This is a genomic window from Cronobacter sp. HA18006 (assembly GCF_011605445.1).
In the GTDB taxonomy this organism is placed as follows: Bacteria; Pseudomonadota; Gammaproteobacteria; order Enterobacterales; family Enterobacteriaceae; genus Cronobacter; species Cronobacter sakazakii.
In genome coordinates this window covers 458548-622813 of sequence record NZ_JAANQB010000020.1, presented here as the reverse complement: position 1 = coordinate 622813, position 164266 = coordinate 458548, and the positions used below count along the sequence as shown (strand labels likewise).

At 55.6% G+C, this 164266-nt stretch carries 181 protein-coding genes, 3 tRNA genes, 2 rRNA genes and 1 pseudogene (1 of these 187 cut by a window edge); 109 read left to right on the top strand and 78 right to left on the bottom strand.

Annotated elements, in window-relative coordinates; genetic code table 11:
* The 4 genes from G9X48_RS12150 to dkgB form a co-directional block, all read left to right on the top strand.
* Positions 1-75 (top strand): 23S ribosomal RNA (locus G9X48_RS12150); the annotation flags it as partial.
* A gap of 90 nt (positions 76-165) precedes the next feature.
* A 5S ribosomal RNA gene (gene rrf, locus G9X48_RS12145) occupies positions 166-281 on the top strand.
* Between the two features lie 54 nt (positions 282-335).
* A tRNA-Asp gene (locus tag G9X48_RS12140) sits at positions 336-412 on the top strand.
* A 151-nt stretch (positions 413-563) separates the two neighbouring features.
* Positions 564-1367 (top strand): 2,5-didehydrogluconate reductase DkgB, encoded by an 804-nt coding sequence (gene dkgB, locus G9X48_RS12135; RefSeq protein ID WP_080321378.1) that lies wholly within the window; start codon positions 564-566, stop codon positions 1365-1367.
* An 18-nt stretch (positions 1368-1385) separates the two neighbouring features.
* Here the strand turns inward: dkgB and yafC are convergent, their stop codons facing one another.
* Positions 1386-2273, bottom strand: a complete 888-nt coding sequence (yafC, locus tag G9X48_RS12130) for a DNA-binding transcriptional regulator YafC (RefSeq protein WP_032988153.1) — start codon at positions 2271-2273, stop codon at positions 1386-1388.
* 217 nt (positions 2274-2490) lie between these two features.
* Between yafC and G9X48_RS12125 the strand changes: the two genes are divergently transcribed.
* The gene (locus G9X48_RS12125; protein ID WP_004387420.1) at positions 2491-3294 is read left to right on the top strand and encodes an endonuclease/exonuclease/phosphatase family protein; all 804 of its coding nucleotides are present in this window, start codon (positions 2491-2493) and stop codon (positions 3292-3294) included.
* Between the two features lie 70 nt (positions 3295-3364).
* Complete coding sequence (locus G9X48_RS12120; RefSeq protein ID WP_097640962.1) at positions 3365-4135, top strand: class I SAM-dependent methyltransferase; 771 nt, start codon at positions 3365-3367, stop codon at positions 4133-4135.
* Between the two features lie 60 nt (positions 4136-4195).
* Here G9X48_RS12120 and mltD read toward each other — a convergent pair whose 3' ends face one another.
* Together mltD and gloB are read right to left on the bottom strand one after the other, a co-directional pair.
* Positions 4196-5569 carry a murein transglycosylase D gene (mltD, locus tag G9X48_RS12115; RefSeq protein ID WP_004387418.1) on the bottom strand — a complete coding sequence of 458 codons (1374 nt, stop codon included), beginning with the start codon at positions 5567-5569 and terminating at the stop codon, positions 4196-4198.
* A gap of 71 nt (positions 5570-5640) precedes the next feature.
* Positions 5641-6396 carry a hydroxyacylglutathione hydrolase gene (gene gloB, locus G9X48_RS12110; RefSeq protein WP_097564220.1) on the bottom strand — a complete coding sequence of 252 codons (756 nt, stop codon included), beginning with the start codon at positions 6394-6396 and terminating at the stop codon, positions 5641-5643.
* Positions 6397-6428: 32 nt separating this feature from the next.
* On the opposite strand from gloB, the gene G9X48_RS12105 reads away from it, so the two are divergent.
* The gene (locus tag G9X48_RS12105) at positions 6429-7145 is read left to right on the top strand and encodes a class I SAM-dependent methyltransferase (protein ID WP_004387416.1); all 717 of its coding nucleotides are present in this window, start codon (positions 6429-6431) and stop codon (positions 7143-7145) included.
* Here the strand turns inward: G9X48_RS12105 and rnhA are convergent.
* Positions 7142-7717, bottom strand: coding sequence for a ribonuclease HI (gene rnhA / locus G9X48_RS12100; protein WP_161571848.1), 576 nt, complete (start codon positions 7715-7717; stop codon positions 7142-7144). The genes G9X48_RS12105 and rnhA overlap by 4 nt on opposite strands.
* Between rnhA and dnaQ the strand changes: the two genes are divergently transcribed.
* Both dnaQ and G9X48_RS12090 read left to right on the top strand, forming a co-directional pair.
* Positions 7671-8402 (top strand): DNA polymerase III subunit epsilon, encoded by a 732-nt coding sequence (gene dnaQ, locus G9X48_RS12095; RefSeq protein ID WP_007864609.1) that lies wholly within the window; start codon positions 7671-7673, stop codon positions 8400-8402. The two genes, rnhA and dnaQ, sit on opposite strands and share 47 nt — an antisense overlap.
* Before the next feature lie 132 nt (positions 8403-8534).
* Positions 8535-8611 (top strand) — tRNA-Asp (locus G9X48_RS12090).
* Positions 8612-8700: 89 nt separating this feature from the next.
* On the opposite strand, the gene G9X48_RS12085 is transcribed toward G9X48_RS12090, so the two are convergent.
* Entirely contained in the window at positions 8701-9471 is a 771-nt protein-coding gene (locus G9X48_RS12085) for an amidohydrolase (protein WP_097640964.1), read from the bottom strand.
* Between the two features lie 105 nt (positions 9472-9576).
* On the bottom strand, positions 9577-12021 hold the full coding sequence (gene fadE / locus G9X48_RS12080; RefSeq protein WP_097640963.1) for an acyl-CoA dehydrogenase FadE: 2445 nt from the start codon (positions 12019-12021) through the stop codon (positions 9577-9579).
* Positions 12022-12249: 228 nt separating this feature from the next.
* Between fadE and lpcA the strand changes: the two genes are divergently transcribed.
* On the top strand, positions 12250-12831 hold the full coding sequence (gene lpcA / locus G9X48_RS12075) for a D-sedoheptulose 7-phosphate isomerase (protein ID WP_007698112.1): 582 nt from the start codon (positions 12250-12252) through the stop codon (positions 12829-12831).
* Positions 12832-12919: 88 nt separating this feature from the next.
* Positions 12920-13687, top strand: a complete 768-nt coding sequence (locus G9X48_RS12070; RefSeq protein WP_004385353.1) for a class II glutamine amidotransferase — start codon at positions 12920-12922, stop codon at positions 13685-13687.
* Here G9X48_RS12070 and dpaA read toward each other — a convergent pair.
* Positions 13658-14395 (bottom strand): peptidoglycan meso-diaminopimelic acid protein amidase, encoded by a 738-nt coding sequence (dpaA, locus tag G9X48_RS12065; protein WP_004385352.1) that lies wholly within the window; start codon positions 14393-14395, stop codon positions 13658-13660. The two genes, G9X48_RS12070 and dpaA, sit on opposite strands and share 30 nt — an antisense overlap.
* A 255-nt stretch (positions 14396-14650) precedes the next feature.
* Here dpaA and dinB point away from each other — a divergent pair, with 255 nt between their 5' ends.
* The gene (gene dinB / locus G9X48_RS12060; RefSeq protein WP_029039612.1) at positions 14651-15706 is read left to right on the top strand and encodes a DNA polymerase IV; all 1056 of its coding nucleotides are present in this window, start codon (positions 14651-14653) and stop codon (positions 15704-15706) included.
* A gap of 236 nt (positions 15707-15942) precedes the next feature.
* Here the strand turns inward: dinB and pepD are convergent, their stop codons facing one another.
* Entirely contained in the window at positions 15943-17400 is a 1458-nt protein-coding gene (pepD, locus tag G9X48_RS12055) for a cytosol nonspecific dipeptidase (RefSeq protein ID WP_014729533.1), read from the bottom strand.
* A 260-nt stretch (positions 17401-17660) separates the two neighbouring features.
* Here pepD and gpt point away from each other — a divergent pair, with 260 nt between their 5' ends.
* The 3 genes from gpt (at position 17661) to crl (ending at position 19921) form a co-directional block, all read left to right on the top strand.
* Positions 17661-18119 (top strand): xanthine phosphoribosyltransferase, encoded by a 459-nt coding sequence (gpt, locus tag G9X48_RS12050; RefSeq protein ID WP_004385350.1) that lies wholly within the window; start codon positions 17661-17663, stop codon positions 18117-18119.
* 107 nt (positions 18120-18226) lie between these two features.
* Positions 18227-19474, top strand: coding sequence for an esterase FrsA (gene frsA, locus G9X48_RS12045; protein ID WP_097564224.1), 1248 nt, complete (start codon positions 18227-18229; stop codon positions 19472-19474).
* A gap of 57 nt (positions 19475-19531) precedes the next feature.
* Entirely contained in the window at positions 19532-19921 is a 390-nt protein-coding gene (gene crl / locus G9X48_RS12040; protein WP_004385348.1) for a sigma factor-binding protein Crl, read from the top strand.
* Between the two features lie 121 nt (positions 19922-20042).
* Here the strand turns inward: crl and ompC are convergent, their stop codons facing one another.
* A complete protein-coding gene (ompC, locus tag G9X48_RS12035; RefSeq protein ID WP_004385347.1) occupies positions 20043-21113 on the bottom strand; it encodes a porin OmpC in 1071 nt (356 codons plus the stop codon).
* A gap of 291 nt (positions 21114-21404) precedes the next feature.
* Here ompC and proB point away from each other — a divergent pair, with 291 nt between their 5' ends.
* From proB to G9X48_RS12020, 3 genes are all read left to right on the top strand, one after another.
* Positions 21405-22508 (top strand): glutamate 5-kinase, encoded by a 1104-nt coding sequence (proB, locus tag G9X48_RS12030; protein ID WP_097564225.1) that lies wholly within the window; start codon positions 21405-21407, stop codon positions 22506-22508.
* A gap of 10 nt (positions 22509-22518) precedes the next feature.
* Positions 22519-23772, top strand: coding sequence for a glutamate-5-semialdehyde dehydrogenase (gene proA / locus G9X48_RS12025; RefSeq protein WP_097648176.1), 1254 nt, complete (start codon positions 22519-22521; stop codon positions 23770-23772).
* Between the two features lie 108 nt (positions 23773-23880).
* A tRNA-Thr gene (locus tag G9X48_RS12020) sits at positions 23881-23956 on the top strand.
* A gap of 14 nt (positions 23957-23970) precedes the next feature.
* Here G9X48_RS12020 and G9X48_RS12015 read toward each other — a convergent pair.
* From G9X48_RS12015 to G9X48_RS11915, 21 genes are all read right to left on the bottom strand, one after another.
* A complete protein-coding gene (locus tag G9X48_RS12015) occupies positions 23971-25125 on the bottom strand; it encodes a site-specific integrase (RefSeq protein WP_239986841.1) in 1155 nt (384 codons plus the stop codon).
* A complete protein-coding gene (locus G9X48_RS21650) occupies positions 25008-25355 on the bottom strand; it encodes a helix-turn-helix domain-containing protein (protein ID WP_071602689.1) in 348 nt (115 codons plus the stop codon). The genes G9X48_RS12015 and G9X48_RS21650 overlap by 118 nt, the downstream gene beginning before the upstream one ends.
* Positions 25356-25385: 30 nt before the next feature.
* Complete coding sequence (locus tag G9X48_RS12005; RefSeq protein WP_166499952.1) at positions 25386-25733, bottom strand: hypothetical protein; 348 nt, start codon at positions 25731-25733, stop codon at positions 25386-25388.
* A gap of 358 nt (positions 25734-26091) precedes the next feature.
* Positions 26092-26322 (bottom strand): hypothetical protein, encoded by a 231-nt coding sequence (locus G9X48_RS12000; protein ID WP_161576606.1) that lies wholly within the window; start codon positions 26320-26322, stop codon positions 26092-26094.
* Between the two features lie 125 nt (positions 26323-26447).
* Positions 26448-26906, bottom strand: a complete 459-nt coding sequence (locus G9X48_RS21645; RefSeq protein WP_166499951.1) for a hypothetical protein — start codon at positions 26904-26906, stop codon at positions 26448-26450.
* Entirely contained in the window at positions 26903-27082 is a 180-nt protein-coding gene (locus G9X48_RS11990; protein WP_110811091.1) for a hypothetical protein, read from the bottom strand. The genes G9X48_RS21645 and G9X48_RS11990 overlap by 4 nt, the downstream gene beginning before the upstream one ends.
* Entirely contained in the window at positions 27082-27582 is a 501-nt protein-coding gene (locus G9X48_RS21285) for an ead/Ea22-like family protein (protein WP_208091281.1), read from the bottom strand. The genes G9X48_RS11990 and G9X48_RS21285 overlap by 1 nt, the downstream gene beginning before the upstream one ends.
* A complete protein-coding gene (locus tag G9X48_RS11980) occupies positions 27579-27740 on the bottom strand; it encodes a DUF2737 family protein (RefSeq protein ID WP_072011523.1) in 162 nt (53 codons plus the stop codon). The genes G9X48_RS21285 and G9X48_RS11980 overlap by 4 nt, the downstream gene beginning before the upstream one ends.
* A gap of 32 nt (positions 27741-27772) precedes the next feature.
* Positions 27773-27970, bottom strand: a complete 198-nt coding sequence (locus G9X48_RS11975; RefSeq protein WP_105514301.1) for a hypothetical protein — start codon at positions 27968-27970, stop codon at positions 27773-27775.
* 1 nt (position 27971) lies between these two features.
* Positions 27972-28652 carry a lambda exonuclease family protein gene (locus G9X48_RS11970; RefSeq protein WP_166499950.1) on the bottom strand — a complete coding sequence of 227 codons (681 nt, stop codon included), beginning with the start codon at positions 28650-28652 and terminating at the stop codon, positions 27972-27974.
* A complete protein-coding gene (locus G9X48_RS11965) occupies positions 28649-29578 on the bottom strand; it encodes a recombinase RecT (protein ID WP_105514305.1) in 930 nt (309 codons plus the stop codon). The genes G9X48_RS11970 and G9X48_RS11965 overlap by 4 nt, the downstream gene beginning before the upstream one ends.
* Positions 29578-29886: a hypothetical protein gene (locus G9X48_RS11960; protein ID WP_118929492.1), complete on the bottom strand. Its 309-nt coding sequence runs from the start codon at positions 29884-29886 to the stop codon at positions 29578-29580. Before G9X48_RS11960 ends, G9X48_RS11965 begins: the two co-directional genes overlap by 1 nt.
* Before the next feature lie 91 nt (positions 29887-29977).
* A complete protein-coding gene (locus G9X48_RS11955) occupies positions 29978-30133 on the bottom strand; it encodes a host cell division inhibitory peptide Kil (protein WP_007706457.1) in 156 nt (51 codons plus the stop codon).
* Positions 30112-30243 carry a protease FtsH-inhibitory lysogeny factor CIII gene (locus tag G9X48_RS11950; protein ID WP_029464155.1) on the bottom strand — a complete coding sequence of 44 codons (132 nt, stop codon included), beginning with the start codon at positions 30241-30243 and terminating at the stop codon, positions 30112-30114. Before G9X48_RS11950 ends, G9X48_RS11955 begins: the two co-directional genes overlap by 22 nt.
* A 211-nt stretch (positions 30244-30454) precedes the next feature.
* Positions 30455-30646 (bottom strand): hypothetical protein, encoded by a 192-nt coding sequence (locus G9X48_RS11945; protein ID WP_166499949.1) that lies wholly within the window; start codon positions 30644-30646, stop codon positions 30455-30457.
* A 34-nt stretch (positions 30647-30680) separates the two neighbouring features.
* Positions 30681-30905 carry a DUF551 domain-containing protein gene (locus G9X48_RS11940; RefSeq protein ID WP_080781005.1) on the bottom strand — a complete coding sequence of 75 codons (225 nt, stop codon included), beginning with the start codon at positions 30903-30905 and terminating at the stop codon, positions 30681-30683.
* Entirely contained in the window at positions 30906-31067 is a 162-nt protein-coding gene (locus G9X48_RS11935; protein ID WP_166499948.1) for a hypothetical protein, read from the bottom strand.
* A gap of 290 nt (positions 31068-31357) precedes the next feature.
* Entirely contained in the window at positions 31358-31630 is a 273-nt protein-coding gene (locus tag G9X48_RS11930) for a hypothetical protein (protein WP_124813664.1), read from the bottom strand.
* A gap of 698 nt (positions 31631-32328) precedes the next feature.
* A complete protein-coding gene (locus tag G9X48_RS11925; RefSeq protein WP_053294712.1) occupies positions 32329-33081 on the bottom strand; it encodes a DUF1828 domain-containing protein in 753 nt (250 codons plus the stop codon).
* Positions 33078-33635 (bottom strand): hypothetical protein, encoded by a 558-nt coding sequence (locus G9X48_RS11920; RefSeq protein WP_166499947.1) that lies wholly within the window; start codon positions 33633-33635, stop codon positions 33078-33080. Before G9X48_RS11920 ends, G9X48_RS11925 begins: the two co-directional genes overlap by 4 nt.
* Positions 33636-33674: 39 nt before the next feature.
* Positions 33675-34322, bottom strand: coding sequence for a LexA family transcriptional regulator (locus G9X48_RS11915; protein WP_001299796.1), 648 nt, complete (start codon positions 34320-34322; stop codon positions 33675-33677).
* A gap of 108 nt (positions 34323-34430) precedes the next feature.
* Here G9X48_RS11915 and G9X48_RS11910 point away from each other — a divergent pair, with 108 nt between their 5' ends.
* The 15 genes and pseudogenes from G9X48_RS11910 (at position 34431) to G9X48_RS11840 (ending at position 43097) form a co-directional block, all read left to right on the top strand.
* Positions 34431-34649 carry a helix-turn-helix transcriptional regulator gene (locus G9X48_RS11910; RefSeq protein WP_001033078.1) on the top strand — a complete coding sequence of 73 codons (219 nt, stop codon included), beginning with the start codon at positions 34431-34433 and terminating at the stop codon, positions 34647-34649.
* Between the two features lie 118 nt (positions 34650-34767).
* Positions 34768-35046: a lambda phage CII family protein gene (locus G9X48_RS11905; protein ID WP_044599878.1), complete on the top strand. Its 279-nt coding sequence runs from the start codon at positions 34768-34770 to the stop codon at positions 35044-35046.
* Positions 35047-35233: 187 nt separating this feature from the next.
* Positions 35234-36145 (top strand): DNA replication protein, encoded by a 912-nt coding sequence (locus G9X48_RS11900; RefSeq protein WP_166499946.1) that lies wholly within the window; start codon positions 35234-35236, stop codon positions 36143-36145.
* Complete coding sequence (locus tag G9X48_RS11895) at positions 36135-37535, top strand: DnaB-like helicase C-terminal domain-containing protein (RefSeq protein WP_166499945.1); 1401 nt, start codon at positions 36135-36137, stop codon at positions 37533-37535. The genes G9X48_RS11900 and G9X48_RS11895 overlap by 11 nt, the downstream gene beginning before the upstream one ends.
* Entirely contained in the window at positions 37535-38290 is a 756-nt protein-coding gene (locus G9X48_RS11890; protein ID WP_161582093.1) for a hypothetical protein, read from the top strand. The genes G9X48_RS11895 and G9X48_RS11890 overlap by 1 nt, the downstream gene beginning before the upstream one ends.
* 132 nt (positions 38291-38422) lie before the next feature.
* Positions 38423-38635: a hypothetical protein gene (locus G9X48_RS11885; protein ID WP_118929486.1), complete on the top strand. Its 213-nt coding sequence runs from the start codon at positions 38423-38425 to the stop codon at positions 38633-38635.
* Positions 38616-39056 (top strand): annotated as a pseudogene (locus G9X48_RS11880) (recombination protein NinB). Before G9X48_RS11885 ends, G9X48_RS11880 begins: the two are co-directional and overlap by 20 nt.
* Positions 39053-39628, top strand: a complete 576-nt coding sequence (locus tag G9X48_RS11875; protein WP_166499944.1) for a phage N-6-adenine-methyltransferase — start codon at positions 39053-39055, stop codon at positions 39626-39628. The pseudogene G9X48_RS11880 and the gene G9X48_RS11875 overlap by 4 nt, the downstream one beginning before the upstream one ends.
* Positions 39604-39780 carry a NinE family protein gene (locus tag G9X48_RS11870; protein ID WP_097648249.1) on the top strand — a complete coding sequence of 59 codons (177 nt, stop codon included), beginning with the start codon at positions 39604-39606 and terminating at the stop codon, positions 39778-39780. The genes G9X48_RS11875 and G9X48_RS11870 overlap by 25 nt, the downstream gene beginning before the upstream one ends.
* A complete protein-coding gene (locus G9X48_RS11865; RefSeq protein WP_029039639.1) occupies positions 39773-39958 on the top strand; it encodes a protein NinF in 186 nt (61 codons plus the stop codon). The genes G9X48_RS11870 and G9X48_RS11865 overlap by 8 nt, the downstream gene beginning before the upstream one ends.
* Entirely contained in the window at positions 39939-40187 is a 249-nt protein-coding gene (locus G9X48_RS11860) for a hypothetical protein (RefSeq protein WP_131824860.1), read from the top strand. The genes G9X48_RS11865 and G9X48_RS11860 overlap by 20 nt, the downstream gene beginning before the upstream one ends.
* Positions 40180-40791, top strand: coding sequence for a recombination protein NinG (locus G9X48_RS11855; RefSeq protein WP_166499943.1), 612 nt, complete (start codon positions 40180-40182; stop codon positions 40789-40791). The genes G9X48_RS11860 and G9X48_RS11855 overlap by 8 nt, the downstream gene beginning before the upstream one ends.
* Before the next feature lie 250 nt (positions 40792-41041).
* On the top strand, positions 41042-41221 hold the full coding sequence (locus tag G9X48_RS11850) for a hypothetical protein (protein ID WP_012125414.1): 180 nt from the start codon (positions 41042-41044) through the stop codon (positions 41219-41221).
* Between the two features lie 331 nt (positions 41222-41552).
* The gene (locus tag G9X48_RS11845; protein ID WP_166499942.1) at positions 41553-42167 is read left to right on the top strand and encodes a hypothetical protein; all 615 of its coding nucleotides are present in this window, start codon (positions 41553-41555) and stop codon (positions 42165-42167) included.
* Between the two features lie 492 nt (positions 42168-42659).
* Complete coding sequence (locus G9X48_RS11840; protein ID WP_124760317.1) at positions 42660-43097, top strand: HNH endonuclease; 438 nt, start codon at positions 42660-42662, stop codon at positions 43095-43097.
* Between the two features lie 573 nt (positions 43098-43670).
* On the opposite strand, the gene G9X48_RS11835 is transcribed toward G9X48_RS11840, so the two are convergent.
* On the bottom strand, positions 43671-43862 hold the full coding sequence (locus tag G9X48_RS11835) for a hypothetical protein (RefSeq protein ID WP_007778777.1): 192 nt from the start codon (positions 43860-43862) through the stop codon (positions 43671-43673).
* A gap of 211 nt (positions 43863-44073) precedes the next feature.
* Between G9X48_RS11835 and G9X48_RS11830 the strand changes: the two genes are divergently transcribed.
* From G9X48_RS11830 to G9X48_RS11790, 9 genes are all read left to right on the top strand, one after another.
* Positions 44074-44319 carry a phage holin gene (locus G9X48_RS11830; RefSeq protein WP_032986368.1) on the top strand — a complete coding sequence of 82 codons (246 nt, stop codon included), beginning with the start codon at positions 44074-44076 and terminating at the stop codon, positions 44317-44319.
* 2 nt (positions 44320-44321) lie between these two features.
* A complete protein-coding gene (locus tag G9X48_RS11825) occupies positions 44322-44825 on the top strand; it encodes a lysozyme (RefSeq protein ID WP_032988374.1) in 504 nt (167 codons plus the stop codon).
* On the top strand, positions 44815-45279 hold the full coding sequence (locus G9X48_RS11820; protein WP_166499941.1) for a lysis protein: 465 nt from the start codon (positions 44815-44817) through the stop codon (positions 45277-45279). The genes G9X48_RS11825 and G9X48_RS11820 overlap by 11 nt, the downstream gene beginning before the upstream one ends.
* A 161-nt stretch (positions 45280-45440) precedes the next feature.
* Complete coding sequence (locus G9X48_RS11815) at positions 45441-46142, top strand: DNA-binding protein (RefSeq protein WP_105590323.1); 702 nt, start codon at positions 45441-45443, stop codon at positions 46140-46142.
* 335 nt (positions 46143-46477) lie between these two features.
* Positions 46478-46678, top strand: coding sequence for a hypothetical protein (locus G9X48_RS11810; protein WP_029464188.1), 201 nt, complete (start codon positions 46478-46480; stop codon positions 46676-46678).
* Between the two features lie 9 nt (positions 46679-46687).
* Complete coding sequence (locus G9X48_RS11805; protein ID WP_076734997.1) at positions 46688-47119, top strand: terminase small subunit; 432 nt, start codon at positions 46688-46690, stop codon at positions 47117-47119.
* On the top strand, positions 47106-48563 hold the full coding sequence (locus G9X48_RS11800) for a DNA-packaging protein (protein WP_105590322.1): 1458 nt from the start codon (positions 47106-47108) through the stop codon (positions 48561-48563). Before G9X48_RS11805 ends, G9X48_RS11800 begins: the two co-directional genes overlap by 14 nt.
* Positions 48564-48574: 11 nt before the next feature.
* Entirely contained in the window at positions 48575-50032 is a 1458-nt protein-coding gene (locus G9X48_RS11795; RefSeq protein ID WP_166499940.1) for a phage portal protein, read from the top strand.
* A complete protein-coding gene (locus tag G9X48_RS11790) occupies positions 49986-50957 on the top strand; it encodes a phage minor head protein (protein WP_166499939.1) in 972 nt (323 codons plus the stop codon). The genes G9X48_RS11795 and G9X48_RS11790 overlap by 47 nt, the downstream gene beginning before the upstream one ends.
* Here the strand turns inward: G9X48_RS11790 and G9X48_RS11785 are convergent, their stop codons facing one another.
* Positions 50958-51164 carry a hypothetical protein gene (locus tag G9X48_RS11785; RefSeq protein WP_075183761.1) on the bottom strand — a complete coding sequence of 69 codons (207 nt, stop codon included), beginning with the start codon at positions 51162-51164 and terminating at the stop codon, positions 50958-50960. It abuts the gene before it with no gap.
* Positions 51165-51239: 75 nt separating this feature from the next.
* Between G9X48_RS11785 and G9X48_RS11780 the strand changes: the two genes are divergently transcribed.
* The 20 genes from G9X48_RS11780 to G9X48_RS11685 all read left to right on the top strand — a co-directional run bounded on the left by G9X48_RS11780 (position 51240) and on the right by G9X48_RS11685 (position 68624).
* Positions 51240-52640 (top strand): DUF2213 domain-containing protein, encoded by a 1401-nt coding sequence (locus G9X48_RS11780; protein ID WP_007847575.1) that lies wholly within the window; start codon positions 51240-51242, stop codon positions 52638-52640.
* A 5-nt stretch (positions 52641-52645) separates the two neighbouring features.
* Positions 52646-53074 (top strand): hypothetical protein, encoded by a 429-nt coding sequence (locus G9X48_RS11775; RefSeq protein ID WP_007706555.1) that lies wholly within the window; start codon positions 52646-52648, stop codon positions 53072-53074.
* 12 nt (positions 53075-53086) lie between these two features.
* Complete coding sequence (locus G9X48_RS11770) at positions 53087-54178, top strand: major capsid protein (protein ID WP_007847577.1); 1092 nt, start codon at positions 53087-53089, stop codon at positions 54176-54178.
* Between the two features lie 9 nt (positions 54179-54187).
* A complete protein-coding gene (locus tag G9X48_RS11765; RefSeq protein WP_105547658.1) occupies positions 54188-54385 on the top strand; it encodes a hypothetical protein in 198 nt (65 codons plus the stop codon).
* Positions 54386-54387: 2 nt separating this feature from the next.
* On the top strand, positions 54388-54768 hold the full coding sequence (locus G9X48_RS11760) for a hypothetical protein (RefSeq protein ID WP_007847582.1): 381 nt from the start codon (positions 54388-54390) through the stop codon (positions 54766-54768).
* Between the two features lie 67 nt (positions 54769-54835).
* Positions 54836-55186, top strand: coding sequence for a hypothetical protein (locus G9X48_RS11755; protein WP_166499938.1), 351 nt, complete (start codon positions 54836-54838; stop codon positions 55184-55186).
* A gap of 1 nt (position 55187) precedes the next feature.
* Complete coding sequence (locus G9X48_RS11750; RefSeq protein WP_075183757.1) at positions 55188-55556, top strand: hypothetical protein; 369 nt, start codon at positions 55188-55190, stop codon at positions 55554-55556.
* On the top strand, positions 55553-55936 hold the full coding sequence (locus G9X48_RS11745) for a hypothetical protein (RefSeq protein WP_161578486.1): 384 nt from the start codon (positions 55553-55555) through the stop codon (positions 55934-55936). Before G9X48_RS11750 ends, G9X48_RS11745 begins: the two co-directional genes overlap by 4 nt.
* Before the next feature lie 23 nt (positions 55937-55959).
* Positions 55960-56454, top strand: coding sequence for a hypothetical protein (locus G9X48_RS11740; protein ID WP_012125619.1), 495 nt, complete (start codon positions 55960-55962; stop codon positions 56452-56454).
* A 39-nt stretch (positions 56455-56493) separates the two neighbouring features.
* Positions 56494-57951, top strand: coding sequence for a glycosyltransferase family 2 protein (locus G9X48_RS11735; protein WP_166499937.1), 1458 nt, complete (start codon positions 56494-56496; stop codon positions 57949-57951).
* Positions 57933-58526, top strand: coding sequence for a hypothetical protein (locus tag G9X48_RS11730; RefSeq protein WP_166499936.1), 594 nt, complete (start codon positions 57933-57935; stop codon positions 58524-58526). Before G9X48_RS11735 ends, G9X48_RS11730 begins: the two co-directional genes overlap by 19 nt.
* Positions 58523-59200, top strand: coding sequence for a DUF6246 family protein (locus tag G9X48_RS11725; protein WP_166499935.1), 678 nt, complete (start codon positions 58523-58525; stop codon positions 59198-59200). The genes G9X48_RS11730 and G9X48_RS11725 overlap by 4 nt, the downstream gene beginning before the upstream one ends.
* Positions 59201-59299: 99 nt before the next feature.
* A complete protein-coding gene (locus G9X48_RS11720) occupies positions 59300-59656 on the top strand; it encodes a hypothetical protein (RefSeq protein WP_029464203.1) in 357 nt (118 codons plus the stop codon).
* Between the two features lie 134 nt (positions 59657-59790).
* The gene (locus G9X48_RS11715) at positions 59791-60309 is read left to right on the top strand and encodes a hypothetical protein (protein WP_029464204.1); all 519 of its coding nucleotides are present in this window, start codon (positions 59791-59793) and stop codon (positions 60307-60309) included.
* A 57-nt stretch (positions 60310-60366) separates the two neighbouring features.
* The gene (locus G9X48_RS11710) at positions 60367-62982 is read left to right on the top strand and encodes a tape measure protein (RefSeq protein ID WP_166499934.1); all 2616 of its coding nucleotides are present in this window, start codon (positions 60367-60369) and stop codon (positions 62980-62982) included.
* Positions 62982-63479 carry a hypothetical protein gene (locus G9X48_RS11705; protein WP_104669170.1) on the top strand — a complete coding sequence of 166 codons (498 nt, stop codon included), beginning with the start codon at positions 62982-62984 and terminating at the stop codon, positions 63477-63479. The genes G9X48_RS11710 and G9X48_RS11705 overlap by 1 nt, the downstream gene beginning before the upstream one ends.
* Positions 63479-63949 (top strand): hypothetical protein, encoded by a 471-nt coding sequence (locus tag G9X48_RS11700; RefSeq protein ID WP_069682527.1) that lies wholly within the window; start codon positions 63479-63481, stop codon positions 63947-63949. The genes G9X48_RS11705 and G9X48_RS11700 overlap by 1 nt, the downstream gene beginning before the upstream one ends.
* The gene (locus tag G9X48_RS11695; protein WP_166499933.1) at positions 63912-64328 is read left to right on the top strand and encodes an NlpC/P60 family protein; all 417 of its coding nucleotides are present in this window, start codon (positions 63912-63914) and stop codon (positions 64326-64328) included. Before G9X48_RS11700 ends, G9X48_RS11695 begins: the two co-directional genes overlap by 38 nt.
* Positions 64315-66792, top strand: a complete 2478-nt coding sequence (locus G9X48_RS11690) for a host specificity factor TipJ family phage tail protein (protein ID WP_166499932.1) — start codon at positions 64315-64317, stop codon at positions 66790-66792. The genes G9X48_RS11695 and G9X48_RS11690 overlap by 14 nt, the downstream gene beginning before the upstream one ends.
* A 59-nt stretch (positions 66793-66851) precedes the next feature.
* On the top strand, positions 66852-68624 hold the full coding sequence (locus G9X48_RS11685; protein WP_166499931.1) for a phage tail protein: 1773 nt from the start codon (positions 66852-66854) through the stop codon (positions 68622-68624).
* Between the two features lie 56 nt (positions 68625-68680).
* Here the strand turns inward: G9X48_RS11685 and G9X48_RS11680 are convergent, their stop codons facing one another.
* From G9X48_RS11680 to G9X48_RS11655, 6 genes are all read right to left on the bottom strand, one after another.
* A complete protein-coding gene (locus G9X48_RS11680) occupies positions 68681-70159 on the bottom strand; it encodes a glucosyltransferase domain-containing protein (RefSeq protein ID WP_072001858.1) in 1479 nt (492 codons plus the stop codon).
* Positions 70152-71075 (bottom strand): glycosyltransferase family 2 protein, encoded by a 924-nt coding sequence (locus tag G9X48_RS11675; RefSeq protein ID WP_166499930.1) that lies wholly within the window; start codon positions 71073-71075, stop codon positions 70152-70154. The genes G9X48_RS11680 and G9X48_RS11675 overlap by 8 nt, the downstream gene beginning before the upstream one ends.
* The gene (locus G9X48_RS11670; protein WP_032967911.1) at positions 71072-71434 is read right to left on the bottom strand and encodes a GtrA family protein; all 363 of its coding nucleotides are present in this window, start codon (positions 71432-71434) and stop codon (positions 71072-71074) included. Before G9X48_RS11670 ends, G9X48_RS11675 begins: the two co-directional genes overlap by 4 nt.
* An 839-nt stretch (positions 71435-72273) precedes the next feature.
* Positions 72274-72615: a hypothetical protein gene (locus G9X48_RS11665; RefSeq protein ID WP_044858681.1), complete on the bottom strand. Its 342-nt coding sequence runs from the start codon at positions 72613-72615 to the stop codon at positions 72274-72276.
* 13 nt (positions 72616-72628) lie between these two features.
* A complete protein-coding gene (locus G9X48_RS11660; protein ID WP_097640835.1) occupies positions 72629-72985 on the bottom strand; it encodes a hypothetical protein in 357 nt (118 codons plus the stop codon).
* 168 nt (positions 72986-73153) lie between these two features.
* The gene (locus G9X48_RS11655; RefSeq protein ID WP_061354404.1) at positions 73154-73420 is read right to left on the bottom strand and encodes a hypothetical protein; all 267 of its coding nucleotides are present in this window, start codon (positions 73418-73420) and stop codon (positions 73154-73156) included.
* A gap of 1419 nt (positions 73421-74839) precedes the next feature.
* On the opposite strand from G9X48_RS11655, the gene G9X48_RS11650 reads away from it, so the two are divergent.
* A complete protein-coding gene (locus G9X48_RS11650) occupies positions 74840-75409 on the top strand; it encodes a hypothetical protein (RefSeq protein WP_097640833.1) in 570 nt (189 codons plus the stop codon).
* 80 nt (positions 75410-75489) lie between these two features.
* Here the strand turns inward: G9X48_RS11650 and G9X48_RS11645 are convergent, their stop codons facing one another.
* Positions 75490-75933 carry a lysozyme inhibitor LprI family protein gene (locus G9X48_RS11645; protein ID WP_054624302.1) on the bottom strand — a complete coding sequence of 148 codons (444 nt, stop codon included), beginning with the start codon at positions 75931-75933 and terminating at the stop codon, positions 75490-75492.
* Positions 75934-76076: 143 nt separating this feature from the next.
* A complete protein-coding gene (locus G9X48_RS11640; RefSeq protein WP_097640832.1) occupies positions 76077-76520 on the bottom strand; it encodes a lysozyme inhibitor LprI family protein in 444 nt (147 codons plus the stop codon).
* Positions 76521-76947: 427 nt separating this feature from the next.
* Here G9X48_RS11640 and G9X48_RS21485 point away from each other — a divergent pair, with 427 nt between their 5' ends.
* Both G9X48_RS21485 and G9X48_RS11625 read left to right on the top strand, forming a co-directional pair.
* A complete protein-coding gene (locus G9X48_RS21485; protein WP_234005270.1) occupies positions 76948-77418 on the top strand; it encodes a putative T6SS immunity periplasmic lipoprotein in 471 nt (156 codons plus the stop codon).
* 102 nt (positions 77419-77520) lie between these two features.
* Positions 77521-77802, top strand: coding sequence for a hypothetical protein (locus G9X48_RS11625; protein ID WP_097640830.1), 282 nt, complete (start codon positions 77521-77523; stop codon positions 77800-77802).
* Between the two features lie 10 nt (positions 77803-77812).
* Here G9X48_RS11625 and pepT read toward each other — a convergent pair whose 3' ends face one another.
* Positions 77813-79042, bottom strand: coding sequence for a peptidase T (gene pepT, locus G9X48_RS11620; RefSeq protein WP_097640829.1), 1230 nt, complete (start codon positions 79040-79042; stop codon positions 77813-77815).
* Positions 79043-79159: 117 nt separating this feature from the next.
* On the opposite strand from pepT, the gene G9X48_RS11615 reads away from it, so the two are divergent.
* Positions 79160-80755, top strand: coding sequence for an ABC transporter substrate-binding protein (locus G9X48_RS11615; RefSeq protein WP_097640828.1), 1596 nt, complete (start codon positions 79160-79162; stop codon positions 80753-80755).
* A gap of 33 nt (positions 80756-80788) precedes the next feature.
* Here the strand turns inward: G9X48_RS11615 and G9X48_RS11610 are convergent, their stop codons facing one another.
* The 9 genes from G9X48_RS11610 to G9X48_RS11570 all read right to left on the bottom strand — a co-directional run bounded on the left by G9X48_RS11610 (position 80789) and on the right by G9X48_RS11570 (position 88295).
* A complete protein-coding gene (locus G9X48_RS11610; protein WP_097564235.1) occupies positions 80789-81250 on the bottom strand; it encodes a DUF3828 domain-containing protein in 462 nt (153 codons plus the stop codon).
* Between the two features lies 1 nt (position 81251).
* Positions 81252-81614 carry a CHAP domain-containing protein gene (locus G9X48_RS11605; RefSeq protein WP_041460893.1) on the bottom strand — a complete coding sequence of 121 codons (363 nt, stop codon included), beginning with the start codon at positions 81612-81614 and terminating at the stop codon, positions 81252-81254.
* 155 nt (positions 81615-81769) lie between these two features.
* Entirely contained in the window at positions 81770-83914 is a 2145-nt protein-coding gene (gene pqqF, locus G9X48_RS11600) for a pyrroloquinoline quinone biosynthesis protein PqqF (protein WP_105629515.1), read from the bottom strand.
* Positions 83911-85047 carry a pyrroloquinoline quinone biosynthesis protein PqqE gene (gene pqqE, locus G9X48_RS11595; RefSeq protein ID WP_004387129.1) on the bottom strand — a complete coding sequence of 379 codons (1137 nt, stop codon included), beginning with the start codon at positions 85045-85047 and terminating at the stop codon, positions 83911-83913. Before pqqE ends, pqqF begins: the two co-directional genes overlap by 4 nt.
* Complete coding sequence (gene pqqD / locus G9X48_RS11590; protein WP_004387128.1) at positions 85040-85318, bottom strand: pyrroloquinoline quinone biosynthesis peptide chaperone PqqD; 279 nt, start codon at positions 85316-85318, stop codon at positions 85040-85042. The genes pqqE and pqqD overlap by 8 nt, the downstream gene beginning before the upstream one ends.
* Positions 85318-86073, bottom strand: a complete 756-nt coding sequence (gene pqqC, locus G9X48_RS11585) for a pyrroloquinoline-quinone synthase PqqC (RefSeq protein ID WP_007781046.1) — start codon at positions 86071-86073, stop codon at positions 85318-85320. The genes pqqD and pqqC overlap by 1 nt, the downstream gene beginning before the upstream one ends.
* Before the next feature lie 8 nt (positions 86074-86081).
* On the bottom strand, positions 86082-86990 hold the full coding sequence (pqqB, locus tag G9X48_RS11580; protein WP_097640826.1) for a pyrroloquinoline quinone biosynthesis protein PqqB: 909 nt from the start codon (positions 86988-86990) through the stop codon (positions 86082-86084).
* A 57-nt stretch (positions 86991-87047) separates the two neighbouring features.
* Positions 87048-87125, bottom strand: a complete 78-nt coding sequence (gene pqqA / locus G9X48_RS11575; RefSeq protein WP_004387125.1) for a pyrroloquinoline quinone precursor peptide PqqA — start codon at positions 87123-87125, stop codon at positions 87048-87050.
* A 111-nt stretch (positions 87126-87236) separates the two neighbouring features.
* Positions 87237-88295 (bottom strand): dipeptidase, encoded by a 1059-nt coding sequence (locus G9X48_RS11570; protein WP_097640825.1) that lies wholly within the window; start codon positions 88293-88295, stop codon positions 87237-87239.
* Positions 88296-88846: 551 nt separating this feature from the next.
* Between G9X48_RS11570 and G9X48_RS11565 the strand changes: the two genes are divergently transcribed.
* Together G9X48_RS11565 and G9X48_RS11560 are read left to right on the top strand one after the other, a co-directional pair.
* The gene (locus G9X48_RS11565) at positions 88847-89650 is read left to right on the top strand and encodes a DUF3289 family protein (protein ID WP_097564239.1); all 804 of its coding nucleotides are present in this window, start codon (positions 88847-88849) and stop codon (positions 89648-89650) included.
* Complete coding sequence (locus G9X48_RS11560) at positions 89643-90089, top strand: DUF943 family protein (protein WP_054624312.1); 447 nt, start codon at positions 89643-89645, stop codon at positions 90087-90089. Before G9X48_RS11565 ends, G9X48_RS11560 begins: the two co-directional genes overlap by 8 nt.
* Before the next feature lie 53 nt (positions 90090-90142).
* On the opposite strand, the gene G9X48_RS11555 is transcribed toward G9X48_RS11560, so the two are convergent.
* Positions 90143-90334 carry a hypothetical protein gene (locus G9X48_RS11555; protein WP_054624313.1) on the bottom strand — a complete coding sequence of 64 codons (192 nt, stop codon included), beginning with the start codon at positions 90332-90334 and terminating at the stop codon, positions 90143-90145.
* Positions 90335-90445: 111 nt separating this feature from the next.
* On the opposite strand from G9X48_RS11555, the gene G9X48_RS11550 reads away from it, so the two are divergent.
* The 3 genes from G9X48_RS11550 to gap all read left to right on the top strand — a co-directional run bounded on the left by G9X48_RS11550 (position 90446) and on the right by gap (position 93058).
* Positions 90446-90742 carry a hypothetical protein gene (locus G9X48_RS11550; RefSeq protein ID WP_004386323.1) on the top strand — a complete coding sequence of 99 codons (297 nt, stop codon included), beginning with the start codon at positions 90446-90448 and terminating at the stop codon, positions 90740-90742.
* Positions 90743-90988: 246 nt separating this feature from the next.
* Positions 90989-91969, top strand: a complete 981-nt coding sequence (locus G9X48_RS11545; protein WP_097640824.1) for a helix-turn-helix domain-containing protein — start codon at positions 90989-90991, stop codon at positions 91967-91969.
* Between the two features lie 78 nt (positions 91970-92047).
* The gene (gap, locus tag G9X48_RS11540) at positions 92048-93058 is read left to right on the top strand and encodes a type I glyceraldehyde-3-phosphate dehydrogenase (RefSeq protein ID WP_097640823.1); all 1011 of its coding nucleotides are present in this window, start codon (positions 92048-92050) and stop codon (positions 93056-93058) included.
* Positions 93059-93103: 45 nt separating this feature from the next.
* Here gap and G9X48_RS11535 read toward each other — a convergent pair whose 3' ends face one another.
* On the bottom strand, positions 93104-93508 hold the full coding sequence (locus G9X48_RS11535; RefSeq protein ID WP_097640822.1) for a RidA family protein: 405 nt from the start codon (positions 93506-93508) through the stop codon (positions 93104-93106).
* A 142-nt stretch (positions 93509-93650) separates the two neighbouring features.
* Between G9X48_RS11535 and G9X48_RS11530 the strand changes: the two genes are divergently transcribed.
* The gene (locus G9X48_RS11530) at positions 93651-94238 is read left to right on the top strand and encodes a TetR/AcrR family transcriptional regulator (protein WP_032989081.1); all 588 of its coding nucleotides are present in this window, start codon (positions 93651-93653) and stop codon (positions 94236-94238) included.
* Between the two features lie 244 nt (positions 94239-94482).
* Here G9X48_RS11530 and G9X48_RS11525 read toward each other — a convergent pair whose 3' ends face one another.
* Entirely contained in the window at positions 94483-94830 is a 348-nt protein-coding gene (locus G9X48_RS11525) for a DUF6404 family protein (RefSeq protein WP_012125564.1), read from the bottom strand.
* Positions 94831-95149: 319 nt separating this feature from the next.
* Between G9X48_RS11525 and G9X48_RS11520 the strand changes: the two genes are divergently transcribed.
* The gene (locus G9X48_RS11520; RefSeq protein WP_004386316.1) at positions 95150-96067 is read left to right on the top strand and encodes an SDR family NAD(P)-dependent oxidoreductase; all 918 of its coding nucleotides are present in this window, start codon (positions 95150-95152) and stop codon (positions 96065-96067) included.
* A 3-nt stretch (positions 96068-96070) separates the two neighbouring features.
* Here G9X48_RS11520 and G9X48_RS11515 read toward each other — a convergent pair whose 3' ends face one another.
* Positions 96071-97147, bottom strand: a complete 1077-nt coding sequence (locus G9X48_RS11515; RefSeq protein WP_171964806.1) for a LacI family DNA-binding transcriptional regulator — start codon at positions 97145-97147, stop codon at positions 96071-96073.
* A gap of 246 nt (positions 97148-97393) precedes the next feature.
* Here G9X48_RS11515 and G9X48_RS11510 point away from each other — a divergent pair, with 246 nt between their 5' ends.
* The 3 genes from G9X48_RS11510 (at position 97394) to G9X48_RS11500 (ending at position 103771) form a co-directional block, all read left to right on the top strand.
* Positions 97394-100525: a beta-galactosidase gene (locus tag G9X48_RS11510; protein WP_097640820.1), complete on the top strand. Its 3132-nt coding sequence runs from the start codon at positions 97394-97396 to the stop codon at positions 100523-100525.
* A 68-nt stretch (positions 100526-100593) separates the two neighbouring features.
* Positions 100594-101859, top strand: a complete 1266-nt coding sequence (locus G9X48_RS11505; protein WP_007781109.1) for an oligosaccharide MFS transporter — start codon at positions 100594-100596, stop codon at positions 101857-101859.
* Positions 101860-102070: 211 nt separating this feature from the next.
* Positions 102071-103771: an NAD-dependent malic enzyme gene (locus G9X48_RS11500; RefSeq protein WP_015386970.1), complete on the top strand. Its 1701-nt coding sequence runs from the start codon at positions 102071-102073 to the stop codon at positions 103769-103771.
* Between the two features lie 51 nt (positions 103772-103822).
* Here the strand turns inward: G9X48_RS11500 and G9X48_RS11495 are convergent, their stop codons facing one another.
* Positions 103823-104080 (bottom strand): hypothetical protein, encoded by a 258-nt coding sequence (locus G9X48_RS11495; RefSeq protein WP_097640819.1) that lies wholly within the window; start codon positions 104078-104080, stop codon positions 103823-103825.
* Positions 104081-104292: 212 nt separating this feature from the next.
* Between G9X48_RS11495 and G9X48_RS11490 the strand changes: the two genes are divergently transcribed.
* From G9X48_RS11490 to G9X48_RS11475, 4 genes are all read left to right on the top strand, one after another.
* Positions 104293-106272: a PhoX family phosphatase gene (locus G9X48_RS11490; RefSeq protein WP_097640818.1), complete on the top strand. Its 1980-nt coding sequence runs from the start codon at positions 104293-104295 to the stop codon at positions 106270-106272.
* A 241-nt stretch (positions 106273-106513) separates the two neighbouring features.
* Positions 106514-107536, top strand: a complete 1023-nt coding sequence (locus G9X48_RS11485; protein WP_097640817.1) for an ATP-binding cassette domain-containing protein — start codon at positions 106514-106516, stop codon at positions 107534-107536.
* Positions 107529-108197 (top strand): methionine ABC transporter permease, encoded by a 669-nt coding sequence (locus G9X48_RS11480; RefSeq protein WP_004387057.1) that lies wholly within the window; start codon positions 107529-107531, stop codon positions 108195-108197. The genes G9X48_RS11485 and G9X48_RS11480 overlap by 8 nt, the downstream gene beginning before the upstream one ends.
* Positions 108198-108218: 21 nt before the next feature.
* Positions 108219-109022, top strand: coding sequence for a MetQ/NlpA family ABC transporter substrate-binding protein (locus tag G9X48_RS11475; protein WP_004387056.1), 804 nt, complete (start codon positions 108219-108221; stop codon positions 109020-109022).
* A 53-nt stretch (positions 109023-109075) separates the two neighbouring features.
* On the opposite strand, the gene G9X48_RS11470 is transcribed toward G9X48_RS11475, so the two are convergent.
* Together G9X48_RS11470 and G9X48_RS11465 are read right to left on the bottom strand one after the other, a co-directional pair.
* On the bottom strand, positions 109076-110902 hold the full coding sequence (locus tag G9X48_RS11470; RefSeq protein ID WP_097640816.1) for a glycoside hydrolase family 15 protein: 1827 nt from the start codon (positions 110900-110902) through the stop codon (positions 109076-109078).
* Positions 110903-111052: 150 nt separating this feature from the next.
* On the bottom strand, positions 111053-111559 hold the full coding sequence (locus tag G9X48_RS11465; protein ID WP_004387054.1) for a phenolic acid decarboxylase: 507 nt from the start codon (positions 111557-111559) through the stop codon (positions 111053-111055).
* A gap of 99 nt (positions 111560-111658) precedes the next feature.
* Between G9X48_RS11465 and G9X48_RS11460 the strand changes: the two genes are divergently transcribed.
* Positions 111659-112531, top strand: coding sequence for a LysR family transcriptional regulator (locus tag G9X48_RS11460; protein WP_097640815.1), 873 nt, complete (start codon positions 111659-111661; stop codon positions 112529-112531).
* On the opposite strand, the gene G9X48_RS11455 is transcribed toward G9X48_RS11460, so the two are convergent.
* Both G9X48_RS11455 and G9X48_RS11450 read right to left on the bottom strand, forming a co-directional pair.
* Positions 112509-112976: a DMT family transporter gene (locus tag G9X48_RS11455; protein WP_032989112.1), complete on the bottom strand. Its 468-nt coding sequence runs from the start codon at positions 112974-112976 to the stop codon at positions 112509-112511. The two genes, G9X48_RS11460 and G9X48_RS11455, sit on opposite strands and share 23 nt — an antisense overlap.
* Before the next feature lie 9 nt (positions 112977-112985).
* The gene (locus tag G9X48_RS11450; protein WP_004387051.1) at positions 112986-113420 is read right to left on the bottom strand and encodes a DMT family transporter; all 435 of its coding nucleotides are present in this window, start codon (positions 113418-113420) and stop codon (positions 112986-112988) included.
* A 98-nt stretch (positions 113421-113518) separates the two neighbouring features.
* Here G9X48_RS11450 and G9X48_RS11445 point away from each other — a divergent pair, with 98 nt between their 5' ends.
* Complete coding sequence (locus G9X48_RS11445) at positions 113519-114454, top strand: LysR family transcriptional regulator (RefSeq protein WP_097640814.1); 936 nt, start codon at positions 113519-113521, stop codon at positions 114452-114454.
* A 53-nt stretch (positions 114455-114507) separates the two neighbouring features.
* Here G9X48_RS11445 and G9X48_RS11440 read toward each other — a convergent pair whose 3' ends face one another.
* The 4 genes from G9X48_RS11440 to G9X48_RS11425 all read right to left on the bottom strand — a co-directional run bounded on the left by G9X48_RS11440 (position 114508) and on the right by G9X48_RS11425 (position 120443).
* Positions 114508-116940 carry a glucose/quinate/shikimate family membrane-bound PQQ-dependent dehydrogenase gene (locus tag G9X48_RS11440; protein ID WP_097640813.1) on the bottom strand — a complete coding sequence of 811 codons (2433 nt, stop codon included), beginning with the start codon at positions 116938-116940 and terminating at the stop codon, positions 114508-114510.
* Positions 116941-117117: 177 nt separating this feature from the next.
* The gene (locus tag G9X48_RS11435; protein ID WP_097640812.1) at positions 117118-118206 is read right to left on the bottom strand and encodes an AI-2E family transporter; all 1089 of its coding nucleotides are present in this window, start codon (positions 118204-118206) and stop codon (positions 117118-117120) included.
* A gap of 147 nt (positions 118207-118353) precedes the next feature.
* Positions 118354-119817, bottom strand: a complete 1464-nt coding sequence (locus G9X48_RS11430) for a SulP family inorganic anion transporter (protein ID WP_097640837.1) — start codon at positions 119815-119817, stop codon at positions 118354-118356.
* Positions 119818-119819: 2 nt separating this feature from the next.
* The gene (locus G9X48_RS11425) at positions 119820-120443 is read right to left on the bottom strand and encodes a carbonic anhydrase (RefSeq protein WP_097640811.1); all 624 of its coding nucleotides are present in this window, start codon (positions 120441-120443) and stop codon (positions 119820-119822) included.
* Positions 120444-120972: 529 nt separating this feature from the next.
* Here G9X48_RS11425 and G9X48_RS11420 point away from each other — a divergent pair.
* Both G9X48_RS11420 and G9X48_RS11415 read left to right on the top strand, forming a co-directional pair.
* Positions 120973-121422: a hypothetical protein gene (locus G9X48_RS11420; RefSeq protein WP_085046959.1), complete on the top strand. Its 450-nt coding sequence runs from the start codon at positions 120973-120975 to the stop codon at positions 121420-121422.
* A gap of 303 nt (positions 121423-121725) precedes the next feature.
* Positions 121726-122943, top strand: coding sequence for an HDOD domain-containing protein (locus G9X48_RS11415; protein WP_063265037.1), 1218 nt, complete (start codon positions 121726-121728; stop codon positions 122941-122943).
* Between the two features lie 58 nt (positions 122944-123001).
* Here G9X48_RS11415 and G9X48_RS11410 read toward each other — a convergent pair whose 3' ends face one another.
* Positions 123002-123361 carry an NUDIX hydrolase gene (locus tag G9X48_RS11410; protein ID WP_004385703.1) on the bottom strand — a complete coding sequence of 120 codons (360 nt, stop codon included), beginning with the start codon at positions 123359-123361 and terminating at the stop codon, positions 123002-123004.
* A 10-nt stretch (positions 123362-123371) separates the two neighbouring features.
* Positions 123372-123956, bottom strand: a complete 585-nt coding sequence (locus tag G9X48_RS11405) for an NUDIX domain-containing protein (protein ID WP_007865055.1) — start codon at positions 123954-123956, stop codon at positions 123372-123374.
* An 83-nt stretch (positions 123957-124039) separates the two neighbouring features.
* On the opposite strand from G9X48_RS11405, the gene G9X48_RS11400 reads away from it, so the two are divergent.
* From G9X48_RS11400 to zapE, 4 genes are all read left to right on the top strand, one after another.
* Positions 124040-124795: a DeoR/GlpR family DNA-binding transcription regulator gene (locus G9X48_RS11400; protein WP_004385701.1), complete on the top strand. Its 756-nt coding sequence runs from the start codon at positions 124040-124042 to the stop codon at positions 124793-124795.
* A gap of 117 nt (positions 124796-124912) precedes the next feature.
* Positions 124913-125080, top strand: coding sequence for a hypothetical protein (locus G9X48_RS11395; protein WP_004385700.1), 168 nt, complete (start codon positions 124913-124915; stop codon positions 125078-125080).
* A gap of 604 nt (positions 125081-125684) precedes the next feature.
* The gene (gene lpxP / locus G9X48_RS11390) at positions 125685-126608 is read left to right on the top strand and encodes a kdo(2)-lipid IV(A) palmitoleoyltransferase (RefSeq protein ID WP_012125542.1); all 924 of its coding nucleotides are present in this window, start codon (positions 125685-125687) and stop codon (positions 126606-126608) included.
* A 134-nt stretch (positions 126609-126742) separates the two neighbouring features.
* On the top strand, positions 126743-127771 hold the full coding sequence (zapE, locus tag G9X48_RS11385) for a cell division protein ZapE (protein ID WP_097640810.1): 1029 nt from the start codon (positions 126743-126745) through the stop codon (positions 127769-127771).
* Positions 127772-127865: 94 nt separating this feature from the next.
* Here zapE and G9X48_RS11380 read toward each other — a convergent pair whose 3' ends face one another.
* The 5 genes from G9X48_RS11380 to fdhF form a co-directional block, all read right to left on the bottom strand.
* On the bottom strand, positions 127866-128018 hold the full coding sequence (locus G9X48_RS11380) for a Hok/Gef family protein (RefSeq protein WP_004385697.1): 153 nt from the start codon (positions 128016-128018) through the stop codon (positions 127866-127868).
* A 322-nt stretch (positions 128019-128340) separates the two neighbouring features.
* Positions 128341-129348, bottom strand: coding sequence for a cytochrome d ubiquinol oxidase subunit II (locus G9X48_RS11375; protein ID WP_097640809.1), 1008 nt, complete (start codon positions 129346-129348; stop codon positions 128341-128343).
* Entirely contained in the window at positions 129341-130753 is a 1413-nt protein-coding gene (locus G9X48_RS11370; protein ID WP_097640808.1) for a cytochrome ubiquinol oxidase subunit I, read from the bottom strand. Before G9X48_RS11370 ends, G9X48_RS11375 begins: the two co-directional genes overlap by 8 nt.
* A gap of 2 nt (positions 130754-130755) precedes the next feature.
* Positions 130756-131244 (bottom strand): DUF1641 domain-containing protein, encoded by a 489-nt coding sequence (locus G9X48_RS11365; RefSeq protein WP_097640807.1) that lies wholly within the window; start codon positions 131242-131244, stop codon positions 130756-130758.
* Positions 131244-134216, bottom strand: a complete 2973-nt coding sequence (gene fdhF, locus G9X48_RS11360; RefSeq protein ID WP_105629516.1) for a formate dehydrogenase subunit alpha — start codon at positions 134214-134216, stop codon at positions 131244-131246. Before fdhF ends, G9X48_RS11365 begins: the two co-directional genes overlap by 1 nt.
* 282 nt (positions 134217-134498) lie before the next feature.
* Here fdhF and mmuP point away from each other — a divergent pair, with 282 nt between their 5' ends.
* The 7 genes from mmuP (at position 134499) to asr (ending at position 141276) form a co-directional block, all read left to right on the top strand.
* Positions 134499-135899 (top strand): S-methylmethionine permease, encoded by a 1401-nt coding sequence (gene mmuP / locus G9X48_RS11355; RefSeq protein ID WP_007865064.1) that lies wholly within the window; start codon positions 134499-134501, stop codon positions 135897-135899.
* On the top strand, positions 135886-136818 hold the full coding sequence (gene mmuM / locus G9X48_RS11350) for a homocysteine S-methyltransferase (RefSeq protein WP_097640805.1): 933 nt from the start codon (positions 135886-135888) through the stop codon (positions 136816-136818). The genes mmuP and mmuM overlap by 14 nt, the downstream gene beginning before the upstream one ends.
* A gap of 483 nt (positions 136819-137301) precedes the next feature.
* Complete coding sequence (gene tauA / locus G9X48_RS11345) at positions 137302-138279, top strand: taurine ABC transporter substrate-binding protein (protein ID WP_097640804.1); 978 nt, start codon at positions 137302-137304, stop codon at positions 138277-138279.
* A 9-nt stretch (positions 138280-138288) separates the two neighbouring features.
* On the top strand, positions 138289-139068 hold the full coding sequence (gene tauB / locus G9X48_RS11340) for a taurine ABC transporter ATP-binding subunit (RefSeq protein ID WP_085046547.1): 780 nt from the start codon (positions 138289-138291) through the stop codon (positions 139066-139068).
* The gene (gene tauC, locus G9X48_RS11335) at positions 139052-139879 is read left to right on the top strand and encodes a taurine ABC transporter permease TauC (RefSeq protein WP_004386805.1); all 828 of its coding nucleotides are present in this window, start codon (positions 139052-139054) and stop codon (positions 139877-139879) included. The genes tauB and tauC overlap by 17 nt, the downstream gene beginning before the upstream one ends.
* Positions 139876-140727, top strand: coding sequence for a taurine dioxygenase (gene tauD / locus G9X48_RS11330; protein ID WP_054624350.1), 852 nt, complete (start codon positions 139876-139878; stop codon positions 140725-140727). The genes tauC and tauD overlap by 4 nt, the downstream gene beginning before the upstream one ends.
* A gap of 156 nt (positions 140728-140883) precedes the next feature.
* Positions 140884-141276 carry an acid resistance repetitive basic protein Asr gene (gene asr, locus G9X48_RS11325; protein WP_007865075.1) on the top strand — a complete coding sequence of 131 codons (393 nt, stop codon included), beginning with the start codon at positions 140884-140886 and terminating at the stop codon, positions 141274-141276.
* 570 nt (positions 141277-141846) lie between these two features.
* Here asr and G9X48_RS11320 read toward each other — a convergent pair.
* From G9X48_RS11320 to G9X48_RS11310, 3 genes are all read right to left on the bottom strand, one after another.
* Positions 141847-143565 carry a GNAT family N-acyltransferase gene (locus G9X48_RS11320; RefSeq protein ID WP_097640803.1) on the bottom strand — a complete coding sequence of 573 codons (1719 nt, stop codon included), beginning with the start codon at positions 143563-143565 and terminating at the stop codon, positions 141847-141849.
* Between the two features lie 137 nt (positions 143566-143702).
* Positions 143703-144680, bottom strand: a complete 978-nt coding sequence (gene hemB, locus G9X48_RS11315; RefSeq protein ID WP_004386863.1) for a porphobilinogen synthase — start codon at positions 144678-144680, stop codon at positions 143703-143705.
* A gap of 146 nt (positions 144681-144826) precedes the next feature.
* Positions 144827-145324, bottom strand: a complete 498-nt coding sequence (locus tag G9X48_RS11310; protein ID WP_004386862.1) for a CinA family protein — start codon at positions 145322-145324, stop codon at positions 144827-144829.
* A 398-nt stretch (positions 145325-145722) separates the two neighbouring features.
* Here G9X48_RS11310 and G9X48_RS11305 point away from each other — a divergent pair, with 398 nt between their 5' ends.
* Together G9X48_RS11305 and G9X48_RS11300 are read left to right on the top strand one after the other, a co-directional pair.
* On the top strand, positions 145723-148500 hold the full coding sequence (locus G9X48_RS11305; protein WP_097640802.1) for an autotransporter outer membrane beta-barrel domain-containing protein: 2778 nt from the start codon (positions 145723-145725) through the stop codon (positions 148498-148500).
* Between the two features lie 81 nt (positions 148501-148581).
* On the top strand, positions 148582-149208 hold the full coding sequence (locus G9X48_RS11300; protein ID WP_004386860.1) for a helix-turn-helix domain-containing protein: 627 nt from the start codon (positions 148582-148584) through the stop codon (positions 149206-149208).
* A gap of 34 nt (positions 149209-149242) precedes the next feature.
* On the opposite strand, the gene ampH is transcribed toward G9X48_RS11300, so the two are convergent.
* Entirely contained in the window at positions 149243-150400 is a 1158-nt protein-coding gene (gene ampH, locus G9X48_RS11295) for a D-alanyl-D-alanine-carboxypeptidase/endopeptidase AmpH (RefSeq protein WP_004386859.1), read from the bottom strand.
* 198 nt (positions 150401-150598) lie between these two features.
* On the opposite strand from ampH, the gene G9X48_RS11290 reads away from it, so the two are divergent.
* From G9X48_RS11290 to G9X48_RS11280, 3 genes are all read left to right on the top strand, one after another.
* Complete coding sequence (locus tag G9X48_RS11290; RefSeq protein WP_097570108.1) at positions 150599-151132, top strand: isochorismatase family protein; 534 nt, start codon at positions 150599-150601, stop codon at positions 151130-151132.
* 176 nt (positions 151133-151308) lie between these two features.
* On the top strand, positions 151309-152529 hold the full coding sequence (gene sbmA / locus G9X48_RS11285) for a peptide antibiotic transporter SbmA (RefSeq protein ID WP_014729460.1): 1221 nt from the start codon (positions 151309-151311) through the stop codon (positions 152527-152529).
* A 96-nt stretch (positions 152530-152625) separates the two neighbouring features.
* Positions 152626-153732 carry a DUF1615 domain-containing protein gene (locus tag G9X48_RS11280; protein WP_097640801.1) on the top strand — a complete coding sequence of 369 codons (1107 nt, stop codon included), beginning with the start codon at positions 152626-152628 and terminating at the stop codon, positions 153730-153732.
* On the opposite strand, the gene G9X48_RS11275 is transcribed toward G9X48_RS11280, so the two are convergent.
* Complete coding sequence (locus G9X48_RS11275; protein WP_004386855.1) at positions 153729-154034, bottom strand: DUF2755 family protein; 306 nt, start codon at positions 154032-154034, stop codon at positions 153729-153731. The two genes, G9X48_RS11280 and G9X48_RS11275, sit on opposite strands and share 4 nt — an antisense overlap.
* Positions 154035-154389: 355 nt before the next feature.
* Here G9X48_RS11275 and G9X48_RS11270 point away from each other — a divergent pair, with 355 nt between their 5' ends.
* Positions 154390-154605: a DUF2754 family protein gene (locus G9X48_RS11270; protein WP_063265025.1), complete on the top strand. Its 216-nt coding sequence runs from the start codon at positions 154390-154392 to the stop codon at positions 154603-154605.
* A gap of 10 nt (positions 154606-154615) precedes the next feature.
* Here G9X48_RS11270 and ddlA read toward each other — a convergent pair whose 3' ends face one another.
* Positions 154616-155716 carry a D-alanine--D-alanine ligase gene (gene ddlA / locus G9X48_RS11265; RefSeq protein ID WP_097640800.1) on the bottom strand — a complete coding sequence of 367 codons (1101 nt, stop codon included), beginning with the start codon at positions 155714-155716 and terminating at the stop codon, positions 154616-154618.
* A 144-nt stretch (positions 155717-155860) separates the two neighbouring features.
* Between ddlA and G9X48_RS11260 the strand changes: the two genes are divergently transcribed.
* The 4 genes from G9X48_RS11260 to G9X48_RS11245 all read left to right on the top strand — a co-directional run bounded on the left by G9X48_RS11260 (position 155861) and on the right by G9X48_RS11245 (position 160473).
* On the top strand, positions 155861-156562 hold the full coding sequence (locus G9X48_RS11260; protein ID WP_076728991.1) for an extensin family protein: 702 nt from the start codon (positions 155861-155863) through the stop codon (positions 156560-156562).
* Between the two features lie 161 nt (positions 156563-156723).
* Positions 156724-157917: a multidrug efflux MFS transporter gene (locus G9X48_RS11255; RefSeq protein WP_004386851.1), complete on the top strand. Its 1194-nt coding sequence runs from the start codon at positions 156724-156726 to the stop codon at positions 157915-157917.
* A 223-nt stretch (positions 157918-158140) separates the two neighbouring features.
* On the top strand, positions 158141-158401 hold the full coding sequence (gene iraP / locus G9X48_RS11250) for an anti-adapter protein IraP (RefSeq protein WP_004386850.1): 261 nt from the start codon (positions 158141-158143) through the stop codon (positions 158399-158401).
* Positions 158402-159054: 653 nt separating this feature from the next.
* A complete protein-coding gene (locus G9X48_RS11245; protein WP_004386848.1) occupies positions 159055-160473 on the top strand; it encodes a sugar porter family MFS transporter in 1419 nt (472 codons plus the stop codon).
* Positions 160474-160510: 37 nt separating this feature from the next.
* Here G9X48_RS11245 and proC read toward each other — a convergent pair whose 3' ends face one another.
* Positions 160511-161320: a pyrroline-5-carboxylate reductase gene (proC, locus tag G9X48_RS11240; RefSeq protein ID WP_004386847.1), complete on the bottom strand. Its 810-nt coding sequence runs from the start codon at positions 161318-161320 to the stop codon at positions 160511-160513.
* A 111-nt stretch (positions 161321-161431) separates the two neighbouring features.
* Here proC and G9X48_RS11235 point away from each other — a divergent pair, with 111 nt between their 5' ends.
* From G9X48_RS11235 to G9X48_RS11225, 3 genes are read left to right on the top strand one after another with little or no spacing between them, the layout of a single operon-like run.
* Positions 161432-161947 carry a hypothetical protein gene (locus tag G9X48_RS11235; RefSeq protein WP_007865122.1) on the top strand — a complete coding sequence of 172 codons (516 nt, stop codon included), beginning with the start codon at positions 161432-161434 and terminating at the stop codon, positions 161945-161947.
* 9 nt (positions 161948-161956) lie between these two features.
* The gene (locus G9X48_RS11230; protein WP_004386845.1) at positions 161957-162412 is read left to right on the top strand and encodes a YetF domain-containing protein; all 456 of its coding nucleotides are present in this window, start codon (positions 161957-161959) and stop codon (positions 162410-162412) included.
* Positions 162412-162867, top strand: a complete 456-nt coding sequence (locus G9X48_RS11225) for a YaiI/YqxD family protein (RefSeq protein ID WP_007865124.1) — start codon at positions 162412-162414, stop codon at positions 162865-162867. The genes G9X48_RS11230 and G9X48_RS11225 overlap by 1 nt, the downstream gene beginning before the upstream one ends.
* Here the strand turns inward: G9X48_RS11225 and G9X48_RS11220 are convergent.
* Entirely contained in the window at positions 162864-163640 is a 777-nt protein-coding gene (locus tag G9X48_RS11220) for a DUF2076 domain-containing protein (protein WP_029039069.1), read from the bottom strand. The genes G9X48_RS11225 and G9X48_RS11220 overlap by 4 nt on opposite strands.
* Before the next feature lie 361 nt (positions 163641-164001).
* Between G9X48_RS11220 and aroL the strand changes: the two genes are divergently transcribed.
* Positions 164002-164266 carry the 5' portion of a shikimate kinase AroL gene (gene aroL, locus G9X48_RS11215; protein WP_085661818.1) on the top strand. It continues 260 nt past the right edge of the window, so only the first 265 of its 525 coding nucleotides appear in the window; the start codon lies at positions 164002-164004; the stop codon falls past the right edge of the window.

Here is a 164266-nt window from a genome sequence, read left to right as displayed (position 1 = left end):
CGTTGATAGGCCGGGTGTGTAAGCGCAGCGATGCGTTGAGCTAACCGGTACTAATGAACCGTGAGGCTTAACCTTACAACGCCAAAGAAGTCTGGCGTGTTGAGAGACATTCAGCTTGTGACGGATAGACGTTCATGGCGGAAGCGGTGAACGGAACAGAATTTGCCTGGCGGCTGTAGCGCGGTGGTCCCACCTGACCCCATGCCGAACTCAGAAGTGAAACGCCGTAGCGCCGATGGTAGTGTGGGGCCTCCCCATGCGAGAGTAGGGAACTGCCAGGCATCAAATTAAGCAGTAAGCCGGAACGATAATCCGGTGGTGTGAAGAAATTCGGTGGAGCGGTAGTTCAGTCGGTTAGAATACCTGCCTGTCACGCAGGGGGTCGCGGGTTCGAGTCCCGTCCGTTCCGCCACTTATTAAGAAGCCCTGAGTATTTACTCAGGGCTTTTTTTCGTCTTAATAATTATTATTGCGAATCAAACAAAAAACTCCTGCTTTTATCACTCTTTTTCACCTCAATCATTCCTCTCATAATCTCTTTATATTCAGAAGAGAGGTAAAACATGACAGTTCCTGCATTCGGTTTAGGTACATTCCGTCTGAAAGATGACGTCGTCATCGCATCGGTAAGAGATGCTCTTGATTTGGGCTATCGCGCCATCGATACCGCACAGATTTACGATAACGAAGCGGCAGTAGGCCAGGCGATTAGAGAAAGTGGCGTGGCACGCGATGAGCTATATATCACCACCAAAATTTGGACTGAAAATCTGAGCAAAGATCGCCTGATCGTAAGTTTGAAAGAGAGCCTTCAGAAATTGCGGACAGATTATGTGGATCTCACGTTGATTCACTGGCCTTCACCAGGCAATGCTGTAAGCGTTAAAGAATCCCTGGAGGCATTGCTTGAAGCCAAAGTACAGGGCCTGACGCGTGAGATCGGTATTTCTAATTTTACGATTGCGCTGATGCAGCAAGCAATAGATGCCGTGGGCATTAATAATATAGCAACCAATCAGATTGAGCTGTCGCCTTATCTGCAAAACCGTAAGGTGGTTGAATGGGCGCAGGCACAGGGGATTCATATCACTTCTTATATGACGCTGGCCTATAGCAACGCGCTCAAGGATGAAACGATTATCCGAATCGCGCAGAAGCATAATGCTACGCCTGCGCAGGTCATCCTCAGTTGGGCGATGGCACTGGGCTATTCAGTGATCCCGTCCTCAACGAAGCGTGAGAATTTACAAAGTAATCTGGGCGCTTTGTCGCTTACGCTGGATGCTGACGACATGTCGGCTATCGCCGCTCTCGATCGTAATGATCGTCTGGTGAGTCCTGATGGCCTGGCACCCGACTGGGATTGAAACTAGCCCCTTTTGGGGCTATTTTTTTATCCATTCACTAAGAAAATCAATGAAGGTCCGGATTCGCGTACTCACAGCCCGATCGCTGTAATAAACTGCACTAAAGGGCATTTCTACCGGCAATCTGTACTCCGCCAATAACTCGACAAGCTCTCCTTGTTCGATTTCTTTATCAATCATAAAGTCAGATAAGCACGCGATCCCATTACCGGTAAGGCACAGCTGCTTGAGCGTTTCGCCGCTGTTCGAAGTCATTCCTGGCGTAATTTCCAGTAGCTGGCCATCTTCACAGGCAACCGGCCATGTGTTCAAAGATACGGGTTCGGTAAAACCCAGACAGACATGATCGTTGAGCTCGCATATATTTTTCGGCACGCCATAACGCTCAAGGTAATCGGGAGCAGCAACTATTTTCCGGTAACTGGTAAAGAGCGGTCTGGCGCGCAGGCTGGAATCCGTCAGCGTACCCGCACGTATGGCCACGTCTACTTTGCGCTCAATCAGGTTGATAAACGTCTCGGAAGAAACCAGCGACAGCGCAACTTCAGGATATCGCTCGCGAAAGGGCTTAATCATGGGCATTAGCAAATGCAGGATCACAGGCGTAGCAGCATCGATCCGTAACAGCCCGCGCGGCGTCTGACGGCTTTCCATCAGCTCGGTTTCAGCTGCCGCCATCTCCTGTAACACCTGCTGAACGCGGCGAAAATATCGTTCGCCTTCCTCTGTCAGACTCAGCTGGCGCGTTGTGCGATTAAGCAAGCTGACACCAAGTTTCATCTCAAGCTTCTTCACTGCGCGGCTGACCGCTGAATTCGCGAGGTTGAGCTGTTCTGCCGCCCGGCTAAAACTTCCGCTCTCTACCACAGCGACAAAAATAATCAGTTCATCAGAAGAAGCTTTCATTGTTGCTCCACAGGCAAAATTTGCATGGCATTTCAGAGAATTCGGTTATTTAACCACAGCGTTTTATAGCACGCCATGTACGAACTGATGCGCTGATATACCCGACGGCACTCACGCGCGGCTTTCATCCCGCCCATTGCATCTGTGAGCTAAAATCCCTATAACAGGTAAAGGTCGCTTATCTTGCGAACACATCTACAGGGGTTAGCAGCGAAACGTGCGAAAAAATACTTATGCCATGCGCTATGTCGCCGGTCAGCCAGCAGAACGCATTCTGGCGCCAGGATCGTTTGCGAGTATAGGAAAGGCATTACCCGCCGGCGCTCCCTTGCCCGGAGATGGCTCTCTCCGGGTGCTGGTTTGGAATATCTTCAAGCAACAGCGTGCTGAATGGCTTTCTGTCCTGCAAAATTTCGGCAAAGAGGCGCATCTGGTCTTATTACAGGAGGCGCAGACCACGCCTGAGCTGGTGCGCTTCGCGACAACCAACTATCTGGCTGCGGATCAGGTTCCTGCCTTTGTGTTGCCGCAACACCCGTCAGGCGTGATGACGCTCTCTGCCGCACATCCGGTCTATTGCTGCCCGCTTCGCGAGCGTGAGCCTATCCTGCGTCTCTCTAAATCGGCGCTGGTCACGGTCTATCCGCTGCCCGATGGCCGCTTACTCATGGTAGTAAATATTCACGCCGTTAATTTCAGCCTGGGTGTGGATGTCTACAGTAAACAACTCGGTCCTATCGGCGATCAGATAGGCCATCACAGCGGCCCGGTCATTATGGCAGGTGATTTCAACGCCTGGAGCCGCCCGAGGATGAATGCGCTTTACCGCTTCGCGCGTGAAATGTCGCTGCGCGAAGTCCGTTTTACCGATGACCAACGCCGCCGCGCGTTTGGTCGCCCGCTCGATTTCGTGTTTTATCGCGGTCTTGCCGTACAGGAAGCTTCCGTCCTGGTGACGCGCGCCTCCGATCACAACCCGCTACTCGTCGAATTCAGTCCCGGCAAACCTGAGCAGAAGTAAGGTGTGTCAGGTCTGCCGTTGGGCAGACCCTGCGCCTGCCCTTTCTTTTACTCAACGCAAGGACATGACAATGACAACACACTCTCATCACGACAACGTCGAAAAGCAGTTTGGCTCCCAGGCGAAGGCCTATTTGACCAGCCATGTGCACGCCACAGGGCGCGATCTCGTTCATCTGCGCGCGCGGCTGGCGGCATTCCCGCAGGCGCGCCTGCTCGATCTGGGTTGTGGGGCAGGGCATGCCAGCTTTACGGCCGCGGAACAGGTACGCGAAGTGGTAGCGTACGACTTGTCCTCTTCCATGCTCACGGTCGTGGAAGAGGCGGCGCGTGAACGCGGGCTTACGCATCTGTCGACCTGTCAGGGTTATGCCGAGTCGTTGCCTTTTGAGGCGGAGAGTTTTGATATCGTCATCAGCCGCTATTCGGCGCACCACTGGCACGATGTCGGTCTGGCGTTGCGTGAGGTAAAGCGTGTTCTGAAGCCCGGCGGCATGATGATCATGATGGATATTCTCTCGCCCGGCCATCCGGTGCTGGATATCTGGCTGCAAACGATCGAAGCACTGCGTGATACCTCGCATGTTCGTAACTATGCCAGTGGCGAGTGGTTGCAGATGTTCAATCAGGCAGGGCTTATCACGCGTGATGTGCGTACCGACAAACTGGCGCTGGAGTTTGGCAGTTGGATCGCACGAATGCGTACGCCAGACGCGCTGTCACAGGCTATCCGTATTTACCAGCAAAGTGCGTCAGCAGAAGTGCAACGCTATTTCGCGCTGCAGGAGGACGGATCTTTTACCAGTGATACGATTATCATTGAGGCAGGCAAGGCGGCATAACGCCAGATAAAGAAAAAGGCACCGGGGGAATCGGTGCCTTTCTTGTTTATACGGCTGTCGTCAGGAATCTGGCGTCGAACTGTTCTTCACAAACAGGGTGATTTGATCGCCCGGTTGCAGATTGTCCGTATCGCTGTTCCAGCGCAACACATCCTTAATGTTAACGCCGTGACGCTTAGCAATGCTTGCGAGCGAATCGCCCTTGCGCACTTTATAGGTGATACTGTCGTTATTGCTTGCCAGTTCACCCGCGCCGCTAACCGTGCCGACAGAGAGCGTCTGGCCTGGTTTCAGTTTCGCGCCGCGCAGATTATTCCAACGCTGCAAATCTTTGGTGCTGACGTTCATCCGTGCGGCAATCGCGGAAAGCGTATCGCCAGAACGGACTTTATACGTCCGCGCAGACAGTGAATTGTCCGCAACCATAGTCGGCTGAACCGCAGCGATTTCACCGGCGGCCAGAGATGTACGCAGCTGCTGCGCATGTTTCTGTGGAACCATCACGTACTGCGGCCCGCTTACGCCAAGGGTCGAGCCCTTAACGCCTGCATTGAAGGTTTTCAGTTTATTCACTGAAATCCCGGCCATTTCCGCCAGTTGTTCCATTTCCACCGGATTATTCACCTTCACGCGTGCCAGCGCGCGGCTCTCATCCGTTGTCGGTAAACGCACCCCATACCGCTTGCTGTTTTTGAGTATGTCACTCAGCGCCAGCATTTTCGGCACGTAAATTTTGGTTTCCTGTGGCAGTGAGAGCGACCAAAAATCCGTGGGTTTGCCACGTGCTTTATTCGCTTTCATTGCCTTCAATACACGACCTTCACCGCTGTTGTAAGCCGCGACAGTGAGTAGCCAGTCGCCGTCAAACATCCGGTTCAGACGTTGCATCATGTTGAGTGCGGCAGTGGTTGAGGCCACCACGTCACGACGCGCGTCATAATTTCGGGTCTGTTTTAAACCATAATTCCGCCCCGTGCTCGGGACAATCTGCCAGATGCCTGCGGCATTCGCGCCAGATGTCGCGTGGGGGTTAAAAGCGCTCTCCACTATGGGTAGTAGTACCAGTTCCATTGGCATATTACGTTTTTTAATCTGCCCGGCTATCCAGTACATATACGGCTCTGCCCGTAAAGTTACATCGTGGAGATAGCTCTTATTACTCAAGTACTTCAGTTTTTGTTCGCGGATCCGGTCATTTTCCGGAATCCCCATCTTTAGCTCGTCGCCAATGAAAGTCCACAGGTCCTGATCTTGCGCGAGGAAAGTTCCATCATCCATCCAACGCGCAGAAGCCGCTCGACCAGCGAACTTTCCTGCTTCCCCTTGACCAGCCGCAGAAAGGCTCTGTGCATGCTGTTGAACGCCGCCGTCATGTTGAGACGCCTGGCACCCCACAAGCAGGACAGAGGCGAGTAAGATCGCTTTTGCCTTCATGTGTGTGTCAATAGTTGCTTAAAAGACGAGCAATGATAACGGCGAACTTTCCCGAATACAAGCAAGAATTTCTAGAAGTTATCTTTCTTTGACCTTAACCATGCAAATCTCTCTTCAGGAGTGGACAACCGAAGATCTGGATTAATTTTATCAATTAAATCATCGTCTTCTAATCGCAGGTAAAGATTTATTTGGCGCTCATTTTTAAGAATTGAGGGTAGTGTTTTTTGATTTTTTGCACGTAACTCATTAACTTCTCGATAATATTGGGTTAAAGCGGGATCGTCCGGCAAAATAGCCACTAAAAACTTAAGATTGCTTAATGTGTACTCATGCGCACAGCAAATAAGGGTATCTTCAGGCAGCGCGTTTATTTTCTGAAAGGAGTGATACATCTGCGCGGGCGTGCCTTCAAACAGGCGACCACAGCCAGCAGAGAACATTGTGTCGCCGCAGAAAAGATAAGGGAAACTGAAATATGAGAAATGTCCTAAAGTGTGACCTGGCGTAGAGAATGCAAGGAATTCGCAGCCAAGGATGTTGAACTTCTCCCCATCGTTGACTACAACCTGCGCGCCTTTGCTGCGGGTCTCTTCCGGCCCGTACACAGTAATATCCGGGAACCGCGCCAATAAGGCTTTTACGCCGCCCGTATGATCGTGATGATGATGTGTAAGCAGGATTGCCACCGGCTGCCACTGGTTTTCCTCAAGGGCGCGAAAAACGGGTTCCGCCTCGCCAGGGTCGACAAGCAGGCATTTTCCTTCATCATCATTCAACACCCAGATGTAGTTATCCTCGAAAGCAGGAATACTGTTAAGATTCATAAATCACCTCTTATGCGTTACGGAAGGTAGTGATGAAACCGGCACGGACACCCGCGACACTCAGCGCTCCGGCCCACTGGGATGCGTTTTCCTGGGGCGACCATTATCGCGCGACGCTTGAGCGGGAACTCCAGCCCTGGCTTGGGAAAATGTATGGCTTTCATTTACTTAAGATAGGCAATCTCAGCGCGGAGATAAACACCGAAGCCTGCGCGATTTCACATCAGGTCAATGTCGCCTTACAGGGCGACGCATTACAGGTTAAGTGCGATCCGCTGCATCTGCCGTTTGCCGCGAAATCCGTGGATGCCTGTCTGCTGGCGCATACGCTGCCCTGGTGCCCCGATCCGCACCGTCTGCTTAATGAGGCGGACCGCGTGCTGATTGACGACGGCTGGCTGATTATGACGGGGTTTAACCCCGTCAGCCTGCTCGGGGCGGCCAAACTTCTGCCGTTTGTGCGCAAACGTGCGCCCGTAAATAGCCGCATGTTTACCATGATGCGTCAGATGGACTGGCTATCGCTGCTCAATTTCGAACTGCTCCATTACAGCCGCTGCCAGGTATTGCCGTGGTGTCGGCAGGGCGGAAAGATGCTGACCAGGCATCTGCCGGCACTCGGATGTTTGCAGGTGATGGTAGCGCGTAAGCGCACCATCCCGCTGACCATTAACCCGTTAATGAAGCCGCGCGCCCGCACGCATCTGCGCCCGGCGGTCGGCGCCACGCGCCAGTACCGTAAACCTTAGCTGGCTGTCGCTTCAGGCTGATAGCCGGTATCTTCCAGCGTCGGGGCCATTGCGGCTGCGCGGGCCAGTTCGTCGCAGCGTTCGTTTTCCGGGTGACCGGCATGGCCCTTCACCCACTCCCATTTGATTTCGTGCTGGCTCAGCGCCGCATCCAGCCGCTGCCATAAATCGACATTTTTTACCGGTTTCTTCTCGGCGGTTTTCCAGCCGCGTTTTTTCCAGTTATGGATCCACTGCGTGATGCCCTGGCGGACATACTGGCTGTCGGTACTGAGCGTCACAATGCAGTGCTCGCGCAGCGCTTCAAGGGACACAATCGCCGCCATCAGTTCCATACGGTTATTGGTGGTCAGGCGATAGCCAGCGCTGAAGGTCCGCTCATGCTGTTTATAGCGCAGGATAGCGCCATAGCCGCCAGGTCCCGGGTTGCCGAGACAAGATCCATCGGTGAAAATTTCTACCTGTTTACGCATCTCTGGTAGACTTCCTGTGAGTAAAAAGCCAAGTCTGACATAAACGAGCGCTATGAGCACAGCTATTACACGACAGATCGTTCTGGATACCGAAACCACCGGTATGAACCAGATAGGCGCCCATTATGAAGGGCACCGCATTATTGAGATCGGTGCGGTTGAGGTGATCAACCGCCGCCTGACCGGCAATAACTTCCACGTCTACCTCAAGCCCGACCGGCTGGTGGACCCGGAAGCTTTTATGGTTCACGGGATTTCCGATGAGTTCCTGATGAATAAGCCCGTTTTCGGCGATGTAGTGGATGATTTTCTCGATTACATCCGCGGCGCTGAGCTGGTTATTCATAACGCTTCGTTCGATATCGGCTTTATGGATTACGAATTCGGCATGCTCAACCGCGGCATTCCGAAAACCGAAACGTTCTGCAAAATTACCGACAGCCTGGCGCTGGCCCGTAAGATGTTCCCGGGCAAGCGCAACAGCCTCGATGCGTTATGCTCGCGTTATGAAATAGACAACACCAAACGTACGCTGCACGGGGCGTTGCTCGATGCCCAGATTCTTGCAGATGTCTATCTGGCGATGACCGGCGGGCAGACGTCTATTGCGTTCGCGATGGAAGGTGACGGACAACAGCAACAGGGCGATACCGGCATTCAGCGCGTAGTGCGCCAGGCGTCGCGCCTGAAAGTGGTCCGGGCGTGCGATGAAGAGCTGGCGGCGCATGAATCACGTCTCGATCTGGTACAGAAGAAGGGCGGCAGCTGCCTCTGGCGCGCCTGATTGTACTGAAAACGCTGACAAAATCGCCATGCGGGCGATTTTTAAAGCAAACGATTCAAAATGTGAGAAAAAGCGTTGACGGCACAGGGGGCAGCCCGTAATATTCGCCCCGTTCCCAAGGGAACACAACGCGGAGCGGTAGTTCAGTCGGTTAGAATACCTGCCTGTCACGCAGGGGGTCGCGGGTTCGAGTCCCGTCCGTTCCGCCACTATTCAGAAAGCCCGAATCAGCAATGGTTCGGGCTTTCGTCATTTCAGCGTCAGGAAAAAAGGCGGGCCGCAAACGACCCATGGCGTTTTACTCAAGCGTAAAACGGTCGGCATCCTGCCAGGCGGGGAATTTCTCGCGGTACTCTCTGAGCGACTCCAGCGACAATTCGGCTTCCACACGCACTGCCTGGTGTGGCTCGCTGGCGGCGATGATGTCGCCCTGCGGGTTGATGATACGGCTGTCGCCGCGGTAGTGGTGACCGTTACCATCGCTGCCGACGCGGTTACAGCCCGCGACATACGCCTGATTTTCGATAGCGCGTGCGGTCAGCAGCGCCTGCCAGTGCAGGGCGCGTGGAGCAGGCCAGTTCGCCACATACAGCGCCAGGTCGTAATCGTCGCGGTTGCGCGACCACACCGGGAAGCGCAGGTCATAACAGACCAGCGGCAGGATGCGCCAGCCGCGCCACGCCACCACCAGGCGTGCGTCACCTGCCACATAATGCTGATGCTCATCGGCCATGCGAAACAGGTGCCGTTTATCGTAGCGATGCACCGCGCCCTGCGGCTCCACTAATAAAAAACGGTTCACCGGCCCGCGCTCGCTCTGCAACGCCGCGCTGCCGGCCACCATCGCGTCAGTCTGACGGGCTTTTTCCTGCATCCAGGCGACGACGGTCTCTTCGGACAGCGACGACTGCGCGGCTTCCATCGCAAAGCCCGTGGTAAACATCTCCGGCAGCACAATCAGATCCCGTCCCTGCACCGCTTCCAGCAGCACATCGAAGTGGCGCAGGTTAGCGGGCCCGTCCATCCAGCTCAGCGGCTGCTGCATCAGCGAAATTTTTAAACCAGACACGTTCAGACTCCCCGTCATTGGCAACTCAGGTCACTTTATCATGCACGCGACAGGATGCGAGGCAATAAAAAACCCCGCCGGAGCGGGGTTTTTAACAGGCCAGAATCAGGCTGCTTCGACTTTACGTACCGTCACCGGCAGCTTTACCGGCAGTGTCGCCAGCGCGTCCGGCTCAAAATCGTCTACGTTAATGCTGCGCAGACGGCTCTCTTCGGCGCGGATAAGAATGGCGGCCTCATCTTCATTGATACGGCCTTCTTTCAGCGCGCGTTTCGCCAGCTCATCAAGACGGGTGAACGGCAGGTTTTTGCCCATCTCTTTGCAAATGCGCTGGTGGATAGGATCGGCGGCCATCACTTCCAGCAACGCCTGCTCCAGCAGCCCGACCGGGTTATGCTCGCTCGGCGTCAGGTACTGACCGCGGCCGATGCGTGAACGGGTCGCCGACGGCGTTTGCAGGATCTTCGCAAGTTTGTGGTCGAGCTTATCGGAAGGCGCGTCGTAACGGCGGCCCGCCGGGAAAATCGCCAGGCTCAACAGGCCAGCCACCGCGCCATTCGGGAAGTTACGCAGCAGATCGCTGATTGCCTGCTCGGCCTGATGCAGCGCATCCTGCACGCCCCAGTGTACCAGCGGGAGATCCGCTTCCTGGCGGCCTTCGTCGTCATAGCGCTTGAGCACCGCCGAGGCCAGATAGAGTTGGCTCAGCACATCGCCCAGGCGCGCTGAGATACGCTCGCGACGCTTCAGGCTGCCGCCCAGTACCGCCATCGACATGTCGGAGAGCAGGGCCAGGCTGGCGCTCAGGCGGTTAATATGCTGATAGTAACGGCGCGTGGCGTCGCGGGTCGGGCTGCGGCTGGTCAGGCCGTTTGTCAGGCCAAGCCAGAAGCTGCGCACCAGGTTGCTGCCCACGTGACCGATATGGCGGAACAGCAGTTTATCGAAGGCGTTCACGTCGTTATTCTGCGCCGCCGCCATCTCTTCCAGTACATACGGATGGCAGCGGATTGCGCCCTGGCCGAAGATCATCATGGTGCGGGTCAGGATATTCGCGCCTTCGACGGTAATCGCGATAGGCGCGCCCTGATAAGCGCGGGCCAGGAAGTTGCCCTCGCCAAGCATAATGCCTTTACCGCCTGCGATATCCATCGCGTCAATAATGGACTGCTGACCGCGGTGGGTGCAGTGATATTTCACAATCGCCGACAGGACCGCCGGTTTTTCGCCAAGCATGATGCCGTAAGTAATCAGCGATGCCGCGGCGTCCATCACGTAGGCATTACCGGCGATACGCGCCAGCGGCTCTTCAATCCCTTCCATCTTACCGATAGAGACTTTGAACTGACGGCGAATATGGGCGTAGGCACCGGTGGCGAGCGCAATCGACTTCAGGCTACCGGTCGAGTTAGACGGCAGCGTAATGCCGCGGCCCACCGACAGGCATTCCACCAGCATACGCCAGCCCTGACCGGCCATTTTCGGCCCACCGATGATGTAATCGATAGGGACAAAGATATCTTTGCCGCGCGTCGGGCCGTTCTGGAACGGTACGTTGAGCGGGAAATGGCGACGGCCGATTTCCACACCCGGCGTGTTCGTCGGGATCAGCGCACAGGTAATGCCGAGTTCCTGCTCGCCGCCCAGCAGGCGATCCGGGTCAGAGAGTTTAAACGCGAGGCCCAGTACGGTGGCGATAGGCGCGAGCGTAATGTAGCGCTTGTTCCAGGTGAGGCGCATGCCGAGTACCTGCTCGCCCTGCCACTCGCCCATGCAGACCACGCCGGTATCCGGGATGGCACCGGCGTCAGAGCCCGCTTCCGGGCTGGTCAGCGCAAAGCAGGGGATTTCCTGACCACGCGCCAGGCGCGGCAGGTAGTGGTTCTTCTGCGCGTCGGTGCCGTAGTGTTGCAGCAGTTCGCCGGGGCCGAGGGAGTTCGGCACGCCAACGGTGATGGCGAGAATGCCGGAGACGCCAGCGAGTTTTTGCAGCACGCGGGACTGCGCGTAAGCCGAGAACTCCAGACCGCCGTACTCTTTTTTGATGATCATCGCGAAGAAGCGATGCTCTTTCAGAAACGCCCACAGCTCCGGCGGCAGATCCGCCATTTCGTGGGTTATCTGGAAGTCGTTCGCCATACGGCACGCTTCTTCCACCGGGCCGTCGAGAAACGCCTGCTCTTCGGCGGTCAGCTTCGGCTGCGGGTAGTTATGAAGCTTCTGCCAGTCCGGGTTGCCGCGGAACAGATCGCCTTCCCACCAGGTCGTCCCGGCGTCGATCGCTTCTTTCTCCGTGCGCGACATCGGCGGCATCACTTTACGAAAGCCGCGGAACACCGGGGCGGAGATCAGCGATTTACGCACCGGCGTAACGTTGAGAGGCACCAGAATGATCGCCAGCGGCACCAGCAGCCACAGCGACCAGAGGCCAGCGGCGCCGAGCGCGGCGGTCCAGGCGAGCAGGATCAGACTGCTGAGCGGCAGGCTGACGCGATGGTAAAACAGCGCACCGATAAGAACGAGGGTGGCAACGATACTCAAGATCATCATAAAGAAAAGCTCCCTTGCTTGTAGGAGGTCTGACCACTTGTGATGATATGGTTGTAGAGGATGTTGCTTTTTTTAGCAATGCGTTCACAAAATAATTACAACCTGGCTCACATTGTTGCCGCACGTAAACGCAAAACCTGTATGCCCGGCGCGGTGTAGCGCTTCTCGCTCCCGGCGCTATCCGGTACACTGCATCCGGTTACTTTTTAATGCTGAAGGATATCCCTCATGTACCAGGATCTGATTCGTAACGAGCTGAACGAAGCGGCCGAAACGCTGGCTAACTTTCTGAAAGATGAAGCCAATATTCATGCTATCCAGCGCGCGGCGGTGTTGCTGGCGGACAGCTTCAAAGCGGGCGGTAAAGTGCTCTCCTGCGGTAACGGCGGCTCGCACTGCGACGCGATGCACTTCGCCGAAGAGCTGACCGGGCGCTACCGTGAAAACCGTCCGGGCTACCCGGCGATCGCGATTTCCGACGTCAGCCACATCTCCTGCGTCGGCAACGACTTCGGTTACGACCACATCTTCTCCCGCTATGTCGAAGCGGTTGGGCGCGAGGGCGATGTTCTGCTCGGCATTTCTACCTCCGGCAACTCCGGCAACGTGATCAAAGCGATCGACGCTGCGCGTGCCAAAGGCATGAAAGTCATCACGCTGACCGGTAAAGATGGCGGCAAAATGGCGGGAACGGCGGATGTGGAAATTCGCGTACCGCATTTCGGCTATGCTGATCGTATTCAGGAAATCCACATCAAAGTGATTCACATCCTGATCCAGCTTATCGAAAAAGAGATGGTCAAAGCCTGATAAGGCGCTGTCGCCGGGCGTGCGGCGCACGTCCGGCATGCCCCAGTGACGCCTTCCGCAAGGAGGGCGGCGTGTGATGAGGTGATTTATGTGCGAACTGCTCGGGATGAGCGCCAACGTGCCGACGGATATCTGCTTTAGCTTTACCGGCCTCGTGCAGCGGGGCGGGGGAACCGGGCCGCATAAAGATGGCTGGGGCATCACCTTCTATGAAGGCAAAGGCTGTCGCACGTTTAAAGATCCACAACCGAGCTACAACTCGCCCATCGCGAAACTGGTGCAGGACTACCCCATTAAATCGTGTTCCGTGGTGGCGCATATCCGCCAGGCGAACCGCGGCGAAGTCGCGCTCGAAAACACCCATCCGTTTACCCGTGAGCTGTGGGGCCGCAACTGGACTTATGCCCATAATGGCCAGCTGACCGGCTACCGCTCGCTCGATACCGGCCCGTTTCGCCCGATTGGCGAAACCGACAGCGAAAAAGCGTTCTGCTGGCTGCTGCACAAACTCACCACGCGCTACCCGCGCACGCCAGGCAACATGACGGCGGTCTTTCGCTATATCGCGGAACTGGCGGGTGAACTGCGGGAGAAGGGCGTTTTCAATATGCTGTTGTCAGACGGGCGCTATGTGATGGCGTTCTGCTCTACCAACCTTTTCTGGATAACGCGTCGCGCGCCGTTTGGCGTCGCCAAACTGCTCGATCAGGATGTGGAAATTGATTTTCAGGAAGAGACCACACCCAATGATGTGGTCACGGTGATTGCCACTCAGCCGCTGACGGGCAATGAAACCTGGCACAAAATCATGCCAGGCGAGTGGGCGTTATTTTGTCTCGGGGAGCGTGTAGTTTGACGCAAGCTGCGGGTGCACCACGCTGCTGCTGAGCGGCTTGCTGACCACGTAACTGCCGTTCACCACAGAGACCACCGGCGGCTGCCGGGTCGCCATAAAGTAGTCGTAGCCTGGCTTAAGCTGTTTCCAGAAGCCGATGTAGTACGAATACTTGTGGCGCTCCATATTGGCGTCGGTCATGCGGAACGGATAGATGCTGACCTGCACGTTCGGCTGACCAAACACCAGCGCGCCGGTGACGAACTGGAAAATCTCATCGATATTTTTATCGGTCATCGCGTAGCAGCCCACGGATACGCACGCGCCGTGGATCATCAGATATTTCCCTTCATACCCGTTAGCGCGGTCAAACGCGTTCGGAAAACCGATATTGATCGCTTTATAAAAACGGCTATCGGGTTTGAGCTGGCTGCGCTGCACGCTATAGAAGCCTTCCGGGCTTTTGAAATCGCCCTGACGGCGTTTCGGCCCAAGACCGCCGGAATAGTTGCAGATGCGGTAGCTATCCAGTAACTGATACTGCTCGCCCATCTTGACGTACAGCTCAAGCGTGCGCTCTTCCTTAAAGATCTGGATATAAACCGGGGAACCCATTAATTGCTGTTTTAATTCTTTTTTTATCGGGGTAACGCTGTCGCTACTGACTGTACTGGCCCATGAAAAGCACGACACCAGGAGCATTGCGATTAACAATGCGATTTTACGCATACTGCTTGTTTCCTTGATAAAGCTAAGACCGATGCCGAAAGGCGAAGGGACCCAAAATAAGACTATTCTGGTTCAGGAGCGCTCACATTAGCATCGCTGTTATTTTTCGCAAGCGCTGCCTGCTGCGTTTACAATTAAGTTTTGCTTAACTTCATCGCGCCCCAAAGAATTTACGCAATTATGACGGAATAAGGAAGGTTGCCGCCGCCCCCATTTTTTGCCAGACTGTATGGACATACAGTGCGGGGCGTGGCGATGCGCAAAATCATTCATGTCGATATGGACTGCTTTTTCGCGGCGGTAGAGATGCGCGATAATCCAGCCCTGCGCGATATTCCGCTCGCCATTGGTGGCAGCCGCGAACGGCGCGGCGTTATCAGCACCGCCAACTATCCGGCACGTAAATATGGCGTGCGCAGCGCCATGCCCACCGCGATGGCGCTCAAGCTTTGCCCGCATCTCACGCTGTTGCCGGGGCGTTTTGACGCCTATAAAGAAGCGTCTGCCCATATCCGGGAAATATTCTCGCGCTATACCTCGCTGATTGAGCCGCTTTCGCTTGACGAAGCTTATCTGGATGTCACCCACAGCCCGCACTGTTACGGCTCGGCGACGCTGATGGCCAAAGAGATCCGCCAGACGATTTTCGACGAACTCCAGCTCACCGCGTCGGCGGGTATCGCGCCGATCAAATTCCTCGCCAAAATAGCCTCCGATCTCAACAAGCCCAACGGGCAGTATGTGATAACGCCTGAAGAGGTGCCGGCGTTTTTGCGCACGCTGCCGCTTGGCAAGATCCCGGGCGTTGGCAAGGTGACGGCGGCGAAGCTTGAGAGCCTCGGCCTGCGTACCTGCGAGGATGTGCAAAAAAGCGATCTCGCCGCGCTGCTCAAACGCTTTGGCAAGTTCGGACGCGTGTTGTGGGAGCGCAGCCAGGGGATAGACGACCGTGAAATCAGCAGCGACAGGCAGCGTAAATCGGTCGGCGTCGAGCGCACGCTGGCAGAGGATATCCACGAATGGGCGGAGTGTGAGGCGATAGTGGAGCGGCTCTACCCGGAGCTTGAGCGCCGCCTCGCCGCCGTTCAGCCGGATCTGCGCATCGCCCGCCAGGGCGTGAAGCTCAAATTTAACGATTTTCAGCTCACCACGCAGGAGCATGTCTGGCCGAAGCTCAATAAAGAGGATTTGCTCGCCACGGCGCGTAAAACCTGGGAAGAGCGCCGCAGCGGGCGCGGCGTGCGGCTGGTGGGGCTGCACGTGACGTTGCTCGACCCGCAAATCGAGCGGCAACTGGTGCTGGGGTTGTAGGGGCTTTTCCTAGGGCCCGGTGGGTGCGCTCCGCTTACCCACCCTACATGGCTGACGTTGTAGCTTTTTGTCGTCGGGACTGGTCGATGCGCTCCGCTTACCCACCCTACATGATGATAGCCGTCGGGAAGCGTAGGGCGGGTAAGCGTAGCGCACCCGCCTTTTAAACCCACCCCGCCACAAACGCCAAAACAAAAAAGGCGGCCCCAGGGCCGCCTTTCTTTTACATCAAACGCTTACTTCGCCGGGATCGCTTTCAGCAGCTCGGTCAGCAGCGTCCAGTAGTGGCCCACGCTTTCAATATGCACCTGCTCATCCGGCGAATGCGGCCCGGTAATGGTTGGCCCGATGGAGACCATATCCATCTGCGGGTACGGTTTCTTGAACAGCCCGCACTCCAGACCCGCGTGGATCACCTGGATATTCGGCGTCTTGTTAAACAGACGCTGATAGGTTTCACGCACCAGCGCCATCACCGGCGAGCTGGCGTCCGGCTGCCAGCCAGGGTAGCTGCCTTTGGCCACGGTTTTCGCGCCTGCCAGCGCGCCGAGCGACTCCAGCATGCTCACCACGTAATCTTTACCGCTGTCGATAAGCGAGCGGATCAGGCAGATGATTTCCGCCTGCTCGTCGGTCATGGTCACCACGCCCACGTTCAGGGAGGTTTCTACCACGCCTTTCGCCACGTCAGAATTGCGAATCACCCCGTTCGGCGTTGCGTTCAGCAGCGCGATAAACGCATCGCGGCTCTGGGCGGTCAGCGCGGCTTTATCGGTCGAGGCCGCTTCCAGCACGACGGTGATGTTCTTCTCTTTAACGGACAGCTCATTTTTCAGGATATCGAGATAGGTATTCGCCAGCGTTTTCAGCTCGCCTGCGTTAGCGGCAGGCACCGCGACGGTTGCAAACGCTTCACGCGGGATGGCGTTACGCAGCGTACCGCCGTTGAAATCCACCAGACGCAGATCCAGCGCCTGCGCATGACCGCACAGGAAACGCGCCAGCAGTTTGTTGGCGTTGCCGAGGCCCAGATGAATATCGCCGCCGGAGTGACCGCCTTTCAGCCCTTTGAGCGTCAGTTTGAACGTCTCAAAACCGGCCGGGATAGCTTCGCGGGAGAGCGGCAGCGTGGAGATAAAATCGATACCGCCGGCGCAACCCATATAGATTTCGCCTTCTTCTTCGGAATCGGTATTAATGAGGATATCGGCCTGCAGCCAGCCTGCCTGCAAACCAAACGCGCCGTCCATGCCGGCTTCTTCGGTCATGGTCAGCAGCACTTCCAGCGGGCCGTGTACGACGCTGTCATCCGCCAGTACCGCCAGCGCGGACGCCATACCGATGCCGTTATCCGCGCCAAGCGTAGTGCCGCGCGCTTTCACCCATTCGCCATCGATATACGGCTGGATGGGATCTTTTGTGAAATCATGAACGGTGTCGTTATTCTTCTGCGGCACCATATCGAGGTGCGCCTGCAGCACGACCGGTTTACGGTTTTCCATGCCGGCGGTCGCCGGTTTGCGAATTAAAATGTTGCCCACCTGGTCGCGCTCGGCAAACAGGCCTTTTTCCTTCGCCCAGCCCATGATGTGTTCGGCGAGTTGTTCTTCATGGTAGGACGGATGCGGAATGGAGCAGATTTTCGCGAAAATATCCCACAGCGGTTGAGGGGAGAGTTGAGACAGTTCAGACACGTTAAGTCTCCTTGACTGGGCCCGGTGCAGCGCGGCGTGCGGGCCTCTGGGTTATCGTTGTGATGTGCCGCAAGACGGGCCTGGGCAATAGCCCGAGAATACCACTTTCTTTTATGCTGTGCAGACCAAAGCGAGCAAAAACCACGGCCCATGCCGCGTGGCACTGGTTTTTAGCGGCTCAGATCTCTATAATCTCGCGCAACCTATTTTCCCCCTGAACACTTTTTAAGCCGTTTTTTAAACTGGCCGGGACACTTCACATGAGCGAAAAATACGTTGTCACCTGGGATATGTTACAGATCCACGCGCGCAAGCTGGCGAGCCGTCTGCTGCCTGCCGAGCAGTGGAAAGGCATTATCGCCGTCAGCCGCGGCGGTCTGGTGCCGGGCGCGCTACTGGCGCGCGAACTGGGTATCCGTCACGTCGATACCGTCTGTATCTCCAGCTACGACCATGACAACCAGCGCGAACTGAAAGTTATCAAGCGCGCAGAAGGCGATGGTGAAGGCTTTATCGTGGTGGACGACCTGGTGGATACCGGCGGCACCGCAGTGGCTATCCGTGAGATGTACCCGAAAGCCCGCTTCGTGACGATTTTCGCTAAACCGGCAGGCCAGCCGCTGGTGGATGACTACGTGATCGACATCCCGCAGGACACCTGGATCGAGCAGCCGTGGGATATGGGCGTCGTTTTTGTGCCGCCGCTGTCCGGCCGTTAATCCCGTCCTTACGCATCTTTACGCCCGGCACTGCCGGGCGTTTTTGTTTTTATCCGCCGCCTGCGAGTACAATCATGTTTTGTGCTGTTTTTACGGAGGCAGAAAGCATGTCGCAGGCCAATCTGAGCGAAACCCTGTTTAAGCCGCGGTTTAAATACCCGGAAACCTCGACGCTGGTACGTCGTATTCAGCACGCGCCGCCTCCGGTGATCCAGTCCACGCTGGACGGTAAAACGGTGCCGCAGTGGTATCGCATGATTAACCGCCTGATGTGGGTCTGGCGCGGCGTCGATCCGCGGGAAATCCTTGAAGTGCAGTCGCGCATCGTGCTGAGCGACGCCGAACGCACCGATCCCGCGCATTACGACACCGTCATCGGCTATCGCGGCGGCAACTGGATTTATGAGTGGTCGAAGCAGGCGATGGCGTGGCAGCAGCGCGCCGGGCAGGAGACCGACGAAGCGGCCATCGGCAAGGCCTGGCTGATGGCTTCCACGCTCTACAGTATTGCCGCCTATCCGCACCTGAAAGGCGATACGCTCGCCGAACAGGCGCAGGTGCTGGCGAACCGCGCATATGAAGAGGCCGCCACGCGGCTTTCCGGCGAACTGCGCGAGCTCTCGTTTCCTGTCCCCGGCGGCGCGACCATCACCGGCTTTCTGCACCTTCCCAAAGGCGGGCAGGGGCCATTCCCGACCGTTTTGATTTGCGGCGGCCTGGACGCGCTGCAAAGCGACTACTTTACGCTTTTCGAGCGCTACTTCGCGCCGCTTGGCATCGCGATGCTCACCATTGATATGCCCTCGGTCGGCGCGTCGTCCAAATGGACGCTGACGCAGGATTCCAGCCTGCTGCATCAGCATGTGCTTCAGGCGCTGCCAAACCTGCCGTGGGTCGATCACACCCGCGTGGCGGCGTTTGGGTTTCGCTTCGGGGCGAACGTGGCGGTGCGCCTCGCGTATCTTGAAGCGCCGCGCCTTAAAGCCGTGGCCTGTCTTGGCCCGATGGTGCATCAGCTCCTCAGCGATCCGGCGCGCCAGGATCAGGTGCCGGAGATGTATATGGATGTGCTGGCGAGCCGTCTTGGCATGTATGACGCCTCGGACAACGCGCTGCGTGTCGAGCTCAACCGCTATTCACTGAAAACCCAGGGGCTGCTCGGCCGCCGCTGTCCGACGCCCATGCTTGCAGGCTACTGGAAAAACGACATTTTCAGCCCGGAGGAGGAGTCGCGTTTAATCGCCTCGTCATCTGTGGACGGTAAGCTGCTGGAGATCCCCACTTCGCCGGTGTACAGCAACTTTGATAAGGCGCTGCATCAGATTTCCGGGTGGGTAAACCATAAATTGCGTTAATCATTGGCTAATTTCCATTGGTTTGGTAAAACAATGGCTTCACAAAAGGAGATCGCAATGACGTTACCGAGTGGACACCCGAAAAGCAGGATGATTAAGAAATTCACTGCCCTTGGCCCGTATATTCGGGAAGAGCAGTGCGAAGGCAACCGCTTCTTCTTTGATTGCCTGGCTGTTTGCGTCAACGTCAAACCCGCGCCGGAGAAGCGTGAATTCTGGGGCTGGTGGATGGAGCTGGAAGCGCATGAAGACCGCTTTACCTATACCTGGCAGTTCGGCCTGTTTGATAAAGAGGGCGACTGGACGGCGGTGCCTATCAAAGACGACGAGGTCAAAGAAAAGCTTTCGCAAACGCTGCGCGGTTTTCACGAAAGACTGCGCGCGCTGCTCGCCTCGATGGATTTAAAACTGGAGCCGGTAACAGAAGATCTTAAGCTTTCTGCCTGAGCCGCATTTCAGTTAATACTCAAATAACGCATAAAAAATAACCCCGCCGACGCGGGGTTATTTTTTTATCGTAGCCACACGATGTGATAAACGCCCACGGCGTGGGCGTGGGGAATATTAATCAGAACTGGTAAACGAGGCCCAGCGCAACAACGTCATCGTTGTTGATCTTAAGCTTGTTGTCGTCGTCCAGCTGGTTAATTTTATAATCCACGAAAGCGGACATGTTTTTGTTGAAGTAATACGTGGCCGCCACGTCGTAATATTTCACCAGATCAACGTCGCCAATGCCGTTTTCAACATCTTTGGCTTTTGACTGCACGTAACCGATGGACGGACGCAGGCCGAAGTCGAACTGATACTGCGCAACCACTTCGAAGCCCTGGTTTTTATTGGCAAAACCGCCGGTGATCGGGGTCATGTTGCGGGTTTCCGCATAGGTCGCCGCCAGGTAAATATTGTTGGCGTCATACTTCAGGCCGGTCGCCCAGGCTTCCGCGTTATCGCCTTTACCGAGCGTGGAATTACGCTGCGCCAGTGTACGGTTTGATTTAGTGTAAGCGCCGCCGATGCTCACGCCGCTGTCGCCCAGCGCGTAGTTAACAGAGGCACCGTAGCCGTCGCCGTTGGCTTTGCTGGCGGCACGGCTGTCGTTCTCGTTCTTGCCCTGGTATTGCAGACCGAATTTCAGACCATCCACCAGACCGAAGAAATCGGTGTTGCGGTAGGTGGCCACGCCAGTGGTACGGCCGGTCATGAAGTTATCGGTTTTGGTGTAAGCGTCGTCACCGAATTCCGGGATCATATCGGTGTAAGAACCCACGTCATACAGGATGCCGTAGTTACGACCGTAATCGATGGAGCCCAGATCGGCGAATTTCAGGCCCGCAAAAGCCAGACGGGTTTTGGTGGCGCTGTTCGTGCTGTCGCCTTCCACACGGTTAGCGGCAACCTGATATTCCCACTGGCCGAAACCGGTCAGTTGATCGTTAATTTGGGTCGCGCCTTTGAAGCCCAGACGGATATAAGACTGATCCCCGTCTACAGCGTCGTTATCGCTCATATAATGTTCGGCTTTAACACGGCCATAAAGATCCAGCTTGTTGCCGTTCTTGTTATAAATTTCTGCGGCCTGAGCAGCAGAAGACGCAACAATACCCATCACCACTAATGCCAGAGTGCTCTTTTTCATCATTAATCCCAATCATTATTTACGCGCTAAAATTCGCGGGTCAAAGACCTGTGAAAAAACAAGATGGGTTTTAACGGTCGGATATGAAAAAAATATGACAAAGTAAGATAAATTTTAAAAAGGTATATTTTTCGTAAACGGTAATAAAACTATCAAAATCCGCCGCTATGCTTGCCGGTTCGCCTGCGCGCCGTGCGGTTTTTCCGGCCGGGAGTTGGCAAGGGCGCGCTCTCCTGTTACAACGTCATTTTGGGTTTAATTTTTTCAATTTCGTTGATACGGCAAAACATCATGAGTAACAGCCAGACCCTGGTGGTGAAACTGGGGACCAGCGTCCTGACCGGCGGCTCCCGCCGCCTGAATCGCGCCCATATTGTCGAACTGGTGCGCCAGTGCGCGCAGCAACACGCCGCCGGGCATCGTATTGTCATCGTCACGTCCGGGGCGATTGCCGCCGGGCGCGAGCACCTGGGCTACCCGGAACTGCCGGCGACCATCGCCTCCAAGCAGTTGCTGGCGGCCGTCGGGCAGAGCCGTCTGATCCAGCTCTGGGAGCAGCTTTTTTCGATTTACGGCATCCATGTGGGGCAGATGCTGCTGACCCGCGCGGATATGGAAGATCGCGAGCGCTTCCTGAACGCGCGCGACACGCTCACCGCGCTGCTCGATAACCGCATCGTGCCGGTGATTAACGAAAACGACGCGGTCGCCACGGCGGAAATCAAAGTCGGCGATAACGATAATCTCTCGGCGCTGGCGGCGATTCTGGCGGGTGCCGATAAACTGCTGCTGCTGACCGACCAGCAGGGCCTTTTCACCGCCGACCCGCGCAACAACCCGCAGGCCGAGCTGATTCAGGATGTCTACGGCATTGACGACACGCTGCGCGCGATTGCGGGCGACAGCGTCTCCGGGCTTGGCACCGGCGGTATGGGCACCAAGCTTCAGGCCGCGGATGTCGCGGGCCGCGCGGGCATCGAAACCGTGATCGCGGCGGGCAGCAAGCCGGGCGTGATTAACGATGTTATCGAAGGGCTGCCGGTCGGCACGCGCTTCCACCCGCAGCAGACGCCGCTCGAGAACCGCAAGCGCTGGATCTTCGGCGCGCCGCCCGCTGGCGAAATTACCGTCGACGAGGGCGCGCAGTCGGCCATTCTGGGGCGCGGCAGCTCGCTGCTGCCGAAAGGCATTAAAAGCGTGACTGGCAACTTTTCGCGCGGCGAAGTGATTCGCATCCGTAATCTGGAAGGGCGCGACATCGCCCACGGCGTTTCCCGCTATAACAGCGACGCGCTTCGCCGCATCGCCGGACACCACTCGCAGCAGATTGACGCCATTCTCGGCTATGAATATGGCCCAGTAGCGGTTCACCGCGACGACATGATCACCCAATAAGGAGCCTGCCATGCTGGAGCAGATGGGCCAGGCGGCCAAAGCCGCCTCATATCAAATGGCGCTGCTCTCCTCGCGCGAGAAAAACCGCGTGCTGGAGAAAATCGCCGACTATTTAGAAGCGAACGCCGAAGAGATTTTACTCGCCAACGAGCAGGATCTGCTGGAGGCGCGCCGCAGCGGGCTGAGCGAGGCGCTGTTAGATCGCCTGGCGCTCAACCCGCAGCGTTTACACGCCATTGCGAACGACGTGCGCCAGGTGTGTCAGCTGGCCGATCCGGTAGGGCAGGTGATTGACGGCGGTCTGCTGGAGAGCGGCCTGCGCATCGAGCGTCGCCGCGTGCCGCTCGGCGTGGTCGGCGTGATTTATGAAGCGCGCCCGAACGTGACGGTGGATGTCGCCTCGCTGTGCCTGAAAACCGGCAACGCGGCGATTCTCAGAGGCGGCAAAGAGACCTGGCGCACCAATGCGGCGACCGTCAAAGTTATCCAGAAAGCGCTGGAAGAGTGCGGCCTGCCCGCCGCGGCCGTTCAGGCCATCGAAAGCCCGGACCGCGCGCTGGTCAGTGAAATGCTGCGTATGGACAAATACATCGACATGCTGATCCCGCGCGGCGGGGCAGGGCTGCACAAGCTCTGCCGCGAGCAGTCGACCATTCCGGTTATCACCGGCGGCATCGGCGTGTGCCATATTTTCGTTGATGAAACGGCGGAATTCGCGCCTGCGCTAAACATCATCACCAATGCCAAAACCCAGCGCCCGAGCACCTGTAACACGGTGGAGACGCTGCTGGTGCATGAGGCCATTGCAGAACGTTTCCTGCCGGAACTGAGCCGTGTGATGCACGAACGCGGCGTGACGCTGCATGCTGATGCGCGCGCGCTGGCGCTGCTTTCCGGCGGCCCGGCGACCGCTGTGGCGGTGACTCCGGAAGCGTTCGACGACGAATGGCTGTCGCTCGATCTTAACGTGAAGCTGGTGGTGAGCATCGACGAGGCCATCGCGCATATTCGCGAGCACGGCACCCAGCATTCGGACGCTATTCTCACCCGCACGCTGCGCCACGCCGACCGTTTCGTGAATGAAGTGGATTCGTCCGCGGTGTACGTGAACGCCTCGACGCGCTTTACCGACGGCGGGCAGTTTGGTCTTGGCGCCGAAGTGGCCGTCAGCACGCAGAAGCTTCACGCCCGCGGCCCGATGGGCCTCGAAGCGCTGACCACCTACAAGTGGATTGGCTACGGCGACGATACGATTCGTGCTTAACGGAGGGCCGGGTGATGCAAAAATCGCCGCTTGATTCGCAAGGGCATTGACGCATCACCCACTTTTTCATAACCTCTTACCCCGTGCTCACGCACACCCTTCCTCAGGGCCGATATAGCTCAGTTGGTAGAGCAGCGCATTCGTAATGCGAAGGTCGTAGGTTCGACTCCTATTATCGGCACCAATGAATACAACAACTTATCTTCTGTTCATATAAATCACGTTCTCCTCTTGTGCCATATTTGTGACATTGCGATTCAAAATCGTGTCAATTTTGCTCGCGTGTTCGCTAAGGTGTCCGGCCGAAAGGTGGGCGTATCGCTGTACCATTTCCAGAGTTTCCCATCCGCCCATTTCTTTTAGCGCCAGCAGTGAAACGCCAGACTGAACTAACCAGCTAGCCCAGGTGTGTCTAAGGTCATGGAAGCGGAAGTTACTTATGCCTGCCCGCTTAAGTGCTCCTCTCCATGCCTTGTTGCTGTCCGTTCGCATTTTCCTTACTGCGGCTGTTTTCGTACCGTCATTCCGGTAAGCCGGTGTCGTGTGCACGAAAACCCACCTCTTATGCTTTCCTTTCTGCTTCTCCAGTATCTGGCATGCGGTCTCGTTCAACGGTACACCGATTGCGTTACCCGCCTTGGTCTCATCTGGATGCATCCATGCCATCTTTTTCTCCAGATCGACCTGAGACCATTCGAGGTTTGTAACATTCGACCGGCGAAGGCCGGTGGTGACAGCAAAAACGACAACAGGGAAGAAGTGGGGAGCTATCTCTGCAAAAAGACGCTTTGACTCTTCCTCTGTTAGCCAGCGAATCCGTCCGTTCTTCACTCGTGGCGTTGATATTTTTGGGGCTCTATCCAGCCAGCTCCATTCGACAGCCATATTGAGAATGGCTCTGAGTATTGCCAGGTGCCTGGTGCGCGTTCCTTTAGATGCCAGCTTTTTGGTATATTCAGGAACAGGCTTGCCAAGCCTTATGCATCTGTCACGGGTCATTTCCCAGTTAAGCCGGTGGCGGCGGTTTTCCATCCCGTCTACCGCCTCCATTATTTTTGCTGCTGTGATGTCAGATAAGAGTCTCCCGCCGAAGTGCATCATCCAGAAGCCGATAATGCTCTTGTCATCGTCCAGACTTTTCTTTTCCTCCTTTTCTCTTAGCCACCTTATGCAGGCCTCATCGAAAGTCTTCCTTGGCGACTCACCCATCTTTTCGACGCGCCATGCCTCAGCCTTCAGACTATCGTGAAGCTCCTGCGCCTGCCTTTTGTCCGTTGTTTCAAGAGATCGCCTAATTCGGCTGCCGTTTGGCGCGACGAAGTCACAGTGCCATGTGTCGCCGCGTAGTTTGATTGACATGCTTTATTCCTCTGCATCTCAACCGCATTCACGTTGCTATTGTGTCGTGTAGACTTTAGCGCCGCAATGCAGTCTGACTTACAAATCCGGTATGGGCTCTTTGGTTTCTCCGGGTTTATCTTTGCCGCCTGCAGCCGGCCGCTTCGGATCCACTGAGTAACCGTTCCCTTATCCAGCTTGAGGAATGCCGCAGCTTCCTCTCGGGTGAAGATTTCTTCTTCCACTGCTTTCCTCCAGTCGTAAAAAAGCCGCCATCAGGCGGCCTTGAGTAGTTCTTGCATGAGCGCATAAGTTTCTGGCGCGCGTCCGTCTGGTCGCTTTAACTCCTCCTTTAGCAGCCCTGTCAGCCGATCCCATTCGCGCAGAATTGGAGAAAAACCCTTAACCTTCTTCGCTATTGCGGAAAAGCTATCTTTAATCTCAGGGATATCCTCAACCAGAAGCATGCATCTGTGCAGGTCTGCCGGGTCGGATGGAGCATCGAAACGACCATGATAAAAGTTCTTTTCCAGGCCAAGTGCAATTGATGCCATCGTCGCACTGCTTATTCCAACGCGACCCTTTGCCTGCCACTCCAGAACCTTCATTGCCAAATCAGACATAAATTTCTCCAATAAAAAACCCGCCGTAGCGGGTCATGGTGTTAACTCAAAATTGTCATCCCACGGCGGGAATGTCTGCATCCTTCCATGCGACATGATGTACTCCGTCGCCACAGCCATTGACGTAGGCCGCTCAAACTCAAGCATGAACACATCATCGTAGGCTTTCCCTAGCCACCACCCGCCACCGTACTCCTTCGCTCGCTGTATGAGCACCCATCTACCGGGCGTAATGCGGTGATGTATCTCGCCGCGATAGATAATCAGATAGTCCGAGTCTTTGCTCATGACGCACCCCAAAATAACTGTATTTATATACAGTAAATTGAGGTTGGCGGGCTGTCAATTCCCTTGCACATCACACCCAATTGTTAGCTATCGCCTCTTTAGTAAAATCCCTGTCATGCGAGACCATTTGCCATGCTTTGTTGAAAATGGCGCGGCCTTCTATTTCACATCCTTGCGTTTTACAAACCACGTCAAAGTAATCTCTGCTCGCAGAATAAATGGGCGTTTCCGCGCCAGTATCCTTGATTGATGCAGGGGTTGAGTTGCAGAAAGGGCACGGATTGAATGTCATATCGCTCATATTAACCTCATTGCTGTTTAAAATATGAGCGTAACACATTGGCCTAGAATATGAACCGGTGAAAGTTGTTAAAGATATGAAATCAAAAGGAAATTGACGCCTTCGTCAGTATTCTATATCCGACTTCACTCCTTCTTGCCCGACGGTGTGGCGAGCATGGCGGCGCGGCAGGCTTTATGAATGGCCACCATTGCGTTGTCGCTGCCTGTTGTTGGAGTACAGAAAAGTGAGTAGATTTCTTTCATCCTTTCTACATCAGGCACAACCGGCGCGGTCGGTGCGGTGTAAAACTTCGTTCCAAGAGGCATTCGCTTCATTTTGTTCAGCCCCTTAATCGCGCGGTGGGTTCCACTCCCGCCAAGGTGAACCGTGCCATCCATGACAAGCCCGTCAGGCTGGTCAACTACTTCGCCAACAGGCTCCGCCCGCTCCCGCAGCGCCAGCAGTGCTACACGCGCGATTGCTAATTCGGTCTCAAGCTCCCGCCGGACTGAATCAAACGCGCTCTGTTTAACCGAAAACTCAAGCTGCTTGACCTTCTCTGCGCAGGCTGCCGCCAGCGCTTCTTTGCTGATTTCGCTCACGCTTCACCCCCTTTACGCGATAGTTCTGCTGCCATAACCCCGGAAATCATTGAGCCGACGTGTCCTGCAATCAGCGCCCAGACAGGGACATCAATCTTGGCCGCAGCCATAGACACAGGCGTTGCCGCCAGGGCGATGAAACCAATAATCAGGTAAACTATCCAGCGCTCCGCCATCACTCACCCCCTGTCTCAAGATTGATGCCAGCCGCGCAGCGAATTGAGTCAATAATATCCTGCGCGCGCTCATCGCTTACGCCACGTCCCAGATTGTGAATCTCCGCAGCGGTGAGGCAGATTGAATCAATGACTGACTCGGGGAGCTTAAACGTCCGCGCCTCAAGCTCGGCTACGCGCTTCTCTGCGGCCTCAGCGCGTCTCTCTGCCGCAATTCGATGCTCAAGCCCTTGCCCCTGGCAGATATCTATCAGGCGCTGTTTCTCTAAAAGCTCCGCAATCTGCGCGTCCTTGGCTTCCAGCGCTGCTATCAGGCAGAGAACAGCCTTTGGGCTTGCTTCAGCAATAAACGCTGCGTCGTCTTTCAGGCAATGCTGCGCAACTGCCTCACTACCAACGCGCACCTCGTATCCGCGCGCTCCACTATGCGGCTTATACGCAGACCAATCGCCCCAGCGTGCTTTCTCAGCAGCCGCTTTCAGTTTTGCTGTGTCGGTCATGCCGCACCGCCCTGACGCAGCCAGCGGTTGAGGTATTTGTTGTTATTCACAGATCCGAAGCTGTTGCGTTTCATCAATTCTTCGCGGCTCGGCATCGGCTGAGATTTGACGCGAGCGGCCAGCTCGCTTGGTGTGATAAGCGGGTCATGTGTAATCATGGATTTTTCCTCGCGCCGTCCGTGGCGCACGATTAAACGCGACGCAGGCTAATGTGCTCGCGCTTTGCCATCTGGCGGATAGATTCGTATGAGCGGTTTAACTGGCGGGCGATAGTTTTGGGGTGGACGGTGCCAGCCAGTGATTTGATGAGGTTTAACTCTTTGGTAGTCCAGTTGCGGCCCAGCGTTTGCTGATTGCCACGACGTTTTTTGAATGGTTCTGCTGGCATCTCACCTCCATTGTTCGCCGAAGGTAAAGCCAATTTCTGCCAGCGCCATGTCCATTTTTTCGATGAACTCTGGCACCGCTTCCGTGAAGTCTTCCATGTACTTTTCATCACGCTCGACAACGACATGATGAAGTCCTTCGCGCTTCATGCGCGGGTCATAATTCGAAAAGTACCAGGCATCCTTGCCGGTTACCCACATGCTGAACTGCACCTGAGCCATGTAGGCCGACTTAATGGCTTCAAATCCGCCGATGCGGAATTTCATGAAGTCGCGAGAAGTGAAAGGGCACTTAAGCTCAAGCCCCCGGCCATCACTGCAAAGCCCGTCCGGTGAGCATGCAGTGCGCATGGTTTCGTCTTTGTAGATAATCGGCGACTCGGTTACCTGAACGCCGACAGTGAATTCAAACAGGGCTCTTGCGTCATCCTCGTATTGCTTGCCCCATGCCAGAGCCCTGGCGTTAACTTCAGGAGCTACGCCGGTACACACCTCAGCGAGAAGGGTGTGGAAGTAAGACATCTTCATGTCCGGCCATTTTTTACCTGATCGTGGCTTTGATATGACGTTATGAACATCTGATGCGGTGATAACTCCAAGGCGCAGCCTCTGCCACGCCTCATCTCCCTGTTCAACCGTGAGCACATCTATCCCTGTGCGCTCAAGGATGAGTTCTGGAGTCATGCTGCCGCCTTTTGCCTGAGGAATCCGAGCGCCTTAACGGCTTCGATTTGGGTAAGTTCAGAGGAATCGCGAATTTCGCGGCGGAATATTTTCGAACAAAGAGGCAGCAGGTCGTCATCCCACGTTTTATTCATGGCGATGAGTACATCGTTAATTTCTTTGATGGTGGCAATATCTGCCGGGGTGATATCGCGCTCAGGCTGCCTTTCAGCGGCGAAGTTAATACCTTCCTCTCCCTCGGTATTAACATAGTCAATTGCTGCATCGAGTCGCTCACGGCGCGGCCAGTATTTGGCAGCCTGCTTCACTACAGTCTTGAGCATCATCTGCTCTTCATCGGTTACCCACGGGCATTTTTTGCTGTTGTCAGTTTTGTACTTCTTCCATGCTTCAGACCGGTCACGTATTGAATAAATGTCTTCAATGCGCATGGTGTGCGTCAGATAGTCGCCATCGTCCGTTTTCACAACAACATAAGCGCCGACAACCTCTCCGCGCTGCTCTTTGGTGTCAAACTCGCTATAGATGTGAACCGGCGGCTTATCGAGACCCTCCCGGCGGAACTGGTCATTTTTACGGACGATTGCTGACTGGCACCACTTAATTGCCCCTGACTGCTGGGCAATATGCATTAGCCCCATGTAGCTTATGTCGAGGCAAATGGCTCCTTTCCGTGGAACCAGATAGGCCAGCTTCTGCGCCGGGTTAAGCGTGATGCCAATCGCCGCAACGTTCATGATCGCGCTGCGGGTACTGGTCGTGTTATTCATTGCAGTCTTGGCGAGATAGTCGTTATTGGCGAATATCTGCATCGCGAACTCTGACTCACGCTTGAAGTTTATTGAAGGTTCAGCACATACCTGTTCGAACTCAACCTTCAGTGGATTTATAAGCTCGTATACCTGATTAACAACCGGGCTTGCCATTACGCTGCCTCCCTGTGTGAATGCCGCTGCTTAAAGATGCCGATCGCGTACTCGGCGGTAACGCGCTCGGTCAGCGCATCAATCCACCAACCCTCAGAGGCGTCCTGAAACGCGATGCTATGGCCTTCGAGGTAGTTGATGGCGTCAGTTGTATGCTCATCTGCATCCGTCGCCGCCAGAGCCGAAATAAACGGGTTGGCTTTCTTAGCCAGACGCTCAACTTCATCGCTGATGCGTTCGTTATCCGTCGCGTCCAGCGCGGCGATAATTTGCTCAACTTCTTTAACATCTGTCAGGCTCAGTCTCATTGCTTCTGCTCCTGTGGTTTCGGTTGCGGTTTCATCAAATCTTTCATGAGGCGGATAAAGGCATCATCCGACCATTCGCGAACTGGAGTTGTCATTGCGGCCTCCGGTACCAGGGCATGCTCACTGCCTGCTTCATCTGCTTATTGGCCTGCAGCCACATCCCGGCATCACCCAGGAATCGGGCGATAACCGCCTTGCTCTGCGCGGCCATAAGGGCCTGATGGTTTACTGTTTGATTGCCGTACATGTCAGCTCCTTAAGCGTTTTGCAGATACCGCGCATGCGGCGGGTGATGAGGTCGAGTAGCGATTCAGAGCAGCCCACAACAGGCCACCCTGCAAAAGCGAACTGTTGCATGGTGTTATCCTTGGTTAATTGGCATAGCGAAAAGGCCGCGCTAATAAGCAGCCTTGTTGATATGCAGGCGAAAAAAAGCCCTCCGGAGAGGGCGAACAACTTCAGGGGATAATGAGGGTTTCTCCAATAACCAGAACAGGTCTTCGTCTCCTGTCTTGGTTATGATGCGGATTGCATCAGATAACCGACTCCATGAATCGGCTATCGGCTGCTAGATTTCTTCAAAGCCCCAATCCATGCGCTCCCATGCAATTTCCTTCATAACCTCATTCTTTCCTTCATCATCCGTTTTCTCCCACTCTTCATCGCTAATCCCTAAGTCATCCTCAAGGTCGACAACTTGCTCATATTTCGAATGGATGTTTGCACCGGAATCCAGCCAAACTTTAAATTTACGTCCCATTTAATTCTCCTATTCAGATGTCGGCTATCGGCTGCTATTCAGCTGGCGGGGCAGGGAGTGGCATCCAGTGGGTGACGGTCTTGAGATTCAAACCTAAACCGTCGCCGTCATCCCATGATGGCTCGTTGTTTTTGAACCAATCTCCGAAACACGCTATCTGATAGTTAGGCTCGCAAGATGTGTAATGCCCTTTAAAATCTGCAGCCAAAACGTAATCATCATTTTCCGGCATCCGCTCGCTACATTTAATCCACTCCATTCACTCCTCCTCGCCGATGGCTTTAGCTTGCGAGCATTCATCATCAATGTCGTAAATATCGTGATAGCATTCGTGGCAAAGCTCTTCATTGCCATCGCCGCTGTAAACGGCCACCGCAGCAATCCCTTTGCCGCATACGTCGCATTTGACTTCATCATCCATATCTCACCTCAGATAAGTGGCTTGCTGCCAAAACAATGAACCATCCGGAAATTCCAGATAGTTCATAATTCACTCTTCAATACTTCCAACTTGCTAATCGCCGATAGATATCCGCGCTGATAGGGCATCATCATTCCTTCGAGCTTGCCACTTCTTAACTCCTTCCTGAGCAATTGTATTGCTTGATCAATAATCTCTGCCTTAGCGTCCTTTATGGCTTGCTTGCGGGGCTTTGCTTTCTGCTTTGGCAGATTTCTCAAGCATGATGGAATGTATGTCTGATTCATCACTTACCTCGCTGTCAGTTGTTTTGATTTCCGGTAGCCTGCCGCGTAAAGAGCTACGTTTGGCAGGCAAATACTTCCACTGCGTTCATCTTCTTCCTTGCAGCGAAGGCTTCCGAGTGATGCTGCTTTATCTGCTCTGACGCAACCAGAGAGCTTCTGTTCGATTCGGCGAGCAAGAGAAGCGTCTTGCTGCGCCTGTTCAATCTTGGCGGCCCGGCGCGCTTTATAGCGGCTCTTGGCAGTGCCTTTTGCTTCTTTCCAGATGATGGTTGCCATGCTGACCTCCGGTTAAGTGGTTTAGGTACATGGCGCGCCAGATGCTTATCTTCTGGTTGCTTCTGCGAGCTGCAATTCGCGCCATCTCCAAAACCACCTGGGTTCTGGTCTCAACGGTTAGGTTGAGAGTTCATCGATGTTAAAGAGCCAGCCACTCAGTTCCTTGTTGCGTCTCAGCGTCCTGCTGATGGAAATGATAGTCACATATTGTGATTTAATGGTCAATCACAAAATGTGTAAAAATTTAAAGAGACACGATATGTGTATGATTTTTTTGTGTAAATAGTTTAGAGGGTTGGATTTCATTCCATAATCCCGCGCATGGTGTAGTGTGATATGCTGGATCGATTGAAAAGTAAGCGGTGGAGGTTATATGGATGACGAAAAGGCGGGTTTAATTCTGAATGCGATAGGACTTGCCGTGGTTGATTTGGTCGCTGCTCAGGTGCCTATAACCAAAGATAACCTTGTGGAAAGGTTGGAGCACAACAGGAGGGTTACGGGGAATGTTATAGGAAAGGGAGCTAACAGGGATGCGGCGGAACTAGTGCGGAAGGGGCAATAAAAAAGCCCGCACGGGCGGGCAGGTAGTGTTGCGATAGTTATTATTATCAGTTTCAGGCTGGATAGTTATCGGCAGAATGGCGGATAGCTTTATGGGTGGGCAATAAAAAACCCGGCGCGGTGGCCGGGTTGTATTATGCTGCAAGTCTCTTAACCCAAGTCTCTCTTTTGGAGAATGGTAGAACTTGGCTTGATTCATGGAAGAGTAAGGAGAGTTGTTGCATTTGGTCACCAATTGCTTCGCTGTCTATAACAACAAATCTGTTGTTATACTCCTCACTTGATGCTTTAAGATCAATTAGTTTCCCAAGCAATGAGTAAGCACTATTCCAGCTTCCTCCGTGTTTCACGCTTGATGTAAAAACGTATTTAGGTATGTCGGTTTTTATTGTTACAGGGACGGTAATTTGATGTCCACTCAAGCCATATACGTTTTCACGAAGAGAAAGTGCGTCTCTAAGCTCTGTGTGATATAGATAATCAATAACCATACTTTCAAACTTTTCAGCTTGAACTGGCTGATACCAGTCTAACGACAAAGTTGATGCGAGTATACCAGCTCTAATTATGTTCGATGTAATCGCACCGACATCCTTTTCTGTTGCCCAAGCAATGATTTCTCCTCGATCATTGAGCTCTGCGCCTTCTTTAAGCAGTAATTGTCGTATCTCATCAAGTCGTTTTTTGGTAAGCGAGATCCCTCTTGCCTCCATATTCATTAAGGCATCGCATCTATCACTAACTAAATACCTACCATTGACTTCACGGATAAAGGCACCGACATGCTCTCCATCATCACAGTAAGTGAATGGACTGATAATTCTCAAGGTCTTGCCTATTGGATGGCATTCGAAACCTAGTTGTGAGATCACTGTTGAGCACATCATATTCCAAACCCCATTTGCCCCGACTCATCTTCAAGTGGTAAAGGTATTCTCCCAGAGTAAGTTATGTTCAGATGTTTACAGAAGTAATTCCAATACCCTACCAGGTCATCTGGGTTTATGTCATCTTCGATTGGAAACGCTATTCTATCACTATAGCATCCAGCTTCTTCATAGTATACATGGTAGTGAGCACCGTAAATGATATCTTGGTACTTCGGATGATCGACCTTGTAACTATTCGTGTGTTTGTCAAAGTGATAGGTATCTACCGCGAAAACCCTCTTGTTATGATAGAAAGCAATAATATTTATTTTAGGGTAAGAAATCGGGTCATCAGGTTCTGAATCCTGATCTGGTTTCCATTTCAGTTCAAACTTTAGCCCTTGTATAGGTATACAATCCTCATCCAAGGGGATGATATGAGCTTGTAGCCACATATCAGAGCGACTTGGTTTCTGTTTCCATTTAACGCCAGAAAAGTTAACTATTTTTTTACAATAAAGTACTTTATCAACTTCTACTTGGCTTGGCTGATAATCATCTATTTTTGCCAATGTTTACCGCCCTGTAAATTGTAGATAAAAGTAGTTTCATCACCCAAACGTCTCTTCAGGCCACTGCGCCTTAACTACCTTGCCTATGATGCGGCAGCTATGGTCGCAATCCAGGGTTCTGTATGCCGGGTTTAAAGGCACCAGGTAACTAACCCCTGCATCCTTCTCATACTTCTTGAACGTTGCCTCTGAATCACCATTTGCAGAGGCAACGCAGAAATCCCCAGACTCTACCGGCTCGGCCGGATCAACGAGTATCAGCATACCCTCAGGAAAGCTCGGCCTTACGCCCTGCGGGGCAGTCATAGAATGGCCTTTCACCTCAAGCCAGAAAGCTTTTTCGCTGGCTTTTGTGGTTGTTGGCACCCATGCCTTTGCATCGCTGGCTGTGTAGCTTCCAACCTCCGAAAACGGCCCGGCTTGCACTGAAGAAAATAACGGGTACTCATATTGGCGAAATACAGCGTCGGAATCCTCGCCAAACATTATTTTTGCCGGAGATACGCCGAGTGCAGCCCCAAGAACCAGCGCATCATCTGCACTAACCTTTCTTGTTCCTAACTCATAGTTTCCCAGGCGTGAAGGCGCAGCCCAGCCGCAAAGCTTGGCCAATTGAGCCTGGCTAAGTCCTTTAGCTTCTCTAAGGGACTTAATCCTTTCCCCGATAATTTCATGCATCGTTTTCATCCCTTAAATGTAACACGCAACGTGATTGAACTCTGTACACGAATTGAGGTTGACTGTTAATCACAAATTGTGTGTAATGGGTGTGTGATTAATGCTAGGGAGACCGCAATGAACAAAATTGCCCAGCAGCGAAAAAAAATCGGAGTTTCGCAAGCTGTACTAGCTTCGGCAATTGGTTGGGGGCAATCCCGCATCGCCAACTATGAGCTGAATATCCGTACTCCTGGGCTTAACGATTGCCGAATGATCGTAGAAGGCCTCAGGAAGTTAGGGTGCCAATGTTCTTTGGATGATGTTTTCCCTCCATCCAGTAACAAAGCCGCCTAAGCAGTACCCGCTCTTTAACAGTTCTGGCCGCTCACCTCTAACCGGGTAAGCAAAAACCAAGTGGCAGACCCCACGGTCTGCGCACGTATCTATCTAAACAACAAAGGAAGATTAATTGATGGAACACGCAAATAAACGCAACGAGGCGTTACGCATTGAGAGCGCCTTGCTTAACAAGATCGCAATGATTGGCACAGAGAAAACAGCCGCAGCTGTCGGTGTCGATAAAGCGCAAATCAGTCGATGGAAACGCGACTGGATACCGAAGTTTTCGATGTTACTTGCCGTGCTGGAATGGGGTGTCGTGGATGACGAGATGGCCCGGCTTGCTGAGCAGGTAGCGAAGATACTGACAAATGAAAAGCCCCAAACGAGCGGCAACTCGTTCAGGGCCTAAGCAAACTGTGTTACGCCAACACAATCAACAGGAGACATTTTAATGCGAAAACGCAGGAAGTACCAGGAAAAAGAAGAGATTCGGCACCCTGAATCACCTGACGGGTTGGTTGTAGCGGCAGCCAATAACAGATCGTTCGCTGAACGGTTCATTGGTGTTTATCGACTGGCTAAGGCAGGAGTGAAGAATGGGCGTCGTTAAATTAGCAGACTACCGGCAGCAAGAACGCCGCGTAAACCAGCAGGAGGCAGCCGGTATGGGGTTTGTCTCTATACACCGCCAGTTTATGGATAGCCGACTCTACAAGGACTCTCAGGCCGTGCATCTTTGGGTGCATCTCATCCTCAAGGCAAACCATGAGGATACCGTCGTAAACACCGATGTTGGACCGGTCACCGTTGAGCGTGGGCAGATGATTACAGGTCGCCCGACACTGGTCAGCGAAACGTTCATTCCCGACAACAAAGTTAAGAGCCTCCTGCGAAGCTTTGAGGCTAAAGGGATGATTACCGTCACGTCGATGCAGAAGAAATTCAGCCTCATCACCATCGTAAAATATGACGATTTTCAGGCTCAAAATTGTCCAACGAATGTCCAAGACTTGTCCAACGCAAACACCAGTAAAAATGCGGCTCTCAGGGCTGTTTGTCCAAGCGATGTCCAACGTTTGTCCATAAACAATAATATAAATAATAACTCATTACCTAAAGGTAATGAGTATGTCGCAAACGAGCCTGAAGAACAGAATCAAAAGCCCGTCGTGCAGAAGCCAAAAATTTCCTGCGAAGAAGTCTGGCAATGCCTGAAAGATGAATTGCCAGAAGCCAGGGGGTGGAGATGCCTCACTGATGAGCGTCGTAACCTCATCCGCACCTTCTGGGGCAAGGCGAACAAGATCGCCCGCAATCTGGATGGCAAGCCTCTCGACATGGAAGGCTTCAGGGGATACCTGAAATACATCAGCGAAAACTGCCGCTGGATGCTGGAAGACCGGCCTGACCAGAAGACCGGCAGGACATGGCGTCGCATGAAATTTGACAGCTTCCTGAACTCGAAGCTCTACATCGAAGTGCGTGAGGGTGATCGCGATGACCGATGACATCAAAACCCCGCCATGTAACTACGAAGCTGAACAGGCCGTTCTCGGCTCAGTGATGGTCGCCCCGGACAGCGACAACGTCCAGAAGGTGCTCGGCTTCCTGAATGCGGACATGTTCTACAGCAGGCAGCACGGCAGAATCTTCGCAGCGTTGCAGGGACTGAACGCCAAAGGCAAGGCGCTGGATATGCTGACGCTGTCTGACGCACTGGAAATGCAGGGTGAGCTTGAACAGGTAGGCGGCTTTGCTTATCTGGCAGACATTTCCCGCAACACGCCAAGCGCCGCTAACGTCATGCACTACGCCAATGTCGTGAAGGATAAATCGACAGAGCGCATGGCAATCGAGCAGGCAACGCAGATGCTTGAGGTGCTCTACTCGCGTTCAGGGATGACGACCGCGCAGAAGCTGGAAGCCGTTCAGGCGCTGGCGATGAAGGTCGATGACAAAGCCAAAACCGGCAATCATCGCGGCCTGATGACGTTCAGGGACGCGTTCAACAAATGGACTTATCAGGTTGGTGAGCGACTTGAAGGTAACCCGTCATCGGTAGGCCTGACGTCCGGAATTGAAGCGCTGGACGAAATGCTGGAGCCCAAGCGAATCGTGCGCGGCTCTCTTTTCGTTGTCGGTGCGCGCCCAAAGATGGGAAAGACCACCGTCTACCAGAAAATGGCTATTCACTGCGCACTGGTAGAAAACCTGCCAACCCTCGCATTCAGCCTCGAAATGCCGACCGAGCAGCTGGTAGAGCGAATCATCTCGCAGCACTCCCGCGTGAAGTCGGATGTGTTTTACCAGAACGGCTACAACGAAAACCAGTTCGCCCAGGCACTCGCCATGGGTACGCAGATTGCCGACAGCAACAATCTGTACATCGATGACACGCCGGGCCTGTCTCTGGCTCACATCGTCTCCGAGTCGCGCCGCATTAAGCGCGAGCGTGGCGAGGTGGGGATGGTTCTTGTCGACTACCTGACGCTCATGGCTGCCGAGAAGGCGGATACCGAGTCTCAGGCGTACGGAATCATCACCAAAGGTCTCAAGGTACTGGCTAAAGAGCTTAACTGCGTTGTCGTGCTTCTGACGCAGCTTAACCGCGGTTCCGAGGCTCGCGCCAATAAGCGACCGCAGCCGAGCGACTCACGCTCTACCGGCCAGATTGAGCAGGACTGTGACTACTGGCTCGGTATCTATCGTGAGAATGAGGATGACGACACGGTTAATCCGGCAGAAACAGAGCTGCTTTTGCGTCTCAACCGCCACGGCAACACAGGCACCGTTTACGTTGAGCAGCGTAACGGGATTATTTACGACATCGACCAGCAAGAGGCGCGTTTCCGCAGGGAAGAGCGCGAACGCAAACCGAATAAGAAAGGGGGATTCTGATGATTCACTATCACGGAGGTCCTATAACTCCGGATACGTGCGCGCTGAAGGCGTGGAAAGGGCGGCATGCCTTCATCTCTTTCGCGCACTCCGGACAAATTAATCTTGCAGCCGAATACTGCCAGTCATTCGCTTTGGATAACGGAGCGTTCACCGCATGGAAGGCTGCTGGCAAAAACAAAATCGACTGGAGCGACTATTACGAGTTCGTGTCGCGCTGGAAGAATCACCCTGGCTTTGACTTCGCCATTATCCCTGACGTTATCGACGGCGGTGAGTCAGAGAACGAAGCGCTATTAGATGAGTGGCCGCATGGCGATTTCTTCGGCGTACCTGTCTGGCACATGAACGAAAGTGACGATCGGTTCATTCGTCTCTGCAATGAGTATCCACGGGTTGCGATCGGCAGTTGTGGTGAGTATGACGTTAAGCGACCAAATGTCGCCGTGGCGCGGATGAAAGACCTGATTCGTCATGTCACAGATGATTACGGGCAGCCTATTGCTAAGCTCCATGGCCTGCGCATGCTTAACCCGAGCATCTTCACCAAGTTGCCGCTGGCCAGCGCAGACAGCACTAACGTTGCCAGAAACATTGGCATCGATAAGGCCTGGTCTGGTGCATACGCCCCGGCATCGAAAGAGACTCGCGCCGCACTGATGGTCGAGCGCATTGAGTCACACAACAGCCCCGGATCGCTCGATTACTGTGAGCAGAGAGACCGGTTCAACATGCAGTTGCAGCTTGCTGTATAGCCGACCCAACCGAACATCACAAGGATTAACCATGAGCACTATTAGCAATGAGCGTTTAGAAGAGCTGCGGGCGATGTTGGTTCTTGTTAAGCAAGCTATCAGTGACGCCGGTCTCAAAGTTAAGGGGGAGTGATGAGGATATGGATTCCCGTCAATGGCGCACAAAATATGCCCGTAGGGAAATGGCTGGTTCAGCTTTCCGATGGGGATTTTGCAGTGGCAAAAATTCACGAAGAAGTCCAGGTAGTGGGAGGGCGTTTCCATTTTGATGCGCCGCCTGTAGTGGCTTACATGCCGCTTCCAGTACCGTATGCAGGAGTGAAAAATGAGGAAACAAACGTTTGAAATCCGCACCCCGCTAGTCCAGCAGAACGCCATCCGAGCTATCCAGCAGCTTTACCCCGACCCAGAAAGACCTCTCATCGTGACCATTCAGGAAAGGACCAGAAGCCTCGACCAAAATCGTCGGCTTTGGGCGACCCTGCGCGATGTGTCTTAACAGGTCGTCTGGCATGGCGCGAAGCTGGATAGCGAAGACTGGAAACACATCTTCACCGCAGCGCTTAAAGGTCAGCGCTCAGCGCCAGGCATCAACGGAGGCTTTGTCGTGCTCGGCCAGTCGACCTCAAAGATGCGCGTTAGCGAATTCAGCGAGCTTCTGGAGTTGATTTACGCGTTTGGTGCAGAGAGAGGCGTCAGGTGGAGCGAGGACGCTCAGGAAGCGATTGAGTGGGCTAAGCGAACAGGAAGGAAGGTGGCAGCATGACAGACAAATCAAACACGCCAGTTGAGATAAAAGACCTCTGGCAAACCCCGCCGGAAATCTACCGGGCGTTACGGAGCGAGTTCCCGTTTTTCCTTGATGCAGCTGCAAGCCAAAGTAATGCGCTTTGCACCAGGTTCATTGATGAAATGGAAAACACGCTCGAAGCGAATTGGCTTGCCAAGATGCCGATCGGAGTTGGGCGGGCTTACGCGTGGCTGAACCCGCCATACAGCGCGCCAATGCCTTTTGTTAAGAAAGCTGCGCAGGAGAATGCAGATCACAGCGTTGGCTGCGTGATGCTTTTGCCTGCTGATACCTCTGTCCAGTGGTTCAAAGAGGCTATCAGGACAGCGCATGAAGTCAGGTTTATAACTGGCGGGCGGCTCTCATTTCTGAACGCAAGCACAGGCAAGCCGGTCAATGGCAACAACAAAGGCTCAATGCTCATCATCTGGCACCCATGGCCGCGCGCTGGCGAATGCCGAATGACGACCGTTGAGCGTGATGAGCTTATGGCGTATGGCCGGAAACGCCTGGAGGCGCTGAAATGCGAAAACGAAAAAGCAGCATAGTCGCTGTAATGGAAAACTGCATATTCATCGTCCGACCCCGCCGCAAGAAGAAACCTGAATTACCTCCCTCTCAAATCCCAACGTACGCGTATACAGCCCACCTTGCTGATGTCCGGTGGTTGCGTAGCCGCGCCAGGAGGAAACATGCTTAACCCCATCCAAACCCAAACCTACGAGCAGCAGAGCATAGCCAGAGCTCTCTGCGCAGGATGCAGCAAGCAGCTGGATGCCGATGAGGTATATGCCTGCGGCGAGTGCATCAACGAATGGCTTGTGTATAGAGACCCGAATCATTTTGTGTCGGAGGGTAATGATGACGTGGCTTTATGACATTTTACTAAAACTTTCCATGTTTGCGGCAGAAAGGCTCTACAAGGAAAAGGTTGAACAAGTTGATGTTTGGCTGAAGAGCGGGCGACAGGTGTGCTTGATGACAAGGGATAGCGCCGACCAGCTAAAGCGGGTTGCCGAAAACCTCCGCGACGCCTGGACGCCACAGCAAGTTGACGAGCTGAAGGCTGCGATTAAAAAAATCAGAGAGGAGGAAGCTAATGGCTAAATCACCTCGCAGGCGCTGTAAAAACGAAGAGTGCAGAGAGTGGTTCCACCCGGCATTCGCTAACCAGTGGTGGTGTGGGCCCGAGTGTGGCGCAAAGATAGCGCTTGAGCGACGAAACAGGGAGCGAGACAAAGCACTCAAAGCAGCAGAGAAGAAACGACGAAGAGAAGAACAGCAGCAGAAAGACAGACTCAAGATTCGAAAGCTCGCCTTAAAGCCCCGCAGTTACTGGATTAAACAAGCCCAACAAGCCGTAAACGCCTTCATCAGAGAAAGAGACCGCGACCTTCCCTGCGTTTCGTGTGGAACGATGAGCGCTGCTCAATGGGACGCTGGCCATTATCGAACAACGGCCTCCGCACCACAGCTAAGGTTCGACCCTCGACAAATCTGGAAGCAATGCCAGGTATGCAATCAGCACAAGAGCGGGAATATCGTCCCATATCGTGCTGAGCTGATCCGACGCATTGGCATTGAGCAAGTCGAAGACATTGAGTCCAACCACAACCGCCACCGCTGGACTATCGAAGAGTGCAAAGCGATTAAGGCGGAGTATCAGCAGAAGCTAAAAGACCTGCGCAATTCGCGCGAGGAGGCCGCATGAGCGAAATAAGCAGAGAGGTCTGCGAGGAATATCTCGATGCGTTAGTGACGGTTGAGTTAGCCGCAAAGCTCGCGCAGAAAGACGGACGCAAAATCAACGCGGCCATACGCGCAACGGTTAGCGCTTTAATGCCACGGATTAGAGACCGGAAGGTGAAGGGAATATTCACTGGACTGGCGCGTCAGCCATTCCCAGACGGTGCACTGAAGATGTTAAGGCGACAACTCGATTCAATGGTAGGGGAGCCAGCATGACGACGGTAACAAACATCGCATTAGCTCAGCAGCGCCAGAAGGATAAGGAGATGCTTGAGGCTATCGAGTGGCAGCTCAACAACGTTCACGAGACGGAGAAGCGTCTGATGGAAATGCGTCGGGAGCTGGTAAACCGACTCGGCATCAACAAGCCAGAGGGAGGCGATGCAGCATGAGTCTATTCCAGTGTGAGAATTGCGGATGCGTTGAAAACACAGCGCTATCTTCGCAGGGGTTTGTAGGGATTTTCGAAAAATATTACGACTGGTCATATGCTCCAGAGCGAAAGGGATTGAAGCTTTGCAGCGCGTGCGGACCGGTGAAATACAGCGACGGTGAAAATACTGAGTATGGGAAATGGCATAAGGTATTCCCTCGTCAATATCTCCCGCTAGGAATGTTCGAGACCAACGAGGTAGGTAATCTCGCACATAAGGAAACAAAGAGCGATGACTATAAGCCATACATCATCAAGCAAGAAGGTAGCTGGCCTAAAGGAGAACTATTGTGAAACACACTCCGATATTCGGCATGGTCAACTTCATCGACGATGCTCACTTCCGCCGCGTATGGAAGCATCCGAAGAAAACTATAAACTCCCGTCAGAAAGCTTGGGTGCATTACATGCTTCAGGTATGGGGAAAAGTAAACGCAGGTGACGATTCGCCGGCCGGGGCTATCAACGTTATCGGACGCCTGATGATTCGCAGTCAGTGGAGCGATGATAAGGCCAAGCAAATAGAAAACGTTGTCATGCGGCTATACGAGGAAGAAGGCTTGCGGGGCGATGCTCTGTATCAGAAAGCTCGCGAGATGGTCATCCCGCAATCTTCATTCAGCAACATCATCGCTCTCGCCAAAGAATCAGATGATGCTGCGTTTGTTGAGCGCGTAATGGTTAAAACCTTTCACCGTGAAAGCCCCGTCCGCGATGTAGCTATTAAGCGATATTGCCACCGCAATTGCACGCAAGATATCGCTAAGCTGATGAGCCATGTCACCGGAATGGATGTGCAGTCATGTCGGCGTCGTGTTGTCTGGTGCGAGAACGTGCTCGATTCGGAAATATTTTTCGCAATGAGGCGTGAAATTGAGAATGAATTTCCTCAATTGGCGGCTTAAGTAATAAATATTTTCCGAAAGCATTGCAATCGCGAAATCGAAGTAGTACATTTTGTGTATGCTCGGAGCAAAAGCGAACTGAGCAGCCCAAATTGAAGTCCAGGCCACCCGGCCGCAGATAATATTTAGAGTCTGCATGCTGGCTTGGTATGGCAAAAGCCCTGAGTTAATAGCTCGGGGCTTTTTTATTGGCGAAATCCGGTAAGGGCATTAGGCAGACGGCAATCCGCGCCCCCCGAATAGCACAGATGCGAAAGGTTGATGTGGAATTGTGACGACGCTCGTCAGTGCTCTTTCCAGTTTTCGTCACGTTAGCGACTTTGCGGCATTTTAGAAACTGACCACAAAGATAAATGCAAACGATGAGCAATTCCTGGCAGTAGCCTAACGGCCAAACACCAGTGAGGTCTTCCGATTCCTCATCAAAGAATTCGGCGCATTGTTATCCCGTGATGTGATTAATAAAACGGGGTCACGAATTTCGGAGGGTGTGTGGATAAAAAGACTGCATACGACATAGCCAAAGATTTGGTAATCAATTGGTCTATTGATAAAGACGGTTACCGCTGCGCAACAGTAACCAAGAATGGTGATAGCCGCACAGTTCGCAGGCACATTCTGAATTTCTATTTAGAATATGGCTGGATTCCTGATTATGTTGATCATAAAGACAACATACCTGGTAATGATGATCCAAGTAATTTGCGGGCCGCAACAGCTTCACAAAATAGCTGTAACTCAAAAAGGCGGTCAGATAATACCAGTGGAGTTAAAGGTGTTTCTTGGGATTCATCACGGAGAAAATGGCGAGTCAGAATAGAGCTTAATGGCAAAACAAAGCTAATTGGTAGATTCAATGATATTCATGAAGCTGAGTTAGCTATTCGTGAAGCCCGCAATGAGGTTCACGGTGAGTTTGCGAGAATGTAACGCACTGGCCCGGTGTGATTAATAATGGGCGCCCACCAATGAGAGCATTACAGAACAGGTAGCGTAACCGCGTGGCGGAACAGGCAGCGTAACTGATAGTGCTTTCATTAGTGGGTAACAACGGGTATATCGCCTTAGTAAATCCCATATCGGTGCTGGGTTGATCTCCAGCCGTCAGCTCCACGAAACGGAGTCCGTAACAGGTAAGGGAGCTGAACTTTTTAAGCCAGGTAAGCGCTGGCGTCGGTGCGATTCCGGGCAGTTTCCTTTCCGTTGTGGTGAATGCGCAGGCAGAACAATTGCTAGATTGGTTTAACCACTCGTCGGGATAAGCACCGGCCACCACACATATTCAGATGGCAGAAAAGAAAATCCCCGCCGAAGCGGGGAGCATCTTAACCTGGTGAGTCAGGGGACATCTCTTCGCGGACTGTACATCTTCCCGTTGAGCACTATGCACCCCATGCTAATCCACTTAGTAACCTGTTGAGGTAGCACTCCACACGCTAAGGCGAAATCAGCCTGGCTCGGGAAGTTCTTCTCAATGTACTCTTTGATCGGCATAGTCGCAGATCAAAACTCAGCGAAACATTTTTCGACGAAGCGTTCGCTTTCTTCGTCAACTGAAATTGCTTCATCAAACGCCACGTCATAACCGAGAGACTCGGCCTTGCGTTGAACGAAAGCGAAAAACTCTTTTGCTTCTTCTTTGCTCATGTCGAAACGTGAATCCGGTGCGTAGGTGTTAATGGTGATAGTAGTCATGATGTTCCCTCTTGTTAAGATGAACTCATGATAAACCATTTTGGTTTATAAGGCGTGATTTGAATCATGACTTCACACAAATTTTAAGGCTCGCTTCGGCGGGCTTTTTTCGTATTAGGCCACAGGCAATCAATCACAGATGAACCCTCGCATCCGATGCCTCGCTGGCCTTTCCTAACTACACCACAGCACTTCCTATCGGAGGTGTGAGATGTCACATATGAGCAAATTAGCTTCTGGCGCAGCTTATGGCGCATCTGCCGGGACGGTGGCTAATGGGTTGTTGACCCGGCTAAGTCCTGACGAGTGGAGCGCAGTAGGCGTTATCGCCGGTATTGTCGTGGCGCTACTGACGTTCGGTATCAACTGGTATTACAAACGCAAAACCACGCTGGCGCAGATTCAGGCGTACGAGCGATGGCCTTCCGCAGCCGGGCAGTTATCAAAGGAGGACTAACGATGGCTATCCCGTCCTCACTGAGAAACAAACTGATTGCCGCAGCGGGTGCAGGCTCGATGGTCATCGCCACGATATTCATTGGTGGCAAGGATGGCGTAGAGGGTCGGAAGTATCAGGCCTACAAAGATGTCGCTGGCGTCTGGACTGTCTGCGATGGTCACACTGGCAACGACATCATTCGCGGCAAGACCTACACCGACAAAGAATGTGACCGGCTTTTGTGGAAAGACCTGCAGCCGGCTAAAGCGACAGTAGACAAGCTGGTCAAGGTTCCGCTGAACGAATACCAGCGCGCCTCCCTCTACAGCTTCGTGTTCAACGTAGGCAGCGATGCCTTCGCAAAGTCGACTCTTCTTCGCAAGCTGAACAAAGGCGACCAGGAAGGGGCGTGTGAAGAAATGCGCCGCTGGGTCTACGCCGGTGGAATGAAGTGGAAAGGATTGCAGAACCGACGAGAGATGGAGCGCTCCATGTGCCTGGCGGAAAGTGAAAATGACCTTTAACTGGAAACTCATTCTCTTCGCCGTAATGGCTCTGCTACTGGCTATCTCCATAGTCATCGCCAGTCATTACCGGTCAGCGCTCACAGAATCCCAGGCATCTTTAACCAAAGTTAATCGTGAATTAAATCTGGCTAAAGACACCATCAGCGACATGCAGACTCGCCAGCGCGATGTGGCCGCGCTCGACGCAAAATACACACAGGAGCTTGCAGATGCTCAGGCGACTATCGATCAGCTGCATGATGACGTTGCTTCTGGCAAGCGTCGGTTGCAGCTCCACGCCACCTGCACAGCGAACGGAACGACCGGCGCCGGCAGCCTGGGCGATGCTTCCACCGCCAGACTTACAGACTCCGCTCAACGGGATTATTTCACCCTCAGAGAGCGAATCGAAACAGTGACCAAGCAGGTTAGCTATCTGCAGGACTACATCCGGCAGCAGTGCCTGAAGTAACCGAGCCTCGCAATAGCGGGGCTTTTTTATGCGCTTCGCACGCGCAAACATCAATCCCTAAGCCTACAGAAAAGCAAGCCTGAGATTATCCGTAAATGGTGCGTCTTAGGGTACGGCTTAATCTGTGCGACAGGCTTGTTTCTCTATAGGAGCACCAACCTATGCAATATCCAGTAAATGACCATCCGTTAGTAATGACCAGCATTGAAATCGCTGAGCTGGTAGAAAAGCGGCACGATAACGTTAAGCGTACGATAGAAAGCCTTATTGAGCGGGGCACGATTGCTTCTCCTCAAATTGAGGAAAAGCCCACGGCAGGCCGCCCCGTGAGTGTTTATGTGTTTGAAGGTGAGCAGGGGAAGCGCGACAGTATTATTGTCGTTGCTCAGCTTTCGCCTGAATTTACCGCCCGCCTGGTTGATCGCTGGCAGGAGCTTGAAGCCCAACTTAGCCAGCCCGTGAGAATACCGCAGAGCCTGCCGGAAGCGTTGCGCCTGGCTGCAGACCTAGCAGAGCAGAAAGCGGAGCTGGAAAACAAGCTCGCTATTGCCGCGCCTAAAGTCGAGTTCGTTGATAACTACGTCGAGGCAACCGGCGCGATGGGCTTCCGTGAAGCAGCAAAACTGCTGAAGGTGAAAGAAACGGACTTCCGGTTGTTCCTTATTGAGCAGGGCATCATGTATCGCCTTGCTGGTAAGTTGACACCCTATGCTCAGCATCTCGATGCCGGCCGCTTCACCATGAAAACCGGAGAGAACCAGAACAACGGACATGCCTTCACTCAGGCCAAGTTCACTGCGCGTGGTATCCAGTGGATCGCCTCATTACTGGCAGGCCACAAGCTTGATGACCAGGCAGCCTAAGAAGAGGTGAGAGCCTCTTTCACAACGGCTCTCCATTACAAAAAATACCAGCTGCCAGTGGGCTAGATAATGGTATAATTATTCAAATGGCGCTGGATTAGGATACTGCGATGAGATTCGAAGATAATCAGATAATTTACGAAAGCGACCTGAATAATTTTGACCTGCACGACCGAGTCATTGACTTCTCTGTAGACCCGCACATTAAAGAACCAGATAAAACTATTGGCATCTATCGAGCCTTTTATAAAGATGGAATCGAAATAGCTCATTGGATACAGCCAATCGAATGACCCATAACCGCCCCCACCGGGCGGTTTTTTATTGGAGCAAACATGGCTGAAACCTACCGTATCACCGTCAAAACCAAAACCGGCGAGACGCATGAAGGCCTGATGAAGCGATCTCAGCCAGAGATTATCAACGGCTTCATCGGCATCGCTCGCGAGGACGGCTCATGGGTATACCTGGCACCTGATAACGTGCAGGAGATGGAATACGTGCCCGAGCCGGATAAAGACGAACAAACATCGTAAGGAATGACTATGGCAGGTCTGACAATTAAGCAAGAGGCTTTCTGTCAGGCATACATCGAAACGGGTAATGCTTCAGAGGCTTATCGGACGGCGTATGCTGCTGACAAGATGAAGCCGGAAGCAGTACATGTTCAAGCCAGCAATTTAAAGGATAACCCTAAGATCGCCCTAAGACTCAAGGAGCTCCAGGGAGAGATTAGGCAGCGCCATAACGTAACTATTGATTCTCTGTTGGCTGAGCTGGAAGAGGCCAGGCAGAAAGCATTAAGCGCCGAAACGCCTCAATCATCAGCCGCTGTAGCTGCAACAATGGGCAAGGCTAAGCTCACCGGGCTTGATAAGCAGGTTGTGGAACTAACAGGTCAGGGCGGTGGCCCGGTTCGGGTAGTCACTATGTCGCCTGACGATATTAAGCGGGTGATGGAGAATGACGACTGCTGACGATTCTATCCGTGCCAGCATGTGCGAAGCTGACGGGCTTTACTTTGCCCGCTACTTCTTCAAGCAACGCACGGGCGGCAAGATGATTGTCGCGCCACACCATAAGGTGATACAGCAAACGCTGGACAGAGTGATAGACGGCGAGATTAACCGGCTCATCATCAACGTTCCGCCCGGCTACACCAAAACAGAGCTGGCAACCATCAACATGATGGGGCGCGGTTTGGCACTGAATAAACGCGCCCGTTTTATGCACCTGTCCTACTCTCACAACCTCGCGCTTCTGAACTCATCCACTGCCCGCAGCATGATTAAGTCGCAAGCCTATCAGGCGATGTGGCCTATGGAGCTGCGCGACGATGCCGACAGTAAGGCGATGTGGTGGACTGAGTATGGCGGCGGGGTTTATGCCAGTTCGGCAGCAGGTCAGGTAACGGGCTTCCGTGCCGGGCATATGGAGCCAGGCTGGCAGGGCGCGCTGATTATCGATGACCCGGTTAAGCCAGATGACGCCTATTCCGAAACGGTTCGTGACGGTGTAAACAGCCGCTTCAACGAGACGATTAAATCGCGTCTGGCTATCGAAACGACGCCGATGATAGTGATCATGCAGCGCATCCACTATCACGACCTGAGCGGATACCTGCTGCGCGGCGGCTCGGGCGAGAAATGGCATCACCTGAATCTGCCGGTGATTATCGACAACAGCCAGGCGTATTCGGCGCAGTATCCGGAAAACACTCACGCTATTCCTATTGAGCATGGCTTGCCTGATGGCTGGCTCTGGCCGTTCAAGCACAACGAAAGCCATCGCACAGCGCTGTTTTCTCATCGCCGGACGGCAGAAGCGCAGTACATGCAGAACCCTCGCAGGTTCAACGCAGAAGGCGCGCTGTGGACAGAGCAGATGATTGCGGCAGCACGAGCCCTGAACATCACCGAGCAGCTATCCAGAACGGTTATTGCTATCGACCCGCAGGCAACAAACAGCGAAGAGAGCGATGAAACGGGGATTGTGGCCGCAAGCTCATACGGCGCAGGAGATAAGCGACAGTACTCCGCCGACGGCGACTACAGTGGCAAATACTCCCCTAATGGTTGGGCGACGCGAGCAATGGACGCTTACAAACAGCATGATGCCGATGCGATCGTGATTGAAACCAACCAGGGCGGTGACATGGCAGAGGACACGCTCCGCAATGCCGGGTTCAAAGACCGAATCATCCGCGTCCATGCGAGCAAGGGTAAGTTCGCGCGAGCAGAGCCAATATCAGCGCTGTATGCGCAGGGTCGCGTAGCCCACCGCGGTAATCTCTATCAACTGGAAAACCAGCAGATGGAGTACGTGCCAACCACATCCAAAAAATCCCCCGACCGCCTTGATGCGCTGGTATGGGCGATGACCGAATTAAGCGGCCAGTCTAAAGGCGCAATCTTCTTCTAAGGAGCTCATCAGTGAGTGAACAACAAGGCGAGGTTTCATTCCTCGTGAACGCCCTTGCTGATGCGATAGGGCGGCAACGAATGCTGTACGCCAATGGACAGAACGGAAACACCAAGCGCACAAAGCTGTGGGATGAGTTCGGATATCCGAGCGAGGTTGGATTCGACCAGTACTATCGTGCTTATGAGCGTAATGCCGTTGCTCATGCGGCGGTGCATAAGCTGCTGGAATCCTGCTGGGTCGATAATCCCACCATCATTGACGGAGAAGAGAAGGATGAGTCTGGCGAGACCACCGAATGGGAGCGCACCGTTCAAAAGCTTCTCAAACGCCATTGGTCGAAGCTGAAAGACGCAGACCGCCGCAACCTCGTGGGTCGCTATTCGGCCCTGTTAATTCAGGTTAAGGATGGCCGCGAATGGAAAGACCCGATCAACGCTGACTACATCAGGTCTCTCGGCACAGAGCGCCTGAAGGCAGTGGTTAAGCTAATCCCCGCATGGGAAGCGCAGATTAAACCAGGCAATTTCGACACAGATACAATGTCGGAAACGTACGGCCAGCCTGTGATGTACAACTTCAACGAGCAGCCAGTCGGCGATGACGGAACATATGGGCCTGTGCGCAGTGTTCAGGTTCACCCTAGCCGCGTCATCATCCTGTGCGAAGGCGCAGAAGACGAGAATATGCTCTCCGGCATCCCGCTGTTGCGCGCCGGTTACAACAAGCTTCTCGACATCGAGAAAACGTCCGGTGGTAGCGCTGAAGGCTTCCTGAAGAACGCCAGTCGTCAGCTTGGTATCGCGTTCGACAAAGAAACAGACATCGCGACAATCCAGGCTCAGGCCAAAGAGGCAGGCTTTAAAGATTTGGGGGAAGCCCTAAATGACAAAATGTCTCGCTTCAACAAAGGGACTGACGCAGCACTGGCGATGCAGGCTGGGCAGTTGTCGGTACTATCAGTCGCAGCAGCCGACCCGACTCCTACATGGACAGTAGCAGCTAACGAGTTTGCCGCGACGATTCAGTGTCCGTTCACCATTCTCTTTGGTCAGCAGACCGGGCGTCTTGCTTCAGATGAGGACAAAACTGATTGGGCCAAGCGCTGCAATGGTCGTCGCTGGGGCTTCATGTCCGACTTCATCACCAGCGTCATTGAGCGCTTCTGGGAGATTGGCGTCATCGACCCGCCGGCATCTGGCGAGGTCACGCTCGCATGGTCTGATTTACTCGCGCCGAGTGAAAAAGAGAAGATCGCAAATATGCAGGCGATGGCAGCCGTGGCTAAAGACACTCAGCAGGCATACGGCACTCCAGCGATTACTGAGAATGAAATCCGTGCTGTCGGTGAGCTTGAGCCAATCAGTGAACCAGAGGAGCCTGCCGGCACCGCGACTACAGACCCGCTGACAGGTGACCCAATTGAACAACCGACAACGACCGGGCAGCCCGATAATTCCGCGCAATAAAGCCGACCCCACGCAGTCATACCGACCGGTTAACCGGATGTTCCGGGATATCGAGAATCGCTATTACCAGATAAAACTGGCGCTGAAGCAGTTGCTCGATGCGTATCTGGTCGGCAGGGAGCGCAGTGGCAATTCTCTCTACGGTTACATCCTGGCGAGAGACGGCAGCAAGCCTGACACGCTCTACCAGGTGAACGCTGGCACATTCATCTATGATATGTCGCCACAGCAACTGTCTGACCTGCTGCTGCGCATAGAAAAGATTCTGGACGATTATCTCCTTGAAGGTGGGAGTAACAACCTTTGGGCGCTCCAGTACGTTTCTGATGAGTATCAGCGCGGCACATTGCAGGCATTCACCAATCTGTCAGCGCAGTCAGCAATCTATGAGCAGTCAACGACGCTTCAGCAGTTGCTAAGCAGTCCGGCGTATCAAAACCAGGTGGCAGCGGCTTACATCTCTACCTACAGCGAATGGCGGGGAATAACTGATGCTGCTCGCGCTGACCTGGCGAACATAGTTTCTGATGCAATAGGGCGCGGTGTTAACCCAAGAGAGACGGCCAGCCTGATTAGCAAGCGTCTCGATGTGTCGATGAGCCGAGCCAAAACGATAGCGCAGACGGAGCAGGTGGGCGCGTTACGGCAGGCTCAATGGTCGGAGGCTGAATGGTCGAAGGAAAGGCTGGGGCTCAACACTGCGCTGTTGTGGATATCGGCTCTGAAATCGACGACACGCCCTTGGCACGCTGCGCGACACGGTAAGACTTTCACCACGGAAGAAGTGGAGGCCTTCTACGCGCAAAATGGCAACCGGTACAACTGCTATTGCAGCCAGATCCCCGTATTACTTAATGAAGATGGTGGCCTGTTTAATCAGGGGTTGGAGGAAAAGCTGGCGCAGGAACGCCAGCGATGGGGGTGATTATTTTACTTCGGTAACCATCGTAATTCTTAAGCCCTGAACGCTAGTTACTCCTGGTTCTGGTCGATAGTGGTGGGCGGAGTCGCGCATCGCCGCTTCAATAACCTCCGGATCAGAATCAGATAAAGGGTGATCACTCTCAATATTCACATCGCGGAATCCAGCGTCACCGCTGACTTGGTAAGTAATTTTATAAATAGCCATCATTTAATCTCCATTTTTTACAAGCCTTGAGAATTTAATCGCCAATTAAAAAGCACTCAACTCGCATGAGGAATAATCGTGAAGCTATCCAGCATCCACGTTAAATCCCTCGCCATCAACTCTTCAAACATCTCAACTGAAACCATCGACGGTGACGAGCATATCGTCATTCGTGGCGTCGTGCCTGTCGTGGATGACGTTGTCATGAATGGCGGGTTGTATCCGGCTGAGGAGATTAACAAGAGCTTTAAAACGCTCGAAGGCAACCCGATGCCTTTCGGGCATCCGAAGATTGGCAACGAGCACGTCAGCGCCACTAACCCGCGAGCGGTTAATCAGTTCCACGTCGGCGCATGGGCTGAAAACGTCCGCAAAGACGGCGACCGTGTCGTCATGGACATGAAGGTCAACAAGCGCATCGCGCAGTCGAGCGAGAAGGGTAAGCGCCTTATCGAGCGGCTTGATGAGCTTCAGGCTAACTCAAACGCTGAGCCGATTCACGTATCTACCGGGCTCCTGCTGCGCCGCGAGCAGAACAGCGGCAAGTCGAAGGGTAAAAGCTACTCATGGGTCGCTCGCAATATGCAGTTTGACCACGTAGCCATTCTTCTCGATGAGCCGGGAGCCGCAACCCCTGAAGAAGGCGTCGGCATCTTCGTTAACGCAGACAACTCCCAACAGGAAGTAAGCGTAGAAAACGCAGACCTCGCGCAGGCATCGAACTGCACCAGGGAAGGTCTGCTTAACAAGACCAAATTCTTCTTTACCAATGCATCCAATTTCTCATTCGACGATATCCAGCGGGCTATTAGCGACAAGCTCCGTGAGGGTCGTGACAACGACGATTGGGTATGGCCGGAAAGCGTATGGCCGGACTCCTTCGTTTATCGGGATGCAGATAAATATTTCAAACAGAAGTACCTCATCGACGATGACGGCAAGGCTCAATTCGTCGGAGAACCTGTAGAAGTCGTGCGCAAACCACCTGAGTACGAAATTAAAACCAACGGAGAGAGAGATCCGATGAAAGACATGATTATCAATGCGCTGAAAGCCGCTGGTAAGCCGACAGAAGGCAAATCAGAAGCTGAGCTGCTGGATGCGTTCAACCAGATGGCTGTTGAGAAAGCAGCTTCTAAAGGTGAGACGCCGGAAGAAAAGGCCGCTCGCGAGAAGAAAGAGGCCGAAGAAAAGGCAGCTAAAGACAAAGCCACCAATAGCGAAGAAGCACCGGCATGGTTTAAGCCGTTTGCCGACAAGCTGAGCTCTATCGAATCCGGCCTGACCGCTAACGCCGACCAGGAAAAAGCGACCAAGCGCGAAGCGGTTAAAGCCAAGTTCAAGCTCGACGACATGGCAGTTAACGCCCTTGACGGCGCGGCTCTGGATGGCCTGTACGCGCAGTGCGCTACCACTCGCAGCCTGTCCGGCGCATTCAACCATTCCACCGATAAACCCTTCTCTGAGATGCCGGAGTAATAAAAATGGCTAAAGACGGTAAACACGTAATTCACGCGGGTGGCGTATTCCCGAACCCGCTTCTGAACCGCGAAGGCGGGGCGGCGGCAGCTACTCAGCCGGGCACCATCGGCGTATTCACTAACGGCAAATTCACTGCATCCACCAACGGCGGCGAAAGCGCTGTGCTGTATGTGGCGAACTATGACTATCTGCGCTGCATGGGCGTCGATGACGTCATTCCTGCTAACGAGCTGGTCGTCGGCATTCAGTTACTGCCAGGCATGTTCCTGAACGTCCGCGCTGCTGCTGGCACTTATAACAAAGGCCAGGCACTGGCTATCTCTAATGGTCGCGTCACTTCCGGCGGCACTGCATCCGCAGTCCTTTTCGTGGAAGAAGACAAAGCGACAACTGTTGCTGCAGGCGATCTGCTGCGCGTAGTGGTCAAGTAAGGAGACCGATTAATGTTTGTATATTCCAAATCACTTGGCGAGAAGACTGGCAACCTGGAAGTAAACCAGGCTCAGTTTCGCGCGCTGCAGGCCGAACGTAACGCTACCGCCCAGGCGGTTGCTGATTTTCTGTCTCGCACCCAATGGCGTGGCGCTGCTGAAGATACTCCGACGCTGAACGCCGTTAACGCGGTTGATGATATCCGTCGCCTGTACCGTGCGTACGATACCACCGTGACACAGCAGTTCGAACCCAACACGCAGTTCACTCTGCTGAACGACCTGATGCCGCTTTCCCGCTCTGTACGTATCGAGCAATCCCGTTACGACTACGCCCGCACCGGCGGTCGTGGTTGGGCACACACATCAATGTCCGGCCAGATTGGCGCAGCGCTTGACGCTCGCGTCTACACCTTCGACGGCACGATGGTTCCGATCCACGATTCAGGCTTCAAGTTCAACTGGCGTGACCCAATCTTCAACAGCCCCTCAGCGCTTCAGTCTCAGGCTGACGCACAGCGCGGCTCCGTGGAAGATGTTCAGCGTCAGTACGTCGATTACATGTGGGACGGCTACCGCGACGCGGCTGGCAACTACGCAGTATTCGACGGCCTGACCTGGAAGGGCTTCCGCGCCGATGAGCGTGTCGCTCAGGTGACGCTGAACGTAAACATGGCGACAAGCACCGATCCGAAAGCAATTCGCGCCGAAGCAATCCGTCTGCGCGATGTGTTGAAGCTTGGCAATTATCAGTACGGCCAGCAGACCTGGTACGTTTCCTCTGAAATCGTCTCCAACCTGGAGCAGTATTTCAGCGACAACTTCCAGTCTCGCACCGTGCTACAGGAACTCCTGACCCTGACCGGCATCGCAGCTATCAAAGAAGATGCGAAACTTCAGGGTAACGAAATCCTGATTGTTCCGCTGCAGGCTGGCGTAGTTGCTCCGATTGTAGGCCAGGCCATCGGCACCGTTGCCGACCCGCGTCCGTTCTACAACAGCGATTACATCTGGCGCACCTGGGGCGCAATGGGCCTGATGGTCAAAACCGACATCAACGGTCACTACTCCGTGGTTCACGCCACCGGCGAAGCGACCAGCTAAGGAAGCGACATGGCACTGGTAAAAGTAATTTCATCAAACCTTTTTGCCGGTGCCAATTTCCAGAAGCTGGAGATTGGCTCTGAGGTAGAGGTTGCCGATTCAATCGCCGAACGCTGGGTTAATGCCGGGCTGGCTGAGTACCTGGAAGAGCGCCAGCTGGAAATCGCTACACCCAAGCGCGGACGGAAACCCAAAGATAAGGAGTGACCATGGCTATCACGCCAATCACAGCAGCGCAGGTTAAACAGCAGCTGTCGTCCCTCGGTTACTCCATCCCTGATTTCATCATCGACGCATATCTCTGCAAGCTCAGCAGCATTGAGCAGTGCCTGGAGGCGTCTGGCTACGACGAATGTGACGTCGTGCTGATTCAGGTCTATGCCGTCTCTCTCATGGCCTTAACGGCATACAGTCAGCGCATTAAATCGCAGTCAGCGCCTTCAGGGGCGTCGCGGTCTTTCGACTATACCGGCGATGTGCTTTCGATGCGTGACGCGCTCCTGTCACTGGATAAGAGCGGATGCACTGCATCGCTTCCGATTGATGTGGGTAGCCGCGTCGGCTTCTTTGATGTCGTTGGAGGTTGCTGATGTGTGAGAAAGAGCAGAAACCTAAAAATCCCGACGAGGAGCCGTGGGAGTATGAGGATTACCACCTATGAGCTCAGTAGCTAACTGGTCATACACAGCAACAGCGACAATCTGGCGAAAGCTGGATGGTCAGGACGACTACGGAGACCCGCTGGGATATGCAGCTCCTGAGCGGATTCTCTGCGACTACGAAGGCGGACTGAGTAAACGAATTGGTAGCCTCGGCTCTGAAATCGTAGTCAAGAACACAATCTGGACTGAGTTTGCGCTTGCTGATGCCGGTGATTACATCCTGATTGGTGAGTCTACCGAGGTCGACCCGATTCTGGCGGGTGCTGATGAAGTGCGGCAGGTTATCCGTTATGCCGACACATTCGAGCGGATCGCCGACGACTGCGCCATCATAACGGGAGTCTGATATGGCCGGTAAAGTTCGCGGCATTGCCCAGGCTAAAGCAAATCTGGACGCGCTGATTAATGATGTGCAGGGGCGCAAGGTCGTCAGGGCCGTGCAGTCAGCGCTGCTAATCGGCGGGGCTCAGGCGGCGCTATACACACCAATCGACACATCAACGCTTCTCAACAGCCAGTTCCGTGAGATTGACGCCAACGGCACTAAGGTAACCGGCAGGGTGGGCTACTCGGCCAACTATGCGGTTTATGTTCACGATCCGAATGTTCCGCAAACCTTCCGCCGCGCCACTGCCCGCAAAGAGTTCCTTACCAGAGGCTTTGAGGACACCCGAGAGCAAATCGACCGGGTTATGAAGCAGGAGCTGTCACTATGAATCCGCCAATGCATACGCGCGTGCGTAACTACTTCATCAATGCTGGCCTGACAGATGGCTTTAAGGTTCAGCTGCTGATGTGGACTGACTCAGGCACTGAATCTGACCGGTTCATGGTGTTTCGTCCAAATGGCGGCAGCAATATCCGCAACGGCCTCGGCAATGAGCAGTACATCCTGGTCGACGTTATCGGCGCAAAAGGTGGCAACGCATTTGTCGATGAGCGCGTGCAGCAGATAGTCGATTACGTCCAGCAAAACCCCATGACAGATGATTGCGTCGGTTATCTCCAGAATGTGGGCGCTATGCCCGCACCAGTTCCTACAACCGAGGGACGCCTTGTCTATCGGCTTCAATTCGTCGCCACCTACGGCGAGTAATTAAACGTCAAAGAGGAAGTAAAATGGCTAATTGCCCAACCAGCAACGAACGTTTGTTCGGTGGCGCTATTGTGCTTGAAGTTGCCGACGGCTGCCCGGACACCGTGCCGCTTGAGTCGGAATGGAAAGCGCTGGCCGCCGGTACGTCAAAAGGGTTCGACTTCAGCCCGAACACCGTGACCAGTGATGCTGACGATGGCGGCGGCTTTGTCGAGAGCATCACCACAAACTCCGACTTCACCATCAGTTTTGAAGGTGAGGTGCGTAAAAACGACAAGCTTGACCAGTACGGCATCGGTCGTTTCATCAAGTACTTCGCTAGCGAGCTTAAGGCCAAGCGCCAGCCTGGCATCTGGGTTCGCATGGAATACGGCCCGGTGACCTTCCAAGGTTACATGGTTATCACTGCCCTCAGCTCTGACGGCGGCACTAACGACATCGTGACCTTCTCCACTGAGTTCAAAGTGGGTGACTCCAGCACCGTGCAGGTTACTGACACCTCCGAACCTTCCAGCTAAAACACTGCGGGGCGCAAGCCCCCTTTCTGAGACAGAGATATGCAGGTTCTGATAAACGGAATTCCCTACGAGCCAGCGTCGGCGCGCTCATCAGGCATCGGTATTGCCATCACCACTCATAACCGACCAGACGTACTGGCTCGTGCTCTTGAGCAGCACCAGAAGCATCTACCACCCGGCGCGGTGATTGTAATTGTCGATGATGGCTCGGTGCCTGCTGCCGTAACGCCAGAATCTGCACGGCTCATCCGTCATGAACAATCTCAGGGCATCGTGGCATCTAAAAACGCCAGCATTGAAGCCCTGATGGATGCCGGTTGTGAGCATCTGTTCCTGTGGGACGATGATGCATGGCCGATTGCTGATGGCTGGCATATTCCGTATATCGAGTCTCCTGAGCCTCATCTGGCATATCAGTTTCTCGACCTGGCAGGACCGCGCAAACTGAATGACCTTTCAGTCCTGTACCGGGATGAAAAACACATCGCCTATACCGGGCAGCGCGGCGTGATGCTCTATTACCACCGCAGCGCGATTGAAAAGGTTGGCGGGTTCGACCCGGTTTACGGGCGCGGGATGTACGAGCATTCAGACCTCGCTCTGCGCATTCATAATGCAGGGCTTACCTCATGGGCATATGCAGACGTTATCGGCTCTGAGAAGCTGATTTACTCGCTGGATGAGCATGAGTCGGTAGAGCGCTCAGTACCCAAGCCTGAGCGAGAGCGTCAGGTCAGCAACAACGTAAAAATTCACAACGAGCGCCGAGACACGGGCTACACAGGATGGGCACCGTACCGCAGACAGCGCAATGCCGTCATCACAACCTTCCTGACCAGTCATCCTGACCCGCAACGAGGAACCAGGATGAATCCAGAGCAGTCGCTTATCGCCAGATGGTCAGAATCGATTAAAGGTGCCGATGCGGTCATTCTCGCTGACGAGTTTGAATACTCACAGCCAGGCCAGACGACGGTTCGCGTGCCCGTTGTCGATATGAACGTTTATTTCCGGCGCTGGCTGCATGTATGGCAGCACCTGCGAGAGCATCCAGAATATCGTTTCGTCTGGTGTACCGATGGAACCGATGTCGAAATGCTTCGCGCGCCATGGGAAGAAATGCAGCCCGGCGTGATTTATGTCGGTTCTGAGCCAAAGACATATTCCGATGAATGGGCCATCAAAAACCATCCCGAGCGGGTGTATCAGTCATTCCTGAAGCAGTATGCCAGTGACACTATGCTGAACGCCGGATTGCTTGGAGGGTTACGCCAAGATGTCATGGAGTTTGCTCACCGCATCGTGCGGCTTTACTACCGCATTGAGTCAGACCGCTTCTGGAATAAAGAAGGGGCAGCAAGGGCGGTAGGTGACATGATCGCATTCGGTATCGTGGCGAAATCGTTCGGTGACCGAGTGATTACCGGCCCGAAAGTGCACACGGTGTTTAAGACCAACGGCATCGGCAAGGAAACAGCATGGTGGCAGCACAAGTAACATTCGCGGTGGTAGGTCATCACCGACGCGCCGAGCAGGCTCACAGGCTTGCTGAGAGCCTTAATGCGCGGCTTTTTATCGATGATGCCGACCACGGAGCCAACTGGAATCACCTGAGAGCAATCAAGTGGGCTGCCGGTCAGTCAGCGCGAGTGGTCGTGCTGGAAGATGATGCCCATCCCGTGGATGGCTTTGCAGGTCTTTCGGCTGAATGGTGCGCCAGATTCCCTGATGAGCTAATCAGTTTTTACCTCGGCACCGGTCGCCCGCCGCAGTATCAGCAACAGATTGCTGAAAGACTTATCGCCGCTGATAAGTTCCGTGCTGATTACATCACCCTGAACCGACTGATTCATGGCGTCTGCTATGCGCTGCCAGCCAGTGGAATTAACCGCATCCTGATGAACTGGAGCCAGCGAAAGCCGGCAGATTATGCCCTCGGCGACGCATGGGGAAGGGATGTTATTTACCCTTGCTATTCCCTTGTAGACCATGCCGACGAGATGCCCGTGGAAAAGGCTTTCGACGGCCTGCCGAGAACCGAGCGAAGAAAAGCGTGGAGGCTTTACCGGTGAATACCCCGCTTAAAGAGATTGGCGAGTGCCTCATCAGCGTTGACGGTGAGGATTATTTCTTCCGGCCGTCATTTGTGAACATGTCACGCATTGGTGATCCAGACGAAATCGTGCAGGTGTTTTACGACCTGCACAACGATGAAGTAACCAGCCTTGTGAGTCGAGCCGTTGAGGCTTACGGATACGTTCCGCAATGGCTGATAAGCCACATTAAAAGCACCAGTTACGGTCGCAAAGCGTTTCTCGCTTCAGTGGTTGTTCTGAATGCCTGTTGTGAAAAAGACGCTGGCCCATTGACCGGCGTATTCCATCCCTCGAAAGGCAACGGACGCACATTCAAAATTCGCAAAGGTGCGCTACCTGAATCTGACATGCTTCTGATTGCTCAGTCACTGATGACTCATGGTGTTATCGGGAAGGCTAAGGTTCGCAGGCTCCAAAGGCATGAAAACGGGGAGACCAGCACTGAGTTCCGCGCCGTCGATTACATCGTGGCCGCGCAGGCACATTTCGGCATGACCGAGCAGGAGGCTGGCAATCTGACAATGACCAAGTTTCAGATGCTACTGGCAACCAAATACCCTGAGCAGAAAGGTTTTACTCGCGAAGAGTATGATCAAGTAGCAGATGATTATCTTGCCAGGAAGGCCAGGCGTTTGTCGCAAGCGGCGTAGCCAACTCAGGCTGGTTTTTTGCTACCAATAATGGCGGGTAAGTCATGCGGTCTTATGGTGTTAAGATGTTTCTGATTGCAATCAATGGAAACATAAAAAATGAAAAAGGCATTGGCTTTAGCCGCAGTAGTAATGTTGTTAGCAGGGTGTAGCTCACGCGTGGCCGATTTGACCGTGGCGAGTACCAAAAACTACAACCTCAATTCAAACAATTTCGTTAAAGGTGCTCGCGTTCAGGGAGAAGACTCGGCTCCCGTGGTAATTTTCCCTCTCGGCATTCCCAATGTGAAGACTGCTATCGACAGAGCTATTGAGAAGAATCGTTGCTCAGTTGCGCTTTCTGATGTCGTTGTGACTCAGTTCAACCACTCTTTCCTGTTCGGCAAGTTTGGCTTCATTGTTGAAGGAACTGAGGTGATTGACCGTCGCCAGCCCGGTTGCGAGAACGCGAACTAAAACAGAGCCACCTACGGGTGGCTTTTTTGTATCAGTTGGTATGCAATCCCCCGCAAGTTTCCCTCCCGTTGGTTGATAAGTGATCTTTTGCTGTTATGATCTCGAGTAAAAATAGTGAGACCTTGAAAGTTATCATGAGCAAAAAAGGGATATTAATTGGCATTGCGATGATATCTGCATGTTTGGTTGGTTCAGTCTTTCTAGTTTCCTCTGAGGACGCGCAGGGTGCCGCAATGGTTAGCGCTTGCGATGCCCTGACCAAAAGTCAAATGAAGTCACCATCAACATATAAAATGTTGGACTCTTTATTTGAAATAAAGAAAGTTGATAAAGAGCATATCTCTGCCAAATTAAAGCAGATAGATAACGACGCCATAAGCCAAGGTGTTACCAAAGGCTATTTTAGCCTGAGTGAAGGAAAGGCTTTTGTTGATTTTGAAGCACAAAACTCCTTTGGAGTGCCATTAAAAGACACCACGCAGTGTAACTTCAACATCTATGCTGACTCTTGGGCATCTCTTGAATCGGCAACGGTGGGTGATAGGGATGTGAGCATGGCTGATATAATTATCACATCATCTGAACACAAGGTTGATTCAGGATTTTCATCAAAGCTTAAATATCTTAAATTAAAGATTCTTCAAAAAATCTGATTTATACACAGCCAAAACCCGCCAATGTGCGGGTTTTTTGTTTTCTGGAGACCACCGATGGCCGGAGATAAGCAGTTAGGTAACATCGTCTACCAAGTGGAAATGGATGTTGCTAAGCTCATTGCAGCGCAGCAAAAGGTTAATCAGCGTCTTGACCAGATGGATGGTAGTTTTAATAAGTCATCTCAATCCGCTGGTCGTTTCGAGGGCGCATTAAACAAGGTTGGGCTTGCTATTGCTGGCGCTTTCACAATAGAAACGGCCAGGCGGTTAATCGAAATTGGCGATCAGATGAATACCCTGCAAGCCAGGGTTGCGCGCCTGAGTCCAAGCGTTGATGCTGCCAAAGAGTCAATGAAGGCTTTGTCAGCTATTGCCTCTCAAACCGGGAATAGCCTTTCAGATACTGAGCGACTTTGGGAGACTCTCACCTCAGCCCTGAAAGAAACAGGCGCAACAAATTCACAGATTCTTTCCCTGACTGACACACTTCAAAAAATAGGCACTATCGGCGGGTCGTCTGCTGAGGAAATGTCTAATGCCCTGCGGCAGTTCGGGCAGTCAATTGCAGGCGGCGTTGTTCGTGCTGAGGAGTTCAACTCCATTCTTGAGCAAATGCCGGAACTGGCAAGGCAGATAGCGGCCGGGTTAGGCATTTCGATTGGTCAGTTAAGACAGCGAATGCTTGAAGGCAAGCTAACTGCTCAGGACGCGCTAAACGCTATCCAGAAACAGTCGGAGAGTGTTAACGCTGAATTCGACAAAATGCCAGTTAGCATCGACAGAGCTAAAAACAGTCTCGATGTTGCCTTTAAAAACGCAATAAGCGATCTGAACCAGGCAATAGGTCTGACATCCACACTTGCCGGATTAATGCAAAGCGTTGCTGATAACCTTAATTATTACAATAACAACGCAGGCGATGCCGGAAGGATGCCAAAACTTATTAAGTTGCAGCAAGAGCTTAATAAGGAAGTTCAGGAAGGGCAGCGCTGGTATGAAAGCGATGCTGTTTTTCAGCAAAGAAGAGGACAAGCTGCTTTTGAGCTTAAGCGCATAGAGCAGGAAATATCCAGCATTAGAGCCAAAGCTGCAAACGAAGCCAAAAATAACCAAGGTTTCAAAAGTGCATCAACCAATGGCGATGATGCTGCTACAGCCAAACTTGTCAAAAACTCTGAACGCAGATTAGCACTAGCCAAGCTTGAAGGAGAGGCTAGAGCAAGGCTGCAAGCTCAATATGATGCTGCCGATGCTGGGATTACTGACCAGAAACGCGTGAAGGCCCTGCAGGACGAGTATGCCGAGACATACCGGGTAACTGAAGCAAGAAAGCAAAGCAACAAAGAGGGCAAGCAGTCAGCCAGCCAGGCGGAGAGAAACGCAAAAGTTCTGGAGGAGTATCGGCAAAAGGCAAGCCTCTCAGCTGACTCGACTGCGGATCTTTCTCGAGAGCAGGCAATTCTTGCCGCCAGGCAGAAATTAACCAATCCAACACCTCAACAAATTGCTCAGGTTGAGCGTGATGCGGCGGCGGCCTGGGATAAGGCGGCGGCTCTAAAAGCACAGAATGCAGTGCCAATTCTAAAGGAAAACGCTAATTACGAAGAGCAGAAGAAAGCACTTGAGAGCTTGAAGGGACAGAAGGATGCTAACGGTCAGCTAATCCTATCTCAGGAGCAATACAATCAGGCATCTGAAAAGCTTGAGCAAGACCACCAAGTGGCGCTTGCCAAAATCAGAGCGCAACAGGTTGTAACTCCACAGCAGTCAGCTATAGGTGAGGTTGATCCTGTCCAGAGACTTGCAAACCAGCACGCTCAGGAGTTGGCGTTAATCCAGCAGTTTGAGCAGGAAGGTTTGTTAGCTCACCAAAATGCACTGGCCCTCAAAAATGCGGCCGATACGCAGTATGAGCAGCAAAGAACCGCTGCACAGTGGGAGCTTCTTAGCCAGCAGAGCCTTGGCTACAACATGTTAACGAGTGCCGTTGATGCATTCGCTGGCAACGCCTCAAACGCTCTTACTGGGCTCCTTACCGGTACGATGAGCGCTCAGGACGCGCTTCGATCACTGGGTAACACCATTCTGAACAGCGTTATTAACAGTATGGTTCAGGTTGGTGTTGAAGCACTGAAGAACATGATTATTGGTCAAACTATAGGTGCAGCTTCATCTGCTGCATCAATAGCTCAGGCCGCTCTGGTTGCCTCTGCATGGGCACCGGCAGCCGCAATGGCTTCATTGGCAACTCTTGGCGGTAATGCCGCTCCTGCTGCTGCAGGCATTACTTCAACGGTCGGGTTGGCATCAGGGCTGGCCTTAGCTGGTATGCGCTACAACGGCGGGCCGGTGAGTGCCGGTGGACTTTACCAGGTAGGCGAGAAAGGGAAGCCAGAGATTTACCAGGCCAGCACCGGGAAGCAGTACATGATACCGGGCGACAACGGCAGGGTTATCAGCAATAAGGATATGCAGGCAGGTGGAGGCATCAACGTCGTTGTAAATGTTCAGAACTATAACGGTTCATCAGTAGATGCGCAGGCCACTTCTGACGGTAATGGAGGACTTACTGTCGACGTTATCGTCGCCGACCTGAACAATGGCGGTCCAATCAGCAACGCCATAACCAGCAATATGAACGTTAAACGCACGCCAAGAGGACAGGGCTGATGGCGATTATCGACTATCCTGACTGGCTGCCGCTGGCGCAGAAAGCCAGTAAAAATATGACATTCGACACCGGGTTTCAGACTGACCAGCCAGCGGTCGGCCCGGCTATTTTCCAGAACCTTACTGACGACCTCAAAACCACATGGTCACTGACGTGGATTTTCACACTTGATGAAGAGCGCGCTTTCCAGCAGTGGTTGCGCAGCCCGAACTACCTGAATCGCGGTGTTAACTGGTTTCGTATGCCCATCAACATCGGCGGCAGTGGCTTGCAGGTTCAGGAGTTGCATTTCACACAGATGCCGGTGCAAACCAGCATCGACGGCGGAGTGGTTACGTGGACAGGCACTGTTATCGCCAACCATCTCTATAACCCTGACGACGAGTTCGACGACATCATTGTTGAGCTTCCTCCACCGTGGGATTCATGGTTGGATATCGTTGTCACTGGCTATCCGGACGGGCGCGATCCGGAGTCACTACCGAGGGTGCCGTAATGCCGAGCCTAAGGGAGTACAAGCAACAGCGCCCGACGCGCGGCCTATACGACACCATTACTTTCTATCACCCGTCATTCGGATACGTTCGCCTGGTAGATAAGCAGTTCTTCGACAAAACGCTTGGCGGCCAGGTGTACAAGCCTGCGCGTTTCGAAATTGAAGAGAGCCAGCAGAGCGGAACGCCGGTGATCGACGCCACTGTGAAACTTGGCCGCCTTTCATCGGACATCAAAGCGCTGATGAAGAAGTGGAAGGGTGCATCGCGTCTGACGGCAATCACAGCCACGCGGCAGATATTTGATAGTGGAGACGTGTCTGCGCCGATTAAATCTTGGCAACTGTACGTCAAAACGGTAGATATCGACGCAGATGCTGCATCAGTAACTCTCTCAGTAACCAACCCGCTAAACAACAACATAGGCCGCCTTTATGATCCACAGGAATACACAGGTCTTCAGTACCTCTGAGTTCGTCAGGCGGGTCATTGGCGTGCCGTGGGCGAACCGTGCCTGCTCGTTCGAGAAAGTAGACTGTTGGGGCTTGGTTATTCTTTATTACCGCCACGTGCTCGGTATTGAGCTACACCAGACACCGGACTACGAAGCCGGCTCTGACTTCTTCACCTGTTATCAGGGCGACGTCGTATTCTGGCGTCAGGTCGATAATCCGGAAGAGGGCGGGATATTCGTGGGGTACCGCGGCGCACAACCGGCGCATGTCGGCTTAGTGCTTAACAGGCAAGCGTTGCACTCTCGCGGCGAGAACGGAAGCGTGCGCATGGACTCGTTGCTTGTTATTCAGCGTGCATTCACTAAGGTGGAGTTTTTCGAATATGGCGTTGATTGAATTAAGTCGTTTCCCGGGAACGCCAAAAGAACGCTACAGGGTGCCAAATGGCACCCTTTTTTATGACTGGCTGGCGGCCAATGACGCCACCTTTCACCGTGATCTGCTTATCGTCCGCAACGGCGTGAAGCTTGGCGACGATGACGAACTGGCGTTTGAGTTGAGCGAGTTGGACAAAATCCAGATATTCGACCAGCCAAAGGGCATCGTAGAAGATATTCTTAGCCCTATCTTTAAAGTGGTTGGGCAGGTTTTTTCCTTTCTTGCGCCAAAGCCAGCTATCGCAAACACTGGCGGGAATACAGTAGATTCTCCAAATAATAGCCTTACAGGACAGACTAATACCGCGCGCGTCTATAAAGCCAAGCCGGATATTTATGGTCAGGTGAGGTCATTTCCTGACCTTATTCAGGAATCTGTTTTCGAATATGTGCGTCAGAATGATAAAGATGGCGGACTGAAGTACGTGACAGAATGGATGTGCATCGGAATCGGTAAGTACGATTATGAGTCTGTGCGCTACTCTGAATCGAGTCTGGGCTCACTGGCTGGGGCTGAATATCAGTTTTATCAGCCCGGTGAAGTCATCCCCCAAATCGTCGAGGGATATGGCTTCGATGACGTAGATGGACAGGAGGTGCCTGGGCAGAACGAAGCGGGAGATTTCCCGATAGAAACGGCGACGGCAAACACAGTCGTCAGCGGGACATATTCCGGCGGCCAGATAGCCATGAAAATCGTGAAGCAATCCGACTTCGATTATTTCATGGGGTTAGTGCTGCCGCATGCCGTAACATTCACCATTAACGTTACGTACAGCACGGCTTCTGGCAATGTCACTACTGATGCTACTTTCTCTGGCACACTTATCTCCGCTGTTGAGACAAACGATGGGGCGGTTACTAATCCTGTTCGCTGGTACACTTTCACGATGAGCGACCTGCAGGGCCCTCAGGACATCCCGGCAAATGCCACCATCAACACTACGAAATTCATTCTCAACGACAACGAAGCGCTTGTTGTGGGGCCATTCTTCTCGCCAGTTGAATCTTCTCAGCTCTGGCTACACACGCAGTCGAGCCTGGGTGGTAAAAAACAGACGAACTGGAAAGTTGTTATCTGGAAAATCGACGATGATTACAACCAGATCCCCGGCACTACGCAGACATTTACTTATTACCAGGGAACGCCGCACGACCATACGAGCGAAGTGTTTTATCGCACAGATAAGATAACCCCGTCAGGTGGCTTTGGTAAGTATGCGATCAGCTTCCAACGCACTGATAACTCCAGCGATGCCTCGGTGCTAAAAGTTGAAGAAATCCACGCCATTAATATCAGAACGAACGTTGTTCATCCTACTGATACGCTGGTACGTGTCAAAGTTCGGGCGACAGAAAACGCGCTGGGAAGTCGCGAACGCAAATATAACGCTCTCGTAACGCGCCATACCATCACTTACAACCTGAACACGCAGGCTGTGGATTACACGCTGCGACCGTCTCGCTCGTTCGCTGATGCGGTGGCGCATACCTGGCTCATCATGGGTGAGCAGTCGGTCAGCAGCATTGACCTGTACGGTCTGTACTCTATTGCTGAGAGTCTGCCAGATGAGCGCCTGGGCTACTTCGACTACACCTTTGACGACGAAAACGACTCGCTCGGTGACCGCGTGCAGGCAATCTGTAATGCGGCATCGGTGGTTGCTTATTGGGACGACGGTGTACTTACATTCACACGTGACCAGAAAGTCGATTATCCGGCGGCAGTATTCAACCGGGCCAACATGAAGACGGACGAGTACAAAATGACGTACGAAGCCACGCTACCGGGTGGCTATGACGGTGTGCAGGTGTCCTATGTCCACCCGACCACCAACAATAAGACGTACATCAACTACCGCGTGCTGAACGGCGCTATCGTCGAGCAGGAAGCAGAGAATCCGAACAAGCTGGAGATAGTCGGCTTTCGTAACGAGTACCAGGCACGGGAGCGCGCGCTGCGCGAAACTAAGCGTCTCATCTACTCGCGTGTGAAGATGAACGCCAAAGTGTTCGAAGACGGTATTATCCAGGTGGGTAGCGTCATTCAGATGCCAGACATCTACGACAGCAACCAGCAGCAGGGTTATGTCACCGGGCGCGCCGGAAATAACTTTGATACCAGCGAGCCGATCACGTTCTCTGGTTCGATGTATGTACTGGTGACCGACAGCCTGGGCAACCCGAGTCTGCGTTACCCGGCTACGGCCCGCACCGATACGAAATACGGTTTCACTGCGGCAATACCCGACATCCAGCTCAATATCTGGAACGGCGACACTGTGCAACTCCCGTCGCGCTATTTAATAGCGACTGTGGAAGAACTGGACAGTCAGCTATGGAAAGTCAGCAGCATTAAGCCTAATACCGACAATACCGTATCACTGACGGTCGCAGAGTATAGCGACGCCATCTACCAATAAAACAATCCCGACCACCTCAACAACCCGGCCACAGTGCCGGGTTTTTTTATGGAAAAAATATGACTACGCAACCGACGCAAGATGCAGTACCAAGTGAATCTCCGCGAGACCTCAAATTCAATGCGGGGAAAATTGACGAGTTTGTCACGTCGATGGGCTGGACTTATACCGATAGATTCGGTGTGAAGCATTACACAATTGAAGGTCTTCGCTGGCTTGCTCAGCAAGCTATTGCGCAGTACGGCTATATCACTCTGGACAGCTTCGAAGACGGGAATACGCTGACTCTGCCAAATCAGGTTCTACGCCTTGAGGCTACTGGTGAGTATTACCGCTGGGATGGTGCGTTTCCAAAGACTGTTCCCGCCAATTCAACTCCAGAAACCACGGGTGGCATTGGCGCCGGTAAGTGGCTAAGTGTGGGCGATGCCACGCTGAGAAGAGACCTGGCGACCGGACAGCAGGCGGCACTGATTGGATATGAAGACGGGACGGTAAAGTCAGCTCTGGACGAGTTTAGCGCAAAAACAGGCTTCAACGCGGTAGGCCGCTTCCTCAATTTATCAGAATTGCGCGCGCAGGCACCATCATCAGCCGGCCAGATTGTCTATGTTGCATCGGCTGCCAGCGCTACTGCTACAGAAAAACATTATGGTGGCGGCTACTTCCAATCATTCGATAATAGCACATCACAGATTGCCGATGATGGGGGCATCGTTATTGTTCCATCAACTGGAACGTTGGCATGGCGTCGCATTAATTTCACGGCCTACGATATGCAGTTTTGGGGGGTGAAACCTGACGGAGTCACAGATAACGCTGAGGCTATTACTAAAGCGTGTGGTTATGCAAAGAACAATCATGTAGAACTAGTATTTCCTTCTGGAAACGTCAAGTCATCAGAAGCATTTCCATTCCATTCTAAAATGTCAGTTCGTGGTGCAGGGCGTGAGAGTTCATTTTTTAGTAAAACTACCAACAACAAGTATTTTGTTGATGCTTCATTACAAGTTGATGCTCTTTTAGTGATGCTGCCGGATGTTTACAATCCAGCAGGCCATGAGATGGATACCTTTTGTTTTAAACCAAAGATTGAGGGTATTACATTTCAACGAGATTCTCTTACGGTAGATAATCTTTGTAACTATGGGATGTGGGGGCAAAAACTTGCAGCACCTATAATTAGAGATGCCAATTTCTATGGTGCTTATATAGGGCTCTATGGAGAGGTATGGTTTCTTTTCGAGGCTAAATCAGTGCAATGTTTTGGTGTTCCAGGTCGTTCCTATGCAGGTGTCAGTATTGCCAAATCTGTGAATGGGAAATATGTTTCATCTGGTACGTCACTTAATTTTGATTTAGTTAACGTTGCAGGTTTTGCAAATGCTTTCATTATAGCGAATATGAGCTATTCCTCATTAAGGAATTGTACTGGAGAGAATATATCAAGGCTAAATAGTGAGCCTGGTGCATGTGTTTTCAGTTTTATTAATCCATATGGTATCAATATGACTGCATGCTCTTCTGAAGGTGCGGATGCAATTATTATACGGGTCATTGTAGCGGATAATATCAGCGGATCTGCAACGCTAGTTGTTGATAGTTATCAAATGGTTAACGATACTAATCCAGCTGTACCAACTAGACCATTTTATGTTGATTCCGGAAATGCAGGTGTAGTGAATGTTACATTTGTTGGTGGGGATATAAGAACTGGAGGTAGCAATTATTTACCACCTTTGGCGTCAGGAACAAACTGCAATATAAAGGTTGTTGGTGCGTCAACTAATGCGTGGGATATTTTGTCTGATGCAACGTATAGAGAGCTTTGACCCATCTCCCGCCCTAAGGCGGGAGTATTATTTGCGGTTGAAGAATGTATTGTATCCTACCTATTTGAGCAATCCCTAAATGAGAATGAAACCACAAGATCTCCATTGCTGAAATATGTTTTGTATAACCCTGCATCAGTTATAAGTTGCATGTTACATAATTGTGATATTATTTCAACTTGTCTGGATGGTATTGGTTGTTCTCTGCCTGAATAGATTTCAGTCATCTTTACAATACCCCAAGCAAGATAGCCATCAAAATATGATGGTATCATTTGTCTGTATAATGGAGACTTTTGAATAGCTTTATCCGCTATAGGCGTATAGAGAGCTTTCCCATCTATAGTGATCGTTTTTACGTCCTTAAATCCAATCTTTACGATATCATTTGTTACACCAATAATTATTCTTTCTGCCAACCTATCTTGAGATTTCATTGCATTAGCAAATGTTCCTATATAAGAAAAAGATGAAATAAGAACAACGCAGTAAATAATATTTAATTTAGCTTGATGCTTTGTTGATATAAATGAAATCAATGCAAATGTAGATGACATAAAAAAACCGAATCCTATGAATACACGAGGTCCTATAGGCATCGATTTAAGCGCTAGACCAGGGCCAGGGATGCAAAATATAAGAATTAGCAGGCACGATGGGATAAGTATGTAACTAATAGACGTTTTAAAATTAATTTTTCTGTACTGATATACACGCAGTATTAGTGAAATCAAGCCTAATGATGCTAATAAAAATACTACATTGTAAATTTTAGCAATATTTCCTGTGTAAAAAGTACTTAATACATCAGAAGTAATCTTGACGTTTTTTTGCAATTCACCAAAACTATCTATAATTTGATTATAGCCATTAGCATAGTCACTGGTCACAAATAAAGGGACAATTATCTTTGCATATGCTAAGTAACCTACAACCATTCCAAAAGATGCAATCGCGACTTTCACCACTAAAGAGTATGGCTCTTCATTGTTTCTGATCGCAAAGAGTACATATAAGCATATCACTGATATAAAGACACTTAGTGACGCTTGGTACAAAGAAAGTGAAATGAAAACACATAAAAAGGATGCAAAGAAAATTTTTCCTCTTCCTGTCCTCATATAAAAAAGTGGAACTGCTGCTATTGCGGCAGATAGCGCCATGGTTAGAGAGTCGAAACGAAACGATAAGTTTTGTATAAAGAATGGACTAAGAAATATTGGTGTGAAAACTAACCATCCATATTTATGTGATGGGTTAAGATAGATGTGCATTAAATAACACAAGCTACTCATAATTAAAATTGAAATAATTTGCGGGAAAGGTGATATATCTGTAGCAGGAGAGCCAAGGTCTAGCGTCTTAAATATAAAATCAGAAAGTGGCCTGCCATCGATACCCCATGAAAAATACCCATATACAGATCTACCTATATCATCATAATACGGGCTGTTATTAATAAGCAATGGAAGAATGTAAAAAATGCCAATTACCCATAGTGGTATTAGTGATCTATAATTTATTTTATTAAACATCTTTTGTTTCCTTTAATATATATTTTGGTCTTTGCTTTGTTTCAATATAAATTCGTCCAATGTACTCACCAAGAACACCAATACCAATGAGTTGGATACCACCAAGGAAAAGTATAGATACTAGCAGGGATGGATAACCTCTAACCGGGTTTCCAAACGCCAGAGTGTCCAGAATCATCCATGCGCCATATGTAAATGCTAAGCCAGCGACGAGAAGGCCGATGTAAGTCCACATACGTAGCGGAAAAGTCGAGAAGCTCGTAATTCCCTCAAGAGCAAGATTCCACAACTTCCATCCGTTGAACTTGGTACTGCCAGCAACACGTTCTGCGCGGGCATAATCAACGATATCAGTGCGACCACCAACCCAACTCAAAACACCCTTCATGAAAAGGTTGCGTTCTGGCATGAGCTTAATGTTCTCTACGACTTCACGAGACATCAGACGGAAATCACCAACATTTTCCTCGATCTGCGGATTGCTGATTTTATTGTGAAGCTTATAGAACATTTCGGCGCTCTTGCGCTTCAGTCGCCCATCTGTCGATCTGTCAGTGCGTTTAGCTAAAACGACATCTGCGCCAGCCCGCCAGCGTTCTATCAGCTGCGGGATGACCTCAATCGGGTCCTGCAAATCTACATCAATTGGAATAACCGCGTCGCCGGTTGCGTGGTCTAGGCCTGCGAAAAGGGCTGGTTCTTTCCCGAAGTTGCGAGTAAAGGACAAAGGCACGACTAACGGATCTGACACAGCCAGCGCGTTGATAATTGACTCTGTAGCGTCCTTACTTCCGTCATTGATGAATACGATTTCCACCTCAAACGATTTAAGAAGCTCATATTCCCTGACGGTTTTATAGAAAATAGGGATAGTGTCTTCTTCATTGAAGACAGGAACCACAAGTGAAATCTTCATTTCGCTTCCCTGAAGACGATGTATTTCGAATAGATAAACCCGCACACCAGGCTGATTGCGGAGAATACGACCAGAGTCACTAATGGTGGAAGAGAGCATTCATCTGCCGCCCATCCCACAGCCGCGCTCAGAGACCCCATAAACCCAACATAAAGCACATAGCGCGTCGTTGTTGTAGAGCTGTTGAACGTAAAACGAGCGTTTGCAAAAAAGCTAAAGCTTACCGCAACAACGAATCCGCTGAAGTTCGCCAGTGCCTGGCTGGTTCCCAGCGCATAGAAGCACGCGGCAAATACCACCCAATGGATTAGCGTATTGAGCACGCCCACAGAAGCGTACTTTGTAAAGAGCTTGAGCATATCTAAGTCCGTTAGATTTGAAGGGGAAGAGTCTATCATCGGACGCGGCATCGATCGACGGTGATGTAGGTGGGACAGAAGTGAGACACGCAAGGCTTTGCACCGGTTTGCAGAGCTTTGCGTTCTCTGTGCCATATTTGTGACATGCACACAGAAACAAGATTCATCATCTCCCCTCTTGTGCCACTGACTTGATGGCTGTGAATGCGGTCAATGCCAGTAAAAACAGTTGGTTAAATGAGGTGCTTCACATTCGTAATGCGAAGGTCGTAGGTTCGACTCCTATTATCGGCACTCACACAACAAAATCCTTTAAAAATAATAGTTTAAGACAATTTTCGTTCTCAAGGTACAATCTTTTTTTAAGGGATTATATGACCAACAGTTGCCGCTATGGTTAACAGTGGCTACTCAGGGATGTTAGCACGTAGCGGCCTCTAGTTGTAAAGCTCGAACAGGTACAAAGCGTGAACAGTCCACACGAACCGCTATCAACTCGAAGCTGATGACGCTGCCAACGTCTCTAAATCCTCCCGAAACAGATTGATCACACGCATTTAAGCCCGATGTGTGGCCCTATGAGCCACGTAAACAGGTGAATAGTGGTAAACGTACCTGCACACGACATGCAGGCTCTGCCAGCGCTTCGCTCACGCTCCGAAAGGTACACGAGCACCCTGATAAGGTGTGATCTCTCTGACAATCTGATTTGGTCACTGGTGACTTTCGCAAAGCGAAACCGACTAGGTTGGCCTGATGCAGTCGCTACGCTCCGCTTGTTGCTTGTACCACTAACGGAGCTTTATGGCCGCTATTGTCTAAAATTGCTAATAAAGACCTTAATACGGCTTATAGCTATCAACTTGAAAGACATCTCTTTTTTCGGTCTTTGGATCAACCTCAATGATTGCCCTCATTCCTGTATCAATCCAGAGCTTAGTCACAACATATAAATCTTTCGTGCAACTAAAACCGTCTGCATTGTAGGCATTCCCTTCCTGATCAATGCCTTTGGATGAACTTTTAAAGGTACATTTTATTTGCTTGTCGAGCCGAGAGTAAGTCACTTGACCTGCATAGTATGTCAAAGACCTGCCACCATCTTTCGTTACGACTTTATATCCGTTAGCAAAAGCGAGACTAGGGAGAAGGCACAGTACAGCCAATACTATATTTTTCATTCTCTGACTTACCTCATTTCTTCTCACAGTTGCGCATCTTATAGAAGAACCCTGTATTTGCATCTTCCACGATGAACCTATCGCCAAAGGTTGGACGGCGAATGAAGGTCACGCCACCTTTTTCGGCTTTTTGTTTTAATCCATCATCAGTGTTTTCCAGTTCAGGGGAATACAACTGATCACCATTGGGCATTTGGACGATGAAGTTATTTTCATTATCAAGAACAGTCGAGGCTCTCGACAGAATTTTGGTAGCTGTGTCTTGGCTGGATATGCGAATGTCACAAATATATTTTCCAGGCCCCTGATCTTCTTCTGCGAGTACAGGTAAGGAGAAAAACGAAAGCGCAATTATGAGAGCTGTTTTCATGGGAGGCCTTAGGATGTTAACAAAAGTAACATTTTACAGAGGGAATGGATAAGAGCAAATAAGGCGTTATGAATGGGGGAGCTCTAAAACCGAAAAAGTCAATCTTACAAAAACTTGGGGCGGTCTATTCCGTAAAAAGGAAGGGGCATGAAGCCCCTTCCTTCAACATTAGCCAGCGTGACGGTAGGATTCACGCACACCATCACGGTAGCCATCAGCAAACGCTGCCTGAGGACTTTTGTGGCGAACGGTTCCCGCCTGACTATCAGGTAAGGCGGCTAAGTCCACCCAAACTTGTCCTGTGCGAGCCAAGCCGGCACGGTAGCCCTGATCGTAAGCGCATCCGCAACACTTATGGCGGCCTTCACCACCTTGATCGTGAGGTAAGCTGATAAAAAGAGTGTTGTAACGGTGCGACTGTTTACAAATGGTCATGCAATGCTCCTTGTGAGCGTCATTTTAAGGTTTACATGATCCTCTTCGCCTGGCACAATCAAGCCGTGAGAAATGAAGGCAAGGCTAAGATTCATACGAGTTTGACGACTCCTATTGGTCATGCTTTGTAAGCCGGGTTCGTGAAAATGAATCCGGTTTTTTTACGCCTATAAATCAGGCATGGCACTACATGTAGGGTACATCAATCAATGTTTACCCTACATAGTCGATATTGTAGAAATGATTCTTTTGTGCACAAGGGGTGATTTTGTCGTTAAGTTAAGGCTGCCAAAGGGTAAAAAGGCATAACCCCATATCCCGTAAGGCCTGAGCGGCATGTCAATAATTAAGAAAAAAAATTCAAAATTTAATCGAGCGCTGATTTCTTCGACATGATTTTGGGTAGGCGGATTGATGTTACTGGTAACTATGATAAAAATACATGATTGAGTATTCGTCTCTGGTGCTGAAAATAATCAGTCTAGGTTACAGTTGTTGCTCTGATAGACCGTAAGCCTAGGCCCTCCGCAAAAAAACAGAATGTTCACCAAATATCCCAAGGCCGACAGACCCCGCAATTTACTTCACCATTCCGCCCCCTAGAGCATCGAAACAGGGGAAACTTGCCACAACAGGTTATTTTAATGTTCGTTAATGTTCTTTTTTTTTGGCCTATTTAACATAGTGTACTTTGTCCGTATTTGCTCATATTGGTCTGGTATTATCTTTAAAAATTTAATATGAAGCAGAGCAACCAACCGGTACACCATTAACCATATAGAGCTAATACACAGCTTTGAAGGAGTTAATACTGTTAAAAAATTTAGTTGCGGTTTACAGCAAAATAAAAAAATTATAGTCTGGGCTGTTAATTTTTTACTGCGCCTGACCTACTAAAAATGCATTCACCTGTTTGCCTATAGATACAGTCCATTTTTAATGGTGCTATGAGCCAGTCTGTAGTTCCCAACTATCAATCCAGGATCGTTAATGTTTATTTTTAATCAAATTCATACTATTAAATAAATAGTAAGCACGATAATAAGTAATTAAGTTTAATGATTTTGTATTTTTGTGACATAACCTTTAAAATCAATTCGCTCTATTTTATTGCTTTTGATTTTAATTGCTTAATGAATTTAAAGAAAATAGTTCGAAATGTTTATTAATTATTTCTCTGTTAAAGGAGTGAGCGCGCTGTTTATATGCGGAACAAATAACTCTTCCTAACGATCTTTTCCTTTCTAAACTTTCTCTGATTTATCCATCCCGTCTTTAATAACACACTCTTTTTTATTGGGTGCCCTGACCCAATAGCGTATTCTGTTTGTCATTGAGCCCACCGGCTCAATAAGCGAGACCCGAAAGTGCGCCAACACTTCCGGGCCTCTGACCACAAACGTTATTGGAGCTAACGCTATGGCTAACGTCAATAGTAACACACCCGCACGCCCTGAAAATGAGGGCCATAATCTCAATCTGAACGCTCCCGCCACCCCGATTCCGCCGTCGGCGCATTCCAGAATGTTGAGCCTGCATACGCTGTGCGAAGGGCCGATCACGGCGGAAATGGATTTCTTCACGCTCGCCACGCTGTGTGAAGAGACGGTCAGCGAACTGATTGAGTGTAAGGACGCGACGCTGTTTCTGGCGCTGGCCGGGAGACTGGCGCTGATGCTGGAATCCCTCGCCGCCGCGCTCGACAGACCGGTGCCGGCGCATCTGTTTGCCTCGCTGACGGCCGACTCGCTCCCTTCAGAGGTGCCGTTCTGCATCGGCAGCGACGCGCAGATGCTGAGCCGCTACTGTAAAGCGCTGAACATGGCGTTGATAAGCCGCGCGCACCCGCCGGAAATGGCGGAAACGCTCATGGGGCTGCTGTTTGATCTCGTGAATCATCTGGTGGAATTTGTGAGAGCGCCCTGTTTTGTGCGCACTGAGGAGGGCTATGAAGACTGGGCCGGGCAGCACGTCATGTCGCTGAACTGACAAAGAGGCCGGGAACTCCCGGCCTTTCTTTATCTGGCGCGCCAGTACAAGGCAATAATCAGAATGGGATTAAACACCTTTTATTCCAGGCTCGTTATGTGAAGCATCTGTATTTCTTTTATACGCTGACTGTTCATATTGATATTACAGGCCGTGGCGGCATTCCCCAGGTAATGCGTGCTCGCTGCTTCTGCCACTGCAACGCCGCAATAATCATCGCGATATTTAAGCCATTCGGCCTGGCTTCTTTTGAATAATTCAATCATCCGTTTTTTGCGGTCTTCATCGCCCATCCACCATTTAGTGTAATCAAAGTTCTCCATCTCTTTAAGCTTGTCCGCATAAGCCTTATTGAGCGCCCCGGTGGATTTATCATCAATGTCGCCTAAGCATTCGCTGTTCTCGTCGCCATATTGATCTTCGCAGGCTTTTACTTCATCGTTTCGCGTTACGTTTGCTGTCTCAGCCGCCAGCGAAGCGTGGCTGACCAGCAACACAGAAATAATAAAAACGATTTTTTTCATTGCAGTAAATCCCTTACTTTTCGTCTTGAGCCTGAATCCTGAATACCGCCATTCTACTGCGCGTAGCTGTCTTTAACCGGCGTCTCTTTATAATAAAAATCTATAACCCTGCCAGACGCGTTAGCAAGGGTAGCCAGGGTTCTTCACCGTGTCGTCTCAACAACAGTTAACTGTATTTCTTTGATGCGCCGCTTGTTCATATTGATGGTACAGCCTGTCCACGCTGCGCCAATAAAATGCGTTTCCTGCTCGCCGATAGTCGCTACCTCGCAGTAACCGTCCCGGTAGGTCAACCAGTCACGCTGGCTTTTGCGAAAGGCCTCAATCATCCTTTTTTTACGATCTTCATCGCCCATCCACCATTTGGTGTAATCAACACGCTCCAGCGATTTAAGCTTCGTCTCATACGCCTTTTTGAGTTCTGCTTCGGTTTTATCGTTGAGATCTTCCAGACACTCGCTGCTGAACTCGTAATACTTATCTAAGCACTGGTCGACGGCGTTATCAGAAGTAATGTCTTTTTCATCTGCCGCCAGCGAAGCGGTAGCTATCATTAACAACGGGATTATTGCCATGATCCTCTTCATTTTTGCAGATTCCTTATTCTGATCGCTGTTCTTCTTGGGCTAATACGGGCGCTGTTGCTGTTACGCAGATAATTTTACCTCTGCCGCCACTCGTAGCCATACTACTCATTCTCTCCCTGCCTGCCTGACAATCCGTTATTCCCGGGATGGTAGGCAGCGGGAGTGAACAGAAATATGATTCCTGTCATTCTTTAAAAGGGTATTATACCGTTCAGCATTCAATGCTAATGCTATTAATCAATGCTGTTAGTGGAATCGTTCATATATTTTATGAATGCTTTTTATATTTTCAGTTGGCTGGGGCATATTGATTTAATAAATATTATGAAGCCTCTGCTTCCTGCCTCAATGCGCGTAAAGCGCGTTGCGCCAGCGCCATTAACGCTGCGTATGCTTGCTGAATCCGCAAAGGCGGGCCACTGGCTTTATGAGTAATCAACGGGCTGCAACTGATAAGGCCGGAGTCTTCCGGCCTTTGTATGTGGCGCAGGTCAGAAGCAATCATTTACGGAAGAAAGCGCTCATGACCCGAAGAGACCTGTGTATATCGGTATTGTTCTTTATGCTGGCAGGCTGTGTCACGTTGCCGCCGAGGCATAAGGCCAGCGTGACAGCGGTCAGTGGAAATATCTGCATCCGCTTGCCGGCACAACAGGGCGAAAGGCTCGACTGGATGGAAATCATGGAAAGCGCTAAGCCCTCCAGCACTATTATTCATTATGACGTTGCTCACCCGGTTTGGATTGCCGCCGGGGAGTGTTTACCCGTTAAAGGTTTTCACTTTGTTGCAGGAAAATCTTATACAGTGCTGATTGCAACCGTTATCAACGCGAAAGACGCGCGTCAGTACGAATCAAGATTTACAACGCGGCAAGGGCTAACTGTCATTCAGGAATAATCGAACATGCAGGCGCTATATGACACGTTGAAACAACGTGACGGCAAACCGCAGCGGCCTGGCATAGTATAAAACCCATTAAGTTTTGGATGGCCTGCAACAGTGATCAGTAAATACGAAGCCCTGCGCATCGCAAAAGCCTGCGCGAAACAGTATCGCTTAAACTGGAACGAGAAAAACCTGGCGGTAACGAAAGGCCGTCTTGATGAATCGCCCTGTTTTATCGTTTCGACGCTCGACGACGGTATGGCAGAAACCGGCTCGTGGATGGATTTTGTCTTTTCTACGCCGGTACGGTTTTATATCGATGCGTTAAATGGCACGTTTTTGGGGTATGAAGCAGGCAACCGCGGCGTGAACCGGGTCAGGCCTGCGTCATCTTAATTATTTGAAGTTACCCCGCCGCCAGTAAACAGATCTTCAGCGCCACGTTATACGACGCCTCAAACGATTTCACCGGCAGAAACTCAAAGCGTGAATGGAAGTTATGCGCGCCGGTAAAGAAGTTCGGCGTTAACAGGCCTTTGGCGGAGAGCGCCGCGCCGTCGGTGCCGCCGCGCATCGGAATGGTTTTTGGGGCAATGTCGAGCGCCTCCAGCGCCTGGTAAATCAGGTCAATCGGGCGGCGGTCGTCGCCAATCGCGTTGCTGATATTGCTGTAAACGTCGCTGATGGTGATTTCCACTTTCGCGGTCGGGTGCGCGGCGGCGATTTTTTCCGCCACGTCATGCAACTGCTGTTTACGACGCTCAAAAGCCTGAAGGTCGAAATCGCGGATGCTGGCGTTCAGCGTCGCGCTGTTCTGGCTCGCCTGCATGCCGTTAAACCACACATAGCCTTCTCGCCCGGCGGTGTGCTCCGGCGTTTCCTGGCGGTCGAAGTAGCTGATAAAATCGGTCGCCATCAGCAGCGGGTTCACCAGAACGCCTTTCGAGGCCATCGGATGCGCCGTCACGCCGGTAAAACGAATCTCCGCCTGCGCCGCGTTGAAGTTCTCATACACCACTTCGCCCAGCTCGCAGCAGTCAATGGTATAAGCGAAATCCACGTCAAAACGCGCGAGATCCAGCGCCTTCGCGCCGCGCAGGCCAATCTCTTCATCCGGCACAAACGCCACCACGATATCGCCGTGGCGCATCTCAGGCGTCAGGTTCTCCAGCAGCGTCATCACCACCGTCACCGCCGCTTTGTTATCCGCGCCGAGCACGCTGGTGCCGTCGCTGAAAATAATCTCTTCGTTCGGGTAAGCGGTTATCTCCGGGTGTTCCGCCACCCGCAGCCAGATATCTTCTCTGGCGTTCAGACAGAGATCTTCACCGGTAAACGTCAGGATCTGTGGATGAATCTCCGGTGACAATCCGACGTCCACGGTGTCGATATGCGTGATAAAACCGATGCGCGGCGCGCCCGGCACCGTGCCCTTTTTCACGGCGGTGACGGTCGCGTGTTCATCAATAACAACTTGCGTGAGGCCCAGTGTTTGCAGCTCATCGGCGAGGGCGCGAGCCATCTCGTGCTGGCCCGGCGTGCTGGGCAGCGTGGTGGCGGACGCATCACTCTGGCTGGTGATTGCCAGGTAGCGAAAAAAGCGGCGGGTTAATTGACTGCCGAGCGGTGATGGCATGGTGGATCCTTCTTTATTTGTGTTATCAGGTGTTTGCGTTGTGATTTTAATGTTATTGATGAAGTGACGAAGAATCAGGCTCCTTTGGCACGAAATAAAAAACATAAAGGAATTACGATGATTAGCAAGCACACGATTCACGCGCTGGCGCTCGCCGCCCTCACTACCAGCGCCGCGGCAGGCGCGAGCACGCTGGTGTATTGCTCTGAGGGCTCGCCGGAGAACTTCAACCCGCAGTTGTATACCTCCGGCACCAGCGTCGATGCCAGCGCCGTGCCGGTCTACAACCGTCTGGTGGATTTTAAAACCGGCACTACCGAACTCGTGCCGAGCCTGGCGGAGCGCTGGGAGGTCAGCGACGACGGTAAAACGTACACCTTTTATCTGCGCAAGGGCGTGAAATTCCAGAGCAACAAATATTTCAAACCGACGCGCGATTTCAACGCCGACGACGTCATCTTCTCGTTTATGCGCCAGAAGGATCCGAAACACCCGTATCACAACGTCTCGAACGGCAACTACTCCAACTTTGAAAGCCTGGAGTTCGGCAAGCTCATCACGGCTATCGATAAAGTGGATGACCACACCGTGCGCTTTACGCTGGCCCACCCGGAGGCACCGTTCGTGGCGGATCTCGGCTGGTATTTCGCCTCAATTCTGTCGGCGGAATATGCCGACGCGATGCTGAAAGCCGGCACGCCGGAGCGCGTGGACATGGATCCGATCGGCACCGGGCCGTTTAAGCTCGCGCAGTATCAGAAAGATTCACGCATCCTGTTTACGGCGTTTGACCAGTACTGGCAGGGTAAAGCGAAGCTCGACCGGCTGGTGTTCAGCATCACCCCGGACGCCTCGGTGCGCTACGCCAAACTTGAGAAAAACGAGTGCCAGGTGATGCCGTTCCCCAACCCGGCGGATCTGCCGCGCATGAAGCAAAACCCGGATCTCACGCTGATGAGCAAATCGGGGCTGAATACCGGCTTCCTCGCGTTCAACACCCAGAAACCGCCGCTCGATAACGTCAAAGTGCGCCAGGCGCTGGCGATGGCCATCAACAAGCCCGCGATTATCGACGCCGTTTTCCAGGGCACCGGGACGGCCGCGAAAAACCTTCTGCCGCCGGGAGTCTGGAGCGCGGATCAGGGGCTTAAAGATTATGACTACGCGCCGGAGCAGGCCAAAGCGCTGCTGAAAGCGGCGGGGATGCCGGATGGCTTCAGTATCGATCTCTGGGCGATGCCGGTGCAGCGGCCCTATAACCCGAACGCCAAACGCATGGCGGAGATGATCCAGGCCGACTGGGCGAAAATCGGCGTGAAGGCGCACATCGTCACCTATGAGTGGGGCGAATATTTAAAACGCGTGAAAGGCGGCGAGCACCAGGCGGCGCTGATGGGCTGGACGACCGCGACCGGCGATCCGGATAACTTCTTCGGCCCGCTCTTTACCTGCCAGTCCGCCAATGGCGGCTCGAACTCCGCGAAGTGGTGCTATGCGCCGTTCGATAAGCTTATCAGCGAGGCGAAAGCCACCAGCGATCGGCCGAAGCGTGAAGCGCTCTATCGGGAGGCGCAGCAGATGATGCACGATCAAATGCCCGCCGTGATGATCGCCCACTCGACGATCTTCGAGCCGGTACGCAAAAACGTCACCGGTTATGAAGTCGATCCGTTCGGCAAACATATTTTTTATCAGGTGGATCTTAAGAAATAAGCCTGCGAAACCGCCTCTGCGGAGGCGGTTTTATCACGGCGACGGGCGGGGGAGATTACGCGAAAACGCCACATTCGCCACCGACTGCACTTTCCAGGCATTCCCTTCTTTGACCATGCAATCAATCACCATGTGATCCTGTTTTTCGCCAAACGCGATATAGACCTGCTCGCAGGCCGCATCGACATCGCTGGCGACGGCGGTTATCTGCTGCCAGTCATCGCCCACGCCCTGCGCCTTAATAAACATATCCACGTCCGGGACGTCATATTCATTCGGATCCAGGGCCGCCTGCGCTTTAAGTTTTTGAAGGGTGCCGGACGTGACATAACGGCTCAGCCCGGCGTAGTCGCTCAGCGGCGCTTTGCCCTGGCTTAACGCCGCAACGTACCACTGGTTAAACTGCACCGCGGCCCGCACGGGCGCGGGCAACTCGTCTGGCGCGGCCTGCGAAACCAGCGGCCAGAGGAAGGCGATGAAGAGGCGTTTATTCATATTAGTCGTGCCTGTAAATAACATACGCTGGTTTTACTGAGCGGTATTCGGGGCCGGGGTACATAGTGCGCTGGACAAAATCCGAATACCAGACGCCACTCCCGTCATATATACAAGCGTGTCCCCATGGATGATGAGGCGTAGGTTGTATTACAGCTACATCACCGGCAACAGGCTCTCCATAAACCTGATGAAACCCAGCTTGAGTGAGGTTCCCGCCCATATCTTTTGCATAATGGGTGTTTATAATATCAACCCCGCCTGCACGAATGGCTTTCGAAACAAATTCCGCACATCTTTTCTGGCTTTGCTGGCCTGCATGCTGGCGTGCATAAGAGACCGCTTCATATTTATTCCATGACATAACGCTTCCTTTTTTACGGGAGTGATAACCGCCAACGTTACGCCGAAAAACTATTTAATGTTGTAAGACAGGGATAAGTGTTATTAACCATAATTTGGGAAGGAGATAATTGGGTTTTATTTATAAATTCAATAAATAGCAGTTTTTACCGTTTATCACTCCCCGCCTTCCCCCGTCACACAGCCCACCCACGCTTTTTGCGTAAGGGCGCGCCACGCCTCACCCTGGCGTTCAAAAAACGCGGTGGTTTCATTTAACAGCGCATCCGGGGAAAGATGCGGCGACTGCAACAGCGCCAGCAGCCCTTCGTAGCCTGCGCAGGTGTGCCACTGGCACTGCGCCACGTAACCGATATTATTCTCCACCCGCATATGCTGGAAAAACGGCGCCTGGAGCGCAGTGACGGCCTCGCGCTGCGAGGCCACAAGCGGCACGAAAAGGAGCAGGGCGCTGTCGGCACCGTTCGCGGGCAGGGTAAAACGGTGTGGCGCGGGCAGCGGGCGCGGCGGCTTCGGGGTGACGAGCGGAAAGGGGAAATCGGTTAAGCGGCGCGCGAGCGCGTCGCGCAGCAGCGGGCCGCCGCCCTCAAGCGTGGCCTGCCACGCCTGCGCGCTGGTGTCGCCTGCTGCCTTCAGCAGCTCGCGGGGAAGCTGCGCCAGCAACCGGCGTACCGCAATGGCCTGAGCTTCCTGCGTCTGCGCGCGCGCCGCCAGCCGTTCGGCTTCCGCGCCGTAGCGGTCATCCGGCTCCCACAGGTACGTCATCATCTCGGTCGCCAGCATCATCAGCAGCGCCTCATCGCCACAAAGCGTGATGCGCCAGCGCCCCTCAACAAGGCCTGTGCGCAGCGCGCCGCCGTTCAGGCGCGCCCGGTCGCACAGCGGACGCAGGCGCGCGATCAGCTCCATGCCGCGACGATCGCTGACCCGCGTGCCCGGCGCGGGTTCAAGCGTCAGCGTGATGCGCTCCGCTTCCGGCCGCCATGCCAGCGGCGCGCTGTCGCCCGGCAGCGCCACGGAAAGCGGTGGTGGAAAATGCGGCGCGGGCGTAAACGCCGTCACAGGCGGCGCGTCACCCGGCGCATCCGGGAAATCGCCTGTGATGAGCGTCAGCCCCTGGGTCGCTACCGGTGTACCGTTCACATTGGGGGAAAGCCACAGGCGCGTCGGGCGTTGGGCCTCAAGCGTTGCCAGCAGCGGGCGCAGCGCGTTGCCTTCCACCGGCGGCAGGCCGAACGCGCGGGCGCGCAGATGGTCCATCGGCGCGAGCGCATTAACGTCTTCTTCGGCGAGGCGCAGCAGCGGCGACAGCGCGTCCTCCGGCAGTGCGGTAAGCGCCGCTATCCACTGGCGTAACTGCGCCTCCACGTGCGCCGGGTTCACGGCGTCACTGGCGAGCGCGAAAGAAAACCGCAGCCAGAGCGTTTCGTCATCCAGCGCATCGGCCTCAAGTGCGGCGTCATCGGCGAGCGTCTGCGCGCGCAGCGCGGCCATCAGCCCGCCGGGCGCTTCGCTGTGCAGGCACTGCTCCAGCAGGCGCAGCGCCGGACGCAGGTCAGCAGGCAGCAAAAAGCTCAGTTCCAGTTGCGCAAAGCCCGGCTGCGCCAGCGCGCCCGATGCGCCCGTATGGGCGTTTATAGAGAGCGGCGCGGTAACCCCCGGCCGGATACGCGCGGCGGCCTCGCAGGCAAGCTTCTCCAGCGTCTCCAGCGGTTGCGGGCCGCAGAGCCACAGGTGCAGGTTCCCGGCGTGATAGTGCCGTTCGTGAAAGGCTGTCAGTGCCGCGCGCAGCCGCGCGGGATCTTCGCCGAAGGCCGCCTGATGGCCGATGCGCAACCGCGTGAGACGTGCATCGCCCGCCATTAACGCCAGTAGCGCCGCCTCGCGCCGGGTGGCGGCGTCCTGCGCCAGCAGCCGGTATTCGGCGTCGATCACCTGCGCCTCCTGCATCAGCGCCGCTGGCGTAAAGCGGGGCGGGGCGAGTATGTCGGTCAGGCGCGAAAGCCCGGGCGCAAGCGCCTGCGCAGGCACTTCAAAGAAAAACGCGGTCTGGCACAGCCGGGTGGAGGCGTTAAGCCGCCCGCCCTGGTCCGGCACCCAGCGCATCAGGCGCTCGTCATCGCGGTAGCCCTCGCTTTCGCGAAACAGCATATGCTCCAGCAGATGCGCCAGCCCCGGCCAGTCGTCCGGCTCGTGCAGGCTGCCCGCGTTGACGCGCCACAGCGCCGCGGCCTGCGTGGCCTGCGGCTGGTGGATAAGCGTGATCGGGATACCGCTCTCAAGCCTGCGCGTTCGGATCATTGCGGCGTTTTGAAAATCAGCTGTGAGTTGGCGCGGTTGCGAAACCGCAGATCGCCGATGCCCATCTGCGTGCGGTTGGCGGCTTCGCGCGCGGCGAGGATCGTGCCGTGGTGCGGCGATTTACTGCACACCGGGTCGGCGTTGGCCGCATCGCCGGTCAGCATAAACGCCTGGCAGCGGCAGCCGCCGAAATCCTGCTCTTTTTCCGGGCAGGAGCGACACGGCTCTGGCATCCAGTCGTTGCCGCGGTAACGGTTAAAACCGAACGATTCATACCAGATATGCGACAGCGACTGCTCCAGCACCGACGGGAATTTCACCGGCAACTGGCGCGCGCTGTGGCACGGCAGCGCGGTGCCCTCCGGCGTGACGGAGAGGAAAATCGCGCCCCAGCCGCCCATGCAGCCTTTCGGGCGCTCTTCGTAATAGTCCGGCGTCACAAACAGCAGGTTAGCGAGATTGCCGGTGTCGGCCATTTTCTCGCGGTAGTGTTTCACCACCTCCTCGGCGCGCGCGATCTGCTCGCGGGTCGGCAGCAGCCCTTCGCGGTTCAGGTGCGCCCAGCCGTAAAACTGGCAGGTGGCGAGTTCCACGTCGTCCGCGTCAAGCTGAATGGCGAGCTCGATAATGCGGTCGATCTGGTCGATGTTGTGGCGGTGCAGCACGAAGTTCAGCACCATCGGGTAGCCGAGCGCTTTTACGGCTTTCGCCATCGCGAGCTTCTGGTGGAACGCTTTCTCATTGCCCGCCAGCGCCGCGTTCAGCGTCTCGTCGCTCGCCTGGAAGCTTATCTGGATATGATCCAGCCCGGCGTCGGCGAAGGTCTGGAGCTTTTTCTCAGTAAGCCCGATGCCGGACGTGATCAGATTGGTGTAAAAGCCCATGCCGCGCGCGGCGGCGATAAGCTCCGGCAGATCTTTACGCACCAGCGGCTCGCCGCCGGAAAACCCGAGCTGCACCGCGCCCATGGCGCGCGCCTGGCGAAACACATCAATCCACTGCTCTGTCGTCAGCTCATTCTCCTGGGCGGCGAAATCGAGCGGGTTTGAGCAATACGGGCATTGCAGCGGGCAGCGGTAGGTCAGCTCCGCCAGTAGCCACAGCGGCGGGTTTACGGGTTTCGCGTCACTCACGGAAAATCACCCATTTTTGTTGATACGCGAGGCCCAGAAAGCCCAGCACGTCATCGGTCAGCGGGGCGGCTTCCGGGAAGCGCGCTTCCAGCGTGTCGATTATCGCGCCCGCGGTCTGCTGGCCGTCCACCAGTTGCAGAATGGCGGCGGCGCTCTCGTTCAGCTTCGCCATGCCTTCCGGGTAGAGGATCACATGCGTGTTCTGCGCCTCTTCCCACTGCAGGCGGTAGCCGCGGCGAAATTGCGGAATATGATGGCGTTCAGGCTGCATCAGACCAGTCTCCGTTTATGCCACACCGCCTCGCGGGTGACGGTGTGATAAGGCGCTCTGTCCAGCGTATAGGCCATGGTCATGGCGTCGAGCATGCTCCAGAGGATGTCGAGCTTAAACTGCAAAATCTCCAGCATTCGCTGCTGGCGCTCCATCGTGTTGCAGTATTCGAGTGCGAGCGAAAGCCCGTGTTCGACGTCGCGGCGTGCCTGGCTTAAGCGGCTGCGGAAGTAGTCATAGCCTTCCGCTTCAATCCAGGTGTAGTGCTGCGGCCAGCTGTCGAGGCGCGCCTGGTGGATTTGCGGGGCGAAGAGCTCAGTCAGCGAACTGCACGCGGCCTCTTCCCAGCAGGCGCGGCGGGCGAAGTTGACATAGGCGTCCACCGCGAAGCGCACGCCCGGCAGCACGCGCTCTTCAGAGAGCAGCGACTCGCGCGACAGCCCGACCGCCTCGCCAAGACGCAGCCAGGCTTCAATGCCGCCTTCGCTGCCGTCATAGCCGTCGTGATCGAGAATGCGCTGCACCCACTGGCGGCGCACTTCCGGGTGCGGACAGTTCGCCATAATGGCGGCGTCCTTGATGGGAATGCTGGTCTGGTAATAGAACCGGTTCGCCACCCAGCCCTGGATCTGCTCGCGGGTCGCCTCGCCGTTATGCATGGCGATGTGATAAGGGTGGTGAATGTGATAGAACGCGCCTTTCGCGCGCAGCGCCGCTTCGAATTCGTCGGGCGTCAGCAGTCGTTGCTCGGTCATAAAGCCTCTTATAGCGCGATTACCATCCCGTCGTGGCTCACCTCAATGCCCATCTGGTGCAGGGACTGGCGCTCCGGGGACGCCTCGTTGAGGATCGGGTTGGTATTGTTGATATGAATAAGAATTTTGCGCTCCGCGGGCAGGCGCGCCAGTAAGGCCGCCAGACCCTGTTCTTCCGACAGCGCCAGATGGCCCATCGCTTTGCCGGTGTTATGGCCAACGCCGGTGGCGGCAAGCTCGTTGTCGCGCCACAGCGTGCCGTCAATCAGCAACACGTCGGCGCGCTCAAGCCACGGCAGAATGGCGTCGTCCGGCTCACCGAGGCCCGGCGCGTAGAGCAGGCTTTTGCCGCCTTCTTCTTCGATAAACAGCGCGACATTATGGCCCGGCAGCGGGCGATCGCGGTACGGCGAGTAGGGCGGCGCGTTGCTCAGCAGCGGAATGGCGGTGAAATGCACGCCAGGGCAGACCCGCACCTGAAAGCGCGACAGCGGCGCAATCGGGTGATGAATCAGCCCGCCGTTCCAGTGGGAGAGCATCGGGAAGACCGGAAAACCGGTGCAGAGATCGTCATGCACTTCCGGCGTGCACCAGACGTGGTGCGGGCAGCCTTCACGTAAATTGAGTAATCCCGCGCTGTGATCTATCTGGCTGTCGGTGAGAATAATCGCGCCGATGCCGGTGCCGCGCAGCACTTCGGGATTATGCAATTCGGGTGAGGCGAGAAGCTGGTGGCAAATGTCGGGCGAGACGTTGCACAGCACCCAGTTTTTCCCGTCATCGCTGACGGCGATGGAAGACTGGGTACGCGCGGACGTTTTCATCGTGCCGTTACGCACGCCCTGGCAATTGGCGCAGTTGCAGTTCCACTGGGGGAAACCGCCGCCCGCCGCCGAGCCGAGAACTTTGATTTGCATGTGCAGAACCGGAAAGGAAAAGAGAAAAGGTGCCCGCGAAGCCGCGGGCACAGGCGATTAACGGTTGGAAATGTACAGGGTCACTTCCAGACCCAGGCGCAGGTCAACAAACGCAGGTTTAGTCCACTTGGTCATAGTCTTACTCCTCATCTAACGGGTGATTTTTTACCACCCTGGTGAAACCGATTACCGGCGCGCTTATGTTGCGTAAATGTGATCGAGATCGCAACTTAAATGCTTATCCATTTATTGCGATTCTCCCCAGGCGAGCCTGAGCACGCGCAACCAGTTGCGCCAGGCGAGCTTTTCCAGCAGCGGCGCGTCGAACCCTGCCGCTGCCAGCGCCTGCATCAGACGCGGTAAACCGGTGACGTCGCCCATCGCATCCGGCAGGCTGATGCCGTCGAAATCCGATCCGAACGCCACGCGGTCTTCACCCAGTTTAGTAATCAGATACTCAACGTGCGTAACAATTTCGGATAAGGGCGTATCACCGTTGCGCTGCCCGTCGGCGCGCAGAAAGGCGGTGCCGAAGTTCACGCCGACCAGCCCGTCGCTGGCCTTAATGGCCGCGAGTTGCTCATCGGTAAGGTTGCGCGGCTGCGCGGAGAGCGCGTGCGCGTTGGAGTGGGTCGCCACCAGCGGCCCGCCGCCGATGGCCGCGGTATCGAAAAACGCCTTCTGATTCATATGCGAAACATCCACCAGCACATGGCGTTCGCGACAGGCGCGGATGAGCGCTTTACCCGCAGGCGTTAACCCGGCGCCGGTATCGGGCGAGCCAGGAAACGGCCCGCAGACCCCTTCGCCAAAAATGTTCGGCGTGTTCCAGAACGGCCCAATGCTGCGCACGCCCTGCGCGAGCAGGGTGTCGAGCGGCTCCAGTTGCGCGTCGATCGCCTGCGCGCCTTCGAGATGCAGCACCAGCGCCACCACGTCATCCGCCATGCACTGCTCGATATCCGCCACCGTCCGGCAGACGCGCATTTTCCCGCCGGAGGCCTGCGCCATCGCGTGAAACAGCCCAATCTGCGCCTGCGTAATGGCGAGCGGATCGTGCATCGTTTCGGCATCCGCCAGCGGCAGATTGCGCATCTGCGCGACATACTCCGGCGGCGGCACAAACACCGCGAACAGCCCGCCGGCAAAGCCGCCCTGGCGCATCCGCGGATAATCCAGATGGCCGCCTTCCAGGCCGCTGAACACCGCCCCGACAGGCTCGGCCTCCGCGCGCAGCCACAGGCGCAGCAGCAGATCGTTATGGCCGTCAAACACGGGTGGGAAAGAAGAGTGAAGGGCGTGCATCGGCGCTCCGAAGTAAAAAAATGGTTAACTTATTGTGGCATGGGCGAGGGGCGACTGCTTAAACGTGGGTGCGGTTTGAGGAGAGGGGGGGTTGGGATTGTTTTTATTTCAACATCTGTAAGCGACGTAGGCCTTTCGCGGATATGCTGTATCTTTCCGTCTGAGGTTTGTAAGTAAATATCATCATCTATGCGGTATTCAGTGTTGCCGCTTGGGGTTGTCCTGAGAGGTTAATATATTAATTGCCAATGATAATTAACGCCTTATGACCTAAATGAACAGTCGTAATATTGGTAATGCAAATGATCCCACTATCTTTATTGGTTTTCTTTTGTTTTATGGCGGAAGGGAGGAACAATGCATGGCTTTATACTGAGGCGAGTTGAAGGCATTCATAACGGCAGTCTATTATAAAAAAGAAATATATTATTGGGGATTTTGCAGAAGATAATTTTTTTGCGGTTCGTCATGTTTCAACGAAAATGGTTTGAGCCGCTTAATAAAAGCGTATAATGATATTTCACCCAATGGATATATAAGGATGTGATTCAATGAGTGGACTCGCGCAGCCGTTAACTGTTTTTACAAGTCAAAAACCTTTTAACGATCGCAACGCTGATGATATGAAGTGCGGCGATCTGGATGAGAAAACGCTTAAGGAGCGTTTTAAACTGTATCAGGTGTCACCCTTTATTGATTATTGTACCTATCGTTCTCCCTATGATCACCCGGCGCTGCGCCGCCTTGCGCCTTATACGAAAGAGAGAGTGATTGAAATGCTTTTTAATGATATGAAAACGCAGTCCAAGGCTTTCTCTTTTGTCGGCACATATAAAGGCCTTATCGCCAGATTAATTGACCATATGCATTACAAAGATGGTGCGGATTATTATGATTTACAGATGAATGAAGCGTATAGAAAAGTTATAACCCAGGATAAAAGTAATACAAGTGCAGTAGGTACTATCAAATATATTCTTGACAGACATAATTTTGATAAGTATGTATTAACAAAAGATCATTTTACAAAGCCTTTTACGAGTGTGCACTTGCCTAAATTTGTTGGTTGGCATTCATGCATTAACGGTTTGGGAATTTCCATACATGATGTCAATAGTACAGAAATATCTATTGACTCGCTGGTTCTGAATAATAAAAAATACATTGCTGTTATTCGTTTTAAAGGTCAGGATCATTTTGGGCTTGATACTGATGATATCAGTAAAGTACAATTTAATGCCTTTACTTTCTTTAGAATCTGGTTTGTCTTGCAGAGGTTCAATAAATTCGGCTTTAAACCATTTTTTACAAATTTTGAAGCTAAAATAACCATTGCAGGTGAATATAATGCTTAAGAAAATTCTTTTGGCTTTGTTGTTAATATGTGTTGCATGGTTTTGCTGGGATTTTTTTGCGCCAACAGAAATAATTAGGGTGGTTGATGGTAAAGTATATATTAATCATCCGCCGTTCACAGATCGGGGTAAGATTGACTGGTGGAATAAAAACAAAGATAACCTGCAAGAAAAATATCATTTAATCGATAACCCTGAAGACTTTACAATCACCATCATGTATTTCGGAGGGTATGTCGCGGCACCGACAGGCAGTAACGATGGCACTATAGACGATTATAATTGTTTCGATGATATTAAAAGTGATGAAAATTGTATTTATAATGATGTCGTGATGAGGGTTGGAGGGGATTATAGTAGTAAAGTGTTTTTTGGTCTAAATGGTAAACTCTACAGACAAACCCCCGACGGTAAACTCACGCTGCTTAAAACTCATTAAATGTTGAGCCTCTGCGCATTAGTGGCGCAGAGGCATTATCTGTGTGCGTCTTATTATTTAAACCTGATATAAGAGGGCACATATTTCACAAACCAGTACAGCACATGCACCAGCCACATAAACGTTAATGCGCCCGCGTGCTCGGGAACAACATAATGAAAAATAACACCGCCGAGCACAATGAAGAAAAGGGCGACGTAAGGTAAATACGGCTCAATGAAAAAGAAAATAGCTTTTTTCAGCATGACGATTTTCCTTATTTATCTCCCGTCCCGCGCTTCGGTTATTCTACACGGCTCCGGCACATTCCGCTTCCCTGTACTACCCTTTATTTTTAATCTGTTGAAGGAGGCACGATGGCACAGCCGCATCTGATCGATACCCTGGAATTTGGGCCGGAAAACGCGCCTGAGTGTAAATATGAAATCTACGGCGAGGATGACAAACAGCCGCAATATGCCACGCGGTTAGTGCGTGACGATAACGGTGAATGGCAGCCGCAGCAGGATGAGATCCGTTTTGCCGCGCAGCAGGAGCAGCAGGCCGCCAGCAGCACGATGGATTACGGCTACAGCGACGGCGCGCCGGAGCTGCGCGATCTCCTGGCCGAAGCGAAAGAGCACTGCGAGCGCGACTGGCAATCGCGGCAGTAACGTCAACCCCGCTGCGCCAGCGGCGGGAATTTCCTTAAGTAAAACGCGGCCTCGCGATAACATCAGCGCGCTCTGTTTCCCCTCTCACTAAAACCCGCATTCCTTTTATTCCCTGCGATTCTACTTATCCCACAAAGCGTTATCTGCGCTCAATGCCAGGGAGACCACGCCATCACACACTCTGTAACCGCCATACGGTTAAGCGCCTGTGTTGACTTAATTTGTATAAAGCGTATTTTTCAGGACATGAAAACTATTCTGATTATCGCCCCGGAAGGGGGCATGTTGCTGGAAGCCACCGGCATCGCCGATATCTTTACCCGGGCCAACCAGTTGCGGCCTGCGGATGCCCCTGAGCCGCATTATCAGGTGACGCTTGCCACCACCCAGCCGCACCACGTTATACACGGTGCCTCCGGCTTTAAGCTGCTGGCGGAGCACCGCCTGTGCGATCTCGCGCCGCACACGCCTTTTGACACCATCATGGTGACGGGCCGCGGGCTGACGGAAGAAGAGGGCGACCAGGTGGCGCAGTGGCTGTCACAGGCGGCACCGTATGCCCGGCGCGTGGTCTCGGTGTGCGGCGGGGCGCTGCTGCTCGCGCAGGCCGGTCTGCTGGACGGGCGGCGCGCCACCACCCACTGGCGGCTGCTTGATACGCTCGCCGCGCGCTTCCCGGCGGTGACGGTGGAGCGCGGGCCGATTTACGTGCAGGACGGCGATATCTGGACGTCGGCAGGCGTAACCTCCGGGTTTGATCTGACGCTGGCGCTGCTGGAAGAAGACGGCGGTTTTGAGCTGGCGCGCAACGTCGCGCAGGAGTTGGTGATGTATCTGCGCCGCCCCGGCGGCCAGTCACAGTTCAGCCGCTATCTGCTGACTCAGGCGAAAACGCCAGGCCCGATCCGCGATCTCCAGGGCTGGATCCTTGAGAACCTGGCGCAGGATCTCAGCGTTGAGCGGCTGGCAGAGCATGTGGCGATGAGCCCGCGCAATTTCACCCGTGTCTTTACGCGCGAAACCGGCGTGTCGCCCGCCCGCTATGTGGAGGAGGCGCGCCTTGACGCCGCCCGCCAGCGCCTGGAGCAGGGGAGCGAAAGTATTGAGCAGGTCGCGACGCAGTGCGGTTTCGGCAACGCTATCAACCTGCGCCGCGTCTTTGAGCGCAATCTGCATCTCACGCCGTCCGACTACCGCGAACGCTTCTGCGCACGCATGATGGCGTAAAGTGATCTAATCTCGTCATTTACGCCATTCGCCCTCTGTTACACACTCTCTTCAGAACGTTAACAGAGGAGCTTCATCATGGTTAAAGTAGGCATTAACGGATTTGGCCGTATCGGCCGCAACGTACTACGCGCCGCGCTGGGCAATGAGGCGTTTCAGGTGGTGGCGATTAACGATCTCACCGACAGCAAAACCCTGGCGCATCTGCTGAAACATGACTCCCTGCTCGGCACGCTGCCGGCGACCGTAGAAGCGGGCGAGGGCGAGCTGAAGCTCGACGGGCGCGCCATCCGCGTCTTCTCCGAGCGCGACCCCGGCAATATTCCGTGGAGCAGCGTGGGCGTGGAAATTGTTATCGAAGCCACCGGCTTCTTTACCGATAAAGTCCAGGCCGAAGCGCATATCACCAAAGGCGGCGCGAAACGCGTCATTATTTCGGCCCCGGCGAAAAACGACGACCTGACCATCGTGATGGGCGTTAACCATGAGCAGTACGATCCGGCGCTGCACCGCGTGGTCAGCAACGGTAGCTGCACCACCAACGGTCTTGCGCCCGCAGCCCAGGTGCTGCATCAGCAATTCGGCATTCAGCACGGCCTGATGAACACTACCCATGCCTACACCAACAGCCAGGCGCTCCACGACCAGCCGGAGAAAGATCTGCGCGGCGCGCGTGCGGCGGCGCTCTCCATCGTGCCGTATTCCAGCGGGGCGGCGAAGGCGATTGGTAAAGTGATCCCTGAACTCGATGGCCGCATGACCGGCTACTCGCTGCGCGTACCGGTGCCGGTGGTGTCGATTGTCGATCTCACCGTCACGCTCGCCCGCGATGTCACCGTGGAAGAGGTCAACGCCGCGTTTCTGAAGGCGTCCCAGGAAGGACCGCTGAAAGGCATTCTCGGCTACAGCGATGAACCGCTGGTCTCCAGCGACTACCGCGGCGACCCGCGCTCATCCATTATCGACGGCCTCTCAACGCTGGTGATTGGCGGCAACATGGTCAAAATCCTCGCCTGGTATGATAACGAATGGGGCTTCTCAAACCGGCTGGTGGATCTGGCGCTGTTAATGGCGCGCCGCGGCCTGTAACGTACAGTGGCTGATAAAAAGGATGGCCCTGAGCCATCCTTTTTTTTACGCGCGCGGCCCGTCCGGGATACGGGCAATCACCTTGATTTCAAAATCAAAGCCCGCCAGCCAGTTCACGCCGACCGCGGTCCAGTTCGGGTACGGCGATGCCGGGAAAATAGCCTGTTTAACCGCCATAATGGCCGGGAACTGGCGCTCAGGATCGGTATGAAACGTGGTGACATCCACCAAATCGTCAAAGGTACAACCGGCGGCGGCGAGCGTTGCGCGCAGGTTCTCAAACGCGAGGCGTACCTGCGCGTCGAAATCGGGCTCCGGCGTGCCGTCGGCACGGCTGCCCACCTGGCCTGAAACAAACAGCAGATCGCCGCTACGGATGGCGGCGGAATAACCGTGTTCTTCATACAACGCATGACGGTTAGCGGGGAAGATAGGTTCGCGAGAAGTCATAGAGTGTCCTGTTAATGTTGGGCAAGAAGCCGGGTGCGCCTTGCCGGGAATTCATTTAATATACGCCGCGTATGTGAATAATCATTACACATACGCCGCGTATGTCAATTGAAATACGTCGCGTATGTGAAAAGGAGATCCTATGGCCGCAAAACGGCGCATCGACACCATGGAAGAAAACCGCGCGAAACTCATCGCGGCGGCGCGAAAGGCGTTTGCTGAGAAAGGGTTTGCGGCGGCTTCAATGGATGAGCTCACCGCCAGCGTCGGGCTGACGCGCGGCGCGCTGTATCATAATTTCGGCGATAAAAAAGGGCTGCTCGCCGCCGTGGTCGCCCAGGTGGATGGCGAGATGGCGCAGCGCGCGAAAGCGGCCGCGGCAGGCGTCGAAGACCCGTGGGAAACGCTCATCGCCGAAGGCGTGGCGTATATTCAGATGGCGCTGGATGAAGAGGTGCGGCGCATTGTGCTGCTGGATGGCCCGGCGTTTCTCGGCGATCCGGCGCAGTGGCCGAGCCAGAATAGCTGCCTCGACGCCACGCGCGAGACGGTTATCAGCATGATGGCGCGCGGGATAATCAAACCGGTGGACGCCGACGCCGCCGCGCGGCTGCTGAACGGCGCGGCGCTCAATGCCGCGCTCTGGGTGGCCGCAAGCCCGGAACCCGAAGAAGCGCTGCCGAAAATGATCGAGGTGTTTACGCTGCTGGCGGGCGGTCTGCGCGCCTGAGGCCTGAGTGGTCGGCGTTTTCCCTGAAAGAAAAAGGATGGCCTGGCGCCATCCTTTTTTGTCAGCGAAACCGAAAGAATGGATGTATCGCAAGAGGTTTCTTTCAGGCCACACGTCACGGCTAAGCCAGCCATCATTGATTAACCGCGTGAAACAGTCTCACTAAGACAGGTGCGAAAGTGATGACGCCCATTTGGTATGAGGCGCTTTTAGCATGACCGGGCTTTAAGCGATACTGAGCCATTTACAGGTCTTTCCAGTCAGGCAAATTATTGGCCTTTTTACGCCAGCTATGAAACGCTGCCATGATTATGCCAAACAGAAGCCCACCTGCGAGACTCCTTAATATCGCCGAGGAAGGTTGGACGCCCATTGCTTGCCATGTGAAAAACCACATAACGAGCCCCCATACAAGGCTAAACCCGAATCCCATAATTAATGTTACTTGCCAGAACGGCGCGAAAGGTAAGGGAGGGATTTTTAATCCTGACTTCCATAACAGACGCAACAGAGGAGGGGCATAGTTGCTGCGCCACATGTTTTTACTTTCCATCATGGTAAGTGCACGTTCCTTTTTTCGCTCAAAACTCATCTTTGTTCTCCCTGAATGACGCTTTATCTGTTTGTACAATTTGTATTGTGATTGCTTGCATTCACATCTGGGCTGAACCGCGCTGACTTCACCTGGTATCATAACTCAAAAGATACTGTTTAATTCCACCCCACGCCCATACCAAATCCCTAATACCCGTCTCCCCTCAAACGAACCGGTTTTAATTTCAGGTTCAGCTGGCGAATAACAAGCCCATCTTTTTGCGTTCTGCGCATCCCGGTCCAGACTGAAAGCTGGGCCGCGCCGCCCTTCGGGCCTGAAGCGGCGCGGCAATCTGCTGATAAAAAGAGGGGCCGCTATGTCTGAAAAACGAATGATCAACACCACTATCGTTATCACCGGGGCGTCGAGCGGTTTTGGCCGCGGGGCTGCGCTGGCGCTCGCAAAACGCGGCGCGAACGTCGTGCTGGCGGCGCGTCGGGGCGAGGCGCTGGAAGTGCTGGCGCAGGAGATTAACGCTGACAACGGCCACGCGCTGGCGGTGGAAACAGACGTCAGCCAGCCGGATCAGGTGGAGCGCCTGGCGCAGGCGGCGATCGCGCGCTTCGGGCCGATTAACGTCTGGATCAATAACGTCGGTATCGGGGCGCTCGGCTGGTTCTGGGAGATCCCGATAGCCGATCATGAGCGGCTGGTGGATGTGAACCTGAAAGGCGTGATTTACGGCGCGCACGTGGCGATGAAACATTTTATCGCCCAGGGCTTCGGCGTGCTGATTAACACCGGCTCGGTGGACAGCGAAGTGCCGCTGGCGTTTCAGTCGAGCTACGCCGCCACCAAAGCCGCCGTGCTGAGCCTCGGTCGCACCATTAACGAAGAGCTGCGGCTTAACGATTACCACGACATCAAAGTAGCGACCATCATGCCGTGGGCGGTGGATACGCCGTGGTGGACCCACGCCGCCAACTATACCGGCCACGCGCCGCGCATGGCCGCGATGGATTCGCCGGAGAAAGTCATCGACGCGATGGTCAAAGCCTGCTTCAAACCGCAAGAGGAGATCCCGGTGGGCTGGAAGGCGCGCTCGTCGAATTTATCGCACCATCTGTTCCCGGATATGACGGAAAAACTCTCCGCGAAAGTGATTAACCGCTCGGTGGAAAAAGCGCAGCCGCTGGCCCCGACGACCGGCGCTATCTATACGCCGATGGCGGACACTACGACCATTGACGGCGGCATCCGCGCGCGAATGAAGCAGGAAGATAAAGCGCGCTGAGGCTCAGCACTCGCGCAGGGCTTTCACCAGGCGCGCCATCTCATCGAGCAGCCGTTCGCGAGAGGCGTTGCGGTCGCCCAGCGGCGCGGTGGAGCGGCGCTCGATAAAGCGGGTCGGCAGCAGGGCAGATCCGCTCTCGCCGTGTCCCGTGAGGCGCGCCACCATGCGGCTCACCGCCTGCGCGCCCAGCCGGTTGAAATCCTGCTCGACGGTGGTAAGCGGCGGAATGAAATAGGCGCTGTCCGGCGTGTCGTCATAGCCAATCACCGAGACATCCTGCGGCACGCGCAGGCCCAGCTCATCCAGCGCGCTCATGGCGCCGAACGCCATCTGATCGTTCGCCACCACCAGCGCCGTGATATCGCGCCGGGTGCGGAACAGGCTCAGCGTCTGCTGCCAGGCGTCTTTCGAGCTCCAGTCGCCGTGTAAAACCGCGCAGGGGGCCAGACCATGCGCGCTAAGCACGTCCTGCCAGCAGGCGAGACGCATGCCGGACGCCACCGAATGTTCGGGCCCCGCGAGCAGCGCGATGCGCTGATGCCCGCCGTTCAGCAGAAACTCCACGCTCTGGCGCGAGCCGTCGCGCGGGTCAAAGCTTACGTGAAAGACGTCGCTGTCGGCGGGCACGTCGAGAAACAGGCACAGCAGATCGCTGTTGTCGTTAACGAGGCTTGCGGCCGCTTCCGCCCCGAGCGGCAGGTTGATAATGACGCCATCCACTTTCTGCGCGCGCATTTCATTGAGCGAGCGCTGCAACTCCGCCAGCGTGCCGGTTTCCAGCGTGGCGATCACCACGCTGTAGTCCGCCCGCGCGGCGTGGCTTTTAATGGCGGCGGCAATCTGCGAGGGCGCATGCAGCGCCAGAGAAACGGTGATAAACCCGAGCGTGCGGGTGGCTTTCCCGGCCAGCAGTTGCGCGCTGCGGTTTGGCACAAACTGTAAGGCGTCCATCGCCTCCAGCACCCGCTGGCGCGTCGCGGGCGAAACCATCTGCGGCTTATTAAGCACGCGCGACACCGTCTGGTGCGACACCCCGGCTTTCTGCGCCACGTCATCCAGCGTGCTGAGTCGTTTTTTCATCGCCATTCCTCTGCCTGTGTAGCCTGAATCATCGGCGATGGCGCGCGATAAAGTCAATTTCTGGCGCGTAATGTCGTGCGCTAACATCATCGCTGTGACGCAGATCGCAATTCACGATCCCGCATGCGCTGTGATGTGATCCAGGACAGCATTCTGCAACGCCGCTATTCGCGATCTGTCCGGTTTCCCGCCATGCTGATCCTTTATGTTAGCGCACGACATTTTTATTGTTTCCAGGGAACCATCATGACAGAAAACCCCACCACGACCGCTTTTAACGAACTTCAGACGCGCCCGCTGGCGACGATCCTTGCCCGCAACGACTGGCAGAACCCGGCGATCACCAGCGTCAACCGTCTGCCGTCCCATACGCCGCTGCACGGCTGGCGCGACGCCGATCGGGCGCGCCGGGGAGAGCCGTCCGACGCCGTGCTGTCGCTCGACGGCGAATGGCAGTTCAGCTTTTTCGCCAGCCCTCACCAGGTGCCTGAAGTCTGGCTGGCGGCGGATCTCAGCGACGCCCGCGCCACGCCGGTGCCGTCAAACTGGCAGATGGAAGGCTACGACACGCCGATCTACACCAATGTGCGCTACCCGATCCCGGTAAATCCGCCGTTTGTGCCGGACGACAACCCGACCGGCTGCTATTCGCGCGATATCGAGGTGCCGCAGGCGTGGCTGGAGACGGGCCGCACGCGCATTATCTTTGGCGGCGTGAATTCGGCGTTTTATCTCTGGTGTAACGGTCAGTGGGTGGGCTATTCGCAGGACAGCCGCCTGCCGGCGGAATTCGATCTTACCGGCGTGCTGCACGCGGGCCGCAACCGCCTGTGCGTGCTGGTGCTGCGCTGGTCGGACGGCACTTATCTGGAAGATCAGGATATGTGGCGCATGAGCGGCATTTTCCGCCCGGTCAGCCTGCTGCATCTCCCGGAGCAGGCGCTGGCCGATGTGCGCGTGCATACTGAGCTTGCGCCGTCGCTGCGTCACGCCACGCTGTTCAGCGAGGTGGAAGTGACGCCCGCCGCGCGTGGGCTTAGCGTCACTCTCGCGCTGTGGCGCGGTGAAAACGAAGTGGCGAGCCAGACGCTGCCGCTCGGCTCCGCCCCGATTGATGAGCGCGGCAACTACCCGGAGCGCGTCACGCTCTCGCTTGACGTTGACAACCCGCTGCTGTGGAGCGCCGAAGCGCCGCATCTGTATCGCGCGGTGGTGACGCTGCTGGACGCCGACGGCATGCCGCTGGTCTCTGAGGCGCACGACGTCGGCTTTCGTCGCGTGGAAATCAACAACGGCCTGCTGACGCTTAACGGCCAGCCGCTGCTGATCCGCGGCGTTAACCGTCACGAGCATCACCCGGAAAAAGGCCAGGCGGTGGACGAGGCGGCGATGGTGCAGGACATCCTGCTGATGAAGCAGAACAACTTCAACGCCGTGCGCTGTTCGCACTACCCCAACCAGCCGCGCTGGTATGAGCTGTGCAGCCGCTACGGGCTGTACGTGGTGGACGAAGCCAATATCGAAACCCACGGCATGGAGCCGATGAGCCGTCTTTCGGACGATCCGGTGTGGCTTGGCGCGTACAGCGAGCGCGTCACGCGCATGGTGAAATGCAACCGTAACCACCCGAGCATTATTATCTGGTCGCTCGGCAATGAGTCGGGCAACGGCGCGAACCACACCGCGCTCTATAACTGGATCAAGCATCAGGACCCGACGCGCCCGGTGCAGTATGAAGGCGGCGGGGCGGATACCCGCGCGACCGACATCATCTGCCCGATGTACGCGCGCGTGGAGACCGACCAGCTGATTCCTGCGGTGCCGAAATGGTCGATCAAAAAGTGGATTTCAATGCCTGGCGAAACCCGCCCGCTGATCCTCTGTGAATACGCGCACGCGATGGGCAACAGCCTCGGGAATTTTGCCGATTACTGGGCCGCGTTCCGCCAGTATCCGCGCCTGCAGGGCGGCTTTATCTGGGACTGGGCCGACCAGGCCATTACGCGCGTCGAGCCTGACGGCAGCCGCTGGTGGGCCTACGGCGGCGATTTCGGCGACACGCCGAACGACCGTCAGTTCTGCATGAACGGCCTGGTCTTCCCGGACCGCACGCCGCACCCGGCGCTCTTTGAGGCGAAGCATCAGCAGCAGTTCTTCCAGTTCCGTCTGGTGAGCGAAAACCCGCTGCAAATCGAGGTGACCAGCGAATACCTGTTCCGCGAGAGCGACAACGAGCGCCTGCTGTGGAGCATCGAGGCGCGCGGCGAGACGCGCCTGAGCGGGGAACTGACGCTGGAGCTCGGCCCGCAGGCGTCCCGCGTGCTGACGCTCAGCGACACAGGCTTTAGCGCCCGCGCGGGCGACGAGGAAATCTGGCTGCATGTGCGCGTTGAACAGCCGCAGGCGACGCCGTGGTCGCCGGAAGGGCATCTCAGCGCCTGGGCGCAATGGCCGCTCGCCGCACCGCTCGCGCTGCCGGAGCCGGTTGCGGCAGGCGACGCGCCGCAGCTTGAGATCACCGACGCGGAATTTGTCATTCGCCACGGGTGTCAGACCTGGCGCGTGAGCCGCGCCAGCGGTCAACTGATACAGTGGAGCGACGACGGCGTGGATCAGATGCTGACGCCGCTTGCCGATCAGTTCATCCGCGCGCCGATCGATAACGATATCGGCGTCAGCGAAGTGGAACGCATCGATCCGAACGCCTGGGTGGAGCGCTGGAAAGCCGCCGGGCTGTATAACACCGAACACCGCTGCCTGGCCTGCGACGCGCAGACCACCCGCGACGGCGTGGAGATCGTCGCGCAGCACGCGTACTTCGTAAAAGGCGTGGCGGACGGCCCGGCTATTCTCAGCCGCTGGCGCATGGTGGTGGATAACCAGGGCGCGCTGCACTGCGATATCGACATCGCGCGCAGCACCGCACTGCCGCCGCTGCCGCGCGTGGGTGTCGTCTGCCAGTTGCGCGGCGGCGAAGAGACGGCAAGCTGGCTCGGCCTCGGCCCGCATGAAAATTACCCGGACCGCCTGAGCAGCGCGTGCTTCTCGCGCTGGACGCTGCCGCTTTCAGAGCTCACCACGCCGTATATCTTCCCTGGCGAAAACGGCCTGCGTTGCAACACCCGCGAGCTTAACTGGAACGGCTGGCAGGCCGAAGGCGAGTTTCATTTCTCGCTAAGCCCTTACGGCACGCGTCAGCTGATGGAAACCAGCCACTGGCATAAATTGCAGCCGGAGGCGGGTATCTGGCTGACCATTGATGGCTTCCATATGGGCGTTGGCGGCGATGACTCCTGGACACCGAGCGTGCACCCGGAATATCTGCTGACCGCGCGGGAATACCGCTACCGCTTTACCCTGCGCAGACGGCAAGGCTGACAGGGCGCGACCGCCGGGGCGCGCCCCGGCGTTAACAACAAAAACAACCTCCACACAGAAGGTGAAAGATGAATAAGCCTGCCCTGACCCCGGTTGAAAAACAGAACTTCATATTCTTTTTGCTGTTCTTCTTTTTCTACTACTTCATTATGTCGGCCTACTTTCCGTTTTTCCCGGTGTGGCTGGCGGATGTCGCGCATCTCAGTAAAACGGATACCGGCATTGTCTTCTCGTGTATTTCGCTGTTCGCGATTATCTTCCAGCCGGTGTTTGGCCTGGTGTCTGACAAACTCGGGCTGCGCAAACACCTGCTGTGGACGATAACCGGCCTGCTGGTGCTGTTTGCGCCGTTTTTTATCTTTGTGCTCAAGCCGCTGCTGGCGTTTAACATCTGGGTTGGGGCGTTTGTCGGCGGCTGCTATCTGGGGATTGTCTTCTCAAGCGGCTCCGGCGCGGTGGAGGCGTACATTGAGCGCGTCAGCCGCGCCAATAATTTTGAATATGGCAAAGTGCGCGTCTCCGGCTGCGTGGGCTGGGCGCTGTGCGCCTCGATGACCGGTATGCTGTTTGGCGTGAACCCCAATATCATCTTCTGGGTGGCGTCGGCGTGCGCGCTGATCCTGGCGGGTGTACTGTGGTTTTCGCGCCCGGCGGGGGAGAGCGGCAACCTGATCTCCGGCACGAAGGAGACCAGCCAGGCGTTCTCGATGAAGCTCGTCAGCGAGCTGTTCAGAATGCGCAGCTTCTGGGCGTTTATCATCTATGTGGTGGGCGTGGCGAGCGTGTATGACGTCTTTGACCAGCAGTTCGCCAACTTCTTTAAAGGCTTTTTCTCAAGCCCCGAGCGCGGCACCCAGATTTTCGGCTTCGTTACCACCGGCGGCGAGCTGCTTAACGCCACCGTGATGTTCTTCACGCCGTTTATCATCAACCGCATTGGCAGCAAAAACGCGCTGCTTATCGCGGGCGCGATTATGTCGATGCGCATTATCGGCTCGTCATTCGCCACCGCCGACTGGCAGGTGATCATCCTCAAAACGCTGCATATGTTTGAGCTGCCGTTCCTGCTGGTGGGCACGTTTAAATACATTTCCGCCGTTTTTGATCCGCGCCTTTCCGCCACGCTGTTTCTGGTGGGCTTTAATCTCTCCAAACAGCTCTCCGGCGTCGTGCTCTCCACCTGGGCGGGCCGGATGTATGACACCGTGGGCTTCCAGCAGACCTATCTGGTGCTTGGGTTGATTACGCTTGGCTTTACCGTTATCTCGTTCTTCACGCTCCAGGGCCGCCCGCGCCCGGCGCTTGAAAAATCGCCCGATTCTTCGCTGGCCTGACGGCCACACCGCTCACGGGGGAGCGCGGCTCCCCCAAATTCTTCATGATGAATAAATTGCATGGTATTGATGCGACAAATCTGTCCATTAAGGGAAGAGTGCCGGGCCGCTTTCTTATACACTATGTGCCGCTATGGTAATCCGCCCGTTCCGACGCGGCTCCCAGAAAGCCAATGGTGAGGCTTCTGCCGCGCAAAAAAGAGTGAGACAGATGGAAATCAAACACAAAAAAAACCGTTCGCTTTACATTCCCTACGCAGGCCCCGTTCTGCTGGAGTTCCCGCTGCTGAATAAAGGCAGCGCCTTCAGCATGGAGGAGCGCAGCAACTTCAACCTGCTGGGGCTGTTGCCGGAAGTGGTGGAAACCATTGAAGAGCAGGCGGAGCGCGCGTGGCGACAGTTTGAAGATTTCAAAACGGATATTGATAAACACATTTACCTGCGCAACATCCAGGACACCAACGAAACCCTGTTTTATCGCCTGCTGGAAAACCATCTTGAGGTGATGATGCCCATCATTTACACCCCGACGGTGGGCTCGGCCTGCGAACGTTTTTCCGAAATTTACCGCCGCGCCCGTGGGGTGTTCATCTCCTGGCCGAACCGGCACAACATGGATGACATCCTGCAGAACGTGCCTATCCATAACATCAAAGTGATCGTGGTGACGGACGGCGAGCGTATTCTCGGCCTCGGCGACCAGGGCATCGGCGGCATGGGCATTCCTATCGGCAAGCTCTCGCTCTACACCGCCTGCGGCGGCATCAGCCCGGCGTATACGCTGCCTATCGTGCTGGATGTCGGCACCAACAATCAGCAGTTGCTGAACGATCCGCTCTATATGGGCTGGCGTCACCCGCGTATCACCGATGACGAGTATTACGCGTTCGTTGATGACTTTATCCAGGCGGTGAAACAGCGCTGGCCGAACGTGCTGTTGCAGTTTGAAGATTTCGCGCAGAAAAACGCGATGCCGCTGCTTGAGCGCTATCGCGACGAGATCTGCTGCTTTAACGATGATATTCAGGGCACCGCGGCGGTGACGCTCGGCACGCTGATTGCCGCGAGCCGCGCGGCGGGCAGCCAGCTCAGCGAGCAGAAAATCGTCTTCCTCGGCGCAGGCTCCGCCGGGTGCGGCATCGCCGAGCAGATCATCGCGTGGATGCGCACCGAAGGCGGCTTAAGCGACGAACAGGCGCGCGCCCGTGTCTTTATGGTCGACCGTTTCGGCCTGCTGACCGACAACATGCCAAACCTGCTGTCGTTCCAGTCGAAGCTGGTGCAAAAACGCGACAGCCTGCAGGGCTGGGATACGCAGAGCGATTCGATCTCGCTGCTGGATGTGGTGCGCAACGCCAAACCGGACATTCTCATCGGCGTCTCTGGCCAGACCGGGCTCTTCACCGAAGAGATCATCCGCGAGATGCACAAGCACTGCGCCCGCCCGATTGTTATGCCGCTCTCTAACCCGACCTCACGCGTCGAGGCGACGCCGCACGACATCCTGAACTGGACCGACGGCGCGGCGCTGGTGGCGACGGGCAGCCCGTTCCAGCCGGTGACGGTGAAAGAGAAAACCTACCCGATTGCGCAGTGCAACAACGCCTATATCTTCCCCGGCATCGGGCTTGGGATTATTTCGTCCGGCGCGCTGCGCGTGACCGATGAAATGATGATGGCGGCAAGTGAAGCGCTGGCCTCGCATTCGCCGCTGGTCAATACCGGCAGCGGTCTGGTGCTGCCGCCGCTGACGGATATTCAGCAGGTGTCGAAGGATATCGCGTTCGCGGTAGGCAAAATGGCGCAGCAGCAGGGTGTGGCGGTGAAAACCTCCGCCGAGGCGCTGTTACAGGCCATTGAGGAAAACTTCTGGCTGCCGGAATACCGCAGCTACCGCCGCACCTCTATCTGATGCGGCTTCACGCTGGCGCGCCTGCGCCAGCGTCTCTTCCCGTTGTTTGTTTCATCTGCCCCAGCGCGCCCACAGCGCTCTGCCCGCCACGGTCGTTATCAGCGAACAGATAACTGACACCACCGCCAGCTCAATAAAATAGGCATTAAAGTCATCCAGGAATGGCACCACGTTCACCACGGCGGCGACGTCGCGTAGCTCGGCGGTATGCAGCAGCGCGAAAAGCACCGGCGGGATATTCATAAAGAAAAAAATAAACAGCAGGCAAAAGATAATGGATTCAAGGGTGTTGGCCGGGGTGACTCTCATTGACGCGCTCGGTTCTGAATAAAGGACAACCCCGACGACGCCTGTCGCCGCGGGGTCTGGCCTCGCATCATACCTGAAACCGCGCCCCGACCACAGGTGATTTTATCGCCGGTTTTTTATGACAATTGTTATATTTCTGTAACAAACTTTCCGTAGCCTCACGTGCATAAAAATGATTCCCCTTGAAATCGATTTTTCGAAAGGAAACCGCAATGGGCAGACCGTTAAAAACCTTATTCAAACGTGAGCATAGTGAAGAGATCAGCAACCCGAGCGATAACCGCGCGTTCTCGCAGGTCGCGGAAGTCTATTTGTCGCGCCGCCGCCTGTTACAGGCCGGCGCGGTCGCCGGTGCTGCGGCAGCGTTCCCGTTTCTGCTGAAACCGGAAAACGCGCTGGCGAAAGCGGTCTCGAACGCGAGCGGCAATCTCGGCAAAGCCACGGCGCTCGGTTTCACCAGTCTGCCGGTTTCCACGGAAGATACCGTTATCGTGCCGGAAGGCTACATCGCGAAGCCCTTCTACAAATGGGGCGACGCCACCGGGCTTGCCGGGAATCTGCCGGTTTTTAAAACCGACGGCAGCAACACCACGGAAGAGCAGGCGGCGCAGGCCGGGATGCATCACGACGGCATGGCGTGGTTTAGCCTGCCGCAGGGCGGGCACAGCGCCGATCACGGCCTGCTCGCCATGAACCATGAATACATCGACAACGGTCTGCTGTTTAAAGATGGCGATGCCAACTGGAGCGCCGATAAAGCGCTGAAAGGCCAGAACGCGATGGGCGTGTCGGTCATTGAAGTGAAAAAAGCGGCCCAGGGCTGGGAAGTGGTGCGTCCGTCCTCTTTCGCGCGCCGCATCACCGTTAACACGCCGATGAAAATCACCGGTCCGGCGCTGCACAACCCGCTGATGCAAACGGCTGACGATCCGAAAGGCGAAACTATTCTCGGCACCATGCAGAACTGCGCCAACGGCTTTACGCCGTGGGGCACCTACCTGACCTGCGAAGAGAACTGGTCCGATATTTTCGTGAAGAAAGCGGAGATGAACCCGCTGGAAAAACGCTACGGCATCAGCGACAGCGACGACTCCTACCGCTGGAACGAAGTGGATAAGCGCTTTAGCGTTGACGCCACACCGAACGAGCCGAACCGCTTCGGCTGGGTGGTGGAAATCGATCCGTACGATCCGCATTCGGTGCCGCGCAAGCACACCGCGCTTGGCCGCATCAAGCACGAAGGGGCGGCGGTGACGCTCGCGCCGGATAACCGCGTTGTGGTCTATATGGGCGACGACCAGAAATTCGAATACATCTATAAATTTGTCTCGGAAGGCAAATTCAACCCGCAGGATCGCAAAGCCAATATGCACCTGCTGGAGAAAGGCACGCTGTATGTGGCGAAATTTAACGACGACGGCAAAGGCGAGTGGCTGCCGCTGGTGTTCGGCCAGAACGGGCTCGACACCAGCAAAGGCTTTGAAAACCAGGGCGACCTGCTGATCAAAACCCGTCTGGCGGCAGACGCCGTGGGCGCCACCAAAATGGACCGCCCGGAGTGGATTGCGGTCGATCCGTACCACACCGGCAGCGTTTACTGCACGCTCACCAACAACAGCGATCGCGGCAAGGAAGGCAAAGCGCCGGTGGATGCGGCCAACCCGCGCGCCAAAAACGTTTACGGCCACATCATGCACTGGCTGGAGGAGAACGGCGATCCGACCGCGCTGGCGTTTGCCTGGGATATTCTGGTGATGGGCGGTCGCACCGATACCGACAAACCGGAAGCCAAAGGCAGCATGAAAGGCGCGGAATTCGGCAGCGCCGACGGCCTGAGCTTCGATCATCGCGGCGTGCTGTGGATCCAGACCGATGTGTCGTCATCGACCATCAACCGCAAAGATTACGAAGGCATGGGCAACAACCAGATGGTGGCGACGATCCCCGGCACCAACGAGTTTCGCCGTTTCCTGACCGGCCCGCGCGGCTGCGAAATCACCGGCATCGCGTTCACGCCGGATAACCGGACGCTGTTTATTAACATCCAGCACCCTGGCGAGCCGGGCGAAGGGCTGAGCGATCCGCAGCATCCGACGGCAGTATCAAGCTGGCCCGACGGCGATAAAGCCGGCCGTCCGCGCTCCTCGACCGTCGTTATCGTGAAAGCCGATGGCGGCATGATCGGCACCTGATTTCTGCTTCATCCGTCATTAAAAACGCAGGCGCGGTTAGCCTGCGTTTTTTTATTAGAAAGCCCCGTCAGGCCGCGCGCTGGCTTCCTTCACCGCTTTCTGGTGCGGTTTAGAATCATCTGTTATATAACATTCTCTTTTATTCATGTTTACATTCAGGCCTTTCGGTATATTCCTCCAGGATAAGCCTGAAAGTCAGAAAGCCTGCGCCTCGCGCGCCGCTGAAGGAAAGTAAAACCTTATGATAGTTTTAAGGAACATCTCGAAGCTGTTTCATCAGGGTAAGGACACCATTACGGCGGTAGATGAGGTCAACCTGGAAGTCGAGCGGGGACAAATCTACGGCATTATCGGCTATAGCGGCGCGGGGAAAAGCACCCTGATTCGCCTGTTAAATGGCCTCGAAAAACCGACGTCCGGCAGCGTGACCGTGGCGGGTAAAGAGATTTCCGCCGCGCGCGGCGAATCGCTGCGTCAGGCGCGCCTGAAAATCAGCATGGTGTTCCAGCACTTTAATCTGCTCTGGTCGCGTACCGTCAGCGAAAACATCGCCTTTTCGATGCAAATCGCGGGCGTGCCGAAAGCGGAAATCAAAACCCGCGTGGCGGAGCTTATCGATCTGGTCGGGCTGAAAGGCCGTGAAAACGCCTATCCGTCGCGCCTGTCCGGCGGGCAGAAACAGCGCGTCGGCATCGCCCGCGCGCTCGCCAACCGCCCGGATGTGTTGCTGTGCGACGAGGCCACCTCGGCGCTCGACCCGCAAACCACCGATCAAATTCTCGATCTGCTCCAGGACATTAACCGCCGCTTCGGGCTCACCATTGTGCTGATCACCCATGAGATGCATGTGGTGCGCAAGATTTGCGATCGCGTGGCGGTGATGGAAAACGGCCGCGTGGTGGAAGAGGGCGACGTGTTGCAGGTCTTCACCCATCCGCAGCAGCCCATTACACGCCAGTTTGTGCGCCAGATTAGCCAGGAAGGGGCCGACGACGCGTTCGATCCGACGCTTGCGGGCGAGCTTAACGGCGCGGTGATCAAACTGACGTTTGTCGGGCACAGCACCCACCAGCCGGTCGTTGGCGAGCTGACGCTGCGCTACGGTCTGCCTTTTAATATTCTGCACGGCAAAATGACCCAGACCGCCCACGGCGTGTTTGGTCAGCTCTGGCTGCATGTGGTGGCGACGCCGGAACAGCTTGAGAATATCCTCGCCGATTTACGCCTGCATGAGATCCACTGCGAGGTTATCAAACATGCTTGAGTCCCTGTTTCCCCATCTGAAGATTGACCAGCTCCTGGCCGCCACCCAGGAGACGCTCTACATGACCGCGCTCTCGGGCGTCGCCACCTTTGTGCTCGGTATTGTGCTGGGGCTGGCGCTGTTCTTAACGGCGCGCGGCGGGCTGTTTGAAAATCGCCTGGTCTATGGCGTTATCTCCATCGTGGTGAACGTGTTCCGTTCCATCCCGTTCATCATTTTGATAGTGCTGCTGATCCCGTTTACCAAAACGATTATCGGCACCATTCTTGGCGCGAACGCCGCGCTGCCGGCGCTGATTGTCGGGGCCGCGCCGTTCTACGCGCGTCTGGTGGAGATTGGCCTGCGCGAAGTCGATAAAGGCGTAATTGAAGCCACCCGCTCGATGGGCGCGCGCATGAGCACGCTGATTTTCCGCGTGCTGCTGCCGGAATCGTCCCCGGCGCTGGTCTCGGGAATTACCGTCACCCTGATTGCGCTGGTGAGCTACAGCGCGATGGCCGGGGTGATTGGCGCAGGCGGGCTCGGGAATCTCGCTTATCTGGAAGGATTCCAGCGTAACCATAACGACGTCACGCTGGTGGCGACGGTCGCTATACTGGTGATCGTCTTCATCATTCAGTTCATCGGTGACGCCTTAACCTCTTATTTAGATAAACGCTAACAACAACAGAGAACACACATCATGAAAAGAGTACTGACGCTGATTGCCGCCGCCACCCTGAGCGTTTCCGCCTGGGCCGACACCCTGACCGTGGGCGCGTCCAACGTGCCGCACGCGGAAATTCTGGAGCAGGCGAAGCCGATTCTGGCTAAGCAGGGCATCGATCTGGAAATCCGCCCGTTCCAGGATTACATCCTGCCGAACACGGCGCTGGCGAGCCGCGACATCGACGCGAACTACTTCCAGCACATCCCGTATCTGAACAGCGTGCTGAAAGATCACGCTGACGATAAAACCTATGATTTCGTGAGCGCGGGCGCGATTCACATCGAGCCTATCGGCATCTACTCCAAAAAATACAAATCCCTGAAAGATCTGCCGGAAGGCGGCAAAGTCATCATGCGTGACGCCGTGGCGGAAGAGGGCCGCATCCTCTCTATTTTCGAGCGTGAAGGCGTCATCAAGCTGAAGCCGGGCGTGAACAAAGTGGACGCGCGCATCAGCGATATCGTTGAGAACCCGAAAAAGCTCAACTTCCTGCCGAACGTGGAAGGCTCCCTGCTGCCGCAGATGTATAACAACGACGAAGGCGACGCGGTGGTGATTAACGCCAACTACGCCATCGACGCGGGCCTCGACCCGGTGAAAGATCCGATCGCGGTGGAAAGCGGCGAGAACAACCCGTACGCCAACATCATCACCGTGCATAAAGGTGACGAGAAGAAAAAAGATATCGTGGCGCTGGTCAACGTGCTGCACTCCAAACAGATTCAGGACTGGATCCGCACCAAATATAAAGGCGCGGTTATTCCGGTGAATAACTGATTGGGTATAAATAAAAAAGGGAGCTTCGGCTCCCTTTTTTATTATTGATGGGCTTAAATCCTGTGCCCCGGATTGTCGCAGGCCAGCGCGTTGGCGGCGCAGATAAGCGACAGATGGCTTAAGCCGAGCGGCATGTTGCCGCGCCAGCCGCCGGTGCGGGTGTCGTACATCTCATTAAAGATCTGCACGTTGCCGCTCTGACACAGCGTGTCGAGAATCTCTTTCATCTCCTCCTGCGCCTGGTCGCGCTTTTTCAGCTCCGCCAGCGCCTCGACGCGCCAGAAGGCGCAGGCCACAAAGGTGCTCTCTTCCACCTCGACGCCCGAATAGCGGTAGAGCATCGGGCTGTTATGGCCGAGCTCCTGATAAATCGCCTCAAGTGTGGATAGCATCCGCTTGCGGTTAATTTTGCTGCCGTAATAGTGGGTGAGGCTGATGGCGGCGTCGAGCGTCTCGCTGCCCGCGTAGAAGGTGTACGCCTGGCGGCTCTCGCTCCAGCAGTGGGTTTCAATCCACTCGCTGATGCGGTCGCGCTCGCGCGCCCAGCGGCCTTTCCATGTCGGCTCGATATGACCAATCTCCGCCAGCGCCACGGCCTGATCGAGCGCCAGCCAGCAGGCCATTTTCGAGTGCGTATAGTGACGCTCCTCGGGCAACTCCCAGATGCCGGAATCGGGCAGCCGCCAGCGATCGGCGCAGTGGTTCGCCAGATGGCCGAGCAGGCGCGAGGTGGCGAGATCGAGCACATGCCCCATCTCAACGAACAGCCGCGCGGTGCCGAGCAGATCGCCATACATGCTCGGCTGAAACTGATCGCGCGCGTTATTGCCAACCCGCACCGGCTGCGTGCCCTGGTAACCTTCGAGCTGCGGGTAGCGCTCCTCCGGCACCAGGCCGCCTTCCAGCGTATAGCAGGCGCGCAGGTGGCCGTCGTGGCGGATAATCGTCGAGGTAAGCCAGGAAAACGCCGCCTTACAATCTTCAAGCGACCCCAGATAGACAAACGATTTGATAATCAGGCAGGCGTCGCGCACCCACGCGTAGCGGTAGTCATAATTTTTCTCCTTGCCGATGCCCTCCGGCAGTGACGTGGTGGCGGATGCCGCCAGCGCCCCGGTCGGCGCGTACCAGAGGAATTTGAGCGCCAGCGCCGAGCGCTTCACGTGATGCTCAAACGGGCCGTTCCAGCAGAGGTTTTCTGCCCAGTCGCGCCAGGCGTGGTCGCTGGTTTCGATGCGCTGGTCGATTTTTTCAAGCGGCGGCACCGCCAGCGGCTCCTTTTCGGTCGCCACCAGCGCTATCAGCGAGCGCGAGCCGGGCGAGGTGGTGAGCGTGCCGCGCATGCCTGTATCGTCGCAGTAGTCGGTTTGCACATCATCCGTACAGCGCACCGCGACCATTAAATCGTCCAGGTGGAAAATCGTTTTCTCCTGCACGTGATCCAGCCACGGCGAACAGGTGCGGGCGCGCGTGCCGGGCTTAAAAACCAGATTCAGACGCACATGGCCCTTAATGCCTTCAACGCGGCGCGCCATCTCGCTCCAGGGCAGGCGGCCTGCGAACGTACTGTTGATGGATTCGGTAATCAGCACTTCGCCGGAGGCGGTTTTATAGCGCGTCTCCAGCACGTTGCTGTTCTCGCGGTAGCTGCGCGACATCTCCCACGCTTCCTCCGGCGTCAGCGCGAAATAGCCGCCCAGGGGCGCGTCGAGAATGCGGTCAAACAGCGGCGGCGAATCGAGATTCGGCACGCACCACCAGTCGATTGCGCCGTCCGGCGCGATAAGCGCCACCGAGCGGCCTTCGCCGATAACGGCGTAATCGCCGAGGCCCGCGTAGCCGTTCGCGCGCGCGGGGGAGCGGTAGGTCTTATTTTTCACAGGCGGGATAATCCTTTCTCTGAACAGGCGCGGGCACCTGCGACGAAACGGTAGTGCCTTAAGCGTAGACCATGAGAGCGCGGTCACAGTTTGACCAGAGAAGGGCGGTGAAAAAACGGCCCGCCGGGTGGCAGGCCGTAAGGGGCAGGATTAACGCAGGTTGTTCGGGAAATCCGCGGGCAGTTCGCTTGCCGGGCAGGCGATGACGCTTTCGTCATTGGCACCGCAGTCGCGCACAAATGTGATGGTGGCGAATTCGTCGATCACTTCGGTCGGGTAAGCCGGGCCGGCTTCGCGGTAGGCTTCCATCTGTTCGATATGCTCGTTCTGGAAGCAGACGGTTTTCTTCGGATCGTTCATCACCCAGCGCGGGAAGAAAATCGTGCCGTGGAACAGACGGTCGCCGAGGTTAGCAATCAGGCTCACGTCGGTGCCGGTCGGTTCGGTCCAGGAGACTTTATAGATGTTTTCGCCCACGCGGACGATATAAACGCGCTGATCTTTCACCCAGCGGTTGCCGACGATGCCGCTGTGGATGCGGTAGTCGATGGTGTTGTCGTTTTTAATGTACAGCTCGTAGTTCCAGCCGTTGTCGTAGGTGTAGACCAGATGTTTACCCACAAAACCGCTTAAATCGTGTTTGTCGAAGTGACTCATTGTTGGCCTCCTTTGTTTCGTTGAGGTAAGCATAGGCCTTTATTTTTTTAATGAATAACGCTAATTTTGCATAAAACTGATTCAAAATTTCGATGAGTTATGCATAAAACAACGCTGGAACAATGGGCTTTACTGGACAAAGTGGTCGAGGAAGGCAGCTTCGCCCGGGCGGCGGAAAGCACGCACCGCAGCCAGTCGTCGGTGAGTTACAACCTGGCGCTGCTACAGGAGCGGATCGGCGTGGCGCTGCTCGAAACCCAGGGCCGCCGCGCGGTGCTGACGCCCGCAGGCGAACTGCTGCTGGCGCAGGTGCGCCCGCTGCTCAGCGCCTTTAGCTGGGTGGAGGCGCATGCCGCGACGCTTCGCGACGGCGTGCGCACCCGCATCGATCTGGTGGTGGACAACATTTTTCCGCGCGAGACGCTGTTTGCTATCCTGCGCGAGTTTCAGCGCCAGCATCCGTCCACGCAGGTGCAACTGACCGAGGTGCTGGAGAGCCAGAGCGACGTTATCGCCGCGCATTCCAGCGCCGATCTGCTGGTGCTCTCGCGCCGTGAAGACAGCCTCGGGCGCGGCGAATGGCTGATGAACGTGAATTTTGTGGCGGTGGCGCACCGCGATCATCCGCTGGCGCAGATGCCGGGGCCGATTGGCGATGAAGCGCTCGGGCGCTTCGCCCGCATCCGGCTTGCGGGCGGGCAAACCCAAAGCCCCGGCGGCGCGCCGGAGCAGTGGGTTTTCTCAACGGTGGATGCGGCTATCGAAGCGGTGATGCATCAGGTGGGGTACGGCTGGCTGCCGGAGGCGCGGATCGCCGGGCCGCTCTCGCAGGGGCTGCTGCGCGCGCTGCCGCTCGCTCACGGCGTGCGGCGCGCAACCCCTCTGCATCTGATGGTGAAGAAAGATTTACAGGTGCCGGATGCCGCCGTCAGCACGCTGATAGCCCTGTTCAGCCGTCTGTGCGAGGCGTAGCGGTGCGCCGGTTGCCAAGATAAATCAGCGCCAGCGCGACGGCGAGACAGAGCACCGCGCCAAGACGGCTTAGCGAGAACGGGATAGCCGCGTTGCCGAGCCAGCCGAAATTATCGATAAGCATACTCATGGCGAGCTGGCCGAAAATCACCGCCACCGTCGCGACCGCGGTGCCGATGCGCTGCACCGCCAGCACCATAATCACGATATACGGCACGCCGCACAGCGCGCCGGTGAGCTGCCACTTCGGCACGTCCAGCAGCGATGTCGCATGCGACGGCTCAAAGAAGAAAATCAGCAACGCGCAGACCAGCGCCCCCACCGAGAATGTCAGAAAGGCGCAGCGGAACACGCCGACTTTGCCGCCGAGCTGACCGTTAATCGCCGCCTGAATACTCAGCAGCGCGCCGCCAAGAATCGCGAGAATAATCATGATTGTCGTCATTGTGGTTCCTTAGCTTTGCGCGACCAGCGCCAGGGCGGCGAGAATAAACACCAGCGCCAGCAGGCGCAGTTTATCTATCGGGCGGCGCTCAACGCCGAACAGCCCGAAATGGTCGATAATCAGACTTTTGAAAACCTGCCCCGCCAGAATGCCAATCATGGTCATGGCGATGCCGATAACCGGCGTGGCGACGGTAAGAATGACCACATACCCCGCGCCGAGCAGGCCGCCGGTAAGCTGCCAGCCGGGCTGGGCGAAAAACGACGGGCTGTTGCGCGGGCTGTAAAACAGCATCAGCAGAAAGGTAAGCGCCGCGCCAACGCCGAAAATGCTGAACGCCGCCCAGAAATCGCCGACTTCACCGCCAAGCGGCCCAAGCAGGCCCGCCTCAACCGAAAGCCCCATCCCGCCCGCAATCACGAGCGCTATTAATAAAAGCTGCATGATAATCCTTAAAAAAATGCCAGGCGGCGCAGTGTAGTGGAGCGCGGTGCGTTAAAAAACGCTACGATCGACGAAACACCTTTGCAGGAATCGCACAGATGAACGAGAGCGGGGCGGTGAATATCCGCGCACTTCAGCTTTTTATCAGCGTCTTTGACGGGCAGAGTTTTTCGGCGGTGGCGCGCCGGGAGGGCGTATCGGCGTCGATGATTTCGCGCACCGTCCGCCAGCTTGAAGAGGCGCTCGGCCAGCAGCTTTTCTACCGCAACACCCGCGCGGTGATCCCGACCGAAGCAGGGCGGCTGTTCGCGCAGTACGCGCGCGGCATTACCGAACAGTTCAGCGAGGCGCGGCGCGAGCTTCAGGACCGTTCGCTTGAGCCGTCCGGGCTGCTGCGCATCAACGCGCCGGTGTTCTTCGGGCAGCGGCATATCGCGCCCTGGCTGACCGGGCTTGCGGAGCGTTACCCGCGCCTGCAACTGGCCTTAACCCAGACGGACGATTACGTCGACCCGCACCGCGACGCCACCGATCTTATCGTGCGTATCGGCACGCTCACCGATTCGAGCTTTCACGCCCGCGTGTTCTGCGAGCAGCGCTACTACTTCGCCGCCGCGCCGCGCTATCTGGCGCGTTACGGCGCGCCCGCCTCGCCCGAAGCGTTTCACACGCACCAGTGTCTGGTGTACAGCGGCTCCTCGGGGCCGAACCGCTGGCTGGCGCGCAAACCCGGCGAGCCGTGGGTGCATTACCCGGTGAACGCGCGGCTGATGTCAAACAACGCCCATTCGCTGCTGACCGCCGCGCTCGACGGCATGGGGCTGGTGCTGTTCCCGGACTGGATGACAGGCGAGTGGCTGGCGCAGGGGAAACTGGTGAAAGTGCTGCCGGAGTATGAGGCGGCGATCAACACCGAGGCGCAGCATATCGCGGCCATCTACCCGAACGCGCGTCACCCGCCGCTCAACGTGCGCGCGGCGATCGACTATTTTGTGGAGGTCTTCGGCTCGCCGGTCTACTGGCAACGCGACTGACTCGCGCCCATAAAAAAGGCCGCGCGGGGCGGCCTTTTGATGTTTACGCGCGGTTACGGCAGCGCGTAGGCAATCACGTAATCCCCGCGATCCGGCGACTGGCGAGCGCCGCCTGCGGAGATAAGCACATACTGTTTGCCGGTTTTCGGCGAAACGTAGCTCATCGGGCCGCCCTGGCTGCCGACCGGCAGACGCGCTTTCCACACCTCTTTACCGGTCGAGGAATCAAAGGCGCGCAGGTAGTAATCCTGAGTACCGGCGATAAACACCAGTCCGCCCTGCGTCGCCAGCGTACCGCCAAGCGTCGGCATGCCCACCGGCATCGGCGCGCGCATTTTGATCCCGAACGGGCCGGTATCCTGCACGGTGCCGACCGGCACCTGCCAGACGATTTTCTGCGTTTTCAGGTCGATGGCCGAGAGCGTGCCAAACGGCGGTGCCTGGCATGGGATGCCGAGCGGCGACATAAAGCGGTTTTTATTTACCGCGTACGGGGTGCCTTTGAGCGGTACCGCGCCCATGCCGGTATTGATCGCCTCGCCGCCGTTGCTGCCGCGATCGATGGCATCGGTATTCGCCGGGATCATCTGCACCCACAGGCCAAGACGCATGTCGTTGACGAAGAGGTAATGATTATTCGGGTCGGTGGAGAGGCTGCCCCAGTTCATCCCGCCGAGCGATCCGGGGAAGCTCAGGGATTTATCGGTGCCAGGCACGGTAAACAGGCCGTCGTAACGCATACCTTTGAAGGCGATGCGGCAGGCGAGCTGATCGAACGGCGTCGCACCCCACATATCTGATTCCGTCAGGGTCTGCGCGCCAATCTGCGGCATACCGACCGAATGCGGCTGCGTTTTGGTGTACTGCTCATTCGGGATATCGCCAGGCTTCATGGGCAGCTCTTTGACTTCTGTCAGCGGCTTGCCGGTCAGGCGATCGAGAACGAAAATCTGCCCCGCTTTGGTGCCGAACACCACGGCAGGCGTGGTTTTACCGTCTTTTTGCGGGAAATCCACCAGGCTCGGTTGCATCGGGATGTCGAAATCCCACAGATCGTTATGGACGGTCTGATACACCCATTTCTCTTTGCCGGAGGTCGCGTCCAGCGCCAGCACCGACGCGCCATATTTGTGATCGAGCGGCGTGCGGTTCGCGCCCCACAGATCCACCGAGGAGCTGCCCATCGGGATAAACACGGTGTTCATCGCCGGATCGTATGACATCGGCGCCCACGAGTTCGGCGTGCTGCGCGCATAGTGCTGGCCCGGTTGCAGGCGGGCGTTCGGATCCTCGTTACCCGGATCGAACGCCCAGCGCATCTCGCCTGTGATCACATCAAAACCGCGCAGTACGCCGCCTGGCATATCAGTCTGCACGTTATCCGCCACGCGGCCGCCGACAACCACCGTTGTCCCGGCCATCGTCGGAGCGGAGGTGAGCTGATATTTCGGGTCCTGCGCCTCGCCAAGCCCCGCTTTCAGATCCACCACGCCGTGGTTGCCGAAGCCTTCGCAGAATTCGCCGTTATCGGCATTAAGCGCAATCAGGCGCGCGTCGATGGTATTCATCAGAATGCGACGCTGGCAGGCGGCACCCGCGGCAAGCGAAGGCGCTGGCACCGGTGTGGCACCTGGCAGGGTGGGTTGCACGACAGGTTTAGTCGCGTCGAAATACGCAAGGCCGCGGCAGCGGTTCCAGACTTCCGCTTTGGCGTTGATTTCACGCTTCCAGATCTGCTTACCGCTGTCTGCCTCTACCGCAATGACGTTGTTGTGCGGCGTGCAGAGATAAAGCGTATTGCCGATTTGCAGCGGCGTCTGCTGATCTTCCGCGCCGTTGCCGGTCGGGCTGTCGGGAATGTCGCCGGTGTGGAACGTCCAGGCGACTTTCAAATCTTTAACGTTATCGCGGTTAATCTGATCCAGCGCGACGAAGCGGCTGCCGCCCGGCGTATTGCCATAATTCGCCCAGTCTTTTTGCGCGTTGTCTTTATCGACCGGTTTTAGCGGCAGCGGATCGCCTTTAAAAGCGACCGTGGGGTGCGGCTGGAACATCTGGATAAGCGTCACCACCATGCCAAGGGCAATAACGGCGCTGAACGCGTAAGAAAGTTTTGCCAGCGGCGCTTTGCCTTCGCGACGGCGCAGAGAAGGCCAGGTGAGAAACGCCAGCAGCATCATGCCCGCAGGCACCATCAGGCGCGACACCAGCCCCCAGAACGACAGGCCCGTGTCATACAGCGCCCAGATAAGCGTGCCGACAAACACCAGAATAAACAGCGGCACGGCGGAGGCGCGACGGCGCAAAAACTGAATGGCCGACAGCAGTGTGACTATCCCGGCAATCAGAAAGTAGACGCTGCCGCCAAGCGACACCAGCTTGCCGCCGCCGATAACAAAAAAGAGGCCGATAGCAAGCAGCACCAGCCCCAGTAATACAGACCAGATGGTCAGCCCCTTCGAGCTGCCGGTCTTGTTTTCCGTCATACCATTACTCTCCCGAAAAGATGCAAACCCGCGCGTGGCGGGTACTAAAACGCATCATACAGAATATATGATGCGTAAAATTCGCACAAAAAAGCCTTTCGAGTGTAACATTAGACAGTTTTGAATGGGGGCGTTAATGCCGCCCCGGTGTTCTAAACCGCACTTTTTTCAAACTGTTCAGGCGGTTTCATCCTCACTTTTTTCGGGCAACGCGCGTGTGCGTCCTGGCCCTGCGGAGAACGTATTCCAGCAGGTAACAAAGAGCGCGGCGATAAGCGGGCCGACCACAAAGCCGTTAATGCCGTAGACTTCCAGCCCGCCGAGTGTCGAGAGCAGAATCAGCCAGTCGGGCATACGGATATCTTTACCCACCAGCAGCGGGCGTAGCAGGTTATCAGCAAGCCCCACCACCACCACGAAAAAGGCGGTCAGCAGAACGGCTTTAATAATCGCCCCGGTGGTGAAAAGATAAATCACCGCGGGCACCCAGATAAGCGCGGCGCCGACCGCAGGTACCAGCGACAGAAACGCCATCAGCGAGCCCCAGAGAATGCTCGCGCCAATCCCCGCGAAGTAAAACGCCACGCCGCCCAGAATGCCCTGGACCACCGCCACCACGACGGTGCCTTTCACGGTGGCGCGCGCCACGGCGGCAAAGCGGCGGAACAGCCGCTGTTTGACTTTATCCGAGAGCGGCACCGCGCTCAGCACCACCGACACCAGCCGCGAGCCATCCTTCAGCAGGAAAAACAGCAGGTAAAGCATGATGCCGAAGCCTATCACCACGCTGAACGTGTTGCGGCTGATAAGGAAAATACTGCCCGCCACATACTGGCTGCCCTTGAGCGCCACGCCGGAGATTTTCTCCTGAATGGCGGTCGCGTTATCGAGCTGGTTTTCCGCCAGCATCCGTTGCGCCCAGTCCGGCAGGATATGCACCACATCGGCCAGCAGCGTGGGAAGCGTGGTGTTATTGGCCTGCAAATCGCTGTAAACGGCGTTGAACTCGCTCACCAGAGACGACGCCACCACCGCCAGCGGCACGAAGACCAACAGGCAGATAAGCACCACGGTTAAAAGCGAGGCGATGTTGTTGCGCCCGTTCATCATGTGGCAAAGCCTGCGCTTTATCGGGTAGAAGATGACGGCCAGGATCACCGCCCACAGCACGGCGGAGAGATACGGTTTTACGAGGTTAAAAAAGAGGATCGAAACGATAAACAGGATCAGGATAAAAAAGGCCCTGGACATCTCTTTCGAGTTCATGATGCGTCCTTATTGTCATTAAAAGCAGCCGGATACTACAGCGTCGCGGCATCGGCTTCATCCCGGAGAGTCTTATAAACGTAGCTGAAGGGCGCAAAAAGTGGCGAAGAGAAAGGGCGGGGGCCGGCAAAAAGGCCCCCGGCAGGGTCAGGTCACCGGCCACTGCGTGAGACGGATGCCGCGCTGCGGCGCATTCTGCGCAAAGTCGCTCAGGACGGCTTTCACATCCGGGTCGAAATAGTCGGCGTTATCATGCTCGGCAATCACCACGCTCTTCTCCGGGATTTTATCCAGCAGCGCCTGTAAGCGCGGGTTATGCATAAACGTCAGATTCTGGTGGATGCGCAGCACATAGTGATCGTCATAGCGCGCCAGTTGCAGCGCGTTGCGATGGCTGTGCCACAGGCTCAGCGCTATCTGGGCCACCAGCCCGATGCCGATCCCGGCGAGCATGCCGAACGCGATAATCCCGATAATGGTGGCGAGAAACGGCACGTATTGCTGCGCGCCTGCGCGGAACTGCTCGACGAACAGGCGCGGCGTGGCGAGTTTATAGCCGGTATAAAGCAGCACCGCCGCGAGGCTCGCCAGTGGGATCGTCATCAGCACCTCGCGAAACCACAGCACGCAGATAAGCAGCAGCGCGCCGTGAATGAAAATCGACAGTTTAGTCTGCGCGCCGGTACTGACGTTCACGGAACTCCTGACAATCACCGCCGTGATGGGCATCGCGCCCACGAGACCGGCCAGCAGATTGCCCGCGCCCTGCGCCAGCATTTCACGGTTCGGCGACGGCGGCGGGTTTTGCGGGCGCAGTTTTTTCAGCGCCTCCTGGCTTAGCAGCGTTTCCAGGCTCGCCACCAGCGCCAGCGTGACGGCGACGATATAGACCGAGGGATTGGTAAACGCCTGCCAGGCGGGCGATTCCAGCTCAGAGACCAGCGCGCTCAGGCTTGCGAACTCCGGCAGCGTGATAAGCGGCAGGCGTTCAAGCTGTGCGGGCGACATGCGGCTTAGCACAAGCGTCGTGACGCAACCCACCAGCACCGCCACCAGCGGGCCGGGGATCCACGCGAGGCTTTTCACGCGCCGGATGGCGGGCGAGCCCCAGAGCGCCATCAGCAGCAGCCCGGCGGCGGCCACCGCGATGGAGACCGGCGAGAACGTGAAGCCATCACGAAAGACCGCCAGCAGGCTGTTTTCATCGGCCGAGCCCAGCGCCACCGGGATCTGCTGCATAATCAGCAACAGGCCGATCGCCGCCAGCATCCCTTTAATGACGCTGCCCGGTACCAGCGAAATAAACCGTCCGGCGCGGATAAGCCCGAGCACGATTTGCAGAACGCCCGCCAGCACCAGCGCCAGCAGAAACGCGGAAAACGAGCCGAGCGTTTCAATCGAGGCCACCACAATGGTCACGAGACCCGCGGCGGGGCCGCTGACCGCGAAGCGCGACGGGCTTAACGCCGTGACCAGAAGCCCGCCGATAATACCCGTCAGCAGGCCGACAAAGGGCGGCAGGCCGCTCGCCTGGGCGATGCCGAGGCAGAGCGGCAGCGCCACGAGAAAGACAACCACCCCCGCCAGGCTATCCTGGCGCAGCGTATTCATATTCATACGGCTTCCTCCCCGGTTTGCTCCGTCAGCATTTCAAGATGGCCGGACGCCAGGTCATAGACGCAGCCGTAAACATTCAGCTCCTGGCCGCTGCGCCAGATATTGCGCACCGTGCGGGTCTGCACCAGGCGGTTAAACTGCGCGATGACGTTGGCCTCCACCAGTTGATTAAGGGTTTGCGCATCCGGCGGCGACGCGTCGCGCCCGGCGATGTGCTCTGAGAGCGCCTCGCGCAGGTGGCTGATGCGCCGCGCGAGCGACGAGGATTCCTGCGCGAGCGACATCTGCGGCAGCGTCAGCGCCGCCTGCACGCCGCCGCAGCCGTAATGGCCGCACACCACGATGCGTTTCACCTTCAGGTAATGAAGCGCGTATTGCAGCACGCTCATAAAATTGTCGTCGTCGGGGTCAATTATATTGGCGATATTGCGATGCACGAACAGCTCGCCGGGGTGGGAGCCGGTCAGCACTTCCGCCGGAACGCGGCTGTCGGAGCAGCCAATCCAGAGCGAGTGCGGCTGCTGCTGGTCAAGGTGTTTGCCAAAGTAATCCGGGTCCCGTTGAAGACGCTGTTGCGCCCAGCTACGGTTTTTGGCCAGAAGAGGTTTTAAGGTGGTCAAAATGCTGTCTCCATGAGGGATCCAACGAGCCAAATATTGACTGCCGGTAAAGGCGTTTTCCGTGGACTCGTTACGACGAAATTAATAAGTATCACTGTTCAGTGATATTTATGCCTCAGGAAAATCCTATAAGATAAATTAAAGTTTAAAGGTTTATCAGCTTTGTAAAGTTTTAAAAATTATGGGTAAGTAAATGCGAGTGGCTATAACAGAAACAGAAAGGTAATAAAGCGAGAAATGATGAGCGAGATGATAATTGTCACTGGTAACACATTGTTTTAAATCGGATAGCAATAAAGAGGCGTAATGATCTTCTCATAAACGTTATGGCGCACGCTGACGATGACCCGCTCTTTTTTATCCCGGCAGAGTGAGCACTCCGAATAATCACATTTGCTTATATTTAAACGGCCGAAAACATTTTTTCTCATGAGTCGCCGTGGAGTGACTGGTCTTAGGCTTCCATGACATCACGCGGTGAATATGCGAAGGTAGACAGATAAATTACGGTGAAACAGGGACAATACCGATGGCAGGGAATCTCCTCCTCTGGCTGATATCATCCGCAATGCTGCTGGCCTATTTCTGGTTTGTGACGCTCAGAAAACCGTTTAAAACGGTGAGTAGGCACTTTCTTATTCTGCTCGGCGTCCATGTGGCGCTCAGTATCGCCGCCATTCAGTTAAAAAAATCAGGTCATTTTTTGCCGGATGAATATCGCACCGCGGGGCTGTGGTTTATCAAAGGCTATATGGCGGTGATTGTGGTGTTAATGGTTAATTTTTTCGCGGCGCTGGTGGAGCGAGGTGTCGCGAAAATGGCCGGATTTCATGAAAAATATAATGCGGCGAATCTGCACCGCCAGCCGCTGCGCGCGTTTATGCGCCATCAGTCCGCTGTCGTCTGGGGCTACCGGGTGCTCCTTCTCACGGGCGGTATTTACATGCTCTGGGCGATGTGCTTTCGGATGGGACTGTAGGCCGGGAGCGAACCCGCTTAAATTTCGCGGGTTCTCAGCGCATTTTTTTAAGAAATAAAAATAAAAGTTTATTACCACTAAAAAAGATCGTAGCGAAAGTAACCGATTATTTTGGCAAATTGAATGAAAAAGCGGCGATATCTGCCGCTCACTGCGCTGACCAGAATCTCTGAATAAGATAAAACTTAACCATCATCATAATTTTTCATAAAATCCGCGCTAAAAATGTCTGCGTGCCGTGAGGTTCAGCGTAAACTGCGTTTTCGCCAGGGATGCTACGTAAATACCAGACTGGAGGTGAATATGTATTCCTTTATCGCCAGGCAGCCCATCTTTGACGCCGCGCTAAATACTGTCGCGTATGAGCTGCTTTATCGCAATGGACTGACTAATACGTTTCCGCTGGTGACGGAAGAATACGCCACCAACCATCTGCTGGCGGAGCAGTTCCTTGTCACCCCGCTGCAGCGCCTGGTGGGGCAACATACGTCGTATATTAATTTTCCTCATGAGATGATCGTCAATGGCCTGGCGCAAACGCTGCCGGCGGAAAAAGTCGTCATCGAAATTCACCAGAATGCGGCCCCGGAACCTGAGCTGTTAAAAATGGTGCGGGAGATGTACTACAAAGGGTTTCGTTTCGCGCTGGATAACTTTCGCCTTAGCGACGCGTGGGCCAATTTCCTGCCCTATGTGACGGTCATTAAGTTCGATATTCAGGCGTCAACACCACAGGAAATTGCCGCCTTTATCCGCGCGAATAATATCAGCCAGCGGAAATTACTGGCGGAAAAAGTCGAAACTCGCGAGCAGTTTACGCTCTACAAAGAGATGGGGTTCCAGCGTTTTCAGGGCTATTTTTATGGCGAGCCGGAAATGATTAAAACCCGAAAACTGCCGGAGCAGCAGATGTTTATTCTGCAACTGCTCAATGAAGTGGTCTCGGCTGACCCGGATATGCGCAAAATAGAAGAGTTGATCAGCCGTGATGTGGCGATTACGTATAAGTTGATGCGCTATGTTAATAACATCAAATATAAGATAAATCACCACGCCAACGCGGATGTACTGCCGTTTCGCAATATTCTCTATTTCTTAGGCTTAAGCGAGCTGCGCCGGTTTATCGCGATACTGGCGGTCACTCACAGCAGCGAACCGGCCGTGACGGAGCTGTTTAACTACAGCCTCGCCTGTGGGCGCTTCTGCGAAAAAGCCGTGGCGCACACGGGGGCCGATATTAATGAAAACGATGCCTTTATTGCCGGGCTGTTTTCGCGGCTGGATATTATCCTCGGCGTACCGATGGCGGTACTGATTGAGCAAATCACCGTGCCTGCGGTGGTGCGCGAGGCGCTCTTAAACCGCAGTGGCACGCTCGGCGCGCTGCTGAATCTTTATGAAGGCTATGAGCAGAACCACTGGCAGGGGGTTTCGCAGGGCATGAAGCAGCTTAATTTGAGCGAAGCGCAGGTGACGAAACTCTTCCTCGATGCGGTGGAGTGGGGCGATCGGATAATCTAACGCTGGCACCGCTGCCGGTTTTTGCCCGGTTGTGGTGCCAGATGTGCAATATCGTGCATTATCCCTGCGGCACGTCCGCCAGCGAAAAGTAAACCTCAAGCCCGTGCTCGCGGGCGATTTCCACATCACGGTCAGCCCCCGAGGACGCGCCCGGCAGACGCAGCACCGCGTCGCATTTCGCCACCAGACGGTGCGCCACCGGGTATAAAAACCGCTCGCTTATCGCATCGCCCGGCTTTTCGCTGCCCGCGGCCTGGGCGAGCGGCAGCGCAAGCCATTCGCCAATCACCGGCACGTGGCCGCGCTCAAACAGGGCGAGCGCCGCCTGCTCAAGCCGCGCCAGGTTCTGGCGCATCAGGGTTTCATCGCCGTTGGTGCCGCTGCGCCACGGGCCCGCCACCAGGATCATCTTGCTCATGGTTTTCTCCTTACACTATCGCGTTCAGCGCCGCGTACTGCAGCAGCATGATGGTTTTGGCATCGACAATCTCACCCTCACGCACCGCGCGCAGGGCGTCATCGATGGGCATTTTGACCACTTCGATATCTTCGCCTTCTTGCGCGACGCCGCCGCCCGCGCCGCGCCGCCGCGCCGGATCGTATTCGCCGATGAAGAAATAGAGTTTTTCGGTGACGGAGCCGGGGCTCATATAGGCTTCAAACACTTTCTCGACGTTATCCACCAGATAACCGGTCTCTTCTTCGGCTTCGGCCCGAATACGCACTTCCGGTTCCGCTTCATCCAGCAGGCCCGCCGCCGTTTCGGTCAGTACGTTGTCGTAGCCGTTAAGAAAGACCGGCAGGCGAAACTGGCGGGTAAGAATGACGCAGCGCTCGGCGCGGTTATAGAGCAGAATCGTCGCGCCGTTGCCGCGGTCGTAGGCTTCGCGGCTCTGGCGCTGCCACTGGCCGTCACGGCGCTGGTAATCAAAGGTATATTTTTTCAGCACATACCAGTCGTCAGACAGGGTTTGCGTTTCGACAATGCGTACTTTTTCACGAACAGATGGCATGATGACGTCTCCACAGGTAGAATTGGCAACATAGCGTGCATATTCGTGCATGGTCAAGAAAATTCGTGCAACAGGAAACCGGTATGCTGACGTCACAACGTAAGAAGCTCATTCTGGAAAAGCTGGCGGCGGAAGGGCAGGTGCAGTCCCGCGCGCTCAGCGAGTGGTTTAACGTCTCCGAAGATACGATCCGCCGCGATCTGCGCGAGCTTTCTGCCGAAGGCCGCCTGCAGCGCGTCCACGGCGGGGCGTTGCCCGCTTCGGCGGCGGTGGTGGATTACGCCGGGCGCAGCCAGCTTTCGATAGACTCCAAGCGGGCGGTCGCGCGCCGCGCCGCCGCGCTGATTGAACCGGGGCAGATCGTGATGCTCGATGGCGGCACCACGACGGGCGAGCTGGTGAAATGCCTGCCGCCGGACCTTGCCATTACGGTGATCACCCACAGCCCCGGCATCGCGCTGCAACTGGTGGAGCATCCGCGCATTGAGGTGATCCTCATCGGTGGGCGGCTGTTTAAACATTCCATAGTCTCGGTGGGCGCAGCGGCCATTGAAGCGATGAGCCATCTGCGCGCCGACCTGTTCTTTTTGGGTGTCACCGGCGTACACGCCGAAGCGGGTCTTAGCACCGGCGATTACGAAGAGGCGTGCGTGAAGCGCGCGCTGGCTTCCCGCGCCGCAGAAACGGTCGTGATGGCGTCGCGTGAAAAGCTCAATGCCGCCTCGGCGTTCTGCATTGGCGATATGTCGCTGGTAAACACGCTGGTTGTCGAGGGCGATACTGCTGACAGCCTGCTCGCGCCTTTTGAAAACCAGGGCGTGACGGTTGTCAGGGCGTAGCCCGCCGGCGTCACCAGAACGAACCCGACGGAAACTGCGCATGATCGGCCAAAGCTGTCTATCCTGAGAATATGCGCGTATGAAAACGGTTATGCGGATAATTTCAGGAGGGGCAGTATGAAGTTTTTCTATTTCATTTCACTTATCGCTGCGGCCAGTTATCTTTTTGCCTTTTTACCAAGGGCAAAAAGTGACCGCGAGCCGCTCGCGTACTGGGGGTGCTGGATTTATCTGGGCGCCTCTGCGATTTACTGGGCGATTTATGGTTTAAAGCACTACTTTTAATCACTCTCAACGCGCGCCGGGAAATAATACCCGGCGGTAAGGAATATTTCGTTTAAAAAGTAAATAGCGACAGTAATAATCCTAAAAAGTTTCTTTTTACCTTACCTCCATAATTCCATCGCATTCTTTACAAAATTACGCTATCTTTCCGCGCGCAAAAGCCTCACTCTGATGCTTAGCCTCATTACTGTGGTTAAAACTACCCGGATCAACGCCGTGTTGTGTGAATAATTGCTTTAAACACAAGGTAATGCAGGATTCTGGTTGCAGACTCATCTGATGGCCGGAACGAATTTTCGTTAATGAAGGTTGTTATTATTAGTGGGATAATCTTTTTAATGACAGCGTCATGGCGCTGTTGTTGTCAGGAAATGTCGAATAATACGACGGAATGTTTCAGCGTTTATGGAAAGACCACTTTTTATTCACATCCTGAAACGGCTGTAATTAAAACCGAAAGCCTCATCGGCACGGGTTTATTTTTTTCCTCCATATTATTAGGTAGCAGGAAGGCTGTATCCCTGCTGAATGATTGTCTGTCTGGTTTGTACCGCTTACGGAACGGCTTCTTTATGCGATACATCTCTGTGCATAAAGGGGCTTTATGAATCACGTCACGCCTTTTTCCCGTGCGCTGCTGCATCCGCGCTACTGGTTTACCTGGTTTGGTCTTGGCCTGCTGTGGCTGCTGGTGCAAATGCCGCACCCGCTGCTGATGCGCCTTGGCGCATTCCTTGGCCGCAACTCGCGCCGCTTTCTGAAGCGTCGTGAGAAAATCCTGCGCCGCAATCTCGAACTCTGTTTCCCGAATTTCAGCGAGGCGCAAAAAGAGCAGCTGATTCAGGAAAACTTCCTGTCGCTCGGCATGGCTTTGCTGGAAACCGGCATGGCCTGGTTCTGGTCGGACGCGCGCATCAAAAAATGGTTTAACGTCGAAGGGCTGCATCACCTGCATCAGGCGAGCGCGCAGGGGCGCGGCGTTATCGTGATTGGTGTGCACTTTATGTCGCTGGAGCTTGGCGGGCGCGTGATGGGCCTGTGCAAGCCGATGATGGCGATGTACCGACCGCACAACAATAAAGCGATGGAGTGGGCGCAGACCAAAGGGCGTATGCGCTCTAACAAAGCGATGATCGACCGTAAAGATCTCAAAGGCATGGTCAACGCGCTGAAGCAGGGCGAAGCGGTCTGGTTTGCGCCGGACCAGGATTACGGCCCGCGCGGCAGCACCTTCGCGCCGCTGTTTGCGGTAAACGACGCCGCCACCACGCGCGGGACGTATGTGCTCTCGCGCCTGAGCAACGCGGCGATGCTGACCATTGTGATGATCCGCAACCCCGACGCCAGCGGCTATAAACTGATTATTCAGCCGGAGCTTCAGGGCTACCCGCGTGAAGATGAAGCCGCCGCGGCGTGCTACATGAACAAAGTGATTGAGCGCGAAATCCTGCGCGCGCCGGAGCAGTATCTCTGGATCCACCGCCGATTCAAAACCCGCCCGGCGGGCGAAGCGTCGCTCTATACCTGATACGCGTTTCTACAGAAAGCCCCGCGCCGTGCGGGGCTTTTTTTTGCGTATCTTTATGAGATTGTGCGGCGTTTTTTGAAAAAACACGCGGAGTGTGGGTTAATAACATTTTGTTTACATATGGAGCTGCCGCGATGGCCCGGATTGCCGCCCCCTTTTCGTTTCGCGAAACCATGCATATGCTGGCGCAGCGAAAAGCGCTGCGCCTTGATGGCGACCAGACGCGGCTTATCAGCGAGCTCGATAGCCTCGCCGCGCCGCTGCTGGCGGGCCACGCGCGGTTTGCCGGGTTGTATGTCTGGGGCAGGCCGGGGCGCGGCAAAAGCTTTATTGTCGATAACTTCTTTGCCTCGCTGCCGCTCGCGGCGAAAAAACGCGCCCACTTCCATGATTTCTTTCGCGAACTCCATCAGCGCATGGTGGATAAATCGCTGGAGCAGGCGCTGCGCGCGCAGTTAGGCGACGCGCGGTTGCTCTGCTTTGACGAATTCCACCTGCACGATCCGGGCGATGCGATGCTCGCGAAAAAGCTGTTAGAAGTGGCGCAGGCGATGAAAATTACACTGATCCTGACCTCCAACTATTCGCCGCGAGAGTTGCTTTCACACCCGCTCTACCATGAGCTGTTTGTGCCTTCCATCGCGCTTATTGAGCGAGAGATGACGATTTTCGCCCTTAACGGCGAGCGCGATTACCGCCTTGAGGCGGGCAGCGACGCCGGGCTGTTCAGCGAAGGCGCGTGGCTGCAGCCAGGCACGCCTGACCAGCGTGCGGCGCACGGGCTTGCGGTGGCGCACGGTGAATTTGCGGTCACGGCCGGTTATCACACCTTTTATGCCGCATCACCGCCGGGCCATCTGCTGCATTTCACCTTTGCGGGAATATGTGAAGCGCCGACGGCGGTCATGGATTATTTAACGCTGTGTGAAACGTATTCCTGCTGGTTTATCGATAATGTGCCGCGGCTTTCCCGCGTCAGCCCGGCGGCGGCGCAGCGGTTTATTAATCTTATTGATGTGCTTTATGATAAGCAGCGGCAGTTATTTATTTCAAGCGCGTATTCGGTCGCTGAAATTACTGATGCCGTTGCGCTTGACGATATTGGACGCACCGCCAGTCGTCTGGCGCAATTACGGGTAATACAAGATCCTGTTACCGGCTAATAGAATTAATACGCGTCAGTAAATAATAAATAAGGGTGCCTGAAGGCATAAATCCGCCAGTCAAATCGCGGGGATGGCTCCCCGCGTCAGACGCTTACTCTCTGGGTTTACAAGCCAGTGAAGCGACAATCTCCATCCCCGCGCCCCGCAAGCGCAGCTCGCAAAGCGTTTCCCGTGAAAGGGTGGTGAACATTAATACCGTCACACAAACAATAATAATGCACCAGATAAAAGTATTGTCCTTCATAGCCATTCTCCTTGCCGAAAGGCGAGTAAGAGGCTAACATATGAACTGTTCGGGTTCATGTGTCGGCCTCGGGTTAAGGTAATTAACTCGGGGCCTTCATCTTTCCAGAACCTGCATAATGCCTGAAACCAGAAAGCCTCAGGCACCCGCCGCGAATAATACGCTTCTTTTAAATTCGTAAAATCTTTTCTTTTTCGCTGTTTATTAAAATCAGCCAGAGTGAATATTCACTTCTTTTGTGCGCCGCGACTATTCCCGTTACCGCTTCCTGTTATTCTTTTTCTTATTTATGGCCGTGCAGAAGTGGCCCCCGCATCATGCGTCAGGGGCGCTCGTCTTCCCGCACGGCGTGGATCTTGCCGCGAAACACCCAGAACCCCCAGCTGTTATAGATAAGCGTAACGGGCACAAAAATGCCGAACGCGATAAGCATCAGCTTCTGCGTGGCGGGCGGCGCGGCAGCCTGAATAAGCAACAGATTCGGCGGCAGAATAAACGGAAAAACGGCCAGCAGCATCCCACCGAACGCCGCGATAAACAGCAAAAGCGTCATCGCGAGCGGCAGGAAATCGCGCCGCTGGCGCAGCGTCAGCATCACACCCAAAAACGCCAGCAAACCCACCGCCGCCAGCGGTCCGCTCCAGCGCCACAGTTGCAGATGCAGCCGGTAGGTCTCATTGAGCTGCACCGTCCAGACCAGCAGGCCTGCCAGCAGCGCGGCGGTGAGAAGGGCAAGCCACATGGCCTGACGCCGCGCCCACGCGTTGAGTTCCCCTTCGCAGCGCCAGATAAGCCAGCATGCGCCGAGCAGCGCATAGCCGACGCTGAGCGCCATCGCGCAGAAGACCGAAAAGGGCGACAGCCAGTCCATCGGGCCGCCGGTAAATGTCGCGCCGTTATGGGTAATGCCTTCAACCCACGCGCCCATCGTCGCGCCCTGGCTTAACGACGTCAGCCAGGAGCCTGTGATAAACAGCGCGTCGAACAGCCGCGGGCGCAGGTGGCGGTACTCAATCGCCACGCCGCGCACAATCATCGCCAGCAGCATGATATAGACCGGCAGGTAGAGCGCGCTGTAGAGAATGCTGAAGGCGACGGGGAACATCGCCAGCAGCGCGCCGGCGGTCAGCACCAGCCAGGTTTCGTTGCCGTCCCAGACCGGCAGCAGCGAAATGTTCATCTGCTGGCGCGCCTGCGGCGACTGAAACGGCGCGAGCAGCCCCACGCCGAGATCCGCGCCGTCGAGCAACACGTAAATCAGCACGCCCGCGGCGAGCGCGCCGGCGCAAAGCAGCGTTAATAGCGGCAGTGAAAGCAGCAGTTCAGTCATCTGAATGCCCCCGCAGGCTGTGCGGCGTTACGCCGCTGCCGGTTTGCGCCGCCACGGACGGGTTGGCATCCGGCGTGTCGTCGCCCGGTGGTTTCGCGAGCAGGCGCAGCATAAAGCCCATGCCGAGTGCGAAAATCAGCAGATAGACCACCACAATCGCGACAAACGAGCCGAGCACCAGCGAGGGCGCGATGGGCGAGGCGCTCTCGCGGGTCAGCAACTGCCCGTAGACGGTCCACGGCTGGCGGCCCGTCTCGGTGACGACCCAGCCCGCGAGCATCGCGATAACGCCCGCCGGTGCCATCGCCACCATGCCGCGCTGCAGCCAGCGTGCCTCCCACAACCGGCCACGCAGCCGCACCACCAGCCCGGCGACGCCAACGAAAATCATCAGAAAGCCGAGCCCGACCATAGCGCGAAACGCGAAGAAGACGCCGGGCACCCAGGGCAGCTCGTCCGGCGGATACTGATTCAGGCTATGAATGGTGCCGGTGAGATTATGGCGCAGATAGAGCGAGCCGATGGACGGGATCGCCACTTCAACGTGGTTGCGCCGCGCCTCCATATCCGGGATCGCGAACAGCCGTAGCGGCTCGCCTTCGCCGGGCGGCGGCGGGTTCCAGCTGCCTTCCATCGCCGCCAGTTTGACCGGCTGGTGATCGAGGGTGTTTTCGCCATGCAGATCGCCCACTACGGCCTGAAGGGGCGCAAGCGCGAGCAATACCCACAGCCCCCAGGAGAACATTCGCCGCGCGCCCGGCTGTTGCGGATGCTTGAGCAGGTGCCACGCGCCGACCGCCGCCACCAGGCATGCGGTGGCGAGCAGCGCAGCGATGGACATATGTATCAGCCGGTACGGAAAGGACGGGTTGAAAATCACCGCCCACCAGTCAACGGGCTGAAAGCGGCCATCGGGCCCGATGATGAAACCCGCGGGCGTCTGCATCCAGGAGTTCGCCGACAATATCCAGAAGGCGCTGAACAGCGAGCCTGCCGCCACCACGCAGGTGGCGAGAAAATGCACCCACGGGCGCACTTTGCCCATGCCGAACAGCACCACGCCCATAAAGCCCGCTTCGAGGAAAAACGCCACCAGCACTTCCATGTACATCAGCGGCCCCATCACGGCCCCGGCGCGGCTGGAAAGCTCGCCCCAGTTGGCACCGAACTGAAATTCCATCAGCACGCCGGTGACGACGCCGACTGCGACGTTCAGGGCAAAGATCTTGCTCCAGTATTTATAGAGATCGAGATAAATGCGCTGCCTGCGCCACAGCCACAAGCCCTCCAGCAGCATCAACCACTGCGCGAGGCCTATCGTCAGCGCCGCCAGCACGATGTGAAACCCGATGGTGAAGGCGAACTGGCTGCGCGCCAAAAGCAGCGCGGTTTCCGGGCTAATCATTGTCAGGCGTCGCTCGGCTTGCCGGTAAACGAGGAGATGGGTTTGTCCACCTCCTCTTCCATGCGGCGGGAGAACGCTTTCAGACCATTGAGCAGCGGCGTCAAAGAACGCCACAGCTCATCGTCATGCAGCATTTTCCATGCTCCGCGCGCGCCTGGCGCGTCGGCCTGTTCGCTTTCCGGGCGCGCTTCTTCGCGGCTCAGTTCCGCGGCGAAATCGCGCACGCCGAAGGCGAGCTTATACATCCGCTCCGGCGGAATGGTGGAGAGCGCCATCAGCAGCACAGAGATGTTCTGGATAACGTTCAGCGAACCTTTGCGGCTCAGGCCGTCGATGATGACCTTGAGCCACTCGTTGTTGGACGCCACCAGATCGTTGGTCAGGCGCAGCACGCCATGTTCATGCAGCGTCTGGAGCAGGCGTTGCAGCTCTTCGTCCGCCGTCGGGCCGATGCGTGGCGGCTCGGGCTGATAGTCAATCGCTTTGGCCATTAAAATTTCTCCGGGTGAGGTTCCTGTTCGGGCGGCAGCCGGTAATCGTCACGCTGCCATTTCTCTTCGACCGGCACGCCCGCCATCGGCGTGCGGGCACCATAGCGGAAGTTGTGCCGCGGCAGCGGGGACGGGTGCGGCGCGCGGGAGAGTTTCTCCAGTTTTACTGCGAGCTCTTTATACGCTGGCGTGTTGACGTCGGGGTCGTGGTGCTCGCCGGTGAGCGCGTTAATGCCGGGTTTGCCCTGATGAATAGAGATAAAGAGCGACTGGCCCGCCACGCGATCGGTGATGACCACCGGCACCTCCAGCGAGCTGCGTCGCGAGGTGAGTTTCACCCAGTCGCCCTCTAAAAGCCCACGCTCAGCGGCAAGCTGCGGGCTGATTTCCACAAACCAGTCGGGCGACAGCGACATTGTGCGCCCGCCGCGTCCGCTCTGGTTGGTTGACTGGAAATGCTCCAGCATGCGCCCGTTATTGAGCGCCAGATCGTATTCGTCATCCGGCGCTTCGGCGGGCGGTTGCCACTTCAGCGGGTAGAGCACGGCGCGGCCATCCGGGAAGTTAAACCCGTCGGTGTAGAGCAGCGGCGTGCTTTCGCCGTCAGGCTTCACCGGCCAGAGCTGGGAGTTCCAGCCTTCAAGACGCTCATAGCTGACGCCTGCAAACAGCGTGGCGATACTCGCCGCCTCCGCCATGATTTGCGACGGGTGCGTGTAGCCCCAGTCGTGGCCCATGCGTGCGGCAAGCTCGGTCAGAATGCGCCAGTCCGGGCGGCTATCGCCGAGCGGCGGCATGGCTTCATAGAAGCGCTGAATGCGTCGCTCGGTATTCACATAGGTGCCGTCTTTTTCAATGCTCGGGCAGGCAGGCAGCACCACATCGGCGAACTGCGCGGTGCGGCTTAAGAAGAGATCCTGCACCACCAGGAAATCGAGATCGGTAAAACCCTCGTGCACGTTAGTGCTGTCTGCGTCGGAAAACGCTGTCTCTTCGCCAATGACATACATGGCGCGAATCTGTTTCGTGCGCGCGTGCTCCACCATCTCGAAGTTATCCGAGCCTGCCTCCAGCGACAGTTTTTCCGGCGCCACGCCCCAGGCTTTCGCCCATTTGGCGCGCACGGTTTCATCGCTCACCGATTCATAGCCCGGGTAGTAGTTTTTCAGGCAGCCGAAATCGCTCGCGCCCTGCACGTTATTATGCCCGCGCATCGGGTAGCCGCCTGTGCCGGGGCGACCGTAGTTGCCCGTGACCAGTAGCAGGTTGGAGAGCGCGGTGCTGGTGTCCGCGCCGTGGCTGTGCTGGGTCACGCCCATCGCCCAGACGATGCAGACGGACGGCGCGTTGCCGATAAGCTCGGCGGCGGCGGTCAGCTCCTCCACCGTAAGCCCGGTCATGTCGGCGGCGAAGTCCAGCGTGAACGGCGCGAGCGACTGGCGGTATTCGTCCACCTGGTTGACGTGCGCGGCGAGAAACGCCTCGTCGGCGTAGCCGTGGTCAAACATATAGCGCGCCATCGCCGAGGCCCAGACCATATCGGTGCCGGGGCGAATGCGCAGGTAACGGTCGGCGCGCTCGGCCATTTCGTGACGGCGCGGGTCGACTACCAGAAGCTGCTGCCCGTGATGTTTTTTCGCGGCTTTCATGCGCGCGGCGATCACCGGATGGTTCTCCGCGGTGTTGCTGCCGACAATCACAATCAGCGACGCCTTATGCAGATCCTCAATGGTGCCCGCGTCGCCGCCATAACCGACGGTGCGGAACAGTCCTTTGGTGGCCGGGTTCTGGCAGTAGCGCGACGAGTTATCGACGCTGTTGGTGCCAATAATGAGGCGCGCGATTTTCTGCGTCAGGTAGGCCTCTTCGTTGCTGCCCTTGCTGGAGCCGATAAAACCGATGGCCTGCGGCCCGTATTGATCGCGGATCGCCAGCAGACGGCGCGCCACCAGTTCCAGCGCCTCGTCCCAGCTCGCCTCGCGGAAGCGGTCATTTTCGCGGATAAGCGGTGTGGTGAGGCGTGCTTTATCGTTAAGAAAATCCCAGGCGAATTTGCCCTTCACGCAGGTGGAGATGCCGTTGGCAGGCGCGTCGGCGACGGGCTGCACTTTCAGCACGTGGCGGTCGCGCGTCCAGATCTCGAAGCTGCACCCGACGCCGCAGTAGGTGCAGACCGTTTTGGTACGTTTGATTTCCGGCTGCCGCCAGTGCATGTCCATCACCGAAATACCGGTAATGATCTCAGCGCCCGTGGTGTTTTCGATGGCTTTCACCAGATCTATCATCGGGCGCTTGAGCGTCTGCTTCATGCTGGTAAACGGCCCGGCGTCTGGCTGCATGGTTTTCTCAAGCAGCGCGTTGCAGGGACAGACGGTGACGCAATGCCCGCAGCTCACACAGCTGGAGCCGGCGATAGTCTCGCCGCCGTCCCACAGCACACGCGGGTGGGCCATGGTGTAATCGATGCTCAGCGTTTCGTTGACCTCGACGTTCTGGCACGCCTCCACGCAGCGCCCGCACAGAATGCACTGGTCCGGATCGTAGGTGTAAAACGGGTTGGAGTGATCTTTCACGTAGGGTTTGCGCTGGTATTCGTAGCGCTGAATCGGAATATGCATATCCGCCACGGCATTATGCAGCGTGCAGTCGCCGGTGTTGTGTTCGCAGACGGTACAGTAGAGTTCATGTTTGGCGAGCAGCCTGTCCATACCTTCGTGCTGCGCCGCCTGCGCCTCAGGCTTGCGGCTGGCAATTTCCATGCCCTGCGTGCTTTTCAGCGTACAGCCGCGCACCAGCTCGCCCTGATACTCCACCCAGCAGACATCGCAGGTTTGCATCGGCTCAAGCGCGGGGTGGTAACAGACGTGCGGGAGCTTGACATCGCAGGCCGTCAGAAAATCGATAAGCGGGATATTCGCCGGGCCAGTCAGCGGCCTCCCGTCATAAAACAGGGTACAGAGCGACTCTTGCATAGTGCTTCCTCAAACGTGCCTTGCCAGTGCCGCGAACGTGCGCCGCAGCGAAGAAGAGCGGCTTCTCCGCGGGGAGGCGCTCTCGTTATAGTGACTTAAAGGTAGTAACCGACCCCTGGCTTCGCCAGCGAAGGGTGTTGCGAAGTATGTATGCGGTGAATAATCAGGCGGCAGCAGTTGCGGATAAGTGGCTGAGCGCACGACGGCTTTTGCATTTCGCACCGCTTCCCGGTATAACGTTCAGTTATGGATGTTTAGACGTCTGAACGTATAGAAGGGTTTATGCAGGAATCGCAGCAGCTACAACGCACCATGAAGGCCCGTCATCTGGTGATGCTCTCGCTGGGGGGCGTTATCGGCACCGGGCTGTTCTTTAATACCGGCTATATTATTTCCACGACCGGGGCGGCGGGCACGCTGCTGGCGTATCTTATCGGCGCGCTGGTGGTCTGGCTGGTGATGCAATGCCTCGGCGAGCTGGCCGTCGCCATGCCGGAAACCGGCGCGTTTCACGTTTACGCGGCGCGCTATTTAGGCCCGGCGACCGGCTATACCGTCGCCTGGCTCTACTGGCTCACCTGGACCGTGGCGCTCGGCTCAAGCTTTACCGCCGCCGGGTTCTGTATGCAGTACTGGTTTCCGCAGGTGCCGGTGTGGGTCTGGTGTCTGGTCTTCTGCGTGGTGATTTTCGGGCTGAATGTTTTCTCCACGCGGCTGTTCGCCGAGGGCGAATTCTGGTTTTCGCTTATTAAAGTTATCACTATCGTGGCGTTTATCGTGCTCGGCGGGGCGGCGATGTTTGGCATTCTGCCGATGAAAGATGGCTCGCCCGCGCCGCTGTTCCATAACCTGACCGCCGCGGGCTGGTTCCCTGCCGGAACGCTGCCGATCCTGATGACGATGGTGGCGGTGAATTTCGCTTTTTCCGGCACTGAGCTTATCGGCATCGCGGCCGGTGAAACCGAAAACCCGCAGCAGGTGGTGCCGGTTGCGATTCGCACGACCATCGTGCGGCTGGTGATTTTCTTCCTCGGCACCGTGCTGGTGCTGGCGGCGCTGATCCCGATGGATCAGGCGGGTGTGGTGAAAAGCCCGTTCGTGCTGGTGTTTGAGAAAATCGGCATTCCGTACGCCGCCGATATCATTAACTTCGTGATCCTCACCGCGATTTTGTCCGCGGCGAATTCGGGGCTTTACGCCTCCGGACGGATGCTCTGGTCGCTCGCCAACGAGCGCACGCTGCCGCGCGGTTTTTCGCGCCTCACGCGTCGCGGCGTGCCGCTGACGGCGCTGTCGGTGAGTATGCTGGGCGGCGTGCTGGCGCTGTTTTCCAGCATCGTGGCGCCGGATACCGTCTTTGTGGCGCTCTCGGCGATTTCCGGTTTCGCGGTGGTGGCGGTGTGGCTCAGCATTTGCGCCGCGCATTTTATGTTTCGTCGCCGTCATCTGGCCGAGGGCCGGGCGCTCAACGAATTACATTACCGCGCGCCCTGGTACCCGCTGACGCCGGTGCTGGGCTTCGCGCTCTGTTTTATCGCCTGCGTCGGGCTGGCGTTCGATCCGGGCCAGCGCATCGCGCTCTGGTGCGGGCTGCCGTTTGTGGCGTTCTGCTACGGCGCGTATTATCTGACGCAATTTTTCCGCACGCGCCGCACCGAGGAGCCTCGCCATGTCGCTGAATAACCCGTTAACCCCGCTCTTAAGCCAGCAGCCGTTTGTGGTGCTGGACGGCGCGCTCGCAACCGAACTGGAAGCGCGCGGCTGTAATCTCGCCGACAGTTTATGGTCGGCGAAAGTCCTGATGGAGCAGCCGGAGCTGATTTACGCGGTGCATCTTGATTACTTCCGTGCCGGGGCGCAGTGCGCCATTACCGCCAGCTACCAGGCGACGCCAGCCGGTTTTGCCGCGCGCGGGCTGGATGAGGCGCAGTCACGGGCGCTGATTGCGCGAAGCGTCGAACTGGCGCGTCAGGCGCGTGACGATTATTACCACGAACAGCCGGATGCCGGGCCGCTGCTGGTGGCAGGCTCCGTCGGGCCGTATGGCGCATACCTGGCGGACGGTTCGGAATACCGCGGCGACTATGCGCTTTCGGCGGCGGAGTTTGCGGATTTCCATCGTCCGCGCGTGGAGGCGCTCCTGGTGGCGGGTGTGGATCTGCTCGCCTGCGAAACGCTCCCGTCGCTGCCGGAGGCGCTGGCGCTCGCCGCGCTGCTGGAAAGCTACCCGCAGGCGCGCGCGTGGTTTACCTTTACGCTTCGCGACAGCGATCACATCAGCGACGGCACGCCGCTTGGTGATGTGGCGGCCGCGCTCGCGCCGTATCCGCAGATTGTGGCGCTCGGCATTAACTGCGTGGCGCTGGAGAAAACCACTGCCGCGCTGGCGCGTCTGCATGACGCCACCCGGCTGCCGCTGGTGGTGTACCCGAACTCCGGCGAGCAGTATGACGCGGTGAGCAAAACCTGGCGTCACGACGGGCACGCCTGCCAGACGCTGGCGCATTATCTGGATGCGTGGCGCGCGGCGGGCGCGGCGCTGATTGGCGGCTGTTGCCGCACCACGCCTGCGGATATCGCGGCGCTGCGCGCGCAGCGTTAAGCGAAGCGCACCCGCCAGTTAGGAAGTGGATGCAGGCGAAGGGAGCGGGGCGCATAGGGAAGGCCGGTGAAATCGTTCCGTTCGCCATCACGTCATTTCCCTCTGTGCCGTTCTCTCACGCGAACGTGCAAAGGGGGCTCGCCGCCGACCCCTTTGCAATCCCGGCTCCCGGCGGAAATCGGCCCTGAGGGGCCGATTTTTTTAGCCGGAGCAAAACCATCCACCTTGCCGTCCGTGTTGTGTCCGGGCGGAAAAACGGTGGGTGCGCTTCGCTTACTCACCCTACGATGAAATGGGAGAGCACCGCATACCCGGCATCCCAATCCTCACTCCTGCACCTCTTCCCAGCGCAAAAAATTAACTAACCTTTGCCGGTTTTTTTCTAAAAACGATTCGGCATTAGCGATGCTTTTTTATTCCTTCAACTGATGTCCCGCAGCGGAAATACTGCCCGTATAACAAGAGACTACAGGGGCAGACAGTATGGCAATCACATCGCGTATTACGCTCATCGGCGCGCTGGCGCTGTGGGCATTTCAGGCGCAGGCGGTAGATGTCACCGTCGCGTATCAGACCTCCGCCGAACCCGCCAAAGTGGCGCAGGCGGATAACACCTTCGCCAAAGAGAGCGGCGCGACGGTCGAGTGGCGTAAATTCGACAGCGGGGCCAGCGTGGTGCGCGCGCTCGCCTCGGGCGACGTGCAGATAGGCAATATCGGCTCCAGCCCGCTCGCTGTCGCGGCAAGCCAGAATGTCCCCATCGAAGTGTTTCTGCTCGCCTCACAGCTTGGTAACTCCGAGGCGCTGGTGGTGAAAAAATCGATTCGCACGCCGCAGGATCTCATCGGCAAACGCATCGCGGTGCCGTTTATCTCCACCACCCACTACAGCCTGCTGGCGGCGCTGAAACACTGGGGCATTCGACCGGATCAACTGAGCATCGTTAACCTTCAGCCGCCGGCGATCATCGCCGCCTGGCAGCGGGGCGATATCGACGGCGCTTACGTCTGGGCACCGGCCGTTAACGCGCTGGAAAAAGAGGGTACGGTGCTGACCGACTCCTCGCAGGTGGGGAAGTGGGGCTCGCCGACGCTGGATGTCTGGGTGGTGCGTAAAGACTTCGCCGAAAAACACCCGGAAGTGGTCACCGCCTTTGCCCGCAGCGCGCTGGCGGCCCAGCGCGGGTATCTCGACAACCCCGACGGCTGGCTTACGCAGCCAGAGCATCTGGAGAAGCTCGCGCGCTTAAGCGGCGTGCCGCAGAGCGATGTGCCGGGGCTGGTGAAGGGCAATACCTATCTTCCCGCCAGCCAGCAGGTCAAACAGCTTAACGGGCCGGTGAATCAGGCGATTGTCGACACCGCCGCGTTTTTGAAAGCGCAGGGCAAAGTGCCGCAGGCTGGCCAGGATTACCGCGCGTTCGTCACCGACCGCTTTGTGAAGCCGCTGGCTCAGCCGTAAGGGGGCGCGATGCTACAGGTCTCTCATCTTCACGCCCGTTTCGACGGCAAGCCCGCGCTTGCCGATATCAGCCTGACGCTCAATGATGGCGAGCTGCTAGTGGTGCTCGGCCCGTCCGGCTGCGGCAAAACCACGCTGCTGAATCTCATCGCCGGTTTTTTACCGGTGGAAACGGGCAGCATTACGCTCGACGGCCAGGCCGTCACCGGGCCGGGCGCTGACCGCGGCGTGGTGTTTCAGCATGAGGGGCTGCTGCCGTGGCGCAGCGTGCTCGATAACGTCGCGTTCGGGTTGCAGCTCCAGGGCGTCGGGCGTGAAGAACGCCGCGCGCTGGCGCGTCAGATGCTTGCCAAAGTCGGGCTTGAGGGCGCGGAAAACCGCTTTATCTGGCAGCTTTCCGGCGGTCAGCGGCAGCGTGTTGGCATCGCCCGCGCGCTGGCGGCCGACCCGCAACTGCTGCTGCTGGATGAACCCTTCGGCGCGCTGGACGCCTTTACCCGCGAGCAGATGCAGACGCTGCTGCTGCGCCTGTGGGCGACAAGCGGCAAAAAAGTCTTGCTGATCACGCATGACATCGAAGAAGCCGTCTTTATGGCGACCGATCTCGTGCTGCTGTCGCCGGGGCCAGGGCGCGTGCAGGAGCGGCTGAGCCTTGATTTTGCGAGGCGGTTTGTGGCGGGCGAGCCGGCGCGCGCCATTAAATCCGATCCGGCGTTTATCGCCCGTCGCGAATATGTCCTGAGCCGGGTCTTTGAATTACGGGAGAGCGCCCATGAGCGTACTGATTAACGATAACGCGGCGCGTACGCCGGTGCGCCGCCGCCGTGTGGCCGTGCGCCCGGTGACGATAAGCCTCGCCACGCTCGGCGCGCTGCTGGCGCTCTGGTGGGCGGCGACGGCGCTGCAACTGGTGAGCCCGCTGTTTCTGCCCGCGCCGCAACAGGTGCTGCGCCAGCTCATCACCATCGCCGGGCCGCAGGGCTTTATGGACGCCACGCTCTGGGCGCATCTTGGCGCGAGCCTGGGCCGCATGCTGACCGCGCTGCTGGCCGCGGCGCTTATCGGCATTCCTGTGGGTATCGCCATGGGGCTGAATCCGACGCTGCGCGCCATTCTAGACCCGCTGATTGAGCTGTACCGGCCTATTCCGCCGCTCGCCTATCTGCCGCTGATGGTTATCTGGTTCGGTATCGGCGAGACCTCCAAAGTGCTGCTGATCTACCTGGCGATTTTCGCTCCGGTGGCGATGTCGGCGCTGGCGGGCGTAAAAAGCGCGCAGCAGGTGCGTATCCGCGCGGCGCAATCCTTAGGCGCGAGCCGCTGGCAACTGCTGTGGCATGTGATTCTGCCCGGCGCGCTACCGGAGATTTTAACCGGCCTGCGCATCGGGCTTGGGGTCGGCTGGTCAACGCTGGTCGCCGCCGAGCTTATCGCCGCCACGCGCGGGCTTGGGTTTATGGTGCAGTCCGCCGGTGAGTTCCTGGCGACAGACGTCGTGCTGGCGGGCATCGCGGTGATTGCCCTGGTGGCTTTTATTTTAGAACTGGGGCTGCGCGCGCTGACGCGCCGTCTGACGCCCTGGCATGGAGAAACACAATGAGCGAACGCATAACCATCACGCCGCTGGGGCCGTATATCGGTGCCCTGGTCTCCGATATCAACCTGGCGCGACCGCTGAGCGACAGCCAGTTCGAGCAGCTGTATCACGCGCTGATACGCCATCAGGTGCTGTTCGTGCGCGATCAGCCCATCACGCCGCCGCAGCAGCGGGCGCTGGCGATGCGTTTTGGCGATCTGCACATTCACCCGGTCTACCCGCATGCGGAAGGCGTGGAGGAGATTATCGTGCTGGATACCCATAACGATAACCCGCCGGATAACGATAACTGGCACACCGACGTGACCTTTATCGACACGCCGCCTGCGGGCGCGATCCTGGCGGCGAAAGCGCTGCCGCCCACCGGCGGCGATACGCTCTGGACGAGCGGTATCGCGGCGTTCGAAGCGCTCTCCGCCCCGTTTCAGCAGTTGTTAAGCGGCCTGCGCGCCGAGCACGATTTCCGTAAGTCGTTCCCGGAGTGGAAGCACACGAAAACGGAGGAAGAGCATCAACGCTGGCTCACGGCCGTGGAGAAAAACCCGCCGCTGCTGCACCCGGTGGTGCGCACGCATCCGGTGAGCGGCAAGCAGGCGCTGTTTGTGAACGAAGGCTTTACGACGCGCATTGTCGATGTGTCGCCCAAAGAGAGCGACGCGCTGCTGAATTTTCTTTTCGCACATATTACAAAACCGGAGTTCCAGGTGCGCTGGCGCTGGCAGGAAAATGACGTGGCGCTGTGGGATAACCGCGTGACGCAGCACTACGCCAACGCCGATTATCTCCCTGCCCGGCGCGTGATGCACCGCGCGACGATCCTTGGCGATAAGCCCTTTTACCGGGCCGGTTAAACAGAGGGCGCTGCGGCGCCCTTTCTTTTGCGCAGCGCTTGTACATTCGGTTACACGCCGATACCAATCACTCACTGAAGCGGCGGCACGGGTTCTCTATAGTGATTTCCAGAGCCCCGACGCGGGGTAACTAAAAGCCAATTCGAGGGTATAGAGATGAAAAAAGTATTAGCGCTGGTTGTTGCCGCCACTATGGGTCTGTCCGCTGCTGCGTTCGCGGCTGATAACACTGCTGCACCGGCTCCGGCGGCTGCTGCAACCACTACCACCACTGCTGCACCGGCTAAAGCGCCTGCTGCAAAAACGCATCACAAAAAATCGCATAAAAAAGCGGTAGAGCAGAAAGCTCAGGCTGCGAAAAAGCACCACAAGAAAGCCGCCGCGCAGAAACCGGCTGCTGAGCAGAAAGCCCAGGCTGCTAAAAAGCACCACAAAAAAGCCGCCGCTCAGAAACCGGCTGTCGAGCAGAAAGCTCAGGCTGCTAAAAAGCACCACAAAAAAGCAGTGAAACACGATGCTGCTAAACCGGCTGCCCAGCCTGCTGCATAAGTTTTACGATTCCCCCAGTAAATCAAACCCCCGGCTTGCCGGGGGTTTTTTTATGGGCGGCGTGCGGGCTGAATGGTGGATGCGGCTTCGCTTACCCACCCTACGGGCGCAACGATGATGACTGGTGGGTGCGCTTCGCTTACCCACCCTACGATTAGCGTAACGTAACGTGATTTGTAGGGCGGGTAAGCGAAGCGCACCCGCCGTTCGGGGTTTCTCGATCTCGTTCAGAAAGAGCGTCGGTATGAGGGAATATATACCAGGGCGGTGAATAGGTTCCGTTCGCCATAAAGTCGCCTTCATATGGGCGCTTTGCTCACGCGAACGTGCAAAGGGGGCTCGCCGCCGCCCCCTTTGCAATCCCGGCTCCCGGCGGAAATCAGCCCTGAGGGGCCGATTTTTTTAGCCGGAGCAAAACCACCCACCTTACCAACCGATTAACGCCCGGGCGGAAAAAACGGTGGGTGCGCTTCGCTTACCCACCCTACGGGGCGTAACGATTATGACTAGTGGATAACGTAACGTGATTTGTAGGGCGGGTAAGCGAAGCGCACCCGCCAACAACACCGATTAGGGTGATTCAACCGCCGGCGCGGGCGTGCCGATATACCGCTCACGACGTGACGTTTTAAGGCGCATTAAATCCACTAACACCAGTCCGTCCACACAATCATTAAACGCCGGATCGCTGCCAAAATCGATAAACTGCACGCCGCCCGGCTCGCACAACTCTGAATATTGCTTGTAAAGCGGCGGAATGCCGCAGCCCAGATTCCCCAGCAGCGACTTCAGACGCGTTAAATCTTCCTGATAATTTTCGCCGCCAAACTGCGCCAGCGCCTCCGGCAACGACACCGGGTAAGGGCGACGCGAGGCGGCGAGCGGGTGCTGTGCCGGGAACCAGAGCCGGTAAAACGCGACCAGCAGATCCCGCGCGGCAGGCGGCAGGCCGCCGGATATCGACACCGGGCCGAAAAGATAACGGTATTGCGGATAGCGCGCCAGATACGCGCCGATGCCCGACCACAAATAATCGAGCCCGCGGCGTCCCCAGTATTGCGGCTGGATAAAGCTGCGGCCAAGCTCAATCCCCTGGCTTAAAATATCTTCCATCCGCTCGTCGTAATGAAACAGACTGTAGCTGTAAAGCCCCTGCGGGCCACGCTGCGCCACCTGTTGCGCCGTCGGGATAAACCGGTACGCGCCGACAATCTCCAGCGCCGCGTCGTCCCATAACACCAGATGCCAGTAGTCGTCGTCGTAGGCGTCAGTATCGCGCCGCTTGCCGCTGCCTTCGCCCACGGCGCGAAAGGCGATTTCACGCAGCCGCCCCAGCTCGCGCAGCACCGGCGCTTCTTCCATACCGTTGCGTCGCCACAGATAAATGGTTTTGCCGTCCGGCGTCTCGCCAAGCGTCTCCGCCTGGGCCAGCGCCCGGCGCAGCACGGCCCGGTCTTCCGGGCGCGCGATGCCGCATTCGGTTTTAAAGCAGCCCGGCTGTCCTTTGCCCAGCCGTGAAACATGCTGGCGAAAACGCGCTGCCGCGTCACGCGGATGTGCGTTTGCATCATGCCAGGCGCTCCACGGGATACGCTCGCCAATATTGACTGGCAGCGTCGTGCCGCGCTTGCGAAACATTTCGCGAATAAGCATCAGCATGGCGAGCGGCGGGGCGACCAGCGCCGCGCCGTAAAACGCGAGACTGTTGCGCCCGGCGATATGTACCGGCAGCACCGGCGCGCGGTAGCGGCTTGCGAGCTTCACAAAACCGGCGTTCCAGACGCCGTCCTGAATGCCGTCGAGGCCCGGGCGCGATACTTCGCCTGCGGGAAAGAAAATCAGCGCGCCGCCGCGTTCAAGATGCGCCTCCATCTCTTTAATGGCGGTTTTGCGGGTGCGGTTGCCGATGTTATCCACGGCGATAAAGAGCGACGACAGCGGCTCCAGATGGCTCAGCATCCGGTTCGCCACCACGCGCACGTCGCGCCGCACGCGGGAGATGGCGTAGAGCAGCGCCAGTCCGTCGGCGGTGCCGGTCGGGTGGTTGGCGACGACAACCAGCGGCCCGTTATCCGGGATCTGCTCAAGCGAGCGGGCCGGCAGATCGCAGCGAATATCGAGATGCTCCAGCACCTGCTCGACCATATCGAGCCCTTTGAGATGGCGATGGCGGGCGGCGAACTCCTGAAACTCTTGTTCATAAAGCAGGCGTTTGAGCGTTTTTTTCAGCCACGGGGCGGGGGTTTTCTGGGGGTAAAGATCGTCAAGAACGTTGTCGATGCTGAACACGGTTGTGTCTCCTCGGGAACCGTCTGCGAACAGTGATAGACCCGGAAGATGACGGCCGCATGTCAGGGGCGTGAAGGAACAGTCACAGCGTAGGGGGGAGGAGAAAACGCGGCGGACAGAACGCCCGCCGCGACAGGTCAGAGAATGTTTTTCTCGGCCAGATCGAGCGCGAAGTAGCTGAAGATAAGATCCGCGCCCGCGCGCTTGATAGCGCCGAGGCTTTCCAGGATCACTTTCTCTTCGTCAATCGCGCCCGCCTGGGCGGCGAATTTGATCATCGCGTATTCGCCGCTCACCTGATAAGCGCCAAGCGGCAGGCTGGTGCGCTCGCGCACGTCGCGCAGGATGTCGAGATAAGCGCCCGCCGGTTTGACCATCAGCGCGTCCGCGCCTTCGGCTTCATCCAGCAGCGATTCGCGGATCGCTTCGCGGCGGTTCATCGGGCTCATCTGATAAGTTTTACGATCGCCTTTCAGCGCGGTGCCCGCCGCTTCGCGGAACGGGCCGTAGAACGACGACGCGAATTTTGTGGAGTAGGAGAAGATAGCCGTATCCGTGAAGCCCGCGGCGTCGAGCGCCTGACGGATGGCTTTCACCTGGCCGTCCATCGCGGCGGAAGGTGCGATAAAATCGGCACCCGCAGCGGCAGCAACCACAGCCTGACGGCCCAGGTTTACCAGGGTCGCGTCGTTATCCACGCCGTGTTCACACAGCACGCCGCAGTGGCCGTGGCTGGTGTATTCGCAAAAGCAGGTGTCAGACATCACGACCATTTCCGGCACGGCGTCTTTGGCGATACGCGACATGCGCGCCACCAGACCGTTTTCATTCCAGGTGTCGCTACCGCACTCATCGGTGTGGTGCGAAATCCCGAAGGTCATCACGGAGCGGATGCCCGCTTTCGCAATACGCTCAATTTCACGGGCGAGATATCTCTCCGGGATACGCATCACGCCCGGCATGGCGGCGATCGGTTTGTAGTCGTCCAGCTCTTCCTCAACGAAAATCGGCAGTACCAGATCGTTGCGGCTTAACGAGGTTTCTTCAAACATGGCGCGCAGCGAGGCGTTCTGACGCAGGCGGCGCGGGCGGGAACTCAATGAAAAATCGGCCATAATTGCTTCTTATCAGAGAAATGGGACAGGCTTTATTTTAACCCGAAACAGGAAGGGATGTTTGACGATTGTGGGCGCTAAATCACGCGCGCCCGCAACGGACAAGGCCTGCCGGGGCGTTTTCACGGCAGACCCTGACGCGCGCATTATGAAACGCGTTCTTTAAGCAGTTCAATAAGGCGCTCCAGCGCAAAGACCGCCGCCTGATCGATAACGGTTTTCGGATCGCCATTGAAATGACGCTTTTCCGCTACAGTTTCCTCGCCCGGCATGCCCCACCCAAACCACACGGTGCCTGGCGGCGTGCCGTCTTCACCGCCGGATGGCCCGGCATAACCACTCACCGCGAGGCTGACATCCTCGCCCGAACGCTCGCGGGCGCCCGCCGCCATCTCATGCACCGTCTGCTCGCTCACGGCGGTATAGAGGCGCAGCGTCTCTTCTTTCACGCCCAGCATGCGCTGTTTGGCGTCATTGGTGTAAGTGATAAAACCGCTCGAATAAAAGGCGGTGGTGTCTTCGGTGGCGCACAGGGTGTACGTAATAAGCCCACCGGTACAGGATTCGGCCGTCGCCAGTCGTAGCCCGTGTTGATTCAGCCAGATACCGGCCTGTTTTGCGGCGTGCTGAAGTTTTTCATTCATTAGATTCACTTTCTCCATGCCATTAAGATATTCATATTATAGATGAGTATCGTCAGGGGAAGGGTAAAAGCCCGGGCAACGAAACGGCAGGGAAGTGTTATAACTGAGGGCTATTTTATTTTTAAAGCCAATATTCCAGGAGTGGATATTTAAATAAGCAATATTTTGGCGGTAATCAAAATGAAGGATTTTTCGTCTGGTAAGGTATAAAGGGATAACGAGAGAGAAACCGGTTTTATTCCTAAATAATAAAAGAGTGCGGATTCGTACAATTGGTAAAGAAGAATTGAACCTTTAATTTTTCAGCGTGCATAATTTTATCGTTAATACATCACGCTTGTATTACGGCAAACCATTTGATGGACCAACTTTGTGACGTCCCTGAGGAGGGATGATAAATGCACTCCTGGAAAAAGAAACTTGTAGTCTCACAATTAGCCGTGGCCTGCACGATGGCTATCGCTTCTCAGGCCTCCGCTGCCACGGATATTTCAGGCAAAAGCTACGACACGTTTTATTATGACGGCGGTATTATGTATCAGGGCTATGTCGGTTACGATTACGGCTCTGATTATTATAATGGCAATATTTATCCGCAAATTTCCGGCGCGCATGTCGATGGTGTTATTTCCACCTGGTATCTTGATGAGGGCACCAGTAATAATACCAACCCTAACGCGCTGACCATTAAAGACAGCACTATCCACGGGATGATTACCTCACAATGCATGACGGAAAACTGTGATAACCGCACCGGGGATTATCTCTATAACCGTCTCGCATTAACCGTCGATAATTCCACTATCGACGATGACTTCGAGCACTATACCTATTATAACGCCGATGATAAAACGACGGCATCTCAGGATATTTTTGATCTCGGCACGGCAATTACGCTCGACCAGGAAACCGATCTGGTTATTCAAAATAATTCTCATGTTGCGGGTATTACGCTGACGCAGGGATATGAATGGGAAGATAATCAGGATGTGACATCGCCGACTGGCTCAAATAGCGGTGAAATTTTTAATAACAGCATTGTGGTAAAAGATTCTGTGCTGAGCTCCGGCTCATGGACGGATGAAGGCACCAGTGGTTTTTATGGCCACACGGGTAAAGCCAGCGATTACGATAACGCCATTACTGCGGATGATATCGCGCTTGCGGTGATTGCTAATCCGGCTTCTGATAACTCAATGCAGACGACGGCCTCTTTCGACAGATCAACCATTAACGGCGACATCTATTTCGAAAGCTCCTTTGATGAAAACTTTGGCGGGTATGACCGCGTTACGCTGGATCAAGGCGGCAACCCGGTCATCACGCACGTTGATGCCTATGACGTGAACGGCGACGGTACGCTGGATTCTAACGGCTGGGATAATACCGACCGCCTGGACGTGACGCTCACCAACGGCAGCAAATGGGTGGGTGCGGCGATTTCTAATGTCGAAGCGACCGCCGAGCTGTATGACTATCAGCCGAACAGCATCTGGCCTGGCTCCACGTATGGCATCGAAAACAGCGATACCGCGTTTAACGAAGCGGGCCACGTGACGGGCAATGAAGTCTATCAGAGCGGTATTTTCAACGTGACGCTGACAAACGGCTCCGAATGGGATACCCGTAAAGTGTCTAATATCGACGCGCTGGTGGTGGATAATCATTCACAGGTTAACGTTGAAAGCTCATCGCTGCTGGCGGATTCCATCACCCTGACCAATGCTTCGACGCTGAACATCGGCGATGATGGCGCGGTGGCGACCGATTCCCTGACGCTGGACAGCGGCAGTCAGGCGACGCTCACGGAAGAAACCGCGTCGCTGTACGCCAACACGCTCACCGTTGCTAACGGCGCGCAGCTCAACCTGGGCCTCGGTCAGGTAGATGTGGATAACGTCGTGCTGACCGACGACGGCGTGCTTAACGTCGCAAGCCGTGACTATGTGCTGGATGCCTCACTGAATAACGCGCGTTACGTCACCAACGATCCGCATCAGAAAGACTATGACGAGGGCGTGATTGCGCTCAACTCAGACGGTCATCTGGCGGTGAACGGCGATGTGGCGGGCAACTATCGCGTGCGTATCGATAACGCCACCGGCGCGGGTTCCGTCGCCGATTACAAAGGCAATGAAGTGGTGCGCGTGTATGACGACAACGACGCCACCTCCGCGCGCTTTACCGCCGCCAACAAAGCGGATCTGGGTGCCTACACCTACGAGGCGCAGCAGCAGGGCGACACCGTGGTGCTGAAACAGCGTGAGCTGACCGACTACGCCAACATGGCGCTGAGCATTCCTTCCGCCAATACCAACATCTGGAATCTGGAACAGGATGTGCTGAGCACGCGTCTCGCGCAGGGCCGTCATACGCCAGGGGATAACGGTGGCGCATGGGTGACCTACTTCGGCGGTAACTTCAACGGCGATAACGGCGAGCTGAGCTACAACCAGGATGTCAACGGCCTGATGGTTGGTCTCGATAAACTGGTGGAAGGCAACTACGCCAAATGGATGATCGGCGCGGCAGCGGGCTTTGCGAAAGGGGATATGGACGATCACAGCGGCAGCGTTGATCAGGACAGCCAGTCCGCGCGTCTCTATTCTTCCGCGCAGTTCGCCAACAATGTCTTCCTGGATACCACCCTGAGCTACAGCCATTACAGCAACGATTTGAGCGCAGTGATGAGCAACGGCCAGGCGGTCTCCGGTGATGCGTCCTCCGATGCCTGGGGCTTTGGCCTGAAACTGGGCTATGACTGGCAGTTCAATACGCAGGGTTATCTGACCCCGTACGCCAGCATCTCTGGCCTGTTCCAGGATGGCGACGGCTATCAGCTGAGCAACGATATGCGCGTCAACAGCCAGTCTTACGACAGCCTGCGTTATGAACTGGGCGCAGATCTGGGTTACACCTTCAACTACGGCAACGATCAGTCCTTCACGCCGTATGCCAAACTGGCCTATGTCTATGACGATGCCAGCGGTAACGACGCCGATGTCAACGGCGACAATATCGATAACGGCATGGAAGGCTCCGCAGTACGCGCAGGGCTTGGCGGTAAGTTCAGCTTCACCAAAAACTTCAGCGCCTATGCCGATGCGAACTACCTCGGCGGTGGCGATGTGGACCAGGACTGGGCCGCGAACGTTGGCGTCAAATACACCTGGTAATTTCTGCAGTTAGCGTCAAAAGCTGCCTGTCCCATGTGGACAGGCAGTTCCTCCCCAACACACCTGAAATGGATATCTCGCGTGTTAGATCTGGTAAAACCCCTACATCATCTCGACGCTCTTCAGCGTCATCTGGCCCCATCAGGAACGCCGTTTGATATTGACGCCCATTGCGAACTCTCGTTTATCAACGAGCAGGGCGAGCAACAGTGCTGGTTTTTTAAGGAAGGGAGCCTCAATGTCTGGCGTGAAGAGAACCATATTCACGTCGATTTAATGACTTCGCCGCTCTATTTAAGCTTTTCTGATGCGGTGATCCCGGAGCCGCTTCGCTATACCCTGATAACGGAAACCCCCTGTCGCGGCTTTCGAATGCCGGTTCGCCGGGCAATTGAAATCATCGAACACCGCCAGCTGTGGAAGTCATTCTGTCACTGGCAGACCTGGCTGATGCGCTGGTTTGAGTGGCGCGACGCGCACTTTATCGGCACGACGACTTATTCGCAGATCCGTTCCACGCTGTTAACGATGGCGGCCTGGAGCCCCGAAGTGCGCGCGCAGGTGGGCGTTATACACCATATTCAGAACCATACTCATATTTCCCGTTCGGTCATCGCTGAGATACTCGCGGAGTTGCGAAAAGGTAAATACATTGAAATGCAGAAGGGCAAGCTGGTGGCGGTCAACAAACTGCCGCTCAACTACTGAAACATAACGGCGCCGCACAGGCGCCGTTATTGCTTTACAGGGCAGGCGTCTGGAGCGGTTTGTTGCCGCTCAGTTCCGTCACCAGATCGTTTATCCCATCGCTCATATTAGTAAAGCGCGTCAGCGGCGAGCGGGTCACTACCACGAAAGCGCCAATATTGCTCTGCGGGATCATCGCCATGTAGGTGATAAAGCCGCCGCCGCCCCCGGTTTTCTGAATGATGCCAGGACGCCCGTCTTTCGGTGCCATGTACACCCAGCCGAGCCCCAGCGCGTCCGCTTTACCCGGCACGTCCATGCCGACGACGCGGGTTAACTGCGTACGTTGATAAATCAGCGTCTGCATCCGGTCCGCCTGCGGGCTGCGGCGATGGAAATCGGATGCCAGGAACTGCTGCATCCAACGCATCATGTCGTCCGGCGTGGAGTAAACGCCGCCGCTGCCGATGGCCGCCAGCGTGTTGTTGCACGGGCTCGCGCCTTTTTCCGCGATCATCAGGCGCTTGCACTGATCCGGCGATGGCGTGAAGGTGGTGTCTTTCATGCCAAGCGGGCGGGTTATCTGCTCTTCAAAAAGCTGGGTATAAGGCTTGCCCGCGGCGTTGGCCAGCGCATCGGCCAGCAGATCGAACGCGAGGTTGGAATAAGACGCCGTGGCGCCAGGTGCCGCTTTTAACGATGCGGTGGAGAGCCACTGCCAGCGCTGCTCGCGCGTGGGCCAGACAAACACCGGGCGTTTCGCCGCGCCGCCGGGCTGCTCGCGAGGCAGGCCGCTCGTATGCGTGGCGAGATTCACCAGTCGAATTGGCTCGCCCTGATAGGTCGGCACGCGCGCACCGGGCGGCGCGTAGCGGCTCAGCGGATCGTTAAGCTTCACCACGCCCTGATCGAGCATTTTCACCAGCATTTCGCTGGTCATCAGTTTGGTGAGCGAGGCGATGCGGATAACCGAGTCGAGCTGCGGGCGCACGTTATTGCCGGGGCGCGTTTCGCCGAAGCTTCGGAATACGCGCTGATTGCCATCAATCACGACAATCGCCATGCCGGTAGCGCCGCTGCCGTAGAAAATATGGTTGGCGTAACGGTCGACAATATCTGACGCGAAGACCGGGTCGGGCGAGGTTTGCGCGGCCTGGGCCGCAGAAAAAGCTGCGCTTATCAGCAGGGCGCAGGAGAGCAGACAACGTTTCAACGAAGCAATCCATTCAGTGAGCGGGAATAGAGGGTATTTATACTACTGCGCGCGGATCTGCAAAGGCCCGAAAAGCATGCCAGCCCCTGAAAAAACGTAACGATGCGTAACAGCTCGTTTTTTTGCGCAAAATTTTTCCGGCGGTGCCGCGTGCGTTGCCTGTGATAATCTCCTGCTTTCCCTGAGAAGGAGTGCGTGATGGCTGTACCACGGGTTGTGATGGTAATCGATATGCAGAACGGCGTTTTCGCCACGCCGCGTTTTGACCGCGACGGGCGCGTCGCCCGCATTAACCAACTGATGGCGGGCGCAGAGCAGGTCATCATTATTCAGCACACGGAGCCGGGCGGGCTGGAAGAAGACTCACCAGGGTTTGCGTTTCTGCCGGAGCTCAACGTGCCGCAAAACGCCCTGCGCGTGACCAAAACCGCCTGCGACGCCTTTTACCGCACGCCGCTTGAGGCGCTGCTGCGCGAGCATCACATTGACGCGTTCGTGGTATGCGGCTGCGCCAGCGACTACTGCGTGGACACCACGATTAAACAGGCGGCGAGCCGCGGGTTTCAGGTGACGGTCGCAGGCGACGCCCATACCACCGCCGATCGCCGCGCGGCTGCCGCCCCGGTGCTTATCGATCACTACAACGACGTGTGGAGCACCCTGACCATACCCGGCAACCCGCTGCGCGTCATGAAAACAGACGCGATTCTGGACGCCTGGCAGGCGAACTAAACGGCGCGGGGTTTGTCTCATGACGGCGCGAACAGACAGCGCGCCGTTACACTTTTGGAAACACGCCGGGCGGCGTAGCCGTTGCCTGCCGCGTTACACTCAGTACCCCCTGCCGCACGCGCAGGGCACAGGCTATACAGCAACAGCAAAAACAAAAATATTTGCAGGAGCGATTGATGTTTAAATCCTTTTTCCCTCGTCCCGGCGCTTTTTTTCTTTCGGCGCTGATCTGGGCGATGCTGGCCTTCGTCGTCTGGCAAATGAGCGGCGGCTGGCTTGCCGAACGGTTCGGCGTGGCGGGCGAGCTGCCCATCAGCGCGGCCCGTTTCTGGTCGGGCAACTTTATTCTTTTCTATGCCTACTACGCGCTTTGCGTGGGGCTGTTCGCCGCCTTCTGGCGCGTCTATTGCCCGCACCGCTGGCAGCGCTGGTCGGTGCTGGGTTCGGCGCTGCTGATTTTCGTCACCTGGTTTATGGTGGAACTTACGGTCACCATTAACGCCTGGTATGCGCCGTTCTTTGACCTGATCCAGACCGCGCTGGGCGCGCCCAATAAAGTCAAAATCGGCCAGTTTTACAGCGGGCTCATGGTGTTCCTTGGCATTGCGCTTATCTACGTCACCGTGGGCGTGTTGAACTATTTTTTCATCAGCCACTACATCTTCCGCTGGCGTACCGCCATGAACGAATATTACATGGAACACTGGCCGCGGCTGCGCCATATCGAAGGTGCCGCGCAGCGTGTGCAGGAAGACACCATGCGTTTCGCCTCCACGGTTGAAGATATGGGCGTGTCGCTGTTGAAAGCCGTGATGACGCTGATTGCCTTTCTGCCGGTGCTGGTGGCGCTCTCGCCGCACGTGAAAGAACTGCCGGTAGTGGGCGAGGTGCCTTACGGGCTGGTTATCGCCGCGATCGTCTGGGCGCTGATGGGCACCGGTCTGCTGGCGCTGGTCGGCATTAAGCTGCCGGGCCTGGAGTTTCGCAATCAGCGCGTTGAGGCGGCCTATCGTAAAGAGCTGGTTTATGGCGAAGACGATCCGACGCGCGCCGATCCGCAAACGGTGCAGGCGCTGTTCAGCAACGTGCGCTTTAACTATTTCCGGCTCTATTTCCACTACACCTATTTCAACATCGTCCGCATTCTCTACCTCCAGGTGGATGCGATTTTCGGTCTGTTCCTGATGTTCCCGTCCATTGCGGCAGGGTCAATTACGCTTGGGCTGATGACGCAGATAAGCAACGTGTTTGGCGAAGTGCGCGGCGCGTTCCAGTATCTGATTAGCTCCTGGACCACGCTTGTTGAGCTGATGTCTATCTACAAACGTCTGCGCAGCTTTGAGCGTACGCTGAACGATAAACCCGACCTTGAACCTGAAGCGCAGGAAGCACTGTAAAGACGGTTTGCCGCTGCGTCTTCGGAGCGATCCGCTTTTCGCGGCGGCAAAAACGTGGCAGGGTAAACGCCCTGAACCCAGCCAGACAGGATTATCATGGCCGCCACGTTTGCCTTGCCCACCCGTTTTCGTCTTCTGACGCTTACCGCGCTGCTCACGCTTGCGGGGTGTACCAGCCAGACCACGACCACTGAAAAGGGCGCGAAACCGCTCGACGTGCGCGCCGTGGTGAAGCAAAAAATGCCGGCGAGCGTGAAAGACCGCGACGGCTGGGCGCGCGATATCGCCCGCGCGTTTGAGACGCAGAAAATCCCGGCAACCGAAGAGAACATCTGTTCGGTGCTGGCGGTGGCGGAGCAGGAGTCGAATTATCAGGCTGACCCGCAGGTGCCGGGGCTTGGCAAGATAGCCTGGAAGGAGATCGAGCGCCGCGCCGGTAAACTGCATATTCCCGCCTTTGTGGTGCACACCGCGCTGCTTATCAAATCCCCCAATGGTAAAAGCTACAGCGAGCGGCTCGACAACGTGAAATCCGAGCGCGAACTGAGCGCGATTTTCGATGATTTCATCGGTATGGTGCCGCTCGGACAGACGCTGTTTGGCAACTTAAACCCGGTGCACACCGGCGGGCCGATGCAGGTCAGCATTGCGTTCGCCGAACAGCACGCGCGCGGCTATCCGTATGACATCGACGGCACGCTGCGCCAGGAGGTCTTTACCCGTCGCGGCGGGCTGTGGTTTGGTATTTATCATCTGCTGAACTATCCGGTGGACTATTCACGTCCGCTCTATCGCTTCGCGGATTTCAACGCGGGCTGGTATGCGAGCCGCAATGCGGCGTTCCAGAATGCCGTCAGTAAGGCGAGTGGTGTGAAACTGGCGCTGGATGGCGATCTTATTCGCTATGACAGCAGTGAGCCGGGTGCGACCGAAAACGCGGTGCGTAAACTGGCCGGCCAGCTTGATATGAGCGACAGCGAGATCCATCGGGCGCTGGCGAAAGGGGATAGCGAGGATTTCAGCGACAGCGAAATTTATAACAAGGTTTTCGCACTCGCGGATAAACGCGCGGGCCGAACGCTGCCACGCGAATTATTGCCTGGCATTCAACTGGAAAGCCCGAAGATCACGCGTCAGCTCACCACGGCGTGGTTTGCGAAGCGTGTGGACGACCGTCGGGCACGCTGTATGAGTAAAGGTTAAAAGCGACGACGTCGCAGGCGGAAGAAAAACGCCATGACCATCGCAAAGACGCAGCCTGCGAGAAACGGCACCAGCGCAAAGATGGTGCCGACAGCCAGCCCCATTTTGATTTGCGGACGGCCGCTCTCCTGCATCTGCATGAGATTATCCAGAACGCCCGGTGCATGTACCACGACATTCAGGAGTTGCGCGCCAACCCAGAAAGAGAACAGCACAAACAGTGCGTAAGCAATGTTGCCAAGCGCGGTGGATCTTCCTGGTTTCCCGGCGATTATGGGTTTGGGTAACGATATCTCAGCCATACAGACCTCCGGGGTTTTACCTTCGTACTGACGTAACGCCAGGGTGCTACAGGGGGAAGTTTGGCAGGAGATTTTATTTGTCAATATCGGATTCGTGGTAATTTGGCGGGCAGATTACTCCTGAATGTCAAAATTATGTCGATTCTCACATTTCTGTAACTGCGTTAATAACTGGTTAACATTCAGACTTTTCTTGCTTCATAACACGCTATGACCGCTGCGCTTGCGAAAGTTTACTGGCGCTTTTAAACGTCTTTACGCGTAACCGTAACACGCGTCACACCGCGCGACGCGGGCCACAGACAGCCATGACGGGATATGCGAAGATGTTTTTTTTGACGCTTTCGGAGCAACCATGCAACTCTCTGCCAAAATTCGCCGTGACTGGCACTATTATGCGGTCGCACTGGGCCTGATTTTTATTATGAACGGCGTGATTGGCCTGCTGGGATTTGAGGCGAAAGGGTGGCAAACCTATGCGGTGGGGCTGGTGACGTGGATTATCTGTTTCTGGATTGCGGGTTTTATCATCCGCCGTCGCCCGGAAGAACCGAGCGCGGCGGAAGAGTAATGCTTACGCCTTAGCCGGTGATGGAGCTTTTCAGCGCCGCATCGGCCTGATGGCGCTCCAGCGCCAGTTCAATCAGGCGGGTAATCAATTCCTGGTAACCCATGCCGCTCGCCTGCCACAGCTTCGGATACATGCTGATATTGGTAAAGCCTGGCAGGGTGTTGATCTCATTGATGATCACTTCGTTGTCCGGCGTCAGGAACACGTCAACACGCGCGAGCCCGGCGCACTCCAGCGCCTGAAACGCGCGAATCGCGATAGCGCGGATCTTCTCATTAACGTCAGGCGCGATATCCGCAGGCACCACCACGCGGGCGGCCTGCTCGTCGATGTATTTGGTGTCGTAAGAGTAAAACTCGCTGCTCACCACGATTTCGCCGCAGGTGCTCGCCTGCGGTGAATCGTTGCCGAGCACCGCGCACTCGATCTCACGGCCTTTGATGCCGGTTTCCACCACCACTTTATGGTCGAATTCAAATGCCAGCGCGACGGCGGCGTGATACTGCGCCTCGTCGTTGACTTTACTGACGCCGACGGAAGATCCCTGGTTCGCGGGCTTCACGAACAGCGGCAGGCCGAGCTGCGCTTTCACGTCTTCAAAAGTGATGCGCTGGCGGTTGGCGCGGGTCAGCGTGATAAACGGCGCGACCGCAAGACCGGCATCGCGCAGCAGGCGTTTGGCGACGTCTTTATCCATGCTGACCGCCGAGCCGAGCACGCCGGAGCCGACAAACGGAATGTTCGCCATGCGCAGCATGCCCTGCAGCGAGCCGTCTTCGCCGAGCGTGCCGTGAACAATCGGGAAAATCACATCCAGCTGCGGCAGCGCCTGGCGGTTGTCTGATTCGATGAGTTGCTGCTCGCTGAGCCCTGGGATCAGCGCGACATTTTTCTCGGAGCGGTGCAGGGCGATGCGCGCCGGATCTTCCGCGTTCAGCAGATAACGGGACGCGTCGTTCACATGCCACTGGCCCTGTTTATCAATGCCCAGCAGCACGACGTCGAATTTTTCTTTATCAATCGCATCGACGATATTCTTCGCCGACTGAAGCGACACCTCGTGCTCCGCTGATTTTCCGCCAAACACAATGCCCACGCGCAGTTTTGCCATTTTTACAACCCATCCTTAAAGCAGACGAAAGCCCACAACATAGCACGCCCGGCAGGCGGATTCATGTGGTTCGTGGCGGGCAACGGCGTCGTGCGGCGCACAGCGGTTATACTTTGATTTTGTGTCTGGTTTTCTGGCGGTGGCATGGCGAAAAAAGGGATAGCGATGGTGATAACCTTGGCGTTAACGGCGCTCGCAGGCGTCTGGCTTTATGACTCTCTGCCGGCCTGGTATAACCCGTTCGCGCCGCTCTCGCCGCTTGACCCGCCGACGATGGTGACGCGCTACAAACTGCGCCAGATGGCGAATAACCCGCAGGCGTGCCTGGCGCTGCTCGATGAAGCCCGTAAGCGGGACATGATCCAGTACCGCGTCCAGACATCCACCCAGGGCGACTGCCCGCTGGCGGCCCCCGTGCGGGTGCTACGCTTCGGCGAGGTCAAACTCAGCAGTTCGTTTCTCGCCAGCTGCCCGCTGGCGCTCAGCAGCGCCATGTATGTGCAGCAGCAGGCGAAACCGATTAGCGCCTCGATGATGGGCAGCCCGCTGGTGCGCATCGATCACTATGGCAGTTACGCCTGCCGCAATATTTATCACCGCGCCAATGCGCGCTTAAGCGAACACGCGACGGCGGACGCGCTGGACGTCAGCGCGTTTCGCTTCGCCAACGGCCAGCAGATAAGCGTGCTGAAAGGCTGGAAGGAGAGCGGCACGCGCGGCGAGACGCTGCGCGCGCTGTTTGGTCAGAGCTGTCTTTACTTTGGTAATGCGCTCGGGCCGGACTACAACGCCGCTCACGCCAACCATTTTCACTTAGGGATGCGCGGTTTTGGCATTTGCCGCTAAGGAGAATCGTCGGCGCAGGACGCGCTTTGGTGTGATAAATGTCACAAATGATTTTATATTAATAATAAGCGTCCAAAATATTACAGGCCGCACGCTTATGCACTAACACCGCGGCATATCCTGATACCCTGAGACATCATTGACTTAGACATAGCGCGCGTATGGAATCCTGGAAGGTTAATCTTATCTCCGTCTGGTTTGGCTGCTTTTTCACGGGCCTGGCTATCAGCCAAATCCTTCCGTTTCTGCCGCTTTATGTCGCTGAACTCGGCGTGCAGTCGCACGAGGCGCTGTCGCTCTGGTCGGGCCTTACCTTCAGCGTCACTTTCCTGGTTTCCGCTATCGTCTCGCCGCTCTGGGGCAGCCTTGCCGACCGCAAAGGCCGCAAGCTGATGCTGCTGCGTGCCTCACTCGGTATGGCGGTGGCGATTTTATTGCAGGCGTTTGCCACCAGCGTCTGGCAGCTTTTCGCGCTGCGCGCGCTGATGGGGCTGACCTCCGGCTATATTCCCAACGCGATGGCGCTGGTCGCCTCGCAGGTGCCGCGCGATCGCAGCGGCTGGGCGCTCAGCACGCTCTCTACCGCGCAGATAAGCGGCGTGATCCTGGGGCCGCTGATGGGCGGTTTTCTCGCCGACAGCGTCGGGCTGCGCCCGGTATTTTTGATTACCGCGCTGCTGCTGATGATAAGTTTCGCGGTCACGCTGTTTCTGATTAAAGAGGGCGTGCGGCCCGCGCTTGCCAGAGGTGAACAATTGAGCGGCAAAGCGGTGTTCGCAAGCCTGCCAGCGCCGTGGCTGGTGCTGAGCCTGTTTATCACGACGATGGTTATCCAGCTCTCTAACGGTTCCATCAGCCCGATTCTGGCGCTGTTTATTAAGGAACTGACGCCCGACAGCAGCAATATCGCGTTTTTAAGCGGCATGATCGCGGCGGTGCCGGGCGTGTCGGCATTGCTGAGTGCGCCACGCCTCGGGCGCCTGGGCGATCGCATTGGCACCGCGCGGGTGTTGATGGCAACGCTCATTCTGGCGGTGGTGCTGTTTTTCGCGATGTCGTTTGTCACCTCGCCGATGCAGCTCGCGGTGCTGCGTTTTCTGCTCGGTTTCGCCGATGGCGCAATGTTCCCGGCGGTGCAGACGCTGCTGGTGAAATACTCCTCGGATAACGTGACCGGGCGTATCTTTGGCTATAACCAGTCGTTTATGTATCTCGGTAACGTGCTGGGGCCGCTGATGGGGGCCGGGATCTCCGCCGCGGCGGGCTATCGCTGGGTATTTATCGCCACGGCGCTGGTACTGTTAATTAACGTCTGGCAATTCGGTACGGCATTAAGGAAAAACGCACGCCGTTAATAATAACGTGGCTGTTATCAGCGTCATTAATTCCTGTTATCGCGGCGGCCAGAGATTATTCTCTGTGCCGCCGCCTTATTTTGCTGGTAAAACGTTTCGCTGGCGGCGATTTTTTGTCGCGCCGCACAAATCCGCGATGACAGAAAAAAAAGCGCGGGCGAGCACTAGGCAACCTCAAAAGGGAATGATAACGTCGTGGCAACAACTTCACGGGAAGACAGTTATGAAAAATCTTATAGCTGAACTACTGGTCAAGCTTGCTGAAAAGGAAGAAGAATCCAAAGAGTTAGTGGCCCAGGTCGAGGCGCTGGAAATCGTCGTGACCGCGTTACTGCGTCATCTGGATCCCAATACCCAGCAGACGCTGATTGCCAGTGTGGAAGGGGCGCTCGAAGGTGTTCAGCCTGAAAGCAACGTGCCGCAACGTGACACCGAATTGCTTCAGCAATACGTAAAGAAGCTGCTGCGGCACCCCAGAACCTGAGCGTATAACGGGCGCGCCGCGTTATTATTCTGTTATCTGATTTCTTAACACTGACGCTCTGTCTTATCCGCAGGCACTTTTTTCGGCACCGCTGACGTTTTAGTGCCGGAATAAACGCAATGCCTGCGGATATTCCTGTTTTTATTCTTCCGTCGCTACACCAGCCCGCAGATAATACGTTTTGCCTGGCCTCATTCGAGCGTAATACTTTTTCCTTATTTCATCGTTACGTTATTCCCGCCTTTTTTAACGCAGAGTACGAATATATTCTCCTGAGTACGCTAAGCGTATTTTGGGGCCAGTTCCGCGCTGCCTGAAATAACGCGCTACGCTTTTTCCTCACCCGCGCCCTGAGCCTGCACGATTTACCTGCCTGACACCGGTGACACAGACAGAAAGCTCTCTGATTGTCCATGAGATAAACGGTGGACAAAACGCCTGCTGTTCAAATTTTATCGTGTTACGTCACATTAATTCCCGTCATGCGGGGTTATCGCGCGAGGCGAAGCGATTTTTCGGTTTTATAACCTGCATCACAAAACGGACTTCCACAGCAAATTTATCCATATCTTCGCCGTTTCCCGCCTGACGGTTTACCGGCGTTACCACTACCGTTATGGCAATGGCCGATTGCCTTTAACGGGAGAGAAAAGATGTCCTCGGTAAGTGAAGTCACGCCTGCTGTCAGCGCTCAGGAACGCAAAGCGCGTCGCATGAATCTGTTTGTTTCGGTTTCCGCCGCCGTCGCGGGTTTACTCTTTGGTCTCGATATCGGCGTCATCGCCGGGGCGCTGCCCTTTATCACCGATCACTTCAGCTTAAGCAGTCGCGCCCAGGAGTGGGTGGTGAGCAGCATGATGCTCGGTGCCGCGCTGGGTGCGCTGTTTAACGGCTGGCTCTCGTCGCGGCTTGGGCGTAAATACAGCCTGCTGGCGGGCGCGGCGCTGTTTATTATCGGGTCACTCGGATCGGCGTTCGCCCATTCGCTGGAAATATTGCTGGCCGCCCGCGTGATCTTAGGCGTGGCGGTCGGGATCGCCTCCTACACCGCGCCGCTCTATCTCTCGGAGATGGCTTCTGAGAAAGTGCGCGGCAAAATGATAAGCCTTTATCAATTGATGGTGACGCTCGGCATTCTGCTGGCGTTTCTTTCCGATACCGCGCTGAGCTACAGCGGCAACTGGCGCGCCATGCTCGGCGTGCTGGCGCTGCCCGCCGTCATTCTGCTGGTGATGGTGGTGTTTTTGCCTAACAGCCCGCGCTGGCTTGCGGCCAAAGGCATGAACATCGAGGCGGAACGCGTGCTGCGTATGCTGCGCGATACTTCGGAAAAAGCGCGTGAGGAGCTCAATGAAATCCGTGAAAGCCTGAAGGTGAAGCAGGGCGGCTGGGCGCTTTTTACCGCCAACCGCAACGTGCGCCGCGCCGTGTTTCTCGGCATGCTGCTTCAGGCGATGCAGCAGTTCACCGGCATGAACATCATCATGTATTACGCGCCGAAAATCTTCCAGATGGCGGGGTTCGCCAGCACCGAAGAGCAGATGATCGCAACGGTCGTGGTGGGGCTGACCTTTATGCTCGCCACCTTTATCGCGGTATTTACGGTGGATAAAGCGGGCCGCAAACCGGCGCTGAAAATCGGCTTTAGCGTCATGGCGCTTGGCACGCTGGTGCTCGGCTACTGCCTGATGAAAGTCGATCACGGCCAGATCTCCACCGGCATCTCCTGGCTTTCCGTCGGCATGACCATGATGTGTATCGCGGGTTACGCCATGAGCGCCGCGCCGGTGGTCTGGATCCTGTGCTCGGAAATCCAGCCGCTGAAATGCCGCGATTTCGGCGTCACCTGTTCGACCACCACCAACTGGGTGTCGAATATGATTATCGGCGCGACATTCCTGACGCTTATCGACCATATCGGCGCGGCGGGCACCTTCTGGCTCTATACCGCGCTGAATCTGGTGTTTGTCGGCGTGACGTTCTGGCTTATCCCGGAGACCAAAAACGTGACGCTGGAGCATATCGAAAAGAACCTGATGGCGGGCAAAAAGCTGCGCGATATCGGGCAGTGAAGCAAATAAAAAGGGCTACCGACGTAGCCCTTTCTTTTTAGCCCTTGCTGAGCTTTTCCGATTTGGCCATACACTGGGCCATCGCTTCAATCACCGCCGCGCGCATGCCGCGCTCCTCCAGCACCCGCACCGCTTCGATGGTGGTGCCGCCCGGCGAGCAGACCATATCTTTCAGCTCGCCCGGGTGTTTGCCGGTTTCCAGCACCATTTTGGCCGAGCCCATCACCGCCTGAGCGGCGAATTTATACGCCTGCGCGCGCGGCATACCGCCGAGCACGGCGGCATCGGCCATCGCTTCGATAAACATAAAGACATACGCAGGGGCCGAGCCGCTGACGCCCACCACCGGGTGAATCAGATATTCTGCCACCACTTCCGCCTCGCCGAAGCTTCGGAACATCGCGAGCACATCCCGGATATCTTCCTCGCTAACCAGCGCGTTCGGCGTGATGGAGGTCATCCCGGCCTGCACCAGCGACGGTGTGTTCGGCATGGTGCGGATAATTTTACGATCGTGCCCCAGCACGGTTGCCAGCTGATCCAGCGTGATCCCGGCGGCGATGGAAACCACCAGCGAGTCTTTATTCAGGCTGGAGGCGATATCGCTCATGACTTTCAGCATGATGTTAGGCTTCACCGCGCCAAAGACGATATCCGTCGCCTGGGCCACTTCCTGCGCGCTGGAGGCGGTATTCACGCCAAACTCCTGCTTCAGCGCCTGTTGGCTCTCTTCTGATGGCGTATAGACCCAGACGTTTTCCGCCCGCGCCTGGCCGCTGGTCAGCAGGCCGCTGAGAATGGCCTTGCCCATATTGCCGCAACCGATAAAGCCTGTTTTCTTTTCCACAGCATCTCTCCGTTTTATCGCGTCCAGATTCACATGGGCTATAGCTTAACGCGCTTTCCGGCAATCCGTTAAGGCTTCGGCTACGCTTATCCTGAAACCGGGAGGTGGGGAATGGACAAAATCGTTTCTGACGAAAGCGCCAGCCGCGACGTGCCGGTGCGTGAGCATATGCATGCCCAGCGCATTGAGTGGCGTATTCAGCAAGGCGGCAACTGGCTGCTGTTTGCAATCGTGTTGATTGCGCTACTGGGCGGTTTTTCCGATGGCTGGCTGAGCGAAACCTCAGCGACCAATCCGGAAAAAAGCCTGACGGTGGAGTATCAGCGTTTTCTGCGCGCCGAGAGCGATGAGCCTTTCGCGCTGCGCATTCAGGGGCCGAAAAATCAGCCGGTGACAGTCGCGTTCGGTGGCGATTTCCCCGATCGCTTCGTGCTGCAAACGCTCCAGCCACAGCCGGTAGTGACCCATACCGGACAGCATTCACTGACGCTCACTTTTGCGCCGACGCCGGATGGCGCTCACGCCGTCTGGATAGTGACGCAGCCGCAGTCGGCAGGGCGCGTTACCTCTACCGTGACGCTTGAAGGCGCATCGCCGGTCCATCTGAATCAGTGGGTTTATCCGTAGGAGAACATCATGGATAGCGTATTGCGCGCCGCAGGCATGTATTTTTTGTTGCTGGTAGTGCTGAAAATCGCCGGTCGCCGCACGTTGCTGGAGATGAACTCGTTTGATTTCGTGCTGCTGTTAATCATCAGTGAAGCCACCCAGCAGGCGCTGCTCGGTAACGACTTCTCGTTTACCGGTGCGGCGATCACCATCATTACGCTGATTGTGCTCGATATTCTGCTGAGCTATGTGAAAAACGCGTTTCCGCGACTCGATCTGCTGCTCGACGGCTCGCCGCTCATCCTGGTGGAAAATGGCCGCCTGCTGACGGCGCGCATGAAAAAAGCGGGGATCTCGCGGGAGGATATTTTAAGCTCGGCCCGCACCAGCCAGGGGATCGAGCGGCTGGAAGAGATAAAATTCGCCATCCTTGAGAAAAATGGCAAAATCTCCATTATTCCCGCCGACAATCAGGAGTCGTAATGCCAGTCTGGGTGGATGCCGATGCGTGTCCGAAAGTGATTAAAGAAGTGCTGTTCCGCGCCGCCGAGCGTACCGAGACGCCGGTGATTCTGGTGGCGAACCAGCCGCTGCGCGTGCCGCCGTCAAAGTTCATCCGCGCCCGCCAGGTGCCCGCCGGTTTTGACGTGGCGGATAACGAAATTGTGCGCTGCTGCGAGCCAGGCGATCTGGTGGTGACGGCGGATATTCCGCTGGCAGCGGAAGTGATAGCCAAAGGCGCGGTGGCGCTGAACCCACGCGGCGAGCGCTACAGCGAGGCCACCATTCGTGAGCGCCTGACGATGCGCGATTTTATGGATACGCTGCGCGCCAGCGGCATCCAGACCGGCGGCCCGGATGCCTTAAGCCAGCGCGACCGTCAGCAATTCGCCGCTGAACTCGATAAGTGGCTCAGCGGCAAAAAGCGTCAGTCTTAAACCCAGTTATCGTCATCACCACCGAAATCGTCGCCGCCAAAGTCATCGCCCGCGAAATCGTTATTCCAGTCTTCATCGCTGCTGGCAGGCACGTAGTCGTTGCCGTTGTCCTGCTGCAGCCCGGCGTCCTGGTTCAGGAACTGGCTGTCATCCGCCTGGTTGTAATCTTCAACGGCGTTGACCGGGCTGTTATCCGCCGGTTGCGCGGGTTCGTTAATGATATTGACGATCTCCTCCGGCTGATGGTGGCTGAACATGCTGGTCAGCATATTGCCGAGCACCACGCCGCCCGCCACGCCAGCGGCGGTCTGCAAGGCACCCGCCATAAAGCCGCCGCCGCGTGGGGCGTTATTGTAATACTGGGGGGCGGCCTGCTGCGGGGCGTAGCCTGCCTGCGGTGCGCTCTGGTACTGCTGCGCGCCGGGGATGGGATCGGAGCCGCGCGGCGTGGCCTGCGGGCGCGGGGCTTCCGGCTCGCTCTTGTTGCCGCCAAAGAGGCCAGCCAGGAAACCGCCGCTGCTCTGCTGGCGGCTCGCCGACTGCTTAAGCTGCGCCACTTCCGCTTCGAGCGCCTGAATACGGCCATTGAGCTGTTTCATGGCCGCTTCCTGGATAAGAATGGTTTGCGCCATGTAATAGGCGGCACCCGGCTGGTTGCGCATATGCTGCTCAATCCAGCGCTCAGCGTCCGCGTCGCGCGGCGCGCTGTTTTCACCGGCGGCTTTGAGTCGGTCAAAAAGCCCGTCAATCAGACGTTGCTCTTCAGATTGCATGATTCATCCCTCTGTCATTGAACGCGTCAATAGTTAAGTCTGGAGAAAAATCGGCGCTTGTAAATATCCGGCGCGTAAAGGAAATAAGAAATATGTAACCGGGTGCGGCGGATAGCGGGGTTGTGTTCAGTGGGCGCTTTCAAGTATGGTGGGCGCGCCTGACGAACGCCCGTCAGTGGTATCGTGGCTTTACACCCTTAAAACGGAAGAAGGGTTGTCCTGCGCGGAATGTTGCTGTGTCCGGACTCTTTTGTAAGTTTAAATTTACGCCTGTCTTATGTACTAGTTTGTTGTTAAACTCACGGCTTACGGCCTGCTGTCTAACCCTTTCGCCGCAGGCGGAAGGCGAGGTAATCCATCCATGAATCAACCCATTTATTTAATCGGCGCGCGCGGCTGCGGAAAAACCACCACCGGCGAGGCGCTGGCACGCGCGCTGGCGTACGGCTTTACCGATACCGATCGCTGGCTGCGGGAACATACGCAGATGACAGTCGCTGAAGTGGTGGAGAAAGAGGGCTGGCCGGGTTTTCGCGCCCGTGAAAGCGAAGCGTTACAGGCGGTCACCGCGCCCGCGACGGTCGTGGCGACCGGAGGCGGCATGGTGCTGCGTGATGAGAACCGCG

Excerpts from the sequence above, each read along its gene's own strand:
- G9X48_RS11675 (WP_166499930.1), bottom strand. The coding sequence starts at position 71,075 with ATGAAGATTTCACTTGTGGTTCCTGTCTTCAATGAAGAAGACACTATC.
- crl (WP_004385348.1), top strand. The coding sequence starts at position 19,532 with ATGACGTTACCGAGTGGACACCCGAAAAGCAGGATGATTAAGAAATTC.
- G9X48_RS11420 (WP_085046959.1), top strand. The coding sequence starts at position 120,973 with ATGGCAGGGAATCTCCTCCTCTGGCTGATATCATCCGCAATGCTGCTG.
- G9X48_RS11670 (WP_032967911.1), bottom strand. The coding sequence starts at position 71,434 with ATGCTCAAGCTCTTTACAAAGTACGCTTCTGTGGGCGTGCTCAATACG.
- dpaA (WP_004385352.1), bottom strand. The coding sequence starts at position 14,395 with ATGCGTAAAATCGCATTGTTAATCGCAATGCTCCTGGTGTCGTGCTTT.
- lpcA (WP_007698112.1), top strand. The coding sequence starts at position 12,250 with ATGTACCAGGATCTGATTCGTAACGAGCTGAACGAAGCGGCCGAAACG.
- G9X48_RS11770 (WP_007847577.1), top strand. The coding sequence starts at position 53,087 with ATGTTTGTATATTCCAAATCACTTGGCGAGAAGACTGGCAACCTGGAA.
- G9X48_RS11890 (WP_161582093.1), top strand. The coding sequence starts at position 37,535 with ATGATTCACTATCACGGAGGTCCTATAACTCCGGATACGTGCGCGCTG.
- G9X48_RS11245 (WP_004386848.1), top strand. The coding sequence starts at position 159,055 with ATGTCCTCGGTAAGTGAAGTCACGCCTGCTGTCAGCGCTCAGGAACGC.
- G9X48_RS11525 (WP_012125564.1), bottom strand. The coding sequence starts at position 94,830 with ATGAGTTTTGAGCGAAAAAAGGAACGTGCACTTACCATGATGGAAAGT.
- G9X48_RS11440 (WP_097640813.1), bottom strand. The coding sequence starts at position 116,940 with ATGACGGAAAACAAGACCGGCAGCTCGAAGGGGCTGACCATCTGGTCT.
- G9X48_RS11715 (WP_029464204.1), top strand. The coding sequence starts at position 59,791 with ATGAGCAAAAAAGGGATATTAATTGGCATTGCGATGATATCTGCATGT.
- G9X48_RS11975 (WP_105514301.1), bottom strand. The coding sequence starts at position 27,970 with ATGCCAGCAGAACCATTCAAAAAACGTCGTGGCAATCAGCAAACGCTG.
- G9X48_RS11230 (WP_004386845.1), top strand. The coding sequence starts at position 161,957 with ATGGATAGCGTATTGCGCGCCGCAGGCATGTATTTTTTGTTGCTGGTA.
- pqqD (WP_004387128.1), bottom strand. The coding sequence starts at position 85,318 with ATGCAGCCTGAACGCCATCATATTCCGCAATTTCGCCGCGGCTACCGC.
- G9X48_RS11685 (WP_166499931.1), top strand. The coding sequence starts at position 66,852 with ATGACTACGCAACCGACGCAAGATGCAGTACCAAGTGAATCTCCGCGA.
- G9X48_RS11665 (WP_044858681.1), bottom strand. The coding sequence starts at position 72,615 with ATGAAAAATATAGTATTGGCTGTACTGTGCCTTCTCCCTAGTCTCGCT.
- G9X48_RS11950 (WP_029464155.1), bottom strand. The coding sequence starts at position 30,243 with ATGCAACAGTTCGCTTTTGCAGGGTGGCCTGTTGTGGGCTGCTCTGAA.
- gap (WP_097640823.1), top strand. The coding sequence starts at position 92,048 with ATGGTTAAAGTAGGCATTAACGGATTTGGCCGTATCGGCCGCAACGTA.
- G9X48_RS11905 (WP_044599878.1), top strand. The coding sequence starts at position 34,768 with ATGGAACACGCAAATAAACGCAACGAGGCGTTACGCATTGAGAGCGCC.
- G9X48_RS11980 (WP_072011523.1), bottom strand. The coding sequence starts at position 27,740 with ATGATTACACATGACCCGCTTATCACACCAAGCGAGCTGGCCGCTCGC.
- gpt (WP_004385350.1), top strand. The coding sequence starts at position 17,661 with ATGAGCGAAAAATACGTTGTCACCTGGGATATGTTACAGATCCACGCG.
- G9X48_RS11255 (WP_004386851.1), top strand. The coding sequence starts at position 156,724 with ATGGAATCCTGGAAGGTTAATCTTATCTCCGTCTGGTTTGGCTGCTTT.
- G9X48_RS11465 (WP_004387054.1), bottom strand. The coding sequence starts at position 111,559 with ATGAGTCACTTCGACAAACACGATTTAAGCGGTTTTGTGGGTAAACAT.
- G9X48_RS11460 (WP_097640815.1), top strand. The coding sequence starts at position 111,659 with ATGCATAAAACAACGCTGGAACAATGGGCTTTACTGGACAAAGTGGTC.
- G9X48_RS11560 (WP_054624312.1), top strand. The coding sequence starts at position 89,643 with ATGCTTAAGAAAATTCTTTTGGCTTTGTTGTTAATATGTGTTGCATGG.
- G9X48_RS11875 (WP_166499944.1), top strand. The coding sequence starts at position 39,053 with ATGACAGACAAATCAAACACGCCAGTTGAGATAAAAGACCTCTGGCAA.
- frsA (WP_097564224.1), top strand. The coding sequence starts at position 18,227 with ATGTCGCAGGCCAATCTGAGCGAAACCCTGTTTAAGCCGCGGTTTAAA.
- G9X48_RS11645 (WP_054624302.1), bottom strand. The coding sequence starts at position 75,933 with ATGAAAAAAATCGTTTTTATTATTTCTGTGTTGCTGGTCAGCCACGCT.
- G9X48_RS11275 (WP_004386855.1), bottom strand. The coding sequence starts at position 154,034 with ATGGCTGAGATATCGTTACCCAAACCCATAATCGCCGGGAAACCAGGA.
- G9X48_RS11485 (WP_097640817.1), top strand. The coding sequence starts at position 106,514 with ATGATAGTTTTAAGGAACATCTCGAAGCTGTTTCATCAGGGTAAGGAC.
- G9X48_RS11990 (WP_110811091.1), bottom strand. The coding sequence starts at position 27,082 with ATGGCGGAGCGCTGGATAGTTTACCTGATTATTGGTTTCATCGCCCTG.
- G9X48_RS11660 (WP_097640835.1), bottom strand. The coding sequence starts at position 72,985 with ATGAAAACAGCTCTCATAATTGCGCTTTCGTTTTTCTCCTTACCTGTA.
- G9X48_RS11615 (WP_097640828.1), top strand. The coding sequence starts at position 79,160 with ATGATTAGCAAGCACACGATTCACGCGCTGGCGCTCGCCGCCCTCACT.
- dinB (WP_029039612.1), top strand. The coding sequence starts at position 14,651 with ATGCGCAAAATCATTCATGTCGATATGGACTGCTTTTTCGCGGCGGTA.
- mmuM (WP_097640805.1), top strand. The coding sequence starts at position 135,886 with ATGTCGCTGAATAACCCGTTAACCCCGCTCTTAAGCCAGCAGCCGTTT.
- G9X48_RS11550 (WP_004386323.1), top strand. The coding sequence starts at position 90,446 with ATGGCACAGCCGCATCTGATCGATACCCTGGAATTTGGGCCGGAAAAC.
- G9X48_RS11830 (WP_032986368.1), top strand. The coding sequence starts at position 44,074 with ATGTCACATATGAGCAAATTAGCTTCTGGCGCAGCTTATGGCGCATCT.
- G9X48_RS11810 (WP_029464188.1), top strand. The coding sequence starts at position 46,478 with ATGGCTGAAACCTACCGTATCACCGTCAAAACCAAAACCGGCGAGACG.
- gloB (WP_097564220.1), bottom strand. The coding sequence starts at position 6,396 with ATGAATCTTAACAGTATTCCTGCTTTCGAGGATAACTACATCTGGGTG.
- G9X48_RS11310 (WP_004386862.1), bottom strand. The coding sequence starts at position 145,324 with ATGAATGAAAAACTTCAGCACGCCGCAAAACAGGCCGGTATCTGGCTG.
- G9X48_RS11860 (WP_131824860.1), top strand. The coding sequence starts at position 39,939 with ATGATGACGTGGCTTTATGACATTTTACTAAAACTTTCCATGTTTGCG.
- ddlA (WP_097640800.1), bottom strand. The coding sequence starts at position 155,716 with ATGGCAAAACTGCGCGTGGGCATTGTGTTTGGCGGAAAATCAGCGGAG.
- hemB (WP_004386863.1), bottom strand. The coding sequence starts at position 144,680 with ATGGCCGATTTTTCATTGAGTTCCCGCCCGCGCCGCCTGCGTCAGAAC.
- G9X48_RS12105 (WP_004387416.1), top strand. The coding sequence starts at position 6,429 with ATGAAACCGGCACGGACACCCGCGACACTCAGCGCTCCGGCCCACTGG.
- G9X48_RS11280 (WP_097640801.1), top strand. The coding sequence starts at position 152,626 with ATGGCCGCCACGTTTGCCTTGCCCACCCGTTTTCGTCTTCTGACGCTT.
- G9X48_RS11380 (WP_004385697.1), bottom strand. The coding sequence starts at position 128,018 with ATGAAGGACAATACTTTTATCTGGTGCATTATTATTGTTTGTGTGACG.
- yafC (WP_032988153.1), bottom strand. The coding sequence starts at position 2,273 with ATGAAAGCTTCTTCTGATGAACTGATTATTTTTGTCGCTGTGGTAGAG.
- G9X48_RS11220 (WP_029039069.1), bottom strand. The coding sequence starts at position 163,640 with ATGCAATCTGAAGAGCAACGTCTGATTGACGGGCTTTTTGACCGACTC.
- G9X48_RS11490 (WP_097640818.1), top strand. The coding sequence starts at position 104,293 with ATGGGCAGACCGTTAAAAACCTTATTCAAACGTGAGCATAGTGAAGAG.
- G9X48_RS11605 (WP_041460893.1), bottom strand. The coding sequence starts at position 81,614 with ATGTCATGGAATAAATATGAAGCGGTCTCTTATGCACGCCAGCATGCA.
- G9X48_RS11885 (WP_118929486.1), top strand. The coding sequence starts at position 38,423 with ATGAGGATATGGATTCCCGTCAATGGCGCACAAAATATGCCCGTAGGG.
- G9X48_RS21485 (WP_234005270.1), top strand. The coding sequence starts at position 76,948 with ATGAGTAATCAACGGGCTGCAACTGATAAGGCCGGAGTCTTCCGGCCT.
- G9X48_RS11520 (WP_004386316.1), top strand. The coding sequence starts at position 95,150 with ATGTCTGAAAAACGAATGATCAACACCACTATCGTTATCACCGGGGCG.
- iraP (WP_004386850.1), top strand. The coding sequence starts at position 158,141 with ATGAAAAATCTTATAGCTGAACTACTGGTCAAGCTTGCTGAAAAGGAA.
- pqqC (WP_007781046.1), bottom strand. The coding sequence starts at position 86,073 with ATGACCGAGCAACGACTGCTGACGCCCGACGAATTCGAAGCGGCGCTG.
- G9X48_RS11270 (WP_063265025.1), top strand. The coding sequence starts at position 154,390 with ATGCAACTCTCTGCCAAAATTCGCCGTGACTGGCACTATTATGCGGTC.
- G9X48_RS11450 (WP_004387051.1), bottom strand. The coding sequence starts at position 113,420 with ATGCAGCTTTTATTAATAGCGCTCGTGATTGCGGGCGGGATGGGGCTT.
- G9X48_RS11510 (WP_097640820.1), top strand. The coding sequence starts at position 97,394 with ATGACAGAAAACCCCACCACGACCGCTTTTAACGAACTTCAGACGCGC.
- G9X48_RS11235 (WP_007865122.1), top strand. The coding sequence starts at position 161,432 with ATGGACAAAATCGTTTCTGACGAAAGCGCCAGCCGCGACGTGCCGGTG.
- G9X48_RS11825 (WP_032988374.1), top strand. The coding sequence starts at position 44,322 with ATGGCTATCCCGTCCTCACTGAGAAACAAACTGATTGCCGCAGCGGGT.
- G9X48_RS12070 (WP_004385353.1), top strand. The coding sequence starts at position 12,920 with ATGTGCGAACTGCTCGGGATGAGCGCCAACGTGCCGACGGATATCTGC.
- G9X48_RS11515 (WP_171964806.1), bottom strand. The coding sequence starts at position 97,147 with ATGAAAAAACGACTCAGCACGCTGGATGACGTGGCGCAGAAAGCCGGG.
- tauA (WP_097640804.1), top strand. The coding sequence starts at position 137,302 with ATGGCAATCACATCGCGTATTACGCTCATCGGCGCGCTGGCGCTGTGG.
- G9X48_RS11400 (WP_004385701.1), top strand. The coding sequence starts at position 124,040 with ATGCTGACGTCACAACGTAAGAAGCTCATTCTGGAAAAGCTGGCGGCG.
- G9X48_RS11850 (WP_012125414.1), top strand. The coding sequence starts at position 41,042 with ATGACGACGGTAACAAACATCGCATTAGCTCAGCAGCGCCAGAAGGAT.
- G9X48_RS11435 (WP_097640812.1), bottom strand. The coding sequence starts at position 118,206 with ATGAACTCGAAAGAGATGTCCAGGGCCTTTTTTATCCTGATCCTGTTT.
- zapE (WP_097640810.1), top strand. The coding sequence starts at position 126,743 with ATGGCCCGGATTGCCGCCCCCTTTTCGTTTCGCGAAACCATGCATATG.
- pepT (WP_097640829.1), bottom strand. The coding sequence starts at position 79,042 with ATGCCATCACCGCTCGGCAGTCAATTAACCCGCCGCTTTTTTCGCTAC.
- G9X48_RS11765 (WP_105547658.1), top strand. The coding sequence starts at position 54,188 with ATGGCACTGGTAAAAGTAATTTCATCAAACCTTTTTGCCGGTGCCAAT.
- proA (WP_097648176.1), top strand. The coding sequence starts at position 22,519 with ATGCTGGAGCAGATGGGCCAGGCGGCCAAAGCCGCCTCATATCAAATG.
- G9X48_RS11700 (WP_069682527.1), top strand. The coding sequence starts at position 63,479 with ATGCCGAGCCTAAGGGAGTACAAGCAACAGCGCCCGACGCGCGGCCTA.
- G9X48_RS21285 (WP_208091281.1), bottom strand. The coding sequence starts at position 27,582 with ATGACCGACACAGCAAAACTGAAAGCGGCTGCTGAGAAAGCACGCTGG.
- G9X48_RS11455 (WP_032989112.1), bottom strand. The coding sequence starts at position 112,976 with ATGACGACAATCATGATTATTCTCGCGATTCTTGGCGGCGCGCTGCTG.
- G9X48_RS11945 (WP_166499949.1), bottom strand. The coding sequence starts at position 30,646 with ATGGGACGTAAATTTAAAGTTTGGCTGGATTCCGGTGCAAACATCCAT.
- G9X48_RS11640 (WP_097640832.1), bottom strand. The coding sequence starts at position 76,520 with ATGAAGAGGATCATGGCAATAATCCCGTTGTTAATGATAGCTACCGCT.
- G9X48_RS11805 (WP_076734997.1), top strand. The coding sequence starts at position 46,688 with ATGGCAGGTCTGACAATTAAGCAAGAGGCTTTCTGTCAGGCATACATC.
- G9X48_RS11305 (WP_097640802.1), top strand. The coding sequence starts at position 145,723 with ATGCACTCCTGGAAAAAGAAACTTGTAGTCTCACAATTAGCCGTGGCC.
- G9X48_RS11895 (WP_166499945.1), top strand. The coding sequence starts at position 36,135 with ATGACCGATGACATCAAAACCCCGCCATGTAACTACGAAGCTGAACAG.
- G9X48_RS11705 (WP_104669170.1), top strand. The coding sequence starts at position 62,982 with ATGGCGATTATCGACTATCCTGACTGGCTGCCGCTGGCGCAGAAAGCC.
- pqqA (WP_004387125.1), bottom strand. The coding sequence starts at position 87,125 with ATGACCAAGTGGACTAAACCTGCGTTTGTTGACCTGCGCCTGGGTCTG.
- G9X48_RS11375 (WP_097640809.1), bottom strand. The coding sequence starts at position 129,348 with ATGACTGAACTGCTGCTTTCACTGCCGCTATTAACGCTGCTTTGCGCC.
- G9X48_RS11870 (WP_097648249.1), top strand. The coding sequence starts at position 39,604 with ATGCGAAAACGAAAAAGCAGCATAGTCGCTGTAATGGAAAACTGCATA.
- G9X48_RS12005 (WP_166499952.1), bottom strand. The coding sequence starts at position 25,733 with ATGTCTGATTTGGCAATGAAGGTTCTGGAGTGGCAGGCAAAGGGTCGC.
- G9X48_RS11785 (WP_075183761.1), bottom strand. The coding sequence starts at position 51,164 with ATGATGGCTATTTATAAAATTACTTACCAAGTCAGCGGTGACGCTGGA.
- fdhF (WP_105629516.1), bottom strand. The coding sequence starts at position 134,216 with ATGCAAGAGTCGCTCTGTACCCTGTTTTATGACGGGAGGCCGCTGACT.
- G9X48_RS11935 (WP_166499948.1), bottom strand. The coding sequence starts at position 31,067 with ATGGATGATGAAGTCAAATGCGACGTATGCGGCAAAGGGATTGCTGCG.
- lpxP (WP_012125542.1), top strand. The coding sequence starts at position 125,685 with ATGAATCACGTCACGCCTTTTTCCCGTGCGCTGCTGCATCCGCGCTAC.
- G9X48_RS11900 (WP_166499946.1), top strand. The coding sequence starts at position 35,234 with ATGGGCGTCGTTAAATTAGCAGACTACCGGCAGCAAGAACGCCGCGTA.
- G9X48_RS11820 (WP_166499941.1), top strand. The coding sequence starts at position 44,815 with ATGACCTTTAACTGGAAACTCATTCTCTTCGCCGTAATGGCTCTGCTA.
- G9X48_RS11290 (WP_097570108.1), top strand. The coding sequence starts at position 150,599 with ATGGCTGTACCACGGGTTGTGATGGTAATCGATATGCAGAACGGCGTT.
- G9X48_RS11445 (WP_097640814.1), top strand. The coding sequence starts at position 113,519 with ATGAACGAGAGCGGGGCGGTGAATATCCGCGCACTTCAGCTTTTTATC.
- G9X48_RS11655 (WP_061354404.1), bottom strand. The coding sequence starts at position 73,420 with ATGACCATTTGTAAACAGTCGCACCGTTACAACACTCTTTTTATCAGC.
- G9X48_RS11745 (WP_161578486.1), top strand. The coding sequence starts at position 55,553 with ATGAATCCGCCAATGCATACGCGCGTGCGTAACTACTTCATCAATGCT.
- G9X48_RS11690 (WP_166499932.1), top strand. The coding sequence starts at position 64,315 with ATGGCGTTGATTGAATTAAGTCGTTTCCCGGGAACGCCAAAAGAACGC.
- G9X48_RS11760 (WP_007847582.1), top strand. The coding sequence starts at position 54,388 with ATGGCTATCACGCCAATCACAGCAGCGCAGGTTAAACAGCAGCTGTCG.
- G9X48_RS11395 (WP_004385700.1), top strand. The coding sequence starts at position 124,913 with ATGAAGTTTTTCTATTTCATTTCACTTATCGCTGCGGCCAGTTATCTT.
- G9X48_RS11500 (WP_015386970.1), top strand. The coding sequence starts at position 102,071 with ATGGAAATCAAACACAAAAAAAACCGTTCGCTTTACATTCCCTACGCA.
- G9X48_RS12120 (WP_097640962.1), top strand. The coding sequence starts at position 3,365 with ATGACAACACACTCTCATCACGACAACGTCGAAAAGCAGTTTGGCTCC.
- dkgB (WP_080321378.1), top strand. The coding sequence starts at position 564 with ATGACAGTTCCTGCATTCGGTTTAGGTACATTCCGTCTGAAAGATGAC.
- G9X48_RS11415 (WP_063265037.1), top strand. The coding sequence starts at position 121,726 with ATGTATTCCTTTATCGCCAGGCAGCCCATCTTTGACGCCGCGCTAAAT.
- sbmA (WP_014729460.1), top strand. The coding sequence starts at position 151,309 with ATGTTTAAATCCTTTTTCCCTCGTCCCGGCGCTTTTTTTCTTTCGGCG.
- G9X48_RS11865 (WP_029039639.1), top strand. The coding sequence starts at position 39,773 with ATGCTTAACCCCATCCAAACCCAAACCTACGAGCAGCAGAGCATAGCC.
- G9X48_RS11495 (WP_097640819.1), bottom strand. The coding sequence starts at position 104,080 with ATGAGAGTCACCCCGGCCAACACCCTTGAATCCATTATCTTTTGCCTG.
- tauB (WP_085046547.1), top strand. The coding sequence starts at position 138,289 with ATGCTACAGGTCTCTCATCTTCACGCCCGTTTCGACGGCAAGCCCGCG.
- G9X48_RS11910 (WP_001033078.1), top strand. The coding sequence starts at position 34,431 with ATGAACAAAATTGCCCAGCAGCGAAAAAAAATCGGAGTTTCGCAAGCT.
- G9X48_RS11720 (WP_029464203.1), top strand. The coding sequence starts at position 59,300 with ATGAAAAAGGCATTGGCTTTAGCCGCAGTAGTAATGTTGTTAGCAGGG.
- tauC (WP_004386805.1), top strand. The coding sequence starts at position 139,052 with ATGAGCGTACTGATTAACGATAACGCGGCGCGTACGCCGGTGCGCCGC.
- G9X48_RS11855 (WP_166499943.1), top strand. The coding sequence starts at position 40,180 with ATGGCTAAATCACCTCGCAGGCGCTGTAAAAACGAAGAGTGCAGAGAG.
- G9X48_RS11610 (WP_097564235.1), bottom strand. The coding sequence starts at position 81,250 with ATGAATAAACGCCTCTTCATCGCCTTCCTCTGGCCGCTGGTTTCGCAG.
- G9X48_RS12000 (WP_161576606.1), bottom strand. The coding sequence starts at position 26,322 with ATGAGCGATATGACATTCAATCCGTGCCCTTTCTGCAACTCAACCCCT.
- G9X48_RS11955 (WP_007706457.1), bottom strand. The coding sequence starts at position 30,133 with ATGTACGGCAATCAAACAGTAAACCATCAGGCCCTTATGGCCGCGCAG.
- fadE (WP_097640963.1), bottom strand. The coding sequence starts at position 12,021 with ATGATGATCTTGAGTATCGTTGCCACCCTCGTTCTTATCGGTGCGCTG.
- G9X48_RS11405 (WP_007865055.1), bottom strand. The coding sequence starts at position 123,956 with ATGCCATCTGTTCGTGAAAAAGTACGCATTGTCGAAACGCAAACCCTG.
- proB (WP_097564225.1), top strand. The coding sequence starts at position 21,405 with ATGAGTAACAGCCAGACCCTGGTGGTGAAACTGGGGACCAGCGTCCTG.
- G9X48_RS11545 (WP_097640824.1), top strand. The coding sequence starts at position 90,989 with ATGAAAACTATTCTGATTATCGCCCCGGAAGGGGGCATGTTGCTGGAA.
- G9X48_RS11775 (WP_007706555.1), top strand. The coding sequence starts at position 52,646 with ATGGCTAAAGACGGTAAACACGTAATTCACGCGGGTGGCGTATTCCCG.
- asr (WP_007865075.1), top strand. The coding sequence starts at position 140,884 with ATGAAAAAAGTATTAGCGCTGGTTGTTGCCGCCACTATGGGTCTGTCC.
- G9X48_RS11800 (WP_105590322.1), top strand. The coding sequence starts at position 47,106 with ATGACGACTGCTGACGATTCTATCCGTGCCAGCATGTGCGAAGCTGAC.
- G9X48_RS11835 (WP_007778777.1), bottom strand. The coding sequence starts at position 43,862 with ATGACTACTATCACCATTAACACCTACGCACCGGATTCACGTTTCGAC.
- G9X48_RS11430 (WP_097640837.1), bottom strand. The coding sequence starts at position 119,817 with ATGAATACGCTGCGCCAGGATAGCCTGGCGGGGGTGGTTGTCTTTCTC.
- ompC (WP_004385347.1), bottom strand. The coding sequence starts at position 21,113 with ATGAAAAAGAGCACTCTGGCATTAGTGGTGATGGGTATTGTTGCGTCT.
- G9X48_RS11730 (WP_166499936.1), top strand. The coding sequence starts at position 57,933 with ATGGTGGCAGCACAAGTAACATTCGCGGTGGTAGGTCATCACCGACGC.
- G9X48_RS11365 (WP_097640807.1), bottom strand. The coding sequence starts at position 131,244 with ATGGCCAAAGCGATTGACTATCAGCCCGAGCCGCCACGCATCGGCCCG.
- G9X48_RS11970 (WP_166499950.1), bottom strand. The coding sequence starts at position 28,652 with ATGACTCCAGAACTCATCCTTGAGCGCACAGGGATAGATGTGCTCACG.
- G9X48_RS11710 (WP_166499934.1), top strand. The coding sequence starts at position 60,367 with ATGGCCGGAGATAAGCAGTTAGGTAACATCGTCTACCAAGTGGAAATG.
- G9X48_RS11570 (WP_097640825.1), bottom strand. The coding sequence starts at position 88,295 with ATGCACGCCCTTCACTCTTCTTTCCCACCCGTGTTTGACGGCCATAAC.
- G9X48_RS11960 (WP_118929492.1), bottom strand. The coding sequence starts at position 29,886 with ATGAGACTGAGCCTGACAGATGTTAAAGAAGTTGAGCAAATTATCGCC.
- G9X48_RS11930 (WP_124813664.1), bottom strand. The coding sequence starts at position 31,630 with ATGGCAACCATCATCTGGAAAGAAGCAAAAGGCACTGCCAAGAGCCGC.
- G9X48_RS11965 (WP_105514305.1), bottom strand. The coding sequence starts at position 29,578 with ATGGCAAGCCCGGTTGTTAATCAGGTATACGAGCTTATAAATCCACTG.
- mmuP (WP_007865064.1), top strand. The coding sequence starts at position 134,499 with ATGCAGGAATCGCAGCAGCTACAACGCACCATGAAGGCCCGTCATCTG.
- G9X48_RS11695 (WP_166499933.1), top strand. The coding sequence starts at position 63,912 with ATGATCCACAGGAATACACAGGTCTTCAGTACCTCTGAGTTCGTCAGG.
- G9X48_RS11815 (WP_105590323.1), top strand. The coding sequence starts at position 45,441 with ATGCAATATCCAGTAAATGACCATCCGTTAGTAATGACCAGCATTGAA.
- G9X48_RS11370 (WP_097640808.1), bottom strand. The coding sequence starts at position 130,753 with ATGATTAGCCCGGAAACCGCGCTGCTTTTGGCGCGCAGCCAGTTCGCC.
- pqqB (WP_097640826.1), bottom strand. The coding sequence starts at position 86,990 with ATGCAAATCAAAGTTCTCGGCTCGGCGGCGGGCGGCGGTTTCCCCCAG.
- G9X48_RS11225 (WP_007865124.1), top strand. The coding sequence starts at position 162,412 with ATGCCAGTCTGGGTGGATGCCGATGCGTGTCCGAAAGTGATTAAAGAA.
- G9X48_RS11480 (WP_004387057.1), top strand. The coding sequence starts at position 107,529 with ATGCTTGAGTCCCTGTTTCCCCATCTGAAGATTGACCAGCTCCTGGCC.
- tauD (WP_054624350.1), top strand. The coding sequence starts at position 139,876 with ATGAGCGAACGCATAACCATCACGCCGCTGGGGCCGTATATCGGTGCC.
- dnaQ (WP_007864609.1), top strand. The coding sequence starts at position 7,671 with ATGAGCACAGCTATTACACGACAGATCGTTCTGGATACCGAAACCACC.
- G9X48_RS11740 (WP_012125619.1), top strand. The coding sequence starts at position 55,960 with ATGGCTAATTGCCCAACCAGCAACGAACGTTTGTTCGGTGGCGCTATT.
- G9X48_RS11565 (WP_097564239.1), top strand. The coding sequence starts at position 88,847 with ATGAGTGGACTCGCGCAGCCGTTAACTGTTTTTACAAGTCAAAAACCT.
- G9X48_RS11755 (WP_166499938.1), top strand. The coding sequence starts at position 54,836 with ATGAGCTCAGTAGCTAACTGGTCATACACAGCAACAGCGACAATCTGG.
- G9X48_RS11735 (WP_166499937.1), top strand. The coding sequence starts at position 56,494 with ATGCAGGTTCTGATAAACGGAATTCCCTACGAGCCAGCGTCGGCGCGC.
- G9X48_RS11915 (WP_001299796.1), bottom strand. The coding sequence starts at position 34,322 with ATGAAAACGATGCATGAAATTATCGGGGAAAGGATTAAGTCCCTTAGA.
- G9X48_RS11530 (WP_032989081.1), top strand. The coding sequence starts at position 93,651 with ATGGCCGCAAAACGGCGCATCGACACCATGGAAGAAAACCGCGCGAAA.
- G9X48_RS11535 (WP_097640822.1), bottom strand. The coding sequence starts at position 93,508 with ATGACTTCTCGCGAACCTATCTTCCCCGCTAACCGTCATGCGTTGTAT.
- G9X48_RS11260 (WP_076728991.1), top strand. The coding sequence starts at position 155,861 with ATGGCGAAAAAAGGGATAGCGATGGTGATAACCTTGGCGTTAACGGCG.
- pqqF (WP_105629515.1), bottom strand. The coding sequence starts at position 83,914 with ATGATCCGAACGCGCAGGCTTGAGAGCGGTATCCCGATCACGCTTATC.
- G9X48_RS11925 (WP_053294712.1), bottom strand. The coding sequence starts at position 33,081 with ATGATGTGCTCAACAGTGATCTCACAACTAGGTTTCGAATGCCATCCA.
- G9X48_RS11410 (WP_004385703.1), bottom strand. The coding sequence starts at position 123,361 with ATGAGCAAGATGATCCTGGTGGCGGGCCCGTGGCGCAGCGGCACCAAC.
- mltD (WP_004387418.1), bottom strand. The coding sequence starts at position 5,569 with ATGAAGGCAAAAGCGATCTTACTCGCCTCTGTCCTGCTTGTGGGGTGC.
- G9X48_RS11555 (WP_054624313.1), bottom strand. The coding sequence starts at position 90,334 with ATGCTGAAAAAAGCTATTTTCTTTTTCATTGAGCCGTATTTACCTTAC.
- G9X48_RS11940 (WP_080781005.1), bottom strand. The coding sequence starts at position 30,905 with ATGGAGTGGATTAAATGTAGCGAGCGGATGCCGGAAAATGATGATTAC.
- G9X48_RS11650 (WP_097640833.1), top strand. The coding sequence starts at position 74,840 with ATGGCTAACGTCAATAGTAACACACCCGCACGCCCTGAAAATGAGGGC.
- G9X48_RS11505 (WP_007781109.1), top strand. The coding sequence starts at position 100,594 with ATGAATAAGCCTGCCCTGACCCCGGTTGAAAAACAGAACTTCATATTC.
- G9X48_RS11475 (WP_004387056.1), top strand. The coding sequence starts at position 108,219 with ATGAAAAGAGTACTGACGCTGATTGCCGCCGCCACCCTGAGCGTTTCC.
- G9X48_RS11750 (WP_075183757.1), top strand. The coding sequence starts at position 55,188 with ATGGCCGGTAAAGTTCGCGGCATTGCCCAGGCTAAAGCAAATCTGGAC.
- G9X48_RS11680 (WP_072001858.1), bottom strand. The coding sequence starts at position 70,159 with ATGTTTAATAAAATAAATTATAGATCACTAATACCACTATGGGTAATT.